General features: G+C 35.7%; 152 protein-coding genes and 2 tRNA genes (2 of these 154 cut by a window edge). 108 read left to right on the top strand and 46 right to left on the bottom strand.

Annotation, left to right across the window (positions count from 1 at the left end):
- The 6 genes from CJ739_RS04975 to CJ739_RS04950 all read left to right on the top strand — a co-directional run.
- On the top strand, positions 1–1,509 hold the 3' portion of the coding sequence (locus CJ739_RS04975) for a pectinesterase (RefSeq protein ID WP_117173022.1). It extends 978 nt beyond the left edge of the window; the window shows 1,509 of its 2,487 coding nt (coding positions 979–2,487); its start codon lies off the left edge, out of view; its stop codon occupies positions 1,507–1,509.
- Between the two features lie 25 nt (positions 1,510–1,534).
- A complete protein-coding gene (locus tag CJ739_RS04970; protein ID WP_236951607.1) occupies positions 1,535–3,076 on the top strand; it encodes a family 43 glycosylhydrolase in 1,542 nt (513 codons plus the stop codon).
- A 121-nt stretch (positions 3,077–3,197) separates the two neighbouring features.
- Positions 3,198–3,968 (top strand): cupin domain-containing protein, encoded by a 771-nt coding sequence (locus tag CJ739_RS04965; protein WP_162880134.1) that lies wholly within the window; start codon positions 3,198–3,200, stop codon positions 3,966–3,968.
- A gap of 31 nt (positions 3,969–3,999) precedes the next feature.
- Positions 4,000–6,024 (top strand): pectate lyase, encoded by a 2,025-nt coding sequence (pelA, locus tag CJ739_RS04960; protein ID WP_117173016.1) that lies wholly within the window; start codon positions 4,000–4,002, stop codon positions 6,022–6,024.
- Positions 6,021–6,788, top strand: coding sequence for a rhamnogalacturonan acetylesterase (locus CJ739_RS04955; RefSeq protein WP_236951606.1), 768 nt, complete (start codon positions 6,021–6,023; stop codon positions 6,786–6,788). The genes pelA and CJ739_RS04955 overlap by 4 nt, the downstream gene beginning before the upstream one ends.
- Positions 6,785–8,134: a glycoside hydrolase family 28 protein gene (locus CJ739_RS04950; RefSeq protein ID WP_117173014.1), complete on the top strand. Its 1,350-nt coding sequence runs from the start codon at positions 6,785–6,787 to the stop codon at positions 8,132–8,134. Before CJ739_RS04955 ends, CJ739_RS04950 begins: the two co-directional genes overlap by 4 nt.
- A gap of 288 nt (positions 8,135–8,422) precedes the next feature.
- Here the strand turns inward: CJ739_RS04950 and CJ739_RS20550 are convergent, their stop codons facing one another.
- The 22 genes from CJ739_RS20550 to CJ739_RS04840 form a co-directional block, all read right to left on the bottom strand.
- Positions 8,423–9,787, bottom strand: coding sequence for a transposase (locus CJ739_RS20550; RefSeq protein ID WP_117172267.1), 1,365 nt, complete (start codon positions 9,785–9,787; stop codon positions 8,423–8,425).
- A 247-nt stretch (positions 9,788–10,034) separates the two neighbouring features.
- On the bottom strand, positions 10,035–11,546 hold the full coding sequence (locus CJ739_RS04940; RefSeq protein ID WP_117173012.1) for an alpha-L-fucosidase: 1,512 nt from the start codon (positions 11,544–11,546) through the stop codon (positions 10,035–10,037).
- A gap of 538 nt (positions 11,547–12,084) precedes the next feature.
- Complete coding sequence (locus CJ739_RS04935) at positions 12,085–13,605, bottom strand: cellulase family glycosylhydrolase (protein WP_117173010.1); 1,521 nt, start codon at positions 13,603–13,605, stop codon at positions 12,085–12,087.
- A 12-nt stretch (positions 13,606–13,617) separates the two neighbouring features.
- A complete protein-coding gene (locus CJ739_RS04930) occupies positions 13,618–15,858 on the bottom strand; it encodes a glycoside hydrolase family 3 C-terminal domain-containing protein (protein ID WP_117173008.1) in 2,241 nt (746 codons plus the stop codon).
- A gap of 34 nt (positions 15,859–15,892) precedes the next feature.
- Positions 15,893–18,760, bottom strand: a complete 2,868-nt coding sequence (locus CJ739_RS04925) for a TIM-barrel domain-containing protein (RefSeq protein WP_117173006.1) — start codon at positions 18,758–18,760, stop codon at positions 15,893–15,895.
- A 44-nt stretch (positions 18,761–18,804) separates the two neighbouring features.
- Positions 18,805–20,397, bottom strand: a complete 1,593-nt coding sequence (locus CJ739_RS04920) for a GH39 family glycosyl hydrolase (protein WP_117173004.1) — start codon at positions 20,395–20,397, stop codon at positions 18,805–18,807.
- 256 nt (positions 20,398–20,653) lie between these two features.
- A complete protein-coding gene (locus CJ739_RS04915; protein ID WP_117173002.1) occupies positions 20,654–22,570 on the bottom strand; it encodes a hypothetical protein in 1,917 nt (638 codons plus the stop codon).
- A gap of 27 nt (positions 22,571–22,597) precedes the next feature.
- Positions 22,598–24,193, bottom strand: a complete 1,596-nt coding sequence (locus CJ739_RS04910; RefSeq protein WP_117173000.1) for a RagB/SusD family nutrient uptake outer membrane protein — start codon at positions 24,191–24,193, stop codon at positions 22,598–22,600.
- 12 nt (positions 24,194–24,205) lie between these two features.
- The gene (locus CJ739_RS04905; protein ID WP_236951605.1) at positions 24,206–27,631 is read right to left on the bottom strand and encodes a TonB-dependent receptor; all 3,426 of its coding nucleotides are present in this window, start codon (positions 27,629–27,631) and stop codon (positions 24,206–24,208) included.
- Between the two features lie 182 nt (positions 27,632–27,813).
- Entirely contained in the window at positions 27,814–28,980 is a 1,167-nt protein-coding gene (locus CJ739_RS04900) for a FecR family protein (RefSeq protein ID WP_117172996.1), read from the bottom strand.
- Between the two features lie 339 nt (positions 28,981–29,319).
- Positions 29,320–29,889, bottom strand: a complete 570-nt coding sequence (locus CJ739_RS04895) for an RNA polymerase sigma factor (protein ID WP_117172994.1) — start codon at positions 29,887–29,889, stop codon at positions 29,320–29,322.
- A 158-nt stretch (positions 29,890–30,047) separates the two neighbouring features.
- Positions 30,048–31,091 carry a Gfo/Idh/MocA family oxidoreductase gene (locus CJ739_RS04890; protein ID WP_117172992.1) on the bottom strand — a complete coding sequence of 348 codons (1,044 nt, stop codon included), beginning with the start codon at positions 31,089–31,091 and terminating at the stop codon, positions 30,048–30,050.
- A 37-nt stretch (positions 31,092–31,128) separates the two neighbouring features.
- Positions 31,129–32,523, bottom strand: a complete 1,395-nt coding sequence (locus CJ739_RS04885) for a Gfo/Idh/MocA family oxidoreductase (protein WP_117172990.1) — start codon at positions 32,521–32,523, stop codon at positions 31,129–31,131.
- A 151-nt stretch (positions 32,524–32,674) separates the two neighbouring features.
- The gene (locus CJ739_RS04880) at positions 32,675–34,282 is read right to left on the bottom strand and encodes a RagB/SusD family nutrient uptake outer membrane protein (protein WP_162880133.1); all 1,608 of its coding nucleotides are present in this window, start codon (positions 34,280–34,282) and stop codon (positions 32,675–32,677) included.
- A gap of 4 nt (positions 34,283–34,286) precedes the next feature.
- Positions 34,287–37,661 carry a TonB-dependent receptor gene (locus CJ739_RS04875; protein ID WP_117172986.1) on the bottom strand — a complete coding sequence of 1,125 codons (3,375 nt, stop codon included), beginning with the start codon at positions 37,659–37,661 and terminating at the stop codon, positions 34,287–34,289.
- A 174-nt stretch (positions 37,662–37,835) separates the two neighbouring features.
- Positions 37,836–39,029, bottom strand: coding sequence for a FecR family protein (locus CJ739_RS04870; protein WP_117172984.1), 1,194 nt, complete (start codon positions 39,027–39,029; stop codon positions 37,836–37,838).
- A gap of 108 nt (positions 39,030–39,137) precedes the next feature.
- Positions 39,138–39,692, bottom strand: a complete 555-nt coding sequence (locus CJ739_RS04865; RefSeq protein WP_162880132.1) for an RNA polymerase sigma factor — start codon at positions 39,690–39,692, stop codon at positions 39,138–39,140.
- 297 nt (positions 39,693–39,989) lie between these two features.
- Positions 39,990–41,489, bottom strand: coding sequence for an FGGY family carbohydrate kinase (locus tag CJ739_RS04860; RefSeq protein WP_117172980.1), 1,500 nt, complete (start codon positions 41,487–41,489; stop codon positions 39,990–39,992).
- 334 nt (positions 41,490–41,823) lie between these two features.
- Positions 41,824–42,798: a transketolase family protein gene (locus CJ739_RS04855; RefSeq protein ID WP_117172978.1), complete on the bottom strand. Its 975-nt coding sequence runs from the start codon at positions 42,796–42,798 to the stop codon at positions 41,824–41,826.
- A 6-nt stretch (positions 42,799–42,804) separates the two neighbouring features.
- The gene (locus CJ739_RS04850; protein WP_117172976.1) at positions 42,805–43,629 is read right to left on the bottom strand and encodes a transketolase; all 825 of its coding nucleotides are present in this window, start codon (positions 43,627–43,629) and stop codon (positions 42,805–42,807) included.
- A 28-nt stretch (positions 43,630–43,657) separates the two neighbouring features.
- Positions 43,658–45,073, bottom strand: coding sequence for an L-fucose/L-arabinose isomerase family protein (locus CJ739_RS04845; RefSeq protein ID WP_117172974.1), 1,416 nt, complete (start codon positions 45,071–45,073; stop codon positions 43,658–43,660).
- Positions 45,074–45,161: 88 nt separating this feature from the next.
- Positions 45,162–45,929, bottom strand: coding sequence for a DeoR/GlpR family DNA-binding transcription regulator (locus tag CJ739_RS04840; protein WP_205419391.1), 768 nt, complete (start codon positions 45,927–45,929; stop codon positions 45,162–45,164).
- A gap of 1,303 nt (positions 45,930–47,232) precedes the next feature.
- Between CJ739_RS04840 and CJ739_RS04830 the strand changes: the two genes are divergently transcribed.
- From CJ739_RS04830 to CJ739_RS04800, 6 genes are all read left to right on the top strand, one after another.
- A complete protein-coding gene (locus CJ739_RS04830; protein WP_162880131.1) occupies positions 47,233–50,457 on the top strand; it encodes an RHS repeat domain-containing protein in 3,225 nt (1,074 codons plus the stop codon).
- 8 nt (positions 50,458–50,465) lie between these two features.
- A complete protein-coding gene (locus CJ739_RS04825; protein WP_162880130.1) occupies positions 50,466–54,353 on the top strand; it encodes a DUF6443 domain-containing protein in 3,888 nt (1,295 codons plus the stop codon).
- Between the two features lie 35 nt (positions 54,354–54,388).
- Positions 54,389–54,763: an immunity protein Imm33 domain-containing protein gene (locus CJ739_RS04820; protein WP_117172968.1), complete on the top strand. Its 375-nt coding sequence runs from the start codon at positions 54,389–54,391 to the stop codon at positions 54,761–54,763.
- Between the two features lie 116 nt (positions 54,764–54,879).
- Positions 54,880–55,644: an RHS repeat domain-containing protein gene (locus CJ739_RS04815; RefSeq protein ID WP_162880129.1), complete on the top strand. Its 765-nt coding sequence runs from the start codon at positions 54,880–54,882 to the stop codon at positions 55,642–55,644.
- Positions 55,645–55,877: 233 nt separating this feature from the next.
- Positions 55,878–56,270 carry a hypothetical protein gene (locus CJ739_RS04810; protein WP_117172964.1) on the top strand — a complete coding sequence of 131 codons (393 nt, stop codon included), beginning with the start codon at positions 55,878–55,880 and terminating at the stop codon, positions 56,268–56,270.
- 328 nt (positions 56,271–56,598) lie between these two features.
- Positions 56,599–57,078 carry a toxin-antitoxin system YwqK family antitoxin gene (locus CJ739_RS04800; protein ID WP_162880128.1) on the top strand — a complete coding sequence of 160 codons (480 nt, stop codon included), beginning with the start codon at positions 56,599–56,601 and terminating at the stop codon, positions 57,076–57,078.
- A gap of 268 nt (positions 57,079–57,346) precedes the next feature.
- On the opposite strand, the gene CJ739_RS04795 is transcribed toward CJ739_RS04800, so the two are convergent.
- Positions 57,347–58,276, bottom strand: coding sequence for a helix-turn-helix domain-containing protein (locus CJ739_RS04795; protein WP_117172958.1), 930 nt, complete (start codon positions 58,274–58,276; stop codon positions 57,347–57,349).
- Positions 58,277–58,862: 586 nt separating this feature from the next.
- Between CJ739_RS04795 and CJ739_RS04790 the strand changes: the two genes are divergently transcribed.
- From CJ739_RS04790 to araA, 52 genes are all read left to right on the top strand, one after another.
- Entirely contained in the window at positions 58,863–59,930 is a 1,068-nt protein-coding gene (locus CJ739_RS04790; protein ID WP_117172956.1) for a Gfo/Idh/MocA family protein, read from the top strand.
- A 331-nt stretch (positions 59,931–60,261) separates the two neighbouring features.
- Complete coding sequence (locus CJ739_RS04785; protein ID WP_117172954.1) at positions 60,262–62,772, top strand: right-handed parallel beta-helix repeat-containing protein; 2,511 nt, start codon at positions 60,262–60,264, stop codon at positions 62,770–62,772.
- 127 nt (positions 62,773–62,899) lie between these two features.
- On the top strand, positions 62,900–65,164 hold the full coding sequence (locus CJ739_RS04780; RefSeq protein ID WP_117172952.1) for a glycoside hydrolase family 31 protein: 2,265 nt from the start codon (positions 62,900–62,902) through the stop codon (positions 65,162–65,164).
- A gap of 292 nt (positions 65,165–65,456) precedes the next feature.
- Positions 65,457–66,209, top strand: coding sequence for a phytanoyl-CoA dioxygenase family protein (locus tag CJ739_RS04775; protein WP_117172950.1), 753 nt, complete (start codon positions 65,457–65,459; stop codon positions 66,207–66,209).
- Between the two features lie 234 nt (positions 66,210–66,443).
- Positions 66,444–68,033: a sodium:solute symporter gene (locus CJ739_RS04770; protein ID WP_117172948.1), complete on the top strand. Its 1,590-nt coding sequence runs from the start codon at positions 66,444–66,446 to the stop codon at positions 68,031–68,033.
- A 216-nt stretch (positions 68,034–68,249) separates the two neighbouring features.
- Positions 68,250–69,122 carry an IolE/MocC family protein gene (locus CJ739_RS04765; protein ID WP_236951604.1) on the top strand — a complete coding sequence of 291 codons (873 nt, stop codon included), beginning with the start codon at positions 68,250–68,252 and terminating at the stop codon, positions 69,120–69,122.
- Positions 69,123–69,219: 97 nt separating this feature from the next.
- Positions 69,220–70,593, top strand: coding sequence for an MFS transporter (locus CJ739_RS04760; RefSeq protein ID WP_117172946.1), 1,374 nt, complete (start codon positions 69,220–69,222; stop codon positions 70,591–70,593).
- A gap of 40 nt (positions 70,594–70,633) precedes the next feature.
- A complete protein-coding gene (locus CJ739_RS04755; protein WP_117172944.1) occupies positions 70,634–72,760 on the top strand; it encodes an alpha-L-rhamnosidase-related protein in 2,127 nt (708 codons plus the stop codon).
- Positions 72,761–72,988: 228 nt separating this feature from the next.
- Positions 72,989–75,853: a glycoside hydrolase family 2 TIM barrel-domain containing protein gene (locus CJ739_RS04750; protein ID WP_117172942.1), complete on the top strand. Its 2,865-nt coding sequence runs from the start codon at positions 72,989–72,991 to the stop codon at positions 75,851–75,853.
- 20 nt (positions 75,854–75,873) lie between these two features.
- Positions 75,874–77,004, top strand: a complete 1,131-nt coding sequence (locus CJ739_RS04745; RefSeq protein WP_117172940.1) for a glycoside hydrolase family protein — start codon at positions 75,874–75,876, stop codon at positions 77,002–77,004.
- Positions 76,991–80,281 (top strand): glycoside hydrolase family 2 TIM barrel-domain containing protein, encoded by a 3,291-nt coding sequence (locus CJ739_RS04740; RefSeq protein WP_117172938.1) that lies wholly within the window; start codon positions 76,991–76,993, stop codon positions 80,279–80,281. Before CJ739_RS04745 ends, CJ739_RS04740 begins: the two co-directional genes overlap by 14 nt.
- Positions 80,281–83,682: a glycosyl hydrolase gene (locus CJ739_RS04735; protein ID WP_117172936.1), complete on the top strand. Its 3,402-nt coding sequence runs from the start codon at positions 80,281–80,283 to the stop codon at positions 83,680–83,682. Before CJ739_RS04740 ends, CJ739_RS04735 begins: the two co-directional genes overlap by 1 nt.
- Position 83,683: 1 nt before the next feature.
- Positions 83,684–85,123, top strand: coding sequence for a sialate O-acetylesterase (locus tag CJ739_RS04730; protein ID WP_117178735.1), 1,440 nt, complete (start codon positions 83,684–83,686; stop codon positions 85,121–85,123).
- Positions 85,124–85,141: 18 nt separating this feature from the next.
- Complete coding sequence (locus CJ739_RS04725; RefSeq protein WP_117172934.1) at positions 85,142–87,463, top strand: DUF5703 domain-containing protein; 2,322 nt, start codon at positions 85,142–85,144, stop codon at positions 87,461–87,463.
- Positions 87,464–89,914 carry a pectate lyase family protein gene (locus CJ739_RS04720; RefSeq protein WP_117172932.1) on the top strand — a complete coding sequence of 817 codons (2,451 nt, stop codon included), beginning with the start codon at positions 87,464–87,466 and terminating at the stop codon, positions 89,912–89,914. It begins immediately after the preceding gene.
- Positions 89,915–89,922: 8 nt separating this feature from the next.
- Positions 89,923–91,941, top strand: a complete 2,019-nt coding sequence (locus CJ739_RS04715) for an aceric acid hydrolase (RefSeq protein ID WP_117172930.1) — start codon at positions 89,923–89,925, stop codon at positions 91,939–91,941.
- Between the two features lie 174 nt (positions 91,942–92,115).
- Positions 92,116–95,475 carry a SusC/RagA family TonB-linked outer membrane protein gene (locus tag CJ739_RS04710; protein WP_117172928.1) on the top strand — a complete coding sequence of 1,120 codons (3,360 nt, stop codon included), beginning with the start codon at positions 92,116–92,118 and terminating at the stop codon, positions 95,473–95,475.
- Positions 95,476–95,505: 30 nt separating this feature from the next.
- On the top strand, positions 95,506–97,458 hold the full coding sequence (locus CJ739_RS04705) for a RagB/SusD family nutrient uptake outer membrane protein (protein ID WP_117172926.1): 1,953 nt from the start codon (positions 95,506–95,508) through the stop codon (positions 97,456–97,458).
- A 183-nt stretch (positions 97,459–97,641) separates the two neighbouring features.
- Entirely contained in the window at positions 97,642–99,345 is a 1,704-nt protein-coding gene (locus CJ739_RS04700; protein WP_205419390.1) for a pectate lyase family protein, read from the top strand.
- 25 nt (positions 99,346–99,370) lie between these two features.
- Positions 99,371–100,033: a DUF3826 domain-containing protein gene (locus CJ739_RS04695; RefSeq protein WP_236951603.1), complete on the top strand. Its 663-nt coding sequence runs from the start codon at positions 99,371–99,373 to the stop codon at positions 100,031–100,033.
- Positions 100,034–100,071: 38 nt separating this feature from the next.
- A complete protein-coding gene (locus tag CJ739_RS04690; protein WP_117172920.1) occupies positions 100,072–101,778 on the top strand; it encodes a polysaccharide lyase in 1,707 nt (568 codons plus the stop codon).
- Between the two features lie 34 nt (positions 101,779–101,812).
- On the top strand, positions 101,813–105,001 hold the full coding sequence (locus CJ739_RS04685) for a DUF6298 domain-containing protein (RefSeq protein WP_205419389.1): 3,189 nt from the start codon (positions 101,813–101,815) through the stop codon (positions 104,999–105,001).
- 85 nt (positions 105,002–105,086) lie between these two features.
- Positions 105,087–106,511, top strand: a complete 1,425-nt coding sequence (locus tag CJ739_RS04680; RefSeq protein WP_117172918.1) for a glycoside hydrolase family 140 protein — start codon at positions 105,087–105,089, stop codon at positions 106,509–106,511.
- 14 nt (positions 106,512–106,525) lie between these two features.
- Positions 106,526–108,103: a glycoside hydrolase family 28 protein gene (locus tag CJ739_RS04675; protein ID WP_117172916.1), complete on the top strand. Its 1,578-nt coding sequence runs from the start codon at positions 106,526–106,528 to the stop codon at positions 108,101–108,103.
- Between the two features lie 173 nt (positions 108,104–108,276).
- Positions 108,277–109,197, top strand: coding sequence for a glycoside hydrolase family 43 protein (locus CJ739_RS04670; RefSeq protein ID WP_117172914.1), 921 nt, complete (start codon positions 108,277–108,279; stop codon positions 109,195–109,197).
- Positions 109,194–111,065: a sialidase/neuraminidase family protein gene (locus tag CJ739_RS04665; RefSeq protein WP_236951602.1), complete on the top strand. Its 1,872-nt coding sequence runs from the start codon at positions 109,194–109,196 to the stop codon at positions 111,063–111,065. Before CJ739_RS04670 ends, CJ739_RS04665 begins: the two co-directional genes overlap by 4 nt.
- 1 nt (position 111,066) lies before the next feature.
- A complete protein-coding gene (locus tag CJ739_RS04660; protein ID WP_117172912.1) occupies positions 111,067–113,850 on the top strand; it encodes a glycoside hydrolase family 78 protein in 2,784 nt (927 codons plus the stop codon).
- Positions 113,847–115,280, top strand: coding sequence for an acetylxylan esterase (locus tag CJ739_RS04655; protein WP_117178731.1), 1,434 nt, complete (start codon positions 113,847–113,849; stop codon positions 115,278–115,280). Before CJ739_RS04660 ends, CJ739_RS04655 begins: the two co-directional genes overlap by 4 nt.
- Entirely contained in the window at positions 115,270–116,103 is an 834-nt protein-coding gene (locus CJ739_RS04650) for a DUF3658 domain-containing protein (protein WP_162880127.1), read from the top strand. The genes CJ739_RS04655 and CJ739_RS04650 overlap by 11 nt, the downstream gene beginning before the upstream one ends.
- Before the next feature lie 2 nt (positions 116,104–116,105).
- The gene (locus CJ739_RS04645; RefSeq protein ID WP_236951601.1) at positions 116,106–118,577 is read left to right on the top strand and encodes a glycoside hydrolase family 95 protein; all 2,472 of its coding nucleotides are present in this window, start codon (positions 116,106–116,108) and stop codon (positions 118,575–118,577) included.
- Positions 118,567–120,156, top strand: a complete 1,590-nt coding sequence (locus tag CJ739_RS04640; protein ID WP_236951600.1) for an MGH1-like glycoside hydrolase domain-containing protein — start codon at positions 118,567–118,569, stop codon at positions 120,154–120,156. Before CJ739_RS04645 ends, CJ739_RS04640 begins: the two co-directional genes overlap by 11 nt.
- Before the next feature lie 115 nt (positions 120,157–120,271).
- Complete coding sequence (locus CJ739_RS04635) at positions 120,272–123,019, top strand: glycoside hydrolase family 78 protein (protein WP_117172906.1); 2,748 nt, start codon at positions 120,272–120,274, stop codon at positions 123,017–123,019.
- Positions 123,020–123,047: 28 nt separating this feature from the next.
- A complete protein-coding gene (locus tag CJ739_RS20540; RefSeq protein ID WP_236951599.1) occupies positions 123,048–124,979 on the top strand; it encodes an exo-alpha-sialidase in 1,932 nt (643 codons plus the stop codon).
- 17 nt (positions 124,980–124,996) lie between these two features.
- On the top strand, positions 124,997–127,672 hold the full coding sequence (locus CJ739_RS04625) for an alpha-d-galacturonidase (protein WP_117172904.1): 2,676 nt from the start codon (positions 124,997–124,999) through the stop codon (positions 127,670–127,672).
- Between the two features lies 1 nt (position 127,673).
- Positions 127,674–131,198: a malectin domain-containing carbohydrate-binding protein gene (locus tag CJ739_RS04620; RefSeq protein WP_117172902.1), complete on the top strand. Its 3,525-nt coding sequence runs from the start codon at positions 127,674–127,676 to the stop codon at positions 131,196–131,198.
- A 9-nt stretch (positions 131,199–131,207) separates the two neighbouring features.
- Positions 131,208–133,637 (top strand): glycoside hydrolase family 2 TIM barrel-domain containing protein, encoded by a 2,430-nt coding sequence (locus CJ739_RS04615; protein WP_117172900.1) that lies wholly within the window; start codon positions 131,208–131,210, stop codon positions 133,635–133,637.
- A gap of 194 nt (positions 133,638–133,831) precedes the next feature.
- Positions 133,832–134,707, top strand: a complete 876-nt coding sequence (locus CJ739_RS04610; protein ID WP_117172898.1) for an AraC family transcriptional regulator — start codon at positions 133,832–133,834, stop codon at positions 134,705–134,707.
- A gap of 360 nt (positions 134,708–135,067) precedes the next feature.
- The gene (locus CJ739_RS04605; protein WP_117172896.1) at positions 135,068–136,732 is read left to right on the top strand and encodes a UxaA family hydrolase; all 1,665 of its coding nucleotides are present in this window, start codon (positions 135,068–135,070) and stop codon (positions 136,730–136,732) included.
- A 34-nt stretch (positions 136,733–136,766) separates the two neighbouring features.
- Positions 136,767–137,780 (top strand): zinc-binding alcohol dehydrogenase family protein, encoded by a 1,014-nt coding sequence (locus CJ739_RS04600; RefSeq protein ID WP_117172894.1) that lies wholly within the window; start codon positions 136,767–136,769, stop codon positions 137,778–137,780.
- Between the two features lie 14 nt (positions 137,781–137,794).
- Positions 137,795–138,568 carry an SDR family NAD(P)-dependent oxidoreductase gene (locus tag CJ739_RS04595; protein WP_117172892.1) on the top strand — a complete coding sequence of 258 codons (774 nt, stop codon included), beginning with the start codon at positions 137,795–137,797 and terminating at the stop codon, positions 138,566–138,568.
- A 58-nt stretch (positions 138,569–138,626) separates the two neighbouring features.
- On the top strand, positions 138,627–139,487 hold the full coding sequence (locus CJ739_RS04590) for a fumarylacetoacetate hydrolase family protein (RefSeq protein ID WP_117172890.1): 861 nt from the start codon (positions 138,627–138,629) through the stop codon (positions 139,485–139,487).
- Complete coding sequence (locus CJ739_RS04585; RefSeq protein WP_117172888.1) at positions 139,484–140,311, top strand: amidohydrolase family protein; 828 nt, start codon at positions 139,484–139,486, stop codon at positions 140,309–140,311. Before CJ739_RS04590 ends, CJ739_RS04585 begins: the two co-directional genes overlap by 4 nt.
- A 3-nt stretch (positions 140,312–140,314) precedes the next feature.
- Positions 140,315–141,106: an SDR family oxidoreductase gene (locus tag CJ739_RS04580; protein ID WP_117172886.1), complete on the top strand. Its 792-nt coding sequence runs from the start codon at positions 140,315–140,317 to the stop codon at positions 141,104–141,106.
- Between the two features lie 37 nt (positions 141,107–141,143).
- A complete protein-coding gene (gene fucP / locus CJ739_RS04575; protein WP_117172884.1) occupies positions 141,144–142,463 on the top strand; it encodes an L-fucose:H+ symporter permease in 1,320 nt (439 codons plus the stop codon).
- Between the two features lie 6 nt (positions 142,464–142,469).
- Positions 142,470–142,805, top strand: coding sequence for an L-rhamnose mutarotase (locus tag CJ739_RS04570; RefSeq protein ID WP_117172882.1), 336 nt, complete (start codon positions 142,470–142,472; stop codon positions 142,803–142,805).
- A 260-nt stretch (positions 142,806–143,065) separates the two neighbouring features.
- Positions 143,066–145,114 carry a transketolase family protein gene (locus tag CJ739_RS04565; RefSeq protein WP_117172880.1) on the top strand — a complete coding sequence of 683 codons (2,049 nt, stop codon included), beginning with the start codon at positions 143,066–143,068 and terminating at the stop codon, positions 145,112–145,114.
- 11 nt (positions 145,115–145,125) lie between these two features.
- Positions 145,126–145,782: a fructose-6-phosphate aldolase gene (fsa, locus tag CJ739_RS04560; RefSeq protein WP_117172878.1), complete on the top strand. Its 657-nt coding sequence runs from the start codon at positions 145,126–145,128 to the stop codon at positions 145,780–145,782.
- A gap of 26 nt (positions 145,783–145,808) precedes the next feature.
- Positions 145,809–146,495 carry an NUDIX hydrolase gene (locus CJ739_RS04555; RefSeq protein WP_117172876.1) on the top strand — a complete coding sequence of 229 codons (687 nt, stop codon included), beginning with the start codon at positions 145,809–145,811 and terminating at the stop codon, positions 146,493–146,495.
- Positions 146,496–146,783: 288 nt separating this feature from the next.
- On the top strand, positions 146,784–148,463 hold the full coding sequence (locus CJ739_RS04550; RefSeq protein ID WP_117172874.1) for a ribulokinase: 1,680 nt from the start codon (positions 146,784–146,786) through the stop codon (positions 148,461–148,463).
- A gap of 170 nt (positions 148,464–148,633) precedes the next feature.
- Positions 148,634–149,341, top strand: a complete 708-nt coding sequence (locus CJ739_RS04545; protein ID WP_205419402.1) for an L-ribulose-5-phosphate 4-epimerase — start codon at positions 148,634–148,636, stop codon at positions 149,339–149,341.
- 42 nt (positions 149,342–149,383) lie between these two features.
- Entirely contained in the window at positions 149,384–150,973 is a 1,590-nt protein-coding gene (locus CJ739_RS04540; protein WP_117172870.1) for a solute:sodium symporter family transporter, read from the top strand.
- A 74-nt stretch (positions 150,974–151,047) separates the two neighbouring features.
- Positions 151,048–152,553, top strand: coding sequence for an L-arabinose isomerase (araA, locus tag CJ739_RS04535; RefSeq protein ID WP_117172868.1), 1,506 nt, complete (start codon positions 151,048–151,050; stop codon positions 152,551–152,553).
- Positions 152,554–152,644: 91 nt separating this feature from the next.
- On the opposite strand, the gene CJ739_RS04530 is transcribed toward araA, so the two are convergent.
- A complete protein-coding gene (locus CJ739_RS04530) occupies positions 152,645–153,067 on the bottom strand; it encodes a hypothetical protein (protein WP_117172866.1) in 423 nt (140 codons plus the stop codon).
- 490 nt (positions 153,068–153,557) lie between these two features.
- On the opposite strand from CJ739_RS04530, the gene msrB reads away from it, so the two are divergent.
- The 7 genes from msrB to CJ739_RS04495 all read left to right on the top strand — a co-directional run bounded on the left by msrB (position 153,558) and on the right by CJ739_RS04495 (position 161,239).
- Positions 153,558–154,001 (top strand): peptide-methionine (R)-S-oxide reductase MsrB, encoded by a 444-nt coding sequence (gene msrB / locus CJ739_RS04525; RefSeq protein WP_117172864.1) that lies wholly within the window; start codon positions 153,558–153,560, stop codon positions 153,999–154,001.
- A 75-nt stretch (positions 154,002–154,076) separates the two neighbouring features.
- Positions 154,077–154,616, top strand: a complete 540-nt coding sequence (msrA, locus tag CJ739_RS04520; protein WP_117172862.1) for a peptide-methionine (S)-S-oxide reductase MsrA — start codon at positions 154,077–154,079, stop codon at positions 154,614–154,616.
- Complete coding sequence (locus CJ739_RS04515) at positions 154,616–156,178, top strand: protein adenylyltransferase SelO (protein WP_117172860.1); 1,563 nt, start codon at positions 154,616–154,618, stop codon at positions 156,176–156,178. The genes msrA and CJ739_RS04515 overlap by 1 nt, the downstream gene beginning before the upstream one ends.
- A 4-nt stretch (positions 156,179–156,182) precedes the next feature.
- Positions 156,183–157,151, top strand: coding sequence for an aldo/keto reductase (locus CJ739_RS04510; RefSeq protein WP_236951598.1), 969 nt, complete (start codon positions 156,183–156,185; stop codon positions 157,149–157,151).
- Positions 157,142–157,657, top strand: a complete 516-nt coding sequence (locus CJ739_RS04505; RefSeq protein ID WP_117172858.1) for a peptide-methionine (S)-S-oxide reductase — start codon at positions 157,142–157,144, stop codon at positions 157,655–157,657. The genes CJ739_RS04510 and CJ739_RS04505 overlap by 10 nt, the downstream gene beginning before the upstream one ends.
- A 228-nt stretch (positions 157,658–157,885) precedes the next feature.
- The gene (locus CJ739_RS04500) at positions 157,886–158,752 is read left to right on the top strand and encodes an acyl-CoA thioesterase (RefSeq protein ID WP_117172856.1); all 867 of its coding nucleotides are present in this window, start codon (positions 157,886–157,888) and stop codon (positions 158,750–158,752) included.
- Positions 158,753–158,866: 114 nt separating this feature from the next.
- Positions 158,867–161,239 carry a GAF domain-containing protein gene (locus CJ739_RS04495; RefSeq protein WP_117172854.1) on the top strand — a complete coding sequence of 791 codons (2,373 nt, stop codon included), beginning with the start codon at positions 158,867–158,869 and terminating at the stop codon, positions 161,237–161,239.
- Between the two features lie 8 nt (positions 161,240–161,247).
- Here CJ739_RS04495 and CJ739_RS04490 read toward each other — a convergent pair whose 3' ends face one another.
- A complete protein-coding gene (locus CJ739_RS04490) occupies positions 161,248–162,444 on the bottom strand; it encodes a Pycsar system effector family protein (RefSeq protein WP_117172852.1) in 1,197 nt (398 codons plus the stop codon).
- 232 nt (positions 162,445–162,676) lie between these two features.
- Between CJ739_RS04490 and CJ739_RS04485 the strand changes: the two genes are divergently transcribed.
- The 18 genes from CJ739_RS04485 to CJ739_RS04400 all read left to right on the top strand — a co-directional run bounded on the left by CJ739_RS04485 (position 162,677) and on the right by CJ739_RS04400 (position 179,838).
- The gene (locus tag CJ739_RS04485; protein ID WP_117172850.1) at positions 162,677–166,354 is read left to right on the top strand and encodes a metallophosphoesterase; all 3,678 of its coding nucleotides are present in this window, start codon (positions 162,677–162,679) and stop codon (positions 166,352–166,354) included.
- Positions 166,355–166,559: 205 nt separating this feature from the next.
- Positions 166,560–167,246: a glycerophosphodiester phosphodiesterase gene (locus CJ739_RS04480; protein WP_236951597.1), complete on the top strand. Its 687-nt coding sequence runs from the start codon at positions 166,560–166,562 to the stop codon at positions 167,244–167,246.
- Complete coding sequence (locus tag CJ739_RS04475; RefSeq protein WP_117172847.1) at positions 167,243–168,484, top strand: BaiN/RdsA family NAD(P)/FAD-dependent oxidoreductase; 1,242 nt, start codon at positions 167,243–167,245, stop codon at positions 168,482–168,484. Before CJ739_RS04480 ends, CJ739_RS04475 begins: the two co-directional genes overlap by 4 nt.
- 60 nt (positions 168,485–168,544) lie before the next feature.
- On the top strand, positions 168,545–168,796 hold the full coding sequence (locus CJ739_RS04470; protein WP_117172845.1) for a hypothetical protein: 252 nt from the start codon (positions 168,545–168,547) through the stop codon (positions 168,794–168,796).
- Positions 168,786–169,049, top strand: a complete 264-nt coding sequence (locus CJ739_RS04465; protein ID WP_162880126.1) for a type II toxin-antitoxin system RelE/ParE family toxin — start codon at positions 168,786–168,788, stop codon at positions 169,047–169,049. The genes CJ739_RS04470 and CJ739_RS04465 overlap by 11 nt, the downstream gene beginning before the upstream one ends.
- 2 nt (positions 169,050–169,051) lie before the next feature.
- Positions 169,052–169,588 carry a DUF1697 domain-containing protein gene (locus CJ739_RS04460; protein WP_117172841.1) on the top strand — a complete coding sequence of 179 codons (537 nt, stop codon included), beginning with the start codon at positions 169,052–169,054 and terminating at the stop codon, positions 169,586–169,588.
- Between the two features lies 1 nt (position 169,589).
- Positions 169,590–170,705 carry a diphosphomevalonate decarboxylase gene (locus CJ739_RS04455; RefSeq protein ID WP_117172839.1) on the top strand — a complete coding sequence of 372 codons (1,116 nt, stop codon included), beginning with the start codon at positions 169,590–169,592 and terminating at the stop codon, positions 170,703–170,705.
- A 53-nt stretch (positions 170,706–170,758) separates the two neighbouring features.
- Positions 170,759–171,106, top strand: coding sequence for a four helix bundle protein (locus tag CJ739_RS04450; RefSeq protein ID WP_117172837.1), 348 nt, complete (start codon positions 170,759–170,761; stop codon positions 171,104–171,106).
- Between the two features lie 203 nt (positions 171,107–171,309).
- Positions 171,310–172,239 (top strand): mevalonate kinase family protein, encoded by a 930-nt coding sequence (locus CJ739_RS04445; protein WP_117172835.1) that lies wholly within the window; start codon positions 171,310–171,312, stop codon positions 172,237–172,239.
- A 46-nt stretch (positions 172,240–172,285) separates the two neighbouring features.
- Entirely contained in the window at positions 172,286–173,191 is a 906-nt protein-coding gene (locus tag CJ739_RS04440; RefSeq protein ID WP_117172833.1) for a geranylgeranylglycerol-phosphate geranylgeranyltransferase, read from the top strand.
- A 62-nt stretch (positions 173,192–173,253) separates the two neighbouring features.
- Positions 173,254–174,132, top strand: a complete 879-nt coding sequence (locus tag CJ739_RS04435; protein WP_117172831.1) for a pseudouridine synthase — start codon at positions 173,254–173,256, stop codon at positions 174,130–174,132.
- 522 nt (positions 174,133–174,654) lie between these two features.
- Positions 174,655–176,052 (top strand): type III PLP-dependent enzyme domain-containing protein, encoded by a 1,398-nt coding sequence (locus tag CJ739_RS04430; RefSeq protein WP_117172829.1) that lies wholly within the window; start codon positions 174,655–174,657, stop codon positions 176,050–176,052.
- Positions 176,042–176,980, top strand: coding sequence for an agmatinase (gene speB / locus CJ739_RS04425; protein WP_117172827.1), 939 nt, complete (start codon positions 176,042–176,044; stop codon positions 176,978–176,980). The genes CJ739_RS04430 and speB overlap by 11 nt, the downstream gene beginning before the upstream one ends.
- Positions 176,970–177,947 (top strand): deoxyhypusine synthase family protein, encoded by a 978-nt coding sequence (locus tag CJ739_RS04420; RefSeq protein WP_117172825.1) that lies wholly within the window; start codon positions 176,970–176,972, stop codon positions 177,945–177,947. The genes speB and CJ739_RS04420 overlap by 11 nt, the downstream gene beginning before the upstream one ends.
- 16 nt (positions 177,948–177,963) lie before the next feature.
- The gene (locus CJ739_RS20270) at positions 177,964–178,374 is read left to right on the top strand and encodes a DNA primase (RefSeq protein ID WP_162880125.1); all 411 of its coding nucleotides are present in this window, start codon (positions 177,964–177,966) and stop codon (positions 178,372–178,374) included.
- A gap of 27 nt (positions 178,375–178,401) precedes the next feature.
- The gene (locus tag CJ739_RS04410) at positions 178,402–178,632 is read left to right on the top strand and encodes a hypothetical protein (RefSeq protein ID WP_117172824.1); all 231 of its coding nucleotides are present in this window, start codon (positions 178,402–178,404) and stop codon (positions 178,630–178,632) included.
- Between the two features lie 13 nt (positions 178,633–178,645).
- On the top strand, positions 178,646–179,059 hold the full coding sequence (locus CJ739_RS04405) for a VOC family protein (protein WP_117172823.1): 414 nt from the start codon (positions 178,646–178,648) through the stop codon (positions 179,057–179,059).
- Positions 179,059–179,838 carry an RMD1 family protein gene (locus tag CJ739_RS04400; protein WP_117172822.1) on the top strand — a complete coding sequence of 260 codons (780 nt, stop codon included), beginning with the start codon at positions 179,059–179,061 and terminating at the stop codon, positions 179,836–179,838. Before CJ739_RS04405 ends, CJ739_RS04400 begins: the two co-directional genes overlap by 1 nt.
- On the opposite strand, the gene CJ739_RS04395 is transcribed toward CJ739_RS04400, so the two are convergent.
- The 3 genes from CJ739_RS04395 to CJ739_RS04385 all read right to left on the bottom strand — a co-directional run bounded on the left by CJ739_RS04395 (position 179,788) and on the right by CJ739_RS04385 (position 183,007).
- Complete coding sequence (locus tag CJ739_RS04395) at positions 179,788–181,242, bottom strand: MptA/MptB family glycosyltransferase (RefSeq protein WP_117172821.1); 1,455 nt, start codon at positions 181,240–181,242, stop codon at positions 179,788–179,790. The genes CJ739_RS04400 and CJ739_RS04395 overlap by 51 nt on opposite strands.
- A 26-nt stretch (positions 181,243–181,268) precedes the next feature.
- Entirely contained in the window at positions 181,269–182,273 is a 1,005-nt protein-coding gene (gene meaB / locus CJ739_RS04390; RefSeq protein ID WP_117172820.1) for a methylmalonyl Co-A mutase-associated GTPase MeaB, read from the bottom strand.
- A 254-nt stretch (positions 182,274–182,527) separates the two neighbouring features.
- A complete protein-coding gene (locus CJ739_RS04385) occupies positions 182,528–183,007 on the bottom strand; it encodes a DNA-binding response regulator (RefSeq protein WP_162880124.1) in 480 nt (159 codons plus the stop codon).
- Between the two features lie 367 nt (positions 183,008–183,374).
- Between CJ739_RS04385 and CJ739_RS04380 the strand changes: the two genes are divergently transcribed.
- From CJ739_RS04380 to CJ739_RS04365, 3 genes are all read left to right on the top strand, one after another.
- The gene (locus tag CJ739_RS04380; RefSeq protein ID WP_162880123.1) at positions 183,375–187,175 is read left to right on the top strand and encodes a hypothetical protein; all 3,801 of its coding nucleotides are present in this window, start codon (positions 183,375–183,377) and stop codon (positions 187,173–187,175) included.
- A 29-nt stretch (positions 187,176–187,204) separates the two neighbouring features.
- The gene (locus CJ739_RS20535; protein WP_236951596.1) at positions 187,205–191,830 is read left to right on the top strand and encodes a DUF6443 domain-containing protein; all 4,626 of its coding nucleotides are present in this window, start codon (positions 187,205–187,207) and stop codon (positions 191,828–191,830) included.
- A gap of 397 nt (positions 191,831–192,227) precedes the next feature.
- Complete coding sequence (locus CJ739_RS04365) at positions 192,228–192,728, top strand: hypothetical protein (protein ID WP_117172816.1); 501 nt, start codon at positions 192,228–192,230, stop codon at positions 192,726–192,728.
- Positions 192,729–193,365: 637 nt separating this feature from the next.
- On the opposite strand, the gene CJ739_RS04360 is transcribed toward CJ739_RS04365, so the two are convergent.
- The 4 genes from CJ739_RS04360 to CJ739_RS04345 form a co-directional block, all read right to left on the bottom strand.
- Positions 193,366–194,856, bottom strand: a complete 1,491-nt coding sequence (locus tag CJ739_RS04360; protein WP_117172815.1) for a cellulose synthase family protein — start codon at positions 194,854–194,856, stop codon at positions 193,366–193,368.
- Positions 194,853–195,545 carry a glycosyltransferase family 2 protein gene (locus CJ739_RS04355; protein ID WP_117172814.1) on the bottom strand — a complete coding sequence of 231 codons (693 nt, stop codon included), beginning with the start codon at positions 195,543–195,545 and terminating at the stop codon, positions 194,853–194,855. The genes CJ739_RS04360 and CJ739_RS04355 overlap by 4 nt, the downstream gene beginning before the upstream one ends.
- A gap of 75 nt (positions 195,546–195,620) precedes the next feature.
- Positions 195,621–197,222, bottom strand: coding sequence for a 4Fe-4S binding protein (locus CJ739_RS04350; protein ID WP_117172813.1), 1,602 nt, complete (start codon positions 197,220–197,222; stop codon positions 195,621–195,623).
- A gap of 71 nt (positions 197,223–197,293) precedes the next feature.
- The gene (locus CJ739_RS04345; RefSeq protein ID WP_117172812.1) at positions 197,294–198,598 is read right to left on the bottom strand and encodes an NAD(P)/FAD-dependent oxidoreductase; all 1,305 of its coding nucleotides are present in this window, start codon (positions 198,596–198,598) and stop codon (positions 197,294–197,296) included.
- 92 nt (positions 198,599–198,690) lie between these two features.
- On the opposite strand from CJ739_RS04345, the gene CJ739_RS04340 reads away from it, so the two are divergent.
- The gene (locus CJ739_RS04340; RefSeq protein ID WP_162880122.1) at positions 198,691–199,695 is read left to right on the top strand and encodes a glycoside hydrolase family 113; all 1,005 of its coding nucleotides are present in this window, start codon (positions 198,691–198,693) and stop codon (positions 199,693–199,695) included.
- An 81-nt stretch (positions 199,696–199,776) separates the two neighbouring features.
- Positions 199,777–200,508: a metallophosphoesterase family protein gene (locus CJ739_RS04335; RefSeq protein ID WP_117172811.1), complete on the top strand. Its 732-nt coding sequence runs from the start codon at positions 199,777–199,779 to the stop codon at positions 200,506–200,508.
- A gap of 471 nt (positions 200,509–200,979) precedes the next feature.
- Here CJ739_RS04335 and CJ739_RS04330 read toward each other — a convergent pair whose 3' ends face one another.
- The 9 genes from CJ739_RS04330 to CJ739_RS04290 form a co-directional block, all read right to left on the bottom strand.
- Positions 200,980–201,540, bottom strand: a complete 561-nt coding sequence (locus CJ739_RS04330) for a glycosyltransferase (protein ID WP_335645421.1) — start codon at positions 201,538–201,540, stop codon at positions 200,980–200,982.
- Positions 201,533–202,234: a DUF547 domain-containing protein gene (locus CJ739_RS04325; protein ID WP_117172810.1), complete on the bottom strand. Its 702-nt coding sequence runs from the start codon at positions 202,232–202,234 to the stop codon at positions 201,533–201,535. Before CJ739_RS04325 ends, CJ739_RS04330 begins: the two co-directional genes overlap by 8 nt.
- On the bottom strand, positions 202,231–203,118 hold the full coding sequence (locus tag CJ739_RS04320) for a sterol desaturase family protein (RefSeq protein ID WP_117172809.1): 888 nt from the start codon (positions 203,116–203,118) through the stop codon (positions 202,231–202,233). Before CJ739_RS04320 ends, CJ739_RS04325 begins: the two co-directional genes overlap by 4 nt.
- Before the next feature lie 222 nt (positions 203,119–203,340).
- The gene (gene arsM / locus CJ739_RS04315; protein WP_117172808.1) at positions 203,341–204,309 is read right to left on the bottom strand and encodes an arsenosugar biosynthesis arsenite methyltransferase ArsM; all 969 of its coding nucleotides are present in this window, start codon (positions 204,307–204,309) and stop codon (positions 203,341–203,343) included.
- Between the two features lie 221 nt (positions 204,310–204,530).
- On the bottom strand, positions 204,531–205,343 hold the full coding sequence (locus CJ739_RS04310) for a purine-nucleoside phosphorylase (RefSeq protein WP_117172807.1): 813 nt from the start codon (positions 205,341–205,343) through the stop codon (positions 204,531–204,533).
- On the bottom strand, positions 205,336–206,004 hold the full coding sequence (locus tag CJ739_RS04305; protein WP_117172806.1) for a TIGR04282 family arsenosugar biosynthesis glycosyltransferase: 669 nt from the start codon (positions 206,002–206,004) through the stop codon (positions 205,336–205,338). Before CJ739_RS04305 ends, CJ739_RS04310 begins: the two co-directional genes overlap by 8 nt.
- A gap of 22 nt (positions 206,005–206,026) precedes the next feature.
- Positions 206,027–207,079 carry an arsenosugar biosynthesis radical SAM (seleno)protein ArsS gene (gene arsS / locus CJ739_RS04300; protein ID WP_117172805.1) on the bottom strand — a complete coding sequence of 351 codons (1,053 nt, stop codon included), beginning with the start codon at positions 207,077–207,079 and terminating at the stop codon, positions 206,027–206,029.
- 102 nt (positions 207,080–207,181) lie between these two features.
- Positions 207,182–207,517: an arsenosugar biosynthesis-associated peroxidase-like protein gene (locus CJ739_RS04295; protein ID WP_106660819.1), complete on the bottom strand. Its 336-nt coding sequence runs from the start codon at positions 207,515–207,517 to the stop codon at positions 207,182–207,184.
- A 480-nt stretch (positions 207,518–207,997) separates the two neighbouring features.
- A complete protein-coding gene (locus CJ739_RS04290; protein WP_117172804.1) occupies positions 207,998–209,140 on the bottom strand; it encodes an acyl-CoA dehydrogenase in 1,143 nt (380 codons plus the stop codon).
- 94 nt (positions 209,141–209,234) lie between these two features.
- On the opposite strand from CJ739_RS04290, the gene CJ739_RS04285 reads away from it, so the two are divergent.
- The 9 genes from CJ739_RS04285 to CJ739_RS04245 all read left to right on the top strand — a co-directional run bounded on the left by CJ739_RS04285 (position 209,235) and on the right by CJ739_RS04245 (position 216,990).
- A complete protein-coding gene (locus CJ739_RS04285) occupies positions 209,235–210,299 on the top strand; it encodes an anhydro-N-acetylmuramic acid kinase (protein ID WP_117172803.1) in 1,065 nt (354 codons plus the stop codon).
- Between the two features lie 333 nt (positions 210,300–210,632).
- A complete protein-coding gene (locus CJ739_RS04280; RefSeq protein WP_117172802.1) occupies positions 210,633–211,859 on the top strand; it encodes a Glu/Leu/Phe/Val dehydrogenase dimerization domain-containing protein in 1,227 nt (408 codons plus the stop codon).
- Positions 211,860–211,874: 15 nt separating this feature from the next.
- On the top strand, positions 211,875–213,272 hold the full coding sequence (gene nhaD / locus CJ739_RS04275; protein WP_117172801.1) for a sodium:proton antiporter NhaD: 1,398 nt from the start codon (positions 211,875–211,877) through the stop codon (positions 213,270–213,272).
- Between the two features lie 201 nt (positions 213,273–213,473).
- Positions 213,474–214,175: a MotA/TolQ/ExbB proton channel family protein gene (locus CJ739_RS04270; protein WP_117172800.1), complete on the top strand. Its 702-nt coding sequence runs from the start codon at positions 213,474–213,476 to the stop codon at positions 214,173–214,175.
- A 1-nt stretch (position 214,176) separates the two neighbouring features.
- Positions 214,177–214,569: an ExbD/TolR family protein gene (locus CJ739_RS04265; protein WP_117172799.1), complete on the top strand. Its 393-nt coding sequence runs from the start codon at positions 214,177–214,179 to the stop codon at positions 214,567–214,569.
- A gap of 62 nt (positions 214,570–214,631) precedes the next feature.
- Positions 214,632–215,480 carry an energy transducer TonB gene (locus tag CJ739_RS04260; RefSeq protein ID WP_117172798.1) on the top strand — a complete coding sequence of 283 codons (849 nt, stop codon included), beginning with the start codon at positions 214,632–214,634 and terminating at the stop codon, positions 215,478–215,480.
- A 2-nt stretch (positions 215,481–215,482) separates the two neighbouring features.
- Entirely contained in the window at positions 215,483–216,700 is a 1,218-nt protein-coding gene (locus CJ739_RS04255) for a bifunctional folylpolyglutamate synthase/dihydrofolate synthase (protein ID WP_117172797.1), read from the top strand.
- A gap of 63 nt (positions 216,701–216,763) precedes the next feature.
- Positions 216,764–216,841, top strand: a tRNA-Val gene (locus CJ739_RS04250).
- A 74-nt stretch (positions 216,842–216,915) separates the two neighbouring features.
- Positions 216,916–216,990 (top strand) — tRNA-Val (locus CJ739_RS04245).
- Between the two features lie 7 nt (positions 216,991–216,997).
- Here CJ739_RS04245 and CJ739_RS04240 read toward each other — a convergent pair.
- Both CJ739_RS04240 and gldJ read right to left on the bottom strand, forming a co-directional pair.
- Positions 216,998–218,278 (bottom strand): UDP-N-acetylmuramoyl-tripeptide--D-alanyl-D-alanine ligase, encoded by a 1,281-nt coding sequence (locus CJ739_RS04240; protein ID WP_117172796.1) that lies wholly within the window; start codon positions 218,276–218,278, stop codon positions 216,998–217,000.
- Between the two features lie 91 nt (positions 218,279–218,369).
- Positions 218,370–220,064: a gliding motility lipoprotein GldJ gene (gldJ, locus tag CJ739_RS04235; protein ID WP_205419387.1), complete on the bottom strand. Its 1,695-nt coding sequence runs from the start codon at positions 220,062–220,064 to the stop codon at positions 218,370–218,372.
- Between the two features lie 607 nt (positions 220,065–220,671).
- On the opposite strand from gldJ, the gene porU reads away from it, so the two are divergent.
- The 5 genes from porU to CJ739_RS04210 all read left to right on the top strand — a co-directional run bounded on the left by porU (position 220,672) and on the right by CJ739_RS04210 (position 229,255).
- Complete coding sequence (gene porU / locus CJ739_RS04230) at positions 220,672–224,556, top strand: type IX secretion system sortase PorU (RefSeq protein WP_117172795.1); 3,885 nt, start codon at positions 220,672–220,674, stop codon at positions 224,554–224,556.
- A 34-nt stretch (positions 224,557–224,590) separates the two neighbouring features.
- Positions 224,591–225,796: a type IX secretion system outer membrane channel protein PorV gene (gene porV / locus CJ739_RS04225; RefSeq protein WP_117172794.1), complete on the top strand. Its 1,206-nt coding sequence runs from the start codon at positions 224,591–224,593 to the stop codon at positions 225,794–225,796.
- Between the two features lie 94 nt (positions 225,797–225,890).
- The gene (gene cdd, locus CJ739_RS04220; RefSeq protein WP_117172793.1) at positions 225,891–226,373 is read left to right on the top strand and encodes a cytidine deaminase; all 483 of its coding nucleotides are present in this window, start codon (positions 225,891–225,893) and stop codon (positions 226,371–226,373) included.
- A 212-nt stretch (positions 226,374–226,585) separates the two neighbouring features.
- On the top strand, positions 226,586–227,584 hold the full coding sequence (gene pdhA / locus CJ739_RS04215; protein WP_117172792.1) for a pyruvate dehydrogenase (acetyl-transferring) E1 component subunit alpha: 999 nt from the start codon (positions 226,586–226,588) through the stop codon (positions 227,582–227,584).
- Between the two features lie 3 nt (positions 227,585–227,587).
- Positions 227,588–229,255, top strand: coding sequence for a pyruvate dehydrogenase complex dihydrolipoamide acetyltransferase (locus CJ739_RS04210; protein ID WP_117172791.1), 1,668 nt, complete (start codon positions 227,588–227,590; stop codon positions 229,253–229,255).
- Positions 229,256–229,341: 86 nt separating this feature from the next.
- On the opposite strand, the gene CJ739_RS04205 is transcribed toward CJ739_RS04210, so the two are convergent.
- The 3 genes from CJ739_RS04205 to CJ739_RS04190 form a co-directional block, all read right to left on the bottom strand.
- The gene (locus CJ739_RS04205) at positions 229,342–229,734 is read right to left on the bottom strand and encodes a DUF4242 domain-containing protein (RefSeq protein ID WP_117172790.1); all 393 of its coding nucleotides are present in this window, start codon (positions 229,732–229,734) and stop codon (positions 229,342–229,344) included.
- A 421-nt stretch (positions 229,735–230,155) separates the two neighbouring features.
- Positions 230,156–230,620, bottom strand: coding sequence for a cupin domain-containing protein (locus CJ739_RS04195; protein WP_117172789.1), 465 nt, complete (start codon positions 230,618–230,620; stop codon positions 230,156–230,158).
- 41 nt (positions 230,621–230,661) lie between these two features.
- A protein-coding gene (locus tag CJ739_RS04190) for an FAD-binding oxidoreductase (RefSeq protein WP_117172788.1) crosses the window boundary here: on the bottom strand, positions 230,662–230,686 show its 3' end. 1,364 nt of this gene lie beyond the right edge of the window; 25 of the gene's 1,389 nt are visible here — the last part of the coding sequence; the start codon falls outside the window, past its right edge — the gene reads right to left on this strand; its stop codon occupies positions 230,662–230,664.

Raw genomic sequence — 230,686 nt, 5'->3', positions numbered from 1 at the left:
GACGATGCTTTTGCGACTGTTGATATGACAGGCAAAGACGTTTTAAATGCTTACCGTTTTGAATTTAAAAATAAGGTGGTTTATAATACATACAATTTGTTGAGAGGAAACGATGATTGGGATCCCATGGGAATTAAGCCCATTGTTGAAGCGGCCGAAAATGAAGCAGGGAAAGACTATTCTAAGATTCCGACACAATTAATTGTTAAGCCGACACAACAAACATTGGAAACGGGTAAAGACCGTTTACTTCTGAATACAATTGTTAACCGTTTCGGTAATTATGAATTAAAAGGCGAAAGAATATCATGGACAATTGCAAATGAATATCAAGCATTTATTGAACTGCAACTTAATAAAGATGGAACTAGTCTAGTTATACCTAAAAATGATGAAAATGAAACTAAAGAAGTTACTATTACGGCATCAACCCCGTCAGGTTTAGAATCGGCTAGTGTATTATATATAGCACCTTCATTTATAGATCCGCCGTCATTTACAAAACTTCCAGAAGTCACTAAATCCAAAGAAGGTAATCTACAACTGGATTATAGTTTAGATATGACTTTTAAAGATGAGTCGTTTGTTAGCTGGTATCGCTGTAAAGACACCAAGGGAAGCCATCCCATAGAGGTCGCTGTTTCAAGGTTCAACAATCCAATGAAAACCTATCAACTTTCTATAGGGGATATTGGTTATTACATCATGGCAAGCGTATCGCCAAAACATCTTCGTTGTAATTATGGCACTCCTAAAACAACCGTTTTTAAACAGGCTATTACAGCAAAAGACGTAAAAAATAATTCCAGAGTTTTAGTGCCAGATTTAGAACACATGTCGGCTAAATACCAACCTGAAATACTTCCCGGATTTTGGACACTTGATAGTTATGCGCCTTTAGATACCCAAGAATTTAATTGGGAAGCAGATAACAGTCGAGACCCTTGGTATTATGGTGAAGGCATTAATGGAGCGGCCAATAATTGGGGCTTTGTACAAAACACCAAAGGTGCGCGTATGCGTTATTCACCTGTTGGAAAAGTATTTGGTGATATGAAAATTAGTTTTACTGCCATACCGTCTAAAACAGCAGGTCAAGGGTTTAGTAGTGCCAGAGCACAGTATATGGATGTTGGTATAAAAATGGATATTAAACAAATGAATGGTTACGCACTGCGTTTGATTAGAACTACCAAGTATAGCGATGCCGTCGATTTTGTTTTAATGACATATGAAAATGGAATAGCAACACCAATAAGTGAGCCTGTTTCAACATCTTGTTACCGCCCTAATTGTAAAATCACGGTTGAAATAAAAAACAATAAACTAATAGTGCATGCTGAAAATATAGATGATTATTTTACAGAACACGATTCTAAAGTTGTGAAAGTTGTAAATATGCAAGCTGAAATTACTCCTAACCAATATGGTGGTGTAAGTTTTCAGCACACAGGCACTGTTGGTAGTGGAGCAACCTTAATAAAAGATTTAAAAATAAAATGGTTTTAATTCGTTCATCAAACATTAAAAAAACATGATTAAAATAAGAGTAAACTCAATATTGCATTTCATGCTGATGCTTTTATTGGCAATGACGCTGGTAAACTGTAAAAATGAAAAGCAACTCCAACCCGAAGAAGCAAAAGAAGAAGCGGTATATTCAAACCCTATTTTAGGTGGTGATTATCCCGATCCATCTATAGTACGTGTTGGGAGCGATTATTATATGACGCATTCCTCATTTAATTATTATCCCGGTTTGATAGTTTGGCATTCTACCGATTTAATTCATTGGGAACGTATTTCGCATGCATTAACCCAAAATGTGGGGTCTGTTTGGGCGCCTGATTTGGTTTTTGTTAACGGTAAATACTACATCTATTTTCCTGCTGGTGGTACCAATTGGGTGGTTTATGCCGATTCGCCTTTAGGACCTTGGAGTGAACCAATCGATTTAAAGTTAAGCGGGTTTATAGACCCTGGACATGTTGTTGATGATAAAGGAATACGTTATTTATACCTTTCAAAAGGATATGTTGTAAAATTGACAGATGATGGATTAGCAACAGCTGAAACCCCTGTTTTTAATTATGAAGGTTGGCAATTCCCTAAAGAATGGAGTACGGAATGTTTTTGTTTAGAATCGCCGAAGTCAACAGTAAAAGATGGCTATTACCATCTAATAACTGCTGAAGGTGGTACTGCGGGTCCTGCCACGGCACATATGGTAGTTTCAGCTAGAGCTAAGTCGCCTTACGGTCCTTTTGAAAATTCACCTTATAATCCTATTGTGCATACAGAAAATAGGGGAGAACGTTGGTGGAATCAAGGTCATGGTACTTTAGTTGATGATGTAAACGGAAATTGGTGGATTATGTATCATGGTTATGAAAAAAACTTTCAAACTTTAGGGAGACAAACGCTTATGCTTCCTATAGAATGGACAGAAGATGGTTGGTTTAAAGTGCCGGATAGTATTAAGGCATCAGATAATATCAAAGCGCCTCAATTAAAGGTTTCTAAGGCATCGCATAGCCTTAGTGATGATTTTGATAATGAAAAACTAAATTTGCAATGGCAGTTTTATAAAGACTACAATCCTAATAGGGTTGAATTTAAAGAAGGAACATTGGTCTTTAAAGCTGAAGGGAAATCATTTGCAGATAGTTCGCCGCTTCTGGTAAATAGCAGTGATAAAAAATACGAAGTTCAAGTAGAATATACATTAGATGGAAATGTTGAGGTGGGTTTGTGTTTGTATTATAACGAAGTGGCTAACATGCATGTGTCTGTTTCCAATGAAAAGTTCAGCGTTTATAATCGTCAAAAACGAAAAATCAGTGAAAATAATACGTTGGGAAATCATGGGTTTTTACGGATTTTGAATGATGAAAATGAAGTGAGTTTTTATTTTAGTGCAGATGGTAACGATTGGATTCGTGTAGAGCGTAGTATTGAAGCAAGTGGTTTCAATCATAATGTATTTGGAGAATTTCTGAGTCTTCGTGCTGGTTTATTTGCCTTTGGAGAAGGTAACGTACAATTTGATAATTTTATCTATAAAAAACTTGATTAATTTAACAAGCAAAGTTGAATATGCCATTCCGATTTAGTAAGCCCTTGTTTTGTGATTATGATTGCTTTTATGGATGGCAAACCAGTCATAGAGGAGTTTTTATATATTATAAATGAAGATTATGGAAAGATTAATAATAAGTGTCTTACTGCTTTTTGTTATTGCAACTAATGCCCAAATGCAACCCATAAAAGATGGTGTATATGTATGGGAGGAGTTGCCAGTTAATAAGTTTGGAGACAGAGAAACAAGAAGTATATTTGAAGGTATTTCTCCTCATTTTGAGTATCTTGAAATTCATGCCACAACACAATATCCAGGAGCCAAACCCAATAAACCCAATGCTAATGATGATATTGAAGAACTTATTATTGTCAAGGAAGGTTTAATGAAAGTAACCAATGAAGGGAAAAGTGAGATTATCGGTCCGGGAAGTGTTGTTTTGTTTATGCCTAAGGAAGTGCATGCTATTGAAAATGTGGGCAATGACAATCTCACCTATTATGTAATGAGTTACAGGTCTAAAAAACCAATGGATATAGGAAGAGGTATTTTAAATGGTGGTTCCACGGTTTATAATGCAGATAGTTTGGTTTTTAAACCAAGCGAAAAAGGAGGAGGTATTGCATATTTCGATAGACCAACAAGCATGTGTGAACGCTTTGAAATGCATGTGACACAGCTTGATAAAAAAGGACCAAGTCACAAACCACATAAACATGTTGAAACTGAAATAATTTTAGTGTTATCGGGTGACGCCGAAATGACTATTGATGGTAAAGTTTATAAAGGAAGCGCTGGCGATTTGTTTTTTGCCAACTCGCAGTTATTACATGGTATTGCTAACGCTACAGATGAAGCTTGTAAATATTTTGCGTTCAAATGGAATTAAAATTTAAACATCTAAAATCATTAAAAAACAGATGAAACTTTCAAAACATTTTATAGTTATACTTACAATTTTTATAACTTCCAATATGCTTCTCGAAGCCCAAGTACATGACATGTCTTGGCGGCGCATCATACAAAATGATGAAGCCGATTGGTTTGCGTCCCAAGAAGCAAAAAATATTGCAGAAAACGTATTGCTTTATCAGCGAAATATTGGTGGTTGGCCCAAGAATATTCAAATGCAAAAACCATTAAGTAAACAAGAAAAACTACAATTAGAAAAACTAAAAAGTAGCACGGAAGATGTTACTACCGACAATAACGCTACAACCCAAGAGATGCTTTTTCTGTCTAAAATGTACAAAGCAACAGCAGATGAAACATATAAAACAGCATTTCTTTCCGGTTTGGATTATATTTTAAAAGCACAATACCCAAATGGCGGATGGCCGCAATATTACCCTTTAAGAAAAGGTTATTATACGCATATTACCTATAATGACAATTCCATGGTTAATATTTTAAACTTGTTAAAAAATTTAAAGGAAAATACAGGTAAATACGCTATAACCCCTTCAAATGAAACTTTAAAAAAGATTGAGACTGCTTTTAACAAGGGTATTGATTGTATTCTAAAAACACAGTATAAACAAAACGGTGTTTTAACTGCTTGGTGTGCCCAACACGATGCAGCTACTTTAGAACCTGCCAAGGCGAGGGCTTACGAGCTGCCTTCTTTAAGTGGAAGTGAATCAGCTGGTATCGTATTGTTGTTAATGGATATAGATAATCCTTCCGAAGCTATTAAAACAGCTGTAAATAGTGCGGTTACTTGGTTCGAAAAAGTTAAAATATTGGGCATAAAACAAGAATGGGTACTCGATGCGCAAAGTAAAAGTAGAAATAAAATAATTGTAGAAGATGCAAATGCCGAACCGTTATGGGCACGTTTTATGGAATTGGACGACAACACCCCTTTTTTCTGCGATCGTGATGGTGTTAAAAAAGCAACTATAGACGAAATAGGTCCCGAACGACGAAATGGGTATTCATGGTATACTGAAAATCCAAGTAAAGTTTTAAAAAAATACCCAAAGTGGAAAGCAAAATATGATACTTCAGTTAAAAAAAGCAATACGCCAAAGAACGAATACAATATGGTAGTTGCGAAAGATGGTAGTGGCGATTTCACAACCATACAAGAAGCTATGTATGCTGCTAAATCATTTCCTTATCAACGGGTGATTATCAATATAAAAAATGGTGTTTATAACGAAAAAGTGCATGTGTATTCATGGAATACCTATGTGTCGTTAATTGGAGAAAGTAAAGAAAATACCATCATTACATTTGATGATTATTTTGGTAAAATCAATTTAGGACGAAATAGCACATTCCATACTTCAACTGTTTTGGTTGAAGGCGACGATTTTATAGCTAAAAACTTAACTATTAAAAATACTTCCGGTCCAGTTGGTCAAGCTGTGGCATTATCTGTTAATGCGAATAGATGTTATTTTGAAAATTGTACCCTTTTAGGATTTCAAGATACACTTTATACTGCAGGTGAAGGATTTAAACACTATTTTAAAGATTGTTATATAGAAGGCACGGTCGATTTTATTTTTGGAGAAGCTACCGTACTTTTCGATTCTTGTACCATACATAGCAAATCCAATTCCTATATAACGGCAGCATCAACCCCAAAAGGAGAAAAATTTGGCTATGTGTTTAAAAATTGTAATCTTACTGCCGATGCAAATGTATCTGAAGTATATTTAGGACGACCTTGGCGTTTATATGCCAAAACCGTATTTATCAATTGCAACATGGGTAATCACATAAGACCCGAAGGTTGGAACAATTGGTCAAAAAAGGAAGCGGAACGTTTAACGTTGTATGCCGAATACAATTGTACTGGTGAAGGTTTTCAACCAGAAAAAAGAGTAAATTGGTCGCATCAACTTAAAAAATCTGAAGCAAAGAAATATACAAAAGAAAATATTTTAAAATCAAACACAAATAATTCTAACTCAAAATGGTATCAAAACTTATGATGAAATTAAAAACGAAGAAGAAAAATTTAATGATGTTTAACTTAGTGGTTTTATTGTTTTTAGCAACGTCTTGTATGGCACAAAAAACAACTATTTATTTAATAGGCGATTCAACAATGGCAAACAAATCGAAACCAGAAACCAATCCAGAGCATGGTTGGGGGCAAGTGCTTCAACAGTATTTTAATGAGAATGCGGTTATTGATAATAGAGCGGTAAACGGCAGAAGCAGTAGGAGCTTTATTGGTGAAGGGCGTTGGGATTCCATACTTAAAACATTAAAGAAAGGTGATTTTGTTTTTATTCAATTTGGACATAACGACCAAAAAATTAAGTCACCCGATCGCTATACCAACCCACATGTGACCTATCGACATAATTTGATAAAGTATGTTGAAGAAACTAGAGCCAAAGGCGCCACGCCTGTTTTGTTTTCATCCATTGTTAGACGAAATTTTAACGAACACGGCACATTAATAGATACCCATGGCGAATACCCTTTAGAGGCTCGTTTGGTAGCCTTGGAATATGAAGTGCCTTTTATAGACCTACAATATTTTACCGAGCATTTGGAAGAATCGTATGGTGTTGAAGGTTCTAAAAAACTTCACCTTCATTTCGAACCTGGGGAAGAACCATTTTATAAAGATGGAAAACATGATGATACGCATTTGTCAAAATTAGGCGCTAATGAAATTGCTAAATTGGCTGTAGCCGAATTAAAAAATAAAGTGTCAACTTTAGCCGAATACATAAAAAAATGAAAAACCTATATGTAATAGTATTGGTGTGTTGTCTGCAAAGTGTGCAATCGCAAAGCGTGTTCAACAAAGATACTGTTATCAAAACTATTGAAAACAGAATAAGCTTACCAACGATTCCAGATTACACGATTCATGTTACTAAACTAGGAGCAAAAGGTGACGGTATTAAAAACTGCAAACAAGCTTTCGATAAAGCCATGAAAGTCTGTTTAAAACATAAAGGAGGTACTATTGTTGTCCCAAAAGGCGAGTATAAATTAAATGGACCCATTCATTTTGTTAGTGGCGTAAACTTGCATTTAGAGGAAGGTGCTAAAATAGTATTTGGTTCCAACCCTAAAGATTATCCGCTTGTTTTAACCAGTTGGGAAGGCACAACGTTATATAATTATAGTCCCATGATTTATGGTTTAAACGTTGAAAATGTAGCGATTACGGGCAAAGGTGTTATTGATGGTGAAGGCAATGGGTTATGGGCTACGTGGAAACCTTTAGAAGAAAAAGGAAAACTTTTAAGTAGAGCCATGAACCATAACCAAACACCAGTTGAAGAACGCGTTTTTGGTGAAGGGTTCTATTTGAGGCCACAATTAATTCAATTTGTAAATTCTAAAAACATTCTTATTGAAGACGTAAAAATTGAAGATTCCCCATTTTGGTGTGTCCATCTTTTGAAAAGTAAAAGTATTACGTTACGAGGTTTAAAATATGATGCCCATAATAAAAATAATGATGGGTTGGATATTGAACAGTCAAGCGATGTGTTGATTGAACATATAGATTTTAATAATGCCGACGATAACATAGCCATAAAAGCAGGACGTGATGACGATGGTAGAAACTCTAACATGCCTTCGGAGAATATTATAATAAGAAACTGTAAGTTTAAAGGACTCCACGCTTTGGTTATTGGCAGCGAAATGTCTGCGGGCGTAAAGAACGTATTTGCTTATAATAGCGAAGCAAGTGGGTATTTAAAACGAGGTATTTATATAAAAACCAATTCTGATAGAGGGGGTTATATTAAAGATATTTATGTGGATAATATTCAATTTGGCGATGTAGAAGATGCCATTTACATGACCTCCAATTATCACGGGGAGGGTAGTGGTTTGCACCCTTCAAAAATATCTGATATTTCACTGTCAAATATCAGTTTCGGAAGCGTTTCAAATACGGCTATTGTTATTGAAGGCTATCCGGAATTTAAGGTTGAAAACGTCAGTTTGGATACCATTACTGTAAAATCCGCGAAAAACGGATTAACCTTAACAAATACCAAAAATGTTGTTTTTAACGAGGTTGTTATTGGCGATAAGCAAGGCGTGCCAAGTGCGGTGCATTAACGAGAGTTCGATTGTCAAAGTTCAAAGTTCAAAGTTCTGAGTTCAAAATTCTGAGTTTGATGTACCGATGAAGTTTGTGATACACGATTTAACGATTACACGGTTAAACAGGCACATTCAGAAGTAAGAGTACTTTTGAGTAAAACTAACATAAAAAATGACCGATTTTGATTTTCAAAATCGGTCATTTTTGTTATTTGGAGTTTTTTAAGGATAATTTTATAGAAAAGAATGCGTTTTTGTTTCCAACAGGACACAAGTATCCCATCGAAGTTAGCTTTCGTTTTTTTAAGCAGCTAAGTTTTTAAATCGAGAGCTGTAAATTCTTCTTCCAATTTCAAGAGCATTGGCTGTATGGATTCCGAAGAAAATCCAGAGAATCTCGCTCTTTTGGGTTTTGGCCTTGATCTTTTTCAGGTTGTAATGTTCTTTTTCTTTACCAAAGCTTCCTTCAAGACGTGTGGAACGTTCTTTTTTGATTTCTCTGGCCAAAATTTTACGCTGTTCTTCGTTTTTACCAGCCTTTCCTTTTCTGATAAAATCGGTCTGGATTTTGCGACTTGAGGTAAATGTTCGGTTTTTATTGGTAGCATAAATAGCATCTGCCCCCAGTATTTTTATTTTAGTCTTGGTCAGGTTTTGGGCGCAAGATACACTGCTCTGCAAACGGGTCCCTTCATTGAAGGCACGGTACTGGATATGCTCAATAAAATTGATTCCGTCTATTTGAACTTTGTTCACTTTTGCTCCAAATTCTACCTGTTTGGTTTCTTTGCCCCGCACAATTGGACGAATGTAACTTTTGCTGATGCTTACGATTCTATCGGGAACACTTTTTCCTGTTTTAAATATTTGTGCCTGTTGCCGGTAAACTTTGGCAATAATGGATCGTTGTCGCTTGTATTTAGCGGTGGATTCAAATGGATATTGATTTTCTATCTGACCCAGTGCACCGTTAAGTTTGTACAGTAATTTCAGTAACCCTCGGGTTACTTTTGTGCGGTATTTGGATTGTTTCTTTCGTTTTTTCGAATACTCGTTATAGCGTCTGCACCAATCCAGATATTTGGTCCTGGGCAATTTGATTTTCAAAGTGCGGCATAAGGATTCCATTTGTCTGTAGTTCCACTGAACGCATTCCCAAAGCAATTTCTGATTGGTTGGAAAACGCACTTCGCTCTCGTAACAGGTCGCATCGGTAAACATTTTGTCCAGGTCCTTCATATAAGGAATCCAGTTCTTGGCAAGTACTTCTTGGGATCTTCTAATATTTAAACCCTTGGAAAGCTCCATCCTGATTTGGCTCACGATCTTAAAGTTGGTCAGCGGTTTATCGATGGGAATTAGAATATCGCAAAAAAACTGCATGAAAATATTTCCATTCAAAAGCTCGATCAGTTTCTTGTCCGAGCATCCATAATAGTTTTTGAGCATCATCAGGGCAATTTTCCCTTTGGGACTAAAATAGCAATGGGTTCCTTTTTTAGAATCTTTCAATTTGAAAGATTGACCAAGCTCGGAAAAAGGCGTGGAAAGGTAAATTTTGCCCAAATCGGTTTTTAGAAATTGGGCATAAAATCCATCAAAATCTTTATTGATGGCGAAAATTGGAATTTCGTATTGAAATTCGCTTAAACGTATTATTTTTGGCATCACACTTTAAAAGAAAACCCCGTTTTTGGCCCGTTTGGAGCAATTTCGGGGTTTGTTCCTTCTAATATAATACCTATTTTATTGAAAAACAATAGTTTATATTATTATGAATATGCCTAAACAGTTAAAAGTTACAGGGTATGTTTATCAACCTGAACTAAGGTTTTGTAATGATATCGTTTTTTTTGATTGTTTGATTTAATTATTTAAGCGCCTGGATATCAGATTGCATTACATCGCACTCACGTTAATTATTAGTCTCGATTTTAATTACAAACGCATGATCGTTTATTTTTTCATTGGGTGTTTTAAAATGTAAACCTTCACTGTTTTGGGTAAAAGGAACCACTCCGTTAAAGCCTAAAATAGAAATTTGCTGTGCTTTAGGAATGTTTTCCTCTAAAACACTTTTAGTAAAAGCGGTTAATGTTATGGGAGCGTTATTGCCCGGCCAGCCTAAAATAATTGCGTAAATAGTGTTCCCATTTTTGGTATAACGTACATCTTGTGGGGTATAGGTGATTTTATCTAAAAACATCCCGGATTTTTCCTGTTTTGTGGGGCCTTCGCCAAAAACAAACCAAGGTCTGGAACCATAAATAGCCTCACCGTTTATTTTTAACCATGCACCGATTTCTAATAAAATATCTTGCTGGTTTTGGGGAATAATGCCATTTGCCATAGGCGATACATTTAGCATTAAAGCGCCGTTTTTACTGACTACATCTGCTAAAACATGGATAATTTCACTAGGGGTTTTCAAGCCTAAATTATCAGTGTAACTCCAACTTCCAACAGAAACTGTTTCGTCTGTAAGCCAATAATCTTTGGTGATTTTATTCATGCGTCCTTTTTCAAAATCTTCAAGACTCACCGATTTTGGAAATTCACCTTCTTTATGTGTAAAAACTACTTGTTTATTTTTTGCAACGGCATCATTAAAATAATAAGCTGTAAATGCTTTTCTATAAGATTCTGGTATTTTTTGGGTTTGACTATCAAAATAAATTAGATCGGGACTGTAATTATCAATGACCTCTTTAAGTTGACCAATCCAATCGTTATAAAACTTTTCTTTTGGAATATTGCCATACATTTTAGCTAAAAGCGGATCTTCAGACGACGTTGGCATTTTAGGATTGTATGGAAAATAAGACGTATCGTTCAACCATTTTTCCGGTTGTTCTTTAAAGATTTGGAGATTTCTAGCCATATGGAATGAAGCCACTAGTTTCATGTTTTTTTTATGAATAGCCTCACTTAACTCACCGTAAACATCACGTTTCGGTCCCATGTCTAGTGCATTCCAAGGATTTATTTTACTTGCCCAATTAGACCAACCATCGTGATGCTGGGCAACAATACCTGCAAATTTTGCTCCAGATTTTTCAAAAAGCGCTGCCCACGCATGAGCATCAAATTTTTCAGCTTTAAACATAGGTACAAAATCATGATAACCAAACTTTGATGGTTCACCGTATATTGCTACATGGTGTTTATATTCGTCGCTACCTTCTATATGCATATTTCTAGCATACCAATCGTTGGCATAAGCTGGCACAGACATAACGCCCCAATGTGCATAAATTCCGAACTTAGCATCTTTAAACCACTCGGCAGCTTCATCATATTTTGATAAAGACTCCCAGTTTTCTTCATATATAATCTCTTTTTTAACTTGTAAAGGTTCTTTCTTTTTTTGAGAACAACTTAACAGGCTAATAAGTGCTATGAAACAAATACTTATGATGTTTTTCATGTGTTTATATTTAGCCCCTTAGCCCCCAAAGGGGGACTCATACTGGTTTTAAGGGTTCTGTCTGTTATTTTAATTCTTAATTCTGTTTAATCTGTTAATTGTTAATCCTTAACCCTTGGTTAGACTCTTGACCCATAATTCATAACTCATAACTTTTCGGTCACATGGAACATCTTATATAATCATTCCCTTGGGTGGTTAAAAATTAACCATGGATGTTTCGTTTTTTATATATAGAACTCGTTTAAACTTTTTATAATTGGCTAAAAAATCGCCCTTTTGCACTCGCCTTTTGTCTTTTTCTTCTTCCGTAGCTCTGCTATGCAACTCAAAAAAGTCATCAACCGAGCACTGGGCGGAGCGTTAAAAAATAACCCAGTGGGTTATTTTAGTGAACGAGCCAGCTGGCGCAGGGTTACATTTTCGCTTCAATCAAAAAAGTTTAAACGAGTTCATATGAAAGATTCTTGTTTAAACTTTAAAACAAGAATCTTTCTAACTAACCTAAATTATAAAATGACTATTAACAATATATGCTTTAGTTTAATCCAGCTAATAAAGCATCGAGCGCTTTTTGGTCAAATACCGTATTGTTAGTACGGTTAAAAATACCAAACCCATTATTTCCCATACTTCCTTCATCCCAATAAAAAGGCAAAAGGCCATTTGCTTTAGCTTGTTTTACAACTGTTTTTAAATAATAGGCTCTAGAATCTAAATGCAGCTGTAAAGCATCTCCTGTTAGTGTAGTGCGTCTAATAGCACCAAACTCTCCAAGTATTACAGGAATGCCTTGATCTACAAATTGGGTTTTCATCAGTTTAAGGTAATTTTCTAATTCGGTTTCTTCACCCCAAGTGGCATTACGGGTCGTATCGGTTGTAGAATGAAAACCTGTGCCCCAATAATAAAACATTTTACCCCAAGTGGCATCTTCTGTAAGTCCTGCAAATTGATAAGGAGTATAATAATGTACTTCTGCCATTAATCGGTTTGATGCTGTATCTGTAGGTAAGGTATTCATTAAAGTATTTGTTTTTACAATATCTGTAGACGGTCCTTGAACAACTAATGTTCTATAGGCATTTTTACCACCTGTTGCTCTAACAGCATCAATAAACGTTTGGTGGTACGAATTTAAAACCGCCATTTCACTGGCATTTTCTACAGCGGGCTCATTAGCACTAGCAAACAATAAATGTTCATCAAAATCTCTTAAATGTGTCGCTATTTGCTCCCAAAATGCTTTTTGTTTTGCATTGACTTGTTCTTTGCTAGCTTCATTAATATTGTTTTCTAACCAACCACCATCCCAATGGATATTTAATAATACATACATGTCGTTATCAACGCAATATTGTACCACTTCTTTGACTCTGTCCAACCATTCTGTTTTTATCTTGGCATTAATATTGTCTGTTAAATTTTGATCCCAAGAGCAAGGAATACGTATCGCATCAAAACCATTTGCCTTAACTGCATCAATTAATGCTTTAGTAACTTTCGGGTTTCCCCAAGCTGTTTCTCCTCCTGTGGCTTCTAAGGTGTTCCCTATATTCCAACCTAAAGAAATTTTTGCAGCGATTTCTGTTGCCGAACTACTCATGCCTGTGGCATCTGCGGGAATGGGGTTTGTATTATAATCTGGATAAATACCGTTAGACGACGTTACACCGGCCTGAGTGACGGTGATTTTTACAGGCGTTACTTTATTTGCGTTTATTGTGATTGTAGAAGACCGACCCGCTAGGCTTGTGTTTTCTGAAGCTGTAACTTGTACAACTGTAGATCCCGCAGCACCAGAGGTTTCGCTTAAAGTTATCCAACTGGTGCCAGAACTACTGATTACCCAAGTGTCTACATTGGTGGTAATGGTGATGTCTTGACTACTTTCTTCACTTTGAAATTCCAAAGTTGTAACACTAGCCGTAAGGGTATATTCAATAACTTCTTCCTCTGGTTCCTTTTCAGGAGAATTGTCCGAACTACATGCAAAAAAAATTATTGGAATAGAAAGGAATAATGCTTGAATAATTGTTTTGATTTTTATTGTTTTCATGTTTAGCGGTATTTATTTGATATTAATGGAAACCTCAGATTTTATGTTTCTAGAAGAATTTCCTATTTTGATTTTATAGGTTCCTGGTTCTACCAACCATTGCTTTTTAACTTCATTGTAATAAGCCAATTCTTTAGCAGGAAGTTGCATGGTCACCGTTTTTGAAGAACCGCTTTTAAGGAATACTTTTTCGAAACCTTTTAGCTCTTGTGCTGCTTTTTCAACGTAGGATTCTGGATCTGAAATGTATAATTGTGCGACTTCTTTACCAGCCACTTTTCCTGTATTTTTGATATTGAATGTGACTTCAATAATAGCATCTGCATTATAAGTTTCTTTATCTGTTTTTAAATCCGAAAATTCAAAAGTTGTATAAGACATGCCGTATCCGAAAGGATATAATGGTTCTACATTTTTAGTGTCAAACCAACGATACCCTACTAAAATACCCTCGGTGTAAACTACGGATTCATCACCTGGAAAACTATTAGTAGCATGCGCCGGGGAATCTTCAAGTTTTTTAGGCATCGTCCATGGTAATTTACCTGAAGGGTTTACATTGCCTAAAATAACATCCGCTAAGGCATTTCCGCCTTCAGACCCATTAAACCAGCTCCAAATTAATGAACTGGATTTTTGACTGATGTCTAAAATATCAAAAGGAGCGCCAGCAATAAATACGACTATGGTATTTGGGTTTACTTCCAATACTTTTTTAATTAATTCTTCTTGCCCAAAAGGTAAGTCCAGACTAGCTCTGTCTGATGCTTCCGTTTCGTAATCTCTATTTGAACCTGCGAAAATAATAGCTACATCAGAATTTTTTGCAGCATTTAAAGCCTCTTCAAGTAATTTTGGTTCTAAGGTATTGATGGTTACGGGACCATTCAATGTGATGTCACCCAGTTTTGCTTTTTCATCGTTTGAATAGCGTTCTAGATACCCTTCGGCATAATTGATTTTGATGGATTTTGGGAGTCTATTTTGTAGACCTTCTAATGGTGTTACTTCTCTTTTTGTTTTTACACCGGCGCCAAAACCACCTAAGGCATTTTTTTTCATGGCATTATGACCTATAACCGCAATGCTTTTTATATTGTCCGTTTTAAGTGGTAATAGGTTTTTGTCGTTTTTAAGTAATACGACCGATTCTGCCGCAATTTTATAAGCATCTTCAAAATGAGCTTCGGTATTGATGCTGCCTTTTGCACGTCCTTTATCGTCGATACTTTTTAAGGTGAACATCATGCGTAAAATGCGTTTTACATGCGTGTCTACATCGCTTTCAGCAATTTCTCCAGACTTCACTTTTTCAATTAAACTATCCGCATAAAAGAATTCATTGAATGGTTTTGGGGTTCCCATTTCAACATCCAACCCATTTTCTATGGATTTTTTGGTATCATGAACCGCGGCCCAATCTGAAATAACGATGCCTTCAAAACCCCATTCATCCCTTAAAACATCGTTTAGCATATAGCCGTTTTCGCATAAATACTCCCCTCTGAATTTATTGTATGCGCCCATAAAACTATAAGCATGTGCTTCTTTTACAGCGGCTTCAAATGCTGGTAAATAAATTTCGCGAAGTGTGCGTTCATCTATTTGCACATCAACAAAATCCCTATTGGTTTCTTGATTATTGGCCGCATAATGTTTAACGCAAACTGCCACGTCGTTTTCTTGAACGCCCACTATAAATGGCACGGTTATTTTTTTGTTTAAAAAAGGGTCTTCTGTAAAATACTCGTAAGTTCTTCCACCTAGTGGTGATCTAATAATATTGATAGCTGGCGATAACAGCACATCTTTATCCCTTGCAATGGCTTCTTCGCCAACGCTTCTGCCAAATAGATAAGCTAATTCAGTGTTCCAAGTGGCTGCTAAACCACCGCCCGCAGGGTAGTAGGTAGCAAAATCGTTGTCCCAACCTGCAGCTGTCCAAGAATCTCTGGAAATTTCTTCGCGAACACCAAGAGGGCCATCTGCCATCGTTAATTCAGGTATTCCTAATCGTTCAATTGCTTTTGTAGCAAACATACTATTACCATGCAGCATACCGGTTTTTTCTTCTAAAGTCATTTGCGCTACAAGACTATCAATTTTAGCGTCGAATTCTTTGGTGATGGGTTTTCCTTTATATTCTGCAACCATTGTGTTGTTAGCTGTTTTTTCAGATTGTTTGGTGTCCTTACAGGATACTACTAGTAAAGTAGCAGCAATCATTGAAGTGTATATATGCTTGATGTTCATTTTAAAGTCTTTTAAAAATAGTATAGTTGGTTTGTTATTTTAAACTGATGGTTTGTTTTTTGCCATCGTATTCAATAGTTTTCCCTTTGGCATCATACATAAATGCTTTTGGCTGTTCTTTGCTTACAGTGATGATTTCAAATGTTCGGTTTTCAAGCATGCCTTCAAATTCACCTTGTCTATCTTCAATAGTTACTGTTTTTGAAGCATCGTTATAGTTGAAAGCAATATTGGAGAAATGCCCTTTTTCATAATTATAATTTCCAGATTCATCTTCGTATAATGTAAAACTGCCGTCTTTTCCTTGGTAAACATAAAGGATGATGTGGTTGGCAGGTTTCTCATCGGTATATTGAATTTCTGGACCTACAGGAATTATAGCGCCTTCGCGTATATATAGTGGAATTTGTTCGTAAGGCGCATCGACCGTTAATGTTTGTCCTCCCTTTATAAATTCACCAGTATAGAAATTGAACCAATTTGAAGTTTTGGGAAAGTAAACCTTGCGATTCCTTGCTTCATAATTGTAAACTGGATTAACCATTATGGAAGGACCAAACATAAACTGATCGCCAATATTTTCAACAGTTTTATCATTTGAAAAATCCATCACCAATGGACGCATGATGGTATAATCCTCAAAATAAGTCATACCGGCCATCGTGTAGATATAAGGCATTAACCTATAGCGTAATTGGTTGTAATATAGAATAGACTCGTAAGCAGGATGTCCTTTAGGAGCAATATTCCATGGTTCACGAAACGGAAATTGTCCATGTGATCTATATAATGGTGCAAAAGCCCCAAATTGATGCCAACGTGCATTTAACTCCCGCCATTCTTTATAATCTGCATTTTCTTTTCCGTTCTGATTATATTGTAATTGCGCAGCCACATAACGATCTTCTACACAGAAACCACCAATATCCATTGTCCAGTATGGAATACCGCTAACAGCGAAGTTTAAACCAGCCGAAATTTGAGCCTTCATATCCTCCCAACGTGTTGCGATATCGCCACTCCAAGTTGCGGTAGAGTAGCGCTGTAATCCTGCAAATCCAGAGCGTGTTAGTAAAAACACACGCTTGTTTGGTGCTACCTCACGCTGACCGTTATAAATAGCTTCGGCATTCATTAAAGCATAGGTATTGAAAAATTCGGTGGAAGACCCCAAAGCCGTCGGTCCTTGTAGTGATTTACGATAATCCATATCTGTACAATCCAATACGTTTGGTTCACTAGCATCCATCCACCAAGCATCAACACCGATAGGGTATAGATTGTCATAAATTTGTTTCCAAAATAATTTTCGAGCATCAGCTGAATAAGCATCGTAAAAAGACCCTACATAACCTGGGCCAACCCAGTCGCGAATACTATCTTTTATGGCTTGTTGGTACATCCAGCCTTTTTCATCAAATTCTTTAAAGTGTTCTGTGGTTTTATAGAATTTTGGCCATACCGAAATCATCATTTTAGCATTCATGGCATGAATAGAATCTACCATTCCTTTAGGATCAGGAAAACGTTCGGCATCGAATTCATGACTTCCCCAAGCGTCTTCTTCCCAATAATTCCAATCCAAAACAATATTATCAATGGGAATTTGGCGTTCTCTGAATTCCTTTAAATTGCTCAGAATTTCATCTTCCGTTTTATACCTTTCCCGACTTTGCCAATAGCCCATGGCCCATTTTGGCATGATTTGGGATTTCCCTGTTAGCGTGCGATAGCCTTTTATGATGTCGTCCATAGAATTTCCATGAACAAAATAATAGTTTAGGTTTTTGTTCATTTCACTCCACCAAACCTGGTTGTTTTTTTCTTCGTCTAGTTGAGGTGTTCTTACCCTTAGACCACAATACGAAGTACCGCCATTTGGGTTCCATTCTATGCGTAAAGGCACGCGTTTTCCAGCCTTTAGATTCATTGAGAATTTGTAGCTGTTTGGATTCCATGCGGTTCTCCAACGTTCTGGAACCACCAATTCGTTGTTTAAAAATACTTTGATGTAACCAGCATAGTATAGTGTGAATTTGTATTCGCCACTTTCTTTGGCTTCAATAGCGCCTTCATATAAAACTTCGGCATTTTTCAAAGGGAAATTTTCTGGTAGGTTTTTAATACTTTGTTTGTCCTCAAAGAAAATTGACGCTTCTTCTCTAATTAGTGGTGTTTTTCCATATTCGGGTGCATTATAAGTGCCTGAAAAGCTTCCTTGTTTTCCTTCTTTGTTATAAATTTTAAAAACTTCATTTAATTGCTCATAAGGCCGACTATCACCAAAACGGCTTAATGCATAACTATCCCATAGCAGACCATAATTTTTATTTGAAACTATAAAAGGTACCGAAACCTTGGTGTTATACTGAAATAGTTCTTCACTTTTATTTTTATAATTGAATTCGTCCGATTGATGCTGACCCAACCCGTAGAATGCTTCATCCTCTGGCGATTCAAAAATTTGGCGAACTGTGTAGCCTTTGGTGCCTTCAACTTCTATAGGATTGAACGTTTTTCCGCCACCTTGCTTTTCGGCTAAAATAATGTTTCCTTCATGATCCTTAAATGTAATGCCCCCATCCATTGAAGAAACCATGACATGTAATGTTTTTGTGGAAAGGGTAATTGAGTCTCCGTTTTGAGTTACATTGAACGGTGTTTTTTTTAAATTAGGAAGTATAATTAAACTAGAATCTTTTTTAAATTCCTGTTCTGGAGTTGCCGAAACATGAATGAGTTCGTCTCCTAAAACGTTTAATCGAACCTTATTAATTTCTGCTTTGTTGGTTTTATTAATGTTAATAACAATGCCATTGTCTGTTTTTACATAATGTTTTGCTGAACAAGATGTTAATAACAGTCCTGTAAAAAGACCTAGATAGAGTTTATTTAGTTTCATTGTAATATTTTAAGATATTTTATACCTAATGATTTATTTTATAACTATTGTTTTTTAAGTTGAACAAAAAGGACATCATTTTCATTAATTGAAAGGTTTTTTGCAAATACCCCATTAGCTTTTATTTTGACGGTTTCCTCTTTAAGAGGTTTTCCATCGCTTTGTTCTTTTAAGAAGCTTACTTGATCTTTAGTTAGCTGATTAGGTTTGCCCATATTTAAATATGCCGTATAGGGGTCGTTATGTTTATAGCCTACTTTGTAGATTTCCAATGTATAATCACCTTTGGGTAAATTAGAAATTTGAATATTCGCTTTTCCTTTGGATTTTGAAGGCAAATCTTTAATGTAGTAGGTTTGGTTTAACTCAGTATCTCCAGGATGTGTATTTGTAAAATCCCAAAGTAAGAATTGGACATCTCCATTTGAATTTTTTGTAGCCCAAGAATAGTTGTCAGTGTTTTGCAATTCGGTTTCACCTAATTTATTCATAAAGGCATAAGCATAATAGGCTGGTTTTTTAATACCTTGATAATTTACCAACCCAAACCCACCATGAAAAGGTGTAAATCTTGGACCTGCTTCTTCGAAAATATCGGTAAACACCCAATAAGACATGGAGTTGGCAGCATTACCAATTTGTTTTATTTTTTGAAGAATGTATGCGGCTTGGTGGTAGCTATCATGAATAGGATCTGCAGGAGTATAGGACGAACTCCATTCGGTGTAATGCAATTCTAAATTTTGCTTTGATAAACTATCCATTTTTTTGCGAACCGCAATGACATCGCCACTAACGCTCCATTCATCTTTATTTAAAATAGTCCCAGATGTTCCAAACTCATCTAAATAACCTTGTTTTACCCCGTAGGTATGTGTTGAAATATAATCTAAGGGTATTTTGTTTTGTTCCGTAAAATTTATGGTTTCTTCAATCCACCCATTTCCAGCAGTTGCAGGACCTCCAATGCGATATTCTGGATTGACTTTTTTTACAGCTTCTGCGGTATATTTATATAACTTAAAATATTCTTCTTGAGTACCTGACCAAAAGTCACTTAAGTTTGGTTCATTCCACACTTCAAAATACCATGTTTTTATTTCTTCTTTACCATAGCGTTCTGTGAAATGAGTCACTAAATTTTCAATCAAACTTGCCCATTTGTCATAATTATTTGGTGGTGTTATATTTCCTTTCCACCAAAAAACAGTTTTGTCTCCACTCGCTAAATAATTGGGCATAAAGCTTAATTCTACAAAAGGCTTCATTCCTATGCTTAGGATATAATCATACAACACATCAATGTATTGGTAATTGTATTGTGGGTTTCTTCCTTGTTCGTCTAATTTATAAACACCCATATCGTCTGTTAGCAGCCCATGCATTCTAATATATTTAAAATCACAATCTTGCTTTACCATAGCTAGTTGTCGTTGCCAATCGGCACGCAAACCTTCGTTTGCACGACCAGCTCCAATACACTCTTTAAACGTAGTATTTAGTTTGCCAGATGTTTTATTGTAATCTAGCTCAATAGTTCTTTGGTTATTCAATAATGCGTTTTTATTAGTTTGTGCCAATAGAAATTGTGACAAACTAAAAATTATTGTAAATGTTAATAGGAGGATTTGTTTCATCACTTTTATTGATTGAAAATTGCTTTGGTAAAGTATTGAAGACTATAGAGGTGTTTTTAAATATGGTCTTTTTGAAATTGCCAGTCAATTTTAAAAATATTTCATTAAAATTCTAATAGTATTTTATCTAATGAGTACATGATTTTTTCATAAAAGTTTCAGCTTTCATAAACAGAGGCACATGTATTATGACAACTTTTATGATTATTAAATCACTGTGCTATTTCTAAATAGCACAGTGATTTAAAATTTAAATTTAAGTTCCTGGAACAAATATCCAAGTAATCCAGAACGCATCTTCACCTGATAAAACAGGGTCTCTTTCAGCTTGCAAAAGCAATGCACCATTTTCTATTTTAAAAGTTTGTATTGCTGTCCAGTCTGCTACAGCGAAATCTGCAGTCCATGGGTGTAGCATTTCAGCTGTAATAGATAATTCACCATCTGTTACGCTCCAGTTTCCATTTAATGTAACTGTTCCTATATCAGTTAATTGGTTAACTACCATGGTGCCATTGGTATTGAATGTCATGGTGCCATAATCAACACCTGCATCACCAGCGGCATAATGCTCGCCTGGAAGCGGATTCCAAGCCCAAGTGGCATAATCGGAGAATACAACGGGTCCTTGTAATGCGCCGTAACCTGTTGTAACATCATAGGTTCGGTTGGAGTCAAGTTTCCATGGGTTTTTGGTTAATATGGCTTTAACGCCTGCATCTGGATCGGACGATGGGTCGTCTAACACAAAATGGAATACCATATATTCACTTTTAACTTCATCACGTTTGCCAAACCATATATCTGTAACAAGTGTACCTGTCTTAGCTGTTTTAACAATTTTCCATTGGTTTTGTGATGTTGTTGATACTGTAGCCCAGGAGCTTCCTATTGGGAATGTTGGAGTAATACCAGTAAATGAAATAATATTTGTTCCATCTGTAGATGTTGAGTAGGTACCGGATGCTTCGACACCATTACTGTCAATGGTGTTGACACTACCATCGTCTGAGAATGTTATTTTGTTTTTAATAACGTCATCTTGATCTGCAGCAACATATCCTGTCCATCCAACTGCTTCATAGTCTTCAACCGTATTAAAATTATTTAAGAAACTTCCATTCAAATCTGTCCAATTAAAAGGAGAATCGGCACTAAGATGCCAAGTTTTTGAAGTTGTTGTTGTTACAGCTAACAAGTCATCAACACTACCCCCATCTAAATCAATAGATGGATTCGGATCTGGTAAATCTTCTGGCACCCAATTATCACTGTATTCTTTGGAAATGAAATTATACACTAATGTTGCTGCTCCATCACAACTACTTTTTCTTAAAACACCTAATTGTAAAGAGTTTTCAGTTATAGAAAAAACTTTCATTTCATACCAATTATCCACACAGGTTTCATATTCATTGGTATGTAAAATAGTGGCATTTGATGTTGTTAGCGTTTTAGTATTTATATCTAAAAAATAAGTTCCAGATTCTTCTCCGTAGCTTGGAATCATTAAATGATTTGTTGTTAAGAAAGGACCGCCGTCAAGACTGAATGTCATGCTTCCGTAATTACCTTGAGCAGCAATCCATTGGTTACCTTTCCATTCTGGATTCCAATTCCAACAATCGTCTCCGTAACAACCTGTATCACCACCGCTCCATTCACCTCCTTCGGCTAACCATCCATTACTTGTTCCGTAGAAATACATAGGTCCTGCAAAATATTTAGAATCGCCGTTTTCATCTAAATCCAATACCCAAGTTTTAGAGTGACCAACACCTCCAGAAAGTGCTGTCCAAAGTGGGTCGTTAACATAATTTAAATTATCATCTGTTACGGTAATGGTAACAGGATCCAATTCTACAAGTCCACCAGATGTAACTGCGGTTATTTTTATAGTGTAGTCGCCCTTAAAGGCATATTTTACAGTTTCTAAAGCTTTATTGGATTTTCCAGTAACATAATCCCAATTTAAGGTAACCCCTTTGGTTTGGTTTGTTAATATAACGGTGTTTCCTCCCGGATCTGCTGTGAAATCTTGGGTGATGTCAAACTGAATGTCAGATTTATCTAAAGTTTTACCTAAAGAATGACTTTCTGGCTCACATGATGTAATTAGGGAGACTATCCCTAACATCAAAAATGATGCAATTAGTATTTTAATGTTTTTCATTTTTAAAAAATTTAGTTTAGTTAAAAATTACCAACCAGCATTTTGCTGTAAAACGCCATCAGACAAAGTAATTTGTGTGTTCGGAATTTGTTGCAATCCTTTAGTGGTCTTTATATTGTTTTCAGAAATGGTTTTTGTTTCTGGAACACCGCCACTTAAAAGTGTGGTAGTTTCTGCAATTGTTGCAGCAGCGGTGTCTACACCTTGGCGTAAAAGATCGTAAAATCTAATGCCTTCTAACGCAAATTCTAAATGTCTTTCATTCATAATGTTTTCTTGAGATACTGAAACAGATGTGAAATTGGCCTTGTAAGCACGTTGTCTTACTTGGTCAAAATAAGCTTGGGCATTGGCACTTCCCAATTCAGCCGCCATAAGTAACACATCGGCGTATCTTAAAACCACATAATCTTGAAATTGGTTAATTTGAAAATCTGTTACCTCAAATTGATTCACAGCTGATACCGTGTTTCCTTCATCATCTAACATAGACATTGGTGTGTATTTTTTGTTGTAATATCCTGTATATTCTCGTTGATTGTCAACTTTGTCAAAAGGAATTTCTTCATCATCAACTGAAATTATGGTCGCCGATCTTCTGGTGTCATTATCACTGTAAGCATCCCAAAGTTTAGGATTTACTGTAACGCCCCAACCATTTCCGTAAGGTACATATGAAAACTCTCTCATTCCAAACATGACCAACCAATGGTTACCATCTATATTTCCGTTATAATCACTGGTAAATGTGTATTTGATAGAGAACACGATTTCTTTATTATCTTCTCCAGCATAGTCCATATCGGAATAGGCAGCAGCAACTGGCCACAATGAAGCAAAATCATCAACAAGACCATGCCCGCTAGATGTTATGACATCTTCTAAATGCCCTAAGGCTTGTGCTTTTGTTACGACACCTGCCAAATCTGAGGCACCATAATACCCTGTATAGTATAAATATACGCGTCCAAGCAAGGATTTAGCAGCCCATTTAGTAACACGACCATTATCAACCGTGCTATAAGCTACAGATGGTAAATTTTCTGAAGCAAAAGCTAAATCTTCTGCGATTACTTTATAAACTTCTTCAGGCAATGCTTGTGGAATGTTTTCTGTTGAAGGTTCTGTTAACAAGGGAATATTCCCCCATAATCTCACCATTTCAAAGTAAATGTAAGCTCGAATAAATCTGGCTTCAGATTCGTAAGTGTTTCTTAAAACATCATCTCCACCCCATTCAATTTGATCCATTTTTTGTAACAACACATTACAGCGGTAAATAGCTTTGTAATAAGCTACCCAATTGCCATTAAATAAATCAACATAGCTAGGTGCTCGCGTAATATCAAATTCATCCAAGGCCGCATAATTATAACCATCGGCATTTCCTGTTCCTCCAAAACAATCGTCTGAGAAAACCTCGGTCGCTACTGGAAGTCCAGTGCCTGATGCGCCGGTTGCCACTTGTAAACCATCATAACATCCTATTAAAGCAGTTAATGCATCTTTTGGTGTGGAATAAAAGTTAGTTTCCGTTAATTCTGTGTATGGTTGTGTATCTAAACTACATGAGCTTAAAGACAACGCACCTACCAACATGATGTATATATATGTATTTTTCATTTTCAGTATTTTTTAAAGTTTAACGTTTAATCCCATCATGAATGTTCTTGGTCTAGGATAATAACCTACATCTACGCCAGATGACGTTCCACCAGTTCCAAAACCTACTTCAGGATCCATACCATCATATTTAGTGAAGGTATATAGATTTAAAACCGAGAAATAAACTCTTAACTCTTTAGCAAATAGTGGTGTACTGCTAATTTTAGCTAAATCTAATCCAAGGGTTAAGTTGTTTATTCTTAAAAAATCCCCATCTTGAACATACAGATCTGAAAATCCAGCAAAATTTCTCCCATCCTCAGTGACTCTAGGTACTGTATTTGAAGAGCCTTCGCCCGTCCAACGACCCAATATGGCAGACGTATAATTATCAAAAGCGCCTGGGTTTCTGTAAGATTGCACTAATTGATTGCCTGCAACGCCATTTGCAGAGATAGAAAAATCGAATGCTTTATAGTTTCCAGAAATCGAAAATCCATAGGTCAAATCAGGATTAGGATCACCAATCATTTTTTTGTCGGCATCACTTATTTTTCCATCACCACTTACATCTTTATAAATGATATCACCAGGCGCAGCGTTTGGCTGAATACCATAGTCATTTATTTCTTGTTGTGTTTGGAAAACCCCGGCTGTTTCATAGCCCCAAAAATACCATAGAGGAAAACCGTCTTCCGATCTGTAAAACTCTGGTGCATTATTGTATAGTTGGTTTGTTTCCCCATGAATAATACCATCTGCAGTTGGTATTTTTCCAACTTCATTTTGATTGTATGCTCCATTGACTGCTACATTATAGTTAAAATCGCCAATGTTATTATTATAGTTTAACGCTAACTCTACACCCGTATTTAAAACATTGCCACCATTAATAAAAGGGGCATCTGCACCAGCCGTTGCTAATATGGGTGCAACAATTAACCAATCTTTATTCGTTTTTCTATACCAATCAAAATTAATGTTTAAGGTGTTATTTAGAACTCTGGCATCAAAACCTACGTTAATTTGTTCTGATGTTTCCCATTTTAGATCTGGATTAGGTAATCGATTTGGATAAGCACCGGGTGTTAATACGCCTTCTTCATTGCCAAAAATATAATTGGTTGTAGATGTTTGAATAGGAGCTAAATATTGAAATGCACCTATATTTTGATTTCCTACTTGTCCCCAACTGGCTCTTAATTTTAAGAAGTTAAGCGTATTGGAATTACTTAAAAAATCTTCATTAGAAACTATCCAACCTGCGGATACTGATGGAAAATAGCCCCATTGATTATCTGGGTGGAAGTTAGAAGACCCATCAGCTCTAAATGTTGCATTTATTAAATATTTCTCGTTGAAGTTATAGTTTAATCTTCCGAAGTAAGACATTCTTTTGTTTTCGGATTTTCCGCCACCAACGCCCATTAGGGGAGTTCCTTGGCTGTTCGTTGTGTTATTTAGCCAAGCATATTTTAAGCCTCCTAATATATTGTTTGCATTAAAACCATTTATGTAAGTGCCATCAAAATTAATGGAAGAACTACCAACCATGGTTTCAAAATGGTGGTCTTCTGCCACGTCAAACTTATAAGTCAACAAATTATCCCAAGTTAAAGTTTTGCCTTTGTTCATACTTTGTCTTGTATTATCTGTAGTTCTAAATGAATAAATAGATAGCTCATATATAGGACTAAAAGAATGGTCTTCGCCTGCATAATAATCCAATCCTAAGGTTGTTTTAAAAGTTAAATTTTTAATGGGCTCGATTTGTAAATAGATATTACCCAATAACTTTTGATTATTGCTTTCATTTTGGTTGTTATAAACCATTTCTGCATAGGGATTAGATCTGCCAGATAACCATGGGGCACTGTCTGAAGTGGTGTTGTAATAATTGCCTTCGCTATCGTACATTGGCAATAATGGGCTTACCGTAAAAGCACTTCTAAGTGAGTTGTTGTATTGGTTTCCTACTCCGATACCATTTTTATTAATGTAAGCGAAACTTAAATTTTCTCCAAAGGTTACAACATCTTTGTATAGTTTATGTTCAGAATTAAACCTGAAATTATAACGCTCATAGCTAGATAAATCCTTACCGCCAACGACACCGTCTTGTCCAAAGTAAGACAAGGATGAGGAATAAACAGAGCTATCAGATCCACCTGTAACGCCTACTGAGTAGTTTTTTGTAGCAGCATTATCTACAAACATTTCATCCATCCAATTAGTACCTGCTCCTAAAGTTGCAATTTCTGCATTTGTAAAATAAGGATTTTTACCAGAATTCATGGCAGCTTCATTCACCATAATAGCATATTCCGTAGCATTTAATAAGTCTACTTTTCTAGCAACAGATTGAAGTCCGTAAAACTGATCAAACGTAATTTGTGCAGTGGTGCCTCTTTTTCCTTTTTTAGTAGTTACTAAAACAACACCATTTGATGCTTGAGAACCATAAATGGCAGCAGATGCCGCATCTTTTAAGATAGATATCGATTCAATATCAGCGTTGTTTAGGTATGATATATCTCCTGTTAAAATACCATCTACAACATATAAAGGATTGCTCCCAGACGTAGAACCCACACCTCTAATGACTACATTTAAACTTTCTCCTGGTTGACCAGACGTTGATGTTATTTGAACACCAGGTGATTGTCCTTGTAATGCTTGAATAGCATTTGCTGTATTCATTTTAGTTAGGTCGTCTCCACTAACTTGTACACTTGCGCCAGTAACTAAGGCTTTCTTTTGTGTACCGTAGCCAACAACAACAACTTCATCTAAGGCAGCTGTGTCTTCTTTTAGTTGGATATTAATGTTTTTTTTCCCATTTATAGAAATCTCCTGGGATAAGAAACCAACGTAAGAGACTACTAAAATAGCATTTTGATTTGAAACATTAATATTGAAATGACCATCAAAATCAGATTGGGTACCATTTATTGTACCTTTTTCTATAATATTCGCACCTGGTAAAGGTTGTCCAAAACTATCTGAAATGATACCACTTACCGACCATGTTTGGATGGTATTATTAGTTGTTTCAGAATTGTTAGATGCTTTTTGAGGAACATTCTCAATTTCTTTTTTCAATAGAAATATTTGTTTGTCGTAAATTCTATAAGCGGTGTCAGTGTTAAGGAATACCTCATCTAGAACGGTCGTTATGGACTCTTTTTTTACGTTAACCGATATGCTTCGTTTTAGGTTGACATCTTTAATTTTATAAACAAACCTAAAATCGGTAGTGCTTTCAATTTCATCAATTAGTTCGCCAACAGTCACATTGTTTAGATTTAATGATATTTTTACTTTTTGGGAATACGAGTTGTTTGCCTGTAAAGTAAAAAGGGTAACAAATATAAATAAGGCACTTAGCTTCATCTTTAAATCGAATTTTAATAATGGACGATGATGGCTTCTTTTCTTGTTAAGAAGTTTTTTCATACTTTTGAAGTGTTAATTGTGGTTATTAGTTTAATTTTAATCACGTCTTAATTAAATCGGGAAATGCGTCACCATTTTCCGGTTTTTTTTTTGCTCTAAATTGTCGTGAAGGAGCGTAAGATGTGTTTAGCTTAGTTGTTGTTTTTTATGTGTATCTATTTCATAGGCAAATAGTATTTAGTTTAGTTGATTAATATTTTATTATTGTTTATCGTATAGTTTATATTGTAGGTGATTTTGAAATACTCTAATATTTTTTCAATAGGTTCATTTCTAAAGCTTGCATTGAATTTTTCATTGGCCAATTCGGTATGGTTGTTTTGTATATCAACATTGTAGTGTCTTTCCATTTTCTTCATGATGTTTTCGAAAGTAATGTTTCTAAAAACCAATTCGCCATCTATCCAAGAGGTGTAAATACTTGTTATTACTGGATTAGTGGTAATATTGCCCGTGTTGTTTTTCAGGTAGGAACCTTTAAAACCTGGTTTAAGCAATACGTGGTTGTTTGAGGCTTCTTCAGTATATAAATTTACCGAGCCTTCAACCAATACAACATCGGTTTCAATATCTTCTGGGTAGCTAGATATGTTGAATTGGGTTCCTAGTACTTGAACGTTTAGTGCGTCGGAATTCACAATAAAAGGATGTTTTGTGTCTTTTGAGACATTGAAAAAAGCTTCTCCTTTTAAAAACACCTCACGGTTTTGTCCCTTTAAGAATTTTACTGGATATTTTAATGAAGTACCTGCGTTTAAATTTACCTTGGTTCCATCAGATAACAAAATCTCAAAGCGCTTACCGTATGGGACATTTAAGGTGTTATATGTTAGTTTTTCATCTTCGGTTGAATTGCTGTAGACCAGTTGTGTGCCGCTTTGCGTACCTATAATATTTCCTTTGGCATCTAAAACTTGTGAAGTGCCATCTTCGTTTATAACTTTAATAGTACCATTTTCCAATTGAAGGGTGATTTGTTCGTTTGGAATACTAAAAGGTTCATTTTTATTGAAAAATCCGTTTTGGTACAAATAGCCTAAACCTAAAAAAACAACGACAATAGAAGCATACTTAAAAACTCTAAATAATTTTAAAGTCTTTACTTTCTTATTGCTCTTAGTTATTTTGTTTTCAAGCTTCATGTAAACTTTTTCGGTTTCAATTTGTTTGTATATGGCAAGTTTATCTTGAATGTTGTTTTTATTGGTGATTTTATTGTAAAGTGCTAAATTGTTTTCATCACTCAGCCAATTATCTAGTGTTTTTTTCTCTTCAATAGAGATGATTTTTGCAATAGATTTATAAATTAATTGCGCTATTTGGTAATCTGATGGGTTTTTTGATGTCATTATATGGTATGATAATATTGTCTTATTGTAATTGAACTCATCTTGACTTTTTCTATTTCCTAAAACCTGCCTGCCGGCAGGCAAACATGGCTAAAATTCGTCCATATTTCGTTTCTTTTTTTATGCTTAGCTCTGCTATGCCTTTCAAAAAGCGCCTCATCTGTACAAATTTTATCTCATTTTCGGTTAAAAACAAAAAGTCAAGATGAGTTCATTGTTAATTGCTAAAAAATCCATATGTTTTTTTATTAAAAAAGCAATATGAATGTTAAAGAATTACTAATATGACTGTAAAAACAATTTTTTGGGTGGAAAAAAAATTAAAAAAAAATAAAAATTTTATAAAGAGGCTAAGAATATCAAGTAGAACGGATAATCTTTGAGGTACGATTTAAGAAGTTCTATGGCTCTGGCTCGTTGCGATTTTACTGTATTTATGCTTATTTGAAGATCTTCAGCAATGTCTTTATACTTTACGCCATCCAAACAAGACAATTCAAATACTTTTTTGCACTTTTTTGGTAAAGTTTCTAAAGCTTGAAATAAAATAGCATGTGTTTCTTCTTCTATAATGTACTGTTCTTTTAAAGGCATGGCACCATGTTTTTTTACATCTAGGCGCACAAATTTTTTGTCCTTTTTAAGATGGTCTATAGAAGCATTTCTAACCATACCATATAAATAGGACTTTAAATTTTCTACTTTGTCTAATTTATTACGCTTTTGCCAAAGTTTAACTAAGGTGTCTTCAACAATCTCTTCGGCGATATATTGGTCTTCTACATAATGTAGGGAAAAGGCATAAAGTCTTTTGTAGTAAGTATCGAAAATAATTTTAAAAGCATTTTTATCTCCCTGTTTTAAAAGAGAAAGATGAGATTCAGGATTATTTGTTTCATTATTATCCAAGGTGGCTTATTACTTATCTAACCGCAAAGTAGTAAAAATTAAATTATTTTAATTGGTTGTTCGATTGTAATAAAAAAGAATTGTTTTAGAACTGATCTTGACTTTTTCGCTTCAATCAAAAAAGTCAAGATGAGTTCTTATTGTAAAAAAGGAGGGTTTTATAAGTTTATCACTTTTCTTTCTTTATTACTTTTTATAGAGGCTTCAATAACTTTAATTACCAACATGCCAGCTTCGGCAGATACTGGCACCGGTTTTTTATTTCGTATGGTTTCATAAATACCCTCATAATACGTCATATAATTTCCTTGCAAGCTAGGAATATGCTCTTTGACTATTTTTCCGTTTTTTTCGGTGTGCAGCAAGCCTTTCTCTGTGTCTGGTTCTGTGCCCCAGCTTTCTGTATTTGGTTTTTTCCCTGCTTGCAATTCTTTTTCTTGAATATCGGCTTTTGTTTTTATAAACGAACCTTTAGTACCGTGTAGAATATTTCCTGGTAAGGGTTCGCGAACATAATAGCTGGATTTAAGGATGACGCGATGTGAAGGATAAAATAATTTCACGTCGAAATAATCGCCCACTTTCGAATTTGGTCTATATGAATCTAAATCTGCATAAATGGCCTTAGGTAAGCCGAAAAGAACAAGTGCCTGATCGATTAAATGCGAACCTAAATCGTATAGGCTTCCGACGCCTTCTGTTGGTGTTTCTTTATGTGCTTTATAGCTTAAAACGGGGTCGAAACGGTCGTAATGAAACTCAGCTTCAACGATATCTCCTAATAAGCCTTCATTTAAAACTTTTTGAACTGTTTTAAAATCACTGTCGTAGCGTCTGTTGTGGTAAACCGATATAACAACATTTTTGTCTTTTGCTAATTGAATTAATGTTTCGGCTTCAGCAACTGTTGTAGTAAATGGTTTTTCTATAACCAGATGTTTGCCTGCATTTATAACTCTTTTTGAAAAATCAAAATGTGTAACATTGGGAGTGTTAACAATAACAAGCTCAATGTTTTCATCGGCTAACATGTCATCTAAAGAACGAAACGTTTTAATGGATGGGTAGTGTTTTTGAGCCTCGTTTTTTGTTCGTTCAAAAACACCGTATAAATTAAATTGTGGGTTTACCGAAATAAAAGGTGCATGAAATACATGACCGCTCATGCCATACGAACATAAAGCTGTGTTAATTGGTTGCATAATTTTTTTTTAAGTTCGGATAAAATTACGAATAATTTTAAGTTCTATTGGTAGAAGGTTTTATGTCGGTTAAACTTGCTATTTTAATAGGATTGCCAGATTCTATACTTTTTCTGGCCGCGATGCCTATTATTGCCGACATAACACCGTCTCTACTGCCAGCAGCTCTTTCGTACGGGTCTTTATCGTTTGGTGTTTTAAATATTTTATCGTGCAAACGCTTATCGCCACCACCATGACCGCCTCTTTCAAATGGTACTAATACGGTATCAAAATCTTTCCATAATTTGTGAACAATGATTGATTCTGAATTGGCTTTTTCTAAAGCATTTTGTTCCATTTCTTTAGCATGCATTTCTGCCTGACTAATTTCTGTTTTTTTGTTGTATGGAATGTCCAATGATGCTTCAATTCTGCCTTCGGTGCCATTAAATGCTAATCTCCAGCCTTCAAATGGCGAGTAGGTTGTTAAGGAATAATTTACTGTTACGTTATTTGCATATTTTATTTGCGCAGACATTTTATCGTAAATATCTATGTTTTCTCTAAACAAGCAATTGTCCCTTATATAGCCATCGTGCTTTTCGTTCGCAACGTATAGTTCCATCATGCGTTTGTCTTTTGTAATATCAAAAAAATAATCGCAATTGGATTTGTGGTCGCAAGTTCTGCAATTGGCGCCTCTAAAAGGTCCGTTAGCACCATAATGTTCTAAACTGCCATAAGCAAAAACTTCTTCTGGGTCTGAGTCAATCCACCAATTTAATAGATCGAAATGATGAGTTGCTTTATGTACCCAAAGGGAGTTACTATGTGCTTTTTCACCATGCCATCTTCTAAAGTATGATGCACCATGGTAGGTATTTAAATACCAATGAAAATCGACTGAAGTAATTTTTCCAATGGTATTGTTGGCTAATAATTCTTTAATCTTTGTACTATAGGGGCTCCATCTGTAATTAAAACCAACGATGAGGTTTTTACCCGATTTTCTTTCGGCATTTAATATAGCTTGTGCTTTAGTTTCATCGGTCGTTAATGGTTTTTCGGTAAGTACATCAAAACCTGATTCCAATCCTTTAATAATAAATTCATGGTGGTTAGCATCTACGGTTGTAACTATAACTAAATCAGGTTTTACCTCTTTCAGCATGGCATCAAAATCAATAAAAGTAGGGCAATCAACACCAATATATTTTTTTGCGTATTCCAGTCTGCCGGGATTTATGTCACTTAGTCCAACAAATTCTAAAATATCGGAATATTCATCAACCAATCGTTTTCCCCAAAAACTGGTACCTCGAATACCTGTTCCTACTAAAACTATTCTAAGTTTTTTTGATGTTCCAAAATTAAATGCGCTAATTGGAAATGCACTGTAAGCGGCTAGCATACCGATAGATGCTAGAAAATGGCGTCTTGAACTTTTCATTTCTTAAGATTTAATGGTTATTTAGTTTAGATGTAACAAGTTAAATAAAAAAGGGAACACTTCAAATTAAATTAAAGTATTCCCGATTTGCATTAGACAGAATGGAGTTTCTAATCTAATTAACTAAACAAACTAAACTAAACCAATTTTTTTAATATCCTGGGTTCTGTGGGTAATCTCCCGAGTCCAAGGAAATTGCAGATAAAGGAATTGGTCGTAAAATTTTATAATGACCTCCAGTTCCTAAAAACGGATCTGTTCCACTATCAAAGAGTGTTTTAATATCAGGATTCCTAACTTTGGTATACTCCATAAGTTTTCCTGTACGTTTTAAATCAAGCCAACGGAAACCTTCCCCTGCTAATTCACGTGCTCTTTCTTCTAAGATAAAATCTAAATCTACGCTTCCAACTGCATCGGCACCTGCTCTAGCTCTAACGCTATTAACACGAGCCAAAGCATTTCCAGGATTGTTAGACTGTAAATATGCTTCCGCAGCAATTAAATAAGTTTCACCTAATCTTGCTAAGTAAATATCGTGCGTATATTGAACAGATGGTGTTGCGGTTTGCACTCTGTCAAATTTTCTTAAAGCAGGATAATCGGTTTGATTTAAACCATCCCACCAATGCGGATCTATTGGCGAAATGATTGTATTTGTTCTATTAGCGGGATCTGCTGCTCTCCAATTAGGAACATCGGCTATCTGTGCAGCAGTTCTTGGATAATAATATTCTATTGGAGTATTCTCAGGGTCTAATACCCAACCAGAATAAGGTGCTGTTTTAATATTTAAGAATGTGCCTTCAAACCTGGTATCATTATCATCAAACAATGTAAACAAGTATTCGGTAGGGTGTAATGTATTTTTCTTATTTACCCCATCATTACTGCCTTGCACTAGTGGACCCCATGGGTAATCCCATGTGTGTAATACTTCACCTGGTACAGACCCGTTGTATTGTATAGACCACAAGATTTCCGCATTATTATCATTTTTATATTTAAATAAATCTCCAAATGGAATATTAAGTGTTTGTCCTCCTATTGCTGCATCGGCAAGTGTGGCGGCTTCTGTAAAGTCGGTAATTCCAGCTCCATAGGTTTCATATCCACGTGTTAAATATACCTTAGCCAGCATATGCTGTGCAGCACGTTTTGTGACACGTCCAAAATTTGCTTGTGTTGGTGGTAAAATAGCAATGGCAGCTGTTAGTTCATCAATAATAAATTGGTAAACCTCACTAGCAGGGTCTCTTTCAAAATGTGTGATGGGTTCACTTACTAAATCTGTAACAAGCGATACATCTCCAAATTTCTGAACTAACATAAAATAATAATAGGCTCTAATGCTTTTAAGTTCAGCAATTCTACTTTGTAATTCTGGAAAGTTCTCGGTTTTATCTGAATAATATAAAGCTAAATTAGTAATTTGTATGCTTTGGTAAAGACTACTGAATAGTGCTTCAACATTACCATTACTCGGTGTTAATGTTTGATAAGAAGCTAGACCAAGAGGCACTTCTTGGTGTGCTGCAAAAAACAAATCGGTTCCCGCAAAAAAGATGTAGGGCGTTGGAGCATAAACATCGCGCAAGGTTGCATAAGATGCATTTACCAGCCCTTCATAGCCTGCTTTTGTTCCATAGAAATTTTCTGCTGTTGTATTTCCCAAATTTTCTTCTTCCAAATAACCCGAACAACTTATAATTGACAATCCTAAAAAGATTGCATATATTTTTATTTTTATATTCTTCATAATCTTAAAATTTAACATTAACACCTAACTGATAAATAGAATATCCTGTATTGTTAGCGTCGACGCCAGACATTCCAGCACCTGCCCATTCAGGGTCGAATCCTTCATACTTTGTGAACGTAAATGGATTTAGAGCATTAACATATAAATGCAAACCCGTTATACCTACTTTGGATAACAAATCAGAATCAAAATTATAGCCTAAAGATATGTTCTGTATACGTACAAATGAGGCATCCTTGTTGAATCCTGGATAGCCATAATCTTCTGCGTCTTCACCCCAGTACTGACCCTGATAAGAAGCTTGGGGGTATGTATTTGAAAATCTAGATTCTGTAACGGGGTTTTCTCTTACATAGTGGGGAACATCCAATATTACTCTACTATTAAAATCAGTAAATTCCCTATGAAACGGACTGTACACCAATACCCCTTGTTTTGTAAATATTGTTGCTGAAAGATCCCAGTTTTTATATGTGAAAGTGGTTGAAAATGTTCCTATCCAATCGGGCGCAGGAGACCCTAATACCTTCATGTCGTTATCAATATCAATACTGCCGTCACCATTTAGATCTTTAACTTTTGCTGTACCTTCCATAGCTTGTTGGTCGGCAGGTGCTAATTCGTCTTTTTGCCAAACACCATCAAAAACCATGGCATAGATTACATCGACAGGTTGCCCAATAAACCATCTATTAGGTACATCGTCTAATCTTGCTCCATACAAATCAACTATTTTATTGTTGTTTTTAGAGAAGATAAAACTGGTTTCCCATTTAAAATCGCCATTATTAATGTTTAAAGTTTTAAGTTGAATTTCTATCCCTTTATTGCTAATGGAAGCAATATTATCAAACATAGAAGGCCATCCTGTAGGCATGGCTAATTTACGACTGAGTATCGTGCCTCTAGAAAGTCTATCATATAGATTAATTTCACCAGAAATTCTATTATTAAATAAGCCAAAATCTGCACCAAAATTCCATTCTCTAGTACGCTCCCAAGTCAGTTCTTTATTTGCTAAATCGCTAGGTACAAACCCATTTGCTGTTGTTCCATCCCAATCATAATATTTTTGTCTATTTACTGTAGATTGCGTAGCATACGGACCAATAGGTCCATAACCACCAGAATAGCCATAGCTTAAGCGCACTTTTAAATTATCAATTTCTGAAACATCTTTTAAAAATGATTCTTCTTTCATTTTCCATGCTACAGCAGCGGATGGGAAAGAAGCCCATTTACTGCCTTCTGCAAGTCTGGAAGCACCATCCCATCTCATGGTAGCAGTAAGTAAATATTTATCTTTAAATGAATAATTTATACGATTTGTAAATGATAATATGGTACTCTTACTATATCCTGTTTCTGCATCACGCTGGGGGGCGCTTTGTACATTATAGAATGATGATTGAAAAGGCACATCTCTACCAAAAGAAAACGATCTTTCTGAACGGTCGAACGTAGCCGATTGTATAAAGTCGTAGGATATGTTGTGTTCTCCAAATTCCTTTGAAAAGTTCATTTGATTATCCCATACATAGGAAAGTCTGTTGTTGGTCCAAAATCTGGCAATAGAAATCGATCTGGTTGCAAACCTATCTTTATACTCTCCGTCTCTTTGAATTCTGGCATTTGGTGAAAATGTAGATTTGAAACTAAGTTCTTTAGTGGCATTGAATTTTAAATAAAAGTTAGAAACTATATTAAACTGTTCAACATTCCAAGCAGAATTACCATCAGCAAAAGTATAGGGGCTAACATTACTTGAAATACCTATCATTGGTGATTGGATAATACTACCGTCAATATTGTGCGATGGTGCATAAGTAGGCATTCTAAATAATTGTTGTGTATAACCTTGTCTGGATACTAACTCTTGTTCAGAAAATGCAAGATTTATATTGGCTCCTATAGAAAACTTATCGTTAACCTTTGCGTCTAAACTTGCCTTAAAATTATATTTCTTAAAATATTGCCCTACAGCATTACCATCGTCGCCTTGATAACCAAAGCCAATAACATAACTCACATTTTCAGATCCACCATTAGCTGATATAAAATGATTTTGTTGTGTACTTGACTTAAGAAAGTCATCCAACCAATCATTGCCATTTCTATTAGCAAGATTCTCTTCCCAATAGTTAGTTCCATTTACTGTAACATTTGGAAATCCATAAGTTGGGGAGTTTACGATAGGATTTCCTTGTACAAGATCACGCGATACTTGTCTGTTCCTATTCCATGTAACACTTTCATCATAACTGTTTAAAAAATCAGGCATATTCGCGACGTCACGAATACCAACATACCCAGAATAGGAAATTGATGGTTTTCTGTTTTGAAACCCTTCTCCACTTTTTGTAGTCACAATTACAACACCATTAGAACCACGAGATCCGTAAATAGCTGTTGATGATGCATCTTTAAGTATGTCTATCCTTTGAATATCTTGCGGATTCAAAAAATCAATACTTTCAGTCATGATGCCATCTACAACATATAGGGGTTGTTGTCCTGCAAAAGAGTTGGTTCCACGAATTGTAATGTCAAAACCAGCACCAACAGAACCTGTTCTTTGTGAAATATTTACACCAGCAGAATGAGCCTGTAATGCTTGCATTGGGCTGGTAGCACCCACTTTGTTAAGTTCGGTATTGCCGATTGAAACAACGGCGCCAGTAACATCGCTCTTTTTAGTGGAACCATAACCTACTATCACAATTTCACCCAATTCATCGGTACTTTCTAAAAGTGTTATGGTAATTGAGTTTTGATTGTTAACATTAATTTCCTGTGTAACAAACCCGACATACGAAACAACTAGTATTGCATTTGGACTTGAAACAGCAATGGAAAAATTACCATCAAAGTCTGATTGTGCACCATTGCTGGTTCCCTTTTCAATAATATTAGAACCAGCTAATGGTTGTCCATTAGCATCACTAACAGTTCCGGTAACAACATGTTTTTGTATTCTTACATCAATAGATGGTTGGATGTTAGTTTGGTTTAGAACTTCTTTTTTGTCTTTTAAAACAATTTGAGTGTTTCTTATTTTATAAGAAGTGCTTGTGTTGTTAAACAAATTGCTTAGAACATTTTCAATACTAACATCTTCTACTTTTATTGAAACTCTGCGTCTTAAATCAACAAATTTTGTGTTGTAAACAAATCTATATTCGGATGTAGCTTCAATTTTATCTATTATTTGAGATACAGGTGTGTCTACAACGTTCAAAGTGATTGTTTGTGTGTAGCCTGTGTTTGCTAACATGCTAAAGAATGATATAAGTGAAAAAAGAGTGGTTAATTTCATTTTTAAATCAAATTTCAGACAAGGCAGTTTTCTACCTTTTCTATCATGAATTTTTTTCATATTTTTAAAGTGTTAAATTGGTGAATGACTAAATTTTAGTTCTCACTTTATAATTCCCGGGAAATGTTGGCGCATTTTCCGGTTTTTTTGTTCTTATCCTCAGATAATTTAAAGTGATATTTTTGTTGGATTTTTTTAGCGTCTATCTCATAGATTAAAAGGTTTTTAGGTTAGTTAGTTTATATATATCATGTTGTTTTTTATAGTGTATTTTATGTTGTAACTATCGTTAAAATAGCTTAATATGTTCTCTATGGGCTCTTCGTTAAAGTTAGCGTTGAAGGTTTCGTTTTCTAATAACTTATTTGTAATTATAACTTTCATATTATACTGGCGTTCCAGTTTTTTAGCAATATTTTTAAACGACATATTTCTGAAAAACAAACCGCCTTGCCTCCATGAAGTGTAAATAAGTGTATTTACTTTTTCAGTTGATATGCTTAAGTTTTCTTTGTTAAGCGAGCCTTTTGTACCCGGTACCAACATGGTGCCCTCTTTTATGGTTTCATTATTTTTATACATTCCCACTGAACCTTCAACTAAAACAACATCTGTATCTATATCCTCGGGATATGCCGATACATTAAATTCTGTTCCAAAAACCTCTACATTTAAGTCTGTCGCATTCACTATAAAAGGGTGTTTGGCATCTTTGGTTACAGAAAAAAATGCTTCCCCATTTAAGAATACTTCACGCTTTATACCGTTTATAAACTTAACAGGGTATTTTAAAGATGAGCCTGCGTTTAAGTGTACTCTGGTGCCGTCGGACAATTGAATTTCAAATCGTTTTCCGTACGGAATGGTGAGCGTGTTATAAGTTAAAGTTTCTTTTTTGGTTTCGTTGGTGTAAACGAGTTGGCTTCCGTTTTGGCTTCCTATTATTTTGCCTTCTTCGTCAACTAATTGTGAGGAACCATCTTCATTAATAATCTGGATTTTACCATTTTCTAATCGAAGCGTGATACTTTCCGGGGGTATAACTGTGTTTTTGGAGTTAGGGAAGTTGCCACTTTTGTAAAAATATCCAATAGTTAAAAATACAAAGGCAATGGCTGCATATTTTGAAATGCTTGGTATTAATTTTATGTATTTGGATGTTGAAGTGGCTTTTTTTAGGGGTTGCTCTTGAAGCAAAGGGGTTTCTAGTTTTGAAATAATATTTTTCCATGCAACATCCTTGTCCAATATTTTAACAAATTGTATTCTTCTGGATTTCTTGTAAATTCTTAAATAATCAATAAAAAATTGTTCGTTTTTAGAATCCTCAAGTAGCCATTGCTTTAACTCATTGAATTCCTCTTCGCTAATTTCTTTAGAGATATAATTTGAAATAAGGTTTAAGATATGGGGATTGGTATGGTCCATTATTGATTTTTGTAACTATGTTATTTTAACTTTAATATGTGCTATATTAACTAGAATAACAAAAAACCAAAAATGGGTGACAAAAAAAGAAACTATTTTAAACAGTCTCTAAATTAGAAATAATAATATTATTATTTCTAAAACACTCCTAAGTTGTTTTAAAGCTCTTGAATAGTGGGTTTTAACAGTATTTACCGAAATGCCAAGTTGCAAGGCAACCTCTTTGTATTTAAGATTGTCCAATACAATGGCCTTAAAAACTTCTTTGCATTTTGTAGGTAATGCTTCAATTTCCGTGAAAAGTTTTTTCTTGTCGTCTTCTATTAATTTAATATCAATGTTTTCGTCAATCATTAATTTATTGACGTGTTCTTCGATTTCTACAAAATGATACTTAGACTTTTGTTTTGTTGCTTGTAGCGTGTTGTTTTTTACTGCTTTAAAAAGATAAGGGCCTATGGTTTCGTTGAAGTTCAGATATAGTTTTTCATCCCAAATCTTTATAAATAAATCTTGAACAATGTCTTCTGCTACAGTAAATGAATCACAGTATTTAAAGGCATACGTACTTAATGGAATATAATACAGGTCGAATAATTCCTTAAAGGCCTCAGGGCTTCCAAGTTTGAGTTCGTTTAGGATTTTTAAATCATTCGATTTCATAAGATATAACATTTATAAATTTCTATCCTGTACTGTCCATTTTAATTGAACTCGTTTAAACTTTTTTGATTGAAGCGAAAATTTAACCCTTCGCCAGCTGGCTCGTGCGCTAAAATAACCCACTGGGTTATTTTTTCACGCTCCGCCCTATGCTCGGTTGAAGACTTTTTTGAGTTGCATAGCAGAGCTACGCAAGGAAAAAAGGGCAAAAAGCGAGTGCAAAAGGACGATTTTTTAGCCAATTATAAAAAGTTTAAACGAGTTCATTGTTATAAACATCAAGGTTGTATAAAAGATTTATTCTGTTTTATTAGTAATAATAGTTTGCCAACCTAAATACGCCTTATTTACAATATCATTATCCTTATTTGGGTTGTAACGTTTAATCATGTCGCTTGGTAATTTCGGAAGCGTGTCTAAGTTCCTCCAAAGTTTTACCCCCAGTCCCGACATTAAAGCCGCACCCCAAGCAGACACATCGGTAATGCCCATGTTGGTAATAGGTGTTTTTAACAAATCGGCTATAAACTGCATCAAGAATTCATTGGCGGTAATGCCACCGTTTACTTTTAATTCTTTTAGCGACGTTTTTGTTTCTTTTTCAATAGAATGAATCACATCTTTTATTTGGAACGCAATAGACTCTAAGGCAGCTCGTACCAGATGTTCTTTCGTTGTTCCGAAGGTTAGCCCATGAATAGAAGCTTTCCAATCTTTTTGCCAATATGGAGCTCCCATACCGCTAAAAGCAGGAATAAGATAAACACCGTCATTGGTTTTTAATGAGGTTGCCATCGGTTCTATTTCCTGATAAGAAGTAAAGACCTCTAACTGGTTTTTTAACCACTCAATTGTAGAACCGCAACTTACTATCACACCTTCTAAGGCATAATTCACCTGACCTTCAATACTCCAACCAATAGTGGTAAGCATGCCATTATCGGTCTGTTTTGATAGATTTTCAGCATGCCATAAAATAGATGAACCTGTGCCTAAAGTGGCTTTTGCCATGCCATTGGTAAAACATTCTTCTCCAAAAAAGGCTGCTTGCGAATCACCAATAATACCCATTATTGGAAGTGCTTTTTTAAAAGTGCCTTCAAAAGTTGAATCCCCAAAACGATCTGAAGAAAACGTAACTTCTGGAAGGTTTAAATTTTCAATATTAAATGCTTTTAAAAGCGATGTATCCCATTCTAAATTATAGATATTAAAAAATAAGGTTCTTGAAGCATTTGTGTATTCTGTTTTAAAACTTTTATGGTTTGTAAGTTTGTAAAGCAACCATGTGTCCACCGTTCCAAAGTAAGCTTCCCCGTTTTTGATAGCTTTTTTAACGGTATCATTGTTTTCATTAAGCCACATGACTTTGGTTGCTGAAAAATAGGGATCGATAGTTAAACCTGTACTGGAGTTTATAGCACTTTCCAGGTTGTTTTCTTTTAAGCGTTCGCACACTTCAACAGAACGTTTGCATTGCCAAACTACGGCGTTGTGTAGTGGGTTTCCGTTTTTATCCCATAGTACAAATGTTTCCCGTTGGTTGGAAATTCCGCAAGACACGATGTTTTGTTCTTCACCCGGAAATTGTTCGTTGAATTTTGAAATACAATTTTTAACGGCATTTATTACTGACTGATAAATTTCAAAAGGATCTTGTTCAACAAAACTAGCAGTAGGGTAGTACGATTTTAAAGGTTCAGTAGTTTTTATAATAACTGTTCCACGTTCATCAAAAATGATGGCTTTGGTGCCACTGGTACCTTGATCGATGGATAAAATATATGATTTTGACATGCTTATTCTTTACTTTTGAAATGGTTTAGTCTTCGTTTGGATGATTTAATCTATCCATAATAACAGCAATCAATAGCGCGATCTTAATTATTTGTTGCCAAAAAGGCGATACTTTATATTAAATTTTTAAGAGACTGTTTAAGTTTTATCCTTTGGTTCTTTTATGTGCCTTTTTCCGCCATACATCAGCTATTTTTCGGTACATAGCTATGGCTATGAATCTCTCCCTCGCGGCAGCCTGGCTCCTTCGCTAAAAAGGTCTCCCCAGACCTTTTTTATACGCTCGGCCCTATCTGACGAAAAAATACCCTATAAAATGTTCCAAAAACAAAATTTAAACAGTCTCTAACAGTTCTTTGCACGTTTTAAACAAACCATCTTTTGATATGCCATAATGGTTGAAAATTTCTACTTGAGAACCAGTAACGGTATATTCATCAGGAATTCCAACAATTTTGAATTTGTTTTTGAAACCTTTTTGAAATAAGTAGGAAGCACAAGCTTCACCCAAACCGCCATGTACCATATGTTCTTCGACTGTGACAATAGGTCTTCCGTTTGTAGCCAGTTTTTCTATTAAATCGGTATCTAAAGGCTTGATGGTATGCATGCTTACTACAGTTGCTTTTAAACCATGCTCATCTTCAAGTTTTTTTGCTGCTAACCAAGCAGGATAAACGGTTTCGCCTGTTGCAATAATGGCTAAATCATCACCGTCTCTTAAAACACGACCTTTGCCAAATTCGAAGGTTTTGTTTTCTTCATTTAAAAACGGCATCGCTTTTTTGCCATAACGCATGTACACGGGTTTGTTTGTTTCAGCAGCCAATCGAACTGCTTGTTCCGTTTCAAAATTGTCTGCGGGTGCTACAATTATGATATTGTTGATAGCACGAAGCACGGCATAATCATGTAAACTATGATGTGTGGTACCAAGTGCACCATAACTTACCCCGGCACTAATGCCCACTAAAGTTACGGGATTGTCTGAATAACAAACATCATTTTTAATTTGCTCTAAGGCACGAGCACTCAGAAAACATGCAGGTGATACAGCAAATGTTTTTTTACCTGCTGAAGCCAATCCTGCAGCAACACCTACTAAATTTTGCTCGGCAATACCAACTTCAACAATTTGATTTGGGTACTTTTCTCCAAATGGAACCAATTTACCAGAACCGCGTGAATCACTGGTTACTGCAATTATATCTCTATCGGTTTCTGCTAATGCTTGCAATGTTTCAGAAAAAACATCCTGATTAGCTTTGCCCATTCTTAAATCCTTTTCCTCTATTTTATCTAATTCCATAATCCACTAGATTAATGCTTCTGCTTCTGTTAATTCTGAAAGTGCTAATTCATATTGCTCTGGCGTGGGGACACCATGATGCCATTTTGTGACGCTTTCCATATAACTAACTCCTTTTCCTTTAATAGTATGTGCAATGATAAAGTTTGGTTTTCCTTCTTCAAAAGGCCCATTGTTTAAAGCATCTTCGAGCTCTTCAAGATTATGACCATCAACCTCTTTTACTGCCCAACCAAATGCTTCCAGTTTCTGACGAACCGAATCGGTATTCATAACGTCTTTATTATAGCCCGTAATTTGTTGTTTGTTGTTATCTAAAATGGCGTATAAATTATCTAACTTATAATGGGATGCCGATAAAAAGGCTTCCCAGTTAGAGCCTTCGGGTAATTCGCCATCCCCTAAAAGGGTGTAAACTCTATGTGTTTTACTGTCCAATTTTGCAGCAATGGCTTCACCAACACATATTGGTAGACCATGACCCAGTGCACCTGTGTTTTGTTCAACACCATTTACCTTTTTGGTAGGATGTCCTATATAATGTGACTGGTATTGGCAAAGGGTTTCTAAATCCGATTCCGGGAAAAAGCCACGATCTGCTAAGGTTACAAAAAGAGCCTCTACACAGTGTCCTTTACTTTGTATATATCTATCGCGATTTGGATTTTTAAAATTGTTTGGATCTACATTTAAAACACGATTGTACAATACATTTAACGTGTCAACACACGATAAGCTACCGCCTGTATGTCCCGCTTTTGCTTTATAAATATACTTAAGAAGGTTTTTTCTCAAGTATATGGATTTTAATTTTAATTCTTTGTTTGTCATTTTTTTAATCTAAGGAGTATTTAATCAATTACCCTTTATGGTTGTAAATATCCCAGCCCATATAATTCCCAAGAGCTTCTTCTAGAATAGCGCCTGTTTTAGAAGCGTTCATTACGACATGATGCTCAAAACCATTTCTGCATACATAATTCATTAAACCTTGTAGGTCTCCAATTTGAGCAACCGCTCTATTTCCAAAAGTTTTTAAAGGGTCGTCTGTAAGCTCGCCTTCACCTATATAAGCTTTAATAATGCCTTTTGGGTCGTCGGTACTTATCCTTCCATAAGTAAGAGGCATGGCGGGAGTACGACCGTCTAAAGCACCATACGTGTTTTCTACACCAACACTAGTTCCTAAAATAGGGGCGTTGCTAATTTGAATATCTGGCAAAAAGGATTTAGCCCAGTTTCCACAATGAAACAATACGCATTTATTTGGATCTTCGGCATAGTTGTTATTCCAATCTACCAAAGCACTTGGAGAGCCAGAAGCCAGTTGCATAGCGTACATGCTTAAAGTGCCTGTAACATCTACTTCACAAGCCGATGGCAACATGTTTTCGGACATGATACTCATCGTGGTGCATACATTGCATCCAAAATTTTGCTGTAAAGAGGTCCAGCACTGTATCGCCGTAGCATCTAAGGCATATTCTTCGACAAAATCATTTAAAACAACATCTAGTTTAGCAATTTGAATCATAGCTTCATTAGGGGTTTTTCCTTTAGGAGCGTATGCATTAATCTTGTCTAAATGTTGCTTCACCGAAGCATCGTCTTTTGTTAGTTTATTGGCTTTTCCAAGAATTTCAGATAAATCTACCGTAGTTACCGTAATGCCATTCCTTTGTAATATTTTTTCTGAATAGCGTACGGTATTAAAAGCACCAGGTCTGGCACCAACCGCACCGATTCTAACATTTCTTAGTCCTTTTACAACACGGCAAACCGCAATAAAATCATTTAAATCTTTTTGGAAAATGTCGTCTGAAGGCAAACACACATGTTTGCTGGTCAACGTGTACTTTATGCCATATTGATACAGATTGTTACATACTGATATTTTACCACACCAAGAATCGCGGCGGTTAACCACATTCATCTTAGATAGTTCATCAGGGTAGGCTTGTATTAAAACGGGCACATTTAAGTTTGCTAGTTTTAAAGTGTCTGCCACACCTTTTTCGTCACCGAAATTTGGTAATAAAACTAAAATTCCAGCTAATTCTTCCCGGTGTTTTTTGAAAAGTTCAGCACATTTTTGCGCTTCTTTATAAGTTTCGACACCTCCTAATTTAGTATCCGTTGTTTCTAATAAAATGGGTTTAAGGTTTGATTTTGAAAAAACATCAATAATTTCTGTTCTTGCTTTTTCGACTAAACTATCTGGGAAAAAATCTCTGTTTCCTATGATGACTCCTATACTTAATGCTGATTTTGACATGTTAATTGTTATAAAATTGAAGCTAATATTGTTTAATTGGTATTAAAAATGTGTAATTATTAGTCGATGGTCAATTATGTAAAGGTTTTTAAGCTAAAATGACTTCGATTTCATGGTTTTTAAAGACCTTTTTATCGGTTTCTTTGATTCCAGAATCTGTTACGATATAATCTATTAATGAAAGTGCTCCCAAACTTGCTAAGGCGCTTTTGCCAATTTTGGTGCTATCTGCGACCAAATAAGTGATATCTGCTGCATCTATCATTGCTTTTTTTACAACCAAATCGCTAATACTAGGGTAGGTTAAGCCAGATTTTAATGAAATTCCAGCGGTTGCCAGAAACAGTTTTTGAACATTTAAATCTTTAAAAAAATCGGCTGCCTTTTGCCCTGTCAATGACAGTGTAGGGGGTTTAAACTCGCCTCCGGTCATAATAACTTCAATGCCAGACTCGGTACCAAGCATTAAAGCGATATTTAAAGCGTTTGTTATTACAGTTAGGTTTTTATAACCTATTAACTTTTTAGCAATTTCGGTTGTAGTGCTTCCAGAATCTAAAATTATGGTATCTCCACTTTCTATAAATTCAAGACATTTTAAAGCGATCGTTTCCTTTAACTGTAGGTTTTCTTGATGTACTAAAGAAAAGTTTTTTACATGGTCCTCTATGTTCTTAAGAAAAGCACCACCGTGTTCCCTAATAATGAGTCCTTGTTTTTCTAACTTCTCTAAATCTTGCCTAATAGTTACTTCAGTAACTTTAAAGATTTTTGCTAAATCAATTACTTTAGCAGAACCGTCTTCTTGAAGAAATTCTACTATTTTTTCCCGTCGTTTATTTGGTAATATAGCCATGAAACAAATAAACGAAAATAAACGAAAATAAACGAAGATTCTGGTAAAAAAATACAATGTAAGATGGGTTCGATTAGAAATTTACTTTTAATTGCAAAATGCTAATAAAAACAAGAGAACATCTCCTGGGCATTATCGAAAATGAGAAGATATTTTTATTTGAAGATAAAAGCACGATTTGGGGAGGTTCTTGAAAATGAGACTGTCTAAAAAGTCTGGTTCTAGGTAAGTCGAAAGTTTAAACGTTGTAAAGTAAAAAGGAGATATATTGTAAATAGTAGTTTAAAATCAATCTGTTGCGTCACTTTGTCTAATTTTAAAGAGCGACATTATTCAATGGTTGTTACTTATGTTCATATTGAAGGGGTCGAAACCAATATTGATTACCAATAAGTTTGAATGTTTCGACATCCTCAACCTGACAAATTAAATTTAAAGGACTTTTAGGCAGCCTGATTTTTGTTTGTTCTGAGTAAGATTGAAAGGCTCGACAGACATTCGTGCCTATTTCGATTGACCTTAAATTTGGAGGTTTATTATAAAAAAAACACCGCAAAGCCTTATGGATAAAAGGTTTGTGGTTATGACTTTATTGGGTAAATGAAACGATGATGTGATAACGACCCTTTACACTAAGAGCATCAACAATCAGTTATGATTGGACCTATAATGATACGCCAGCCAGTATCCTCCCATTGAAGTGGAAATTTTTATTGATGCCATGAACGTTTTTTGATTATCGATACTACCGAACGTTATCATATTGGAGCATCACTGAAAGACTGGGGGAAGAAATGGTTTGCCTTTTCTAAAATGGATGTGGAGCTTAGCAGGATGCTCCAAATTCTGAACAAACAATAAACCCTCTGGATTTTTAGGTTAATTCAAAACCAATTGACTGTTTAGAAAATACCAAACTACAAACAGTTAATCAATTAAATAATCTTTTATTATACGATACAGGACAGTACAGGACAGTTAAACATTTTTTTTAGTCTATCATTGACACGTGTAATCTATTTCGTGTATAAACTGTAAGCTGATGTCTAAATTTACTGGATGATATAGGAAACGAAATGAATACAAGTAAGGTTTAACCTTACTTTGAGTAAGGGTTGATTTTCTTAAATTTTGAACCAAGAATAATCCTTAAGGGCAGTAATTACGGGCGAATATAAAAAATTTAATCAAAATTTTCAACCCTTTGTGTTTTAAAGGGAAAACCTTACTTTTTTCTGAATGTGCTTGTATAATTTTACCACATACTATTCCATTTAAGTTTTTAACCATAAAATTTATTTTAATGAGACAGCAAATTTTAAACAGCTATTTAGTTTTTACGGTTACATTGTTAGTAGTAGCTGCTTGGCCGGGCTCCCTCCATGCTCAAGACCCATATCCGGAGGTGCCAACCTATGTCACACCCTCTCCCGACGCCTCGGCATTCACCAGATATGGAGATTATCCGGTTAACTACAATACTGGGATGGTGGATATGCGAGTACCTATATATACTATAAAGTCAGGCTCTTTGACCGTGCCTATAGATATCAGCTTCCATGCTTCTGGACGCATGTCAACTGAATACAACGGTATTTTGGGATTAAGATGGGTATTGAATGTAGGAGGTGTAATAACCAGAGAATTGAGAGGATATCCAGATGAATGGGATGAATTGTCGCCATATAACGTTCCTCAAAACCCTCAAATAACCTCGGGTTGGGTAGACTCTAATTGGTTGACAAGTCAATGGAACCAGCAGGATTGGACTGAGGGAACCTGGTTGTACAATTTATTATACCCAAGCCAATCGGCTGGTGTACCTGAATTTGAAGAATTATATAAAGCAAATCCACAAACAAATTATTATTGGAATGGTTCAAAGTCTAATATAGGTATAGATCGCTATGATAGCGAACGAGATATTTTTCGTTACCAATTACCATCAGGTAAGAGCGGAAAGTTTATTCTTAAAAAAGTAAACGATACTTTAGTAGGCTTTACAATTCCCTATGAGCCTTTACAGTTTAACTTCGTTGGCGACCCCAACAATGACAGTCTATTTATAGAAATAAAAATTACGGATATTGACGGCACAATATATACTTATGGAGGGGAAAATGCTAATGAGTATGATGATAATGATGTCGGCTACTCGAGATATCCACTGCCAGAAAGTTTTTTTGTAGCTTGGTATTTAAAGGAGATTACTTCGGCAGATAAACAGGACACCATTCAGCTAGATTACGCATTACAATCTAAAGGCAATGGAAGCCACAGGGAAACCATAACGGTATGTGATAGGTTAAGAAATGCTACAGAAGTTACTTTTTTGGATGAGGAATCTCAGATGTTTATACCTTATTCGCAAACTAGGTTTGAAGTTTTTCCAGGAAAGATAGTTAAGGATTTTGATAGTAACCTAAACCTTCATGTTCCCCTTTTAAACTCAATCACCTTTAAACATGGCGAGGCTAACTTTTCATATATCGATCATTCTGTTCCCTACGGTGTAGGAGGAATGATCCCAATTCTTGATGAAATAACCATTAGTAGTGATTCTAATGACAAGAAATTTAGGTTTGATATACAAGTAGAGCCTGGGGATTATAATCTTCATTTGTTAGGCTTAGATTATATAAGTATGGTCAATAGTTCCGAAATTATTGAAAAAGAGTATAGCTTTGAATATTACGGCTTGACAAATCCCAATAGTGGCTCTTTTGGTACATTGAAGGATTGGTGGGGTTATTTTAATAACAATGTTTATTCTAACTATGATGAATTGTTTTATTATCCTAATGTTCTATATGATGGTCAGATGTATTATGGCAATGTAGATCTCGGTTCGAGTTCAATGAGCAATACAAGTTCAAATAACGATTACAGGGATCCTGATTTCAATTCGTTGGTGTTTGGAATGTTGAAGACAATAAATTATCCAACTGGAGGGAGCACGGGGTTTGAATACGAAAACAACTATTATGATGAACAAGGGGTAAAAACAAAGGGACCAGGTTTAAGGATTTCCAAAATAACAAACAAGCCAAATCAAGGGGAAAACAACGTTAGAATATTTAGGTACGGACAATTGGATATAAATGGTGTTGAGACTGGTATTGGGCATATAAATCCTTTGTTAAAGCCTTATGTCAATACGGTTCAGGAATCTTCCGTAATGCATTATTGGGACTATGAACATGTAGGTTACCGTGTAAGGACGTTTTCTTCAGACCCTCTTGATAATTTTGGTAGTTCTGTAATCCACTATGATAAAGTGACAGAATATTCCAGCGATGATCCTAACAAAGCTTGGAAAACAGAATACGAATATTCACAAAAGTATTTCGATGTAAGTAATTATAATATAGATGACAAGGAAAAACCTATAGAATATCAAAGACAATTTTACAATCCGTATAGGGAATGGGCTGGTGGAAAACTTCTGAAAAAAAACACCTTTAACTCAGCAAATGATACCATAACCAAAGAAAGCTATAATTATAAAATCAAACCGTTTGACTATTTATGGGACATGCCAACTTACAGGCATGTTATATTTTCTTTGGATTTAGCCAATCAGCCATTTAGTCGGAATTTATCAGAATGGTTTGATGAAGAAAAAAGATATCATGAACAAAGCTGTACGGTTATTGGTTATGGTTACCGTGGATATTTTTCAGGTTCCGAAAATTTGTTCAGTAAAACAGTTGAGCATTTTGATGGGGATGGTATTGTAGTTACAAGTGAATATACTTATGATTCGCAATACAACCAAATAAAAACGGAAGAGACAACTAATAGCAATGGAAAGGTATCCCGTTTGGAATACGAATATCCATTCGATAATCCAACAGTTCCCATAAACAGTAAGATGGTCGGTCTAAATATGGTTGGAGTGCCCTTGACCAAATCCCAATACATCAATAAAAATGGCAGTGATGTCTTTTTACAGAACAGTCGAACACTTTATGGTGAATGGAGCCCCACTTCAAATAACTGGAATATCGATTCCAATCTGGACGTTGATATCATCCGTCCCAGAACCCAGTATTTTAAAAAGGGAAACACTACAGAAGAACCAATAATTGAATTTCACAGCTATTATAACAATGGTAAGATGAAAGAGGTCTCAAAAACTGATGGGATACATACCGTTTATGTTTGGGGATATAACGAAGAGTATCCCATTGCAAAAATTGATAATGCTACATTTATTTCAAATCAACCAAGTACAATAACAAGTAATCAACAAACTTTAATCAATAACGCTATAACGGCAGCCACAAATGAAACGACGGACATTACAGAGGACAACTTACGCGCAAAGCTACAGCTATTGCGTGAAGGGTTTCCCAATGCCATGGTCACCACCTACACCTACGACCCCTTGGTAGGAGTCACCAGCATCATAGACCCCAAGGGCCATACGGTCTATTACGGATACGACGACTTCGACCGCTTAAAACAGGTCAAGGATGCCTCTGGCAACATCTTAAACGAGAACGAATACAATTACAAACAATAATGATGGCCATGAAAAAGTTACTATACACCCTAGCAACCGTATTGGTGCCATCGTTAGCATTGGCACAGACAACCACAGAGAATTACATAAAGAACACGACCTACCAAGTTGAAACGACAACGGGAAGTGTTGCCCCCGATGAGAAAATAGAGACTATTACCTATTTTGACGGTCTGGGCAGGCCCAAGCAAAGCATCGCAAAACAAGCAGGCGGGAACAAACAAGATATCATCACCCCTGTTGTGTACGATGCGTTTGGTAGACAGGTAAAGGATTACCTGCCCTATGCGGACCCCAACCAGACGAGCGGGGCAAACTTGGGCTACAGGGAACAGGACGCTTTTTTTTTCACGGCAATCAACACCCGCTATCTGGCTAAGTTCCCCGGCGATTTAAACACTGGTTTACCCAATCCATTTTCGGAAAAGCGCCTAGAGTCTTCCCCGCTCAGCAGGGTCATGGAACAGGGTGCACCGGGGACAGCTTGGGCTTTGAACGAAACAGTGGATACGGACCCAAACAATGATGACTCAGATCATACCATCAAGTTTGGGTATGCCACCAATACAGAATATGATTATGTAAGGCGGTTTGAGGTTTCTTTTCCAACGGGAAACACCGAGGCCCCACAGTTGGTTGACGCAGGCTATTATCTGGCAAGCCAACTTTACAAAACAACCACCAAGGACGAAAACTGGCGGTCGTCCCAAGTAAATTTTACAGAACATACCACCGAAGAGTATAAGGACAAACTAGGGAGGGTGGTGCTAAAGCGCACATTTTACAGACAAAAATGGTTAGATACCTATTATGTATACGATGACTATGGCAATTTGACCTATGTATTGCCCCCCAAGGCGGTAACATTGAATACGGTTCCCAATCCATATTCTGGCGATCTGGGGTTTTATGGGGACATCTCAAGTATGCTGCTCACCGGGGGCGGTTCTGCAGAGTATACTATTTGGGATACAGATGATGGGTTCAGTGTTGCGATAGAAATTATCGGGTTTACCGAGGGCACAGCCTTAAAATCCGGAAAAATTGCGGATTTGGACTTTTCACCCTATGCACCGCCACTAATAGATGCCGTATTGGGCAATATTGTAAGTAAGGATTCAAACGGAAATGGCAATATAGTGGCTACCGTTTATACAAAAGACGGGGACCTGTACTTGAATTCCACAGGGGCAGGCCTCTATACCCCCAATGGTTCCGGAAATTATTATGAAACCATGTATGCGGATCTTTCAAACTATGTAGCCAATACCATTGGTGCGGCGACCTTGAACGGGCTGTGCTACCAGTACAGGTACGATAAAAGAAACCGGTTGGTAGAAAAGAAAATACCGGGAAAAGGCTGGGAATATATAATATATAACAAATTGGACCGGCCGGTAATGACGCAGGATAGTATTCAACGTTTAAAAAAGGAATGGCTGTTCACCAAATATGATGCCTTTGGAAGGGTTGCCTATACGGGGCTCCATACCCAATCAACCGTTGTAAGCAGAGCTACGATGCAATCTAATTCCAACAATAACAGTGCAATGTTTGTTACAAAAACTGGTTCGGCCAATTCTTTGGCAGGAACGAATGTGTACTATACCAATGATGCAATACCGGTAGGTATATCAAAGGTCTATACCATAAACTATTATGATGATTATGGATTTGATGGATTTTTACCCATACCACAGTTTATAGACGGTCAAGAAGTTATCAATTATAATAACAACGATAAGCCAAAAACAAAAGGACTGGCCACGGGCAGTAAAGTCAGGGTTTTGGATACCAACAACTGGATCACCACTGTCACGGGCTATGATGCAAAAGGGAGGGCTATCTATGTAAAGAGCGTAAACGATTATTTGGTCACTATAGACATAATCGAGAATACTTTGGACTTTGTCGGCAAAGTAGATAAAACGTTAACTTCACACGTAAGAGGGGCCACTAGTGTCATAACAGAAGATCTGTTTACATATGACCATATGGGAAGGCTAAAGACGCAGACCCAAGAACTTAACAATACGAACGTACTTGAGGCCATTGTTGAGAACCATTATGACGAACTCGGCCAATTGGATAATAAAGGCGTTGGAGGCAAAAGCACACAAGGGCGGTTACAAACGGTGGATTATACCTATAACATACGTGGTTGGCTAAAACAGATAAACGACCCAGCCACTTTGGGCAATGACCTGTTTACCTTTAAGCTAAGCTATAATACACCCACCCATGGCGTACCGGCACTGTACAATGGCAACATATCGGAAACCGAGTGGCGTACCGCTAATACAGATAACACGTTAAAATGGTATAGATATAGCTATGATGCCCTGAACAGGTTAAATTCAGGGAATGACAATGCAGGTAATTATATGGAGTACATCAGTTATGATAAAAATGGAAACATAAATACTTTATACCGTAGGGGCTTCAATGAGATTAATAGTACTTATGGGGTTATAGATATATTAGCATATACTTATGCCGCCGATAGCAACCAGCTAGCAAGTGTAAAAGATAATGCCTCTACGATTAACAATATTAAAACCTTTGGTTTTAACGATGGAAATACTACAGGTAACGATTACGCTTACGATACCAACGGCAACATGGTATCGGACCTTAATAAAGGAGTGACAAGCGTGCTGTACAACCACCTTAACATGCCTACCAAGATTACGGTAACGGGCACAAACGCAGGGGTATTGGACTATAAGTATTCTGCGGACGGAACAAAGCTTCAAAAGATAAAAACGCAAGGAGGAAATGTTACCACAACGGACTATGCGGGTAACTTCGTTTACGAGAACAATGTGCTGAAACAGTTCAACCAACCAGAGGGCTATGTGGAACCTGACGGAAGTGGCTATCAGTATGTATATAGGCTAACGGATATCTGGGGGAATACCCGGATCACTTTTGCGGACGATGACAATAGCGGCAGCGTGAACAGTTCTGAAATCAGACTGGAGCAGAATTACTATCCCTTTGGAATGGAACATAAGGGTTACAACGGCGGGATGTACGGGGCGAAGAACAACCTGAAGACCTATCAAAAACAGGAGTTCACAGAAGACTTAGAGCTGAACACACATGAGTGGAGATATCGTGTCAGCGACCCCGCAATCGGTAGGTTCTGGCAGATTGACCCATTGGCAGAGGATTATGTTTATAACTCCACTTATGCCTTCCAAGAAAATAAAATGGGAATGGGTACGGAACTTGAAGGTTTAGAGTTGAAGGAATTCATCTTTAATGACACAGGAAAAGGGAAACCTGTTCTTACATTAGGACTTCACCATATTAAGCTTCCAACTATTAACCGTATGGAAGGTGGTGGTATTATCGGATTTGTTGAAAACGGTTTAAGAAGTGCTTGGAATGGTATTGCAGGGACTTGGAATGCAGGGATGGATGGTGCCAATATGGGAGATATTACTACTGAAGGATTCAATGAGATGGGTAAGATGGCTGATAGAATCGTGGAAGGAAAAGGTACTGTGCAAGATGCTGAAAACTTGACAGGTATTGTGATTACTGCCGCAGTAATAGTGAAAGCTACTTCGAGTAAAACGATAAGTACGAATGAGTCTACCTCCGTAATAGATAAAGCATATAAGCGACCTAATAATGCAACCACTCCTGCGCAAAGAGCATCTGTTCAAGGTACACCTTGTGTAGATTGTGGGGGTACTAGTAAACCTATGGTAGCAAACCATATTACACCATTAGTAGAAGAATATTATACTACAGGAACTATAGATAAAGTAAAAATGCGGTCACTTGAAGCTGTAAATTCACAATGTACAAATTGTTCAACATCGCAAGGAGGACAAATGAGTGCATATTCAAAAGCAATGAAAAAAACTTTTAATTTAGAATGAGTAAATTTAATAATGAAAAAAACTTTTAATTTACAATGAGTAAACATAATAATGAAATAGATTTAATTAATGAACAAAAGCGTATTTGTAAAAAATATGGAACAGCTTTTGTAGAAGCTCCATTAAATTCAAAAATTGGAATTTCTGATAACGTTTTGGAAGGGGTTCAACCAATAAATGGATTGAGGCATTTTTCTAATGGTGATACCACAGGGTGGTATATATGGGCAGGTGAATATTCTGATGCTCCAGATTTTTTTAAACCATTGCATATAAAGCATTTAAATGAATTAAATTCTCTAATAATGCCTTTTTTAGGTTTAGAACCAGGTTATAGATTTTTAATAGCAGAAGGAGGTGATTATGTAGATGTATGGGAAGACTTGAGTTTATTAGATGTTATTGATTAATTTCTATAACATCTGGGTTATAAACGGTTAATTACTATGTGGATGCCGTAAACGGTTATAAGTATGTGTACCAGTACAAGGACCACTTAGGGAACATACGACTGTCTTATAAGGATGTGAGTACTACCTCTACGCCTGTATTACAGATACTTGAGGAGAACAATTATTATCCTTTTGGGTTACGTCACAAGGGTTACAATTCTAACATAAATGGAATTGACCATCCATATGGTTTTGGCGGCAAGGAAGAGCAGAATGAGTTCAACAATACGCTTCAGTGGTTGGACTTTGGAGCAAGGAATTATGATGCCAGTTTGGGGAGATGGATGAATATTGACCCATTGGCAGGTGAGTTATCAAATACAAATCAAACACCTTATCATTTTTGCAGTAATGATCCAATAAATAGATTTGACCCTGACGGAAGAGATGATTGGATGATAACTAAAGACAATAAATTTGTTAAAATCAAAACTACAAATGATAAATTTCACAGAATTTATAAATTAGACAGAGAAGGGAAGAAAGTTTCATTCTATAGAACTGATCATAAACTTTTTGACGGAGTTGAAGATAATGGCTGGAATAGAGTAAAGAAAGAGAATAATCGAAAGGAATTTCTATCTCTTTTGGAGACTTCAAAAAACAAGGATGCTCTTAAAGATATGATAGCGAGGGCTAAAGAGGAAGACTTTTTTGATGCTTTTGATATATTGATAATGTCTACAGAATCTCTTCAAATTAATCCGACAGATAGAGGAGATCCAGATCGTTATAGTTTTGGATTTGATTTGATTAAATCAATTAAGGAGTATTTTGAAAAGAAGGATGAAAAAGAAAAAGAAAAAAGGAAAAAGAAAAGGCTACTGAGGAACTATTGAAAAAAGCCAATTCTGGAAACTTAGATGAAGGAACATATACATATGATATTTTTTCAGGGAAATGGGTAAAAAAATAGCCTAAAAAAACATTTAAACAAAAGTATGATTATGAATAAAAAAGTTATTTTGATTGTTGTTTTTGTTTTTTGCTTTTTAAATGTAAGAAACTATCTAATAAAAATTGTAAACCAGCCAAGGATTTAATTGAAGCTTCAATAGAGTCAATTAATAGTATGGATGAAAAAGAGTATATTTCTTTGATCGAATCTAATATTGTTTTAGAAATTTTGAAAAATTCTTCTGAAGAAAATCCAGAACATAAAGAATTAGTTGAAGTGTTAAAAAATGATAAAGAAGAATTTATTAAAATGTATTCAATAGGTTATAATGTATTTATTAGAACTTTAAAAAGGATTTATAAATTGAATAGGATTGATTTTAAGTTAATTGATTTTAAATTAGAAAAGACTGAGGAAGAGTCAGGTTATATAATTGATAGATATGTTGTAAGATTAGAGGATTATAAAAATGATCATTGGAGTATGAAAATAAATTTGTCTAAATACAATAATTGCTATTATATAATGGAACCTATAAATGTTAATTACTTGAGTAAAGGGTGGTAATGGACTAAACAACTAATAACCCCCGCTGTTCCCTAGTATGGCTACCGCCAGTTTGCGACTGATGGCGGTAAGAGTAAGAAAAACACAGAGCCACAATATAAAAGTTGTGGTTTTTTTATGCGTAAGCTGATGGGAACAGAAGTGTTAAATGATGTAATAATAATTTATTCTAATGATAACCTTTTTAAACAATCTACTATTAATACTAGTGATGCAGAATATTTAAAGAATCGGCATGCTACAGGTAATTATAGATATGCATATTATGGCACCCAAGACGGTAATAATTTATATATATTTGGAATGTATTTAACTAATAATGATTAATATGAAAAAGTACTTGTTTGTTTGGTTATTGGGAATATTTATTAATTGTACTAACCAACAAAAAAGTAATGTTGTTCATTCAAAAGAAAATGAAAAGGAAAACACTCTCAACATTAAAGACTCACTTTTTTTTAATGATGAAGATAAAATTGTAGGTGTTTCTCATTTTGAAAATAATATTCAAGAAGGATTTTCTTTAATTCTTGATGAAAAAACAAATATCCCAAAATATTTAGTTCAATATACACACGGAAAAAGAGATAAAATTATAATTGCATTTGATAATGATGGTAAGATGAAATCATTTAGGTCATCAGATATCCATAATGATAGTCAGAGTATGAAATTTCATAAAAATGGGGTTATAAAGGAAATTGGAAACACAATAAAAGGAAAGGCCAATGGAATATGTTATTATTTTGATGAAGAAGGAAAACAAATTAGTAAAGTTTTATATGATAATGGTAACATTGTAAAATAGTGGTAATGGAAGAATTTTTGAAAATTCTTTTAGAGTTTTTTTTTGATTTCTTTTTACGTAATACTAAATTATTGATTATTTTAAGTATTGTCATTATTATTACTCTTTTTATTGTGCTTTGGTAAAGAGTTATGCTATTCCCCCACTGTTCCCTAGTATGCGCTACCGCCAGTATGCAACTGGTGGCGGTAAGAATGAGAGACTTATGGATTTAAGGTTGTAATCAAACAGATATAAGTGAGGTTACATCGAATTCATGTGAAGTTGTTCACTTTTTATATTTTCCGGGACTAATACCTATACGTTGTGAAAAGGTAGAAGTAAAATGTTGTAATGATGAAAATCCACATGCATATGCAATATCGGACATGCTCATAGCATCATTGTTTTTAATTAAATCAATGGCTTTTTCAATTTTTAGGTTGATTATAAAGCTATTTGGAGGATACCCCGTATGCTTTTTTACTTCGTAAGTAAACTTGGTTTTACCCATGCCAAACATATATGCCAAATCATCAATAATCCACTTTTTGCTTAAGTCGTTAGTAACAATTTGGGTTAATTTGATGATGAAATTATCCTCTTCCTGTATTTTTTGTTCTCTAAGCGCTAAGTGCCTATATAAGTCTATAAAAAAGTTTTCAATAATGTTGTGAACTATTATTTCAAAACCTCTTTCTTGGTTTGATAGCTCTTTTTCAAGTTCGATGAAGTATTTCTTAAAAACTTTGGCTTTTTCAACAACAATGGCATTTTCATTGGTAATCATGGTGCCAATTTTTTTTTGGAATTTATCTGATAATTTAGTCCAGGAACCTAGTTTAAGAGGCGTATCCAAATCGTATTCCTCTGGTTTTATTACCATCCAGTTTATTTGCCCAATATCCATTTTGCCTGTAGGGCTTCCATTTAATTGCCAAGGCGCAGTTACCGATAAATTATCTGGTAAAAGTTCAATTTCGTTGCCGTCTACGGCCCATTTATATTTGCCGCTATTTACAAAATGTATTTCAATACCATCATTTAAATGTGGGAGCATGGTTTCGTCCATTCTAACTTTAGAAAACTTCATGCTACCAAATTGTCTAATGAAAGGGAAGTGTTTTAAGGGGCCTAAGTTATCTTGATGCCACCAAATACCTTGGTTTCCAATTTTCTTTTTTTTATTTGATAACTCGTTTTCACCTGAATTTTCCATATTTAATTATTAAAAATTGGTCTTAGAAATTAGAGACTGTTTAAGTTTTACCCTTTGGTTCTTTTATGTGTTTTTTTCCGCCATACATCAGCTATTTTTCGGTCCATAGCTATGGCTATGAATCTCAAAATACCTTCGCCTGAAAAAAAATACCCTATAAAACATTCCAAAAACAAAATTTAAACAGTCTCTTAGTTTGTACAGATATAGTTTGTACAGATATTTGAATTGTAAGAGACTTTTAAGTTTTATCCTTTGGTTCTTTTATGCGTCTTTTTCCGCTATCCTTCAGCTGTTTTTCGGTTCGAAGTTATGTGCCTCTCCCTCGCGGCAGCCTAGCTCCTTCGCTAAAAAGGTCTCCCAGACCTTTTTATAAGCTCGGCCCTGTCTGACTAAAAAATACACTATAAAATATTTCAAAAACAAAATTCAGACAGTCTCTAAAAAAATTATAAAATTGACCATCGCTTAAAAATAGCATTTTTTTAGTATAAAAAAACGAATATTCGCTACTATTTCATATTTAATACAATGGTTTTGTGTTTGCAAAAGTAATACACAATTTCTTAAAAAATTAATACATATCATGTTAAATGTAGCAATACTAGGTCTTGGTGAAGGTCGAAGTACCATGTCGGCAGCTCTTCAGAGCGAAAAATTAAAACTTGTTAAGGTTTGTGATATAAATGAAAAACTCTGTAAGCAGCGAGCCAAAGAGTTTGATTTTTGGCACTATACAACAAATTATGACGATTTGTTAAACGATGATTCTATTGATGTTATAGCAATTTATACGCCAGATCATTTGCATGCTGAGCACGTTAAACAAGCTTTATTACATAACAAGCATGTGGTTTGTACGAAGCCTTTTATTGACGATTTAACAAAAGCGAAAGAGTTAATAGAAATATGCGAGCAAACAGGAAAGCAGGTTTTTATAGGGCAAAGCTCTAGGTTTTCCGAGCCAATGAAAAAGCAAAGAAAAGAATTTGTAGAGGGCGTTATTGGCGATTTAATCACAGTTGAAGCACATTACCACGCAGATAATCGTTGGTTTTTGGCAAAAGAATGGTCTTTATTAAAATCTTTTAAGTGGTTGTATGGAGGCTTGAGCCATCCAGTAGATTTTATAAGATGGTATTTACCAGATATAGAAGAAGTCATGGGTTATGGTATGGTAAGTGATAACGGCACTATGGCTGGATTAAAAAACGAAGACACCATGCACTTTATTTTTAAAGCTAAAGATGGCCGTGTTGCAAGAGCCAGTGGCGTGTATTCGTCCCCAACACAGCCAACAAAAAGAGATAGTACGTTAAGCTGTATTTTAAGAGGAACATTGGGAGCTAGTCAAGCAGATTATCATGAATTACGATATTCGGTTACCAGTAAAGAAGGGGAAGAGAAAATCATATACTGGGGCGACGAAAAACTTAAATATTACTACCGGTTTGAAGGACAAACCCATCATGCAGGTGAGTATCAAAACTATTTAGAATACTTTATTGATAGCATTGAGCAAAATTTTACAGCTTACCCAAATGTGGTAGAAGGTGTTGGAACAGTCGTGTTATTGCAAGCCATGGATAGAACGTTAAAAACAGGTAAGCCTGTTAAAATTGACGATATAAAATTGGAATACGGCATAGAATAGCATCTTTATAAAATTGACCATCGCTTAAAAATGGCATTATTTTATTGTTAAAATGTGAATATTAGCTCCCCATTATTAAAAGTTAAAATCTGTAGCCTTAAGTTTTAGTAAAAATATAATCTAAAATATTAGTACAGAGATGATTGTGTTGAGATATTGTGATGCTAAATTATTAATTCTCTATTTTATAAATATTGAAGATAAAATTCAAATAGCAACTTTATCGAAAAAAAACGGAAAAGTTAATAACTTACAGAATTAACGCAATGAAGTGATTTAGATTTTTTGTTTGTAAGCGAAAAATTTTAAATGACTTCACTAAAAATAATAAATGAAAACAGAGACTCAGAAGAACTGTAAGCTAGTGACATTTTTACTATGTGTAATTATGTCTTTTTCGTGCCATGCCATTGAAATATGGGTTAGCAGTAATGGTAATGATTATAATTCTGGTACTAAAGAAAAACCTTTGGCGACTCTTAACATGGCCTTAAGGAAAGCCCGAGACCTACGTCGATTGAATGACCCAGCAATAGAAGGCGGTATTCACATTATTTTAATGGATGGTACTTTTTTTCTAGACGAACCTGTTTTTGTTAGACCAGAAGATTCTGGAACAGCTAAAAGTCCAACAATTATTGAAGCTCATGCCGATACACAACCTGTTTTGAGTGGTGGTATGCAGATTAAAAACTGGAAAAAAGCCGAGGCGATAAATGGCTTAAATTCAGGAGAACTTTGGGTTGTAGATGCACCAAAAAAAGCAGGCAACATTATTGATTTTAGACAATTATGGGTTCATGGTAAAAAAGCGGTAAGAGCAAAAAGTACTTCCGGGGATAAAATGGATAGGATCTTATCTTGGGATAAAATTTCCCAAACCTGTTGGATACCTTTTAAAGATGCATCGGTCACATTTCAACCGGGTATGGAAATGCTTGTACAGCAGTGGTGGGCTATAGCCAATTTACGTATCAAAGACATGGAGGTAAAAGGTGACAGTGCCAAACTTTCCTTTGAACAACCCGAAAGTCGTATTCAAAGCGAACACCCATGGCCAGCACCTTGGATTTCAAAAAAAACAGGTAATTCGCCCTTCTTTTTAAATAATGCTCTGTGTTTGTTAGATGAGCCCGGCGAGTGGTATTTAGATAAAGAAAAAGCGAAAATTTATTATTACCCACGTGAAGGTGAGGACATGGTATCGGCTAAAGTGATGATTCCTGTTTTGGAAAACTTATTGGAAATAAAAGGAACTAGAGATGCGCCCGTACAACATGTTTATTTTAAAGGCATTTCTTTTGAGTATAGTAATTGGTTACGGCCATCACAACAAGGGCATGTGCCACTACAAGCAGGCATGTATTTATTAGATGCCTATAAATTAAAAACGCCCGGGACACCAGATAAAGCTGGATTAGAAAACCAAGCTTGGATTGGCAGGCCAAGAGCAGCTGTAGAGGTTAATTATGCGAACCATATTCAGTTTCAAGAATGTACATTTCAGTATTTGTCTTCTACGGGTTTAGATTTACACAAAGGCACAAGCAACAATTTGGTTCAAGGGAATTTATTTAAAGATATTGGTGGAAGTGCCATTAATGCAGGTGTTTTTTCAGACGAAGCTTTTGAGACGCATTTGCCCTACAATCCAAAAGATGAAAGGGAAGTATGTACCAATGAAACCATTGTAGATAATTTAATAACCAATGTAGCCAATGAAGATTGGGGTACTGTTGGAATAAGTGTCGGTTTTGTTAAAAATATAACCATTGCACATAACGAAATTTCCGATGTGTCATATACAGGCATAGGCTTGGGTTGGGGTTGGACAAAAACCAAAAATGCCATGGAAGGCAATAAGGTTGTTGCCAATAAAATTCATCATTACGGAAAACGTTTGTACGACACAGCAGGCATTTATACGCTATCTGCACAACCTGAAAGCAGGATTGAAGAAAATTACATTTATGATATTTACCAGAATCCTTACCCACACGATCCGTATCACTGGTTTTATTTGTATACCGATGAAGGTTCTTCTTATTTCAATGTAAAAAACAATTGGGTACCTGCCGAAAAATTTCTTCAAAATGCCAATGGACCCGATAATGTTTGGGAAAACAATAATGCTTTTGTAGGTGAATCAATAAAACAAAAGGCAGGCATCAGGCAACCGTATCACTATTTACAAAAACAAGTTGTTGTAGATGCCAATTGGCCCTTACAAGAAATACCACATTTTGCAGCAATAGAATTGGTTGGTAAAGGTTTTGAGCCATCTAAAATTAAAGCAATAGCTAAAGCTAACGGCGTCATTAATGCACAGTTGTACCAATGGAAAAACCACATGGTTTTGTATGCCAAACTTAATAATATAGAACATTTAAAAAGTGAATTGGCATTCGTATATCCCAAGGCTGAAATTAAAACATATAATACGCCAATTTATAATTTCAGCAAATTTGAAAGATGTGAAAATACCAAGTTAGCTGCCGAATGGGAGCATATTGTGCTAACCGCAAATTTGGTTGAAAACGAAAAACTTCAGCAAGAATATTTAAACTATCATAAAACGCAATTTGAAGAATGGCCAGAAGTAGCACAAGGTTTTTGTAATGCCGATTTTCAACAATTACAGGTGTTTAAAAACGGACGCCAATTAATGTTGATTATAAGTATTCCGAAAGGCGAAAGTTTAGATGAACTAAACAAAAAAACAACCGAAAACAATCCGCGTGTAACCGATTGGAATACGCTCATGAAAAAATATCAAACAGGCATTAAAGGAACGAAACGAAATGAAACCTGGGTATTTTTAAATAAGTTGGATAATAAGTAACCACTATGATCCAAACTATAAACTGAATATAAACAGATGAAACATCCATGCTAAGAACACTTTTAATATACAGGAACATGATTATGGATGTAACATCTGACCATTAAAAAACAATGAATACAAATAGATGAAACAAACTAACCATCAATTTTTCGACTTTCTAGACTTCAATACCGACTTGTCTTTAGAAGAAGGTATTACTAGACTTTGGAAAGCCTGTAACCCAATTGATATTTCTCAAAATGGACTGGGCGTGATGTTAACAGTGCCATTTCAATGCCAACTGTTATCAAATGAAATAACGCCAGATACATCTATTTCGAGAAAAAACTATCAAGTCTTTTTACGTGCTTTTGGCGAAAAAATATTAAGAGTTAGTATTGGTTTTGATAAAGAAATTTTAGAATCATCACCCATGTTACATATGGCAGATGATATGAAAGAAATGACTTTGAAGATTGAAAAGTCATCAGAAGAATGGGTAGTTAAAGATAACAATGGTGTTTTACGTGCGGTTTTCGATTTTTCAAAACCAGAAATAGACTATTGGAGCGATTTGTTGCCAGAACCCGAAGAATCCATGAAAGCTACGTTTTATCCAGACGGTGAAAAAGCTATAACAGTTAGTGCTTACGACCAATTTTTTCCAGGGCGAATGGATGCCATGTGTTTGTCGTTTATAGAAAAACAAGGACGGCCAAGTAAGGTATCTATATCGTTTCATGCAAAACCCGACGAAAAATTTGTAGGCACTGGTGAGCGTTTCAGTAAAATGGATTTGTCGGGAAATACTTTTCAGTTAAAAAACCAAGACGGACAAGGAGTAAACAATAAAAGAACTTATAAGAACATTCCGTTTTATCTGTCTAGCGAAATGTACGGGATGTTTTTACACACATCAACCTATTGTAAATTTTCAATGGCCGATTTTTCAACAAGATCCGTGCAATTGCTAGTGGAAGAACCTGTTTTAGACATGTTTTTAATTGGTGAAGATTCACCTGATAAAATCATATATGAATATAAACGACTTACGGGGTTTCCTAGCGTGCCACCACTTTGGAGTTATGGTGTTTGGATGAGTAAAATGACTTATTTTTCTGAAGATGAAGTTAATGAAATTTGCGATAGGTTAAGAACAGAAGATTTTCCCTGTGATGTGATTCATTTAGATACGGGTTGGTTTAAAACCGATTGGCTTTGCGAATGGAAATTTAATTCTGAACGTTTTCCGGATCCTCCACGGTTTGTGTCTAATTTAAAGAAAAACGGTTACCGAGTAAGCTTATGGCAAATGCCTTATATTTCGGAAGAAGCAGAGCAATACGAAGAAGCTAAAGCTAATAATTATATTGGTGCTTTAAATGGTGATACCGTACAGGGAAGTTCCAATTTTAGTAATTTAGACTATGCTGGAACCATCGATTTTACCTATCCCAAAGCAGTAGAATGGTATAAGGATTTATTGCGAGAACTTTTGGATATGGGAGTTGCTTGTATAAAAACCGATTTTGGAGAGGAAATCCATTTGGATGCCAATTACCATAATATGACTCCAGAGTCGCTTAATAATTTATATGCCTTGCTGTACCAAAAAGCAGCCTTTGAAGTAACCAAGGAAGTTACGGGCGATGGCATAGTTTGGGCTAGAGCAGGTTGGAGTGGTTGTCAGCGTTATCCTATCCATTGGGGTGGCGATGCGGCGGCATCTTGGGATGGCATGGCAGGTTCCTTAAAAGGAGGATTGCATTTAGGTTTGTCGGGTTTCGGTTTTTGGAGTCACGACGTGCCGGGATTTCATGGGGTGCCTAATTTTATGAATTCGGTTATTCCAGACGATTTGTATGTACGTTGGACCCAGTTTGGGGTGTTTACCTCCCATATTCGTTATCATGGTACTTCAAAAAGAGAGCCTTATTACTATCCAAATATAGCTTCAACAATTAGAAAATGGTGGAAATTGCGTTATGCATTATTGCCTTATATTTTACAAGAAAGCGAAAAAACAACATCAACAGGTTTTCCTGTTTTAAGAGCCCTGTTAATGCATCATCCAGAAGACAAGATGTGTTGGCATATAGACGATCAATATTATTTTGGAGATGATTTTTTAGTGGCGCCCGTGATGAATTCCGAAAACAAAAGGGATGTCTATTTGCCACAAGGAAGTTGGGTCAATTTTTTTACTGGTGAAAAAATTGAAGGCAACAAATGGTTGAAAAACATTGAAATTCCTATGGAAGATATGCCAGTTTGGGTGAAAGAAGCAGCTGTAATTCCAGTATATCCCGAAGCAGTAAATTGTACGGACGATATGGACTTAAATAAATCTGTAAACATAAAAATAGATGCAAACTTCAAAGGCATTTGGAAGCATTTGGGCTTTATATAAAAAGAGATTAAACTAAAAATTTTAGTACATGAGAAAAAACAAAACTGTATACAAAGGTGTTAGGATTGGACTTCGACAGGCTCAGTCTGACAAACGACAGGCTCAGTCAGACATCGGGAATGCTATTAAAATATGCCTGTCAAGCTGAGCCTGTCGAAGCTATATGAAGGAAGAAATGATAATAGACTTCGACAAACTCCATGTGATATGCTTCAGTTTTTGTCATGTACTAAAACTAAAATATAAAAAGAGATTAAACTAAAAAAATAACAACTAAAAAAAATAAAAAAAGATGAGTGCAGTTTTAACCAACGAACAATTAAACCAGTTTAAAGAAGACGGTTTTTGTATTGTAAAAAATGTCATACCACAAGAGCTTATTGAACGATTAAGAGGGGAATGCCAAAGATTTATAAAAGAAAAAGATGATGAAATGGACAGAAAGGGCGTTGAGGTAGATGAGATTAACCATAAAGGAAAAAGATATTTTATTGCATTAAGGTACAAGGATAGCAAAACCATGCAAGACCTTATTTTTGGTGAGGAAATGGAACAAATTACACGTAAGATTTTAGGTGACGATGTCTTTTTGTTTTTAGAACAGTATGTAGTAAAAGCTGCCGATAAAGGCATGACATTCTCATGGCATCAAGATTCTGGGTATTTAGATTTTGAGCACAAGCCATACTTGTCAATTTGGTGTCCTTTAGATGATGTAACCGAAGAAAACGGAACGGTTTATTTATTACCATACAAAGATGCTGGAACCGATCATAGAATAGACCATGTATTACAGGAAGGTACTAACGATAAAATTGGATATTTTGGTGATAATCCAGGTGTGCCTGCTATTTTAAATGCAGGTGATGTAGCTTTGTTTTCAAGTACCTGTTTTCATAGAAGCGGTTCAAATACAACAAATAAGTCAAGACGCGTATTGTTAATTCAATATTCGGCAGAACCTATATTAAAAAGTACAGGCGAGCCTCTTTATTGGGCAGAACCATTTATTAAAGAAGGAGAAAATGTGAATGCTTTTGTATAATATGTGAATGAGGTTGTCTAAAAAGTCTATTTAGAAGTAGATTGTCACATTGAGCATTATCGAAAATGACAATATATTTTTATTTGAAGATAGAAGCGCAGTTAGCGACATGCATTGATAATCCAATTAATAAGGTTTTTGACTGCGCTCTGACATTAAAGCTTATTTTTAGACAGTTTTTACATTTTAAACCAACCAACTAACCAAAACGAATTCAATAGACATTAAAAACAAATGAATATATACGACCAATTAGAATTTTTTGACTTCGCTGTAGTAGGTATGTACCTGCTCGTATTAATAGGTATTGGTGCGTGGATTAGCATTAGAAACAAAAGACCTGCCGATGAAAACTACTTTCTAGCAGGAAACTCTTTAAATTGGACCAGTATTGGTTTTAACATGTGGGGTACCAATGTGGGACCTTCTATGTTAATAGCATCAGCGAGTATAGGGTATTCTACAGGTATTGTTGCTGGAAATTTTTCATGGTATGCTTTCATCTTTATATTTTTATTGGCAGTGGTATTTGCGCCCCGATATTTAGGAGCCAGAGTACAAACCTTGCCCGAATTTATGGGAAAACGTTTTGGTAACTCTACTCAAAATATTTTAGCGTGGTACACGATTGTAACCGTATTGTTAAGCTGGTTGTCGTTAACATTGTTTGCTGGCGGTATTTTAATTCAGCAAATACTTAATTTACCAATGTGGCTATCGGTAGTTATATTGTTACTAATCGCAGGCTTTTTTACCATGGCAGGCGGACTTAAAACCATCGCTTATACGAACGTGATTCAAATGGTATTATTAATAATTGTGTCATTTTCATTAATGTGGGTTGGTTTAGATAAAGTTGGGGGTGTTAGTGCTTTAATCGAAAAAACACCATCCAATTATTGGAACCTGTTTTTACCTAGCGATGATGTCAATTACCCTTGGACTGCTATATTGTTAGGTTATCCTATTATGGGTGTTTGGTTTTGGTGTACAGACCAATCTATGGTACAATCGGTATTGGGAGCTAAAAGCATAAAGCAAGGTCAGTTAGGGGCTAATTTTACAGGTTGGCTAAAAATTATTGATGTGCCATTGTTTATATTCCCTGGAATTATGTGCTTTATATTATTTCCTAATTTAAGTAATCCAGATGAAGCTTACATGACCATGGTAACGGAGTTGTTTCCGACAGGTATGAAAGGGTTGGTTATGGCGGTTCTTATTGCAGCATTGGTAAGTACTATAGATTCTGCGTTAAATGCATTGAGTACGGTTTTTACGATGGACATCTTTGTGAAAAAAATCCAGCCTACTGCCAGTCAGAAGAAAATTGTTAAAGTAGGTCATATGGTTACAGTTTCGGGAGCCATCTTGTCTATATTCATTACCATGGCAATAGATAGTATTAAAGGACTTAATCTATTCGATGTGTTTCAGTCCGTATTAGGGTTTATAGCACCACCTATGTCAGTTGTGTTTCTGTTTGGAGTTTTATGGAAAAAAACAACCACAAAAGCAGCCAATAGTATTTTAATCTTTGGAACTTTACTTAGTTTAACGGTTGGTGTCTTATACCTTTGGGTATTCCCTAACGACCCAACTTCTGGAGTTAAAATCTGGCCGCATTTTTTACTGTTGTCTTTTTATATTTTCGTGTTTCTATCAATGATGATAGTGCTTATTTCATATTTAGACAAGCAAAGTAATCCGTATCAAAGTACATTAAATTATACCCAAGCGAAATTGTCACCAAAAGTAAAGTTCCTTTGGGCAATACTTATCATTACAATGATTGGGTTGTATCTGTTTTTTAATGGGCATTGAACTCATCTTGGCTTTTTGTTTTTAACCGAAAATGAGATAAAATTTGTACAGATGAGGCACTTTTTGAAAGGCATAGCAGAGCTAAGGATAAAAAAAGAAACGAAGTATGGACGAATTTTAGCCATTTTTTAGGAAATAGAAAAAGTCAAGATGAGTTCATTAATAATATTTATATTTAAGAATATATCATTCAGAATAAAAAAGAATAATTTAATTATGATTAAAAACACTAACGATGGCAGTCATAACCCACCATCATTACGTATTGATATCAATTACGGTACTTGTGAAGATTTACCTCAATTTTCTAAAGGACCGAAAGGAATTGATCGGGAAAAGCATAAAGCAATAGCCGAAGCAGGTTTTGGTGGCATTCAAGATGGTAATCCCGAATTGTGTAAAGAATTCAATTTACAGCTAACCGCACATGCACGGGTAAATAAAGTAGGCGATTTAAAAGATTTATTACCTTTATGGAAATCGTTAAAGTATAACTGTGCAACGGTACATTTAGGTTGGGGCATGGAATCGGATGCAGAAATGGATGCTTTGGTTCATTATATCAAAGAGAGTTCAGAAGCGATAGATATGCCCATTTACATAGAAACACACCGTGCTACCATAACTCAGGATTTATATAGAACGGTTGAGTTAACAAAACGCTTTCCAGAAGTTCGTTTTAATGGCGATTTTTCACATTGGTACACTGGGCAAGAAATGGTGTATGGCGGCATAGAAAATAAATGGGATTTTATACAACCTGTTTTTGATAGAGTACGTTTCATGCACGGTCGTATTGGAAACCCAGGATGCATTCAAGTAGATGTTACAAATAATGCAAACCTAAGCTATGTAGAGCATTTTAAACAGATGTGGATGCGTTCCTTTAAAGGGTTTTTAAAATCGGCGCAACCAGGCGATTATATCTGTTTTACAGTTGAATTATTAAAAGCCGATATTTTTTATGCTAGAACCATTATAGCACCCGACGGAAATGAGCAAGAAGAAGGCGATCGTTGGCAACAAGCTTTACTGTACAAAGAAATTATTGAGGAGTGCTGGGAAGCCGCTCAAAAAGAATTAAATTAATAAATTCAAAATATGTGTGATAAGGGAGTGAAATTAATCGTCAATTTTTTGGCCACCGTTCTATTTTAAAACGCATTATAAAATATTAAATAAAAAAATGGAACAAAAAGAAGGAAGTTTAAAAAGTACGATCGCTGTATCGCTTACAAATTATCTTGATGCAGGCGCCATTGTGGCCGGCGCAAGCGGATTGACGCTTTGGCAAAATTACCTCGGACTTACCGAAGGGAATCTTGGCTGGCTTAATGCCATCAGCGCCAACTGTTTCGGTGCTGCTATCGGTGCGATTATAGGTGGTTTTCTTGCCGATAAATACGGACGGAAAACGATTTATGTCTACAATATGCTTGTGTACATGTTGGGGGTTGCAATTATTATATTCACGGTAAATTTCCCGATGCTGTTAACTGGATTTTTAATTACGGGTATATCGGTAGGAGCAGGTGTTCCTGCTTCATGGACTTATATTTCTGAAAATTCTGAAGTTAGTAATCGTGGACGCAATATGGGTATTTCTCAGTTTGCTTGGGGAGTCGGTCCAACAATTATTTTAGTTTTGGGAATGTTGCTTGCTCCAGGTAAAGCTGGTGCTTCAGCTGGTGTTTTATTCGGTTATGTGCAAAAAATGGCAGCATTCTTTATAGGGGACGATGCCAGTGTTGAATCAGTTAATGTATTTAGTAGCCGTCTCATTTTTGGCTCGTTGTTCATTGTAGCGTTTATCGCATGGAATCTGCAACGAAAACTCAATGAGTCAGAAGATTGGAAAGAAGCTAAGCAAAAGCAAAAACAAAGTAAAGAGAAACAGCCGAGTGTTTTTGCATCATTTGGAACACTTTTCACCAATAAGGTAAATATTCGCACCATGCTGTTTCTTGCAGGTATTTACGTTACCTGGAACATGGTGGCTTCTGTAATGGGCTTTTTTCAACAACATATTTATGAAACTGCTGGAGGTCTTTCCAACGAACAGGCTAATATGATATCAGCCGTACAATGGATTATAATCATAGCAGTTACTTATTTCGGTTTTGCCATGTTGGTTGATAAAGTGAATCAACGTTGGTTGTATTTTATTGGTACCTCCATAGGAATTATTGCTTGGGGTATCCTCATTTTTATCGGAATTAAAAACCATATAGCATTATGGACTTTCACCATTCTTTGGGGCATTCACGCAGGATTAAGTGTACAAGCCTTTTATGCGCTTTGGGCTTCTGAACTCTTTCCTGCCAAATATCGTGCGGGAGCACAAGGTGTTATGTTCTTTGTTGTTAGAGCTATAGCGGCAGTATGGGGATTTGGTTTTGTTTATATATATGGAGAAAACGGAGTAGGATTTCACACAGCAGCCAGGATTATGATAGGATTGCTCATTATTGCCTTAGTAATCGGAACTATTTGGACACCAAAAACCCGTGGTAAAACATTGCAACAAATAACAAAAGAAAGATACGGAGACGATATTTAAAACAGAATTTAAATGACTTCTATCATAAAAAATTAAACAGATGGATAAATCTTATTTACCGAATGCCTCTTCTGCTTCAACTTGGATTTGGTACCCGGGCGATTTCGAAATTTGGTTGAGCAATAAAATGCAAGTACGGCGTACCGAACGGGAAGCGGTTTTTCCACCGCTTTGGCAATACTACAGTCCTTACGCTTTGGTTACTTTTCAAACAGAAGTGGATATACCTGAGACTGACGAAGTGAAAATTTACTCCGAAGGTTCTTTTCAATTACTTTTAGACAATGTCCAAATTTATGGGCAACCAAAATCAATTTCAATACCAAAGGGTAAACACAAAATTTCTTTTAAAGTATTCAATCAAGAAGTGTTGCCAGCTATTTATATAGATGGGAAATATGTTAAATCAGGTAAAGATTGGATAGTAACCAACGAAGATAAGCTATGGATAGATGAGGCTGGAAAAGCACAACAATCTGGTACACCTTGGGTGCCTGTTGGCTCTTGGAATTTTAATTCGCCAGAGAATAAACCTTCAGAATTTAGACTTAGAACCGAACCTTGGACTGCCAAAAAAACAGAAAAAGTAGGTGATGGTGAGTTGGTCGATTTTGGAAAGGAAACCTTCGGTTATATCAAAATTCATGGTTTAAAAGGAAAAGGAAAACTAGCACTATATTATGGTGAATCTCGTGAAGAAGCCTTAGATTCTGCCAAGTGCGAAACGTTGGATTACATTCATTTTGATGGGAAACAATCAGAAACCTATACCCACGATAAATCCAAAGCATTCAGATACGTTCAAGTACAAGCCGATGCTACAGTGCAATACGATTCCATATCGATGCTTTATGAATATTTGCCATTGGAATATCGTGGTGCATTCAAATCTTCAGATGATTTATTAAATGACATTTGGGATGTTTCGGCATATACCATACATTTAACAACGCGCGAGTTTTTTATAGATGGGATAAAACGTGATCGTTGGGTTTGGTCTGGTGATGCTCATCAGAGTTATTTAATGAATTATTATTTGTTCTATGATTCGCCATCTGTGGAACGAACTTTGCTTGCACTTCGTGGCAAAGAACCAGTGACTGCGCACATCAATATCATTATGGATTATTCGCTCTACTGGTTTGTGGGTATTTATGATTACTATTTATATACCGGCGATACAAAATTCATAGAAACCTTTTATCCAAGAATGAAAACGCTCATGGAGTTTTGCTTAGGCAGAAGAAATGAAAATGGATTTTTAGAGCCATTAGAAGGGGATTGGGTTTTTATAGACTGGGCAGATGGATTACCAAAAACCGGTGAGGTTAGTTTTGAGCAAATGCTACTAGCAAGAAGCTTAGAAGCCATGGCCGTTAGTGCTAAAATTGCAGGAGAAACTGAAGACCAAAAACAATATCAAAAATTAGCAGATGATTTAAAAGAAAAATTATTTGAGGTGTTTTGGGATAAAGAAGAAAACGTCATGAAGCACCAACGCATCGATGGTGAAATACAAGACATTGTGACCAGATATGCTAATATGTTCGGCATCTTTTTCAATTATTTTGATGAGGAGCAAAAACAAAGTGTAAAAAACAAGGTATTACTTAACGATGATATTTTGGAAATCACTACGCCCTATATGCGGTTTTATGAGTTGGAAGCACTTTGTGCAATTGGGGAACAGGCATTTGTTTTGGATGAAATTCGTGATTATTGGGGTGGCATGCTAAAGCTCGGAGCAACCTCATTTTGGGAAAAATACGACCCCAAACAAAATGGTGTGGAACATCTTGCTATGTATGGTAGGCCTTACGGAAAAAGTTTATGCCACGCTTGGGGTGCCAGTCCAATTTACCTTTTTGGAAAATACTATTTAGGGGTGCAACCTGTTACAGCAGGATACGAAACTTATAATATTGTGCCAAATTTGGGTGGTTTAAAGTGGATGGAAGGTAAAGTGCCAACACCAAACGGTGTCGTGGAAGTCTATTGTAGCACCAAGGAAATAAAAGTAAAAGCATCGGAAGGTGAAGGCACTTTGATTATTGAAAGCAAAAGTAAACCTTCAACAAATTTGGGAGTCATTAAGGCTTTAGGTAAAAATAAATATCAGCTTACAATTAAACCAAATACACCATATACAATCAAATACCAGTTATGAATTTAGAATTCAGAATTATGAGTTATAAGTTATGAGTTGAACCAAGAACCCAGGAACTAACGAGAAACTTTGAATATAGAAAATAGACAAAAGAAATAAGAGGTAAGATTCAAGATTCAAAAAAACAAGATGATGGAAGCAAAAGGCTCAGAAACTTAACGTCTTTGTAACTCTGAAGCTCTGAAACTTTGAGACTTTGAAGCTTTGAAACCTAAAAAAAATGCATAAATGAATAAATTTATTTACAAATTATCTATTCTTTTGGTTGTTGCTAATTTTACAGTAACAGCTCAAAATACAGAAACCCAAATTCAATATTTATCCGGTACCGGATACCAAGACACCAAGGAATGGGAGTTTAAAATTTCAGATGGACGAAAAAGTGGCGACTGGTCTACCATTAACGTGCCATCGGTTTGGGAACAAGAAGGATTTGGTAAATACCAATACGGCATTCGTTTCTACGGAAAACCATTTCCTGAAGGCATTGCCGATGAAGTAGGAGAGTATAAATATACGTTTGAAGTGCCTAAAGCATGGGAAAATAAACGTATTAAAATTGTGTTTGATGGTTCTATGACCGACACAAAAGTTAGAATTAACGGACGTTCGGCAAGTGATGATGAACATCAAGGCGCGTTCTATCGTTTTAAATATGATATTACCGATTTACTAAAATTCGGAAAGAAAAATGTTTTGGATGTTGTAGTTAGCAAAGAATCAAAAAATGCCAGTGTAAATCTAGCGGAGAGACGTGCCGATTACTGGAATTTTGGCGGCATTTTTCGTCCCGTATTTTTAGAAGCATTGCCGTCAACCCACATCAATTATACGGCTTTAAAAGCAGAAGCTGATGGAGCTTTTGAAGCCAATGTGTTTTTAGGTAGTGCCGCTAAAGATGTTTCGGTTGAAGTGACTATTTTAGATGAAAACGGTAAAAAAGTAGGGCCCACCATTAAAGCTGAAGGTCTGAACGGAGCTGATAAAATTCACTTATCGGGTCAATTCAACAACGTTAAACAATGGACAGCCGAAACACCTAACCTTTATAAAGCTCAAATAAAGCTATTGAAAGCAGGTAAGGTTGTACATGAAATTACCGAAACCATTGGATTTAGGACGATTGAAATCAAAAAAGGTGATGGTATTTATGTCAATGGACAACGTGTGTTGATGAAAGGAATCAATCGTCATAGCTTCTGGCCAGAATCAGGTAGAACCTTAAACAAAGAACTAAACTATGCCGATGTACGTTTGATTAAAGAAATGAACATGAATGCAGTGCGTTTATCACATTATCCACCAGATCCAGAATTTTTACAAGCCTGTGATGAACTCGGGTTATATGTCATGGATGAATTGGGTGGATGGCATGGGCATTACGACGATGCTGTTGGAAAAAAATTAGTCAAAGAAATGGTCATACGTGATTTAAACCATCCAAGTATTATTTTTTGGTCTAACGGAAATGAAGGTGGATGGAATACCAACTTAGACAATCAATTTGATATTTGGGATTTACAAAAGCGTCCCGTATTACATCCACAACAAGAGTACAATGGTGTGGAAACCATGCATTACCGCTCCTATGGAGAAACTTTAGAATATTTCAGGGACGATAATATTTTTATGCCTACCGAATACCTTCACGGATTATACGATGGTGGTCACGGAGCAGGATTTGATGATTATTGGGAGGTGTTGCGTAAACATCCACGTAGTGGCGGTGGCTACCTTTGGGTATTTGCCGATGAAGGCATTGCACGTACCGACCAAGATGGGCGCATTGATAACCAAGGAAATTATGGTGCCGATGGTATTGTGGGACCACATCACGAAAAAGAAGGGAGTTTCTTTACCGTAAAAGAAGTTTGGTCACCAGTAATGATTATGAATGCTTCAAAATTACCAAATGATTTCAATAGCGCATTCAAAATTGAAAACCGTTACGATTTCACCAATACAAATCAATGTACGTTTGAATGGGAGTTGGTGGGTTTTACCTCGCCGTTACATGGGAAATCGGAGCGTAAAACCATTCAAAAGGGAAAAATAACATCACCTAATATAATGCCTCATGGTAAAGGTGAATTGAAGATTAATTTACCAAACAATTGGCAAAATGCCGATGTGCTTTATGTAAAAGCAACCAATGAAAAAGGCCATGAATTATGGACTTGGGATTTTACTTGGGATAAAGAAACGGAAGCTAAAAAAGCGGTTTCTGGAATGATTGATTTAGAAGAAACTAACGAAGCTTATACCGTTAAGGCAGATAAAACTGAAATTAAAATAGATAAAACATCTGGAAAGTTGGTAGAAGTTACTCAATCCGGAAAAACCATCAGTTTGGCCAACGGACCAAAAATAATAATGGCGCGTCGTGGTGATAGAACTTTAGACGGCACTATCAATCCAGAATTTTTAAAAGGCGAAGACCGTATTTATAAAGAATTTGCCTGTTGGGATGAAGAAGTAAATTGCTCTGAAAACCTATTGGATATGTCGGCTAAAAAAGTAAATGGTTCTGTAGTTATAGAAGCCAATTATCATGGTATTCTTCAAAAAGTAATTTGGACTATTGATGCTGATGGATTGATTCAGTTAGATTATGAATATGAATACAATGGTGTGGTCGATTTGGCAGGCATGTATTTTGAATATCCAGAAGAAAAAATGCAATCTAAAAAATGGTTAGGCGATGGCCCTTACCGTGTGTGGCAAAACCGATTAAAAGGAACGACCTTAGATATTTGGGAGAATGTTTATAACGACCCCATTCCGGGTGAATCGTTTAATTATCCAGAGTTTAAAGGCTATTTCAACAACTGGCAATGGGCAGAATTTACCACAGAAGAAGGAAAAATTTATATTGAAAATAAAGATACAAATACCTATTTAGGCGTGTATTCACCAAGAGATGGCCGTGATGCGTTGTTATACACCATTCCAAATACAGGAATAGCCGTGTTGGATGTGATTCCACCAGCAAGAAACAAAGTAAATGCTACGGATTTGATCGGGCCATCTTCACAGCCAAAATGGTTGAATGGGCTCCAAAAACGTACTGTATATTTAAAATTCAAAAAATAAGTCATTCAACAGAATAGTTCATGAAGACTAAAAATATTTTTCAAATCATTGTAGTATGTTTTGCATTTGCAGTCATTGCTTCTTGTTCTTCAAAAATGAAGAAAAGAGAGATTACGGATGCCGTGATGCAAGAAATCTACAACGAAATTAAGACCCCATACAAATACGGTTTGGTCATGGTGCCTACTGATAATTCGTACAAAATAGATTGTCCAAGTATTTTTAGAAAAGATGGCAAATGGTTTATGACCTATCTGATTTTTGAAGGAAGAGGTTACGAAACGTGGTTGGCAGAAAGTGACGATTTATTAAACTGGAAACACCTAGGAAAAGTCATGTCATTTTCAAAAGACACGACCGAGTGGGATGTCAATCAAAAAGCAGGATACATTGCTTTACAAGACCCCACTTGGGGCGGTTCTTACGAATGGAAAACGTACGATGACAAATATTGGATGAGCTATTTTGGTGGAAATACAACAGGTTACGAAGCCGGCATTTTATCTATGGGAATGGCTTATACTGATGAGTTGCCAACAAAACCACACGAATTTAAACGTTTACCAGAACCCGTATTGAGACCCAATGACGATAAAGCAAAATGGTGGGACAATAGTACCATGTACAAAAGTTCGGTAATAAGAGATGTGGAAAAAGAAACAGGTCATGAATTTATCATGTATTACAATGCCCGTGGCGATAGTATCAATCCTGCCAAAGGTGCAGAACGTATTGCCATGGCAGTTTCAGATGATATGAAAAACTGGAAGCGTTATGGCGATGCCCCTTTAATCAACCATCACAAAGGGATTTCAGGGGATGCATATATTCAGCGTATTAATGATACTTGGGTCATGTTTTATTTTGGAGCCTTTTGGACTGGTTGGGATCAAGGTGCCTTTAATCGCTTTGCAGTCTCTAATGATTTAATGCACTGGAAAGATTGGGAAGGAGAAAATTTAATTCAGTCTTCAGAACCTTATGATGATATGTTTGCCCATAAATCATTTGTCGTAAAACACAACGGCATAGTGTATCATTATTACTGTGCCGTAAATAAAGCAGGGCAACGTGGAATTGCATTAGCAACATCTAAAGATATCGGAAAAAGTGATCTACATTTTGTAAAACTAGAAGATGATCAAAAATAACATCATATTATGTATTGCCTTAAGTATTGTATGCTTAACAAATGCCCAAACAGTAACGGGCGAGCCTGCTGGAATTCCAGAGTCAGCTAAAAAGTACAGTTATGCTCCTTGGGAAGATCCGTTGGTGACAAGTATCAATCGCCAACCCGCTAGAGCCACAGCGTATTCTTATAAAACGGTGGAAGATGCCTTAGAGGGAAATCGAGAAAAAAGTCGATTGTTGCTGCTGAATGGACAATGGGATTTTAAATATGCTGTAAATCTCGAAGAAGCACCCAAAGATTTTTACAACAATAGAGTGACAGGATGGGATAAAATAGAAGTGCCATCTAATTGGGAATTAAAAGGCTACGATATTCCTATTTACAAAAGTGCCGTGTATCCGTTCAGACCTATCAATCCGCCTTATGTTCCCAAAGATACCAATGGCATAGGTTCATATCAGCACACATTTAAAGTGCCTGCAGCATGGCAGAAAGACATGACGGTTACCCTTCATTTTGGAGGGGTGAGTTCGGCTTTTCAAGTATGGTTGAATGGCGAATTTTTGGGTTATGGCGAAGACAGTTGCTTGCCTTCGGAATTCAATATTTCCCCTTATTTAAAAGAAGGCGAAAACGTATTGTCCGTTCAGGTAATCCGTTATAGTGATGGCGCTTATTTAGAAGATCAAGACCATTGGCGCATGAGTGGCATTCAGCGTGAAGTCTTTATCATGGCAGAACCGAAATTGCGTATTCAGGATTTCTTCTATCAAACCAAATTGGATAAAAACTATGAAGATGCCGTATTTCAATTACGCCCAAAATTAGAAAACCTTACAGGCGATTCTATTCGAAATGCATCGTTTGAATTTCAGTTGTATAACGATAAAAATGAAGCATTATTTGAAAAAACCATCGACACTTTAGCAAAAAGTATTGTAAATGAAAGTTATCCGCGTTTGGATAATGTACGTTTCGGTTTTTTTGAAAAAAGGATTAAAAATCCAAAAAAATGGAGTTCAGAAGCACCGAATTTGTACACGTTGCTAATGATCTTAAAAGATGAAAACGGCAACATTTCTGAAGTAAAATCTTGTAAAGTGGGATTCCGTTCCATCGAATTTTCTAAAGAAAATGGGAAATTATTAATCAACGGAAAAGAAACATATATCTATGGGGTGAACAGACATGACCATCATCCTGTAAGAGGAAAAGCGTTGACCCGTAAAGATATTGAAGAGGATGTAAAAACCATCAAGCAGTTTAACTTTAATGCTATTCGCACCAGTCATTATCCGAATGATCCGTATTTCTACGAATTATGTGATGCATACGGTATTATGGTGATGGACGAAGCCAATTTAGAAACCCACGGTATCGGAGGAAAATTGAGTAACGATTCAAGATGGACCCATGCCTATTTAGAGCGTATGACCCGAATGGTAGAGCGCGATAAAAACCACCCAAGTGTGATCATGTGGAGTTTAGGCAACGAAGCAGGTAAAGGACCAAACCACGCCGCTATGGCAGGCTGGACGCATGATTTTGATATTACCAGACCTATACATTACGAACCCGCACAAGGAAATCCGAGATTGGACGGATACATAGACGAAAGAGATGAAAGATATCCATCAACGGGTGATCATTCACATCGTTTTGAAAACCCACAAGACGAACCTTATGTTGATATGGTAAGTCGTTTTTATCCAGGCGTTTTTACACCACAATTTCTGGTGGATAATAAAGCCGATACACGTCCTATTTTATTTGTGGAGTATTCGCATTCCATGGGGAATTCCACAGGGAATCTAAAGGAATTATGGGATGAAATTAGAAGATTGCCAAGAATGATTGGAGGTTGTATTTGGGATTTTAAAGACCAAGGATTGCTGAAAGTTGATAAAAAAACAGGACAGGAATTTTATGCTTATGGAGGTGATTTTGGTGAAGTGAGACACGATGGAAATTTTTGTATCAATGGTATTGTGGCGTCCGATGGCAGACCCAAATCCGCCATGTATGAAAACAAATGGGTGTATCAACCAGTAACATCTCGTTTGGAAAATTATCAACTTACCATTAAAAATAGACAAGCCACAAAATCTTTGAAGGATTTTATTCCTGTTTTGCAAATTTTAGAAAATGGAAGCGTTGAAAAAGAAGTTGTTTTAAAGCCTTTTGAATTAGAGTCAGGTAAGGAAATGACATTGGATATTACAAAATATTTGCCTAGAATGAAGTCGGATGCAGAGTATTTTTTAAATATTAAATTTCAATTATCTAAAGATGAGTTGTGGGCAAATAAAGGATTTGAAGTAGCCGAAGACCAGTTTTTATTAAAGAAAAAAGATTACATTTCCTATGAAACTTTGAATAGCAAATTGAAGCTTTCAGTTTCTGAAAATGATAATAACATAGAAGTTTCTGGTAAAGATTTCAATATTAAAATCAACAAACAAAGTGGGGCTTTAAGTTCTTATATATTCAAAGGCGAAGAACAGGTTTTTGCACCATTGCTACCAAATTTTACACGTCCACTGACCGATAATGACCGAAAGGGGTGGAAACCACACAAAGTTTTAAAGTCATGGTATGAGGCAAAACCTAAGCTTAAGTCATGCCATACTTTGAAATTAGAAAGTAATATTTTAATTCATACAGTTTATGATGTGATTAAAGATAGTGCTGGGGTTATTGTCGAATATCTCATAAAACCTGACGGAATCATTAAAGTAGCTTATGGTTTAATAGTTTCAAAAGAGTTACCTAATATTCCAAAAGTGGGCATGCAAATGGGAATTCAAAATGATTTCCAACAAATTTCATGGTACGGAAAAGGCGAGTTGGAAAATTATGTAGATAGAAATCACGGTTTTCCAATAGAACGCTACAGTTTGGCTTTAAATGATTTTACAGAACCTTACGTCATGCCTCAAGAAAATGGAAATAGAACGGGTGTTCGTTGGATGGCGTGCTCAACTTCAAATAAAAACGAAGGATTGTTAATTGTTTCTGACAAGCAGCCGCTAAGCATGAGCGTTTGGCCATATACAGAAGAAAATATCAATGAAGCCAAACATACTTACGATTTAAAAGAATCGGGGTATTTAACCTTAAATATCGATTTAACCCAAATGGGAATTGGTGGTAACGACAGTTGGTCACCCGTAAGTGCGCCTTTAGATAAATATCAAATTCCATCTAAAAATTACGAATACAGTTTTTATTTGTTGCCATTCAAATTGAATAAAGAAGGGTTAAATAAAACACTCGATAAATTTCAGTATTAATGCGATTTAAAAATAAATATATCTTTTTGTCTTTTGTGTTGTTTATGGGACTGTCTTGTAAACAAGAGCAGAAAGATAACATATCCTATTTTGAACCAACGCAAGAAAGTGCCATGCCTTGGGTATATTGGTATTGGATGAAAAGTGCCTATTCTAAAGAAGGCATTACAGCCGATTTAGAAGCCATGAAACAAGCAGGCATTCGTGGGGCTTATTTAATGACGATTAAAGGGCCAGGAGAAGACCCCTTGATGAATCCACCAGTAGTGCAATTAAGTGATGAATTTTGGGAGTTGGTGCATTGGGCTTTAACCGAAGCCGATAGATTAGGAATGAAAATAGCTTTTCACCCTGCCGATGGATTTGCGGTGGCAGGAGGCCCTTGGATTACACCCGAACTGTCCATGCAAAAAGTGGTTTGGGCGGATACTATTGTGAGTGGCAATGACACTAAAGAATTAAAGTTGCCAATTCCAGAGCACTACAAAGATTACTATCAGGATATTGCAACTTTTGCCATTCCTATTGAAAAACCATATAAAACGTCTGTTGAAATTCAGCCTAAAATAAGCACGTCAATAGGAGAGAAAGCTGATTTTTTAAGTGACGCTTCAACAGAGCAAACGCAATTGCGACTGTACGAACCGGGTTATATTCAATATGAATTTAAAGAACCTTTTTCTTGTAAATCCCTTCAGGTTGAAACCAAAGGAAACAATTATCAAGCGCATAGATTAATTGTTGAGGTGAGTCATGATGGTGAACATTTTAAAAGTTTAGGCAGGTTGGAAACACCGCGTTCAGGTTGGCAAGATACGGATGAAGATTACACACATAGTATTTCTGCAACAGCTAAATATTTCCGATTCGTTTACAATCCAGAAGGCTCAGAACCTGGTGCTGAAGATATGGATATGGCGAAGTGGAACCAAGGTTTGAAGGTGACTAAAATAATCCTTTCCGAAGAGCCATTAATCGATAATTATCAAGGAAAATCGGGTGCTGTGTGGCGAATCAGTCCTAGGGTTTCCGAGGTACAAATTCCTAATACCGATTGTGTGGATATGTCGAAAATGATTGATATTTCAGCTTTTATCAATGAAAATGGCATTTTAAACTGGGAAGGAGCAACAAAAGGAAACTGGCGTATTTTACGTTTTGGGCATACGTCTACAGGACATGAAAACGCAACTGCAGGTGGAGGTCGTGGATTGGAAGTAGATAAATTTAATGCCGAAGCAGTTCGTTTTCAATTAGATCATTGGTTCGGAAAAATGCTAAGAGTGGCTGGACCTGGATTATCATCAAGAGTGGTTGAAATTCTGCATATGGACAGTTGGGAATGTGGTAGCCAAAACTGGTCGCCTGTATTTCGAGAAGCATTTAAAAAACGCCGGGGTTATGATATTGTTGCCTATTTACCAGTTATGGCTGGAATTCCGTTGAACGATATAGAAACTTCCGAAACTATTTTGTACGACGTTAGAAAAACCATAACCGAATTAACTGCCGATAATTTTTTCGGAACGTTAGCTGAAGCGGCTAAAAAGGCTGGGGTTAAATTCAGTACTGAAAATGTAGCACCAACCATGACCAGTGATGGTTTGTTGCATTTTAAATATGTTGATTATCCGAGTGGTGAATTTTGGCTAAGAAGTCCAACCCACGATAAACCCAACGATATGCTGGATGCTATTTCTGGTGGACATATATACGGAAAGGATATTATTCAGGCGGAAGCCTTTACGCAGTTAAGAATGGATTGGGACGAGCATCCGGGGAATTTAAAAACCTTGGCGGATAGAAATTATGCTTTGGGAATCAATCGGTTTTTTTACCATGTGTTTGTACACAATCCGTGGTTAGATAGAAAACCAGGAATGACCTTAGATCCTATAGGTACTTTTTTTCAACGTGACCAAACATGGTGGAAACCCGGAAAAGCTTTTTTTGACTATTGTAAAAATGTACAATTTCAATTGCAAAAAGGAAAACCAGTAATCGATTTTGCGGTATTTACAGGAGAAGAAATCCCTTCTAGATCGGTACTTCCGGATAGATTGGTTCCTTTAATTCCAAATGTTTTTGGAGCAGAACGTGTCGCATCAGAAAAATTACGATTAGAAAATAAAGGGCAACCATCGGCAAGAATGCCTAAAGAAGTTAAATATTCAAAAAATAGCACCGATTTATCGGAATGGGTAAACGCGTTAAACGGTTATAAATATGATTCTTTTAATAGTGATGTGTTGTTAAATGCTTATGTAAAAGATGGAAGCGTGATGTTTTCGGATCAAGTAGCTTACAGATTTTTACTGTTTCCGGGAAGCACCAAAATGTCTCCAAACAACATGATGTCTCTAGCTGTAGCCCAAAAAATGTTGGCATTGGTAAAAGATGGAGCGACTGTTTTTGTCAATGAAAAACCAAACAGCATACCTGGAAAACATAATGACAAGGACAAGCAAGCATGGCAGAAAGTAATAGATGCTTTGTGGAGCGGACAAGGAAAAACTCAATGGGATTTAGGGAAAGGAAAAGTAGTGCAATTGCCTTATTTAGGTCATGATTTTTCGGAATTTGGATTGCAACCAGATGTAAGTGTGGTTGCTAAAGGACAAATAGCTTGGACTCATAGAAAAACAGCCCAGAGTGATATTTATTTTTTATCGAATCAGAAAGCTGAAAATCAGCTCTATTCTTTTTTGTTTAGGGTAAAGGGGAAAGTTCCTTATTTATACAATCCTATAACTGATAAAGAAACAGAAATAAAAGAATGGTACAATGGAAAAAAAGGAACCAGGATTCCATTACGATTTCATAAAAACGAATCTTTATTTATTGTTTTTAAGGAATCAACAACATGGAATCAACAGCATAACGGGAAAAATTGGTCTGACTTTGAAACCGTTCAAACTTTAAATGAAGATTGGATACTTCAGTTTGACTCTGAATTTAACGGACCTTCAAAACCCATTCAGATTAATAAATTGTTCGATTGGACAACATCAGCCAATGACAGTATTAAATATTATTCAGGAACGGTAACTTACACTAAAACCTTCAACTGGGATAAAAATACAGAGAGTGATTTTTGGTTGCAGCTTGAAGAGATCAACAATATTGCTGAAATCAGTTTAAACGGAAAAGATTGCGGCGTCATTTGGACGCATCCTTACAGAGTTAATATTTCTGAAGCTATAAAGAAAGGGAAGAATTCCTTAAAAATTAAAGTAACCAATACGTGGGCAAACCGTTTGATTGGCGACCAACAATTACCAGAAGATAAACGATTAACATGGACAACCGCCCCTTTTAGACTAACAGATGAACCACTTTTAAAAGCGGGATTGTTAGGTGCCATTAACATTATTAAAGAAAATAAAGAAAACAAAAAGTAATATGGGAAGACTAATTATTATCGCATTTTTAAGTTTTTTGGCGTCATTTAATATAAATGCGCAAATAAAATTACCAGCACTGTTTACAGACAATATGATGCTTCAACAAGAAATGGATGCGCCAATTTGGGGATGGGCTAACAAAAATGAAAAAATAACGGTACTAACATCATGGGATTCTAAAGCCTATGAAACAAAAACAGATAGCCATGGTAAATGGTTGCTAAAAGTAAAAACACCAAAAGCCGATTATACAACGTACAGTATTACGGTTTCACAAGGGGCAAATTCAATAACCATTAACAATATATTAATAGGCGAGGTTTGGTTATGTTCGGGGCAATCTAATATGGAAATGCCCTTAAAAGGATTTCCTGGGCAACCTGTTTTAGGAGGAAATGAGGCCATAGTGAATTCAACCAACAATCATATTCGGTTTATAAGTGTGCCAAGAGCAACTGTATTACAACCCAACGCTGATTTTGATGGGCATTGGCAAGTAGCCTCACCAAAAACCACCGGGAACTTTAGTGCCACGGCATGGTATTTTGGATCGCTGCTTCAAGAGGTTTTAAATGTTCCTATTGGTATGGTAGAAGTATCTTATGGTGGTTCGAATGTAGAAGCTTGGATGCATGCAGAAATGTTTAAGGATTTTAAAAACATTTCAATTCCTAAAAGTAAAGAAGATTTTAAAGAAGCACCAAATCGCGAACCCACCACCTTGTTCAATGGGATGTTAGCACCTGTTGTTGGATATGGTATAAAAGGGTGTATTTGGTATCAAGGCGAATCGAATCGTGATAGACCGTTTGAATACAAAGATTTATTTAAAAAAATGGTAACATCTTGGAGAGGGTTATGGAATCAAGGAGAGTTTCCGTTTTACTTTGCACAGATTGCACCATTTGATTATACACGATTTCATCAAAACAATTACTTAGAGAAATATAATTCAGCCTATTTAAGGGAAGCACAATTAAACGCCTCAAAGGAATTGACTCATTCTGGAATGGCTGTTTTAATGGATGTAGGCGAGAAAAATAACATCCATCCGGCCAATAAAGAAAAAGGTGGTAACCGTTTGGCATATTTGGCATTGGCAAAAACCTACGGCATGGAAGGTTTTGAATTTGAAAGTCCAGAGTTTAATGCCATGGAAATAAAAGGGAGCACCATAACGGTATCATTTAATAATGTGCCTAATGGCATTACCTCCTACAACAAAGAAGTTTTAGGTTTTGAAATTGCTGGCGAAAACAAGGTTTTTTATCCTGCAAAGGCAGTACTAAGAAGCAAATCGGTTTTGCTTTCTTCGCCTCAAGTAGAAAAACCTATAGCAGTCAGGTATTTGTTTAAAGATTTTACGACAGCCGAAATTTTTAGTACAGGAGGCTTGCCAATGTCTTCTTTTAGAACCGATGATTGGTACAAAGATTAATTTTTGAATATTATTTAAATGAAGTACACGGTATGTTACATGTTTTTGTTTTTTATGCTTTCCGCGAAAGCGCAAATTCCTGTACTCGAAGATTACAATCAAATTTGGAACACGCAAAGTGAAAACTCATCCGAATCCATGCCGTTGGGTGGTGGCGACATCGGCTTAAATGTCTGGGTTGAAAATGGCGATTTGTATTTTTATTTTTCACGCAGTGGCACTTTTGATGAACATAATACAGTGTTGAAATTAGGGCGTGTAAAAGTTGAGTTAGAACCCAATCCGTTTAAAGATAACAAGGAGTTTCATCAAGAATTAAAATTAAAAGACGGTTATGTTTTAATCACCCAAAACAATACTGAAATTAAACTGTGGGTCGATGTTTTTAAACCCGTAATCCACTTAGACTTAAAAAGCAAAACTCCTTTAAAAATGAAAGCGTCTTACGAAAGTTGGCGTTATAAAAACCGCGAAGTCAAAGGGAAAGCCAATAATGCAAATTCCTATAAATGGGCACCACAGGGTGAAATTATTACGTATCAAGATTCTATCAATTTTGAAAATGATGCTATAAAATTCTATCATAAAAACCGAGAGTACACCGTGTTTGATGTGGCTGTGAAGCAGCAAAAAATGGAATCGGTTAAAGATAGTATGATGAATCCTTTAAAGCATTTAACATTTGGTGGTACAATGAAGGGAAAAGGCATGAGACCAAATGGAACCTATTCTGGAGTTTATCAAGACACCGATTTTAAAGGCTACCAGTTAGTAAGTGAAAAGTATTCAAAAAAACACGCGTTACAAATAACATTACATACAAAACAAACACATAGTATTTCTATTTGGGAAGATGGTTTAAACGACCAAATTTCCAACTACAAAAAAAATCATAAGCTTTCTGTTTTATGGTGGAACAACTTTTGGAACCGTAGTTTTATTTATACTGAAACGAGCCATTCAATACAAAAAGATTCAGTCTATCAAATGGGTCAAAATTACCAGCTTTTTAGGTATATGTTAGGTTGTAATGCATACGGAAAGTACCCCACAAAATTTAATGGGGGATTGTTTACTTACGATCCTGTTTATACCAATTCAGAGTTGCCCTTTACTCCAGATTTTAGAAATTGGGGAGGTGGCACCATGACCCAACAAAATCAGCGATTGGTATATTTTCCGATGCTAAAAAGTGGCGATTTTGATATGATGGTATCACAACTTGACTATTATTTGACTTTGCAAAAAAATGCCGAACTCCGAAGCAAAGTCTATTGGAATCATAATGGCGCAGCTTTTACCGAGCAATTAGAAAATTTTGGATTGCCAAATCCTGCTGAATACGAATGGAAACGACCAGCAGATTATGATCCGGGTATGCAATACAATGCATGGTTAGAATACCAATGGGATACGGTGTTCGAGTTCTGTAAGATGATGTTGGAACAAAACGAATATGCCCATATTGAGGTAAAAAAATACAATCCGTTTATAATAAGTTGCCTTCGTTTTTTTGATGAACATTACCAATATTTAGCCAAAAAAAGAGGAAGAAAAGCTTTAGATGCCAACGGGCATTTAGTACTGTATCCCGGTTCGGCGGTCGAAACTTATAAAATGGCAAACAATGCCAATAGTACCATTTCAGCATTAAAAGTGATTTCAGAAAAATTATTGAAAGTATCGCAAAATGACTTAACTGAAGAAGAAGTGGCTTATCTAACGGACTTCCAAAGTCGAATTCCACCATTAAATTTTAGGGAAATCAATGATAAAAAAGTATTAGCTCCAGCAAAGTCTTGGGAACGTATTAACAATACCGAAGCTGCCCAATTGTACCCTGTGTTTCCGTGGAAATTATACGGCGTAGGGTTGCCCGATTTAGAAGTGGCTCAAAACACGTATTATCTAGATGAGGATTTACTGAAATTTAGAAGTCATGTAGGTTGGAAACAAGATAATATTATGGCTGCTAGATTGGGTTTAACCAACGAAGCTGCTAAATACAGTTTGATGAAAATGGCAAATTCAGGCAGACGATTTCCCGCATTTTGGGGACCAGGTTTCGATTGGGTGCCAGATCATAATTGGGGTGGTTCGGGTATGATTGGTATGCAAGAGATGCTGTTACAGGAAGTTCATGGTAAAATAGTATTATTTCCTGCGTGGCCAAAAGACTGGAATGTGCATTTTAAATTGCATGCCACCCAAAACACCACCGTCGAAGCGAAGTTAGAAAATGGAAAAGTAAATATCATAAAAGTAACTCCTCAATCTAGGAGGAAGGACATTCAAAACATATTAGAGTACACCATAAAAGAAAAAATAAATTTAAAATAAATGAGACTTATAAAACATATTTCGGGTTCTTTGTTACTAGCAGCATTCGCATTATTAAATGTACAATGTCAAAGCAACAGCAAAACAGAAAAGCAAATAGTAAAAGTAGATTTTGATTTCTCAGGAAGAAGATTGTCTGAAGTTCATGATCCTTTATACCAATCGTGGGTTATAAACGAAGCTGACAAAGATGAAAAGTCTTTTGGAAACATAAAAGTGACGTTAAAGGGGCAATTTTCATCTAAATGGTTTAAATTAGGGATGAGTGCACCATACTATGCACAATTGGTTAGCGACGGCTTGGAAGCAAACAATACGCTGGAATTTAGTATCAGTGGGCTAAACCCAGGAAAACACTCATTACTTACTTTTCATAATACGTTCGATAAATTAGGTGACAAGCAGCTTTCGCCTATCAATATTTATGTAAACAATACGCTTGTAGAAACCGTTTCACCTAGTAACAGGGCGTTTTCAAAAATTGAAACTGCAACCGCATATTTTGTGTTTCATGCAGAACAAGGAAAAGATGTGGTAATCAGATTTGAAACAGCTTCAAAAGACCTCATGCCAGAATTTATAATTAATGGTTTTGAAATAGATACACCAGATATTAAAAAACAAGCCCATACACCACAACCAAATAATGCAGACGAACATGTGGCAGTTGATGGTGATTTAAGCTTAGAATGGCAATCACCTAAAGGAACGATAGCACATCATTTATATTTTGGCGAAGATGAAGAAGCAGTGAAAAAAGCTGATGAAACGACTTCAGAATACCAAGGAGAATTAAAAGAAAATGCGTTTAAAGTAAACGATTTGTACAGTATGAATACCTATTACTGGCGTGTCGATGCGGTTGATGCTGAAGGTGAAATTACTGAAGGAAATGTGTGGTCGTTCAGGCCAGCACAATTGGCATTTCCAGGAGCCCAAGGTTACGGACGTTTTGCCATTGGAGGTCGAGGTGGAAAAGTAGTAGAAGTTACTAATTTAAATGATGACGGTCCAGGGAGTTTGCGTGATGCCGTAAATCAAGATATTGGACCAAGAACCATTGTGTTTAACGTGTCTGGGAATATCCAATTAAAATCAAGATTGGTTGTGAGTCAACCCTATATTACCATAGCAGGACAAACGGCTCCAGGTGATGGTATCACTATTAGTAGAGCACCTGTTGGTCTTACGGGCGATGATGGTATTGTTCAATTTTTAAGAGTTAGGATTGGTTCTGGCACTACGTTTGATGGGATGGGACTTACAGGAGCCGATCATAGTATTATAGACCATTGTTCTATCAGCTGGACGATTGATGAGTCCTTTAGTTCACGTGGAGCACACAATATTACGTTACAACGAACATTAATTTTCGAAGCCTTAAATGTTGCGGGACACGATAAATACGAAGCAGGAAAAATGCATGGTTATGCAGCAACTATTGGTGGCGATATAGGAAGTTTTCATCACAATTTATTGGCGCACAATTACGGACGGAACTGGAGTATGGGCGGTGGATTAAATGGAGATGGTTATTACTCAGGTCGTTTGGATATTCGAAACAATGTGGTTTATAATTGGGGACATCGCACAACGGACGGTGGCGCCAATGAAGTGAATTTTGTGAATAATTATTATAAACCTGGAGCATCAACAGATATCTTTTTTGCTTTAACAGCAGACCACGAAGGCGTTGGAAAAGGGAGTCAGCGATATTTCTTTGAAGGAAATGTAATGCCAGGTCATTTTGATGAAAGTAATCAGGAAAAAGGAAGACGTTCTAAGAATAATGAGATTGTCGATTATGAAACCTTTGTAGATGAGCCTTTTTTTGAGTCTTTCGTGGAAACACAAACAGCAATAGCAGCATACAAGAATGTATTGTCCGATGTGGGAGCCAATCAACCAGCAATGGACAAACATGACACCCGTATTATTAATGAAACATTAAAAGGAACTTATACATTTAAAGGAAGTAAAAGCGGATTGCCAGGAATGATAGATACTGAAGAAGATGCAGGTGGATTTCCAAAATATGCCAATGAAACCCGTTCTAAGGATTGGGATACCGATCATGATGGTTTACCAAATTGGTGGGAAGAAGCACATGGTTTAAATGTGCAATCGGCGTCCAATGATTTTTCAGATGCTAACAGCGACCAAGATAAAAATGGTTACACGCAATTAGAAGAATATTTACATTGGATGGGGCAACCACATTATTTTGTTACCTTAGAAGAACCATTGGAATTTTCAATAGTTAACTATTTTAAAGGTTACGAGAAAAGTCCAGTTTATGGTTTTTCAGAAGTAAAAAATGGAGAAGTATCAATGAAAGACGGAATGGTCAAATTTAAAGCCACTCAAAAAGGATTGGCGTCTTTCAATATCACTGTAAAAGATGCCGAGGGAGACACCATGACTCGCGCAATAAACGTATACATTAAATAACTTACAAAATGATAAAAAATAAAATTTTAGTACTTGCTATATTGGTTTCTGGAGGTTTTGTTTTTGGGCAAAATAAAGGCTTAGTAGCAAATGCTGACAGCCCCTATACAAAATTACAAAGCTTGGATTTACAAGATGTAGCATGGACAAATGGATTCTGGAAAGAACAATTTGATATAGAAACCAAAAACACATTGCCCTATATGTGGAATTTGTATCATAACGATTCCATAACCCATGCTTATGCAAATTTTGAAATTGCTGCAGGATTAATGAAAGGGAAACATGCGGGACCTTCGTTTCATGATGGCGATTTTTATAAAATATTGGAAGGGATGGCGGCGGCTTATGCCATTACTAAAAACCCTGAGTTAGATAAACAAATGGATGAAGCTATCGCCATGTTTACCAAAGTTCAAAGAGCCGACGGTTATATTAATACTCCTGTTTTGATTGAAGAACGTTGGGGAACTTTAGGTCCAGAGGAGCTTAAAAAGCAATTAGGATTTGAGAAGTATAACATGGGACATTTAATGACTTCAGCCTGTATTCATTACAGAGCAACAGGTAAAACCAGCTTTTTAGAAGTTGCAAAAGGTGTTGCGAATTTTTTATATGATTTTTATAAGAAAGCATCACCAGAATTGGCACGAAATGCTATTTGTCCGTCGCATTACATGGGTATTGTTGAAATGTACCGCACGCTTAAAGATCCACGTTATTTAGAATTAGCTAATAATTTAATTGATATCAGAGGCACTACTAATGATGGAACCGATGATAACCAAGATAGAATCCCGTTTAGAGAACAAACGACAGCTATGGGGCATGCCGTAAGAGCCAATTATTTATATGCTGGTATTGCCGATTTATATGCCGAAACAGGTGAGGAAAAGTTAATGGAAAATCTTAAATCTATATGGGAAGATGTGGTTTACAGAAAAATGTATATCACAGGCGCTTGTGGAGCTTTATATGATGGTGTGTCACCAGACGGAACCTCTTATGACCCTACCGAAGTGCAAAAAATACATCAGGCTTATGGGAGACCCTATCAATTACCAAATGCCACAGCACATACTGAAACTTGCGCCAACATTGGGAATGTCTTATGGAACTGGAGGATGTTGCAGCTAACAGGAGATGCCAAATATACCGATGTTATGGAGTTGGCACTATATAACAGTGTGCTGTCTGGAGTAAGCATCGAAGGAACAGAATTCTGTTATAATAACCCTTTAAATGTTTCAGAAAAGTTACCATTTAAGCAACGTTGGGGTCATGAGCGTGAAGGGTACATTACATGGTCTAACTGTTGCGCGCCAAATGTAACGCGTACATTGGCTCAGGTGAGCAATTATGCTTACAATCTTTCAAAAGAAGGTCTGTATGTTAATTTATATGGCAGCAATCATTTAAAATCATTAACTTTAAATGGTGAGAAAATAGAAATCGAGCAACAAACCAATTATCCATGGGATGGTAAAATTGTTTTAAAAATTGTAAAAGCACCAAAAGGCATGTACCCTATTTTCTTAAGAATACCAGGTTGGAGCAAAAACACATCAATTTCTATAAATCAAAACATGTTTTCTGAAGAAATAGTTTCCGGTACTTATGTGAAGTTAGCAAATAATTGGAAAAAGGGAGACATCATAGAATTAGATATTCCTATGCCTGTTGAATTGATGCAAGCAAACCCATTAGTTGAAGAAACCAAAAACCAAGTGGCTGTAAAAAGAGGCCCTATTGTATATTGTATAGAAACTGAAGATATTTCAAAAGAAGCAGATATAAACACCATTATTTTAGATGTGAATTCTAATTTTAGCACTAAAAAATCATCTATAAAAAATAGGGAAATTATTGCAATAACAGGAAAAGGCTTTGTTGAAGCTGAAAACTGGAATAATAAATTGTATAAACCGATGACATCATCAAAAACAAGTGTTGATGTAACATTAGTGCCCTATTTTACTTGGGGAAATAGATTGAAAGGAGAAATGACGGTTTGGATGCCTTATTAAAAATGAAATAAAAACAGTATTTATCAAAAAGGTGTTTATAAAATTGGTCGCCGTACAAAAATAACACTTAATTATTGTTAATTTGGCAATATTAGCAACTTAATTACCATCATCGAGTAATCGATTATTAATTAACATAATAAACTAAACAATTATTAAACTAAACAAATAAGTATGAAAAAAACGTTTACCAATACGTTCATTTTGTTGATTTTCAGTCTGATAAGTATGACTGGTTTTGCGCAAGATGCAAGCAATAAAAAAAATGTCACTGGTACTGTGGTAGATTTTTCAGGAGTGCCTATACCAGGTGTTAATGTTATTGAGAAGGGCACCAATAACGGTGTTGTTACAGATTTTGATGGTAAATACAGCCTTACTGTAAATTCTAAAGGCACCATAGTTTTCTCTTTTATAGGAATGAAAACACTTGAGATGCCTGTAGAAGGGAAGTCGGTTATTAATGCATCATTAAAAGAAGATACCGAATCACTGGATGAAGTCGTGGTGGTAGGTTATGGGACTCAAAAAAGAGAAGCGGTTACAGGTTCTATTGCAACCGTTAATGTTGCGGAGATTGAAGATCTTCCTGTTGGTAATTTAGCGTCTGCACTTGTGGGACGTGTTTTAGGTGTTAATATTACTGGAGGTGAGTCAAGACCAGGGGCACCTGCTCAAATTACTATTCGTAACCCGTTAGGAGGCAATAACATTAGAGCTAAAGATGCGCTTTCTACAGACCCTTTATATGTTATAGATGGCGTAATACAATTAGATCCCAATACAGGTTATAGCGACCCAACATTGTTTAATAATTTAGATGCTTCCGAAGTAGAAAGTATTTCGTTTTTAAAAGATGCTTCAGCAGCTATTTATGGTTCTAGAGCTGCTCAAGGTGTGGTTTTGGTAACTACAAAGCGAGGAAGAAAAGGACCTGCCAAATTTTCTTATAGTGGTAATTTTTCTGTTTCTGATGAAACATACAGAACAAAAATGATGAATGCTTATCAATACGGTAAAACATTTAACATTATGAATAGTATAAATCCAAGCAATGGTATTGGCGATTCTTATGATCCAACAGATCCTGAACCAAATAATTCTGCTTTCTTTTCGCCAGCAGAGTTGGATTTTTTTAAAACATTAAAATACAATGCTTTAGATGAGTATTGGACGTCATCAGGAACTCAAAGGCATAATCTTAATTTAACAGGAGGTAGTGACGACGCAACTTATTTTGGAGGATTATCATATTATACACAGGACGGTAATTTAGGGTCGTTAGATTATGATAGGTGGTCATTCAGAGCTGGCTCCAATGTGAAATTAGCTAAAGGATTTAGTGCTGATTTTCAGGTTTCAGGTTATTTTACAGATGTGAGTAGAACTGCAAGTTCTATTGGAAATCAAAGTACTGAAGATGATTTTAGACAATTACAAAATAGAACTCCTTTTTTACCTATGTATGTAAATGGTTTTCCAGCTGTATTGAATGGGGCAGATGGTGCTGATGAAATTATTGGATTTCATTATGGTGAGTTATTGAGATTGAAAAATTTATCAGAAAATACAGATAATAATGTAAGCGTTAATATAAATGTAGAATATGAAGTGCCTTTTATTAAAGGTTTAAAGTTAAAGGCTAATTACGCACGCCAGGAAACAAGTGGTAGAGGAAACCAAAAAGGAAGTATATATAATCTTTATGAATTTACCGGAGCCGATTTTAGAACCACTATTGGACAAACTTATATTGTATATGAAAATGGTTCAGGACCTTTGGGAACAAACGATTTTAAAAGAGATGATAAAGGCGAAGTTAGTGTTTATCAAGTTATAAATAATGATAGAATGCTTCTTGATAACAGTAGTGGTAGTACCAAGCAATCACGTTTTCAAGCGACTTATGAGCGTGATTTTGGAAAGCACAGCATATCATCTTTGTTTGCTATAGAGCGGTCTGAAAGAACGTTTAATACCGAGCGAATTATTAAATATGGTGTGCCAGATTGGTCCGATGGAATGCTTTGGCAAGCTACAGGTGATTTAGATTCTGAACACACGTTTAATAGACGCGGAGAATCTGGCGATTTAGGCTATATTGGTCGATTTAATTATAATTATGATGGTAGGTATTATGGCGAGTTTTTATTCAGATCGGATGCTTCTGCGAAATTTGCTCCAGAGAATTATTGGGGTAATTTTTACTCTATATCAGGAGGTTGGATTATTTCAAAAGAAAGTTTTTTTAAATCAAATGTTTTTGATTATTTAAAATTTAGAGGTTCTGTAGGGTTTCTAGGTAAGGATGATATAAAACCATGGCAATGGCGACAAAATTTTGATTTTCGTACTGGTGAAGGAGCCGTTTTTGGAGGAAACTTATCGGCATCAGATGGTTTAAGAGATAGCGGACAAGCAAATAGAGATGTTAGATGGGGTAGAGAGCTAAAAACAAATTTTGGTTTTGAAGCTAAGTTTTTAGACAATAGATTATCTGCCTCTGCCGAGACTTTTTACAATATAGGAACAGATTTATTAGTTAATTTGAATGCCGGTGTGCCTTTTTCTGTAGGTGGCGCAACAGCTGCCTCTAATTCAGGTAGAGGAGATACTTGGGGTACAGAGATTGGCTTAGGATGGAATGATAATGTTGGCGAGGATTTTAATTATGGGGTTAATATAAATATAGGTTGGTATAATAATGATATTATTGAAGGAAATTTTGCAAATCCGGACTATTGGTACCCATGGCAACCCAACCAACCTGGACCTTCCGATAGAGGTGCCTGGGGTTACGATTATTTAGGGATGTTTAGAACACAAGATGATATAGATAACTATTTGGCTGAAACAGGAATTACTCAAGTGTTTAATGTAGCTGCGGCTAATTTAAAACCAGGGATGCTATATTATAGAGATGTAAGAGGTGCTTGGGATCCTGAGACAAGAACATTTGCAGAAAAAGATGGAATTATTAATGAGTTTGATCAAATACAGTTAAAGAAACGTGCAAAAGGACCTCAAGGTTTTGCTTCTACCTTTAGAGTTGGTTATAAAGGATTTAGTTTAAATACGGTGTTAAGTGTTAACTGGGGTGGCTACAGAGAAGTTGGTTCAGCTAAAACACCTTTTAGAACAACTGGTATAGGTAGTAATTATGAAAATAGACCTGCTTTTTGGGCCGATATGTTTCATCCAGAATTAAATCCTAATGGAACCATTCCAAACTTATCAGGGTCATCTATTAATGATAATGTAGGTCAAAGTGAAGGAGGAATAAACACTGTAAGTTCTAAGTTTTGGCAAGTAAGTAGTTTTAGTTTAGTTATGAGAAATATAAACTTAAGTTACTCAATACCTAAAAACTTAACTGAAAAAGTAGGTGTTAGTAGCTTTAGGCTGAATTTGGTGGCAATGAATCCATTCATTTTGTTCAATCCTTACAAAGATTATGGCTTAACACCCTACGGATCGTATAATAGTTATCCGGTGTTAAGAACATATTCATTAGGAATTAATGTAGGGTTTTAATTAGATTTAAAATATTTAAAATAATTTAAAATGAAAAATATAAAAATAAATAGTCTGCTAGCACTCCTAATAATGGTGTTTTTAAGTAGTTGTAGTGCAGATTTTATTGAGGAAAAGAAAGATTATTCTAGTGTTAACGTTGGAATATATCAAGATGAATTTTTAGCTAATGGTTATTTGGATTATTTGTATTATATGATGCAACCAGACAATAATCCAAACATGGCGATGTGGTCTAAAGCAGCACGTGAACACAGTAGCCCAGATTTATTTGCTAAATCCTCAGATGAGGTGGCAGGTGAATCAGATTTGAATAAAGAATATACAGAGATTTCAAACGTTAATAATCATTGTTTGAAATCATTAGGGGTACGATTAGGTTCAAGTCCCTTAAATACAACATGGTCTAGAATAAGATATTGTAATTTATATTTAGATAATGTAGATGATTATACAGGTCTTGAGCAAGATTTTAAAAATCAAGTGAAAGGACAGTTTTATTTTTGGAGGGCATGGCAATATTTCGAATTAGTAAGACTATATGGTGGTGTACCATTAGTATTAACAGCGCAACCCGCTAATGTTGATGACCCAAGTGTACAAACACCTAGAAGTTCCTCTTCTGAAGTTATAGAACAAATCGTATCCGATTTGGAAATGTCTCAATCATTACTAGAAAATGCAAGACCTTATACAGCAGCAGAAGCAGGTAGGATTACAGCAGCAGCAGCAGCAGCTTTAAAAGGGCGTGTATTGCTAACTTGGGCAAGTCCGCTATTTAATAGAACTGACGATCAAACTAGATGGCAACGTGCTTATGATGCTAATTTAGAAGCTTATAATGTATGTATTGCTGCAGGGAAAGGACTTGATCCAGATTGGAAAGGTATGTGGTTTAAAGATAATGGCATGGAGTCTATTTTTAGCTTTGGTTTTAATGATTTTGCACCTAATACTTCGGGAGTTCAAAGAAATAATTACACAGAGTATCAATCTAGATCTAGGGATCAAGGAGGTAATGGAGGTATTTCACCTACAAAAAATATAATAGATGCTTTTCCAATGGCAGATGGTACGCCTTATAATCCAAACGGAAATTTGAATCATTTTTATAGAAATAGAGACCCTCGTTTTTATCATACGTTTGCTTATAATGGTAGTATTTGGCCATATGCAGGTAATGCTAATTATAGAAATTGGACATACTATTGGTATCCACTAGCATCTAGTACAACCTTAAAAGTAGCAACCAATACATCCCAAAATGCTACAGGTATTTATTTAAGAAAATTTACAAATAATACATCAAGTAATACAAACGGTTTTAGAAATAATGGTGATGATTATATGGAAATACGTTTTGCTGAGGTGGTATTAAACCTTGCCGAATCTGCAGTAGGTGCAAATAAACTGTCAGAAGGTAAAGGCTATATTAAATCTATTAGAGCAAGAGCTGGTGTAACAAATGGTGACGGTGATTATGGTTTAGCCAGTGTATCGACCCGTGATGGACTATTCGCAGCTTGTATAAATGAAAGAAAAGTTGAGTTTGCTTATGAGAATAAGCGTTTCCATGATTTAAGAAGGTGGTTGCTTTTTAATGATGATAATAATACTTGTACAAGATTAAACCAAACACCTATTGAAGGTTCTAGAAGACAAGGTTATTATACTTTTGCTAAAAGAAATGAATCTACATTGTATATAGGTATTCCAGATCCTTTTAAAGGAGCCAGTGCGCCAGTTATTAGTAGAGAAGCAACAACTTATCCAAGCGGTATTACTAGTTATGAACAATATGTAGATTATTTGTATGATAATCATTTTGAAGTACAAGTAAGAGATGATGTCGATTCTGCTAATTTTTCCTTTAAATGGTATAACGAGTATTATTTCTTTGGAATTTATCAGCAATTATTAGAAACGGCACCCTATTTGCAACAAACACAAGGTTGGGGAGGTTCATTTAATCCACTTAACTAATTTGGAGTAATTAATATAGATTAATTATTTAAAATGAAAATACCTGTATTTGTTTTAAATACAGGTATTTTTTTTAAAACTAAAAAGTTTGCCATGTAAATGGTAATACAAATAATGAGCTTGTCTTGACTTTTTTGTTTTTTAGGAAATAGAAAAAGTCAAGATGAGTTCCATAAAAAAAAGATGATGAGAAAGAGTAATTTTATTTTATGTATGTTGTTTTTAATAGCAACTAGTACCTATGCACAATACCCACAGCTTACTGCAGAAGATAGAGCAAAAGAAGAAGCCGTTAAAGCTGAGGCTTACAAGAGCTCCGATGAAGCTTGGGAAAAAGCTAAAATAATTGTAGAGCAAGAAGAAAAACAAGGAAAACCATATCTTCCATGGGCGGGAAGACCAACCGATTTACCACAAGCAGATATACCCGCTTTTCCAGGAGCCGAAGGTGGTGGTATGTACACTTTTGGAGGCCGTGGTGGTAACGTTTATACGGTAACAAGTCTTGAAGATAGAGGCCCAGGAACACTTCGTGAAGCTTGTGAGAAAGGTGGCGCTAGAATCATTGTTTTTAATGTTGCTGGTATCATCAAACTTAAAACACCCTTAATCATCCGCGCACCTTACTTAACTATAGCTGGTCAAACAGCACCTGGCGATGGTATCTGTGTTGCTGGAGAATCTGTTTGGATTGATACGCACGATGTTATTATTCGCCATATGCGTTTTCGTAGAGGCGATACCTTTGTGGGTCGTAGGGACGACGCTATTGGTGGAAATCCTGTAGGGAATATCATGATTGACCATGTTTCTGCAACTTGGGGATTAGACGAGAATATGTCTATTTACAGACACATGTACAGTCCTGGAGCCAATTATAAAGATGAAAAGAAACCAACTGTTAATATCACCATTCAAAACAGTTTATTTGGAGAAGCTTTAGATACTTACAACCATGCTTTTGGAAGCACCTTAGGCGGTGAAAATTGTGCTTTTATTAGAAATATGTGGGCAAATAATGCTGGTAGAAATCCATCTATTGGATGGAATGGTATTTTCAATTTCGTAAATAATGTGGTATTCAACTGGAGCAATAGATCGGTAGATGGTGGCGATTACACAGCAACCTACAACATCATAAACAACTATTTTAAACCAGGACCCGTTACTTCAAAAGATGCGCCCATAGGATATAGAATATTAAAACCCGAAGCAGGAAGAAGTGATTTAGATCATATGGTTTTTGGTAGAGCTTATGTAGATGGTAATATTGTAGAGAACAATGATAAAATAACTAACGATAATTGGGCTGGTGGTGTTCAAATAGAAGGAAAAGATGGCGAATTAATGACTTTTGATGAAGCTAAATCATATTTCCCTGCCATGAAAACTAACAAGCCATTTCCGATGCCTTGGTTTAGAAATATCATGACAGCCGATAAAGCTTACGATTTTGTATTGAAAAACGTCGGTGCTACACTGCCAATTAGAGATGCTGTAGACCAAAGAATTGTTAGAACTGTTAAGACTGGAAAACCAGAATATGTTGAGGGTTTAGATCCAGACTCGTTTTACCAATTTAAACACAGACGTTTACCTGCCGATTCTTATAAAAACGGTATCATCACAGATATTGCCCAAGTAGGAGGTTACCCAGAGTACAAAGGAACACCATACTTAGATTCTGATAAAGATGGTATGCCAGATGTTTGGGAAGAAAAATATAGATTAAATCCCAATGATGCTTCCGATGCAAAAGGCGATTTAAATAAAGATGGCTATACCAATATTGAAGATTATATAAACGGGATTAATCCGAAGAAAAAAATTAATTGGAAAGACCTAAAAAACAATAAAGAAACTTTAAATGAGCCACTTTTAAAATAAGGTTCATTTAAAAAAAATAAAAATCATGTTAAGAAAAATAAGTTTAAGTATTCTGCTTTTAGCTTTTGTAAATATTCAGGCACAACAACATTTAGATCCTGAATATATAAAAGTAACAAACGAACGTGCTGCTAAAATTGTAGATGAATTGAAGTTGGAAAACCCTGAAAAAGAACAGGCAGTTACCAATATTATAGCAGAACAATACCGTAACCTAAGTAAGTTACAGGATGAAAGGGATGCTAAAATAGAAGCTTTAAAAAAAGATGATGTATCAAAAGAAAAGCAAAATTCTAAAATAGATAAATTAAAATCCAACACAGATAAATCAATTGCCAAATTACATAAGTCGTATTTAAAAAAATTATCTGCTCAATTAAGTTCAGACAAAGTTGATGAAGTTAAAGACGGTATGACTTATGGTGTGTTACCTAAAACATATGCCGCTTTTTTAGAAATGATACCGAGTTTAACCCAAGAGGAAAAAGATTATATTTATAATAACTTAAAAGAAGCAAGAGAAAAAGCCATAGATGGTGGTTCTTCAAAAGAAAAACATGCTTGGTTTGGTAAATACAAAGGAAGAATCAACAACTATTTATCAGCACGAGGGTACGATTTAGAAAAAGAAAGAGACGGTTGGTATGAGCGTATTGAGGAACGCAAAAAAGCCGAATCCAATCAATAAGTTACCGTTTAACTTTTTAAACATCATAATTTCCGAAAATGAAAACTTCAACAAATAGTATCATAAAACAAGTGTTTATTGTTCTGGTAATTTGTACAGGAGTACAATCGGCATTTGCACAATACCCAGAAATCCCAGAATCACTTCAAGCAAAAACAGATTCTGTTTTAGCTAAAGAAGACAAAAGATTGCAAGACATTTGGGAAAGTAATTATCATATCATTAAAGAAGAATCTAAGCAAGGCCGTCCTTACATTCCTTGGGCAGCGTACCCAGGCGATCTTATTAAGGCAGCCATTCCTGCTTTTCCAGGAGCTGAAGGCGGCGGTGCCTTTACACCTGGTGGTCGTGGAGGTAAAATATTTGTAGTGACCAGTTTAGAAGATAGCGGAAAAGGCACTTTTAGGGAAGCCTGTGAAGCCCTGGGCGCTAGAACTATTGTGTTTAACGTGTCTGGAATCATTCAGTTGAAAAAACCTATTAGTGTGCGTGCACCTTATATTACCATAGCTGGTCAAACTGCGCCAGGCGACGGTATTTGTATTGCCGGTGAATCGTTGTTGTTGGATACGCACGACATCATCATCCGTCACATGCGTTTTCGTAGAGGTGCTACCGATGTCACCAGAAGAGACGATGCTTTAGGCGGCAACGTCATAGGAAACGTTATCATCGATCATTGTTCGGTAAGTTGGGGCTTAGATGAAAATATTTCATTGTACAGACACCAATTTCAAGCCAACGAAAAATCAAAATTAGAAAAATTACCCGCAGTTAACGTTACCATTCAAAATACCATATCATCTGAAGGGTTGGATACCTATAACCATGCTTTTGGCAGTACTATCGGCGGTTTAAATAGTACATTTATTCGTAATTTATGGGCGAATAATATTTCTAGAAACCCTTCAATAGGCATGTATGGGAGTTTTAATTTTGTAAATAATGTGTTGTTTAATTGGTGGAACCGCTCGTTAGATGGTGGCGATTACCGTTCTATGTTTAACATCATCAATAACTATTTCAAACCAGGGCCAATAACGCCGGACGATGAACCAATTCGTTACAGAATACTAAAACCTGAATCGGGTTATATGGTACCAAAAACTTTTGGGAGGGCCTATGTTTCTGGGAATATTGTTGAAGGTGTACCAAGTGTAACAGCAAATAACTGGAATGGTGGGGTGCAAATTGAAGACCGTTCGCTTGAAGAAGCTAAAGAATACTTAGAATTAATTAAACAAGATCAACCATTTGAAATGCCGCATCTTACCATTATGGATACAGAACAGGCTTACGATTTTGTTTTAAATAATGTTGGTGCCACTTTACCTAAACGAGATGCCGTTGATACACGGGTGATTAACTATGTTAAAACAGGTGAAATTAACTACAAAGAAGGATTGGAAAATACCATTGGTAAAGAGTTTATTAAAAGACGTTTGCCTGCCGATTCTTATAAAAAAGGAATTATAACGCATCCAGATCAAGTAGGCGGTTATCCAGAATATAAAGGAAAACCTTATAAAGATTCGGATAACGATGGTATGTCTGATGCTTGGGAGAAAAAATATGGTTTAAACCCTAAAGACGCTTCCGATGCTAACAAAGATTTGAATGGTGATGGTTATACCAATATTGAAAAATATATAAATGGTATCAATCCAATTCAGAAAATAGATTGGACTAAATCTGAAAACAATACCGATACTTTGGCAAAACTGCCAAACGGTTTATTGCAATAATTTCAAAAATAGTAATTGTTAAGACTTCTTGAAGATGAATTTTATCTCTCTCAAAAACATCGTTTTTTATCAAAAAGATAAATTTATTTTATCAAGTATAGCGTTGTTTTTTGTTGTAAATAACGGATTTGCCCAAAACAGGTTTCCAGATATTGTGAAAAATAAAAATGGGGACATTGTACATGTTGCCGATAGTTTAGGGAATCAAATACCAGATTTTTCATATGCTGGGTATATGGCATCCGAAAAAGCCATTCCAAATGTTGAAGCCAAAATCTTTGTGCCAAATCAAACCGAAGATGCTACTCAAAAAATACAAGCAGCTATTGACTATGTGGGTAATTTAAAAGCCAATGCCTCAGGATTTCGTGGCGCTGTACTTTTAGATAAAGGCACATTTAAAATTAACGGGACGTTATACATTAAAAAATCGGGGGTTGTTTTAAGAGGAAGCGGAAACGCCGATAACGAAACACTACTTTTAGGCACAGGCATTAGCCGTGAAGCTTTAATTCGGGTTGTAGGCGTTGATGATAAAAAGTACAGGGATACGTTGGATTTCGAAACATCTTTTACACCGCTTGGTGCTACTAAAATTCAGATAAAAAACGCGACCCAACTAAAAGTTTCCGATGAAATAATTATAAAAAAACCTTTAACTGAAACATGGATTAAGGCATTGCAAATGCAAGACTTTGGAGGTGAAACAGGTTGGATTGGATGGAAAACCAGAGATTGGGATATATCTTGGAACCGAGTTGTTACAAACATAAACGGAAATGAAGTCACACTTAATGCACCTCTAACCATGGCGTTGGATGATGCTTACGGAAAAGCAAACATCATTTCATATACTTGGCAAGGAAGAATTGAACGGGTTGGAATAGAAAACCTAGCAATGAAATCAACTTTTGATGCTTCAAATGTAAAAGATGACATGCATCGCTGGTTTGGTATTAGTATGGAGCATGTTAAAAATGCTTGGGTACGTCAAGTCAATTTTAAGCATTTAGCAGGTTCTGCGGTCTCGTTATTAAAGACAGCGCAACAAATTACGGTTGAAGATTGTATTTCCACCGAACCTGTTTCCGAGATTGCCGCATTTCGAAGACACACATTTTACACCGAAGGACAACAAACATTGTTTCAGCGTTGCTATTCAGAAAATGGTTATCACGATTTTGCGGTGGGTGGTTTTGGTACCACAGGACCCAACGCTTTTGTGCAATGCGAATCGGTTATGCCTTTTAGTGATAGTGGCACTATTGGCAGTTGGGCAACAGGTGTGCTTTTCGATATTGTAAAAATTGATGGAGACGCTTTAAGTTATGAAAATCGTGGACAATACGGAAGAGGAGCTGGTTGGTCTGCCGCCAATAGCGTTATTTGGGAAACGTCGGCATCAAAAATAACTTGTTATAGTCCGCCAACAGCTCAAAATTGGGCGTTTGGTGTTTGGGGCGGTATCATGACAGGTAATGGTCATTGGAAAGATGTAAATAACCACATTACCCCAAGAAGCTTGTTTTACGCCCAATTAGAAAATCGATTGGAAAAGCTCCCTATGGATCCTTATGTGTTCGATATGGGCTCCGAACCATCAACAAGTCCTACTTTAGAACAAGCTGAAGAATTAACAAAAGAAGCATTAAAGCCTATCATTAGTTTACCAGAATGGATTCAACACGTATCAAAATCAAATGCAATTCCTGTTAATACGTCAAAACTAAAATCTATTAATGATTTAAAACTGAATACCATCCGCGAAACTAGTGCTGAGCGGAGTCGAAGTAGCGAAAAAAATAATAAGTCAAAAGTTGAAATAAAAAACGGTTGGCTAACCTCTAACGGAAAAATTATTGCAGGAAAACAAGCAAATGTTCAGTGGTGGCGAGGTAGCTTAAGAGCCCATGATATTAAAAATGCTTCAGCGCATGTCACTCGATTTGTGCCGGGTAGAATAGGTACTGGATTTACTGATAATTTAGAGGAGGTTGTTGATTATTTCAGTAAAAAAAACATCGTTGCTTTAGAACATAATTACGGTTTATGGTACGAACGCCGCATGGACGACCACGAGCGAACTCGTAGAATCGATGCCGATGTTTGGCCACCTTTTTACGAACAACCTTTTGCAAGAACGGGACAAGGTTTGGCTTGGGATCATTTAAGTAAATACGATTTAACAAAATACAACGATTGGTATTGGAATCGGTTGGATAGTTTCGCCAATTTAGCTGAATCTAAGGGGCAGTTGTTAATTAATCAGCAATATTTTCAGCATAATATTTTAGAAGCAGGAGCGCATTGGTCAAGTTCGCCTTGGCGTTCTGCAAATAATATAAATGATACAGGTTTTCCAGAGCCAGTGCCTTATGCTGGCGATAAACGTATTTTTATGGCAGAACAGTTTTATGATGTTTCTAATGAAAACAGAAAAAAACTGCACCAGCAATTCATAAGAAAATCTCTAGAGAATTTTCATGATAATAGTAATGTCATTCAGCTTACCAGTGCCGAATATACAGGACCACTTCATTTTATGCAATTTTGGTTGGATGAGGTTGCAAAATGGAGAGATGAAACTTCAGGTAAGGGTATTATTGGTTTAAGCGCCACCAAAGATGTGCAAGATGCCATATTAGATGATGCTAAATATTCAAAAACAGTCGATTTAATTGATATTCGCTATTGGCATTACCGCGAAGACGGGACTGCTTATGCGCCCGAAGGCGGTAAAAACTTAGCGCCAAGACAACATGCCCGTAAAATGAAAACCGGTAAAGAAACCGAAGAACAAGTGTATAGAGCTGTTAGGGAATACCGCTCTAAATATCCTCAAAAAGTGGTGTTATATTCAACGAACGCATCACCAAGGTTTGGATGGCCTATTTTAATGGCAGGAGGTTCATTGGCAAATATTCCTAATATAGAAATCTCTGGTTTTTACAAAGCTCTATCTGAAATGAAAGTGGATGAAAATCAAAATGTCAATAGCAATTTTTGGACTTTAGAAAACAAGGGGGAATCATATCTTTTTTATCTGAAAAATACAAAAACGATAACGTTGGATTTATCTAATTTTCAAGGAACTTATGAAGTGTTTTGGATTGATTTATCTAGTGGTGATGTTATTTCAAAAACAATGATTAAAGGAAACACAATACAAACATTGTTAGCTCCATCAGTGCAAGCAAAAGCAGTCTTTATAAAAAAGAAATAAGTTTTCTGTCACCCAATTGGCATTATACACACTTATATATAAGTATACATTTAAAAAAAAACAGTTAATAAATAATCACCAACTAATGACTAAAAAGATAAAACCCTTTAAAATTTTTATAGCGGCTAGTTTAGTGGCGTTAATAGTTTCTTGTAAAGAAACCAAAAAAGAACAGGTAGAAATTCAGCCAGAAACAGTAGGTATACAGCAATTACAAGTTTCTGCTAACGGACATTACTTTCAAACAGAAGATGGAAAACCATTTTTTTGGCTGGGAGATACGGGTTGGTTGGCTTTTAATAAGTTAAATAGAGATGAAATTGATGCCTATTTTGAAGACAGGAAACAAAAAGGTTATAATGTTATTCAAATTATGACGATGCATTCTTTGGAAGTTGCCAATGTTTATGGTGATTCGGCAGTGGTAAACAAAGATTTGTCTAAGCCTTTAGTAATCGAAGGCGCCGATTTTAATGATGCTGAAGCTTACGATTTCTGGGATCATGTAGATTACGCTTTAGATGTTGCCGAAGAAAAAGGATTGTACTTAGGTATGGTACCTATTTGGGGGTCGCCAATTAGCGAGGGTAAAGTAACTTTAGAGCAGGCTAAAACCTATGCAATTTTTTTAGCCGAACGTTATAAAGACAGAAAAAATATCGTTTGGTTAAATGGAGGCGATACTTTTGGAAATGAAAATACCGAAACATGGAATGCCATTGGTGAAATTTTGCATGCTGAAAATCCTGAACGATTAATAACTTTCCATCCGCGTGGACGCACCGATTCTTCCGATGATTTTCATAATGAAAATTGGTTAGATTTTAACATGTTTCAATCAGGCCACCGTCGTTATGATCAAGATGATACCGAACGCGCTTATGGACAAGACAATTACAAATTTGTTCAAGTCGATTTCAATCTAAAACCCACAAAACCAACGTTAGATGGCGAACCATCGTACGAAGGTATCCCCCAAGGTTTGCACGATACCTTGCAACCTTTATGGAACGATAACGATTTACGCCGTTACGCCTATTGGTCTGTTTTTGCAGGTGGAGCGGGTTTTACCTATGGTAATAATCACGTCATGCAAATGCACGAAAACCATACAAAGCCAGAAGCCTACGGAAGCAAAACATATTGGTTAGAGGCATTAAATGATCCTGGTGCTAAACAAATGGTCTATGTGAAAGACTTAATGTTGAAATACGATTATTTTAATCGCATTCCAGATGCAAGTTTAGTCGCTAATCAAGGTGAAAAATACGATTATATAGCAGCAACCAGAGGTGAAGACTATGCACTGTTTTACACTTATAACGGAAAAACCATATCTGTAAATATGGGTAAAATTAAAGGAAATGACGTTGAAGCTTCGTGGTACAATCCTAAAAATGGTGAAATTACCAAAATAGGAACTTTTAAAAATGAAGGTGTTCAGGATTTTGATCCATCAGGAGAACAAGTTGATGGAAACGATTGGGTGCTAATTTTAACTTCAAAATAAATAGAATTTAGATAATGAAAAAGCTGTTTTTAGTTATTTGTATAAGTGTTTTAACTGCGTTTGTTTCTGTAAGTTCGGCAGCAAATGGGTGGTTGAATATTTTAAAAGAAGGTGGAAATAATAAAGGCGTTCTGTGTACTGAAGCCATTCAAAAAGCCATTGATAAAGCCGAAAAAAATGGCGGAGGCACTATTTATTTTCCTGCGGGCCACTATTTAACAGGTGCCTTAAGACTTAAAAACAACATAACATTGCATTTGGATGCGGGTTCGGTTTTGAAGTTTTCAACCAATTTTGACCATTATTTACCTTTTGTGCAATTGCGTTGGGAAGGTACGGTTATGAAAAGTTTTTCGCCATTACTGTATGCCAAAGATGTTGAAAATGTTACCATAACAGGTCGTGGAACTATCGACGGACAAGGGGAAGCGTGGTGGAAGGAAATTTGGCGTATTGAATCTTCTAAAGAGAAATTGGAACTTACCAAGTATCAAAAAATGACGCAAGAAGCCAATGCCGATTTAGAAACAGCTCCTTATTATGCTAGAACCAGAAGTTATTTGTTTCATCGCCCGCCATTATTTCAAGCATTTAATTGTAAAAACGTTAGAATAGAAGGTGTCACTATTCAAAACTCACCGTTTTGGACTATTAATCCTGCGTTTTGCGATAATGTCACTATTGATGGCGTTACCATATTTAATCCGTATTCACCAAATACGGATGGTATCAATCCAACCTCATGTAAAAATGTGCACATTTCGAACTGCCATATTAGTGTGGGTGATGATTGTATTACCATAAAATCAGGTCGTGATGCCGATGGTAGAAAATGGGCAACACCTACCGAAAATGTAACCATTACCAATTGTACCATGTTAAGTGGTCATGGTGGCGTCGTTATAGGCAGCGAGATGTCTGGAGGTATCAAAAAAATCACTATTGCCAATTGCGTGTTCGACGGTACCGATAGAGGCATCCGATTAAAAGCAGCTCGTGGTAGAGGTGGTGTGGTTGAAGAGATTCGTGTGTCTAATATTGTGATGAATAACATCAAACAGGAAGCCTTTATGCTGAACCTGTTTTACGATAAAAACACTGTTGAAGAGCCTGTTTCGGAAAGAACACCTATTTTTAGAAATATTCATATCAGCAATGTTACAGGAACTAATGTAAATACGGCGGGGCGTGTTATAGGAATTCCAGAAATGCCAGTCCATAATTTATCATTTTCAAACATAAATATGGATGCTAAAGAAGGGTTCTCAATTCACACGGCTACCGATGTGGAGTTTCACGATGTAAAAGTAAACACAACGCTTGGGGCTTCTTTCAAAATTGAGAATGTCAAAAACATCATTTTAGATAATGTTTCGACCCAAACACCTATAAAAGATACACCCATCATAAAATTAGATAACGTTTCGAATGCCATGATAAATAACAATTTCCCTATGTATAAAACCCAAGTGTTTTTGGAGGCAAATGGTACAGAAACACAAGCTATTTATTTAAAGAATAACGTTTTTGAAAACGTAGAAACGGTATTGAAAAAAGGGAATGATTTGAAATACCCGATTAATATAGAATAAAAAACATTCGGGTTATGAGTTATGAGTTAGGAGTTATGAGTTATGAGTTATGAGTTATGAGTTGTGAGTTATGAGTTATGAGTTGTGAGTGATGAGTTGTAAGTTGTGGGTGATGAATCTTTGAAACTTTGAGTCTTTGGAACTTTGAGTCTTTTCAACTTTAATATAAACATATGAAAAAAATACTGGTATTAATTCTTTTGGTTAGTTTGTTTAATTGTGCTTCAATAAAAGAGGTTTACCTTTTTACGTCTTTTAGAGAGCCAGCAACCGAAGGGTTGTATTTGGCATATAGCGAAGACGGTTATCATTGGGAGGATTTAAAAGGGCCTTATTTAAAACCAGAAACAGGCGCTAGTAAAATTATGCGCGATCCATCCATTGTAAAAGGAAAAGACAAGACTTACCACATGGTTTGGACAACCGATTGGAAAGGTGGTAATGGTTTTGGCTATGCCAGTTCAAAAGATTTGATAAACTGGAGCGAACAGCAATACATTCCAGTTATGGCACATGAACCCGATGTGGTTAATGTTTGGGCACCCGAAATCTTTTATGATGAAGATGAAGACCGATACATCATTATTTGGGCATCAACAATCCCATTTCGTTTTGAAAAAGGTATTGAGGATGAAAACAACAACCACCGCATGTATTATGTAACGACGAAAGATTTTAAAACCTTTTCAGATACTAAATTATTTTTAGACCCAGGATTTAGCGTGATTGATTGTGTGATTGTAAAGCGCGGAAAAGATGATTATGCTTTAATTATAAAAGACAATACAAGACCAAATAGAAATCTAAAAGTAGCCTTTGGGAAGTCGCCTTTAGGACCTTTTGAAAATATTTCAGAGCCATACACGGGGTTTTTATCCGAAGGCCCCACCGTGTTACAGCAGGATGGGAAATACATGATTTATTACGATAATTACGGAGAGAAAAATTATAAAGCCGTACGGACTCAAGACTTTAAAACATTTGAGGATCTATCTGCCAAAATAAAACTCCCAGAAGGGCATAAGCATGGTACCATTACGACCATTTCAAAACGTATTTTAAAAGGTTTAATAGAGAAAAGTAAAGAGAAATGATTAGAGTATTAAAAAAAATAAAACGCCATACAATTAGTACGACACAGGTGTTATTTGCTTTTGGAACTTTGGTTTTACAGGCGCAGCAAGACACTATAAGATATATTGGAAAAACGGTATCAAATATCGATTACCACCATGGGCAATTAAGTCCAGCTGTTGGTGTGCATGCTACACAAATAATGCGCGCCAGTCGGGAGCATCCTGAAAAATCGGATGGTTTTGGATGGACCTACAACCATGCACCTAATATTGCTTATTGGAACCATACCTTTTTTGTGCAATATTTAAGCGACCCAGTGGGCGAGCATATTCCGCCAAGTCAATCGTTTTTACAAACATCAAAAGATGGCGAAAACTGGAGTTTCCCAAAAGTAGTATTTCCTATGTATCATATTCCAGATGGTTATGTTAAGGAAGGCGTAGACGCCGTTGCAAAAAACTTAAAAGCAGTTATGCACCAGCGTATGGGCTTTTTTACATCATCAGACAATAGATTTTTCACATTAGCCTATTATGGCATTGTCATGGAACCACACGACGACCCGAATGATGGAAAAGGTATTGGTCGGGTAATTCGAGAAATCTATAAAGACGGCAGTTTTGGTCCTATTTACTTTATTCGTTATAATAAATCGTGGGATGCTTCAAAATCAGCCTATCCATTTTATACTAAAAGCAAAGATAAAGGCTTTAAAAAAGCATGTGAAGAATTAATGGCAACTCCATTAATGATGCAGCAATGGGTAGAAGAAGCCGATAGAGACGATCCATTAATTCCGCTTAAAAAAGAATACAAAGCCTTTAGTTATTACCATATTCCAGACGGTCGTGTTGTTGGTTTATGGAAACATGCCTTAACGTCTATGAGTACCGATAACGGTAAAACATGGCAATATGATGCTTTAAGAGCACCAGGTTTTGTAAATAGCAATGCCAAAATTTGGGGACAAAAAACATCCGATGATCGTTATGCTACGGTTTATAATCCTTCGGAGTTTCGTTGGCCATTGGCTGTCTCTACCAGTAATGATGGATTGAATTATACCGATTTACTATTGGTTCATGGCGAAATATCCCGGTTACGTTATGGAGGTGCTTATAAATCGCACGGGCCACAATATGTGCGTGGTATCGTAGAAGGTAACGGCACACCGTCTGATGGAAACATGTGGTTAACTTACAGTATGAACAAAGAAGATATTTGGGTTGCTTCGGTACCTGTACCTGTTACGAGTGTTGTAAATGATGATGTTAACGATGTTTTCAATATACTTCCAAATGGCGAAGAATTAAAGCTTTGGAATACGTATGATCTCTCATGGGGGTCGGCAAAAATAGAGAAAAAGGATAATGAAAAATGGTTAACACTTCGCGATCAAGATCCTTTCGATTATCCTCGTGTAGAGCGTGTTATTCCGTTTGCTGAAAAAATGCAAGCTAGTTTTACCGTAAAACCAGAGCAAAATGATCATGGTATGATGGAAGTGGAGTTTCAAAATAAACAAGGATTACCTTCGGTTAGATTTATTTTCGATTCCGATGGTTATCTGAAACACAAAGCGGGCTATCGCCTAAGAAATATCATGCCTTACGAAGCTGGTAAAGAATATACTATAAATATATCCTTAGATGCCGCCGCACGTTCATATACGTTTAGCGTTAATGGCGATAAGGAAACTAGAGGTATATTTTTTATGCCTACCGATGGCATCTCGCGTGTCATGTTCCGTACAGGTGAACAACGTTACTATCCAAACCCAGATACTCCCGTAGATACCCCAAATTATGATGATGTGCCTTTTACGGGCGCAAGCATTCCTGAGGCTGTATTTAATATAAAATCATTAATTACAAAAAAGCTGTAGTTTGAAACTTTTAAGAAGCATATTGTTTTTTGTTTTTATTCCACTAGGATGTATTTCCAACGGACAAACATCGGTGGCGCATTTAACCTGCGACATGGCAGTAAATCCATTGGCTGTTATAAACAAACAACCAAGATTGGGTTGGCAATTGCTGTCTGAAAAATTACATGTTTCTCAAAAGGCATATCAAATTTTGGTGGCTTCATCAAAAGAAAAATTACAAAATAATGAAGCGGATGTTTGGGATAGCGGAAAAGTGCTATCAAACCAAAGCCAGCTAATTAATTATATAGGTCGCTCATTAAAAAATGAAACCAAATATTTCTGGAAAGTGAAAATTTGGGATGAAGCTAATCAAGAATCAAGTTTTAGTGAACCCGCTTTTTTCAGAATGGCGCCTTCAACTTCAGAATTAAATCCAACTTGGATTGGTGCCATTACAAAAGCCGATAGCTATTTGCCAGAAGGTAGACATTACCACACGGCAACGTTCAAAAGGGCAAAAAAAGATTCCATTATCAATGCCTCCGATGCGTTGTCCCGCAGAAGCATTATGCTCCGTAAACCATTTTCAATTTCAAAAAAAATTAAAGAAGCGGTTGTTTATGTTTCAGGTTTAGGTCATTATGAATTGTCATTAAACGGCACAAAAATTGGGAATAGCGAGTTTGCGCCTTTATGGACAGATTATGATAAATCGGTAAATTATAATGTTTACGAATTGTCTGAAAATCAATTTCAGCAAGGTGAAAATGTTTTAGGTGTTTTGTTGGGGAACGGGATGTATAATATGTTGGCGGAACGTTATTCTAAATTTTTTGTGAGTTTTGGACCTCCGACCTTGTTTCTTAAAATGAAAGTGAGCTATGATGATGGTTCAGAAGCTGTTATAAATTCAGATGAAAGTTGGAAATATTCTAAAAGCCCCATTACCTTCAATAGTTTGTTTGGAGGTGAAGATTATGATGCCACTTTAGAGCAAAAAGGATGGGATACTTCCAATTTTAATGATGGGCAATGGAAAAAAATCGTGTTGCAAGAAGCCCCAAAAGGACCTTTGAAAGCGCAACAAGCACCACCAATTACGATTCAAAAAACGTATTCAGTAAAAGAAGTTAAAGAACCGATGGATGGGACTTATGTATTTAATATGGCGCAAAATTTATCGGGGTTTCCAACTATAAAAGTTAAAGGCGCAAAAGGACAAAAAGTAAGGCTTTGGGTTGGTGAAGGCTTAAAGGAAGATGGTACGATTAGTCAAGGACGCTCTGGTAAACCGTATTATTTTCAATACACGTTGAAAGGTGAAGGTGTTGAAGAGTGGCAACCAAAGTTTAGTTATTATGGTTACCAATACATTCAAGTTGATAGTATTAATTATAAAGAAACGAAAGACAGTAAGCTACCAACGCTATTAGAGATTAGTTCAAATTTTATCTATAATGATGCAGGTGAAGCTGGTACCTTTGAATGTTCTAACGATATTTTCAACAAAGCCCACGAACTGATTAACAATGCCATAAAAAGTAACTTTCAAGCGGTGTTGACCGATTGTCCGCATCGTGAAAAATTAGGTTGGTTGGAAGAAGCGCATTTGAATGGGCCTGGGTTGATCTATAATTATAATTTGCAAACCTACATCCCAAGCATCATGGAAAATATTAAGGATGCACAACGGGAAAACGGCATGATTCCTACGATAGCTCCAGAATATGTGGTGTTTGGTGGCGATTTTACCGATTCTCCGGAATGGGGCGTAACGGGCATTATTTTACCTTGGATGTATTATGAGTATTATGGTGATGATGCTTTAATTAGAAACTATTATCAAGTCATGAAACGCTATATCGATTACTTAACATCTAAATCCGAAAACTATATATTGTCTTACGGATTGGGTGATTGGTACGATTATGGCGAACATGCTGCAGGGTACTCAAAAAACAGCCCTATTGCACTATCGGCAACCAGTCATTATTACTATGCCGCACATTTGTTTGCGAAAGCAGCAAGATATTTAAATAAAACCGAAGACATTGCTAAATACGAAACCTTAGCATCAAACATTAAAACGGCATATAATAAGGAATTTTTCAATAAAGAAACCAAACAATACGGTACAGCAAGTCAGTTTAGCAACGCAGTTTCTGTATTTATGGATATTGTAGAGCCCCAATATAAAGAAGACGTGATGGCTAATTTACTAGCCGATATAAAAAATAGAGGCTACCGACTAACAACCGGCGATGTTGGTAACCGCTATTTGTTTCAAGCTTTGGCAAGAAACAATGAAAATGAGGTCATGTATAAAATGAATAACCATTACGATACACCGGGTTACGGATTTCAGATACAATTCGGATTGACCACCTTAACAGAACAATGGGATCCAAGAAAAGGAAATTCGTGGAACCATTTTATGATGGGCCAAATTGAAGAATGGTTTTACCGAAGTTTAGCAGGAATCGTTCCTGATGAAACAAATCCGGGTTTCAAACATTTTTTCATTCAGCCAGAACTAGTAGGCGATATGACTTTTGTAAAAGCGAGCTATCAATCGGTTTACGGTAAAATTGTGTCAGTATGGGAAAAGAAAAATGATACATTGATTTTAAATATTGAAATTCCTGCGAATACAACGGCTACTGTGAAATTACCAGTTTCCAAGAAAAGTAATATTTTGGTGAATGGTAAAAATTTTAAAAAAGTGAAGGTAAATGAAGCTGAAGGAAAATCATCTTTAAAACTAGGTTCGGGTGTTTATAAAATAGCATGTTCATTATGATTACTAACAGACATACCGGGAAAATTCAAGTAAAACTAATAGTCCTATTGGTTCTGTTTTCTATGCTGAAACTATCTGCACAAACCTCAGATACTAATTTTAGAAAACCAGTTATTGAAACCATTAAAAAGATAGCCTCTATTTTTAAAGTAACTATAAATTACAACGAAAAACTATTACAAGATAAAACCTTAGAATACGCCGATTGGAAAATAGACCCCAATAATTTAGAAGTGTCTTTAGCCAATATTCTGGCACCTTTCCATTTAACAACCTTTAAACAAGCAGATGGAACTTATGAAATTAGGGCGTTTCAACACCATAGAGTGTCTATTCCCAAAAGCGAAGAACGTTTAGCTTTTTTATCTGGATTATATGACGACAAGGAAACTTGGGAGACTAGAAAAGAAGCATTAAAACAGTGTATGTTGTCTGCTTTCGGAATTGATAAAGCACCCAAAATGCCAAATTCAAAACCTATTTTAACAAAAAAGCGAAAATATAAAGGCTATACGGTTGAAAATATAGCTTTGGAAATTCTTCCAGGGGTGTATACAACAGGGTCTATTTATAAACCATATCCTTTAAATAAAAAAGCAGCTATTGTTGTGACGCCTAACGGACATTTTGGTGACGGACGTTATCGTAAAGACGAACAAATACGATGTGCTATGTTGGCAAAAATGGGTGCTATGGTCGTAAACTTCGATTTGTTTGCTTGGGGTGAATCGCAGCTTCAATTCCCATCAACAACACATCGCAACAGCATCGCTTCAACTATACAAGTATTAAGCGGCATGCGTTTATTAGATCATATGTTAACCCTAAAACATGCCGATGCATCGCGAGTGGGTGTTACTGGTGGTTCGGGCGGTGGTTCGCATACTATGTTTTTAGCGGCCTTGGATGATCGGGTTACGGTTTCGGTACCAGTAGTCATGGTGTCGGCGAATCATTCCGGTGGTTGCCCTTGCGAAAGTGGTCGTGGTATTCATTTATGTGGTAATGGCACCAACAATGCCGAAGTAGCCGCTATGACAGCGCCAAAACCACAACTCATCATTTCAGATGGTAAAGATTGGACGCAGTTTGTGCCCCAATTAGAATTTCCTTTTATTCAAAAAACTTACGGCTTTTATGGCAAAAAGGATTTAGTTGAAAACGCTCATTTTGCTGAAGAAGGTCACGATTACGGCACATCAAAACGAATGGCAATGTATCCGTTTATGGCAAAACATTTAGGTTTAAATTTAGAAAAAGTTAAAGACAAAACTGGGATGATTGACGAATCAACCTGCATTATAGAACCCTACGAAACCCTATTTGTTTTCGGGAATAAAGAAGAAAATTTACCTGCAAATGCTTTAAAAAGTATCGATAAATTATATGAATTGTTTGGAGAAGAAAATCTTAAAGAATATGAAAAATAAAATACATATTGTTTTTGGGAATTATGCTAAGTCAAAGTTATTGAGTTGTAGTGAACTTAATATACCTATAGAAAACATCATTGATTTAAATGATGATCTTAGAGTCGGTCCAATATATAATTTAAATACTCAAAAAGGAAGAATAATAAGAGATGAGTGGTTTTTTTCCAATATAGCTTGTGCTTCAGTAGATCCCTCAAGAAGTCAGGATATTAAAAAAATTGAAAATATAAAGGATATTGTTTTCAACAAAGAGCTATATATATGGTCTGGGAGTACAGCTTTAGAGATATTGTCAATCGCTAGACTTTTGTTCGAGTTAAAAGATTTTAATCTTAATATATGTACAGCTGATTTCTCGAAGATTAAATTAGAACGAAAGGACGGAACGTTTTATGTCCCATATACTATTAATATTGCTTTACCAGAGCATGTACCTTTAATTGCAAGTCATTTTAAACCTTTATCAGTGCAAAAACGTAATGAATTAATTCATTTATGGGAACATGTAGTTGAAGAAGGCGAATTAATGAGAGTTTTAGAGGATAATGTTAAGATAGAGTCTGTTAAAGAAAATTATTTTGATCATATACTAAAAGCATATTGTAAAGAAGAATTTGAAAAGGCAGGTCGAGTAATAGGAAAAACTTTAGTTGCAATTAACTTTAATGCCGATGATTCTACTTTGAATTGGCGTTTAAAACAGTTAGTAAAATCAAAAGAACTGGAATCTGAAGGAATGCTAAAGGATATTAGAGATTATCAAGTAAAACTTAAAACCACAAATAAGAATCCTTCTCTAATTAGGAGAATATCTCAATAAAAATGATGAAGTTAAAAAATAACATAACTATTTTATTTTACAGCCTAATATTGCTTATTGGAATACAAAGTATTTCAGCACAATCAAATACCAATTTAAAACTTTGGTATGACGAACCAGCAGAAATATGGAACGAAGCACTACCGTTAGGAAATGGGCGCTTAGGTGCTATGGTTTTTGGCGACCCAGCGGTAGAACGTTTGCAATTAAATGAAGAAACCATTTGGGCTGGTTCACCAAATAGCAATGCCCATGATAAAGCATTAAAAGCATTACCTAAAGTACGTCAGCTTATTTTTGACGGCAAGTATAAAGAAGCCCAAAATTTAGCAACTTCTGATATTCGTTCACAAACCAATAATGGTATGCCGTATCAAACTTTTGGAAGTGTCTATGTGTCATTTCCAGGGCATCAAAATTATACCAATTATTACCGTGATTTAGATATTGAAAATGCGACGGCAAAAGTGCAATATACGGTTGATGGTGTGACATACACGCGTGAAATCTTAACAGCTTTTGAAGATCAAGTGATTGCCGTAAAATTAACCGCAAGTCAACCAGCAAGCATTACCTGTAATGTATTTATGAATAGCCCATTTGATAAAACGCTCACAACGACTGAAGACCATCAAGTGACATTATCTGGAGTAACAAGTACGGTTGAAGGTCAGAAAGGGCGTGTGAAGTTTCAAGGACGAATGGCTCCAAAACACGAAGGAGGTACTGTTTCCGTTAAAAATGGCATTATCAGTTTTAATAAAGTTGATGAAGCTATTATTTACATTTCCATAGCCACAAATTTTAAAAATTATAAAGATATATCTGAAGATGAATCTGCAAAAAGCAAATCATTTTTAGATAAAGCAATCACAAAAGATTTTGAAACGATCAAAAAAACGCATGTCAATTATTATCAGAAATTCTTCAATCGTGTATCTTTAGATTTAGGAACCACCGAAGCAGCGAAAGAAACCACCGATGTGCGTATTAAAAAATTTGATAGTCAGTTCGACCCAGAATTAGCGTCTTTATATTTTCAATTTGGACGTTATTTACTCATTTCTTGTTCGCAACCTGGTGGGCAACCAGCAAACCTGCAAGGTATTTGGAACGATATGTTATTTCCGCCATGGGAAAGTAAATATACCATGAACATCAATGCCGAAATGAATTATTGGCCAGCTGAATTGACCAATCTTTCCGAAATGCACGAGCCTTTTATTCAAATGGCAAAAGAGGTTGCCGAAACAGGAAAAGAAACAGCAAAAATAATGTATAATGCCAAAGGTTGGGTATTACACCACAACACTGATATCTGGCGCATTACAGGCCCTATAGATATGGCAGCATCGGGCATGTGGCCAACAGGCGGTGCTTGGGTGTGTCAAGATTTATGGGAGCGTTACTTATACACGGGCGATGTTAATTACTTAAAGGACATTTTCCCAATCATGAAAGGAGCTGCCACATTCTTTTTAGATTTTATGATTAAAGATCCTAATTCAGGATATTTAGTGGTAGTGCCATCAAATTCACCCGAAAACACACACGCAGGCGAAGATGGAACATCCACTATTGCGGCGGGAACCACTATGGACAACCAATTGGTTTTCGATTTGTTCACCAATGTTATTAAGGCCACTAAGATATTATCTGAAGACGCCTCTTTTGCTAAACAATTAAACGAGGCTTTATCAAAAATGGCTCCGATGCACATTGGTAAACATGGGCAGTTGCAAGAATGGTTGATAGATTGGGACGACCCTGAAGATAAGCACAGACACGTATCACATTTATACGGTTTGTTCCCAAGCAACCAAATTTCACCATTTAAAACACCTGAGTTGTTTGAAGCGGCTAAAACCTCATTAAAATTTAGAGGAGACGAATCTACTGGATGGTCCATGGGTTGGAAAGTGAATTTATGGGCTAGATTGCTTGATGGCGACCATGCATACAAACTTTTGCAGGACCAGTTGCATTTGGTGACTGCCGACCAACGCAAAGGTGGTGGAACGTATCCGAACATGCTCGATGCGCACCAACCGTTTCAAATAGATGGAAATTTTGGCTGTACCGCAGGAATTGCCGAAATGTTGATGCAAAGTCACGAAGGCGCTATTCATTTATTACCAGCATTGCCTTCAGTTTGGAAATCAGGTAGCATAAAAGGATTAAAAGCTAGAGGAGGCTATGAAGTTGACATAACATGGAAAAACAATAAAGTGTCTGTTTTAAAAATTCAACCAAGCTTAGATGGTAATTGTAGGTTAAGAAGTGAAACGCCATTGAAAGGCAACGGACTTAAAAAAGCAAAAGGCAATAATCCAAATCCATTGTTTTTTAATGTGGAAGTTAAAGCACCAATTATTTCAGAAGAAGCTAAAATTGAAAAGCTTGAATTGCCAAAATATTATGAGTACGATGTAGCGATGAAAGCAGGAAAAACATATGTTTTCTATGCTAAATAAATTAACAGAGAATATTAAAATGAACTTTAAAATCAATCATATAAAAATAGTATTAGTCCTTTTTGCTGCTGTTATTACCAGCTGTAAATCGAATTTGGAAGCTCAAAAATCGCAACGTGTTTTAAAGGTTGAAGATTACAAACATTATGTAGATTATTTCAACACGATGGAAGATGAAAACATAGCCAAAGCGATCCCCAACGATAGTGCTTGGTCGTGGATGAAAACTAATATTCCGTTGTTTGAATGTCCGCAACAAAATTTTGAGGAAATGTATTATTTCCGTTGGTGGAGTTTGCGAAAACACATCACGAATACGCCTCAAGGGTATGCCATTACCGAGTTTTTAGTAGAGCGTTCTTATGCCGATAAATACAATTTAATTGCTTGCGCATTGGGGCATCATATTTATGAATTTAGATGGGTACACAACCCCGAATATATTGAGCAAAATGTGCATTTATGGTATCGTGGCAATGAAGGTACTCGCATGAAAAAATTAATGAATTTTAGTAGCTGGACAGCTCATGCACTTTACAATCGCTATTTGGTGAATAAAGATGAGGCGTTTTTATTGGATATGTACCCCGATTTAGTATCTGAATACGCCCAATGGGAAACCGACAGAGGCAGAGCCGATGGTTTGTTTTGGCAAATTGATGTAAAAGACGGTATGGAAGAATCGTTAAGTGGTGGACGCCATGTACAAAATGTTCGCCCTACCATTAATAGTTACATGTATGGTAATGCCAACGCTTTATCAACCATTTCTAAAATGAAAGGCGATACCAAAAACGAACACTATTTTGCTGGTAAAGCTTCAGAAATTAAAAAATTAGTTGAAACACGCTTATGGAATTCAAACGATACATTTTTTGAAACTCTAACTGAAAAAGATACATCATCAAATGTACGTGAAGCCATCGGATTTATTCCGTGGTATTTTAATCTTCCAGAAAAAAATAAAGGTTTTGAAAAAGCTTGGGAGCAAGTAAAAGACGAACAAGGTTTTTCAGCGCCATTCGGATTAACAACTGCCGAACGTAGAAGTCCGCGTTTTAGAAGTCACGGTACAGGAACCTGTGAATGGGATGGTGCTGTTTGGCCTTTTGCCACCTCACAAACTTTAACGGCCATGGCTAATGTGCTGAATAATTACAATCAGGATAGTGTGTCAGAAGCCGATTATTTTAAACAAATGAATTTGTACGTGGAGTCACAATATTATAGAGGTCGTCCATATATCGGTGAGTATCTTGACGAAACCACAGGCTATTGGTTGATGGGTGATAGAGAGCGCAGTCGTTATTATAACCACTCAACATTCAACGATTTGATAATAACAGGTTTGGTAGGTTTACGCCCAAGAGTCGATGATAAAATTGAAGTCAATCCGTTAATTCCACAAGATAAATGGGATTGGTTTTGCTTGGATAATGTGTTATACCATGGCGATATTTTAACCATTCTATGGGACAAAACAGGTGAAAAATATAATAAAGGAAAAGGCTTTAGAATTTTTAGAAATGGAAAGGAAATAGCATCTTCTTTGACCTTGGAAAAATTAGTGTCTGAATAAAGATTGGCGAGAAACGAGAAAATAGACAAGAGACAAGATACAAAGAGATAGACTATTTAAACAAGAAGAAGCTTTGGAACTCAGGAACTTTGCAACTCTGAAACTTAAAAAACAAATGAAAAGAATAATTTTATTTTTGGTAGTATTGGTGTTTTCGTTTTCTGGAATGGCTCAAAGCAGCGTTTCAGTAGATGGGCTTCAATGTGAAATGCTCACAAATCCGTTAGGGATAGATGTTATTCAACCCAGATTAAGTTGGCAATTTCAAACTAACAATACCCAGGTAGAACAAACGGCATATCATATTTTAGTGGCGTCTTCACCAGAAAGATTAGCTTCAAATAATGCCGATTTATGGGATTCCGGTAAAGTGGAAAGCAGCCAATCGATTAACATTCTTTACTCAGGAAAAACGTTGGATAGTAAAGACGAAGCGTTTTGGAAAGTGAAAGTTTGGACTAATAAAGGCGAAACCGAGTGGAGTAAAACAGCACATTGGAGCATGGGTATATTAACCTATGCCGAATGGAAATCTACACGATGGATTGGTTATAACCAGTTGTTTCCGGGTGATAGCATTGGTCAGTTTTCAAAATTATCAGCTAGATACATTAGAAAACAAATAGACCTAAAAAAGAAGGTGAAAAAAGCCAAAGTTTACATCATGGGTATGGGCTTATATGAGTTTTATATTAATGGTAAAAAAATTGGTGACCAAGTATTAGCACCCGTTCCAACCGATTATACTCAAAATGTAAAATACAATGTTTTTGATGTCACCTCACAACTTAAACAAGGTGAAAATGTCCTGGGAACTATTTTGGGTAATGGCCGTTTTTTTGCCATGCGGCAAGAATATAAACCCTATAAAATTAAAAGTTTTGGTTTCCCGAAAATGGCATTACAATTAAATGTTGAATATGAAGATGGTAGCAAAGAAACCATTAAAACAGACGAGTCTTGGAAGTTCACGCCACACGGTCCTATCCGCGCTAACAACGAATATGATGGTGAAATCTACGATGCCCGTAAAGAGATGCCTCATTGGAACGACGTTGGTTTTGATGATAGTAATTGGTTAAACCTCATGTGGGTTCAAGAACCAGGTGGTTTTTATGAAGCACAAATGACACCCAACATGAAGATAATGGATGTTGTGAACCCCATTTCCATAACATCAACCAAAAAAGGCACTTATATTTTAGATATGGGTCAGAATATGGTAGGCTGGTTACAAATAAAAGTAAAAGGAAACCGAGGCGATGAGATCACCATGAAATTTGCAGAGTCCTTAAAAGACGATGGCTCATTATATACCGCGAACTTGCGTGACGCCCGAGTAACCGACACGTATATTTTAAAAGGCGAAGGCGAAGAAATTTGGGAACCTAAATTTGTATATCATGGGTTCCGATTTGTAGAAATTTCAGGTTACAAATATAAACCAGCATTAAACGATTTTGTTGGAAAAGTAGTTTATGATGATATAGCCACTATTGGAACGTTTGAATGTTCCAACGAGACCATGAATCAAATATTTAAAAATGCGTTTTGGGGCATTCGCGGAAATTATAAAGGCATGCCCATTGATTGTCCGCAGCGTAACGAACGCCAGCCTTGGTTAGGCGATCGTACCACAGGAGCCTATGGCGAAAGTTTCTTGTTCGATAACCAAACACTGTATGCGAAATGGTTGGATGATATCAAATATTCGCAAACCTTAGATGGAGGCATCCCCGATGTCGCTCCCGCTTTTTGGCGTTATTATGGCGATGGCGTGACTTGGCAAGGTGCTTATATAAAAGTTGCCGATATGTTGTATCAACAATTTGGTGATGAAGAAAGTATTAAAAACCATTATCCATACATGAAAAAATGGATGGATTATATGGAGCAAAATTATTTGAAGAATGATTTAATGACTAAAGATAAATACGGTGATTGGTGTGTGCCACCAGAATCTTTAGAAATCATTCGCTCGCAAGACCCTACACGTTTAACCGATGGTGAAGTCTTGTCTAGTGCGTTTTATTATCATTTGCTTCAGATCATGAAAAAGTTTGCTGTTATTTCTGAAGCAAATCAATCAGATGTTGTTCATTATAACGATTTATCCCAACGAATTAAACAAGCATTCAATACCAAATATTTCAACAGAGACACCTATAGTTATGCAAATAATACCGTAACGGCTAATGTATTGCCTTTAGCTTTTGGTATGGTGCCAGATGATTTACAGGATAAGATATTTCAAAATATGGTCCATCAGGTAGAGGTAGTTAAAAACGGCCATGTAAGCACTGGCGTTGTAGGCATACAGTTTTTAATGCGGACTTTAACCGAATTTGGTAGAGGTGATTTAGCCTTTAAACTAGCTTCAAATACAACCTATCCAAGTTGGGGATATATGGTTGAAAATGGGGCAACAACCATCTGGGAATTATGGAATGGGAATACGGCCGATCCGGAAATGAACTCCCAAAACCACGTGATGCTTTTGGGTGATTTAATGATATGGTATTATGAAAACATGGCGGGAATTAAAAGCCATCCTGAAGCACCCGGTTTTAAGCAAGTTATTATGAAACCCGATTTTGAGGCGGGACTTTCCTATGTAAATGCATCCTATAAATCTATTCACGGACTTATAAAAAGCCATTGGAAGAAAAATAAAAATAAGTTAGATTGGGATATTGTTATTCCAGCCAATACAAGTGCGTTGGTATATTTGCCAACAACTAGTGCTTCAAAAGTAAAAATCAATAAAAACAGATTGGATAAGACATCTGTAAATTATAAAACAGAAGAAAATAAACTTGTTCTGGAGTTAAAATCAGGAACGTATACAATCAATATAAACTAAAATAATTCAGAATTAAAATAATAATTTTATGAATATGAAACTAATTCAAACCACATTAATATTAACATATGCCCTATTTTTAGGAGGTTGCAAACAACCTGTAGTGAAGAAAATGGAATTGGCAGACAAAACATGGAAAGAAGGCATTTTAATAGAAGAGTTTGTCAATGAGAACGCACCCTATCCGTCATGTCATGCAGCAACTATTGTAGAAACCACAAAGGGAGAATTAGTAGCGTCATGGTTTGGTGGTACTCATGAAAGAAACCCAGATGTTGGTATTTGGTTAAGTAAACGGAAAAATGGAACATGGACAGAAGGCGTAGAGGTTGCAAACGGCGTACAAAATGACACGTTACGTTACCCCACTTGGAATCCAGTGTTATACCAAATTCCCGATGGCGATTTAATGTTATTTTATAAAGTAGGTCCAAGTCCCTCCACTTGGTGGGGTATGTTAATGCGTTCTTCAGATGGTGGCGATACATGGTCGAACCCAGAAAAATTACCAGAAGGTTTTTTAGGACCTATAAAGAACAAACCTGTTTTATTGGATAACGGCAACCTGTTATTACCGTCAAGTATTGAAGGTAACGGATGGAATCTTCGTATGGAATCGACTCCAGATTTTGGTAAAACCTGGGTTATGGGCGATACGCTTCCAAAAGGCGAAAACAAAATAAATGCCATTCAACCAAGTGTTTTGTTTCACGAAAACGGCAAACTTCAACAAGTTGGTAGAACAAGAAATAGACATTTATTTAGTACCTGGTCTGAAGATAACGGTAAAACGTGGTCAGATTTAGAGTTGTTAAATATGCCAAATAACAGTTCAGGTACAGACGCTGTTACCATGAAAAATGGTGAGCATGTATTGATTTATAATCACGTGTGGCCAAAAGAAGGTACCACGAAAAGTTATAGAAGTCCTTTAAATATTGCGGTTTCAAAAGATGGTATTAATTGGGAAGCGTCTTTGGTGTTAGAAGACTCAAAAATAAGTCAGTATTCATACCCATCAATCATTCAAGGAACAGATGGTATGTTGCATTGTATTTATACCTGGCGCAGACAAAAAATAAAATATGTAAAAATAGATCCGTCTAAATTGGTGTCTTTCCCAATAAATGATGGTGTTTGGCCAGGACCAACCAAAGAGCGTTATAAAGTAGCGGTTTGTGATTGGATGATTTTAAAACGCCAAAAATTAGGAGCTTTTGAACGCGCCAAAGAAATTGGTGCCGATGGTATTGAAATGGACATGGGTGGTTTAGGCGATAGAGAAACTTTCGATAGTAAGTTCGTAAATGGAGATACAGCAAGCGTGAGAGTTTTTAAAGACAAAATGATTGAAACAGGTGTAGGCATAAGTTCTATTGCGATGTCTGGGTTTTATGCGCAGTCGTTTGCAACACGCGAAACCTATAAAAAAATGGTTTCCGATTGTATTGAAGTGATGAAAACATTCCATGTAGAAGTGGTCTATTTACCATTAGGAACTCAAGGTGATTTGGTTAAAAATCCAGAATTAAGACCGGCCATTGTAGAACGGCTGCGTTGGGCAGGAAAAGAAGTAGAAAAGGTTAATGGTGTCATAGCTATTGAAACTTCATTATCGGCTACCGAAGAGAAAAAATTGTTAGAAGAAATAGACAATAGAAACATTAAAATAGCATTCAACTTTGCAAATGCCATTAAGAATGGACGTGATATTTCCAAAGAATTAAAAATTTTGGGACGCGATAATATTGCTCAAATCCACGCATCGAATACCGATGGCGTTTGGATTGAAAACGATAAAGCCATCGATTTACCTGCTATTAAAGAAACTTTAGATGCGATGCATTGGAAAGGTTGGTTAATTGTGGAGCGTTCCAGAGATACCTCCATGGTTCATGAAGTGGTTAAAAATTACGGTGCGAATGCCGCTTACCTTAAAAAAGTATTTCAAAACAAATAATATAAAGCGTCAATTTTATGCGATATTTAAGTGTCATTTTAATTTTTATTATTTTTTCCTGCACAACAAAAAAGCAGATTACTATTGTTGGTGATGCAGCATCGCCAAGAATCACTTTTGGAGTAGAAAAACTCAAAAATGCTTTATCTGAAATGGGTTATGTGGTTTCTGTTTCTTCTGAAATTCCCAAAGATCAGTCTGAAAACACCATTGTTATTTCAGAAAAAAATGATGAAGAAAAAAAGGAAAGTTTTAAAATAACAACCTCAAATAATATTATAAATATTGAAGGAACCGATGCTTCTGGAGCTTTATATGGTGCTTTGGAATTGGTGGATCGAATTAAAGAAAATAACGAACTGCCATCACAAATCAATTTTCAAGATAGTCCTGAAATGGTGTTGCGTGGGACGGTTATCGGACTTCAAAAAACAGCATATTTGGAAGGCAGAGGTGTTTACGAATATCCATATACACCCGAAAATTTTCCTTGGCTTTACGATAAAGAACTTTGGGTAAAGTATTTGGACATGATGGTGGATAACAGATATAATTCTTTGTATTTGTGGAATGGACATCCATTTGCATCATTGGTAAAATTGAAGGATTATCCATTTGCTGTTGAAGTAAGCGACGAAGATTTCAAAAAGAACGAGGAAATTTTTAAATTCATAACCGAAGAAGCAGATAAACGAGGTATTTGGGTTATTCAAATGTTTTATAATATCATTGTATCAAAGCCTTTTGCAGAGCATTACAATATAAAAACACAAGACCGCTCCAGACCTATTGTGCCTGTTATAGCCGATTATACCCAAAAATCCATTGCAGCATTTATAGAAAAATATCCTAATGTGGGCTTGTTGGTGGCTTTAGGAGAAGCCATGGAACGTGAATATGACGTGGAGTGGTTTACAAAAACCATTATTCCGGGTGTTCAAGATGGCTTGAGAGCTTTGGGAGAAACCGAAGAACCACCTATCATCTTGCGATCACATGATACGGATGCGCCATTAGTGATGGAGAAAGCTTTGCCTTTGTACAAGAATTTGTATACCATGAGCAAGTATACAGGAGAATCCTTAACCACTTATGAACCGCGTGGCCCATGGGCAGAAACGCATAGAAAACTAAGTGAGGCCGGTTCTATACACATTTCAAATGTGCATATTTTGGCAAACTTAGAGCCGTTTAGGTATGGGTCGCCCGATTTTATTCAAAAAACGGTAAAAGCGATGCATGAGGTTCATGGCGCTAATGCCTTGCACTTATATCCGCAAACATCGTATTGGGATTGGCCGTATGCACCAGATAAAACCGAACCAAAACTTTTAGAAATGGATCGTGATTGGATTTGGTATAAGGCCTGGTCCCGTTACGCATGGAAATCCAATAGAGATAGAAATGATGAAATAAAGTTTTGGAGTCATGAGTTGGCAACCAAATTTGGAACAGACACCGAAGCAGGAAAACATATTTTAAAAGCTTATGAAGAAACAGGAGAAATAGCACCTAAAACATTAAGACGCTTTGGTATTACCGAAGGAAACCGTCAAACGTTGTTATTGGGTATGTTCGAAAGCCAACTAGTAAATCCATACAAGTGGCGTGTATATCCTGGGTTTTACGAGTCTTGTGGCCCTGTGGGAGAAATTCTTCTAGAGTACGCCAAAAAAGAATGGGAAAATAGTCCGCACGAAGGCGAAACCCCTGTTCAAATTATTAATGAAATTGTAGAACATGGAAAACAAGCTGTTTTGGCCATTGACAAAGCTGAAGCTAATGTTACAAAAGATAAAGAAGAGTTTAGCCGCTTAAAAAATGATATGTATTGTTATAATGCATTTGCTAATTTCTTTTCAGAAAAAGTAGAAACGGCTTTATTGGTATTGCGTTATAGCTATTCCAATGATATTAAAGACTTAGAAAAAGCATTGCCGCATTTAGAAAAAAGTATAACGTATTATCAAGAGTTAGTAAACCTGACGAAAGACACCTATTTATACGCCAATAGTATGCAAACAGCACAGCGTAGAATTCCTATTGGGGGTGATGATGGTAACAACAAAACGTGGGAAGAACTTTTGCCACATTATGAACGCGAGTTGGCTAATTTCAAAAGAAATTTAAATTTGTTAAAAGGGTCTAAAGATGGTAAAATTGAAAGAGAAGAAGGCATGCCTTGGCAATTGGAAGACGTTTCTTTGTTAAGCGATAATAAAGGCACTTATAATTTGAAAAAAGGAACAAAAGTGTACGGAATTCCAGAGTCTGAAATTTTAGAAATAGCACCCGAACTTCAAAACTTAAAAGGTATATCGTTTGTTACCGATAACCAAAATGAAAACGGTACCTATCTTAAATTTAAAAATGATAAGCCTGTGAAATTGGTCGTTGGTTATTTCAATACCGACCAAAAACGTTTTTTATTTCCGCCAAGTTTAGAAACCAATGCCGCAGGAAATACTCGTGGAGAAGCCGAAGTTATTTTAGCCAATGCTGTTAGGTTAAAAGATTTGCCGAGAGTGAATATTCACACTTACGAATTTAAGCCAGGTGAAAACGAACTCAAATTAGGGAAAGGACGTGTGTTAATTTTTGGATTTATTGACGCAAATCAGAAAATAACCTCTCGAGATGTTGGTTTAATTGGTGATGATGAAAAAGAAGCTGTAGATTGGCTTTTCTATTAATATGAAGTATATACATTACATATTGGTTATCTTTTTTATTAGTTTGGCTTCATGTAAAAGTGAAAGTCGAGTTAGTGAAGTTCGTAAAACAGTGTCTTTGAATTCCGATTGGAAAACGATTATTTTAGATAGTTTGAATCAATCTGAAAGTGATTTTGTAAAGAATATAAATACAGATGTTCCTTGGGAACAAGTTTCCGTACCACACAATTGGGACCAATATTATGGCTACCGCCGCATGTCGCATGGTAATTTACATGGTACAGCGTGGTATCAAAAAACATTAAAATTAGATGCTTCAAATAAAAACAAACAGCATTTTTTGTTTTTTGAAGGTGTTAGTTCTTATGCTACCGTTTGGGTAAATGGCAAAAAAGTTGGCGAACACAAAGGCGGAAGAACCACGTTTACATTAGACATTACCGATGCTGTTAATTTCGAGAAAGAAAACACTATTGTTGTTAAAGCAGAACATCCTGCGTTTATTGCGAATTTACCTTGGGTTTGCGGTGGTTGTTCGGGTGAATGGGGGTTTTCAGAAGGTTCTCAGCCTATGGGAATTTTTAGACCCGTGTCATTAGTCATTACAGATAAAGTAAGAATTGAACCTTTTGGTGTTCATATTTGGAATGATGATAAAACGAATAAAGAAAAAGCCATACTTCATGTTACGACCGAACTTAAAAATTATGGCGATGCATCTAAAAACATCCGTATTGTAAATGCACTTTTTGATGAAGATGGTCATGAAGTTACTTCGGTAAAAACAGAAATCCCCGACTTTTCAACTTCAAAAGAAATAAAACAAACATTACCCGAAATACAAAATCCAAAACTTTGGTCGCCAAAGAATCCCTATTTATATCAGCTTTCAACAAAAATTTATGAAAACGGTAATTTAATAGATGAGCTACATACACCTTATGGCATTCGTTGGGTAAGTTGGCCCATCAATAGAGGCGGTAACGACAATAGGTTTTTTATAAATGATGAACCACTGTTTATTAATGGCACTTGCGAATACGAACACTTAATTGGGAAAAGCCATGCCTTTTCAGATACCGAAATTAAAGCAAGAATAGCGCAAGTAAAAGCTGCTGGCTATAATGCATTTCGCGAAGGACATCAACCTCATAATTTAAAATATCAAGAGCATTTTGATGAAGACGGTATTTTGTTTTGGAGTCAGTTTTCAGCACATATTTGGTACGATACACCCGAGTTTAAAGAAAATTTCAAAACACTTTTAAGAGAATGGATTAAAGAACGAAGAAACAATCCGTCGGTTGTTATGTGGGGCTTACAAAACGAAAGCACCATCCCAAAAGAATTTGCCGAAGCATGTACACAAATCATAAGAGCGTTAGATCCAACATCGGCAAAACAACGCATCGTAACAACATGTAACGGAGGTGAAGGCACCGATTGGAACGTGATTCAAAACTGGTCGGGAACCTATGGTGGTGACCCATTTAACTATGGTGAAGAACTTACAGAACAACTTTTAAATGGCGAATATGGTGCTTGGAGAACGGCCGATTTACATACCGAAGGTGAGTTTGATCAAAAAGGAGCACTAAGTGAAAATAGGTTTTCGCAATTAATGGAAATTAAAGTCCGTGAAGCCGAATCCGTTAAAGATAAAATCGTTGGTCAATACCACTGGCTATTATATTCTCATGAGAATCCTGGGCGTACCCAAAATGGCGAAGGTTATAGAGATATTGATAAAGTGGGTCCTGTAAATTACAAAGGACTTTTTACCATTTGGGGCGAACCATTGGATGCTTTTTATATGTACCGTGCCAATTATGTGTCCAACAAAACAAACCCCATGGTTTATATTGTGTCGCATACATGGCCTAACCGTTGGAGTGCTTCAGGTATAAAAAATGGCATCGATGTGTATTCCAATTGTGATGAAGTGGAGTTGTTTAATGATGTAAATAATAAATCCTTAGGAAAACTTAAAAACCCTGGTTTGGGAGAGCATTTTCAGTGGAATCATGTTGATATAAGTTATAATGTGCTATACGCCGTTGGCTATGTAAATGGTAAAGCAGTTGCTAAGGATTACATCGTTTTAAACAACTTGCCAAAAGCACCAAATTTTGATGAGATGGTATCAGATTTAAACGACATTCTAAAACCAGAAGCTGATTTTAACTATGTATATCGAGTTAATAGTGGTGGTGGCGATTATAAAGATGCTTTTGGAAACACATGGTTAGCCGATGTTCATAAAACCGATGAGGACACTTGGGGTTCGTTATCATGGACAGATGCCTTTGAAAACCTACCGGCATTTTATGCAAGTCAGCGTTCTACAAACGACCCGATTGCAGGAACTAAAGATTGGAGTTTATTTCAGAACTTTAGATATGGAGCCGATAAACTAAGTTATGAATTTCCATTACCCGATGGGGATTATCAAGTAGAACTCTATTTCACAGAACCTTGGTACGGAACTGGCGGCGGTATGGATTGTAGCGATTGGCGTGTATTTGATGTGGCCATAAATGGTAAAGTGGTTTTAAAAGATTTGGATATTTGGAGCGAAGTTGGACACGATACCGCACTAAAAAAAGTAGTCCATGCTAAAAGTGAACATGGAAAAATGGTTATTTCATTTCCAAATGTGTCGGCAAGTCAAGCTGTTATTTCAGCTATTGCTATTGCGACAAAAAATAATGATATAAAACCTGCCAAAGGGTCTCCAAAAAATATTTTAGATGTTTCAACAAATATTGAATTTGAAATAGGTTCTTGGTTAGACGATAATAGTAAGCAGTATAAAAATGCTGATATTCTATTTACCAAATTACCTTCAGAAGTTTATGGTGCCGATTATTTACGTTTTCCAAATGCACTTAAAACACATGTTTCTGGCTCGTTTATATCCAAAGAAAATGCCCATGTTTATGTTTTGTTTCATGGTGAAGCTAACCAATTAGCATCATGGTTAGAGGGTTATGAAAAAATAGCCGATACAGCTCAAAACTCAAAAGGCATACCATTCCATGTGTTTCGAAAGGAAGTGAAAAAAGGCGAAAAAGTGCTTTTTGGAAACCAAAATAAAGACATGATGTATTCCATAGCAGTGGTTCCAACCTATTCCATGGAAGAACAGGATACCCGGACTATTTTAAAATTAGAAGCCGAAGACGCTAAAATTACTGGAATTGGCGTAGAAAAAGCATTTTTTAAGAAAAGTGATTATATAGAGTTTACCGAAAATTCCAAAAACAGTATTACTTTTACAGTAAATCCTGGTGTGGCAAATATTTATTTGCTACGCTACCGATTTATGAATATGAATAATTACCCAGTAAAAGTAAAACTCAAAATTGAAGATGCTAACGGTATTTTACTTAGAAATGATGATATTGAGTTTCCAGTTGCCGATGAAAAGTGGAAAATTTTAAACACCACTTCGGGAGGCTATATCAATGCGGGGACTTATAAAATTCAAATTGAATCGGATAGCATGAAAGGATTGCGATTAGAATCATTTGAATTTCAATAAAATATAAAAATGACAGAGTTATTAAAACGTTTTGCCTTATTAAGTACGGTATTTTGCTTACTTGTTGCCTGCAGTTTCGAAGAAAAAGATATTCGAATTGTTGAAGATTTTAATTTCGATTGGAGTTTTAAATTAGGAAACCATCCTGAAGCTACAAAGTTGGAATTTCAAGGTTCCGATTGGAGAAAACTAAGTTTACCTCACGATTGGAGTATTGAAGGCGAGTTTAGTGAGGAACATCCAACCAAACCCGAAGGTGGTGCTTTACCAGCAGGAATAGGATGGTATCGAAAAACATTTACCATCCCTGAAGCATGGGTAAACAAATTGGTTTCCATTGAATTTGATGGCGTTTACAGAAACAGTGAAGTTTGGATTAATGGACATTACTTAGGGAAACGCCCCAACGGATATATATCGTTTGCTTACGATTTAACGGATTATTTGAATTTCGGTGAGCAAACCAATGTTATTGCCGTAAAAGTAGATAACTCGTTACAGCCAAATTCCAGATGGTATACAGGCTCAGGTATATACAGAAACGTACGATTGGTAGCTTCCGAAGAATTACATGTTGCCCATTGGGGAACTTATATTACAACCCCAAAAATCACAGAAAAAAAAGCATTGGTTAATTATGAAGTGACGATTCAAAACGATTCAAGATTAATTAAAAAGTTTAAATTGGAAACGAAGGTTTACGATGCCAATGACAGAGAGGTAGGAAAAGCAACAACCTTAGAAAAACTTTATCCAAATAAATCATTAGTTAAAGCATCTGATATAGAAGTTTTAAATCCGAAACTTTGGAGTTTGGAAGACCCGTATATGTACCGCATTGTAACCAGAATTTATGAAGATTCTGAATTGGTAGACAATTATAGCACACCTCTTGGTATTCGCTATTTTAATTTTGATGCTGAAAAAGGCTTTTCGCTTAATGGCGTGCCAACAAAAATTTTAGGCGTTTGTTTGCATCACGATAATGGTGCTTTGGGAGCTGTTGCCAACAAATACGCTATTGAAAGAAAGTTGAGTATTTTAAAGGATATGGGGGTTAATGCCATACGCACAGCGCACAATCCACCGTCTTTTGAGTTGTTGGAATTATGCGACCAAATGGGTTTTATAGTTCAAGATGAGGCTTTTGATGTTTGGAAAAAGAAAAAAGTGAAGTTCGATTACAGCATTGATTGGGATAAATGGCATAAAAAAGATTTAGAAGATTTAATAAAACGCGATAGAAACCATCCATCGGTAATGATGTGGAGTATTGGTAACGAAATCCGTGAGCAATTTGATAAAACGGGCATTACAATTACCAAAGAACTGGTTGACATTGTTAAAAGTTTAGACGCTACACGACCGGTAACCTGTGCCTTAACCGAAAATGAGCCAGATAAAAACTTTATTTACCAATCGGGAGTACTCGATTTATTAGGCTTTAACTATAAACACGAAGCCTACGAAGATTTTCCTGTAAGATTTAAAGGTGAAAAAATACTTGCTTCCGAAAGTATGTCGGCATTAGCAACCAGAGGGCATTACAGTATGCCTTCCGATAGCATACAACGATGGCCGCCAGCACATAATATGCCGTTTGATGGGAATGACGATTTTACGGTTTCTGCTTTCGATCAAGTATCTGCCTATTGGGGTTCTACTCATGAAGAGACATGGAAAACCATTAAAAAATTAGATTTTATTGCTGGGTTATTTGTTTGGACGGGCTTCGATTATTTAGGTGAACCTATTCCGTATCCCTATCCAGCACGAAGTTCGTATTTCGGTATTGTTGATTTAGCAGGCTTCCCGAAAGATGTGTACTATATGTACCAAAGCGAGTGGACAAATAAACCTGTCTTACATCTGTTCCCGCATTGGAATTGGGAGGAAGGTCAAGAGGTAGACATTTGGGCATATTATAATAATGCCGATGAGGTGGAGCTATTTTTAAACGGTGAATCATTAGGTGCCAAATCAAAACAAGATGACGACTTACATCTGTGTTGGCAGGTTAATTTTCAACCAGGAACCCTAAAAGCTGTTTCTAGAAAAAATGGAGAAGTGGTTTTGGAAAAAGAAATCCATACAGCAGGTGAAGCTTCTAAAATTGAACTGGTTCCTAACAAAGAACAAGTTAAAAGAGACCACTACGATTTAGTATATGTAACCGTAAACATTTTAGATTCTGAAGGGCATTTTGTTCCAAAGGCAGATAGCTTAATTCATTTTGAAGTTGAAGGTGGCGGTAAAATTGTTGGCGTAGATAATGGCTATCAAGCTAATTTATCTTCATTTAAAGCCAAAGAAATAAAAGCGTTTAACGGTAAATGTTTAATTATTATTCAATCTAACGGTAAACCCGAAAATATAGTTTTAAAAGCTACGAGTGCCAACGGATTACAGGCTGGTGAAATTCAAATAAATGTAGATTAAGAGACTGTCTAAATTTTTTTTGGAATATTTTATAGTGTATTTTTTCATCAGACAGGGCCGAGCGTATAAAAAAGGTCTGGGAGACCTTTTTAGCGAAGGAGCCAGACTGCCGCGAGGGAGGGATTCATAGCCATAGCTACAGACCGAAAAAGTCTCTAAGAGAAAGGTTTCATAGCTAAGCTAAATAATAATAAATGAAACTTCATTTAATAGACAGAAGTACACCTAGAGATACATCGTTTACTATTAGAGTAAATGAAGGTGCTAATTTTTTAAAGATATGGCATTATCACCCGGAATTAGAACTTGTAGCTGTTTTAAAAAGTGAAGGGACCTGTTTTGTCGGTGATGGTGTTGAAAAGTTTGAAAAAGGCGATGTGTTTTTAGTGGGTAAGGACACACCTCATATGTGGTTAAATGATGAGTCCTATTTTGCTAAAGAATCAACGCTTAAAGCGAAATCAATTGCCATTCATTTTAAAAAGGACTTTTTGGGAACTCATTTTTTTGATACACCAGAAATGATGCATCTTTCAGAGTTTTTTAATAAGGCTCGTTTTGGGATTAAATTTCTAAATGTGACTCAAAAGCAAATTGAGGAAATACAAACCTTACTTGAGCTAAAAGGTTTTGAAAAAACGATTTCTTTTTTAAGAATTTTGAATGAGCTTTCCTTGTGCAAAAATTATAAATCATTGGCAAGTCTAGGGTACATCAAATCATTTCAGGTTACGAAGAATGAAACCCTCGATAGAGTTTATGCCTATATATTTAAACATTTTAAAGAAAATATTAGTTTGGTAGAGGTTGCTAAAATAGCAAATATGAATGCCACAGCATTTAGCCGCTTGTTTAAAAGAGTCAATGGAAAAACATATTCGCGATATCTTTCCGAGATTCGTATTGGTTATGCATGCAGGTTGTTGTTAGAGCAAAAAGTTAATATATCGGAAATTTGTTATGAAGTTGGTTTTAATAATGTTTCAAACTTTAACAGACAGTTTAAAATTATTAAAAAGTGTAGTCCATCTAGTTACATTAAAACACATTTAAAGAATGAAGTGGTTTAAACTTTTTCGATTGAAGCAGGACGGAGCGTAAAAAAATAACCCAGTGGGTTATTTTAGCGAACGAGCCAGCCAGCGCAATGGCAATTTTGTCCAATCGAAGTCTTTTTCGAGTTACATAGCATCGCTACGGAAAGAAAAAAAGATGTAGAGTGGGCAAAAAAGGGCGATTTTTTAGCCAATTGAAAAAAATTTAAACCACTTCGATAATTAATTGAAAAGGTGTATGTTATTTTAAGTATCTTTCTTGCTTTGTTAAACTTTTTTTATTGCTTTAGGCAAAAATAGTATCATATTAAGTTGTGTTTTAGGAAGATTTTACTGTTTAAAATTTATAATATTGTCAGTTACAACTTAGTGGATATGGCTGAAAATAAACAGAAAATATTAAGAATAGATACCAAAGATAATATACTAGTTGCTTTAGAAGATTTAAAGCAAGGAACAAGTATGTTATTTGAAAATCAATTATATGTTTTTCCAGAAGATATCCCTGCAAAACATAAATTTGCAATTCAAGATTTTAAAAAGGAAGATGCGATCTATATGTATGGCGTTTTAGTCGGGAAAGTAAAAAAAGACATTCCTAGAGGAGGACTCATAAGCATATCGAATATTGAACATGATACCGAACAGTATAGTTCTAAAAATGTTCAGGAAAAGAAAACATGGCATCCTTTAGATGTGACTAAATTTAAAGAAAAAACATTTTTAGGTTACCACAGAGCAGACGGATCGGTAGGAACAGAAAATAATTGGTTGATTATTCCTTTGGTATTTTGCCAAAACAGAAATGTCGAAGTCTTAAAAAAAGCTTTATTGGATAAGTTAGGTTTTGGTAAAAAACAACATTTAAATTTAAATATTGATACTTTAATTGAAGATTATAAGTCCGGAGCTTCAGTAGAAACGCTTTTAGCAAAGAATATTTTAATTGAAGCTGAAGAAGATTATAAAAATCAATTGTTTCCAAATGTGGATGGTATTCGGTTTTTAACTCATGATGGAGGCTGTGGAGGATCAACATCTGATGCGGTTACTTTATGTAATTTATTGGCAGGTTACATTAATAACCCTAATGTTGCCGGAGCAACAATATTAAGTTTAGGCTGTCAGCATGCCCAGATAGATATTTTGAAAAAGGCATTAGGGAACATAGCCCCAGATATAGAAAAACCGATTTATTTTTTAGAGCAGCAAGCGCTTAATTCTGAAAAAGAATTATTGGCCGAAGCTGTAAAAAAGACATTTGTAGGATTGATTGAAGCAAATAAAACAACAAGAGAACCAGCAAAATTGGATAAGCTAGTTATAGGTTTAGAGTGTGGTGGGTCGGATGGTTTTTCCGGAATTTCTGCTAACCCAGTTTTAGGTTATGTTTCAGATATTATAGTTAGTTTAGGCGGTGCCACCATATTGTCTGAGTTTCCAGAACTAAATGGTGTTGAACAAGAATTAATAAACCGATGTCAGTCTAAAGAAAATGCAGATAAATTTTCAAGAATTATGACGTCATATAATAATAAGGCAACCTTGTTAGGTTCTGGTTTTTCGGCAAACCCGTCACCCGGAAATATTAAAGATGGCTTAATTACCGATGCGATTAAATCGGCAGGAGCCGCTAAAAAAGGAGGAACATCTCCTGTTGAAGATGTTTTGGACTATACAGAGCAGGTAGTGAAGCCAGGGCTTAATTTATTATGTACGCCAGGTAATGATGTAGAATCAACTACCGGTTTAGCAGGGTCGGGAGCAAATGTCATTTTATTTACAACAGGTTTGGGTACACCAACGGGAAACCCAATAACCCCGGTCATAAAAGTGTCTTCAAATACAAGACTGTATCAAAGAATGCATGATGTCATCGATTTTAATACAGGTGGAATTATTGATGGAGAGACTACAATTGAAGAAACAGGAGACGTTTTATTAAATTATTTGATAGAAGTGGCTAGCGGAAAACCTACTAAGGCGAGAAGTTTAGAACAAAATGACTTTATTCCGTGGAAACGAGGGATGTCATTGTAATTTTTAATTAATTAGTAAAAGAATCATAAGTAAAATGAAATATATAGTTTGTGAAGAACCAAACAAATTTACTTTAAAGGAAAAGGAAATTCCAATTAGAGAAAATAACCAAGCCCTTATAAAAGTACACAGAGTTGGTATTTGTGGTACCGATTTACATGCCTATGCTGGCAATCAGGCATTTTTTACTTACCCTAGAATTTTGGGTCACGAATTGGCAGCAGAAATTCTTGAAATAGAAGAAAATGCTCAAAATCTAAAAGTCGGCGACAAGGTTATTATAATGCCTTACGTAAGCTGCGGTACGTGTTTGGCTTGCCGACAAGGCAAAACAAACTGTTGTAGCAACATTCGGGTTTTAGGTGTTCATGCCGATGGTGGTATGCAAGAACAGTTTGCTGTAAGAACCGATTTGCTAATTCCTGCAAATCATTTGTCTTATGAAGAAATGGCCATTGTAGAACCATTAGCAATTGGAGCACATGCCATTAGAAGAGCAAATGTGCTTAAAGGCGAAACGATTGCAGTGGTTGGTTGCGGACCCATTGGCATTGGTTTAATGAAATTAGCCCAAATTAAAGGCGCTGAGGTTATTGCTTTGGATGTTGATGAAGCCAGATTAGAGTTTGTAAAAAACGAAATAGGCTTAAAGCATGTGGTAAAAGTTTCTGAAACAGCTGTTGAAGAAATTTCCAAAATAACCCAAGGAGATATGGCAACGGCAGTTTTTGATTGTACGGGTAATAAACGTGCGTTAGAAGGTGGTATAACTTACATGTCGCATGGTGGCAGATACGTTTTAGTAGGTTTGTCTAAAGGCGAGTTGGTATTTAGCCATCCAGCTATCCACGCTAAAGAATCTACCATCATGTGCAGTAGAAATGCGACATTGGAAGATTTCGATTTTGTAATTCAAAACCTTGATAAATTTCCAACCAAGGCTTTTGTAACGCATCAAGTGCATTTTACAGAAATGATTGAAAATTTCGATTCGTGGTTAGATCCAAAAACCAAAGTCATAAAAGCAATGGTTAATTTTTCTATATAGTAAAAAGTAAAAAAATGAAGTTTAGTCTTAAAAACAAAACAGCCATTGTAACTGGTGGCGGTAGCGGAATTGGTAAAGCGATATCTAAAACGTTGGCAGAGCAAGGCGCGCACATACATATTTTAGAATTACATATTGATAATGCCAATATAACCAAAAGTGAAATAGAAGCCAATGGAGGTTCGGCAGATGTGCACCAATGCAATGTGGCAAACCAACTAGAAGTTGTAGAAGTCATAAACGCCATTTCGGAAAAAGGCATTATTAATATCTTAATAAACAATGCAGGTATTGCCCATATCGGTAATGTGGAAAACACCCCGGAAGCCGATTTGGACCGTGTTTACAGCGTGAACGTAAAAGGCGTTTACAACTGTATTTTTGCAGCGATTCCGCACATGAAAAAAAATGGTGGTGTTATTTTAAACATGGCATCCATAGCATCGTCCGTAGGGCTTTCCGATAGGTTTGCCTATTCCATGTCCAAAGGTGCTGCGCTTACCATGACCTATTCAGTGGCTAAAGATTATTTAGCCTACGGCATTCGGTGCAATTGCATGTCGCCAGCTAGAATCCATACGCCTTTTGTAGATGGGTTTTTAAAGAATAACTACCCGGGCAAAGAAGAGGAAATGTTCGAAAAACTTTCCAAAACACAGCCTATTGGGCGCATGGGACTTCCACAAGAAGTAGCGGATTTAGCATTATATTTATGCTCCGATGAAGCCTCTTTTATCACAGGAACCGATTTCCCAATAGATGGCGGCTTTATAAAACTAAACGGCTAAACAATTTAGCGCACAAACAAATAAACGAATCAACAAATAAACGAATAAACAGTAACAGATGAAACTTATAAGATTTGGAGAAGTAGGTAAAGAAAAACCAGGCGTGCAATTACCAAACGGAAACAGAATAGATATATCAAACTTTGGAGAAGATTATACCGAACAATTTTTCGAAACCAATGGTATTGAACGATTAAATGAATGGTTAAAGGAAAACGAAGCGACATGTGCGCCAGTTTCAGAAGCTACCAGGTTAGGTTCCCCTATTTGCCGTCCTTCCAAATTGGTTTGCATTGGTTTAAATTATGCAAAACACGCTGCCGAGGCAGGTATGAAAATACCAAATGAACCCGTATTGTTTTTTAAATCGACAACAGCCATAGTTGGTCCTAACGACGATGTGGTTATTCCAAAAGGAAGTGAAAAAACCGATTGGGAAGTAGAGCTTGCCGTGGTTATTGGAAAAAAAGCATCATACATTTCCAAAGAAGAGGTGATGGACCATATTGCTGGTTATGTGCTGCACAACGATGTTAGCGAACGCGCGTTCCAGATTGAAAAGGAAGGCCAGTGGTGTAAAGGAAAAGGCTGCGATACTTTTGCGCCCCTTGGACCGTTTTTAGCAACAAAAGAGGAAATTGAAAATCCAAACAACCTAAACCTTTGGTTAAAGCTAAATGGTACCATGATGCAGAACAGCTCGACTTCAGATTTTATATTTAATATTGAAGAATCCATTAGTTACATCAGTCAGTTTATGACACTGCTTCCAGGCGATGTTATTTCAACGGGAACACCATTTGGAGTTGGTTTGGGACTAACTCCGCCATTATATTTAAAACCGGGCGATGTTATGGAATTAGGTATTGAAGGCTTAGGAGTTTCAAAACAAAGTGTAGTAGCTTATTCAGGAAAATGATCATAGACAGTCATCAACATTTTTGGAAATACGAACCCGTAAAGCATGCGTGGATTGACGACGCTATGGCCGCTATTCGGAAAGACTTTATGCCATCCGATTTAAAACAGGTTTATAAAGAAAATGGTATTGAGGGTTGTGTAGCTGTTGAAGCGGACCAAACACCTGCAGAAACCAATTTTCTTTTAAGTTTAGCAGCTGAAAACGATTTTATTAAAGGTGTTGTTGGCTGGGTGGATTTAAGAGCTAATGATATTGAAGCTAAATTGGAAGCCTATACAGGTAAAGAAAAACTAAAAGGATTTCGGCATGTGGTACAAGGTGAGCCCGATCATAACTTTTTACTGCGTTCTAATTTCTTAAGAGGGATTTCATCATTGGAAAAGCATAACTATACTTATGATATTCTGATTTTTCCGCATCAATTAGGGGCGACCTTAGAGTTTGTGAAAAAATTTCCAAATCAAAAATTCGTTATTGATCACATCGCAAAACCCTATATTAAAGATGGTTTTTTTGATGGATGGGCAACTTTAATGCAGGAAATTGCAAAGCAAGAGCATGTGTACTGCAAACTTTCGGGCATGATTACCGAGGCCGACTACAAAAGTTGGACCGCCGAACAAATCCAACCTTATATGGACTTGGTTTTGGAGGCCTTTGGTACAGATAGACTTTTGTACGGTTCCGATTGGCCTGTTTGTTTGGTAGCTGGTAACTATTCAAAAGTAAAGGAATTAACAACTAATTTTATTTCAAAATTAAGTACCCACGAGAAAAATAATATCATGGGAAACAATGCGATAAAATTTTATAATCTATAAGATATGGATTTACATTTAAAAGATAAAGTAGTGGTAGTAACAGGTGCTGCGGGCATAAAGGGCAGTATTGGTGAAACCATAGTACAGAGCTTGGCAAATGAAGGTGCCATTCCCGTTATTGTTTGCCGTAACGATCGTGGTTATGGTTATGAAAAGGAATTACATGAAAGAGGTATTGATGCGCTATTTGTGAAAACCGATTTAACACAACCAGATCAAATTGAAGCCGCCGTAAAAGCAATTGCTGAAAAATACGGTCGAATAGACGCTTTGATTAATAATGTTGGCGTAAACGATGGTGTGGGTCTTGATGCGTCCATTGACGATTTTATGTGGTCTTTAAAACTTAACTTGGTCAGTTTTTTTGTCATGACGAAATATTGTCTGCCTTATATTAAAAAGTCAAAAGGAAACATATTGAACATAGGTTCTAAAGTGGGTATGACGGGACAAGGGGGTACTTCCGGGTACGCTGCTTCAAAAGGGGGTGTATTGGGCTTGACCAGAGAATGGGCGGTCGATTTGATTAAGGACAAAATCCGTGTTAACGCCTTGATCATTTCAGAAAGCTGGACGCCTGCTTACGATAATTGGATCAAGACTTTGGATAATGGCGAAGAAAAATTAAAGGCCATTGTCAAAAAAATCCCATTGGAAAATAGAATGACAACACCCGAAGAAATTGCGGATGCCTGTTTATTTACTATTTCAGATAGGTCGTCACATACGACGGGCCAGTACATCATTGTTGATGGTGGTTACGTGCATCTGGATCGATCACTGTTGACTGAATAATCCAAATTAAATTTTAAATCAACCAACTAAACCAAAAATGAATAGTACCACAAAAATTCCAGTAGTAGCCAAATCGGTTATTGTACCCTTTATTTTAATCACCTCGTTATTTGCCCTTTGGGGATTTGCCAACGATATTACCAATCCAATGGTTAGAGCGTTTCAAAAAGTATTGGAACTTTCAAACGTTGAAGCTTCCTATGTACAGTTAGCTTTTTATGGGGGCTATGGATGTATGGCTATTCCAGCAGCTTTATTTGTGAATAAATATTCATATAAAAAAGGGGTTTTGGTAGGCTTAGCACTTTACGCCATAGGTGCGTTATTGTTCTTTCCTGCTGCCCAGTATGAAAGTTATGGGTTCTTTTTAGCATCGTATTATATTTTAACCTTTGGTTTGGCTTTTTTAGAGACTACGGCAAATCCATATATTTTATCAATGGGTGCTGAAGAAACAGCAACAAGACGATTGAATTTTGCACAAATGTTCAATCCAATGGGATCCATAGGTGGTTTGTTAATTGCCCAAAACTTTGTATTGAATGCTTTAAAATCTGATGATACTACGGCAGATGGACAACCCATTTTTGATACCTTATCAGAGACCGCGAAAGCAGTCATTAAAACTTCAGATTTAGAGGTGATACGAAACCCGTATGTTATTTTAGGTTTTGTTGTTTTGTTGTTTTTTATCATGATTAGTTTATTGAAAATGCCACAAAATAAAGACCAAGAAGCTAAAGTTAATTTTATTAATTCCGTTAAAAGATTATGGAGCCAACCAAAATTTGCATTCGGTGTTGTTGCACAAATTTTTTATGTGGGAGCTCAAATTATGTGTTGGACCTATGTGTATCAATATGCTGAAACTTTAGGCATTGACAGTAAATCTGCAGTTTGGTTTGGTTTAGCTGGCTATATAGTATTTTTAACAGGAAGAATGATTGGTACGGCGTTAATGAAAAATATTAATTCGGGTAAATTGTTAATGTATTTTGCTATAGGAGCATCCTTTACAACAATAGGCACTATGATTTTACCGGGCTTTTTGGGTATTTATTCCTTAATAGCGACCTCGGTGTTTATGTCTATTATGTTTCCTACTATTTATGGCATTGCTTTAGAAGGGCAAGGACAAGATGCGAAATTTGGTGCCGCTTTTTTAGTAATGGCGATTGTAGGTGGTGCTTTGTTAACACCATTGCAGGGCTCCATACTGGATTTAGGAGGCGCAGGTTACGAAGATGTTAGCTATTTTGGGTTAACAGAAATGCGTTTTTCTTTTGTAATAACCCTTATTTGTTTTATTGTTATTGGGATTTATGGAAAAAGAGTGTATTCAAAATATAATAGTTAACCAATCATGAATAATAGAAAATACTGTCTTACTTGCGATTTAAAAGAGGATCCTAAGTTAATTGAAGCATACAAAGAACTTCATAAAAACGTATGGCCTGAAGTGCTAAAAAGCATTAAGGATTCTGGTATTGAAAATATGGAAATCTATAATCTAGGGAATAGATTGTTTATGATAATAGAGGTAAATGCCTCGTTTTCTTTTGAAGCTAAAGCTGAATTGGATGCCAATAACCCAAAAGTACAAGAATGGGAATCCTTAATGTGGGAATTTCAGCAAAAATTACCAATGGCTAAGGAAGGGGAGAAGTGGCTTCTTTTAGAAGAAATCTTTAAACTTTAAAAAATCCAAAATACGATTTATATCTTCCCATTAAAATATTGCTTAAAAAAATAAGTGTTTGTAAAACACTTATTAAATAATTATTATATATTTGCAAATAAATGTATCTCATAGATTTAACATAATATATCTATGTATTAGGTAATACGGTTTAGATAAAATGTTTTAATTTTGCACATCGATTTTAAAACAGACATTGAATAACAGACATTGAATAATTAAAGCTAAGTTACAGGCTATTAAAATTAACCACAATTAAAATGAACAAAAAATTAGATCAACAAGCAGCAGATAATATTAGAGCATTAGCTGTAGCGATGGTAGAGAAAGCGAATTCAGGACACCCAGGAGGCCCTATGGGCGGTGCAGATTTTATGCACATCCTATACTCCGAGTTCTTTAATTTCGACCCTACAGATATGGAGTGGCCTTTTAGAGACCGCTTTTTTATGGATGCAGGCCATTTGTCTACATTAATGTATGCACAGTATTATCTTTTAGGGAATTATGAAAAAAATGATGTTGCTAATTTTAGACAATGGGGTTCAATTACGCCTGGGCACCCAGAAGTAGATGTTAAAAGAGGTATCGAGAATACGTCAGGGCCATTAGGGCAAGGACATACTATGGGTATTGGTGCTGCGATAGGTGCTAAATTTTTACAAGCCAGATTTGGAGATTGGATGAATCATAAAATATATGGTTTTATTTCTGATGGCGGTGTGCAAGAAGAAGTTTCCCAAGGTGCTGGTAGAATTGCAGGTCATTTAGGATTGAGCAATTTTATCATGTTCTTCGATTCAAACGATATTCAATTATCAACGGCTACAGATGAAGTAACTACCGAAGATACTGCCATGAAATACGAAGCATGGGGTTGGAAAGTGGTGACTATAGACGGACATAACCACGATGAAATTAGAAAAGCTTTAACCGATGCTAATAATGAAACCGAAAAACCAACCTTAATAATTGGTAAAACCATCATGGGAAAAGGTGCCGTTGCAGCTGATGGTAGTATGTTTGAAGGACATTGTGAGTTACACGGTCAACCCATTGGTCATACAGGAGCAGATTATACAAAAACCTTATTAAACTTAGGGGCAAATCCAGAGAGCCCATTTGATATTTTTGAGGATGTTCAAGCATTATATAAAAATATTTTAAAAGAAAAAACAGCAAAAGCTGCCGAAAAGAAAGCTGAAATTGAAGCTTGGAGAGCTTCTAACAAAGCACTAGCTGAGAAATTAGATTTCTTCCTATCTGGTGAATTACCGGAATTGGATTTCGAATCTATTGAACACAAAGCAGGCTTAGCTTCTAGAGCTGCTTCATCGGGGGTATTAGGATATTTAGCTGGAAAAGTGGAGAACATGATTGTGTCTTCTGCCGATTTATCTAACAGTGATAAAACCGATGGTTTCTTAAAGAAAACACACGCCCTTAAAAAAGGTGATTTTAGCGGCGCCTTTTTACAAGCTGGTGTTGCCGAATTAACCATGGCGTGTATAGCAAACGGTTTAGCATTACACGGAGGGATTATTCCTGTAGTAGCTACATTTTTTGTATTTTCAGATTATATGAAACCAGCCATTCGTTTAAGTGGTATTCAAGAATTGCCAGTTAAATATGTGTGGACGCACGACGCATTCCGTGTTGGAGAAGATGGACCAACACACCAACCAGTAGAACAAGAAGCTCAAATTCGTTTATTGGAAAAACTTAAAAACCATAGTGGCAAACCAAGTTTCTTAGCCTTGCGTCCTGCCGATTCTGCAGAAACAAGTGTAGCATGGAAAATGGCTTTGGAAAATAAAAGCACACCAACGGGATTGATACTGTCAAGACAAAATATTAAAGACATTCCAGCAATAGGAGTTTCAAGATATAAAGAAGCTTTAGCTGCTGAAAAAGGCGGGTATTTAGTGAAAGAAGTTGAAAATCCAGATGTGGTTTTAATCGCTAACGGATCAGAAGTGGCAACATTAGTGGCTGCTGCTGAAATTTTAGAAGCAGAAAACGGATTGAAAGTAAACATCGCTTCAATAATTTCAGAAGGCTTGTTCAAACTTCAATCTAAAGACTATCAAAATACTGTGATTCCTAAAGACAAACCGCTATTTGGTTTAACTGCAGGATTGCCAGTAAACTTAGAAGGACTTGTAGGCGATAACGGAAAAGTTTTCGGATTAGACCATTTCGGGTATTCGGCACCAGCAAATGTATTGGACGATAAATTCGGCTTTACAGGCGAAAAAGTAAGCAAACAAGTATTAGAGTATTTAAAAACAGTATTAAAGACAATATAAAACGAAACGATATGAAATTTTTTATTGATACAGCAAATTTAAACGATATAGCCGAAGCACAAGCATTAGGTGTTTTAGATGGGGTTACTACAAACCCATCATTAATGGCAAAAGAAGGTATTACAGGTGAAGCTAACATTTTAGCACACTACAAAAAAATATGTGATTTAGTAGAAGGTGATGTAAGTGCCGAAGTGATTTCAACCGATTTTGAAGGCATGGTAAAAGAAGGAGAAGCTTTAGCAGCTTTACATCCTCAAATTGTGGTTAAATTACCACTGATTGCAGATGGTATTAAAGCATGTAAATATTTTTCAGACAAAGGTATTAGAACCAACGTAACCTTAGTGTTTTCAGCAGGTCAAGCTTTATTGGCAGCTAAAGCAGGTGCTACGTATGTGTCACCATTCATTGGAAGATTAGACGATATTTCTACCGATGGTTTGAACCTAATCTCAGAAATTAGACTTATTTACGATAACTACGGTTTCCAAACTCAAATTTTAGCAGCTTCAGTACGTCACACGATGCACGTTATAGATTGTGCTAAATTAGGGTCGGACGTTATGACGGGGCCATTGTCTGCTATTAAAGGCTTGTTAAAACATCCTTTAACTGATAGTGGTTTGGCTCAATTTTTATTAGATTACCAAAAAGGAAACAAATAACAGTAATTGTTTATTGAGTTAATAATATGACTGTTTATAATAAAGAATACCGAGAATTGCAACAGATAAAATTAGCTGTTGATTGTATTATTTTCGGGTTTAATGATAATAAATTAGAACTGTTATTAATTCATAGAGGTTTTGAGCCCGAAAAGGGTAAATGGTCCTTAATTGGTGGTTTTGTTGGAGAAAATGAAGACTTAGACAAAGCCGCCAATCGAGTTCTGTATAAACTATCCGGTTTAGAAGATATTTATATGGAACAAGTAAAAGCTTTTGGCAAAGCAGGTAGGGATTCTTCAGGACATGTGGTTTCTATTACGTATAGTGCCATGATTTTAAAATCGGAGTATAACGAAGAACAGATTAGCAAATATAATGCGAAGTGGTTTCCTATTGAAGAGTTGCCTGAATTGGTTTTTGATCATAAAGAGATGGTAGAATCTGCCATAAGAAGATTAAGGCGTCGCGTTAGAAATTTTCCGATAGCTTTTAATTTGTTGCCAGCTAAGTTTACGCTGCCCCAGTTACAAATGCTTTACGAAGGCATTTTAAACGAAACGCTCGATAAACGAAATTTTAGACGCAAAGTGTCGCAAATGAATTATTTGGTTCGATTGAATGAAAAAGATATGTCCGAATCTAGAAAAGGGGCCTATTTTTACACATTCGACGAAGCTCTGTACCAAACAGAACAGAATTTTAATCTTTAAAATCCCTAAAGATTATTTTTTTGTCTAAAATCATAAGTGTTTTTATAACACTTGAAAAATTTAATATTATATTGCATCGCAAATTTCAAATAGTACCCAATGAACTCATTTAAAATTTTTGAAATTAAGCGAAAATTAGGGGATTTTAGTTCTGTTGAAGGCTTTTTTTGAGTTACATAGCAGCGCTACGGAAGGAAGAAAAGGCAAAAACAGAGCTGAAATCAGCAATTTTTTAGCAAATTGAAAAATTTTAAATGAGTTCAATAACTGTATATTTAGATTGAAATTATGAGTAACGAAAAATACACTATAGGAATGGATTTTGGTTCCGATTCTGTTAGGGCATTAATAGTAAATACGGCAACGGGAGAAGAAATGGCCACAGCTGTTCATTATTATGCCCGTTGGAAACAAGGCAAATATTGCGAGCCTTCAAAAAATAAATTCAGGCAACATCCTTTAGATTATGTTGAGGGTATTGAGAGCACTATTAAATCGGTAGTTTCCCAAGTAAGTGATGAGGTTGTGAAAAACATTGTAGGCATTGGTGTCGACACAACAGGTTCCACACCAGTAGCAGTTGATAAAACAGGAACACCATTGGCGTTGCTAAAAGGTTTTGAAGAAAATCCAAATGCGATGTTTGTACTTTGGAAAGACCATACAGGTATTAAAGAAGCCGATGAGATAAATGCCTTATGTAAGAAATGGGACATCGATTATTCCCAATACGAAGGTGGTATTTATTCTTCGGAATGGTTTTGGTCAAAAATCCTTCATGTTTCAAGAGCAGATAAAAGCGTTTTAGATAATGCGTATTCATGGGTTGAACATTGTGATTGGGTGCCGTTTCTATTAACAGGTGGAAATGACGTCAATCAAATGAAACGTAGCCGTTGTGCTGCGGGTCATAAAGCCTTATGGCACGAGTCGTTTGGCGGATTACCTCCTAACGATTTTTTTGTGGCTTTAGATCCTGTTTTGGATGGATTAACAGAAAGACTATATAAAGAAACCCACACATCAAATATATCAGCAGGAACATTATCTCAAGAATGGGCAGAACGCCTAGGGTTATCAACTTCGGTTGTAGTGGCCGTAGGTGCTTTCGATTGTCACATGGGTGCAGTTGGTGTAAATATAGAGCCTTACTTTTTAACCAAAGTTATGGGAACTTCTACCTGCGATATTTTGGTAACACCATTACAAGAAAATGAACATTTAGTTAAAGGTATTTGCGGGCAAGTAGATGGGTCGGTAATTCCCAATATGTTAGGCTTAGAAGCTGGACAATCGGCTTTTGGTGATATTTATGCCTGGTACGAACGTTTGATTTCATGGCCTATTATAGAGCTTATTGGAAATTCAAATTTAATTAATGAAGATGTTAAAGCGAAACTGCTTGAAGAATCCATAGCGAACATCCTACCAAAACTAAGTGAAGCAGCGGCTAAAGAACCAATCGGTGCTTCGGGTGAATTAGCTTTGGATTGGATGAATGGTAGAAGAACGCCCGATGCCAATCAAAATTTAAAAGGAGTGATTTCTGGAATCAATTTAGGAAGCACGTCGCCTAAAGTATTTAGAGCATTAGTTGAAGCATCATGTTTCGGAGCTAAAAAAATTGCTGACAGATTTATTAGTGAAGGCATTCCCGTAAAAGGTGTTATCGCTTTAGGGGGCATTGCAAAAAAATCATCATTGGTAATGCAAATTATGGCAGATGTTTTAAATGCACCAATTAAAGTAGCCAAATCTGAGCAAGCATGTGCTTTAGGAGCCTCTATATTTGGAGCTGTGGCGGCAGGAATTCATCAAGACACCGAAACGGCAATGGATGCGATGGCAAGTCCTTTTGAAAAAGTCTATGAGCCAATAAAAGAAAATGCCGAAGCTTACAAAGAAGTCTATAATAACTATAGCGAGCTATGTATGGCTATGGAAAATCATATTATGAAAAACAGGTAAGTTTGGAGTTCAAAGTTCTGAGTTCTGAGTTAAGAGTTGAAAAGAGAAGTAAGAGAATAGAGAAGAGAAAATAGAAAAGAGAAGAAACATTTCACCAAGACCCAAGACCCAAAAACCAACAACCAACAACCAACAACCAAAACCCAACAACCATCAACCAAAAACCAAACATCATGAGTACATATAAATCATTAAAAGAAGAAGCTTTCGAAGCCAATATGCAGCTTCCAGAATTAGGTTTGGTCCTGTTTACATTTGGAAATGCAAGTGCCGTAGATAGAAGTAAAGGCGTATTTGCCATAAAACCAAGTGGCGTGCCTTATGTGGATTTGAAACCAGAAGATATGGTCATTTGCGATTTTGATGCTAAAATAGTTGAAGGCAATATGCGTCCATCGTCCGACACAAAAACCCATGCCGTTTTATACAAAGAATGGGAAAAAATCGGAGGTGTTGTACATACACATTCAACTTACGGAACTGCATGGGCACAGGCTGTAAAGGATATCCCAATTTTTGGCACTACACACGCCGATCATTTAATTTCTAATATTCCTTGTGCACCACCAATGAAAGATGATTATATTGCGGGCGATTATGAGCATATGACGGGGTATCAAATTATTGATTGCATCAAGGAACGTGGGTTGGATTATAATGAAGTAGGTATGATTCTCGTTGGTAACCATGCGCCATTTACCTGGGGTTCAACCGTTTCCAAAGCTGTTTATAATAGTGCTGTCTGTGAAGAAGTTGCTAGAATGGCTTATTTAACTTTGCAAATTAATCCGAATGCAGCTATTTTAAAAGATGCATTAAAAAAGAAACATTACGACCGTAAACATGGCAAAGATGCTTATTACGGACAAGGTTGTTAAATAAATAATTGTAAACTAAATAATTAACTAAATTAAATTAATATGGGTATTTTATCTTTTGCTGCTTTTACTTTACTGGTTGCTGTTATCGCATGGTGGTCTACACGAAAAACCGATGAGAATTCATCTGATGGTTATTTCTTAGGAGGAAGAAGTCTTACGGGACCAGTTATTGCGGGGTCTTTATTATTAACCAATTTATCTACCGAGCAAATTGTAGGGATGAATGGTGTATCGTTCAGGGACGGTCTGCCAATTATGGCTTATGAAGTTGTTGCTGCTATTGCTATGGTATTTACGGCGTTTATATTGTTGCCTAAATACCTTAAAGGTGGTATTGCAACAATTCCTCAATTTCTGGAAAATCGCTATGGAAAAACAACAAAAACCATTGTTTCATTATTATTCTTATTAGGATATGCCATATCTATGTTGCCAACCGTATTGTATTCTGGAGCATTAGCGATAAATACCATGTTCGATATTCCCGAAATGTTAGGGACAGGTCCTGTAACGACACTTTGGATTACTGTTTGGTCTATTGGTATAATAGGTAGTATTTATGCCATTTTTGGAGGGTTAAAAGCTGTAGCTGTATCCGATTCCATAAATGCTGTGGGATTGATTGTAGGCGGTTCTTTAATACCAATTTTTGGTTTGATGTATATAGGAGATGGTAATATGTTTACGGGCTTAAGCACATTAACTAAAGCACTTCCAGAGAAGTTTGATATTATTGGAGGACCAGATTCCGATGTACCATTTTGGACACTTTTTACTGGGATGATTATCGTGAACTTTTATTATTGGGGAACCAATCAAGCTATTATTCAAAGAGCCTTAGGTGCTAAAAACTTAAAGGAAGGTCAAAAAGGTCTTTTATTGGCAGCATTCATTAAAATATTAGGGCCTTTTATCGTGGTATTACCTGGTATCATTGCATTTTATATTTTCAATGGCGATTTGGCAAATGCCGATGAGGCTTATCCAATGCTTGTAAAAGCGGTGTTGCCAGTAGCGTTTATCGGGTTCTTTGCAGCAGTACTTTTCGGCGCTATTTTAAGTTCGTTTAACAGTGCTTTAAATAGTTCGGTAACCTTATTTGGTTTGGATTTTTATAAAGAATACATCAATAAAGACGCTTCAGAAAGACAAACTGTAAAAGCAGGTAAAATTTTCGGAACTGTTTTAGCTATATTTTCTATGGCAATAGCACCGTTGTTATATGGTGTTCAAGGTGGTATCTTTACCTATTTACAAGAGCTAAACGGTACGCACAGTGTGCCTATTTTAGCTATTATATTAGTTGGTATCTTCTCCAAACGCGTGTCAGGAAAAGCAGCAAACATTGCTATTTTGTTTAGCGCCATTACGTATTTAATCTTATTATATGTTGTGAGACCAATGTGCATAGAATCGGGTACGTATTTCCCGCACTTCTTACATTTAATGGGAATGCTTTTTGTTCTTGTTGTAATCATCATGTATGCTGTAAGTAAATTTTATCCAAGAGAAACAGATTATGACCAAGAATATACCAAGCAAGTCGATATCACTTCTTGGGAATATTTAAAACCTGTAGGTTTTGCTATTGTGGCCATGGTTATAGGACTTTATATTTATTTATCATAATATGAACTCGTTTAAACTTTTTTGGCCAATTGTGAAAAGTTTAAACGAGTTTAATAACACTTTTTAAAATAAAAATGATCAATTTAAAATTAGGCGAAGTATGGTTTGTAACCGGAAGCCAACATTTATACGGCCCTGAAACATTAAAACAGGTTGCTGAACATTCTAAAGAAATTGCAGATGCTTATACCGCAAATACCGTTATTCCGGTAAATGTGGTTTTTAAACCAACGGTAAAATCGCCAGAAGAAATTCATGCTATTTGTAAAGCAGCAAACAATGACGATAATTGTATAGGTATCATTACCTGGATGCATACATTTTCGCCAGCTAAAATGTGGATTGCAGGCTTGAATGCATTACAAAAACCATTTTTGCATTTGCACACACAATTCAATAGAGATATTCCTTGGGGAACTATCGATATGGATTTTATGAATTTAAATCAATCGGCACATGGTGGTCGTGAGTTTGGATTTATAGCATCTAGACTTCGATTAAATCGCAAGGTGGTAGTAGGACATTGGAAAGACGAAAAGGTTATTAAAAAAGTAGCCGATTGGTGTCGTGTAGCGAATGCAGTAGCCGATAGCAGACGTATGAAAGTAGCCCGTTTTGGTGACAATATGCGACAAGTTGCGGTGACCGACGGAAATAAAGTGTCTGCTCAAATTAAATTTGGATACGAAGTAAATGGTTACGGTATTGGCGATTTAGTGGATTATATAAATCAAATTACCGATGCACAAGTTGATAATCTTGTGCAGGAGTATGATGATACCTATGTAATGGCTGCCAAAATTAAATCAGATGGCGCCATGCGTGCTTCTTTAAAAGACGCAGCCAAAATAGAGTTGGGTATGCGTGCCTTTTTAGAAAACGGTGGTTATACAGCATTTACCGATACGTTTGAGGATTTACATGGCATGAAACAATTACCAGGCATTGCAACACAGCGTTTAATGGCAAGTGGTTATGGTTTTGGTGGAGAAGGCGACTGGAAAACATCAGCTTTAGTGCGTACCATGAAAGTTATGGGTGCCGGTTTAGAAGGTGGAAACAGTTTTATGGAAGATTACACGTATCATTTCGATCCAGATAATATGACCTGTTTAGGCTCTCACATGTTAGAAATTTGTCCAACGATTGCTAAAGGCGATGTGTCTTGTGAAATCCATCCTTTAGGAATTGGAGGTAAAGAAGATCCCGTAAGATTGGTGTTTAATGGTGGCGCAGGAAGTGCACTAAACGCATCGGTGGTAGACATGGGTAACCGTTTTAGAATGTTGGTAAACAAGGTAGAGGCTGTAGAAATTAAAGACGAACTTCCTAAATTACCTGTTGCACGCGTCCTTTGGGATGCAAAACCAGATTTGCAAACAGCAGCGGCAGCATGGATTTATGCAGGTGGCGCACACCATACTTGTTACAGCCAAAATATTTCTACTGAATCGTTAGAAGATTTTGCAGAAATTATGGACATCGAGTTTTTATTAATAGATGAAAAAACCGATTTATATAGATTTAAACAAGAGCTTCGTTGGAATGATGCAGCTTATGTTCTGAATAAAGGGTATTAGCCATTATAACTGATAAAACGAAAAGCTGTTGTGTATATTTACGCAACAGCTTTTTTTTTTCAATTGAATTAGGCACAATTTTAAAATGAATCTAATTCCCAGAGCTAAATTTGCTATAAACTAAACTAGCTAAAATGCCCATGATAGCAAAATGAACAATATAAAGAACCGCATTTATGAGCGTTCCAGATAAATCAATAATATTAGCTGTAGCGTTATCTATCAAACCATCACCCAAGCCAATTAAAATACCTAGCCATACCCCGAAGTTAGCACCAATAGATACACTGTGTGTGTCACTAGCCCATTTAGAGTACATCGTAGAAAATGCAAATCCTACAATTAAACAGCCTAATGCCAAAAGTGGCATATCGGGAATTTCTTTTATCAAACCATCGGTTGGAATATGTTCTTTAAGTATGGGGTCTCCAATGATCCCCCAAATTAGCCACCCTCCAAAAAAGCCCCAAAGCGTGGTAACTAGCGTAGAAATTAAATTTGATTTTGAAAACATAATAATGGTTTTAGTTGGTTATATTTAAATAAAAGTAGTAAAAATTATTATATCATCTGTTTTTAAGTTAAATGTTTGTGTATTTTTAAATTATTGTATTTTTTCAATAGGTTGGTGTTTCATTTAAAATAGAGGATTGAAGTATTTGGAAATCATCAGAAGTAAATTATTTGTTGTAGATTTATAGATGCTTAGAACACATCTTGACTTTTTGTTTTTAACCGAAAATGAGATAAAATTTGTAGAGATGAGGCACTTTTTGAAAGACATAGCACCACTACGTATAAAAAAAGTAACGAAATATGGACGAATTTTAGCCATTCCTGCCTGCCTGCCGGCAGGCAGGTTTTAGGAAATAGAAAAAGTCAAGAAGAGCTCTTATTCCAACTGGTCGTAGCAAATAAAAAACGAAAGTTTTTTTAATAACTTCCGACTTATTTACGATTGAAAGGCATATTGAAAATAATTTAAAAAGAAAGGAAACATTGCTATGCTAACTTGGAAAGAAATTATCAATTTCACTATAAAAGGAAACCCAACACCAGACAAACGTGTTGAAAAAACAGAGGATGCATGGAAGGAAATATTAACTCCAGAACAATTTAGAATAACAAGGCAAAAAGGTACAGAACCTCCGCATAGTGGTGCTCTTTGTAGTATTTATGATGAAGGGCAATACAATTGTGTGTGTTGTGGTACACCGTTGTTCGATTCTACTATTAAATTTAGTTCTGGTACGGGGTGGCCCAGTTTTACACAACCCATAAAGCCAAATGCTATTAAGTACGAAAGAGATACCGCCTATGGTATGGTTCGTGTTGAGGTTATGTGTAATACCTGTGATGCCCATTTAGGTCATGTATTTTCAGATGGACCAGAACCTAGCGGATTGCGATATTGCATCAATTCAGAATCCATGGTATTAGAAAAATAACAATTAATTCCTTCCCTTAATTTGAGGGAAGGTGGATTTCAACTTTTTTAAGTTGAAAGACGGAAGGGTAATATAATGACAAACAAAAATTTACAAGTAACAACAGTCGGTGGCGGTTGTTTTTGGTGTACAGAAGCAGTTTTCCAAGAATTAAAAGGTGTTGAAAAAGTAGTGTCGGGATATTCTGGAGGCGATGCGCCTGGGCATCCAACATATCGCGAAATTTGTTCTGGATTAACGGGGCATGCCGAAGTGGTTCAAATAACATTTGATGCGAACATTATTTCTTATGAAGATATCTTGTTTATTTTCATGACCACCCACGACCCTACAACGATGAATAAACAAGGAGCTGATGTTGGTACACAATACCGTTCGGTTATTTATTATCATGACGAAGCGCAAAAGCAAATAGCTGAAGCTGTCATAGAAAAAGTGGCTGACTATTATGATAACCCCATAGTTACCGAAATAAGTCCTTTGGAAATATTTTATAAAGCCGAAGATTATCATCAAAATTATTATAGCAACAATAAAGAACAGGGCTATTGTAATTTTGTCATTACGCCAAAATTGGCGAAACTTAGAAAATTGTACGGAGATAGATTAAAATGATGAAACTGAATATAAAAGACACATTTAATAAAGAATTACCCTCAGATCCTATTCTTGAAAATACAAGAAGGCAGGTTGAAAAAGCCTGTTTTTCTTATGTGAATCCAAAACAAACTACAAAACCGGAATTGCTTCACGTGTCGCCCGAAATGTTGGAAAATTTAGGGCTTTCAAAAGAAGATTCACAAACTAAGGAATTTCTAGAAGTATTTACAGGGAACGCAATTTTACCAAATACTGCGCCTTATGCCATGTGCTACGGTGGGCATCAATTTGGAAATTGGGCAGGACAATTAGGTGATGGACGCGCTATTAATTTAGTAGAAGTTGAGCATAACAATAAACGTTGGGCACTTCAATTAAAAGGAGCAGGGGAAACACCTTATTCCCGAACTGCCGATGGGTTGGCAGTATTGCGTTCATCAATTAGAGAATATTTGTGTAGTGAAGCCATGCACCATTTGGGTGTGCCAACTACCCGGGCCTTATCGTTGGCATTGTCGGGTGATGCCGTTTTGCGGGATGTCATGTATAATGGTAATTCAGAATATGAAAAAGGTGCGATTGTTTGCAGAGTGGCACCATCTTTTTTACGTTTTGGCAACTACGAAATTTTTGCTGCTCGACAAGATTTCAACACTTTAAAAACGGTGGTAGATTATACGATTAAGTATTTTTTTAGTGATTTGGGCGAACCTTCAAAAGACACATATTTAGCTTTTTTTAAGGAAGTGATGCAACGGACTTTGGATATGATTATTCACTGGCAACGGGTCGGTTTTGTACACGGTGTGATGAATACCGATAATATGTCCATCCTTGGTTTGACTATAGATTATGGACCTTACGGTTGGTTGGAAGGCTTCGATTTTGGATGGACGCCCAACACGACCGATCGCCAACATAAACGTTACCGTTATGGCAACCAACCAAACATTGGGTTGTGGAATTTATATAAATTAGCAAACGCACTCTTTCCTTTAATTGAAGATGCAGAAGCACTTGAACGTATTTTAGACCAATATAAAGCAGATTTCGAAGTGAAGTCTTTAGAAATGATGCGTTCTAAATTAGGATTGGAAATTGAAGATGTTTTTGATGCCTCATTAGTTCAAGATTTGGAAGATAATTTGTTGCTCACAGAAACCGATATGACCATCTTCTTTAGAAAATTAAGTGATTTCAATATTGAAAAAGCTTCCGAAGGATTGGATGTTGTTAAAGATGCTTTTTATATTCCAACAGAAATAACCGCGGAAATTCAACAAAAATGGGAAGCGTGGTTTCAGCGGTATGCCGAGCGTTTGGGACAAGAACAAACAAATTCCGAAGAACGAAAAGAAAAAATGGATTTGGTCAACCCAAAATACGTGCTCCGGAATTATATGGCACAATTAGCTATTGATGATGCCGATAAAGGTGAGTATAAGTTAATTGATGAATTATTTCAAATGCTTAAAAAACCATATGACGAACAGCCTAAATATGAAAAATGGTTTGCCAAACGACCCGATTGGGCACGACATAAAATAGGTTGCTCCATGTTATCGTGTAGTTCGTAAATAAATGTCATTCAGTAAAAAAACAATAGTGAATTTAGGATTAGGAATGGCGGCTATTGGAAGGCCGCATTATATTAATGTAAGGACCAATACCGTAGTAAAAAGCGATGTCAATGAGCTTAAAGTCAATGGGTTTAAGGTATTGGATGCTGCTTATAATTTAGGGGTTCGTTATTTCGATACTGCACCGGGTTATGGATTAGCTGAAGCGTTACTGATAGATTGGTTAGCAGACAAAAATGATAAAAACATTCAAATAGGAACAAAATGGGGGTACACCTACACAGCCAATTTTGATAAAAATGCTATAATTCACGAAGTGAAAGAGCATAGTATTTCTAAATTAAAAGAGCAATGGCAAGTATCTAAAAAGCTATTGCCTTTTTTAACCACCTATCAAATCCATTCAGCAACTTTAGAAACGGGAGTTTTGGAAAATGCCGAAGTTTTAAATGAATTGGCTTATTTGAAAAGGGAGTACCAAATAAAAATCGGAATTTCAACAACAGGTGATAACCAAGTTGAGGTTATTAAAAAGGCTTTAGAAGTTTCTGTTGATGGTAGATCTTTGTTCGATACCTTTCAAAGTACCTATAATATTTTAGACCAAAGTATTTTAAGTATTAGTGCTCAATTAAAACAAGAGGACAAACAATTAATTGTTAAAGAAGCTTTGGCAAATGGTAGGATTTTTAGAAATAAAAACTTTCCAACATATCATAATTTATATAGTGCACTTGAAAATTTGTCATATAAATATGATGTTGGGGTAGATGCTATCGCTTTACAATTTTGCAATGCAACCATTCCTGAAAGTATGGTTTTAAGCGGAGCAAGTACCGTTAATCAGTTACAGGAAAATCTAAAAGCGAACACGATTATTTTAAATGAAGAAGACATGGTTTTGTTAAAAAGCTTTAGTGTTGAACCCGTAGCTTATTGGAACGAACGCAAGCAATTACAATGGAATTAATTTCTAAAATAGCATTAGGAGGCGGTTGCCATTGGTGTACAGAAGCTGTTTTTCAATCGTTGCTAGGTATTGAAAAAGTAGAACAAGGTTATGTTGCATCTATTGATGAAAATGCCTCATTTTCAGAAGCTGTGATTGTTCATTTTAAGCCTGAAATAATTTCATTAGAAACGCTCGTCGAAATTCATTTGTATACACATAAAAGTACGAGCAATCATTCCATGCGAACAAAATATCGTTCAGCAATTTATACGTTTTCAGAAGCACAAAATCAGCAATCAAAAGCCATTATAAATAATTTTCAAAAGGAATTTGACAACAAATTAATAACCAAAGTGTATCCGTTTCATTCCTTTAAAGCGTCTAGAGACGACATACAAAATTACTATATAAAGAATCCTGAAAAACCCTTTTGTGAAACATTTATCAATCCGAAGTTAAAATTGGTATTGGAACGATTTTCCAAACAAGCCAATATGGAAAAGTTAAAGCATTTGATAGCGTAAAAGCGGATGTAGCAGGATTTAGGCAGTCTCTTATTATTTTTAAAAACTGATCTAATGTATTTTTGTAATCATCCATTTAGTACATGACAAAAATTCAAATATATTCAGATGTCAGTCTGAGCGCAGTCGAAGACATTGGAAATGTTGCTTTTAATTGCATTTCGATTACACTCAATGTGACACGCTTTATTTTTGTCATGTACTAAAATAATCCATTAAAATATTTATATGACCACAGTAAACGATTTATTAAGTCTATTAGTCTTAGAAAAGATTAGCAATACTGAATTTAACGGCGTAAGTAAAACCATTGGTAGTCCCATTGTTTTCGGAGGCCAGGTATTGGCGCAAGCCATTCATGCTGCTAGTAGAACAATAACCAACAATAGGGTATTGCACTCGATGCATTCCTATTTTTTGGAAGCTGGTAATTTAGAGTTGCCCATTACCTATAACGTAAGCATTGTAAGGGATGGTGGTAGTTTTTCAGTACGTCGGGTTACAGCACATCAGAAGGAAAGAACCATTTTTATATTATCGGCATCGTTTCATAAAAAGGAGGCAGGCTATGATCATCAAATAGCGATGAAGCCTAGTTTAAAACAACCTGAAGATTTGTTGAGTTGGACAGACATTCTTCAGCAATTTGGAGATTATTTACCAAAAAGTCTTAAAGCTTTTTTTGAAATTGAGCGTCCTATTGAATTTAAGCCAACCGAGATAGTAAATCCTTTGGACAAGAAAGATTTACCACCATTCAGCGATGTATGGTTTAAGTTGAAAGGTGATGCAAAGAACTTGGATTTAGCTACAAAACAGCAAATATTAACCTATATTTCAGATTATAATATTTTAAGTTCGGTGCTTTACCCGCATGCCAGTAAAGCACATTGGGGCAATACGCAAACGGCAAGTTTAGACCATTCTATGTGGTATTTTAGAGATTTTGATTTTGATGATTGGTTGTTGTACTCTATGGAATCTCCAAGTGCTTCCCATGCCCGAGGTTTTGCCCGAGGAAATATATTTACCAGAGACGGGAAATTGATAGCTTCGGTAGCTCAAGAAGGCTTAATGCGACCAATTATTAAGTAATGAACTCGTTCAAACGAGTTCATTACTTAATAATTTTTACATGTTGTAATTAATTTAAGATGTTTAAGACTAACTGAATTAATTTGTATTTTTACAATTCTTAAATTTAAAGGCATGGACCAATACGAGCATCTTGAATCGCCAATGATTTTTAAAATAAGTTTTAATGAACTTCTTAAAACTTACGAGGCGCTTGTTAATAGCGATGATGAGTTTGTTGCAGCCAAAGCCAAACGAATTCTAGAAATTCAGAAACCCTATCCTGAATTAAGAGCGGGATTTACAGAGTTATCGTTGCTAGAAACCTATAAAAAACCTATAGAAGTTATTCTGCAGGATACCTTTAGTCCTATTTTAACCAATAACGAAATTAAAACGGCATCCATACCATTTCAAAATATAGTATTCAATACGTCCAACCGTTTTAAAAATATTATCAAACATGCTGGAGATGATTTTGTCTTGCAAATTAAAAACATGCCAGAAGATGATACGTATATTATCACCTGTATAGTTATTTTAAATTTCTGCTATGGCTATAATTTAAATTTAAAACGCCCGTTTTTTTATGAAATTCCTGATGAGCATGGCATTTTACGCTATTATAAAATTTTATATAATGCCGATTTTTGTGAAATAACACCAACCGAAAGCGCTAAAAAAATTACCCAAGAAGATTATGATGAGTTGTTGGATAATTTTGATAACATCGCGCTTTGGAAAGAAAAATTTCCGCCCAATAGTTATTTGTTCAAAGGTTTTGTAATATCAAACATTTTTGATGTCACAGACGATCAGTCTATTTCAAACATCAAATCTAATCTTATTATAGATGAAGAATGTGTCGATGAAGATTTTATAGAAAACTTTCACAAAACATTTCAATCGCTTTTAGGTATTAAAAACATAAAGGTAGGTTTTTCGGTATACAATAAGGAAGACGGTCTTTTTGAATCCGTTCTTGGTATGGGCAATAGCAGTTTTTTAATTAATAGCGATGAGCCAAAACCGTGCAAGCAGGCTTTATGTCATGGTTCTTATGATAAATTACTAAAGGAAAAGAAATTCTATGCGGTATCCGATGTAGATAGGCTGTGCGAGTGTTCTCAAGGACGGGCGCCACAGTTGGAGACTTTTAAAAACCAAGGCATTAAAAGCGTTATTTTAGCACCCATTGCCGATGGTGATGATTTACTAGGGGTATTAGAAATCGTTTCACCTGAACCCAAAGTTTTGAATAGCATCAATGCTAATAAGCTAAATGATGTGATGCCATATATCGTGTCTGCAGTTTTACGCTCAAAAAGAGAAGAGGAGAATTTAATTGAAGCTGTCATTCAACAAGAATGTACATCTATTCATCCAAGTGTGCATTGGAAATTCGAAAAAGAAGCAAAAACCTTTATAAAAGAACAATTTAACGGCAATCAAGCGGTATTTAACAAAATTTCGTTTGAAGACATTTATCCATTATATGGACAAATTGATATCAAAGGGTCTTCTGAAGCAAGAAATTGGGCAACGCAGCAGGATTTAATGTTACAGCTTAATGAAGTAAAAATCATTCTGAATGAAGCTTTTAAAGAAGAGCAATTTCCTATATATGAGCAGTTTATATTTCAAATAGATAATTATTTAGAAGGATTAGATGCCCATTTCCAGGTAGATAGCGAACAACAAATTACAGGATTTTTAAAACATGACATCAATCCCTTATTAGAACATCTATCAAAATTTGAAGTATTGCATGCCATTATCAATGTATATAAAGAATCGATTGAAGCTAAGGTTGGTACTTTTTATAAGCATAGAGAAAACTATGACAATACAATTTCTAGTATCAACAAAAAAATGGCTTCGCTGCTAGATAAAAAACAAGAAGAGGCACAAAAAATGTATCCACATTATTTTGAACGCTTTAAAACAGATGGCGTAGAACACAACATGTATATAGGTGAAGCTATTACTAAAGAAGAAAGTTTCAATCCTATTTATTTATATAATTTAAGATTGTGGCAACTGCAGGTGATGTGCGAAATGGAAAATGCTTATTACCAAATGCAACCTACCTTTCCTATTGGTTTAGATGTGGCTTCCATGATTTTAGTGTTCAATCAGCCATTATCCATTAGTTTTAGAATGGATGAAAAGCAGTTTGATGTAGACGGTACTTATAATGCGCGGTACCAAATTGTAAAAAAACGTGTTGATAAAGCATTTATAAAAGGAACCCAAGAGCGTGTCACCCAAAAAGGAAAAATAAGCATTATTTATTCCCAAAAACAAGACGAACAAGAATACTTACGCTACATTAAATTTTTACAATCGAAAAATTATTTAGATGATGATGTGGAAATTGTTGAATTGGAGGATTTGCAAGCAGTAACTGGATTGAAAGCGATTCGCGTTAGTTTACTGTACCACAAAGACAAAAAAGACAAAGCGTTTTATACCTACGACGATTTAATTAGAGAAATTAAAGCTTAAACAGTCTCTTAGCGAGTATTAAGGTTAAATGCGATGGTAAAAGCAATAACGCTTATAATAATACCAATCATGAATACGCTATAGGTTAACCTAAGTATTTTATATTTTTTATCTAAAACCAATCCAAGAAAATATAAATCCTTTTTCATAGAAGCGTATAAATACTCTCTATCTAGCATCATTTCTCCCATAGCCCACTCAAAATCTGCTAGACTCATTTTGTGGAAATTTCCAAAGAACAATAAATTTACTTTTTTATTGGCAACGTCTTCTTTTGTGAACTTTCCGCTGGTAACATTTGGACGTGTCGCTAAAATGGACAAAATAATAGAAGCTACCGTAAAGAGTACAAAAATAATTGTTGGTATAATGAGATATTTATTTGAGGCATTATCTAATTTAGAAACCAAATTTGATAAAACCAATGACACAATTATGGCATTTACCGATAGGAGGATATTAGCTTTAGTATCGGCTATGTTGCTTAAAGTGATATGATTTCTTAAAGTGACTCTAAACATGGTTTCTATACCGCGTTCGGGCAATTCAGCTTTGTTTTTTTTAAAACTTAATTCTGTTTTCTTTTGTTTAAGTTTAACGGAATCTTGCTTTATCTTATTTTGAAGCTTTAATAATCGCGATAAATTTTTTGTTTTCGTTGCAGTCCAATTTGTTGAAGCTGCTTCGGAATAAAACCGATGGTTGTTGGTTAAAAAATGAATGTTCTCTTCTAACCATTCGGCATCCGTCAAAGTTTTATCACAAGTAAGTTCCCATTCTTTTCTAAGTAATTCTGTAGCATCTCCAAAATCTTTGCTTCCAATGTGGGCAAAATCGGCATCACGAATAATTTTCTCGCTTATATTTTTGGGTTCGTATCCCATTACTGTAGCTAAAATTAAATCCTTAACAGCTTTGATAGTATCTTCAGAAGCATTGTGGTTCTTTAAAAAATCTTCAGCAATAGAAATGCTTTTCTCTTCGTGTTTTTCTATACCTTCAGTATAACCCGTATCATGAAGCCAAGCAGCTAATACCAATATTTCTTTTTCAGAATCACTTAAATTTGATAAGTCAGATAATTCTTTGACCTTTTCAACGACAAGTTGCGTATGTGCCAAATTGTGGTAAATATAGTGGCTACTTAGTTTTTCATTTAATAAATGAATGACGTGTTTTTCGACTTCAGCAATAAGATTATCCATAAGAGATTACGATTTAAAGTAAAAATACTAAACTTTGATGAATTTAAACATTCGTGTTTATTTGTCGTAAATTTAGGCAATGCTTTCTCGTTTCAATAATTTAGTTTTGTAAGGAGGCTTAAATGATATCTACTGAATGAAGTGATGCTAGCAAACGCATTAATTTTTGTCTAAACAAATTTTAAGATAGTTAGCGATAATCTATCTTTATCAAAAATATAAAACTGACCAAATGACTTCTCAAATAAGAATAATTGCCATTTTTATCGCCGCTATATTTTTGAATGCTTGTGCTACTTATCATCCACAGTACAAGGATTCAAACCGGGAAAAAGATTTGCTCCAAAAAGACATTGCCTACTCATTTTACTTAATTGGTGATGCTGGAAACTCACCTTTAGGCACTTCCTCAAAAGCGTTGGAAGCATTTAAAAACGCACTAAGTAAAGCTACAGAACACAGTACGGCTATTTTTTTAGGTGATAATGTATATCCGAAAGGCTTACCAAAAAAAAATCATCAAAGTAGGGCATTTGCAGAACATCAATTGAATATACAAACAGCAGCGGTTAAAAATTTTAAAGGAAAAACCATTTTTATTCCCGGAAATCACGACTGGTATTCTGGTATTAAAGGTTTAAAACGACAAGAAGATTTTATTGAAGATAAATTAGGCAAAAACACTTTTTTGCCCGAAAACGGTTGCCCAATTGAAAAAGTAGACATTTCGGATGATGTCGTATTAATTATTATAGATTCGGAATGGTATTTAGCCGATTGGGATAACTATCCGACCATTAACGACGATTGTGACATAAAAACCAGAACCAAGTTTTTTGATGAACTTGAAGGCGAAATTAAAAAAGCGCAAGGAAAAACAACGCTAATAGCTGTGCACCATCCTATGTTTACGAATGGTTCGCATGGTGGGCAATATTCATTTTCAAGCCATTTAAAACCATTTCCAGTACTTGGAACACTAAAAAATCTCGTAAGAAAAACAGGAGGGGTTACAACTGTAGATGTGCAAAATAAGCTGTACAACACCTTTAGAAAACGCGTCATTACCCTATCTCAAGAAAATGACAAGGTCATTTTTGTTTCGGGACACGATCATAACTTGCAGTATATATTTCAAGATAATTTACCGCAAATTATAAGTGGTTCAGGATCTAAAATTTCAGCCACTCGAAATGTGGGAAAAGGGCAATTTTCTTATGCAACACCTGGTTATGCCATATTGGATGTTTATACAGATGGTTCTTCCAAAGTTCGTTTTTTTTCGGCTGAAGATGGCAACGTGGTGTTTCAAACAGACGTGCTTTCAAAAGATAAGGGAGGAGAAGCTACTAATTATCCAGCATCATTTCCAAAGGAAAAAACAGCGTCTATTTATAAAAAAGAAGAAATCACTAAAGGAGGCGTATATAGAACGATTTGGGGAGAACGTTTTCGAAACTATTACGGTACAGAAGTTAAAGCGCCAATAGTAGATTTAGATACGCTTTTTGGCGGCTTGACTCCCATTAGAAAAGGAGGAGGACACCAATCTAAATCGCTGCGATTAAAAGACAAGCAAGGTAGGGAATACGTTATGCGCGCCCTTCGGAAAAATGCCATTCAGTATTTACAAGCAGTAGCTTTTAAAGATCAATATATTGAAGGCGAGTTTGAAGATACTTACACCGAAGGCTTGCTACAGGACGTTTTTACAGGTTCGCACCCGTATGCACCATTTGTGGTGGGCACTTTAGCTGATGCTGTGGGTGTTTACCATACAAATCCTGTGCTGTATTATGTGCCAAAACAAAAAGCAATTGGCATTTTTAACGATGAGTTTGGTGATGAGTTATATATGATTGAAGAGCGTACCGATGACGGACATGGTGATAAAGCAAGTTTTGGGTTTTCGAATACTATGATTAGTACCGATGATTTGTTGAAAAAGATTAATAAAGATGAAGATTTTGTTTTGGACGAAGCGGCTTATATTCGAGCACGTTTGTTCGATATGCTTATTGGCGATTGGGATAGGCACGAAGACCAATGGCGTTGGGCAGCATTTAAAGAAAGCGGAAAAACAATGTACCGACCTGTTCCCAGAGATAGGGATCAAGTATTTTCTAAAATGGCAGATGGTGTCTTGTTGGGTTTTGCCACCTCGGTAATTCCTGGGTTGCGATTAATGAAATCCTATGATGAGGATTTAAAGAACCCGAAGTGGTTTAATTTGGAGCCTTATCCGTTGGATATGGCACTGATTAACCAGTCGGATCGCAAGGTTTGGAACGCGCAAGTGAAGCAAATAGTAGATAATTTAACTGATGAAGTTATAGATAAAACATTTGCCAATTTTCCAAAGGAAGTGCAGGACGAAACCATTCAAGATATCAAATTAAAACTTCGAGGAAGGCGCAGTAATCTTCAAAAAATTTCGGACGCTTATTACAATCATATAAACAAGTTTGGTATTGTAAAAGGAACAAGTAAAGACGATTGGTTTGAAATTGAACGCCTGCCAAATGGCAATACAAAAGTGACTGCATATCGTATTAAAAAAGGAGAAAAGGCAGATGTGTTTCATCAACGCACATATAATTGTAATGATACCAATGAAATTTGGGTGTATGGGTTGGACGACGACGATGTTTTTAATGTTTCAGGTGAAGCCGATATGCTCATTAAAATACGGTTAATTGGCGGTCAAAATAATGATACCTACGATATTTTAAACGGAAAAAAAGTTAAAATTTACGATTACAAATCCAAAGAAAATACATTTAAAACTACCAACGGAAATGTGAAATTAACCGATGATTACGAAACCAATGTATACGATTATAAAAAGTTAAAAAACAATACCAATCAGCTCATTCCAACCATAGGCGCTAATCCAGATGATGGTTTTAAAATAGGGTTGTCAAATACGTTTACTAAATACGGTTTCGAGCGCAATCCGTTTACGTCACAACACACACTTTCTGGGGCTTATTATTTCGCTACAGAAGGTTTCGATTTACATTATAAAGGAGAGTTTGCTAATGTGGTAGGCAACATGAATTTAGGTTTGAAAGCACATTTTACAAGCCCTAATTTTGCAATGAATTTCTTTGGTTTTGGAAATGAAACACCAAATTATGAAGCAGATGAGAATGATGGTTTAGACGTCGGTTTAGATTATAACCGTGTAAAAATTAGTTTGTTTAAAGTGGCGCCTTCTTTAATTTGGCGAGGGCGTTTTGGTGCTAGTTTTGAAGTTGGAGTATCTTATGAGCATAATGAAGTTGAAGAAACTGAAGGACGCTTTATCAATCTGGTATTAAACGACATAATAGAAGTTAGCAATGGTTTTTATGGAATTCAGACGAAGTACCAGTATTCAAATTCCGATAATGAAGCCTTTCCTACCTTAGGGATGCTGGTCGCTTTTGAAGCAGGATATAAAAATAATGTTGATACCTCAAAAGGGTTTGGTTATATCATCCCAGAAATCGCTTTCGATTATAAATTATTACCAAGTGGACAACTGGTTTTGGCTAGCAAACTTAAAGCGCAGATTAATTTAGGCGATGATTTCGAATTTTATCAAGCAGCAAATATTGGTGCAAACAATGGGTTAAGAGGTTATAGAAACGAACGTTTTACAGGTAAAACTGCGTTTGTGCAAAGTACCGACTTACGTTTAAATTTGCGTAAAGTAAAAACTGGGCTATTGCCGTTAAATATTGGTTTGTATGGTGGCGCCGATTACGGTAGGGTTTGGGTTAAAGATGATGATTCCGATAGATGGAATACCTCTGTGGGTGGCGGTATTTTTGTTAATGCAGCAAATATGGTTACGGGAAATTTTTCGGCATTTCATAGTCATGATGGATTGCTTCTAGCATTTAAATTAGGGTTTGGTTTTTGATAGTTTTCTATTGAACTCGTTGAAACTTTTCTGATTGAAATGAAAAATTTAAGCCTGAGTAGCTGGTTCATGGACAAAAAAAGAACCATTTTTAGCCAATTGTGAAAAGTTTAAATCACTTCACTATTAAGATTAATTACTTATGCATTAAAAACCACTTTATTAATGTTAAATTTGTCAAAATATTTTTAATAAGAATTATAAAGTGGATAAAAACATATTACGCATAGGTCATCGAGGAGCTAAAGGGCATTTAGCCGAAAACACTTTAGAATCTATTAAAAAAGCTTTGAGTTTAGGTGTCGATGGTATTGAAATAGATGTACATAGATGTGCATCGGGACAGTTAGTGGTGTTTCATGACTTCACATTAGACAGAATGACGAATACTTCTGGCGAGGTTTCAAAATATACATTGAACCAATTAAAGCGTGTTGAAGTCAAAGGACACTGCCAAATACCAACCTTGTCTGAAGTTTTAACTTTTGTAAACAATAAGTGTTTGTTAAATATAGAACTAAAAGGACACGATACGGCTGACGAAGCAAGTCGGTTAATCGCTTTTTTTGTTGAGAAAAAAGGTTGGGAATATAAAAATATTATAGTTTCCAGTTTTCAAACGAACTTATTGGAAACGGTTCATAAAGTAAACCCAAATATTCCTTTAGGAGTGATTACCGATACTAATTTGGATGAAGCTGTAAATTTTGCAAAAACTATAAATGCGGTTTCCATTCATCCCGATTACACCATGTTGACCCAAGAGATTGTCGAAAAATTAAAGGAAGATTTTAAAGTATTCACTTTTACGGTAAACAACTTAAAACCCATAAAACGAATAAAATCTTATGGGGTAGATGGTATTATTTCAGACTTCCCTGAGAGACTATGATTGAAAAAGATGTGATTATTGTTGGTGGTGGAGCTGCAGGTTTTTTTGCAGCTATTAACATTGCAGAACAAAATCCACTTTTAAAAGTAGCGATTCTTGAACGCGGGAAAGAAGGCTTGCAAAAGGTGAAAGTATCTGGAGGTGGAAGATGTAATGTAACGCATGCCGAATTTATTCCCCAAGAACTCATAAAAAATTATCCACGTGGCGAAAAGGAATTGCTAGGGCCTTTTCATCAATTTATGACGGGCGATACCATTGAATGGTTTGAAAAACGAGGCGTTGCATTGAAGATTGAAGAAGATGGTAGAATGTTTCCAGTGTCAAATACGTCACAAACGATTATTGACTGTTTTTTAAATGAAGCCAAAAAACATAAGGTTGAGGTTTTATATAATCAAAGTGTGACTACAATCTCTCCTCGAACGTGTCACACTGAGCTTGTCGAAGTGCAGTCAAATGGTTTTGAAATTTCAACAAAAGACATTATTTTTTCTTGCAAAAAATTATTAATAGCAACAGGAAGTAATCCTAAAATCTGGAATCTTTTAGAAAGCTTGGGTCATAGTATTTCACAACCTGTTCCTTCATTATTTACATTTGATATTAAAGACGAACGTATCAAGGGTATTCCCGGAGTTGTAGTTCAAAATGTCGAGGTTAAAGTTTTAGGAACCGATTTATGGAGTGATGGACCATTACTTATTACGCATGTTGGAATGAGCGCACCAGCCATTTTAAAATTATCAGCTTTTGGCGCTATAGAATTAGCAAAACGAGACTATAAATTTCAAATTGAAGTTAATTTTATAAAACAAACGTTTGAAGATTGTTTAGATATTTTAAAAACACTAAAACACGATTTAGCCAAAAAAACAGTGCTCAAATCAACTCAGTTTGACTTGCCTAAACGTTTGTGGCAAAAATTGGTATTGGCGTCTAATATGAATCAAGAAACCCGTTGGGCAGATTTAAATAAAAGCCAGTTAGAAAGTTTAGCATCACAACTTACGCAAGCCATTTTTCAGGTGGATGGAAAAAGCACGTTTAAAGAAGAATTTGTTACTGCTGGTGGCGTCGAATTAAAAGAAATTAATTTTAAAACCTATGAAAGTAAACTTCATAAGAACCTTTATTTTGCAGGCGAAGTGATTAATGTAGATGCCATAACAGGAGGTTTTAATTTTCAAAATGCATGGACAGGGGCATATATTGCTGCTAGATCAATTTCAGAATAATTTTTATATTGCATAATATATATTTAATGTATATATTTGATATATACACTTTTTTACATCATGGGAAAAACAAAAAAATTAATAGAGTTAGATGATAAAGCTATTGAAATTCTTGAAAATCAAGCGAAACTACAAAAACGCTCACTAAAAAATTATATTGAATATACTTTGGAAGATACGGCAATGCGTTACAGCGAACCATCCGAAGAATACAAAAAAATGATGGATGATATGTTGAATAGAATGGAAAATGGAACATTGGAAACCATGCCAATTACAGAAGTTTTAAAACGTTATGGGCGTGAATTATGAAATTTCCAAAGAAGCAGATAAAGAACTTTATAGAGCAATGTGCTATTTCAAATTATATAACAAGGAAACATCTTTTATGGATGATTTGTTCAATCATTTACGTGTCATTTGTTTGATGCCCAAAGCATTTCAATTACGATATAAAAATGTGAGAATTGTAAATTTAGAACATTTCAATTTTTCAATTCACTATACAATTTACCATGAGCGCATTGTTATTTTAAGAATTCTCAACCAAAATCAAGATTTCTAATAATGCCAACTTACATCGCACTTTTAAGAGGTATCAATGTTGGTGGACACAAAAAAGTGCCCATGTCAGAATTACGTGATTTGTTAACAAATGCAGGTTTTCAAAACGTTCAAACTTATATTCAGAGTGGGAATATTATTTTTCAATCTTCAAAAAAGGCGTCCGAATTAGAAACAGAAATTCAAAAACTTATACATAGTCATTTTGGTTTTGAAGTTTCAGTCATAGTAAAAACCAATAATGAGTTACAAGCAATTTTTGATAGGTGTCCTTTTTCAGAAGAAAAGAAAGAGCACTGTTATTTTATACTTTTAAGTAACATTCCTGATGAACATTTAATTGAAAAAACTCAAGAAATGATTTATGAAAATGAAGAAGTTGTCATTAAAAATGACTGTCTTTATTTTTATTCCTCAACAGGTTACGGACGAACAAAGTTTAATATGAATACCTATGAACGCAAGTTAAAAGTTACTGGAACCGCAAGAAACTACAAAACCATGGTAAAACTATTATCTTTGTCTTCAGATTTAAATTAGAATGACTGAACAACAATTTATTCCTAAAGCATATTCAAAAACGGTTGAAAGCGGAAAGGTAACTTGGGAATCGCCCAGTAACATTGCGTTGGTAAAATATTGGGGAAAAAAGAAAGACCAAATCCCTGAAAACCCATCCATAAGTTTTACACTAAATAATTGTAAAACGATTACAACGCTCACTTTTTCAAAAAAAGAAAATGCTTTTGATTTTGAATTTGATGTGTATTTAGATGGTGAAAAGAAAGATGATTTCAAACCAAAAATCCAAACTTTTTTTGAGCGTATTGAAGTTTATTTACCTTTTTTAAGATATTATAAATTCAAAATAGAAACGAAAAACACTTTTCCTCATAGTTCAGGAATTGCATCATCGGCAAGTGGTATGAGCGCATTGGCGTTGTGCTTAATGAGTGTTGAAAAACAATTAATTCAAGCAGATGCCACCTTGAGCACAGTCGAAAGGCCTGTGGATGAAAATTATTTCAATCAAAAAGCATCCTTTTTAGCACGTTTAGGCTCCGGGTCTGCCTGTAGAAGTATTGAAGGCGATTTAATTGTTTGGGGACAAACCGATGCGATTGAAGGAAGCAGTGATTTATTCGGGGTAAAATATCCTTATCAGGTTCATGAAAATTTTAAAGCGTACCAAGACACCATTTTATTGGTTGATAAAGGGGAGAAGCAAGTAAGCAGTACGGTTGGACATAATTTAATGTACAACCACCCTTATGCAAAAAACAGGTTTCAACAAGCACATGATAATCTTGAAAAGTTAAAACCCATTTTAGAATCTGGAGATTTAAACGATTTTATAGCTTTAATTGAAAGTGAAGCATTAACACTGCATGCTATGATGATGGCCAGTATGCCTTATTTTATTTTAATGAAACCAAACACCTTGAAGATTATTAATAAAATATGGGAGTTTAGACAAGAAACCGGTTTACATATCAGTTTTACTTTAGATGCTGGAGCAAACGTACATGTGTTATATCCAAAGAAAGAATCATCAGAAATTTTGAAATTCATTAAAAATGAATTGGTTGCATATTGTCAAAACGGGCATTATATTTGCGACCAAATTGGTTTTGGAGCGAAATTAATTAAAAATTAATTAAGTAAAAATGAATAATTAAAGGCTTATTTTTAGCTTTAATATTATTCATTATGAAAGAAAATATAATTAAAGAAAAGAGTTTTGCTTTTGCAGTTGAAATTGTAAGTCTTTATAAAGATCTAGCGAACAACAAGAAAGAATACGTAATGTCTAGGCAACTCTTAAAATCAGGAACTTCAATAGGGGCTAACATTAGGGAAGCTGAATTTGCACAAAGTAAGGCGGATTTTATCAATAAAATATCAATAAGTTTAAAAGAAGCAAATGAAACAGATTATTGGATTGATTTATTATTTGCTACAAATTTTCTAACTAAAACAGAATTTGATGCATTTAAACCTAAATCTCAGGAAATGTTGAGATTATTAGTTAGTATTGTAAAATCATCTAAAGAATAATTATTAACTTTGCATTGAAGTGGTTTAAACTTTTTCGATTGAAGCGAAAATCAGTCGTTTTTTGTCCAATCGAAGCCTTTTTAGAGTTGCATAGCATCGCTACGGAAAGATAAAAAGACGTAGAGTGGGCAACAAAGGGCGATTTTTTAGCCAATTGGAAAAAGTTTAAACCACTTCATAATATTAATTTTTAATTAAATTAAGTGAAAGGACCATTATTTTACTCTAAAATTCTACTCTTTGGCGAGTACGGAATCATTAAAGATTCTAAAGGATTATCAATTCCTTATAATTTTTATAACGGTGCTTTAAAAACAGACAAAAACCCGTCGGAAGCTACTTTAAAATCTAACGAAAACTTAAAACGTTTTGTTGCCTATTTAGAAAAGATCAATCCTGAATTGGTAACTTTCGATATGGATGCTTTAAAGAGTGATGTAGATGCGGGTATGTATTTCGATTCGTCCATTCCACAAGGGTATGGTGTAGGTAGTAGTGGCGCCCTAGTTGCAGCTATTTACTATAATTATGCACATAACAAGATAACGGTTTTAGAGAATTTAACGCGTGAAAAATTATTGACTTTAAAGTCCATTTTTTCTGAAATGGAATCTTTTTTCCATGGTAAGTCGTCTGGTTTAGATCCTTTAAATAGCTATTTGAGTATTCCAATTCTTATAAATTCAAAAGATAATATTGAAGCTACTGGCATTCCTTCACAAAAAGTAGATGGAAAAGGCGCGGTGTTTTTATTGGATAGTGGTATTATTGGGGAAACGGCTCCAATGGTTAGTATTTTTATGGAGAATATGAAGCAAGAAGGGTTTCGTAATATGCTTAAAGACCAGTTTATAAAACATACCGATGCTTGTGTGGATGATTTCTTGAAAGGTGATATAAAATCGTTGTTTAAAAACACGAAGCGATTATCTAAAGTCGTGTTAAATAATTTTAAACCGATGATTCCTGTTCAATTTCATGAACTTTGGAAAAAAGGCATTGAAACCAACGAATACTATTTAAAGCTTTGTGGTTCTGGTGGTGGCGGTTATATCTTAGGATTTACTGAAGATATACATAAGGCAAAACATGCGTTAAAGGATTATAAACTAGAAGTGGTTTATAATTTTTAATTGGCTTATATTCTGAGTTTGTCGAAGAATTCCTGATAAATATTTTATGCTTAACAGAAAACAAAAGCACATACTACTTAAGTTTTTTAGCATGTTTTCTGTAATTAGAGGTTATAATATTCTTGTTATAATAATAGCGCAATATTTAGCATCTATTTATATTTTGGCACATGATAAACCATTAAGACAAGTGGTTTTGGATGTTAATTTGTTTTTGTTGGTTTTGGCATCTGCAACTACTATTGCAGGAGGTTATATTATAAATAATTTTTATGATTCTGAGAAAGATTTAATTAATCGCCCTATTAAATCTAAATTAGATAAGCTGGTAAGTCAAAACACGAAGCTATCTTTTTATTTTGTTTTAAATTTTTTAGCGGTCATCATGGCGAGCTATGTGTCTTTTAGAGCCGTAGTTTTCTTTTCCATTTATATTTTTGCTATTTGGTTTTATTCACATAAATTAAAAAAGCTGCCTTTTATTGGTAATTTAACATCAGCTATTTTAACCATCATGCCATTTTTTGCCATTTTTATGTATTACAAAAATTTCGAAACCGTCATTTTTGTACATGCCATTTTCTTGTTTTTGCTTATTTCGATGCGAGAACTCACCAAAGATTTAGAAAATATTACAGGCGATTTAACGCAAAATTACCACACCATTCCCGTTGTTTATGGGGAAGTGGTTTCAAAACGCATGCTTACGGTATTGGCTATATTAACGCTAATTCCCACTTATCTTTTACTATTTAAATTTGAAATTGGTTACATGTACATATATTTTTACTTAAGTATTGTACTGTTATTGGTGTTTTTAGTATTACTATGGAAATCCAAAACCAAATTACACTACTTGCTAGGTCACAGTATTTTAAAATTTATTATTGTTTTGGGTGTTTTTAGTATTTTATTAATAGATGTTAATTTGTTGCTTAACAGGATTTTATAAAATCGTAAACCAAAAATCGTAAATCGTAAATTTTAAAAGTATCTTTGCAAAAAATTAAAGTGATGAGTAGGACACAAGGAACAAGTGGAAAAGGGAAACCTTCAGGTAGAGGACAGCAAAACGGAAATGGAAAAAATGCAAGCAGAGGTGGGAGTAATTCAAAAAGTAAAAGTTTTGCCAGAGGAAACGCACCTGTGAAAAATGTAAATCCACCATCTAAAAAACCATCAAATCCAGACGAGATTAGATTGAATAAATATGTTGCTAATTCTGGTATGTGCTCTCGTAGAGAAGCTGATGTACATATTGCTACCGGTTTAGTAACGGTTAATGGTAAGGTAATTACGGAAATGGGGTATAAAGTGAAGCTTGAAGACGAAGTACGTTATGATGGTGCCCGTATTAATCCAGAGAAAAAAGCATACGTTTTACTTAACAAACCTAAAGGATTTGCAACCACAACCAGTGAAGGCAAAGGTAGAACGGTTATGGATCTAGTTGCTAATGCCACAGCATCTAGAATAAAACCTATTGGACGTTTGGGCAGGAACTCAAAAGGATTGTTATTGTTTACAAACGATGATGTCATTGCTGCAAAATTCACCAATTCTAAAAATGGGGTGCCTCGTTTATTTCATATAGAATTAGACAAAAATTTAAAACTTGAAGACTTAAAAGCGATTCAAGCTGGCTTTAAAATAGAAGGCAAGCTTATTGCTGTTGAGGAGATTAGTTATATTGACGGGGCATCGAAAAATGAAATAGGTTTAAAAATTAAAAATACAGGCAACACATTAATCCGTACTATTTTTGATTATTTTAAATATGAAATCGTTAATTTGGATTGCGTTGCCATAGGCCCACTTACCAAAAAAGACATTCCGCGTGGACATTGGAAGCATCTTACCGAACAGGAATTAAACAACCTGAAAATGCTTTAGATTCACTTGGTTTTTGCATTACGGATTTTCATTACTTAATGTTTTTGAATAATTGAATTTGTCAATGTTTCGCATTTGGAGTGGGAATTCGTTTTGTGAGGCACGATAAAAAAGATTGTAACCTTATGACTTACTCAAGATAAGCTTCAAGCCTAACCTCTTGTGGGGAACGCCCAAAATCCATTTCAAAAAAAATCTAAAAAAAATATCCAAATCGCTATAAAATTAAATTTTTTATATTTCATTTGTAATGTAATTGCTGAACAAATTGAAACGTGTTTATATGTTCGGGTTTTTGAAATTTGAGAAGTTATTTTCAAAAGCAGCTTATAGAAAAAGTAACCGAATTTTAAAGCTAACTTCTGTGTATACTATTGTTGCTAACCAGCATATGCATGGCTTTGTTCCAATGACACATAGTCCAATTCGAATTTGATTAATAGGTAAATATTATTTGATTAGAAACGAATGTTTCTTAACTTTAAAAAATTAATACCAAACTATTATATCAAAAAATAAAGAATGAACACCAAATACATTGATTTAATAAATCAATCTTTTTATTTTCCACAAGAAGAATTTGATCTAAACGATAAACATCTACAGTTCCATGGTATAGACCTTATAGGTTTAGTTGAAACATATGGTGCACCTTTAAAGTTTACGTACTTACCACAAATTTCAAACAATATAAATAGAGCTAAAGGATGGTTTGATAAGGCCATTAAAGCTAATAAGTATAAAGGTAAATACAGTTATTGCTATTGTACCAAAAGCTCTCATTTTAAGCATGTGCTTGATGAAGCTTTAAAAAACGATATACATATAGAAACATCGTCTGCTTTTGATATTGATATTGTTGAAAGCTTAAAAGCTGAAGGAAAGATAACCGATAAAACCTATGTAATTAGTAACGGTTTTAAAAGAGATCAATACATTTCTAACTTAGCTAGGCTAATTAATAACGGGCACAAAAATTGTATCCCAATTATTGATAACTACGAAGAAATTGATTTGTTGTCAAAAGAAATTAAAGGAAAATTCAATATTGGTATCCGTATCGCTTCTGAGGAAGAGCCTAAATTCGAATTTTATACCTCGCGTTTAGGTATTGGCTATAAAAATATTTTGCCTTTTTACAGAAGCCAAATTAAAGAAAACAAAAAAGTGAAACTTAAAATGCTTCATTTTTTCATTAATACTGGCATTCGAGACAATGCATATTATTGGAACGAGTTAACAAAATGTTTAAAAGTATATACCAGCTTAAAGCGTATTTGCCCTAGCTTAGATAGTTTGAATATTGGCGGTGGTTTCCCTATTAAGAACTCCTTGGCTTTCGATTTTGATTATGAATATATTGTTGGAGAAATCATTAATCAAATAAAATTGGTTTGTGAAGAAGAAGAAGTTGAAGTGCCTCATATTTTTACGGAATTTGGAAGTTTTACAGTTGGTGAAAGTGGCGGTGCTATTTATGAAGTTTTGTATCAAAAACAACAAAACGACCGTGAAAAATGGAATATGATAAACTCCTCTTTCATTACTACTTTGCCAGATACTTGGGCCATTAACAAACGTTTTGTAATGTTGCCTATTAATAGATGGCACGAAAGTTACGAACGTGTTTTGTTAGGTGGATTGACTTGCGATAGCGACGATTATTATAATAGCGAACAGCACATGAATGCTATATATTTGCCAAAATATAATAAAGAAAAACCATTGTACATTGGGTTTTTCAATACAGGAGCTTATCAAGAAACTATTGGCGGATACGGTGGTTTACAACATTGCTTAATACCATCGCCAAAACATATTTTAATAGATAGAGATGCTGATGGAAACATCACAACAGAATTATTCAGTGAACAACAAAAAAGTGAAGACTTACTTAAAATTTTAGGTTATGACAAATAACACATATGCAGGAGTTCCAGAAGAGTTTTCAAAATTAGAACAATCAAAAATAGTTTTAATTCCTGTGCCTTATGATGGAACAAGTACAGTACAAAAAGGAGCAGACAAAGGACCAGAAGCGTTTTTAAATGCTTCAAATAACATGGAACTTTACGATATAGAAACAGATACGGAAGTTTACCAACAAGGTGTTTATTTAGTAGATCCGGTTGAAGAGAATGCCACACCTGAAGTGTTAGTGGAAGCTGTTCATCAAACCACAAAAAAATACATCAAGAAGAATAAGTTCGTAACCATTTTTGGCGGTGAACATGCAGTTTCTATAGGAACCATTCGAGCTTTTAACGACATGTTTCCAAGTCTAACGGTATTGCACATTGGTGCGCACTCCCATTTGCAAAAAAGCCATGACGGATCTTCTGTTAATAATGCCTGCGCGCTGTATGAAGCCAGCCAAACAACCAATTTAATACAAGTGGGTATTCGCTCTATGAGCGCGAAAGAAAAAACAATAGCCGATATCGATAAAACCTATTTTGCACACGAAATGGCGGTTGATGATACATGGATAGATTCTGCCATAGACCAAATGACAGATAATGTATTTATTAATTTTAGTCTAAGTGGTTTGGATATTTCCATCATGCCAAATACCTGCTCACCTTTACCAGGTGGTTTATTCTGGTATGAAACTTTAGATTTCTTAAAGCAAGTTTTTGCAGAAAAAAATGTGGTTGGCTTTGATATTGTTGATTTGTACCCAAGTGTAAAACAAAAAGCTTCCGATTTTTTAGCAGCAAAATTGTATTATAAAATGTTAAGTTATAAATTTATGGGCCAAGAGGTCGGCGACGATTACGATAATACCTACGATAATACAAAACAAAAAAATAACGCTTCAAAATTTAACGATGACGATGAGTACTAAAGGACCCATATCACAATTCATAGAAAAAAATTATTTACATTTTAATGCTGCTGCTTTAGTCGATGCCGCAAAAGGTTACGAAACGCATTTGTTAGAAGACGGGAAAATGATGGTAACCCTAGCTGGAGCGATGAGTACCGCAGAGCTAGGCAAATCGTTGGCAGAAATGATACGTCAAGATAAAATTCATATTATTTCTTGTACAGGTGCAAATCTTGAAGAAGATATTATGAATTTGGTTGCTCATAATTCATATAAAAGAGTCCCAAATTATAGAGATTTATCACCACAAGAAGAATGGGATTTATTGGAAAACCATTATAACCGCGTTACCGATACGTGTATTCCAGAAGAAGAAGCGTTTAGGCGTTTACAATCCCATTTGTTTGATATTTGGAATAAAGCAGACAAATCGGGGGAACGCTACTTTCCACATGAATTTATGTATCAAATGATAAACTCCGGCGTTTTAAAACAATATTACGAGATCGACCCTAAAGATTCTTGGATGGTTGCCGCAGCCGAAAAAAACTTACCAATTGTAGTTCCAGGTTGGGAAGACAGCACCATGGGCAATATTTTTGCATCTTACTGTATTAAAGGTGAATTAAAAGCGTCAACTACCAAAAGTGGTATTGAATACATGATGTGGTTAGCCGATTGGTATCCGAAAAATTCAGGTGGAAAAGGCGTTGGTTTTTTCCAAATTGGAGGTGGTATAGCTGGCGATTTTCCAATATGTGTAGTGCCAATGCTTTACCAAGATATGGAAATGCACGACATCCCTTTTTGGAGTTATTTTTGCCAAATAAGTGACTCAACAACCAGCTATGGTTCGTACTCCGGCGCCGTACCAAACGAAAAAATAACGTGGGGTAAATTAGATATAGATACCCCAAAATATATAATAGAAAGCGATGCAACTATTGTTGCTCCATTAATTTTTGCATATTTGTTAGACCAATAACCCAACTCAAATAAAAATGTTACGCAAAATTGTAGATTACAAAAAATTAAATGAAGATATATTAAATCTTCTTGTTGAAAAGTTTCCCGATGGATACGATGAAACAGATATTATTTCTTTTAGAAATGCCCAAAACGAAATCATTGAAGCAGTAGAAGTTCGTACAGATGATACTATTTATTTAGTAAAAGTAGGGAAACGACTGGTACAAGCAATGGAAGACTTCGGCGATGACGATGCTGATGTTGCTGATGATGATTTTGAAGAAGTTAAAGTTGACGATGCTGATGCAAATTTAGATGACGACGACGATGATGACGTAGTTAAAAAACCTAAATTGGAGGATGACGATGACGATAGTGAAGACGATGATGATGCCGATTCAGATTACGATGAGGAGGATGATGAAGATGATGATATTGATTAGATTAATTCATAGTAAATAAATTGTTTTATGAGAACAGCTGTTTTTAAGTCTTACAAAAACGGTTATTTTACGTTTTGGTTTGAAAATGGGGAAGAGTTAGTATTCGAGGAAGTGCATCCTAGAGTATTAAAACAATATGATTTAAAGAACGACAAAAGCTATATCGATAAAAGTTTTAGGATAACTTTTGTTGAAGATTTTGAAGATGATGACGAAGATTTTGTAATTTACAGAGTTGAAAGTTTAAAACCTCTTTAATCCTAGTTATATTATGGGCGCATCATTTCATATGTCGTTGCCATGCTTAAGCGTAAAAGCTACAGAAAGCTTTTACGTAGATAATATTGGCGCTTCCTCAGGAAGGAAAACACAAAGTTGGGTGGATATAAATTTGTTTGGCAATCAAATAACATTTATAAAAGCCGAAAAATTTAGCTTTAACAGTCCTAATTATGTATTTGAAGGTAAAATATTGCCCTCGTTTCATTTTGGGGTTATTATTGATTTAAAAGATTGGGAGCAAATTTATGCACGGCTTAAAGACCAAAAGCTTGACTTGGTTACCCAAGCAAGGTTCTTGGAAGATAAAGCGGGAGAGCACGTTTCATTCTTTATAAAAGACCCAAACGATTATATGTTGGAATTCAAGAGTTTTAAAAATGCATCCGATATATTCAAAAAGTAATGTACGCAACGGTTGCTTATCAAGTAGCAAGCACAATTAATATAAAAGAAAGTAAAAGTCACTTATCATGGCACTTAATGTTTCATGATAGTGACGAACTTTTTTATAAGGTTTCCAATAATGCCTTTGTTTATATTTTTCAATACGGTATCGTAAGTTTTTTTAATTTAAGTGCTGAAGCCATTTCTGGAATCTTCAAAGAAATAAGACCCTTTTGTAACGATTATTTTGTTGATAAACTATCGGAAGTAGTAGAAGTTGTGGTAGAACAAGATACGTTGAAAGTTGAATTCGATAGTGTTATTTTACCCAGTTTAGATAAAGAAATGATACGATTGGTTATGTTGAATACATCCCAATCGGTAGCATTGAATCGCTATTCGGAAATTACAGAAGACATATTAATTCAAACCAACAAGCATACAACCTATCTAGAAAATAAAGGGAAATTAGATATTTCAGGCTATGCACTTAAACGTTTTATTGGTAAGGTTCTGAATATAAAAAACAAGATTTCTGAAAATCTTTACATTTTCGATTCACCACAAATTACTTGGGAAAACGAACAGCTCAACAAACTAAATTTAGAGCTAAAACAAACTTTCGATTTAACCGATAGGTATCGCTTAATTCACGATCGCATAGAAATCATTAAAGAGAATCTAGACCTCTTTAAAGACATTATGGATCATAGAGAAAGTAGCAAATTAGAATGGATCATCATCATTTTAATTGTTATTGAAGTGATTGATATGTTTATCACTAAATTTTTTCTTTAGAAAAACTTCCCAAATAAAAACAGCATATACCACTAAATATTCCAATCCAATAATCCATAAATTTTCGGTATTGTTTGTATTTAAATATGCTAGATAACTCAGAATAATTGTAAAACTCCAAACCAAAGGGAATTTGTAATTGGTAAAAATAGATAGTATTAAAAGCGTTGCTACATACCAAGGATGTACTGTTGTAGCCGTAAAATAGTAAAACGAAAGGACTAAAAGCATACTCGAAATAAGTTGAACGCTGGTTTTATTTTTCCTTAAAAACGTCATGCCCAACACAAATAGCAAAACAAGAATAGGAATGATTTTACCTATTACAGCAATTTCATTATATCCTCTAAATAAGTAACCGATTTCTCTAGCTATATAGTATAAACTGGCATTAAATTCAAAATCCTGAAACCATAAACCAACCGTTTTTGTATAATTATATATGAATTGTTTTGAGTAAAAAGGAAGAAATAATAAGACGGTTGTAAGTAGTGTTATGCTATAAAAACCAATCAGTTGGGTTCGTTTTCTTAATCCGTTGTTGGGAGGAGGTAATGGCGAAGTAATCTTGTCATCTGTTTTTTGGTTAAGCGAAGTCGAAACCTCTTTGCTTTTTACCAACCTCTTAAAAAACAAAGGCAGAAATAGTAAAGGAATTAGTTTTACCGAAATGGATAAACCTAAAGTAATGGCAGCAAATTGCCATTTTCCTATATGAAGTAAATACAAACTCCAAACTAAAAAGAAAATCATCACCCCTTCAAAATGGAGATTTCCCGTTAGTTCTATGATAATAAACGGATTCAAAACATACCAAAAGATGTTGTAAACAGGAATATTTAATTTTTCCAATAGCTTTTTTCCAAAAAAGAGCGTGCCAAAATCGGCAGCAATAATGAGTAAGCGCATCACCACCACCGAACCTAAAATACTTTTTCCTGCAAATAAACCTGCAATAACAAAACATAATTGATTTAAAGGCGGGTAGTTGGTAAAGTGGCTCGCGTTAAGTTCGCCCATGCCGTTGTACAATTCTTGAGCTTGTGCTATAGGGAATTTGCCCATACTCATAAACGACTCTACGGTGTGCAAATAAGGGTTGAAACCTTCTAAAAGCATTCTGCCATCCCAAATAAAACGGTAAAAATCTTGTGATAGATTTGGTATGGCCAAAATAAAAATGGCTCTAAAAATAAAGGCTAACCAAGTTAAAAATGCAATCTGTGATTTTAAAAGATGTACCAGTTTATAAAATAAAAAGAACAAAGCCGCATAAAGCATTATCAGTTTTATATAGTCAGTTCGCACTAAATTATAGGCAAATGCAAAGTAGAAGAGCACACAGGAAATCGCCAATAATAAAGGGATGTTGTTTCGCTTTAATGCGCTTAGGTTTAATGGCATGTTCAATAAATGCTTATTAAAATTTATTAGAGTCGCTTTTTAAACATTTCAATTACATGTTCAGCTGCTTTTAATGGAGATATTTTAGAGGACATAACATCTTTTTCTAAAATGGAAAGCTGATTTGTAATGTCTTCCGAACCGTAAAAGAGCTGTTTTAATTCGTTGTTAATGGTGTCATACATCCAACGAATGTTTTGGCGATGCCTGTTTTTAATAAAATAACCATTTGCGGTAACCAATTCCCGGTAGTTTAGAATGGTATTCCAAACGGTATCAATACCTGTGTTCTTTGTAGACGATGCCGTTGTAACCACCGTTTCCCAGCCAGATTCCGATGGTGGAAAAATATGCAATGCATTTTGGTATTGTTGGCAAGCCATGTCGCTTTTTTCAATATTGTCACCATCCGCTTTATTAATAACCAGCATATCGGCCATTTCCATAATGCCTCGTTTAATACCTTGAAGTTCGTCGCCAGCACCGGCAAGCATTAACAGCAGGAAAAAATCGGTCATGCCATGTACAGCGGTTTCAGATTGACCCACGCCAACCGTTTCAATTAAAATAACATCGTAACCAGCCGCTTCACAAAGCAACATGCTTTCGGCAGTTTTATTGGCAACACCACCAAGGGTTTCGCCCGAAGCAGACGGTCGAATGTAAGCACGCTCTAAAGTACTCAACGCTTCCATACGGGTTTTGTCACCCAAAATGCTGCCTTTTGAACGTTGGCTACTGGGGTCTATCGATAAAACGGCTACTTTGTGGTCTTGCGCTATGAGGTGTTTGCCAAAAGCCTCAATAAATGTACTTTTACCCACACCTGGAACCCCCGTAATGCCAATGCGTATAGAATTTCCTGAAGCAGGTAAAATAGCTTGAATAATGGTTTTGGCAAGTGCTTTGTCGCTTTCTAGATTACTTTCTATAATGGTAATGGCTCTAGACAGAATAACACGATCGCCACTTAAAACACCATTAATATAGGCTTGCGCGGTTAGTCTGTTTTTTGGTTTATAGTTTGTCATTTTTATAAAGCATTACCAGTTTTAAAGATACATATTATGTGAAAAATGTGCCATGTTTTGTGGGGTGTATTTTATTTTACTGATTTATATTTTGAATAAAAAGATAATTTTATTAAAAAGAAGGGACATAGTAGAATCAGCATTTGCAATGAGTTTATCAAATGTAAGGAAGATTATATAGCAATTTCTGTTCTACTTTTATTGCATGTCTAGATTAATGCTTTATTGGTTTTTATGGTGGCTTTATTTAGGCGCTAAAGAAAGCCGTTTTCCTTGGCCAGTTTTAAAAGTGCTTTGTTCGTTTTTTTCTCATTATTGAATATTTGGTTTAGGCGCCGTTTTCGGCTTTCTATCCCGGACAGTGATAAGTCCACCACCTCGGGCAGTTCCTTGGTCTTGGTTCCCAGCGATAAATGGTACAGCATTTTTCTATCGATATCGTCCAGATCAAAATCGTTGGATATATGTTGCCTAATCAATTTTAAAACGGGGCTGCTATAAAATGGGATCCCGTTGAGCACGTTTAGGACACCATTGGTCAAACTCTGGAAGGTTAGCTCGTTCTTAAGGATCAAACCATCAGGCTTTACCATCTTTAAAATATTGATAAGCCAGTAATTGTTGTTCAAATGTGTGGTCACAATGATCTTCACCTTAGGGAACAACGACCTTAGTTTCAGTCCCAGGTCATCACCGGAAAAAAGCTTTCTGTCCAGGGATGCCGGTAGGCTCATATCCAAGAACACCAGGTCAATGGTATAATGATTGACTGCTTATTCTATTTCCTGATTGGCTTCCTCATAATATTTGGTGGGTGTTATTTTAATTGCTATGTGCTTGTGTATGTTTAGGTTAGATAGTGTTTTTAGGGTGTCTTTTTAAAATAGCCAAAAACCTTACTAAAAAAACAGGTTTTTCCTTATAAATTTTAAGGATAAACCTTACCGCTCTTTCAACTGTATTAACTATTTTAGCGGCGAGCATTTGTTTAATTAAAATTTTAAAGCCCTTTATGTTTTAAAGGGAAACCCTACATTTTTATTTCTAATGGCACGACTTAATTTTACCTCACAAGCAAAATCCACTTTTAAACTAAATAAAATGACAAAAAAAGCCTATATCATGATTTTGATGGTTGTAACCTATTTGGGCCATGGGCAAACTGAGACCAATCAAAGTTTCGTTCCTGTATCACCAGAGGCGGCGGCCTTATCAAAAATGATCAATTATCCCATAGACCATAATACGGGAGTACCTAATATTAATATTCCTTTCTATGAGGTTGCGGTGGGCAATTTAAAATTACCTATTGTGTTGAATTATCATGCAGGAGGCTTTAAAATCAATGAAAAAGCTACAAGGGTGGGATTAGGTTGGTCTTTAAGTTGTGATCTTCAAATAACAAGATCCATTAATGGTATGGACGATTTAAAATATCAGGGAGGATATATTGACAATGACCTAGTTAAGGCTCATAAAACCGATCATTATATTGATGATTACCCCTTTTCTAGCACATACACTGAATATAGTTTTGATAATACATATGATCTAGTAATGGGAATAAAGGATGGGATGCCTGATAAGTTCAATTACAGGCTGTTAAATACGTCTGGGTCATTTTATTTTCAGAAAAACGATTCGGGGAGCGGTTATACCATTGTCCCAGTTCCATATGACAATATAAAAATAACATATCAGGGAGACAATACCTTTAAAATTGTAGACACCGATGGTACCATTTATTATTTTGGTGTTGCTGGTAACCCGGCATTTGATCAGTATAGTTATGATAATCTTGAAACGTATAAAAGGGAATATACTGGTGGTGTTGTGACCTCTTGGAAATGTGATAGAATTGTAAGTTATAATGGAATTGATGACATCACTTTTTCATACAGTCAAAAAAGTTCTGATACAAGGGTTAGTTATCATGATAAAATAGAGTACTACAATAATAGTTCTCCGTGTTTTCCTAGTTCTGGAAGCGGGGCGGGGCCGGTTTATGGATCTAATGAACCGCCTTTAAATACAGCTTCAAATAATGATTATAATAGCTCAGACAATTCGGTGTCTGGAGTGCCTTTCTATAGAATCTCTTCACCAAAGTACATCAAATATTTTTGGAACAAAACAGAACTGCACGTTCCTTACTTAGATGGTCAATATAATGTTATAGATAAGGTTTTTAGTGACAATTATACTACGAATCAGTCTATAAATACAATATACGGGCTGTCTTTATCAGAAATTAGTTTTAGAGGTGGTAAGGTTATTTTTAGTGGTACGGACCAATTAAGTACGGTAAAGGTTTTGGATGATAAAAACATCGAAGTAAAGTCATTAAGTTTATTTCAGAATAGTAAAAATACTTATATTAATGGTGTTCCTACAGAAGGGACCAGATATTTAGATTCGTTACATATCAAAAATGGAACTGAGACTTTTCAGCGGTACGGTTTACTTTATAATTCAAAATTCGATTATGGCAACCACTTAAAAGGTCATGATGCCTGGGGGTATCCCAACCATAAAACGAGACCGGTTAAACAGAATACAAATGATTATTTAAGCATTCCCGAAACTACAATTGTCCAAGGTAAATTTCATGACCCAAGTTTTGACAGTAATTGCAATGTTTTTACATCGAACGTAGAAATCGAAATAGGGGGCGATGACAATTGGGCTGAACATCCTGATGAGAATTACATAAAGCAAGGGGTGCTAAAACAAATAGTATACCCTACAGGAGGCATCGTAGATTTTGATTTTGAGCCTAATAAATATCAAGAGTATTTATCTAGCAATACATCAACTATATATGGTCAAAAACTTCCACAAATAGGTGGAGGGTTACGCATTAGGAGTATAAATTATTTGGATGAAGATTCTAATTTTATATCGCAAAAGTATTATCGTTATGGAGATCTTGAAGAAGGTACAGGCATAGCCTTGTTCAAACCTGAAAGAGATCCCAAACCCAACACCTATTATTTTGGAGTACAAAGTTATGAGCAGGAAATAAACTACCTTGAAGCATGGAATGGTATCCCGCCATGCGATGATCCATCTTGCATAACTATCATTGCTACAGAAACAAAAACTACCTATGAGCCTGCCTCTACCTTGGATTACACCTACCCAAACGGGGCACCAATTTACTATACAAAGGTAACCGAATACCAACAGGATTTAGGAGAGCAAACAGGGAAAACGGTATACAATTTTTATCCTCCAGATGAATTTTATCCAAGTACTAATGACAGAATTATGGTTCCTGAAACTAATATTCCTTATTTAAAAGTAGATTGGCCTCTGGGAGCACAAAAATCAGTTGAAACATATAAATATAACCCAGAAGTAGGGTTTAGACCTACTGGCAAAAAAAGTTTCGAGTATACACCTTTCAATTTGTCCAACCAAGTAAAAGTAGCAGCGGTCTTTCAAAAAAACAGTTATAAAGTTATAGGAGGTAACCATAGTGTTTCCGATAGGGAACTGTTCAGCTATCACTCGTCGGGGGCCTTCACTTTAATAGAGTATGGCCTGCCCATGGGTAAGCTCTTGTTGACAAGGTCAACTGAAGAGACATTTGAAGATACGGGGACGCTAACAATAACAACTGACTATACTTATGGTAATTCACAATATTTAAACCCTACCAAATCAGTGACCACAAATTCAAAGGGTGAAACAATAAAAACTGAATACAAATATGCCTATGATTTTAATGGTATCTATGACCAAATGGAGACTAAAAATATGGTAACCCAATTGGTGGAGGAAATTAATACCAACCAAACCAAAAGCAAGGAAATATCCAGAAAGAAAATAAACTATGGCTTTGTAGATGAAGGTTGGGGCTTTTATGCGCCAAATACTATTCAAAGTTCTTTTAAAGGGGAGCCATTGAAAACAGATGTGATATTCAATAAATATGACCACTATGGTAATGTCCTTGAGGTAAGGGACAAAGCTAATATACCGACCTCCTATTTGTGGGGCTATAATCATTTGTATGCTGTTGCAGAACTTAAAAACATGTATTACGACAATATATCAAGCACATTTACATCTAATAACACTATTGCAGATCCTCCAAGCGAAGCATCTATTTTATCTGTTTTAGAAAGTTTAAGAAATACTTATACTAGCTCCAGTCAAAGGGTAAGTACCTATACCTACAAAAGACAGGTGGGGGTAACCGGTATGATAGCATCAAATGGAGATGCCATGTATTATGAGTACGACCCGATAGGTAGATTGGTTACGCATACCGATAAGGACGGGAATTTACTTAACACCTATAAATACCATACGACAGATTATACGGTAAACACAAATCCGTTTTACTACAGTTATCCAATCATGCGGACTATTTATGGTAGCTGTGATGCCAATTTGTCTAATAATCATGTTATATCTGGAGGATTGTATTATGGAGCATCAAGCGCAAGTGCCAACCAGACTGCTCAATATTATATGGATAACCAAGCTGGTAATATACCCGATTGTTCTGGGACATCGAATGATGTGGCTGTTGTAGAACTTACCTATGGGTATTATGATTATTCAGGTTATTACAGTGAACCTGTAACCAATATTTATCCAACAGAAATGGAATTAGATTTAATTCAAGCTAATTCTATTGTGGCCACTCAAAAACTAATACCACATAATACCTATAACAGTACTGAAGCTATAAGTAATTTAGTATTAAAGGAAGGAAGTTACCAATTAAGTTTTAGAATGAACGCAAACGTAAAATATGGTTTGGGTTTTATTACCGATTTTTCGGTAACAACCATTGAAACTGCTACTACTCAATATATCAGTTCGGGTGATAGCTTTTATTTTGAAAATGGGAAACACTATAAAATTAGGGCTAACAACTTCAGGTAAACTTTACAATCGGTCAAAAAGAAAACAAGATGAAAAGAATTTTAATACTACTATTGTTTATATTGCCATTCTACACCATGGCACAATCTGACAAAAATCATATAGAGCAGACCGCCTATCAGGTAAAAACTACCGATGGCATCCATAAGGCGGGGACGACAACTGATTTATTACCAGAAGATATAATAAAGACAACCAATTATTTTGATGGATTGGGTAGGGCGGTTCAATCGGTAAACCAAAGGGCCGGAGGTCAAAACCAAGATGTTATAACCCATATTGAATATGATCAATTTGGCAGGCAGATAAAAGAATTTTTGCCCTATGCTACGACATCCAATGGAGGGCTGTTCCGGGCAGATGCTTTAAATAGTGTAAAAGGATTTTACAATACCCAAAAGTATGAGAACACTTTAAACCCTTACTCTGAAAGAAGTTTGGAAGCCTCACCATTAAATAGGGTGTTGGAACAAGCCGCTCCAGGAAACGATTGGATGTTAACATCAAGTAATAGCTGTTATGATCCTGATTCCCCTTATTATAATACAAACGATTGTGTGGATTATAGAACCTATGTAAATAGTATTTCTGGAGGTAATGGGAGTTGTTACTATGAGGATTATTACGCATATGATGAACCTTTTTGCGTGTCGTTTAGAAATAACAATCCGTTGCCCCCATCTCCTATAGGAAGTGGTAATAATGATCACACCATTAAGTTTGAATATGCTACCAACACCAATTTGGACTATGTAAGACAGTTTGGTGTGTCCTTCCCAACGGGCAATACCGAATTTCCACAGCTCGTTGATGAAGGTCTTTACCCAGTCAACGAACTCCACAAAACCGTTACGAAGGACGAGAACTGGCAATTAAACCAGACCTATCCTAACGATCATACCACCGAGGAATACAAGGACAAACAAGGACGGGTTATTTTAAAGCGAACGTTTAATCTGGGCAAATGGCACGATACCTATTATGTTTATGATGATTATGGCAACCTGACCTATGTGCTGCCCCCAAAAATGAGCACCTATAAAAGTATACTACAGCAAAATTGGATAGGACAGAGTTATTATTTTGACGATGTTCCCGGTCTGTATGTATTTGGTACCGCTTATAACGATATCAGTTTTTATTTTTCTTCAAACGGAACTTTTTCAATTGGTATATATGCCGAAGGAAACATGATCCAGTTAAAGGATGGGCTGGTCATGGATCTGGGCTTCATCAGTCCATCGCTTCCAGACATGAACCTGGGAACTATGAATTTTGGGAACGGAAACCCGGCAGGAAGCGCCTATATCCAATCGGGCAATCTTTATTTTACCTCTTCGGGCAATTACGATAGTACGTCCGGTGATTTTTGGTCCAATCTATCGGTTAATTTACTGGACCACCAAAATGGTTTTGTACCATCAATAGACCAAACTCAACTAGATAATTTAGCATATCAATACAGATATGATGTTAGAAACAGAATTATTGAAAAGAAAATACCAGGAAAGGGGAAGGAGTATATTGTATATGATAGGCTAGATAGGCCAATACTGACACAAGATGCCAACCTGAAAGTCCAGAACAAATGGCTGTTTACCAAATATGATGCCTTTGGTCGTGTGGCCTATACCGGAATAAAAAACACAAATAAAACTAGAGAAAATTTACAAACAGAGGCTCAGGATGATATTTATTCTTTGTATGAATTTGTAATGAGTACGTATAACACTCATAATCAGAATTCAGGAATCGATTTTTACTATAGCTCAAATACCTATCCTAATTCATTTGATGAAATATTAACACTCAATTATTATGATTCTTATATTGATTTACCCTCCGGTTTAAGTAACACCATAACCAATACTTTTAATATACCTTCTAATACAAATACCAAAGGTCTCCCAACAGTAAGTAAGGTAAAAGTTCTAGGGACTAGTTATTGGATTACTACCGTTACTTATTACGATGAAAAGTTTAATCCTATGTATGTGTACTCAAAAAATAGTTATCTAGGTACTACAGATATTGTAGAAAGTGAGTTTGATTTTACAGGAAAAGTGATCAGAAGCAAGGCCACCCACAAAAAAACGGGACAGATAGACCTTGTTACCATGGACGCCTTTGTGTATGACCACGCAGGACGTCTTGTGTCACAAAAGCAGAACATCAACAATCAGGGTGAAGAGCTTATTGCCAAGAACCATTATGACGAGCTGGGGCAGCTCGTGAAAAAGGATGTGGGCCATACCGAGCTGCAGCCATTGCAGCAAGTGGACTATACCTATAACATACGGGGCTGGCTAAAAACAATCAACGATCCCACAAACTTAAACCAAAATGGTGACCTGTTCAGTTTTGGGCTCAACTATAACAGGCCCGAAGGCCCATCAACAACGTACAATGCCCCCCTGTACAATGGAAACATTAGCCACGCCTACTGGAAGACCAATAATGTGGATGGTGGGCTAAAACATTACAGCTACAAGTACGATGCCCTTAACAGGTTTACCAATGCCTATTTTGCGGAAAACCATGTTTATAATTCAAAATTTAATGAATATATTTACGGCTATGACCGCAACGGCAACATACATGGTCTGTACCGTAGTATGCAAAACCCAAGCAATCCAAACTCTAGCGTGTCAATGGATAACCTGACCTATACTTATGATAACGGGAACAGACTCATGGAGGTCAAGGACAGCTATGGCCTGACTACAAACGGAAAGGAAGGCTTTAAGGATGGCAGCCTTGTAACAATGCCCGGGCCGGGTGATGATTATGTTTATGATGCCAATGGCAACATGGTGGCAGATAGAAACAAGGGCATAACATCTATTATTTACAATCATTTTAACCTACCTATAATGGTCAGTATTGATTATGATAACGTAACCGCAGGTAGTATTTCCTATGTTTATGATGCCACCGGGGTTAAATTAAGAAAAACGGTAAGTGATAATGGTATTTTAGGACCGCATACCTATTATGCGGGAAACTATGTGTACGAGGGCAGTTCTTTGAAATTCTTTAACCAGCCCGAGGGCTATGTGGAACCAAAAAACCAGAATGACCTATCCCAAGGTTTTGATTACGTGTACCAGTACAAGGACCACTTGGGGAATATTAGATTGAGCTATAGTGATAGTGATAATAGCGGAACCATTACCGGTGAAAATAATTTTATTACTGTATGGGAAGATGGATTTGAGAGTGCTACAGGTTGGGATGGAACAGGTGCCAGTTGGGGACATGCCCTTGATGCCTTTGATACAACTGTTAAACATTCAGGGAATTACTCTGGTAGAATAGACGTTCACGGTGATGGCAGTGGTTATGGATCCCGTTCGGTCCATAGTTTGGATTGGGTGCCGATCAACAATTCTGTAAACACAGAATACCGCATTTCACAATGGTTTTTTATGGAAGATATCCCACAATGGTCAAGAGCTAGAATAGAATTAATGTTAAAAGAAGAAGGAGAAACAGCTTATACAACATCGTATGAATACGATTTTCTTTACGAAAAAGGAAAATGGGTATTTGCCGAAAAAACAATTTTAGTGCCACCAAACATTAAATATCTAAACTTCAGAATTACTTACGACTACAGTAATACAACATCAGGAAGTATATGGTACGATGATTTAAAAATAGAACGGGTAGAGCCAACCAACAACTCTGAAATCGTAGAGGAAAACAACTACTATCCTTTTGGGCTCAAACACGAGGGGTACAACTTTGTGACGAACTCCACCAACATTGCGCTCAAGAGGAAGTTCGGGGGCAAGGAGTACCAGGATGAGTTAGGATTGAATTGGTATGATATCACAGCTCGTAATTATGACCCTGCTTTAGGTAGATGGATGAACCTTGACCCATTGGCTGAAAAAATGAGAAGGCATAGTCCGTATAATTTTGCTTTTAATAATCCTGTATTTTTTATTGATTACGATGGAATGGAACCTAGTGGCTCTATAGACCCAGATGACCCAATCGTATATACAGGAGAAGGAGTAGCTATTGGTGAGAATATAGTTAATCAATTAGATGAAGTTTGTATAGGTTGTGGCACAACAGCTAGCGGAGTTGCAGACCATGCTTACATGAAATCAACAGAGGGTGGAGAAAGATTTCATGGCTTGATAGCCGAAGGGACAGTTCAAGGTGAATATGGTAAAATAAATGGACATATTTCTGCATTTAATGGTGGCTACAATTCTACTGACGGTCATATTGATGCAAGTATCCATGGAATAACGGCTAATGGCTCGATGAGGTTTGGAACGAAAGATAATAATATAACCATAGAAGGAGATGGTTCTTTTTTGAAAGCGGAAGTAGTAGGTGATGCAAAAATACATACTAATGAAAATGGAAAATTAACTGGTGGTGAATTGGGAGGTGAATTAGGAGCTTATGGTGCTGTAGGAGAAGTTACTCCGTCTGTAACAATATTTGGATACAATATTGGTTTTACAGTTGGAGGTTCTGCTGGTAGTGCTCACGTTGGAGGAAGAGCTGCCTTAGTCACTGGAGATGATTTTGAAATCACTTTAATGGGGCATGCTGGCTTTGGTGCTGGTTTAAAAGGAGGATTTACTATTACCAAAACGAATCAAGAGATAAGTAAAAAAAAGAAAAAATAAATTAATTATAAATTATGCTATTAATTCATGTATTACTTTTTGCTATTATTAATTTTTTAATTTTTCATTTACTAACAGGTAAAATTAAATTGAATTTAAAAATCCAGATAACCTTAGTTTTTTCAATCATTTTGATTATAATGATATACTATTTAAGTTCTTTCAATAATTCAATTTCAATTAATCATTTTAACCGTTTATTATTTTTTAGTGGTACAATTTTTATTTTTCACTTTGCTACAAAATTACTTATTAAAATATTACAAAAAGTCAGCAATACAAAAACGAATAAACTTTTAATAAGTGGATTCAATTTTTTTAAAACTTATTTAGTTTACATTTTAATTTTTTCTATTCAATGTCTTTCATTATTTTGGCAGTAAAATTATAAAATACTATGAGATTATTATTATTATTATTATTATTATTATTATTATTAAGTACATTAAGCTGTAGTCAAGGTACAAATACTAAATATGAAACAGATGATTTTAGCGTTTCCTATCCAGTAGATTATGAGTTTCAAAAAGCTCCTCAAAAAGGAGTTGATTTCATTATTATAGCTAAAAAAAATAATGAAGATTCTTTTGCAGAAAACATTAATCTGGTCAAAAGAAATATTCCTAATACGAGTTTTAACGACTTTGCGAATATTTCTGAAAAGGAGATTCAAGATTTCGGAAAAATAATTGAAAGTAAAAGATTCAAGGTAAATGATAAAGACTGTCTTAGAGTAGTTTTTACAGCAACGCAACAAAATATTGAATTAACAGTAATTCAACATTATTATTTAGATAGTAAAAAAGCTTATGTACTAACTTTTACCAGTGAAACAGAAGATTATGAAAAATATTACAAAGAAATGAATAGTATAATGAGGAACTTTAAAATTAAATAAAATACCCGCTCTGCTTTCTGTAATAAAAAACAATTAAAAAGTGTTAAAGTTTAGGGCACAAATTTATAGGTATTACCATATGGTGATTCTCTTTGAACCACCGCAAATACTAACTTCTTTAACTATAGAAGCTGCTCTGCTATTCCCCTGCTATTCCCAAGCACATTTTAAAACAAGCTTTCCATATAAGGAAACTGAATAAAAATGAAACAGTTATGCAACAATCTAAGCAGTACTCTTTAAACAGGTGCTGTTTTTTTTGTTTAGTGCTTTTATGAAGTAATTTATTAACTGTTTTCAAATGATGAAAACAGGTCAGAAAGCTTTATGTTGAGGTTTTCAGCTATTTCTTTTATCATACAAATGGATGTATTTACCGTACCTCTACTATTCCCAAGCACATTTTAAAACAAGCTGTCCCATATAAGGGAATCAAATGAAAATGAGATAGTTGTACACCTGCTAGCATGGAAATGTTTTCCGTGCCGTAACGAGTAAGAAAAAATAAGTTAATAATCACAACGTAAAAGTTGTGGTTTTTTTCTAGGAAAACATTAGTTGAGGTTCCCTGAGCGTCGTCAAAGGGTATGGTAACACCCAAACAAAACACTTTATATTCCTGCCTACGCAGGAATTTTTAAACCTTAGAAGTCAGTGATTTAATAAACACATAGCCAAAGCCTAAGAACAACATTAAGTGAAATGGGAACAATCCGAAATCGCCACCTTGGTTACCTACTATAAAGGCACTGTACATACCGAAAGCAAAATACAGCATTAATATGCCTTCGAAGATAACATGTATAGAGATCGTTTTTTTAATGTATTTGTTCTTTTTCCAACTGTCTTTTATAGAGCTAATGTTGAATTTTGGTGTGCGTACAAATTCACTTTTCTTGCCCCAATGGCCTTCTAAAACAGCAATGGAGTTGTGTAGCGAAAAGCCCATGGCAATTGAGAAAAATACAAAAAACATACCTATGTAACGAATAAAGTTTTTAAACCCACTACCATAAATATTTTTGTACATAAACCAATAGCACACAAAAAATATGATAGAACTTATCACGAAGAAGCTCATAACATAAAAATATGGTTTCAAGTGTGTGTACTCATTTTTTATGTAAAGCATCGGGATGCTAAGCACAGCTACAATAAGTACATTTAAAAACATGGTACTGTTTAATAAATGCAATAAGCCATGTAGTTTGGTTTTAGATGAAATGTTTTCGCTTTTTAAAACGCGCCAAAGCATTTTTCTAAAATTTTCGGCACCTCCTTTATTCCATCTAAACTGTTGCGAACGTGCTGCGCTAATGACAATAGGTAATTCGGCAGGGGTTTCGACATTTTCTAAATATTTGAATTTCCAGTTTTTAAGTTGGGCACGGTAACTTAAATCCAAATCTTCGGTTAAGGTGTCGCCTTCCCAGTTTCCAGCATCTATAATACAGGTTTTTCTCCAAAGTCCTGCGGTACCGTTAAAGTTGATAAAGTGCCCTTTACTGTTTCTGCCTACTTGTTCTAAAGTAAAATGGGCATCTAAAGCAAAAGCCTGTATTTTTGTAAGGATGGAATAGTTGCGGTTTAAATGGCCCCAACGGGTTTGTACTACGCCAATTTTTTCGTCTTTGAAATAAGGAACGGTACGTTTTAACCAATCTGCTTCTGGAAGGAAATCGGAATCGAAAATGGCAATAAATTCGCCTTTAGCAATTTTTAACCCTTCTTTTAATGCACCTGCTTTAAAGCCAGATCTGTCGGTTCTGGTAATATGTTTTATATCTAAGCCTGTTGCTTGCAGTTTTTCTACATGCGCACGCGTAGAGGCTACGGTTTCATCGGTAGAATCATCCAATACCTGAATTTCTAGTTTGTCTGAAGGGTAGTCGATTTTTGCAATGTTATCCAGCAAACGCTCCATAACATACATTTCGTTATAAACAGGAAGCTGAATGGTTACATAAGGAATCTCTTCGGGTTTTGAAAAATCGAAAGTAGGAGAGTTATCCTTAGCTTTTTTAGAAGCTAAATAATTTAGTAAAAGATTTAATTGCGCCAATGCGTACATAAAAATAAGCAAAAGCGAAATGGTGTAAACAATGATAATGGTGGTTTCTAGAATCATTTTTTGATACTGTATTTAAAAATCCAACTTAAGATTTTTGCGCCTGCAAATATACTACCTTTTATAGTTCCTGAAACTTTTGAGATACCAATTCTATTTCTGTAATTTACGGGCACTTCGGTATAGGTTAATTTTTGTTTTAAAGCCTTTAGTTGCATCTCTATTGTCCAACCGTAGGTTTTGTCAATCATATGGAGTGCTAGTAGTTTATCGTATTTTATGGCTCTAAAAGGGCCTAAATCTGTAAATGTTGCACCAAAAAAAAGTTTCATTAAAAAGGTGGCTAACCAATTGCCAAAAATTTGGGGCATGGTCATAGATCCTACTTCTCGTAAACTTTTTACACGAGCTCCAATAACAAAATCAATATTTTTTTCGATTATTGGGGCTACAATTTTTGTTAATTCTTCTGGATAATCGCTATAGTCGCCATCCAAAAATACAATAATATTTGGTTTTTCAGGTTGATTGGCAATGTATTCTAACCCCTTTAGGCAGGCGTTTCCGTAGCCTCTTTTTTTTTCGGTTAAAACAGTTGCGCCTGCTTTTATTGCATTTTCTTCAGTTTTGTCGGTGGAATTATTATTAACAACAATAATTTCATTAACAATTTCAGGAATATCATTTATCACATTGGTAATAGAATCTGCTTCATTATAAGCAGGAATAATTACTGTTATTTTGTGCATAAAGAATTAACTTTCAGTGTGCAAAAGTACAATACTTTTGAATACTTGGTTAAAAAACGTTACTATTTTGTTAAATTATTTTTTATTAACTAAATCCATTAAATTAATATCATTTCCTAGAAGAATTTCATTAGTGTTAATGCGCCCTTTCATAGAGTCGTTCTCTAATTTTAATACCCCACGGGGACAAACTGTAGAACAAATACCACAGCCCACACAGCTGGAACGTACTATATTTTCACCTTTTTGGGCATAGGCACGAACATCAATTCCCATTTCGCAATATACAGAACAGTTGCCGCAAGAAATGCATTGACCGCCATTAGTGGTAATTCTAAATTTTGAAAACATGCGTTGTTGAAACCCTAATATTGCTGCCATGGGGCATCCAAAACGGCACCAAACACGGTTGCCTAAAATAGGGTAGAAGCCCGTACCAATAACCCCGGAGAAAATAGAGCCGATGTATAAGCCATAAGCCGAACGTAAACTGCTTGATTTTATTAAAAAGATTTCATCGGAAGTTCCTGTGTAATGCATTATGAATAGTGCAGCAATAACCACAAAGTAACCTATGGCGCCATAGCGTGCGTCTTTGCCCAGTTCATTTCTTTTAAAAATCATGGTTACAGAGAAAACGGCGGTTAGTAATAAACCAACACCCAATAGAAAGGCGCTTCGTGTTATCCAAAACTTGTTTGGATCGCTTCCTAAATAAGTGTAGACAACAGCAGTGGTCATAATAACGGAGAACACCAAAACGCTATGTACTAACCAGCGCTCTAATTTCCAAGCCGATAGTTTTTTGCTGCTTAAATGTCTAAACGAATCGCCAGCAGTTTCGGCTAAAGCACCACAACCACAAACCCACGAGCAATACCAGCGCTTTCCGTATTTGTAAGTAAGGATTGGCGAAATAACAAAAATGGAAACCACGCCAAAAATAAGCATGAGTAATCCGAGAGAACCAGATGAGAGTAGCCCGTTAATAGACCAACTATCAAACAAATAATAGTTTAATGGCCACATGCTTTTTAAATCGTAATAGGGCAAACTGTAATTGGGACTGGCGTTTAGCCTTGACATAAATTCTGGAATAAGAAACGCAAACCCTAGTTGAAAAAACATCACTGAAACAGTCCGTAACTGTTCGTGCCTATTGTGCCTGTATTTTAGTATGAATTTATAACCAAACACTAAAATGGCCACAGTATAAAGTGTACCGTAAACAAACCATTGGCTTGCAGGGTTTCCGCTTAATAATTTGCTAAGCGGGTCGAATAATGAAATGAAGCCCGTATTGGGTTCCCCTTTAGGTGTCTGTCCTAAATATTGTGGATAGAAATAAAGAACGATATAAAAACCAGTAAGTAAAATGCCTGTTACCCAACCCAAAATACCTCGTGATGATATGGATTTAAACCAAACGCCATCGTTTTTAATACCTTCAGGTTTTGTTAAATAAGCATCGTTCGCAAACAAAATAGTTCCTAGCGCAATCAATCCTATTGAAATGGATAAGAATAAGGTTTTATTAGGGAAATGGGTATTGAAAATTGCCAAAGCAAGAATAAAAAGCCCAATAACGCCTAAAGCGACAGCGACTTTTTGTTTTATTGATAAATCATTAGCTTCTGGTTTTGCTAAGGACATGCTTTTATGTGTTTGGTTGTTCATTTTACTTTTTTTAGCAGACCTCACAGGTTTTTAAAACCTGTGAGGTCTAATAATATTAAGAGGTCTAGATATTAAGCGAATTTTAATTCATTATTATAAGTTTTCAAAATATCATGTTCATAGCGTTTATAAAACTCGGGGTCGAAATTAGCTTCTTGTAAATGCTTCATTACATAATCCATATCACGTTTTTCGGTAAGCCATTTGTCGAATTTTTCGTGTCTCATGCGTATTCCAAAGGTGTTAATGCCTAAAAAAACATGGGTGTTTTTGTTAAAAGCAATGGTGATGCATTTTGTGGCATCTTCATGTTTCCAATGGAAATGCTGTTCGTAATCAGGTTTGTTTGTGGAGCTATGAACCCATCCATAGGTTTGGTATTCAATATCTAAAAACTTAGCAGAATTAAACCAATGCCCTGGGTTATATGGCATACGATTTCCACAAATAGTTTGAGCCACGGTTTCACCCATCATCCTGCCTGTGTACCAAACCGCTTCAATAGGTCGGCGTTGGCCTATGGCTTCGTGTTGTTCGGCACAATCGCCAATAGCATAAACATCCTTTATATTGGTTTCTAAAAACCGATTCACTTTTACGCCTTTGCCTGTTTCAATATGGGAATCTTTAATGAAATCGATGTTTGGGGTGACGCCTGCTGTCAATCCAACCACGTCACACGGAATTTCTTCACCTGTTTCTTCAACAATTACAGATATTACTTTGCCGTTTTCATCCGAAATAATTTCTTTTAAATTGGTTGATAAACGTAAATCGATATGGTGGTTTTTAATATGTTGGTTAATCATGTTGCTTTCGCCATCGGGTAACACATCGTTCCAAAAACTAGATTCCCGCACTAAAAAAGTTACAGGAATATTTCTGGAGTTAAGCATTTCAGCAAGTTCAATACCAATTAAACCACCGCCAACAATTACTGCACGCTTACAGACTTTATTATTAGGCGCATGGAGTTCTAGATTTTCTAAATCTTGCTTGTGGTACATACCCATAACGCCTTTTAAATCTTGCCCTGGCCATCCAAATTTATTGGGTTTGCTTCCAGTAGCAATAATGAGTTTGTCATAACTTAAAGTATCGCCTGATTCAAAATAAAGTGTTTTAGAATTGGTATCAACTGTTTTTACAAATCCTTGTTTAAGATTGATGTCGTTTTTCTCCCAAAACCAATTTTCGTAAGGTTGGGTGTGCTCAAATTTCATATGCCCCATATACACATACATTAAAGCTGTCCGCGAGAAAAAATAATCGGTTTCGGCAGAAATGATGGTGATTTTCTTGTCTGAAAGCTTTCGGATATGCCTAGCTGCCGTAACCCCAGAAATGCCATTACCAATAATAACAATATGTTCCATAAATGTTGTAGTTGTCTATTAGGTCGAAGGTTGTATTAAAACCTTAAAAGGATTGTTTTAATTTGTTTAAATTTAAACATTAAATATAAGCTATGAAGATTCTTTTTGGAATGGGTTTGTTTTTTCTTTTGTGTTCTTGTGCTATGATGTCCCATAAAACAGAAAAGATAAACGGTGTAAGTTTTGTGGCTTCTAGAGATACGATTAATAATGTACACATAAAGCCAATACTTCATATCCATGCGAATTATGCTGCTATTATGCCCTTTGGGTTTATTAGGGAATTATCGCACCCAGAAATTGTGTTTAACACAGAAAGGCAATGGTTTGGTGAAAGAAAGGTTGGGGTGAAACAATATACGGAAAGCTTGAAGCAACACCATGTAAAGGTTATGGTAAAACCTCAAATTTGGGTTGGTAGAGGTGCGTTTACGGGTGGGATAAAAATGACTTCGGAAGCAGATTGGAAGGTTTTGGAAGATTCGTATACGGGTTTTATATTAACCTATGCCGAATTAGCCCAAGAACTACATGTTGAAATTTTTTGTATTGGTACTGAATTAGAAGGTTTTATTGATAACCGTCCAGAGTATTGGAAGCAACTCATTGTTGATATTAAAAAGGTTTATAAAGGTAAATTGACCTATGCTGCCAATTGGAATGAATATGATAGAACGCCTTTCTGGGAGTATTTGGATTATATAGGGATTGATGCTTATTTTCCTGTGAGTGATGAAAAAACACCCACTGTTGAAGCGTGCAGAAATGGATGGTTGAACTATAAACCAGATATTAAAGCCTTTTCCGAAACTTATAAAAAACCTATTTTGTTTACTGAGTTTGGTTATAGAAGCGTTGATTTTGCAGGTAAAGAACCTTGGAAAAGCGACCGAGATATGAATGTGGTTAATATGGAAGCGCAAACAAATACCATGCAAGTACTTTTTGAAGAATTTTGGAATGAAGATTGGTTTGCTGGTGGTTTTTTATGGAAATGGTTTCACAATCACAAAGATGCCGGTGGAGAAAACGATAGCAGGTTTACACCACAAAATAAACCTGTAGAGGATTTAGTTAAAGCACAATATGCAAACTAATCAACTTTTATCTAAAGTTAATGGCCGCCTACTTTATTCTGAATTATAATCTTTTTAGTTTTGTGAAAAATTATTTGATTTATGAGCGTATATGCTATTGGCGATATTCACGGAGGTTTAAAAGCCCTGATACAGGTTTTAAATAAGGTAGAAGTTAAAGAAGAGGATACCCTGATTTTTGTGGGCGATTATGTAGATGGATGGAGTGAGTCTGCACAAGTGATTGCATTTTTAATAGAGCTTTCGGAAAAAATAAATTGTATTTTTATAAAAGGAAATCATGATGTTTGGTGTGAGGATTGGTTGGAATCTGGACATGTAGACCTTACTTGGTATATACACGGAGGTAAAGAAACCATGGAAAGTTATGCGCTTTTCTCTGAAGATGAAAAAAAGAAACATTTAGAGTTTTTCCAGAAAATGCCTTTATATCATATTGATAATGACAACCGATTATTTATTCATGCCGGTTTCACCTCAATGCACGGTGTAGAAAAAGAAGTGTTTAAGCAGTCTTTTTATTACGATAGAACCCTTTGGGAAATGGCTTTAACCATGGATAAAAGTATAGAAGAAGACTCGCTGTTGTTTCCCAATCGTTTAAGACATTATAAAGAAATTTTTATAGGACATACACCAACAACCAATTTTAATTGTGATGTGCCAATGCATGCTTTTAATGTTTGGAATATCGATACAGGAGCCGCTTTTAGAGGAAAAATATCAGTCATGAACGTTGAAACCAAAGCATTTTATCAAAGTGATGAATTGCCTAGTTTATATCCAAATGAAAAAGGGAGAAATAAAGTTTAATATTTGTTAAGGGGAGTTTGAATTTTAAAGTTAGAAGTACAATATTAAAAGTTAAAAGTTCAGAGTTAAGAGTTAAGAGTTCGATGCGATCTGAAATCCACGTGCTTAAATAGTTAAATAAAAAACGATATCATTACAAATCCTTAGTTAAGGTTGATGAACATAACATGTGACTTTTAATTGTTTTAACCGTTGAATCGTTCAATCGTATGTCACAAACTTCATCGGTACATTAAACTCTAAACTTTTAACATTGTACTTCTAACATCGATCAAACGTTGTTAAGTTAGCAGATATGCCGTTTGTAGTAGTTGTGTAAATCTTCTGCCGAAGCATCAAAACGCTTTTTTAAATGAATCACCATAAAATGGTATTGTAGTTTCCAAACGCCGTTATTATTATAATGTCTTGCAGAGGTAATAAGCCATTTTTGAATGACTGTAAATTGTTTGAGCTTGTAAAGTTTAGCAATTAAATCGTTGTCTTCGTAAATGGTGAAATTTTCATTATAACCGCAATATCACTGAATAGTGATTTGGTGATAAACAAACTTTGGTCGCCACCTCTGCACACTTTCCAATTAAATCGAGTTAGCCAACCAGCTAACTTTAGCCACCAATGGTCGCTGTTAAATTGCATGCTAAAGCAACCTGCTTTATTGCCTTTTTCAACTTTTTCAATAATTAATTTGTCGAAATCTTTAGGGGGAAATGAATCGGCATATAAAAAGTAAAGGATGTTCCCAGTGGCATGTTTTGCACCAAAGTTCATTTGTTTGGCCCTGCCTTTAGCTGAAGTTAAAAGCTGAATGGTAGTATCTTCGAGCGTGGTCGAAAAGTTCTGTGGTTTCGACTGCGTTTGACTTGATATAAAAGATGATACCATATTTTTGGTGCCATCAGAACTTCCACCGTCCACTACGATAATGTCTGCAATATTTTCCGGAGACGAATTAGTTATCAGATAATGAAGTAAGTTAGCAATGGTGTTAGCTTCATTTAAAACAGGAATGATAATTGAAATTTTATTCATTCAAATTCCAATTATAGTCTTTATAACTTGTTTTGGCTTTATTAGAAATCTTGATATCTGTATTTAAATTTAAAAAATCAATTAAAGCCCCATTTTGTTTAAAATCTTTGGCAAACCACTGGAATATTTTTGATAGTTCCAGTTTGTCTGTTGAAATAGAATTTTTAGTGTTATCGGCTAAAAAATCTTTTGTAGCTTTTGTAAGCTGAACGTCTAAATTTTTAGAGGTATAAGCTTCGTTTAATAATTTCGGACAAGAAACAGAGGCACAAACAATGGCAAAATGAATACGGGGTTCGTTCATTTTGCGAAGAATTTCATGTTCAATAGCATTTAAATTATACCATTCATCAGAAAATGTCCAAATACGTTGATCCCAGGGTTTTTTAATGTCTTTAATGCTTTTAATTGGATAATTGCGTAAAATTAAATCGATAGTTAATGCGTTGTAAGCGTTTATCCAATAAGCTAGTTTTTCTTCTTTTGAATAAGTGTCGTTGGGAGTATTTTTGCTTAAATACCTGATGTATGTTGCTAATTCTTTGTTGTCTGTTTTGAAAGTTTTGTAATGAACCTGGCCCTCGTTGGAAACATGTTTTTGCAAAAGTTTAGTCCATGATGAATGATCAAAATTTTGAGCTTGCATGGGAAAGCTCAATAATATGAAAATAAGGATGTTGTACAATTTTGTCATTGTTTTTTGTTAAGTGGATAGATTTCCTGACTTAAAAAATCTTTTGGAAATTGGTCATCGCCATCAAAACCCAATTCAATGTCTTTTCCATTGTAAGGTATGTAGTTTGTTTTGAAAAGATAATCCCAAAGGCTTAGTGTTAGTCCGTAATTAACACCAAATCTAACATGCTTAGGGAGTTCTTTAGCGTGATGCCAAATGTGCATTTTGGGGTTGTTGAGGATGTGTTTTAAAAACCCATAATCCCAACCCAAATTGGCATGGTTTAAATGACCAATAACAATGCTGAAAAAGTAAACAATGGCAACATCTTGCGCATCAAAACCACCAATAATAGCAATAGGAATATATAACAGTGATTTGTAAACTACGGGTTCCATCCAATGATAGCGTAAGTGGGCGGCAAATCCCATTTCTTTTACCGAGTGATGGACTTTGTGGAAATTCCACAGAAAAGGGACGCGGTGCAATAAGCGGTGTGTGTTCCATTGTACGAAGTCTGAAACCAAAAAGAATATTAATAATCCTAACCATTTTGGTAGCGTATCAACATCAAAAAGTTGAAGGCTTGAAATGGAGAGCCCTATTGTTTTTAAACCATCATCGAATAGCGCAGCTACGGTGTTTGATAAAGCAATGAGCACCATTAAATTTAAAAAGAAGAAGTTGAAAAACATATAAAAGGTGTCTAACCAAAAATCTTTCCTAAAAACGGATTGGTTTTTTCGCCATGGAAATACAATCTCCAATAGCCATACAATGAGTGAAATACCAATTAACCCATAAAAAAAGTTGTCCCAATGGTTAATGGAAATCAACTCATGTTTTAAGTAATTCCAATATCCGGAATAGGAGTTTTTTATGATGTCAATATATTTTTCCATATTGAATTCCTGCGAAGGCAGGAATCTATTTTTTTGTTTTGTTAACTTTTTAATCTAAATAATTTCCTGAAGGCTCAGCCTCCAACTCACTTCTCCTTGAGAGGTCAGAACTGCCCGAAGGCAGTTCTGGGTGAGGTAAAATGCAAAATTTCGGTTTTTGACCTTGAGGTCAAAATGAAACTTTTTATTGATCTTTGCTAGATTCCTGCTTTCGCAGGAATTTTAACAACACCCACCACCATCATAATGAAAGGTGGATTCACTAATAAAAATATCGTCTCTGTTTAACGAAGCTAAAGCACCTGCTGTTTTATCGCAAATAGCTAAAGGTTGGTTTTTAAGTAAAACGTGTCCTTTTTTGTCATCAAAGTAATGGTGTTCGCCATAGTAAATAGCTGCTTTTCCTGTAAATATACATGGCCCATCACTCGGCATCGGGTCTTTTATTGCTGCTACTTCAATAGATTCAATATATATAAGTTCTTGTGTTGGATAGCTTTTGGGATCAAGAATTCGATATGGTTTTCTGGCTCTAATTTCAATGGTGCCAAAACCCGCATCGGTGAGCGCTTTTACATAATCGGCTATTGGTAAACTACCACTTAAACATAAAGCACGCAAACGATCATCGTTTCTAAGAGCATCATTCATTTCTTGTTCGCAGGTGGGGTCGCTCATTACCAATTTGCCATGTGGTTTTAGTACGCGATACATTTCTGAAACGGCTTGTTTTAAATCGTCCGCCTTAAAAATATTGAAAAGGCAATTTTGTGCTGCGATGTCAATACTATTATCTTCAACGGGCAGATTCATGGCATCGCCTTTTTTTAGGTCTACAAACTCACTTTTAAACCATGGGTTTTGTGCTTCGGCTTCTATAAAGTTTTTACGCGATGCTTCGAGCATTTCGTCAACCACATCAATACCAATAACGCCACCTTTCTGACGATTAAAATAGGCGAATTGCAACAATTCCATACCACCACCAACACCCACATAAAGCATTTTTGGATTGTTGGTTAAATCGCGTGCATGCACGGTGCTGCCACAGCCATAATTCATTTCTTGCATGATTTTAGGAATCTTTAAACCGGGTAATTCCCAAATAGGGTTGGTGGTACAGCATAAACCAACGTCTGGTGTTAAAGCAGCTTCTTTGTATACGTTATGTGTGGCTTCTAAATAGCTCATTTTTTTTCTGTTTTTTTAGACCTCACAGGTTTTTAAAACCTGTGAGGTCTTGTTTTGCGTTAGGGATTACTCATGCATCCTGTTTTTAAATCAATGAAATCGTGAATGCTACGCATTTGCAGCGGCATCCTTTTTTGCCATTAAAAGCAAAAAAAGATATAGCGGAAAGCCCGACAGCCTGCCCTGAGCGGAGACGAAGGGTGTGGTAACGCCCAAATACCCTATAATGTCTTTATCAATTCTTTAAATAATGTAATCATGTTGGGTTCTGCTTTTCCTGCCATGGCGATAATTTCGGCAATATCAACAGGTTTTAAGTTGTTTGGGTCGCATTCATCGGTCAAAACTGACACCGCAGCCACTTTTAATTTTAAATGATTGGCGACAATAATTTCGGGTACGGTACTCATCCCCACCGCATCGGCTCCCATAATTTTTAACATGCGGTATTCTGCACGGGTTTCTAATTGCGGACCAACGACGCTGGCATAAACCCCTTCGTGTAATGTCATGTTGTGGGCTTTTGCTATGGATTTGAATTTTGAATTGATTTCGGCATTGTAAGGTGCGCTCATGTCGGTAAAGCGTTCGCCCAATAATTCAACGCCTTTAAAGGCCAATGGGGAACTACCTTGAAGATTAATGTGGTCTTCAATAAGCATGAGTTCGCCTTTTTTGAAATTTAAATTGATGGCTCCTGCTGCATTGGAAATTAATAAGGTTTTGATGCCTAATTTTTCCATGATACGAACCGGGTAGGTAACGTCTTGTAGCGAGTAGCCTTCGTAAATGTGAAAGCGCCCTTGCATAACCATGACTTTTTTGCCTTCTAAAATACCATAAATGAGTTTGCCTTTATGGAACTCTACAGTGGCTGTTGGGAAGTTAGGGATGTGGTTGTAGCTAACTTCTTTTATGATGTCGATGTCATTTGTAAGTTGCCCTAAACCGGTGCCTAATATAATGCCTATTTCAGGATTTTCGAATCCTTTGTCTTGTAAATACGTAACGGTTTCTTCTATGTACTTAATCATTTTTAATATAATATTTTTCTAGTTCTTGATAGTGTTTCATATCTTCAAAGGTATCAATATCGTTTAATTCTTCTAGTAAATAGTAGTTGCTATCTGTTAAATTTTTCAGGGTTTCTTTTAATACGGAAGGCGTTCCCCAAGCTTTGTCTTTAAAAATAGTGTCTTGCATAGCATGCATCCCTAAAAGGTAATAACCACCATCTTTTGCAGGTCCGATAACGAATTCGTTTTCATTTAAGGCATCAAATGCTAAATTTATGTGTGTAGCTTTTAAATCGAGTAAATCGCTGCCTATTATAATGACTTTTTTATAGCCTAACGAAAAAATGTCTGTAAAAGCATTTTGCATTTTTGCTCCTAAATCGGATCCTTCCTGTAATTTCTTTCTAAAAATGGAAGCGTCCCAAAAATCGTTTTTTTGAATGGCTTCAGAATAAAATACAAATTTATCGGCATTCGTGATTTTGGCAACATTTGCGGTATGTTTTAAAAGATGTTTGTAAACTTCTAATGCCGATGTGTCTCCAATAGTTTTGGCTAATCTGGTTTTACATTGCCCTAATTCGGGATTTCTTGTAAAAATAATGATGGCTTTTTTAGAAGAAGAAAAATGTGTAGCCATCTCTTGATTATCATTGTTGCTATTGCTTAAAATCCCCATGAATGTCTTTTGAAAATTCCACTTAAATCACACTGCCTTGGCAACTACTTCCTGCTCCTGCGGTGCAACCATAACAATGTTGTGACATTACGATGTTTCTGCCTTCTAATAAGTCTTCATTATAATCTGAAATGTGTTTTACTTTACTATTTACAGGAAGTTGTAGCATTTGGTTGAAATCGCAATCATATAAATAACCATCCCAACTTACAGATAGGGTATTGGTACACATCACATTTGCTACTGCTGCGGGATTGTAAGCCTCGACCAAAGCATACATGTAATCTTCGTAGTTTTCAGAAGCAATTAAATAATCTAAAAACCTGCTAATAGGTAAATTGGTTATAGCAAATAAATTATGAAAGTGAATATTGAATGCTTCTAAAAGTGCCTTTTTAAAATCTTTTTCCATTGACTTTTGATTGCTTGGTAAAAAAGCGCCTGATGGGTTGTAGACCAAATCTAATCGCAACTTGTTTTCTGGCATGCCATAACCAACAGCATTAAGCATTTTTAATGCCTCAATAGAAGCGTTAAAAACACCGTATCCTCTTTGTTTGTCGGTTTTTCCACGGGTCCAATGGGGCATCGAACTTACGACATGCACGTTGTGTTTTTTGAAAAATTCAGGCAAATCGTTGTATTTTTTATTGGCAGTAATAATGGTTAAATTAGAACGAACAATAAAATCTTTTATACCGGCTTTTGAGGCTTCTTCAACAAACCATCGGAAATTTGGATTCATTTCGGGGGCGCCTCCTGTTAAGTCTAAAGTGTGTGCGCCTGTGTTTTTTATAACGTTCAAACACTGAATCATGGTTTCCCGCGTCATAATTTCTTTGCGGTCTGGACCTGCATCTACATGGCAATGCGAGCATACTTGATTACACATGTAGCCCACATTAATTTGTAAAATTTCAAGTTTTTTAGCTTTAAGTGGAAATTCATTTGTTTCAGAAATCTTCTCCTTAAAAGTTGGTAATACGCCTTTTTGAAAAATACCATTCGATAAAATTTCTAATTGCCGTTTGCTATTTGCTAGTGCGCTTTCGCGTTTATGTAGGGATTTGATCATAAAAAGTTTCAAAGTTTCAAAGCTTCAGAGTTTCATGGTTTACTTTAACTTCCGTCTTCCAGCTTGATTACGAATTAAAGAAATCAAAAATCGTAACTCATTTTACATGTCTAACTTGTTCACTTTATTCATCATTTGAACACCGTGTACTAACGATGCACCACCACGAATCGCTGCGGCAACATGCAGTGCTTCCATCATTTCTTCTTTGGTAATACCTCGTTGTAATCCATCCCCCGTATAGGCATCAATGCAATAGGGACATTGGATGGTATGCGATACAGCCAAGGCTATTAACGATTTTTCTCTTTCTGTCAGTGCGCCTTCTTCAAAAACCTTTCCGTAGTAATCGAAAAATTTTGCGCCTAATTCTTCATTCCATTCAGAGATTTTTCCAAACTTTTTTAAATCGGCTGGGTCGTAATATGTTTTTTGCATAAAGTATTTTTTTCTAAAGATAAAAATCTATTGGCTTTAAGTCGGAAGGTTTTAATATACTTAACAAAAAAAAAGTCCATTATTTAATTTCATTAGTATCCGATTGATTCAAGGCTTCGCTAGAAGAAAATAGAATAAAGAATAAAGAAAATAGAAGAAATGACAATAAATTGCTATTCAAATGTCTATTTGCATATCTGTTTTAATAAGCGCTGAGTAACTAATTATTACAAAAAGCAAGCCCATAAATCGGTAATCTTGACTTTTCTCAATTGGCTGCAAAATAATCTTTTTGCCCCATATCTTACCTGTTTTTTTACTCCGTAGCGCTGCTATGAAGTGCTAAAAAGCTAAAATATGGAACAGGACGGCGGCGTGTATAAAAATAACCCAGCAGGTTGTTTTAGAGAACGAGCCAGCTTACGCAAAGAATATTTTCGTTTCAATCAAAAGGGCCAAGATGGGATCAGGCTAAAGTTTTTATTGTTTTATCAAGCTTCTTGAAATAACGATTTTTTGAATTTCGGAAGTGCCTTCGTAAATCTGGGTGATTTTAGCGTCACGCATCAATCGTTCCACATGATAATCTTTTACGAAACCGTTGCCACCATGTATTTGAACTGCTTCTACTGTGTGCTCCATGGCTACTTTTGATGCGTATAATTTTGCCATGGCACTCGACACATCGTAATTGTTGTCTTGGTCTTTATCCCAAGCGGCTTTCATTACTAAATGGCGAGCAGCTTCAATTTCGGTATGCATATCTGCCAGTTTAAAAGCAATCGCTTGGTGGTTGCATATTTCGGTACCAAAAGCTTTGCGTTCTTTTGAGTATTTTAATGCTAATTCGTATGCACCGGAAGCAATGCCTAGAGCCTGTGAAGCAATGCCAATACGACCTCCAGATAGTGTTTTCATGGCGAATCTAAATCCTGAGCCATCCTCCCCGATGCGATTTTCTTTGGGTACTTTTACATCGTTAAATTGTAAGGTGTGGGTGTCGCTTCCGCGAATCCCTAATTTATTTTCTTTTGGTCCTACATGAAACCCTTCGGTTCCTTTTTCAACTATAAAAGTATTAATACCATGGGAACCTTTATCCTTATCGGTTTGCGCAATGACTAAATACACATCGGCGCGTCCACCATTGGTAATCCAGTTTTTAGTGCCGTTTAATAGATAATGATCCCCTTTATCTATAGCTGAGGTTTTTTGAGAGGTCGCATCACTACCAGCTTCGGGTTCGCTTAAACAGAAGGCTCCAATAAACTCACCAGTTGCTAATTTTGTTAAGTATTTTTGTTTTTGTGCTTCAGTTCCAAAAGTTTCAATGCCGTAGCACACTAAGGAATTGTTAACAGACACTATAACCGAAGCCGAAGCGTCAATTTTTGATAATTCTTCCATAATTAACACATACGATATAGCATCCATACCACTACCACCATATTTTGGGTCGACCATAACGCCAAGAAATCCTAAATCCCCCATTTTTTTAACCAATTCTTTAGGGAAATGTTGGTTTTCGTCACGTTCAATAACACCTGGTAGTAATTCTGTTTGAGCAAAATCGCGAGCGGCATCGCGTATCATAATGTGTTCTTCGGAAAGATTAAAATTCATAATTCTCAATTAAGATGATGATTTGTTAAAAAATATTTACAAATATAGCTTTTTAGTGTTAATTATTTAATTTGGATTGTTATTTTTGTTCGATATGATGAAAGACGAGTATAAGGTTATAGGTGTTATGTCAGGAACATCGTTAGATGGGATAGACTTTGTTTATGCAACATTCCAATTTGATGGAACCTGGCATTTTAAAATAATTTATTCTGAAACAATAGCATATAATTCGGAATGGGTGGAAAACCTAAAAGGCTTGGTTTCTTACAGTTTGGAAGGCTTAAGGGAAATGGATACTAATTATACTAATTATTTATTCATGCGAATTAAAGCCTTTATAAATAAATTCGAAATTAAGGATATTGATGCCATTTGCTCGCATGGACATACCGCATTGCATCAACCGGAAAAAGGAATCACCTACCAAATAGGTAACATGCCGCATTTGGCAGTTTTATTAGGACAGACAGTGGTTTGTGATTTCAGGGTGCAAGATGTCGCATTAGGTGGTCAAGGGGCTCCTTTAGTGCCAATAGGCGATAAATTGTTGTTTTCTGAATATGATTTTTGTTTAAACCTAGGTGGATTTGCTAATATTTCTACCGATACCGGTGTTGATAGAATTGCTTACGATGTGTGTCCCGTAAATATTGTTTTAAACCGTTATGTTGAACAGTTAGGGCTCCATTATGATGATGAAGGGAAGATAGCTTCAACAGGAACTATTAATAATGAATTACTTGAAAAACTAAATAGTTTAGAGTTTTATAAAGCCAATTCCCCTAAATCTTTAGGACTCGAATGGGTCGATAAAAATATCTTTCCTCTTATAGATTCCTTTCAATTAGAAATAAAGGATATTTTAAAAACATTTGTAGAACATATTGCTATACAGCTTGCTTCAGAAATAAATAAAAAAAGCGATGCTTCGGTTTTGGCAACTGGAGGAGGTGTTTATAATACCTATTTAATAAACAGGCTTGAGGCATATTCAAAGAATGAAATAATGATCCCATCAAAAGCTATAGTGGAATTTAAAGAAGCCTTAATTTTTGGTTTCTTAGGTGTTTTGAGGCTGCGTAATGAGGTAAATTCTTTAAAAAGTGTTACGGGTGCAAGCCAAAATCACAGTTCTGGTAAAATATATCTTCCTTAAACCCGAATTATGCATTAGAAAATCTATTACGGTTCAAAAACTACTGCAAAATCTAACGTTTTACTTTGTTTTTTAATTTAACCGTAGCGATGCTATGCTAAAATTAAGAAACCAATAGATTTTATTGTATTTTCAACCCTCATTACGAAGTTCTAATACATAATTCGAATTAAAAAATAATGTAAAATTAACCTCTACGGATTTTAGTTTTTTATATTTGCCAAATTAATAATTAAATCACTTTCCTAAAATGACTCAGCTTTAGCTATGTACAGATATGTACAGTAAGTAAACAAGAAAAAAGAAAGCTAAAAATTGAATCCATCTATATAAATGAAAGAATTATTAAAAAAGTACGAAGACAAAGCACCCGAAATTATTTTTAATTGGAAGGATTCTGAAACCGAAGCCGAAGGTTGGGTGGTGATAAATTCGTTACGAGGTGGTGCTGCTGGAGGCGGAACACGTATGCGTAAAGGTCTCGATATGAACGAAGTGTTGTCGTTAGCAAAAACCATGGAAATTAAATTTACCGTATCTGGTCCAGCTATTGGAGGTGCTAAGTCTGGAATTAACTTCGACCCTAAAGATCCTCGGAAAAAAGGCGTATTAGAGCGTTGGTATAAAGTCGTTTCCCCACTGTTAAAAAGTTATTACGGTACTGGAGGTGATTTAAATGTTGATGAAACACACGAAGTTATTCCAATAACCGAAGAGAGCGGTGTTTGGCACCCGCAGGAGGGGGTTTTTAATGGCCATTTTAAACCAACCGAAGCCGATAAAATAAACCGCATAGGACAGTTAAGACAAGGGGTTATTAAAGTTATTGAAAATCCAGTCTATTCTCCCAATGTTTCAAGAAAATATACCGTTGCCGATATGATAACTGGTTTTGGCGTAGCCGAAGCCGTTAAACACTATTATAATACCTATGGAGGTTCTGTAAAAGGAAAACGTGCTGTAATTCAAGGATTTGGAAATGTAGGTGCCGCCGCCGCATTTTATTTGTCTCAAATGGGTGCAAAAGTGGTCGGAATTATCGATATTGCGGGCGGTTTAATTAATGAAAAAGGCTTCACTTTTGAAGAGATTACAAACCTGTTTTTAGCTAAAGCAGGAAACACTTTGGTAAGTGATAATTTAATTCCTTTTGAAGAAATTAATCAAAAAATCTGGTCAATTAAAACAGAGATATTTGCGCCTTGTGCAGCATCACGTTTAATTACCATTCATCAAATAGATGAAATGATTGATAGTGGGCTAGAGGTCATTTCTTGTGGTGCGAATGTACCGTTTGCCGATAAGGAAATTTTCTTTGGAAACATTATGGAACATACCGATTATAGGGTAAGCTTGATACCGGATTTTATTTCAAATTGTGGAATGGCCCGGGTGTTTGCCTATTTTATGGAACGCCGTGTTCAAATGACAGATGAAGCCATATTCAATGATACATCGAACAAAATTAAAGAGGCAATAGAAAACGTATATAATAAAAACCAATCTAAAACCGGCATTAGTGCAACTGCTTTTGAAATTGCATTAAGCCAACTTATATAATTTTTTAAATTTTTTATGGAAGCAGCAATTATTTTAGTATTTGTAATAGGTTATTTAGCAATCACTCTCGAACATAACCTAAAAGTAGATAAACTTATCCCCGCTTTGGTTATGATGGCCATTTCTTGGGCATTAATATCATTAGGATTGGAGAGTTTTCCTAACTGGTTCGATTCGGCTAAACATAGTTTGGTAGAAGGGTTTGCAGGATTTGCACCAGAAGAGAAAATGCATTTAATGGAAGAAACCTTATTGCATCACCTTGGAAAAACAGCTGAGATATTAGTATTCCTTTTAGGAGCCATGACCATTGTTGAGATTATTGATTACTTCGATGGATTTTCTACTATAAAGGACTTCGTGAAAACTAAGAAGAAAACAAAAATATTATGGCTTTTTGGCTTTTTAGCATTCATTTTATCTGCAATTATCGATAACCTTACCGCAACTATTGTGCTTATTTCAATTCTTCAAAAAATCGTAAAAGACAGAGATATACGTATCTGGTATGCAGGTCTAATAATCATTGCGGCCAATGCTGGAGGTGCTTGGTCACCGATAGGCGACGTTACAACGACCATGCTTTGGATTGGTAAAAAAGTATCAACAGGACATTTAGTAGGTTATTTATTTATACCATCATTTTTATGTATGGCAGTACCAACGTTTATAGCATCCTTTTTGCCAGTTTTTAAAGGTAATTTAGAAATTGAGGAAGCAGAAGAAGAAACAACTAAATCAAGATTCAGTAGTGTCATGTTATATTTAGGACTTGGAGCCATTGTATTTGTGCCCATATTCAAAATGGTAACCCATTTACCTCCCTATGTGGGCATGATGTTATCGTTGGGTGTTGTGGCAGTTTTTGCAGAAATGTATAGCTCTTCAAAATTTAGCATAAGTGATTTTAACAGAGCAGAAGAAAGTGAAGAACATGCACACTATAGTCCTGTACACCATTCATTATCTAAAATAGAGTTGCCAAGTATTTTATTCTTTTTGGGTATTTTAATGGCAGTTGCAGCTTTAGAGTCTTTGGGTATTTTATTTGAGTTTGCCGCTTCGTTAAAAGAAGGGATGCCATTGCTAGGTACCGAGTTGCACGATTCTGGGGTATCAGACTTAGTGATGCTATTATTGGGAGTTGGTTCAGCAGTTATAGACAATGTGCCTTTAGTAGCTGCTAGTTTAGGTATGTTCTCAGAGCCTATGGATAATGAGCTTTGGCATTTCGTAGCATTTTCTGCAGGAACTGGAGGTAGTATGTTAATTATAGGTTCTGCAGCAGGTGTCGTTGCTATGGGAATGGAAAAAATTGATTTTTTCTGGTACCTAAAAAAGATTTCATGGCTTGCAGCAATAGGATTCCTTGTGGGGTCGGCCGCATTTATGGTAACTAGAACCTTATTTTAGTACCGTTTTTATTATTTTAGTGCAGTTTTTATTATTACAATAGGAAAGAATTAAAGAATTAAAGAATTAAAGAATTAAAGAATTAAAGAATTAAAGAATTAAAGAATTAAAGAATTAAAGAATTAAAGAATTAAAGAATACGTGTTTTTAAATACTTAAACACAAAAAGAATCGTTATACAGTTCAAGAAATATATTTTTTATGTTGAATACATTATTACAAAATACCCAAGAAGGCGCCGAGTTACTTACCGATGCTGAGCCTGTAGAAAAAACGCTTTCTATTATAGAATTAATTAGTAGTGGAGGGCTTGCTGGACAACTTATAATTGCCGTATTATTTTTAATGCTTGTTTTGGCAATCTATATTTATTTTGAACGCTTGTTCGCTATAAAAGCAGCGTCAAAAATAGATGCGAATTTTATGAATCAAATTAAAGACCATGTAACGCACGGTAAAGTTGATTCTGCTCAGATACTATGTGCACAGGTTAATTCGCCAGTATCTAGATTAATTGGTAAAGGTATTTCTAGAATAGGAAAACCTCTTGCAGATATTAATACAGCTTTAGAAAATGCTGGAAGATTAGAGATTTATGGATTGGAGAAAAATGTAAGTATCTTAGCGACTATTTCTGGTGCAGGACCTATGATAGGATTTCTTGGTACTGTAATTGGAATGATATTAGCCATATTTGAACTTGCAAATGCAGGAGGCACCATTCAAATGGATGTGTTGGCTAGTGGGCTTTATACGGCAATGACAACTACGGTTGCTGGTTTAATTGTGGGGATTGTTGCTTTTATGGCATATAATCATTTGGTAGTAAAAACCGATAAAGTAGTGTATCAAATGGAAGCGAACTCATTGGAGTTTCTTGATCATTTAAACGAACCATCATAGTATGAACATTAGAGGAAGAAATAAAGTATCACCAGAATTCAATATGTCATCTATGACAGATATTGTTTTTCTGTTACTAATATTTTTTATGATAGCTTCTACATTGGTTTCGACAAGTGCTATTGATATTTTATTACCTAAAGCTAGCGGAAAAACCGAGAACAAAAAGTCTGTAGCTGTTAGTATAAAAGCAGACTTAACTTATTATATCGACCAAAGACGTATAGGCGAAAGTGTTTTAGAAACTGAATTATTAGCAGCATTGGCTTCAGAAGAAAAGCCAACCATTGTTTTAAGAGCTGAAAAATCGGTGCCTGTTGAAAATGTGGTGAAGGTTATGGATATCGCAAATAGAAACAAGTTTAAAGTCATATTAGCCGTAAAGCCCAATTAATTTACTTTCGCGAAAAGCGGCACGATTTTAGTTCGTTTCAACCAAAGAAATCATTAATCTAAATGAAGTATTTCGAAACCAAACATGAAAGAGATTCAGCGAAATTAACGGCGTTAATAACTGTTATATTATTGCTGTTGTTGTTTGTGGTGGGGGCTCCTTACATGGATCCACCGGAAGAATACGGCATTTCAGTAAATTTTGGTACTACCGATTTTGGTTCAGGCACAGTGCAGCCCCTAAAACCTATAAAATCGGAGCCTTTAGATATCAATCGCCCTACAGAACCCGAAGTTTCCAAAGTAGAACCAACAAAAGCTGCTGAAACGAAAGAAGAAGTTTTAACCGCCGATAATTCGGAAGAAATCGCTATAAAGAAACAAAAGGAAGCTGAAGCCAAGGCGAAAGCAATTGCCGATGCCAAAGCTAAGGCAGAAGCAGAAAGAATCGCTAAAGAAAAGCGTGAGTTAGAAGAGAAAAAGAAAAAGTTAGACGCTTTAATTGGCGGTGTTAGTAAATCGGAAGGTACAGCAACAGGTGGTGAAGGCGACGATAATAAAGCAGGCGATAAAGGACAATTGGATGGTGATCCTTATGCACCAAGTTATTTTGGTTCGGGAGGCTCAGGAAGTGGTGGAGTAGGTTATGGACTAAACGGTAGGGGAAGCGCATCATACCAAACACTTAAGCAAGATTGCAACGAGTCTGGAATGGTGATTGTCAAAATAATTGTAAATAGAAACGGTAGTGTTATTGAAGCAGAACCAGGCGTGAGAGGAACGACTAATACTGCGGCATGTTTGCTAGAACCCGCTAAAAAAATAGCCTTATCACATAAATGGCGCCCAGATCCTAATGCGCCTACAAAACAAATAGGTTTTGTAAAAGTAAACTTCAAATTAGGGCAATAAGAATGGCGTATCAAGATACACTCCATTGGATGTTTTCGCAACTGCCAATGTATCAACGACAGGGGCAATCGGCATTCAGAAAAGATTTATCAAATACCTTAAAACTAGCCGATCGGTTAAATCATCCAGAAAGGCATTTTAAAACCATTCATGTAGCAGGCACTAACGGAAAAGGCTCAGTAAGCCACATGCTAGCTTCCATTTTACAGGAAGCAGGTTATAAAGTTGGTTTGTACACATCACCACACTTAAAGGATTTTAGAGAGCGTATTAAGATTAATGGCAACCTTGTAAGTAAGCAGTATGTTACCAGTTTTATAAACAAAAACAAGCCTTTTTTTCAAGAAAACTCACTATCTTTTTTTGAAATGACGGTAGGTATGGCATTCGAATATTTTTCGAAACAAAAGGTTGACATTGCTGTTATTGAAGTTGGCCTTGGGGGTCGGTTGGACTCTACAAATATTATAACGCCAGAAGTGTCTGTAATTACTAATATAGGCTTAGATCATACCCAGTTTCTAGGGACCACATTAGAAGCTATTGCTTATGAAAAGGGAGGTATTATAAAACCGAATGTTCCGGTAGTTATAGGTGAAACCCAAAAAGAAACAGCACCTGTTTTTATAGAGTTGGCAAATAAAAATAACGCAAAAATCCTGTTTGCCGATGCTGAGGTTATTGAAACATTTACGTCAGATTTAACAGGTATTTATCAATCAAAAAACATCATTACCGTTATACAGGCTATAAAAGAACTTCAACATAAAGGTTACAATATATCACATCAGAATATAAAGGAAGGCCTGTTGCATGTTGTTAAAAATACGGGCTTCATGGGGCGCTGGCAAGTCTTAAGAACCCATCCTAAAGTGGTTTGTGATACTGGACATAATAGAGATGGTTTAAGTTACGTCATGAAACAGTTGTCAAATGAGGTGTTTGATACCCTACATATTGTTTTTGGGGTTGTAAATGATAAAGATTTAACCTCAATTATAGACCTATTACCAAAGAATGCGATTTATTATTTCTGTAAACCGGATATTCCTCGTGGTTTAGACGCCAAAGAACTTAAAAGTATTTTAAACGGTTATGGACTAAAGGGTGAAGCTTATAATTCTGTTAATGAAGCATATAATAATGCTTTGGATAAGGCATCTTCAAACGATTTTATTTTTATTGGTGGCAGTACATTTGTGGTAGCAGAAATAATTTAAATTTTTATTAAAAAAAGTTTTTGCAGATTAAAAATCTAGCTTATATTTGCACACCGATTACAGGGGCAATTAGCTCAGTTGGTTCAGAGCATCTCGTTTACACCGAGAGGGTCGGGGGTTCGAATCCCTCATTGCCCACCAAAAAAATCCTAAAGTGAACACTTTAGGATTTTTTGTTTCTACTTTATAAAAATTAATATATTTACAAATAAAATGGGTCATTAACTCAGTTGGTTCAGAGTGTTACCTTGACAGGGTAGAAGTCACTGGTTCGAATCCAGTATGACCCACATTTTTTTATAAAATATCCAGTATTCTTTCCAAAGCCATGCCTCGCGACCCTTTTATTAAAAGTGCTGTGTTTTTAATTTGGGTTATAACAAAATCACTTTTAAATGCCTCGAAGGATTTAAATTGAATGATTTTTTTTGATTTGGTTACGGTTTTATAAAAATTCTCCCCTATTAGAATCGTCTTGTCGTAGTTTAAGGTTTCTAACAGTTCTACAATGTTTTGATGTTCTATTGCTGCATCCTGTCCCAATTCAAACATATCGCCTAAAATGGCAATTTTTGAAGTGTCATTAAGTTTTTCAAAATTTAATAAAGCAGCTTGCATACTGGTTGGATTGGCGTTGTAGGCATCCAAAATAATTTTATTTGATGCTTTTAATAAAACTTGGGAGCGGTTGTTGTTGGGCATGTAGTTTTCTATAGCTGATTTAATGGCTTTATCTTCAACTTTAAAATAATTAGCAATGGCAATGGCTGCAGCGATGTTATTGAAGTTGTATTCGCCAATTAAATGGCTTTGAATGGTTAAATCATTATAGCTAACGCATACATTTGGTTGTGCTTCAATAAAGCTGATTTGAATATCAAAACCGTCATTGTTTCCAAATATATATGCATTTGAATGTTTGGTTTTTTCTAATTGGATAGCATCGTTTCCATTTACAAAAATGGTTTTATTGTTTTCAATTAAAAAATTGTAAAGTTCGCTTTTTGCTTTAATAACCCCTTCAACACTTCCAAATCCTTCTAAATGTGCTTTTCCAAAATTGGTAATATAGCCATAATCCGGTTTTGTAATGTTGCATAAAAACTCAATTTCTTTTAAATGATTAGCGCCCATTTCAACAATGCCAATCTCAGTGCTTTTAGTCATTGAAAGTAGCGTTAAAGGCACACCTATATGGTTGTTTAAATTGCCAACTGTGGCGGTAGTTCTATATTTTTGGGATAGGGTAGCGTTTATGAGTTCTTTGGTGGTTGTTTTGCCATTGCTACCCGTAAGTGCTATAATGGGAATGTTTAAAAATGTCCGATGAAATGCTGCCAGCGTTTGAAGCGTTTCAAGAACATTCTCTACTAAAATGGTTTTAGATGAGGTGTTAAACTCAGCTTCATCAACTATACAATATTTTGCGCCACTTTGTATGGCTTGTTCAGTATAGGTGTTACCGTTAAAGTTGTCGCCTTTAAGAGCGAAAAACATGTCATTTTCTTTGATTTTTCGAGTATCTGTGCATGCTGAATAACATTCTAAGAATAAGGTGTGCAGTTGTTGAATTTTCAAGAGTAAAAAGCTTTTTATTATAAAATTAAATGTATTAAAAAAGTCCTAACATTTGCTAGGACTTTGAGTAATATTTGAAAGAATTTATAAATTAATTCTTTGTTTTATTTTTTTCTTTGGATTTTGAACCAACACGAGACATGGCACATCTAAATCCAATGTAATCGGTAGCCATATCTTGAGGGAAGTAGCGTCTTTGAGCAGGGTCTAACCAGTACTCTCTGTCTTTCCAAGAGCCACCTTTGTAAACTCGAACTTCATCGTTTATTAAAGAAGTTCTAGTGTTGGATTTATCATATTCTCTAATGATATTTCCTAATGAATCTCTACTAATAATATTTTTAGGTGAGTTGTACATTTTACTGGTTTGAGAAACTTTAGTATCTCCATTCCCATCTTCTTCATTGAAACTTTCAAAATTACGTGAAGATCGTTTGTCACCATCTCTAAAGTTTATTTGGTTACTCTTATCAAAGTTGGTACGTAAATAAGTTTCGTTTTCATCAACAGGTACTTGTAATATTTCTCCTGGTAAGTTTCTAGCAACTACTTTACCGTTTGATAAAGTATCATAAACAATATCGTCAACAGTTACTACTTTTACGGTACCATCTTCATTAATGGCATTTTTTGTGTAAACGTTACCTCTGTAGTAGTTGAAATCATTAAACTCATCATCTATAATTGGTCTATAAACATCGGCTACCCATTCGGCAACATTACCAGCCATATCATATAAACCAAAATCGTTAGGTTCGTATGACTTAACAGCGTTGGTAATATCTGCACCATCGTCCGACCATCCTGCAATACCGCCGTAATCACCTTTACCTTGTTTAAAGTTAGCTAATTGGTCTCCTCGGTATTTGCGAGAATCGTTACGTGTATATTGTCCATCCCATGGGTATTTTTTACGTCCACGGTACAAATTGTAACTTCTAATTTCACTTAGACCTAAAGCGGCATATTCCCACTCAGTTTCGGTTGGGAGTCTGTATTTAGGTGTAATTAAGCCCGTTTCTCTGGTTGCATAGATATTACTTTCGTTACCATCTGCATCCGTTCTAACAAATCTTTTATTGCCTCGCTCAGGGTTAATAATTTCTTCGTTGCCACCGTAAGTTAAACTTGGTGCGTTTATATAGGTGTCTGTGTTGAATGTAGATTCGGCATTAACATCAACTATTTTAGCATCACGTTTTAAGTAGCCTGCTTGTTCTAAATTATATTCGTTAACACGGTCTGATCTCCAATTAGCAAATTCGACAGCTTGAATCCAGCTTACACCAACTACAGGATATTCTCCATAGCCTGGGTGACGTAAATAGTTATCTGTCATAACTTCATTGTAACCTAATCGGTTTCTCCAAACAAGTGTGTCTGGCAATGCACCGTTATAAATAGCTCTAAAATTTTCATCAGATGGTGGGTAAACACGTTTTATCCAATCTAAATACTCCATGTACATAGCATTGGTAACCTCTGTTTCGTCCATGTAAAATGACTGAACGTGTTGTTGGTTAGGTGTGTTGTTCCAATCGTGCATCACATCGTCCTGAACGCGACCTTTTGTGAAAGTTCCACCTTCAACAAATACCAATCCTGGAGAAGTTTCTTGTTCCTTGAAGTCAGTATTGTACTGAAAACCGCCCTCTCTGGAGTTTATTTGCCATCCGGTAGCTCTAGAACTATTCTTTGAACTCGAAGATTTTTTACAACCAGTTGCAGCTATAGTTAACGCTAAAACTAATAAAACCTTGAATGCTACTACTTTTTTCATATCCATACGTTTAAGTAAGCTAATAATATTTTTGGTGGTGCAATATAAGAATTAAACCGAATACTGCAAGCTATTTTTTGCATTTTATCTAAAAAAAAGTGTATTTCACCCTATTTTTTAGTCATTACAACGATGTTTTTATTGTTTTTCACCGTCCATTTGAGTTATATTAACGTATGATTTACTCATTTATTATTGTAATTTTGTTTCAGTTTTTAATTTTGTTATTTTTTTAATAATAACACGACATTAATAACGTTATTTTAGAGACTGTTTAAATTTTGTTTTTGGAATATTTTATAGGGTATTTTTTTGTCAGACTAAAGTATTTTGAGATTCATAGCCATAGCTATGGATCGAAAAAATAGCTGAAGTATGGCGGAAAAAGACACATAAAAGAGCCAAAGGATAAAGTTTAAACAGTCTCTTGGCAATGAAACATCCATAACTAAATTTGATGCCTATGGAAAATGATTATATAGATGTACCGTGTGTCCATTGAAGAAGAATAGATATAAACACATGAAATGAGCATGTTCAAAAATTTTAATACTTAACGGGATGATTAATAGCGAACAGCATGTGTCCATTGAAGAAGAATAGATATAAACACATGAAAGAAAAAATTTTACTTCTATTATTTATTAGTTGTTCTGTTGTATTTGCGCAACAACAAAAATTCACTATTAATTGGGAGTCTTCTCAAAAGATTTCTGGTGGTACTTATACATTAGAAGTCCCATCTTTTAATAAAGAAAATTTCAGTTTTGATTTTGATGAAGGATTACAATTTGTAGCGCAATGGTCTATTTCAAATACCGTAAACGAATCTTCAATTACAGTTAGTAATGTTTCTTATGCATCTATTTCTAAAAACGATTTAAAGGATTTAGATGTTAATACCATTCCTACGCAATTAACCTTTAGTTTAAAAAACTCCATAGCAAGAGATAAGCAGTTTGCTATTTTTAAATTGTCACCTATCATAAAAGAAGCAAACGGGAGTTATAAAAAAGTAACGTCTTTTCAAATTAATTATACAGTAGGGGGTACCATCAATAGAGTTTCCTCATTAAATAAAATAAGTAAAAGCAATGTCGTTACAAATTCAGTTTTAAGTACTGGTGAATGGTACCGATTTTATGTAGATACTACGGGTGTTTTTAAATTATCGAAAAGTTTTTTACAGCGTTTGGGTGTTAAAGTGAATGATGTGGATCCAAGAACCATTAAGTTGTATGGTAATGGTGGACGCATGATTCCAAATTCCAATGCAGTTGCATATCCGTTTGACATTGAGGAAAATGCTATAAAGTTTGTTGGAGAAACGGATGGGGTTTTTAATAACGAAGATTATATTTTGTTTTATGCCGAAGGGCCAAAAGGTTATAATGCAGAAAGCAACACCAATATAAATTGTTTTACCGATAAAACATATTATTATATTAATGTAAGTTCGGGTTTGGGCAAGCGTATGCAACCCTTTATACAGCCAACAGGTTCTGCGAACTTAGAAATTAATACTTATGAAGATTATAAATTTCACGAAATTGATCAATATAACATTGCCTTTTTAGGAAGGCGTTGGTTTGGCGACCGTTTTGATATTAATACAAACAAAACATTTACTTTTGATTTTCCAGATTTAATTACTTCAATACCCGTAAGGTTAAAGGTTTATGTAGCGGCAACTTCATCGACACAAACAGCTATGCAATTGTTGGTGAATGGTGCAGCTATAACGACGTTATCTATAGCGGGTGCGTCTAGTCCAAGTTTGGCAAATGAAGCTGCTTACAATAATACTGTTAATGTAAATGCCTCTAAAATATCGGTAGGGCTGAATTACAACAAACAAGGAAACCCAAGTGCGTTGGGGTATTTAGACTATATTTCTATTGAAGCCACCCGGGCATTAAATTTTAATAATAAACAATTTCAGTTTAAAAATAGTATGGTAACATCGGCGTCAGGTATCGGTCAATATACCATATCCAATGCCGCTAAAATTTCTGAAATATGGGATGTAACCGATATTTATAATGTATCAAATTTATTAAATTCCGAGGCAACTTCAAGTTTAAGCTTTACAGCAAACATGGGCGTTTTAAAAACCTACGTTGCTGTGACTCCGCAAGATTATTTTGAACCTAAAATTGATTCTAAAACAACAATAACGAATCAAAACATAAAAGGAACCGTCTTTTTAAATAACCAAGGAGGGTTTCAGGATGTTGATTATATTATCGTAGCGCCCAACAATATGCTTAATCAAGCGGAACGATTGGCTCAGATAAATAGAAGTCAATACAATTTGAATGTAAAAGTTTTTGGGCTAGACGAAATTTATAATGAGTTTAGCACAGGTAACCAAGATGTGGGCGCTATTCGGAATTTAGTTAAATATGTTTATGATAATGCCAGTACTCCAGAGAAAAAAATAAAATACCTGTGCTTATTTGGCGATGGCTCGTTCGATTATAAAAACAGAGTACCCAACAACACCAATATAGTTCCCTCGTGGCACTCCTACAGTAGCTTTAATTTAACGAGTTCTTTTGTGTCCGATGATTTTTATGGTATGATGGATACCAACGAAGGGACTATGTCAACAAACGATAAGTTAGATATAGCTGTTGGTAGAATTTTGGCCGATACACCACAACGTGCCAAAGAATTGGTTGATAAAATAGAGTTGTATTATAATAAAGAGTCTTTTGGCAGTTGGCGGAATAATTTTGTAGTGGTTTCTGATGATGTAGATCAAGATTGGGAAGGAATACTGCAAGAAACCACCGATAATGTGGGTAATTTGGTTACGCAGAATAAGCCATTTATGAATGTGGTTAAAATCCATTCTGATGCTTACAAACAAGAAACATCTGCTGGTGGTAATAGATATCCACAAGTAACTAATGAGATGGTAAATGCCATTGATAATGGTGCGCTTGTGGTTAATTATTTTGGTCATGGCGGTGAAGATGGGTTGGCTCAAGAGCGTATTTTGTTAAAAACCGATATAGAAGGACTTCGTAATTTTAACAAATTTAATTGCTTTGTAACAGTAACCTGCGAGTTTACAAAGTTTGATAATCCGTATAAAGAAACGGCTGGCGAGTTTACTTATTGGAACAAACAAGCAGGCGCCATTGGCTTAATTACCACAACAAGGCAAATATTTGTGAATTTTGCCATTTCGTTTAATAATTTATTGGGACAATATTTGTTTTCTTACAGTGATAACGATACTTATGAAGATTATGAATATCCATCAATGGCTGAAGCTTTAAGGTTGACAAAAAACAATCCTTCAATAACAGGCCAAAGTCAAAATCGATTAATCTTTTTTATTGGCGACCCCGCCATGAAGTTGGCATTTCCTAAACCTAATGTTCAACTTACAAAAATCAATGATGTGCCTATTGGGCAATCAACCGACACTTTAAAAGCGTTGAGTTATGTGAAACTTGCAGGTGAGGTAACCGATTTATCAGGAAATTTACTTACTAATTATAACGGTACACTTTCGGTAACCATTTACGATAAAGATATCGATAGGCAAACATTGGCAAATGATGGCACGCGATTAAATGGCGAATTGGTAAAGTTGGATTTTAAAACCCTTGGCGAAATTATTTTCAGAGGGCAAGCATCGGTAAAAAATGGGTTGTTTGAATTCGATTTTGTGGTACCAAAAGATATTAGTATTCCTGTTGGTTTTGGGAAGGTGAGTTTTTATTCAAAAAATGATGCTCTGTTAGAAGATCAAGCAGGTGCAAGCGTCAACACCGTTAGAATTGGCGGATTAAACAATAATGCTGAAGAAGACAATATAGGACCTGTAATTGCTCTTTACATGAACGATGAAAATTTTGTGTCAGGAGGTATAACCAACGAATCGCCCACATTATTAGCAAAGTTAGAAGATGCAAACGGTATTAATACGGCAAGTGGTATTGGGCACGATATTGTAGCCATTATTGATGGCGATGAAACAAATCCCATAGTTTTAAATGATTATTACCAAACCGAAGTTGACGATTATCAAAAAGGCGTCGTTAGTTTTCCGTTTCGAGATTTAGAGCCAGGTCTTCACACATTAACACTTAAAGCTTGGGATGTGTATAATAATTCATCAATAGCTGAAATTCAATTTGTTGTATACGATAAAGACGAAGTTTTGAAAATAAATAACGTACTTAATTACCCAAACCCGTTTGTAAATTACACCGAATTTTGGTTTAATCACAATAGTTCAGCACCTTTAAACGTTTCTATACAGATATTCACTGTCTCAGGTAAGTTGGTAAGAACCTTAAACGGACAAACGTCTGGTGGAGCCATAACCAATAGCTCATTATCAAGAGATCTTGTTTGGGACGGTAGAGACGATTTTGGAGATAGAATTGGCAAAGGCGTTTATATTTATAAGCTAACGGTCCAGTCCGAACTCCTCAATAAAAAAGTAGAAAAAATAGAGAAACTTGTAATCCTCTAATAAACATTTATATTTGTCAAATAAAAATTAATTCATGAAGAACCAACTATTACTATTAATCGCCTTCGTTTTTGTGTTAAAAGCAAGTGCGCAAGAAGTTATTCCGTTACCAAATCAAGATAGAAGAGTCATCACTACAGGGGTGCCATTCATATTAATTGCACCAGATGCTAGAGCTGCATCAATGGGTGATATGGGTGTTGCTACATCTGTAGATGCATTTTCACAACAATGGAATCCATCAAAATATGTATTTTCAGAAACTAAATCGGGAGTAGGTGTAAGTTATACACCTTATTTAAGCAAATTGGTTAACGATATCTTTTTAGGAAATGTGACCTATTTTAATCGCTTAGATGAGCGTAGTGCATTTGCTGCAAGTTTTAAATATTTTTCTTTAGGAGATATTGAATTTGTTGCCGATGAATTTTCAGAAGCCTTAATACAACGACCAAACGAACTCACTATTGATGCGTCTTACGCGTTACGACTAAGTGAACAATTTGCCATGTCTGTAGCTATGCGATATTTGCGTTCGGATTTAAGATTAGACGGTGTAGATGGTGATACAACTCCGGCAAGTACTTTTGGTGTTGATATTTCAGGATACTATCAAAGTGAAGAGGAAGCCTATGCCGATTTTAATGGACGTTGGAGAATGGGGTTTGCACTTCAAAATATTGGACCAAAATTCAAGTATGATGAAGGTGGTGAAGAAAACTTTCAACCCACCAATTTACGTTTAGGAGCTGGTTTCGATTTTATATTTGATCAATATAATAAAGTAGCGGTAACTGCCGAGGTTACAAAGTTATTGGTGCCTACGCCACCTATCTATGGATTTGTTGATTCAGATGAAGATGGAGAGTATGATGAAGGCTCAGAAGAAGTTGTTATTTACAAAGGAAAAGATCCTAATGTGAGCTTTTTATCAGGAATGTTCCAATCCTTTGGCGATGCACCCGATGGTTTTAGTGAAGAGTTAAAAGAATTTACATGGTCATTAGGAGCAGAATATGTATATCAAGATTCGTTTGCATTCAGAGCAGGTTATTTTAACGAAAGTGAAGAAAAAGGCGCTAGAAAATTTTTAGCATTAGGAGCTGGTTTCAAAGCCAATGTAGTTAATATCGATTTATCATATTTATTCTCGGCATCAAAAGTGCAAAGTCCTTTAGAAAACACATTACGTTTCTCGTTAACCTTTAATATTGGTGCTGGTGAATACAATGAGTATTAACTAAATATCAAATAAATGATAAAAAAAAACTATTGCAAACCGCAATAGTTTTTTTGTGTTAAATAGTTTCTTAACTTTATTAAAAAGAAAGTACATGAAGGAAGTAAAAATAGCATCTACATTATATGTTTTTGAAAATATGGAAGAACTTCCAAAAGAAGCCTTTTTTTTAATGCAAAAAGCCTTTGAAGCTAGAGATAAAGCCTATGCACCTTATTCAAACTTTCACGTTGGTGCAGCTATACTATTGGATAATGGAGAAATTATAACAGGCAGTAATCAAGAAAATGCTTCGTATCCGTCGGGTTTGTGTGCCGAACGTACCGCTATTTATTATGCCGGGTCTCAATATCCCAACACCAAAATTGTAAGAATGGCCATTTCGGCCTCTTCAAAAAACAAACCAACTTTAGGGCCTATTCCGCCATGTGGTGCTTGCAGGCAGGCTATTGCCGAATATGAAATAAAACAAAAGTCGCCAATCGAAATTTATTTTATGGGTGAAACAGGAAACGTGGCAAAATCAACATCGTTAGCGAACTTATTACCGCTTGTTTTCGATAAATCTGTATTATGATTTTTTGTGATTTTGATGGTTTTTTGAATAATTCAATCGTTTGAAATTTTCAATACATTAATATTCATCGCCAAAAATTATTAAATAAGCAATTTAGTGTATAAAGTGCTGTTCTTTTTTATAATTTTTAGACTTTAAGCGTATTGCATTTTCCCAATAAGCAACAATGTATTACTTTTGTATCCTGCGTAATTAAAATTTAATAGGAGTCGATGCAAAAAATCACAAAAGAGGTTTACCTCAAATGGTATGAAGACATGTTATTCTGGAGAAAGTTTGAAGATAAACTAGCTGCCGTTTACATTCAACAAAAAGTAAGAGGATTTCTTCATTTATACAACGGTCAAGAAGCTGTTTTAGCAGGTGCTTTACATGCTATGGATTTGACAAAAGACAAAATGATTACTGCTTATAGAAACCACGTACAGCCCATAGGTATGGGTGTGGATCCTAGACGTGTTATGGCAGAATTATACGGAAAGGTTACTGGAACTTCTAAAGGTATGGGTGGATCCATGCACATTTTTTCTAAAGAACACCGTTTTTATGGAGGTCATGGTATTGTAGGAGGTCAAATTCCTTTAGGTGCCGGTATAGCATTTGGTGATAAATATCACGGAGTTGATGGTGTCACATTATGTTGTTTTGGTGATGGTGCTGCACGCCAAGGGTCGTTACATGAAACATTTAACTTGGCAATGCTTTGGAACCTTCCCGTAGTATTTGTTTGTGAAAACAACGGATATGCTATGGGAACATCTGTAGAACGTACGGCAAACCACACCGAAATTTGGAAATTAGGTTTAGGTTATAATATGCCATGTGGACCTGTTGATGGGATGAACCCTATAAAAGTAGCTGAAGCTTTTGACGAAGCTATTCAGCGTGCACGAAAAGGTGGCGGCCCCACTTTCTTAGAATTGAAAACATACCGTTATAGAGGTCATTCTATGAGTGATGCCCAACATTATAGAACGAAGGATGAGGTTGAAGAATATAAAAAAATCGACCCAATTACTCAAGTGAAAGATATTATTCTTGAAAAGAAATACGCAACCGAGGACGATATTAAAGTTATTGATAAACGTGTGAAAGATTTAGTTGCAGAATGTGAAAAATTTGCTGAAGAATCTCCATATCCAGAGACACAACAGCTTTACGATATGGTTTACGAACAAGAAGATTATCCATTTATTAAACACAAAATATAAGTTATGGCAGAAATTATAAATATGCCGCGTTTAAGCGATACGATGGAAGAAGGAACTGTTGCCACTTGGTTGAAAAAAGTAGGTGACAAAATAAGTGAAGGCGATATTTTAGCTGAAATCGAGACTGATAAAGCGACTATGGAGTTTGAATCGTTCCATGAAGGTACGTTGCTTCATATAGGTGTTCAAGAAGGAGAAACAACTAAGGTCGATGAGCTTTTAGCCATTATTGGAGAAGCTGGCGAAGATATTTCTGGTTTATTAAAAGGGGGAAGCGCTTCAAAATCTGATGCTGCTCCTGAAACGAAAGAAGTAACCAAAGAAAAAGAAACTAATTCAGAACCTGCTTCAGAAACCGATTCAGAACCTGTTGAAGAAAAAGCAGAAGCTCCAGCTAGTGAAGAATTACCTGAAGGCGTTGTTGTTGTAACGATGCCACGTCTAAGCGATACCATGGAAGAAGGTACCGTTGCAACATGGCTTAAAAAAGAAGGCGATAAAGTTTCTGAAGGTGATATTTTAGCAGAAATTGAAACCGATAAAGCCACCATGGAATTTGAATCATTCCAATCCGGTACTTTATTACATATAGGATTACAAGAAGGAGAATCTGCAAAAGTAGATTCGTTACTAGCGATAATAGGTCCTGCAGGAACAGATGTTTCTGGAGTTGCAGCTAATTTCTCAACATCAAAACCTGCAGCTAAAAAAGAAGAAGCTCCAAAACAGGAAAAGAAAGAAGAAGCTCCTGAAGAAGCAAAAGCTGAGGCTCCTAAAAAAGAAGCTAAAGCAGCTAAGCCTGTTGCCACAACTTCTACTAATGGACGTTTATTTGTTTCACCTTTAGCTAAAAAAATAGCGGAAGAGAAAGGTATTAATCTATCGCAAGTGAAAGGTTCTGGTGAAAACGGACGTATTGTAAAAAGTGATATAGAAAATTATACGCCTTCTGCGGCAGCATCCCTTGGTAAATTTGTACCAGTAGGCCAAGAAGATTTTGAAGAGGTTCCAAACTCACAGATGCGTAAAGCTATTGCAAAAGCATTAACAAATTCTAAGTTTTCAGCACCTCACTATTATTTAAACGTCGAGTTTGATATGGAAAATGCCATAGCATTCCGAACACAATTCAATACCATTCCAGATACTAAAATATCTTATAATGATATCGTTGTTAAAGCATGTGCTTTAGCGCTAAAACAGCATCCACAAGTAAATTCACAATGGTTTGCAGATAAAATGCGTTTAAATAACCACGTACATATTGGTGTAGCAGTAGCTGTTCCAGACGGGTTGGTAGTGCCTGTAGTTAAGTTTGCAAACGAACAAAGTTTGCCACAAATTGGTGCAGCAGTTAAAGATCTTGCAGGAAAAGCTAGAAACAAAAAACTAACCCCTCAAGAAATGGAAGGTAGTACGTTTACGGTTTCAAACTTAGGCATGTTCGGTATCGATACGTTTACGTCTATTATCAACCAACCAAATTCAGCAATCCTTTCTGTTGGAAATATTGTTGAAAAGCCAGTGGTTAAAAACGGACAAATAGTTGTTGGAAATACGATGAAATTGTCTTTAGCTTGCGACCACAGAACGATTGACGGTGCAACGGGTGCTCAGTTCCTTCAAACCTTGAAAGGATATATTGAGAATCCTGTAACCATGTTGGTATAACAAATCCCTGCGAAGGCAGGGATCTCATCATATTAAAAACCTGTTTCATTTATTTGAGGCAGGTTTTTTTTATTTGAATAGATGCCTTATTTGTCATCAGCCGTAGATGGATCAATGACAGTGGCAACTTTTGCGACTGAATTTGCTGGAAAACCACCTTGCTTCGCATGCTCTAAAACCATTTCTTCATTAGGTGCTGTATATACGCAGTAAATTTTATCGCCTGTAACATAACTATGTAGCCATTTTATTTCAGACCCCATTTTTTCCAGTACCCCACATGAGCTTTGTGAAATTGCTTTTAATTCTTCTGAAGTTAAATTGCCTGCTCCAGGGATTTCGCGTTCAATAACATACATGTTTTGATTTTGAGTAGTTGTTTCGTCTCTTAATGAGTCGGCAACAGATTTTTCATTATTGGCACAGTTTATAAAAGCTAATGCCAATATAAAAACAGAAAATATTTTTAAAGTTTTCATATATAAAATGTTTGGTTGCTAGTTTGTGATGCTTGTCTAAGGTACTGATTTTTATTTACTTGTGTAAATATTTTTATTCAACATTGAAAAACCACCGTCTTTGACGGTGGTCATGTTTTAAAGGCTATACCATTATTTAGGATTAATCAGTTTTGTGTTTTGATTGTGTAAATTTGGTATAGTGAGTTCTTAAATTAGGTTAAGTTGATAAAGATGTGATGCCCCTTTGGGGCTAATCTGAAATCCAAAGCCACCGTTTTTAACGGTGGTTGTTTACTTGAGGCAGTTTTTTAATTTATCAGATAGATGCCTTATCTGTCATCAGCCGTAGATGGATCAATGACAGTGGTAACTTTTGCGACTGAATTTGCTGAAAAACCGTCTTGTTTCGCATGCTCTAAAACCGCCATGGGGGGTGTTTTTATTCAGTTGGATTCGCATCAAAAGGAGCAACTAGAGCTATAAATAGTACGCAGGGACCGCTGTCTAGGCATTTTGCTTTGTGAGGTTTGCCTGCAGGACCATATAGATAGCTCCCTGCTTTTATTATTCGCGGTGCCTCACCTTCATAAGTTACTTCAAGTTCCCCTGTAATCAGTACCATTCGTTCGGGTGAATTATGGGTATGACTAATAACGTCGGTATTAGGTTCTATTTTAAAGAACAAATCTAAGTTGGGTTTAGAGATATCTCCATTTAAAATAGTAAAAGAGCAATTAGGAAAAAAATCTGGAGCCTTATGCCATATAAGATCGGCATCATCAATAGTATTTGCAATTGACATTTCTGAATTGACCGTTGCTGCTGTTTGGGCACAAAGGCTAAGGCCATTGAGCACAAAAACAATTAAACAGGAGTAGATAAATTTAAATTTTGTAGTTTCCATGACAAGTTATTTTTTAGTCTTTAAATAATATGTTATACCTACTAGGCAGGTTTGATATTCTGATTC

Source organism: Mariniflexile sp. TRM1-10, from assembly GCF_003425985.1.
Lineage (GTDB): Bacteria > Bacteroidota > Bacteroidia > Flavobacteriales > Flavobacteriaceae > Mariniflexile.
Note: the sequence above shows the minus strand (reverse complement) of the source record. Positions and strands in the feature narration are given on the sequence as shown.

Bases quoted from the DNA above. Each gene is read 5' to 3' on its own strand.
- CJ739_RS04785 (WP_117172954.1), top strand. From the start codon at position 60,262: ATGAAAACAGAGACTCAGAAGAACTGTAAGCTAGTGACATTTTTACTA.
- CJ739_RS04775 (WP_117172950.1), top strand. From the start codon at position 65,457: ATGAGTGCAGTTTTAACCAACGAACAATTAAACCAGTTTAAAGAAGAC.
- CJ739_RS04325 (WP_117172810.1), bottom strand. From the start codon at position 202,234: ATGACAAAATTGTACAACATCCTTATTTTCATATTATTGAGCTTTCCC.
- CJ739_RS04850 (WP_117172976.1), bottom strand. From the start codon at position 43,629: ATGACAAACAAAGAATTAAAATTAAAATCCATATACTTGAGAAAAAAC.
- CJ739_RS04440 (WP_117172833.1), top strand. From the start codon at position 172,286: ATGCTTAACAGAAAACAAAAGCACATACTACTTAAGTTTTTTAGCATG.
- CJ739_RS04430 (WP_117172829.1), top strand. From the start codon at position 174,655: ATGAACACCAAATACATTGATTTAATAAATCAATCTTTTTATTTTCCA.
- CJ739_RS04820 (WP_117172968.1), top strand. From the start codon at position 54,389: ATGAGTAAACATAATAATGAAATAGATTTAATTAATGAACAAAAGCGT.
- CJ739_RS04760 (WP_117172946.1), top strand. From the start codon at position 69,220: ATGGAACAAAAAGAAGGAAGTTTAAAAAGTACGATCGCTGTATCGCTT.
- CJ739_RS04495 (WP_117172854.1), top strand. From the start codon at position 158,867: ATGGACCAATACGAGCATCTTGAATCGCCAATGATTTTTAAAATAAGT.
- CJ739_RS04880 (WP_162880133.1), bottom strand. From the start codon at position 34,282: ATGAAGAATATAAAAATAAAAATATATGCAATCTTTTTAGGATTGTCA.
- CJ739_RS04550 (WP_117172874.1), top strand. From the start codon at position 146,784: ATGAGTAACGAAAAATACACTATAGGAATGGATTTTGGTTCCGATTCT.
- CJ739_RS04965 (WP_162880134.1), top strand. From the start codon at position 3,198: ATGGAAAGATTAATAATAAGTGTCTTACTGCTTTTTGTTATTGCAACT.
- porU (WP_117172795.1), top strand. From the start codon at position 220,672: ATGAAAGAAAAAATTTTACTTCTATTATTTATTAGTTGTTCTGTTGTA.
- CJ739_RS04455 (WP_117172839.1), top strand. From the start codon at position 169,590: ATGACTGAACAACAATTTATTCCTAAAGCATATTCAAAAACGGTTGAA.
- CJ739_RS04790 (WP_117172956.1), top strand. From the start codon at position 58,863: ATGTTAAATGTAGCAATACTAGGTCTTGGTGAAGGTCGAAGTACCATG.
- CJ739_RS04590 (WP_117172890.1), top strand. From the start codon at position 138,627: ATGAAACTTATAAGATTTGGAGAAGTAGGTAAAGAAAAACCAGGCGTG.
- CJ739_RS04740 (WP_117172938.1), top strand. From the start codon at position 76,991: ATGATCAAAAATAACATCATATTATGTATTGCCTTAAGTATTGTATGC.
- CJ739_RS04610 (WP_117172898.1), top strand. From the start codon at position 133,832: ATGAAACTTCATTTAATAGACAGAAGTACACCTAGAGATACATCGTTT.
- CJ739_RS04600 (WP_117172894.1), top strand. From the start codon at position 136,767: ATGAAATATATAGTTTGTGAAGAACCAAACAAATTTACTTTAAAGGAA.
- CJ739_RS04645 (WP_236951601.1), top strand. From the start codon at position 116,106: ATGATGAAGTTAAAAAATAACATAACTATTTTATTTTACAGCCTAATA.
- CJ739_RS04365 (WP_117172816.1), top strand. From the start codon at position 192,228: ATGAGATTATTATTATTATTATTATTATTATTATTATTATTAAGTACA.
- CJ739_RS04745 (WP_117172940.1), top strand. From the start codon at position 75,874: ATGAAGACTAAAAATATTTTTCAAATCATTGTAGTATGTTTTGCATTT.
- CJ739_RS04335 (WP_117172811.1), top strand. From the start codon at position 199,777: ATGAGCGTATATGCTATTGGCGATATTCACGGAGGTTTAAAAGCCCTG.
- CJ739_RS04595 (WP_117172892.1), top strand. From the start codon at position 137,795: ATGAAGTTTAGTCTTAAAAACAAAACAGCCATTGTAACTGGTGGCGGT.
- CJ739_RS04650 (WP_162880127.1), top strand. From the start codon at position 115,270: ATGAAAAATAAAATACATATTGTTTTTGGGAATTATGCTAAGTCAAAG.
- CJ739_RS04800 (WP_162880128.1), top strand. From the start codon at position 56,599: ATGAAAAAGTACTTGTTTGTTTGGTTATTGGGAATATTTATTAATTGT.
- CJ739_RS04825 (WP_162880130.1), top strand. From the start codon at position 50,466: ATGAAAAAGTTACTATACACCCTAGCAACCGTATTGGTGCCATCGTTA.
- msrB (WP_117172864.1), top strand. From the start codon at position 153,558: ATGCTAACTTGGAAAGAAATTATCAATTTCACTATAAAAGGAAACCCA.
- CJ739_RS04900 (WP_117172996.1), bottom strand. From the start codon at position 28,980: ATGACATCAAAAAACCCATCAGATTACCAAATAGCGCAATTAATTTAT.
- CJ739_RS04665 (WP_236951602.1), top strand. From the start codon at position 109,194: ATGATTAGAGTATTAAAAAAAATAAAACGCCATACAATTAGTACGACA.
- CJ739_RS04905 (WP_236951605.1), bottom strand. From the start codon at position 27,631: ATGAAAAAACTTCTTAACAAGAAAAGAAGCCATCATCGTCCATTATTA.
- CJ739_RS04410 (WP_117172824.1), top strand. From the start codon at position 178,402: ATGAGAACAGCTGTTTTTAAGTCTTACAAAAACGGTTATTTTACGTTT.
- CJ739_RS04845 (WP_117172974.1), bottom strand. From the start codon at position 45,073: ATGTCAAAATCAGCATTAAGTATAGGAGTCATCATAGGAAACAGAGAT.
- msrA (WP_117172862.1), top strand. From the start codon at position 154,077: ATGACAAACAAAAATTTACAAGTAACAACAGTCGGTGGCGGTTGTTTT.
- CJ739_RS04580 (WP_117172886.1), top strand. From the start codon at position 140,315: ATGGATTTACATTTAAAAGATAAAGTAGTGGTAGTAACAGGTGCTGCG.
- CJ739_RS04730 (WP_117178735.1), top strand. From the start codon at position 83,684: ATGGGAAGACTAATTATTATCGCATTTTTAAGTTTTTTGGCGTCATTT.
- araA (WP_117172868.1), top strand. From the start codon at position 151,048: ATGATCAATTTAAAATTAGGCGAAGTATGGTTTGTAACCGGAAGCCAA.
- CJ739_RS20550 (WP_117172267.1), bottom strand. From the start codon at position 9,787: ATGCCAAAAATAATACGTTTAAGCGAATTTCAATACGAAATTCCAATT.
- CJ739_RS04510 (WP_236951598.1), top strand. From the start codon at position 156,183: ATGTCATTCAGTAAAAAAACAATAGTGAATTTAGGATTAGGAATGGCG.
- CJ739_RS04435 (WP_117172831.1), top strand. From the start codon at position 173,254: ATGAGTAGGACACAAGGAACAAGTGGAAAAGGGAAACCTTCAGGTAGA.
- CJ739_RS04400 (WP_117172822.1), top strand. From the start codon at position 179,059: ATGTACGCAACGGTTGCTTATCAAGTAGCAAGCACAATTAATATAAAA.
- CJ739_RS04450 (WP_117172837.1), top strand. From the start codon at position 170,759: ATGAAAGAAAATATAATTAAAGAAAAGAGTTTTGCTTTTGCAGTTGAA.
- CJ739_RS04720 (WP_117172932.1), top strand. From the start codon at position 87,464: ATGAGACTTATAAAACATATTTCGGGTTCTTTGTTACTAGCAGCATTC.
- CJ739_RS04755 (WP_117172944.1), top strand. From the start codon at position 70,634: ATGGATAAATCTTATTTACCGAATGCCTCTTCTGCTTCAACTTGGATT.
- nhaD (WP_117172801.1), top strand. From the start codon at position 211,875: ATGGAAGCAGCAATTATTTTAGTATTTGTAATAGGTTATTTAGCAATC.
- CJ739_RS04700 (WP_205419390.1), top strand. From the start codon at position 97,642: ATGATGAGAAAGAGTAATTTTATTTTATGTATGTTGTTTTTAATAGCA.
- CJ739_RS04940 (WP_117173012.1), bottom strand. From the start codon at position 11,546: ATGAAAAACATCATAAGTATTTGTTTCATAGCACTTATTAGCCTGTTA.
- CJ739_RS04930 (WP_117173008.1), bottom strand. From the start codon at position 15,858: ATGAACATCAAGCATATATACACTTCAATGATTGCTGCTACTTTACTA.
- CJ739_RS04925 (WP_117173006.1), bottom strand. From the start codon at position 18,760: ATGAAACTAAATAAACTCTATCTAGGTCTTTTTACAGGACTGTTATTA.
- CJ739_RS04830 (WP_162880131.1), top strand. From the start codon at position 47,233: ATGAGACAGCAAATTTTAAACAGCTATTTAGTTTTTACGGTTACATTG.
- CJ739_RS04620 (WP_117172902.1), top strand. From the start codon at position 127,674: ATGAAGTATATACATTACATATTGGTTATCTTTTTTATTAGTTTGGCT.
- CJ739_RS04710 (WP_117172928.1), top strand. From the start codon at position 92,116: ATGAAAAAAACGTTTACCAATACGTTCATTTTGTTGATTTTCAGTCTG.
- CJ739_RS04265 (WP_117172799.1), top strand. From the start codon at position 214,177: ATGAACATTAGAGGAAGAAATAAAGTATCACCAGAATTCAATATGTCA.
- CJ739_RS04625 (WP_117172904.1), top strand. From the start codon at position 124,997: ATGCGATATTTAAGTGTCATTTTAATTTTTATTATTTTTTCCTGCACA.
- CJ739_RS04810 (WP_117172964.1), top strand. From the start codon at position 55,878: ATGGATGAAAAAGAGTATATTTCTTTGATCGAATCTAATATTGTTTTA.
- CJ739_RS04470 (WP_117172845.1), top strand. From the start codon at position 168,545: ATGGGAAAAACAAAAAAATTAATAGAGTTAGATGATAAAGCTATTGAA.
- arsS (WP_117172805.1), bottom strand. From the start codon at position 207,079: ATGATCAAATCCCTACATAAACGCGAAAGCGCACTAGCAAATAGCAAA.
- CJ739_RS04355 (WP_117172814.1), bottom strand. From the start codon at position 195,545: ATGCACAAAATAACAGTAATTATTCCTGCTTATAATGAAGCAGATTCT.
- CJ739_RS04570 (WP_117172882.1), top strand. From the start codon at position 142,470: ATGAATAATAGAAAATACTGTCTTACTTGCGATTTAAAAGAGGATCCT.
- CJ739_RS04935 (WP_117173010.1), bottom strand. From the start codon at position 13,605: ATGAAAACAATAAAAATCAAAACAATTATTCAAGCATTATTCCTTTCT.
- CJ739_RS04260 (WP_117172798.1), top strand. From the start codon at position 214,632: ATGAAGTATTTCGAAACCAAACATGAAAGAGATTCAGCGAAATTAACG.
- fucP (WP_117172884.1), top strand. From the start codon at position 141,144: ATGAATAGTACCACAAAAATTCCAGTAGTAGCCAAATCGGTTATTGTA.
- CJ739_RS04765 (WP_236951604.1), top strand. From the start codon at position 68,250: ATGATTAAAAACACTAACGATGGCAGTCATAACCCACCATCATTACGT.
- CJ739_RS04970 (WP_236951607.1), top strand. From the start codon at position 1,535: ATGATTAAAATAAGAGTAAACTCAATATTGCATTTCATGCTGATGCTT.
- CJ739_RS04460 (WP_117172841.1), top strand. From the start codon at position 169,052: ATGCCAACTTACATCGCACTTTTAAGAGGTATCAATGTTGGTGGACAC.
- CJ739_RS04705 (WP_117172926.1), top strand. From the start codon at position 95,506: ATGAAAAATATAAAAATAAATAGTCTGCTAGCACTCCTAATAATGGTG.
- CJ739_RS04680 (WP_117172918.1), top strand. From the start codon at position 105,087: ATGACTAAAAAGATAAAACCCTTTAAAATTTTTATAGCGGCTAGTTTA.
- CJ739_RS04915 (WP_117173002.1), bottom strand. From the start codon at position 22,570: ATGAAAAACATTAAAATACTAATTGCATCATTTTTGATGTTAGGGATA.
- CJ739_RS04715 (WP_117172930.1), top strand. From the start codon at position 89,923: ATGATAAAAAATAAAATTTTAGTACTTGCTATATTGGTTTCTGGAGGT.
- CJ739_RS04420 (WP_117172825.1), top strand. From the start codon at position 176,970: ATGAGTACTAAAGGACCCATATCACAATTCATAGAAAAAAATTATTTA.
- CJ739_RS04865 (WP_162880132.1), bottom strand. From the start codon at position 39,692: ATGAAATCGAATGATTTAAAAATCCTAAACGAACTCAAACTTGGAAGC.
- CJ739_RS04490 (WP_117172852.1), bottom strand. From the start codon at position 162,444: ATGGATAATCTTATTGCTGAAGTCGAAAAACACGTCATTCATTTATTA.
- CJ739_RS20540 (WP_236951599.1), top strand. From the start codon at position 123,048: ATGAATATGAAACTAATTCAAACCACATTAATATTAACATATGCCCTA.
- CJ739_RS04795 (WP_117172958.1), bottom strand. From the start codon at position 58,276: ATGGAAAATTCAGGTGAAAACGAGTTATCAAATAAAAAAAAGAAAATT.
- CJ739_RS04205 (WP_117172790.1), bottom strand. From the start codon at position 229,734: ATGAAAACTTTAAAAATATTTTCTGTTTTTATATTGGCATTAGCTTTT.
- CJ739_RS04515 (WP_117172860.1), top strand. From the start codon at position 154,616: ATGAAACTGAATATAAAAGACACATTTAATAAAGAATTACCCTCAGAT.
- CJ739_RS04780 (WP_117172952.1), top strand. From the start codon at position 62,900: ATGAAACAAACTAACCATCAATTTTTCGACTTTCTAGACTTCAATACC.
- CJ739_RS04305 (WP_117172806.1), bottom strand. From the start codon at position 206,004: ATGGGGATTTTAAGCAATAGCAACAATGATAATCAAGAGATGGCTACA.
- CJ739_RS04350 (WP_117172813.1), bottom strand. From the start codon at position 197,222: ATGAACAACCAAACACATAAAAGCATGTCCTTAGCAAAACCAGAAGCT.
- CJ739_RS04345 (WP_117172812.1), bottom strand. From the start codon at position 198,598: ATGGAACATATTGTTATTATTGGTAATGGCATTTCTGGGGTTACGGCA.
- CJ739_RS04310 (WP_117172807.1), bottom strand. From the start codon at position 205,343: ATGATTAAGTACATAGAAGAAACCGTTACGTATTTACAAGACAAAGGA.
- CJ739_RS04955 (WP_236951606.1), top strand. From the start codon at position 6,021: ATGATGAAATTAAAAACGAAGAAGAAAAATTTAATGATGTTTAACTTA.
- CJ739_RS04285 (WP_117172803.1), top strand. From the start codon at position 209,235: ATGATGAAAGACGAGTATAAGGTTATAGGTGTTATGTCAGGAACATCG.
- CJ739_RS04540 (WP_117172870.1), top strand. From the start codon at position 149,384: ATGGGTATTTTATCTTTTGCTGCTTTTACTTTACTGGTTGCTGTTATC.
- CJ739_RS04855 (WP_117172978.1), bottom strand. From the start codon at position 42,798: ATGGAATTAGATAAAATAGAGGAAAAGGATTTAAGAATGGGCAAAGCT.
- porV (WP_117172794.1), top strand. From the start codon at position 224,591: ATGAAGAACCAACTATTACTATTAATCGCCTTCGTTTTTGTGTTAAAA.
- arsM (WP_117172808.1), bottom strand. From the start codon at position 204,309: ATGAGCTATTTAGAAGCCACACATAACGTATACAAAGAAGCTGCTTTA.
- CJ739_RS04605 (WP_117172896.1), top strand. From the start codon at position 135,068: ATGGCTGAAAATAAACAGAAAATATTAAGAATAGATACCAAAGATAAT.
- CJ739_RS04750 (WP_117172942.1), top strand. From the start codon at position 72,989: ATGAATAAATTTATTTACAAATTATCTATTCTTTTGGTTGTTGCTAAT.
- CJ739_RS04405 (WP_117172823.1), top strand. From the start codon at position 178,646: ATGGGCGCATCATTTCATATGTCGTTGCCATGCTTAAGCGTAAAAGCT.
- CJ739_RS04640 (WP_236951600.1), top strand. From the start codon at position 118,567: ATGCTAAATAAATTAACAGAGAATATTAAAATGAACTTTAAAATCAAT.
- CJ739_RS04690 (WP_117172920.1), top strand. From the start codon at position 100,072: ATGAAAACTTCAACAAATAGTATCATAAAACAAGTGTTTATTGTTCTG.
- CJ739_RS04585 (WP_117172888.1), top strand. From the start codon at position 139,484: ATGATCATAGACAGTCATCAACATTTTTGGAAATACGAACCCGTAAAG.
- CJ739_RS04670 (WP_117172914.1), top strand. From the start codon at position 108,277: ATGAAAAAAATACTGGTATTAATTCTTTTGGTTAGTTTGTTTAATTGT.
- CJ739_RS04770 (WP_117172948.1), top strand. From the start codon at position 66,444: ATGAATATATACGACCAATTAGAATTTTTTGACTTCGCTGTAGTAGGT.
- CJ739_RS04870 (WP_117172984.1), bottom strand. From the start codon at position 39,029: ATGGACCATACCAATCCCCATATCTTAAACCTTATTTCAAATTATATC.
- CJ739_RS04565 (WP_117172880.1), top strand. From the start codon at position 143,066: ATGAACAAAAAATTAGATCAACAAGCAGCAGATAATATTAGAGCATTA.
- CJ739_RS04360 (WP_117172815.1), bottom strand. From the start codon at position 194,856: ATGATTCTAGAAACCACCATTATCATTGTTTACACCATTTCGCTTTTG.
- CJ739_RS04555 (WP_117172876.1), top strand. From the start codon at position 145,809: ATGACTGTTTATAATAAAGAATACCGAGAATTGCAACAGATAAAATTA.
- CJ739_RS04385 (WP_162880124.1), bottom strand. From the start codon at position 183,007: ATGAGCCTACCGGCATCCCTGGACAGAAAGCTTTTTTCCGGTGATGAC.
- pdhA (WP_117172792.1), top strand. From the start codon at position 226,586: ATGCAAAAAATCACAAAAGAGGTTTACCTCAAATGGTATGAAGACATG.
- CJ739_RS04255 (WP_117172797.1), top strand. From the start codon at position 215,483: ATGGCGTATCAAGATACACTCCATTGGATGTTTTCGCAACTGCCAATG.
- CJ739_RS04725 (WP_117172934.1), top strand. From the start codon at position 85,142: ATGAAGTACACGGTATGTTACATGTTTTTGTTTTTTATGCTTTCCGCG.
- CJ739_RS04380 (WP_162880123.1), top strand. From the start codon at position 183,375: ATGACAAAAAAAGCCTATATCATGATTTTGATGGTTGTAACCTATTTG.
- pelA (WP_117173016.1), top strand. From the start codon at position 4,000: ATGAAACTTTCAAAACATTTTATAGTTATACTTACAATTTTTATAACT.
- CJ739_RS04270 (WP_117172800.1), top strand. From the start codon at position 213,474: ATGTTGAATACATTATTACAAAATACCCAAGAAGGCGCCGAGTTACTT.
- meaB (WP_117172820.1), bottom strand. From the start codon at position 182,273: ATGACAAACTATAAACCAAAAAACAGACTAACCGCGCAAGCCTATATT.
- CJ739_RS04615 (WP_117172900.1), top strand. From the start codon at position 131,208: ATGACAGAGTTATTAAAACGTTTTGCCTTATTAAGTACGGTATTTTGC.
- CJ739_RS04875 (WP_117172986.1), bottom strand. From the start codon at position 37,661: ATGAAAAAAATTCATGATAGAAAAGGTAGAAAACTGCCTTGTCTGAAA.
- CJ739_RS04735 (WP_117172936.1), top strand. From the start codon at position 80,281: ATGCGATTTAAAAATAAATATATCTTTTTGTCTTTTGTGTTGTTTATG.
- CJ739_RS04210 (WP_117172791.1), top strand. From the start codon at position 227,588: ATGGCAGAAATTATAAATATGCCGCGTTTAAGCGATACGATGGAAGAA.
- gldJ (WP_205419387.1), bottom strand. From the start codon at position 220,064: ATGGATATGAAAAAAGTAGTAGCATTCAAGGTTTTATTAGTTTTAGCG.
- CJ739_RS04860 (WP_117172980.1), bottom strand. From the start codon at position 41,489: ATGTCAAAATCATATATTTTATCCATCGATCAAGGTACCAGTGGCACC.
- cdd (WP_117172793.1), top strand. From the start codon at position 225,891: ATGAAGGAAGTAAAAATAGCATCTACATTATATGTTTTTGAAAATATG.
- CJ739_RS04195 (WP_117172789.1), bottom strand. From the start codon at position 230,620: ATGGAAACTACAAAATTTAAATTTATCTACTCCTGTTTAATTGTTTTT.
- CJ739_RS04950 (WP_117173014.1), top strand. From the start codon at position 6,785: ATGAAAAACCTATATGTAATAGTATTGGTGTGTTGTCTGCAAAGTGTG.
- CJ739_RS04685 (WP_205419389.1), top strand. From the start codon at position 101,813: ATGAATTTTATCTCTCTCAAAAACATCGTTTTTTATCAAAAAGATAAA.
- CJ739_RS04910 (WP_117173000.1), bottom strand. From the start codon at position 24,193: ATGAAAAATACATATATATACATCATGTTGGTAGGTGCGTTGTCTTTA.
- CJ739_RS20270 (WP_162880125.1), top strand. From the start codon at position 177,964: ATGTTACGCAAAATTGTAGATTACAAAAAATTAAATGAAGATATATTA.
- CJ739_RS04635 (WP_117172906.1), top strand. From the start codon at position 120,272: ATGAAAAGAATAATTTTATTTTTGGTAGTATTGGTGTTTTCGTTTTCT.
- CJ739_RS04530 (WP_117172866.1), bottom strand. From the start codon at position 153,067: ATGTTTTCAAAATCAAATTTAATTTCTACGCTAGTTACCACGCTTTGG.
- CJ739_RS04320 (WP_117172809.1), bottom strand. From the start codon at position 203,118: ATGGAAAAATATATTGACATCATAAAAAACTCCTATTCCGGATATTGG.
- fsa (WP_117172878.1), top strand. From the start codon at position 145,126: ATGAAATTTTTTATTGATACAGCAAATTTAAACGATATAGCCGAAGCA.
- CJ739_RS04340 (WP_162880122.1), top strand. From the start codon at position 198,691: ATGAAGATTCTTTTTGGAATGGGTTTGTTTTTTCTTTTGTGTTCTTGT.
- CJ739_RS04505 (WP_117172858.1), top strand. From the start codon at position 157,142: ATGGAATTAATTTCTAAAATAGCATTAGGAGGCGGTTGCCATTGGTGT.
- CJ739_RS04655 (WP_117178731.1), top strand. From the start codon at position 113,847: ATGATTACTAACAGACATACCGGGAAAATTCAAGTAAAACTAATAGTC.
- CJ739_RS04890 (WP_117172992.1), bottom strand. From the start codon at position 31,091: ATGCAACCAATTAACACAGCTTTATGTTCGTATGGCATGAGCGGTCAT.
- CJ739_RS20535 (WP_236951596.1), top strand. From the start codon at position 187,205: ATGAAAAGAATTTTAATACTACTATTGTTTATATTGCCATTCTACACC.
- CJ739_RS04395 (WP_117172821.1), bottom strand. From the start codon at position 181,242: ATGCCATTAAACCTAAGCGCATTAAAGCGAAACAACATCCCTTTATTA.
- CJ739_RS04290 (WP_117172804.1), bottom strand. From the start codon at position 209,140: ATGAATTTTAATCTTTCCGAAGAACACATTATGATACGCGATGCCGCT.
- CJ739_RS04280 (WP_117172802.1), top strand. From the start codon at position 210,633: ATGAAAGAATTATTAAAAAAGTACGAAGACAAAGCACCCGAAATTATT.
- CJ739_RS04485 (WP_117172850.1), top strand. From the start codon at position 162,677: ATGACTTCTCAAATAAGAATAATTGCCATTTTTATCGCCGCTATATTT.
- CJ739_RS04295 (WP_106660819.1), bottom strand. From the start codon at position 207,517: ATGCAAAAAACATATTACGACCCAGCCGATTTAAAAAAGTTTGGAAAA.
- CJ739_RS04695 (WP_236951603.1), top strand. From the start codon at position 99,371: ATGTTAAGAAAAATAAGTTTAAGTATTCTGCTTTTAGCTTTTGTAAAT.
- CJ739_RS04475 (WP_117172847.1), top strand. From the start codon at position 167,243: ATGATTGAAAAAGATGTGATTATTGTTGGTGGTGGAGCTGCAGGTTTT.
- CJ739_RS04330 (WP_335645421.1), bottom strand. From the start codon at position 201,540: ATGAATAAAATTTCAATTATCATTCCTGTTTTAAATGAAGCTAACACC.
- CJ739_RS04920 (WP_117173004.1), bottom strand. From the start codon at position 20,397: ATGAAACAAATCCTCCTATTAACATTTACAATAATTTTTAGTTTGTCA.
- CJ739_RS04885 (WP_117172990.1), bottom strand. From the start codon at position 32,523: ATGAAAAGTTCAAGACGCCATTTTCTAGCATCTATCGGTATGCTAGCC.
- CJ739_RS04500 (WP_117172856.1), top strand. From the start codon at position 157,886: ATGACCACAGTAAACGATTTATTAAGTCTATTAGTCTTAGAAAAGATT.
- CJ739_RS04675 (WP_117172916.1), top strand. From the start codon at position 106,526: ATGAAAAAGCTGTTTTTAGTTATTTGTATAAGTGTTTTAACTGCGTTT.
- CJ739_RS04840 (WP_205419391.1), bottom strand. From the start codon at position 45,929: ATGGCTATATTACCAAATAAACGACGGGAAAAAATAGTAGAATTTCTT.
- speB (WP_117172827.1), top strand. From the start codon at position 176,042: ATGACAAATAACACATATGCAGGAGTTCCAGAAGAGTTTTCAAAATTA.